We start from the raw sequence: 230,686 nt of genomic DNA, 5'->3' as shown, positions 1-230,686 counted from the left end.
CGAGTCACCGGCCAAGGCGCTCGGCGGTCAGATGGCCAAGACGGTGAAGGACAAGACCGTCGGCAAGGTCCAGGAACTCTTCTCGGGCGGCGGCAAGGCCGGGGAGAAGAAGGTCACGAACATCGTCGAAGTGCTCGACGTGGGACTGCCGTTGCGGCGGGTGTACGACCACTGGACCGAGTTCGAGGAGTTCAGCGGCTTCATGAAGGGCGTGGTCGAGGCCTCGCGCTCGGAAGAGGACGAAGAGGTGTCCGACTGGACGCTCAAGGTCGGGCCCTCCAAACGGAGTTGGCAGGCCACGGTGCTGGAGCAGGTGCCCGACGAGCGCATCGTCTGGGAGACCAAGGGCGAGACGAAGACGCACGGCGCCGTCTCCTTCCACGAACTCGCGCCCAGCCTCACGCGGGTCGTGGTCGTCATCGAATACACCCCCGGCGGATTCCTGGAGAAGACGGGAAACCTGTGGCGTGCGCAGGGCCGCAGGCTGCGTCTGGACCTGAAGCACTTCCAGCGCTACGTGACGCTGGGCGTCCAGGAGGTGCCGGAGGGCTGGCGCGGTGAGATCCGCGAGGGCGAAGTCGTGCGCAGCCACGATGACGCGCTCGCCGCCGAAGAAGCGGACCAGGGCGAGGGGAACGAGGAAGAAGCGGAGCACGAAGAGCCGGAGGAGAACGAGGAGGGGGACGAGGACGAGGAGGCCCGGGGCGAGGAGGCGCGGGACGAGGACTCGGAGTACGAGGAAGGCGAGGACGAGGAGGACCGGTAGCACTCTGGCCCCCCGTCGCCCCGGGCATGGGAGCGAGGGAGGGCCAGAGAACGGACGGCCGTCGTCCACGCGGCGGCACCGGCTTGGGGGCCACCCCTGCGGCTCCCGTCGAAGCGGGGGGTCAGGGGGAGGGACCGGGCCGCTGGAGCGTGGTCAGGAGTTCACGGCCACGTCCGCGCCGGTGTCCGTCGTATCGGTGATCTCGTAGACGGCGCTGAACTCGGAAGTGGTGGCGCTGGTCGGGCAGCCGAAGCCGCCCTCGACCTTCACGGGGACCTCGGCCGCGTCGAACGTGAGCGTCGACGGTGATCCGTTGCTCCAGTTGCCGGTGGCGGTGGCCGCGCCGTCCGGTGCGGCGGTCACGGTGCATTCGGCCAGGCCACTCGTCTTCAGCACGAACCCGCCCGTGGGCATGGTGAGTCCAGTGGTGCTGGGGTCCCCGTGCTGCATCGACACGGTCCAGTCGCCGCTGGTCGTCACGGACGCCTCGACGCCGGGCAGGCTCGCCGTGCAGGAGTCGTACGTCGGCGCGTTCACGGCCGACGTGACCGGCCCCGCGTCGTTGTGGTTGTCCGGGGCGGCCGGGATCTTGCCCGAGGCCTCGGAGACGGTGCAGGTCACCGTCACCGAGCCGGCGGTGAACGAGGCGCCGCCGGAAAGTCCGGCAGCGTACTCGTCGCCGGCGGGCGTGACGGTGGTCGACCCGGCCGCCGCGTCACCGGCCTTCGCGGGTGCACCCGAGAGGCCGGTGACGGTGGCGTTCGCGCTCGCCGAGCCGGCGAGCAGGAGCGCGGCGGCGGCCGTGGCGGCGGTCACCGCGACCCGTAAGGACAGGGCGTGCAGAGGACGCGTGCTCATCATGGGCTCCTTCACTGCATTCATGGGGGTGGTGCAGGGGATGCGATGGCACTCGTGCGCTCAGTCCTGCCCTCGCGTCCGCGGTCAGCTTCCGCGGGGCGGTGGGAAGGGGTCGTCGTCGACTCCGAAGGCCGCCGCGAGGGACGAGTCCGCGGAGTCGGCGTTGTCCGAGGTCCCGGCCTTGCCGGACGTGTCGGAGGTCCCGGTCGTACCGGTGCTGCCGGTCGTGCTGGTCGTGCCGCCTGAGGTAGCGACTCCCGAACCGACCGTCGCCGGACTGGACTCGGGCGCCTCCGAGCGGAAGACCGCGGGCTCGGCGGCTGCCGGTGCGTGCGCCGCGCCGCCCTCGTCCCCGCTCGCCGGCTCACCGGCCGGTTCCGCAGGGTCGGGCCGCCACGCGAACATCAGGGCGCCGCCGATGACGCCCAGCAGCGTGCCGATCATGAACCCGCCCAGGTTCGACATCACCAGGGCGGCGGCCGCGAGCAGGACGGTGATGATGCCCGCGAGCGCGCGGAACTGGGGCGCGAACCACCCGGTGAGCCCCAGCACGACGATGATGGCCGCCAGGACGACCGACGGGAAGCCGGCCGTCCCCTCATGCAGCATCACCTTCATCGGTGCCAGCGGCAGCACACCGATCTCCACACCCGAGACGACGGTGAGCAGGCCGCCCCAGAAGGGCCGTCCACGGCGCCAGCCGCGCCACTTGCGCCAGATCAGAAGCATTCCTTGGTGCCCTTGTTCACCTTCATGCTCAGGTTGTTGAGCCTGAACTTGCCTGCGTTGGTGGCCCAAGCCGTCTGCTCCAGCTTGGTTATCCGTACGTCGTCGGCCTGCTGTCCGAACAGGTCCTGCAGCCCCTGGCCGCCCTTCGGGCCCTTGTCGAGAGTGGAGGCGTCGCGTCCGATCTCGATCTTGTTGAAGGACGCGTTGCCGGAGAGCTGCGTGGCGTCGACGAAGAGGTCGGTGGCCTCGACCGGCTTGCTGCCCGTGCCTGCGGTGAGGTTCAGCGAGATGCTGCCGATGACAGGCAGGTCCGTGACGACCGACTGGCACAGGTCGTTCATCTTCGCCGTCTTGATGGCGGTGACCGCGACGGGGATCAGCTTGCCCCTCGCATTGCGGTCGACGCTGCCGTACTGCGCGAAGCCGTCGCCGTCCAGGCTGGACGCGGACACTTTGAACTGCTGTCCCGAAACGGCGAACGACGCGGCGAGCGCCCCGTTGGCCAGTGCGATCGCCAGCGCGGCGGTCGCGGCGAAGCCCGGCACGCACAGGACGGCGAATCTCCGCCAGCTCGTGCGTCCCGTCAGCTTTCTGCCGTGCGCATCCTTCATGGTGTGTCCCCTTGTGAAATGACTGGCGTCGTGACCGTTGCGTGGGGGATGTGAAGCCCGTGCGTGGTGCGAGGGGGGAACGCACAGAAGGAGACCCTGCTGTGCGGAAGAGTTACTGGCGAGTCAGGTTATGGACACCGGGCCTGCACGGCAAGGTTTCGCGCAGACAACTTTCCGCCGAACCCCGGTCGTTGGATCCGGGACGCCGCGTGAAGGCCCGAGCCCCGACCGTCCGCACACCCCTGAGCTGGACCGCATGAGCTGGGGTTACCGGGAGTAGGCACGCGCTTTCAGGCCCGCACGCCCCCTGGCGCGGGCACCGGCGCGTCCCCCTACGTGGTCAGAGGGGGTCGGCAGACCATGGACCGTGGCCGAAATCAGCCCTGACATGGGCGAGTTGGGGTCCCCCGGGAGCTCAGGAGGGGGCTTCTTGCCGCCGCTTCGGCAGGCGGCGTACGATGAATGCGCTTTCAATCCAGCGGCCCCCACGGCCTGAGCCAGGCAGGAGAGCATGGTCGCGTGAATGCTCCCACCGTGTACGACGTCGCCGGACAAGCGGGCGTCTCGATCGCGACGGTTTCGCGAGTCTATCGGGCCCCCGATTCCGTGCGCGCCGGTACGCGGGAGAAAGTCCTGGCCGCCGCCCGTGAGCTCGGCTACGTACCGAGCGGCAACGCACGGGGCCTGGCCAGCCGCAACACTCGCGTGCTCGGACTGTGCTTCCCCGACTACGCCGACCCGGACGCCGAGGACCCGGACGCCGATCTGGGCGACGACGCCGAGCTGATGCTCTACTCCGACGAGATAATCCGCGGCATGGAGCGGGCGGCCCGGCGCCACGGCTACGCCCTGCTCATCGCGGCCTCCCTCGCCGAGGGCCCGGCGAGCCTCGTCGCCGACGTCGCGGGACGCGTGGACGGTTTCGCGGTGCTCGCCCGCACCGTCCCGACGGAGGAGCTCGAGGTCATCTCGCGGCGGCTGCCCGTGGTGATGCTGGCGGGTCCGCGCGAGGACGCGCCGCTGGACCACCTCGACCACGTCGAAGTGGCCAACTTCGACGGCGAACTCGCCCTCACCAGGCACCTCATCGCCGACCACGGCCTGACCCGGCTCGCCTTCGCCGGCAGCACGGAGGACTCCCCCGACGGCGAGGCCCGCTTCCGCGGCTTCCAGGCGGCGCATCTCGAGGCCGGCCTGCCTGTCCCCGAGAGCCCGGACGTGCGGTCCGACCTGACACAGGCGGAGGGTGAGCGCGCCGTGGCGCAGCTCCTCGACCGCGGGGGCGAGCTGCCGCAGGCGGTGGCGTTCGCCAATGACCAGATGGCGGTCGGCGCGCTCTCGGAGCTGCGCCGGCGGGGCGTGCGCGTCCCGGAGGATCTGGCGGTCGTCGGCTTCGACGGGATTCCGCTCGGACGTCTGGTGACGCCGGCGCTGACGACGGTGCGGCAGCCGATGCGGCGCATCGGCGAGGAAGCGGTGGAGCTGCTGGTCGCGAGGCTCGAGGACCGCACGCGGGAGCCTGTCTCGCAGGTGCTGCCGGTCTCGGTCGTACGCCGGTCCAGCTGCGGATGCCCGCCCCGGAACGCCCCGTAGACCACTGACGGCACCGCAGGCGGCGCTTCCGTTACACAGTCGTAATCTGCTCGGCCCTTGCACGCCCGGACCGTCGCTCACAGAGTATGTATGCGCTTACAGCCAAGCTTCCGTGCCCGGTTGTCCGGCCCGTCACTTCAGGCCACGTCAAGGCGCCACCGCCGCTCCGTGAACGAGGAGGAGACCCTCCATGCAGCCCATACCACGCATCGCCGCCGCCACCGCGGCAACGACCGCCCTCGCGCTGCTGCTCTCCGCCTGCGGCAGCGGCGGCGAGGAGCAGACATCAGCCAAGGACAAGCAGACCCTCACCGTCTGGGGCATGGGTGAGGAGGGCAAGCACCTTGCCAAGATCGGCAAGGAGTTCACCAAGAAGCACCCCAACATCACCGTCAAGGTGACCCCCGTCGGCTGGGACGTCGTGCACCAGAAGCTCACCGCCGCCGTCGCCGCCGGGGAGCTTCCCGACATGGCCCAGATGGGCAGCACCATGCTGGGCGAGTTCATCGAGCTGGACGCCCTGGAGCCGGTGGACGAGAAGACCTTCAAGAAGGACGACTTCTTCCCCGCCGCCTGGAACGGCGGCGTGAAGGACGGCAAGGCCTACGGAGTCCCCTGGTACGTCGACACCCGCGCCCTCTACTACCGCACGGACCTGGCCGAGAAGGCCGGGGTCGACAAGCCGCCGGCCACCTGGAAGGACCAGATGGACCTCGCCAAGGCCTACAAGGACAAGGCGAAGACCAAGTGGGGCACGTACAACCAGCCCGCCAACGTCGGCGCCTGGCAGACCTGGCTCCCCTTCCTCTACTCGGCCGGCGGCGACCTGCTCGACAGCTCCGGCAAGCCCGACCTCGACTCCCCCGAGTCCGTGAAGGCGCTCGAGGAATACGCGGCCTACTTCGACCAGGGCCTCTCCAGGAAGAGCTCGCCGCCCGACTACGACGTGGTCAAGGACTTCGGCACCGGCGACGCCCCGATGTTCATCTCCGGTCCCTGGATCGTGCAGAACATCCAGGACCAGCAGCCGCAGCTGAAGGGCAAGTACGCCACCGCCCCGCTGCCGGCCGGCGAGTCGAGCACCTCCTGGGTGGGCGGCGCGAGCCTCGTCTCCTTCAAGGACAGCGAGCACAAGGCCGCCGCGAAGGAGTTCACGAAGTACCTCACCGAAACGAAGCAGCAGGCGGCCTGGTACGAGATGGCCAAGTCCCTGCCCGCCAACGAGTCCGCCTTCGACGAGCCGCAGCTGAAGAACGCGCCCGAGCAGCTCGACGCCTTCGAGAAGCAGCTCAAGACGGCGAAGACCGTCCCGCCGCTCGCCAAGTGGGAGGAGTTCTCCGGCAAGATCGACGAAGGCGTCGCCCGCGTCTCCCAGAAGGGCGAGTCCCCGAAGAAGGCCGCTGCGTGGATGCAGAAGGCCACCGAGGGCCTGGTGGACTGACTCGATGGCGACCACGACCCCATCCCGGCGGGGGGTCCCGGACCGCACCTCGAAGGTGCGGTCCGGGGCCGGGGCCGGAACCGGAACGGGCCGGAGGCGGGGGCCCGGCCTCCGGCGGGACCGGCTCAGCGTGCAGAACGGCCCGGGGTGGCTGTTCTCCACGCCCTTCCTGGTGCTGTTCCTGACGTTCATGGCGGTGCCGATCATCGCCACGTTCCTCATGAGCTTCACCGAGTTCGAGCTTCGGAACGTCGCGGACCCCTTCTCCGCCGAGTTCATCGGCCTGGAGAACTACACCCGTCTCTTCGAGGACGAGAAGTTCCTGACGTCGCTGTTCAACACCTTCTACTTCGTCGTGCTGGGCGTGCCGCTCACCGTCGGCGCGGGGCTGTTCGCGGCCGTGCTGCTCAACCGGGGCGTCGGCCGCATGCGTACGGTCTTCCGCGTCGGCTTCTACGCGCCCGTCGTCACCAGCATCGTCGCGGTGGCCGTGGTGTGGCGCTTCGTACTGGACCCGGCGGACGGGCTCATCTCGGGGCTCGCCTCCGAAGTCGGCCTGAAGTCACCGGACTTCCTCGGGTCGAACGTCCTCGCGATGCCGTCCCTGATCGTGATGGCCGTGTGGCGCAACCTCGGCACGGCGATGGTTCTCTTCCTCGCCGGTCTGCAAGGCATACCCACCGAGGTGCGGGAAGCCGCGCGGCTGGACGGCGCCGGCATCTGGCAGGAGTTCCGCAGCATCACGGTGCCGCTGCTGCGCCCGACGATGCTCTACGTCAGCGTCATGACGACCATCGGCTTCCTCAACGTCTTCGAGGAGCCGTTCGTGATGACCGAGGGTGGACCGGACAACTCGACGCTGACCGTCTCGCTCGACATGTACAAGGAAGGCTTCAGCTACTTCCACATGGGCTACGCGAGTTCCATGGCGTATGTGCTGTTCACGATCATCCTCGCGGTCACCCTGCTCCAGCTCCGTCTGCTGAAGGACAAGACGAAATGACGGCCCCCGCCAACGCATCGGATTCGGCACCTCGCCTGCACCAGGGCGAGGCCACACGCCGCAGGCTTCTCCTGGCCGTCCTGTGGGCCGGGATGATCGTGATGATCGCACCGTTCCTGTGGATGGCGCTGTCCGCCTTCAAGTCGGAGAAGGACCTGGGCGCGAGCCCGACGGTGTGGATCCCGGACGAGTGGACGCTGATCCACTTCGAGAAGCTGGTCAAGCTGCTCGACATCGGCGCCCACTTCTTCAACTCGACGCTGGTCGCCGTCGTCGTCACGGTCTGCAACCTGGTCTTCTGCTCGATGCTCGGCTACGCGCTCGCGAAGCTGAACTTCGCAGGAAAACGGCCGGTGTTCGCGCTGGTGATGTGCGCGCTGATGGTGCCGGGCAACCTGATGCTGATGCCGATGTTCGTGATGGTCAGCAAGATGGGCCTGATCGACTCCTACGCGGCACTGATCCTGCCGTTCGCGGCAGGCGCCTTCGGCGTCTTCCTGATGCGCCAGTTCATGACGGCCATCCCGGACGAGCTGCTGGAGGCGGCACGCATCGACGGCGCCGGTGAGTGGTTCATCTTCTGGCGGATCGCGATGCCGCTGGTCAAGCCCGCGCTGGCGACGCTCGCCATCTTCACGTTCCTGCAGTCCTGGAACAACTTCCTGTGGCCCCTGGTGGCCACCAACGACGCCGACAAGTACACGCTCCCCGTGGCCCTGGCGACCTTCGCCATCGACCCCACGAAGACCAACGGCTCCAACGGGGTGCTCATGGCAGGCGCGTTCCTGGTCGTCCTGCCGGTGCTGCTGGTCTTCATCCTCCTGCAGCGCTACTTCACACAGGGCATCGCCACCGCGGGCCTCAAGTAGGCCCGTACGACCGACCGCAGGAACGCAGGAACGCAGGCCGGCAGGAACGCAGCACAGCAGGACAAGCACCGACCCGCACGACCAGCACCACGCCAGCGCACCCCGTGTATGCGCATCCATCGAGAGGTGACCCCGACATGACCGAGAAGAACGCCGCTCGCCTCGACTGGGAGCAGCGCATCGGCCTCCCCAGCGACCAGCCGCTGACCGGCACCGCCGACCTGCCGGCGCCGGCGGGGCTGCGGTCCGAGGACGGCACCGGTCATGTGCTGCTCGACTGGCAGCCGGTGGAGGGCGCCTTGGGGTATCTCGTGCACCGCGCGGACACGGTCGACGGCCCGTACGAACCGCTCGACCATCGCGGCGGCGACGTACTGGCGGTGCCCGAGCCGCCGTACGCGGACTCGCTCGTCGAGCCCGGGCAGGGCTACTGGTACAAGGTCGCCTCCTGGACGGACGCGGGTGCGGGCCCCCTCACCGCCGAGCCCGTACGCGGCTGCCCCAGGGCCCCCGGCACCCGGCCGCCCGCCGTCACCGTGACCGTCCACGCCTCCTCCGCGCCCGTGCCGCTCCCGCCCGTGTGGAACCGGATGATCGGCGCCGAGCACCTGTCGATGCTGGTGTGGGACGAGCCGGGTCCGGGCGGCGCGGACGTCGCGCAGGAGTACGCCGACGCGCTCGGCATCGTCCGCGACGAGCTGGGTGTGCGCACCGTGCGGGCGCACGGCACCTTCCTCCCCGAGTGCGTGAGCGTGCGCGAGGACGGTTCCTTCGACTTCTCCGGCACGGACGAGGTCTACGACCGCTTCCTTGCCACCGGGCTCAAGCCCGTCGTGGAACTCTCCTTCATGCCCGCGGAGTTGGCACTCGACCCCGAGTACACGATCTTCGAGTACAAGGGCATCGCCTCCGTACCGCGCAGCTGGGAGCGGTGGAGCGAACTCTGCCGCGCGCTGACGGTGCACCTGCGTGAGCGCTACGGCGCGGACGAGGTCGCCACCTGGGAGTTCGAGGTCTGGAACGAGGCCAACCTGGAGGTGTTCTGGAACGGCACCCAGGCCCAGTACCACCTCCTCTACGAGACCGCGGTGCGCGCCGTGAAGAGCGTGGACCCGCGGATCCGGGTGGGCGGTCCCGGCTCGGCCGCCGCCAAGTGGGTGGGCCCGCTGCTGGAGCACTGCCGCGAGCACGACGTGCCGATCGACTTCGTCTCGACGCACACCTACGGCAACGCCCCGCTGGACTTCCGTCCCCAGACGCGCTCCTTCGCGGAGGCGACGGGCCTGCCCGAGCCGGAGATCCTCTGGACCGAATGGGGCGTGACGCCCACCCACTTCCACCGCGTCAGCGACTCGGTCTTCTCCGCCCCGTTCGTGCTGCGCGGCATGAAGAGCGCGCTGGCCTCGACCGACGCCCTGGCCTACTGGGTCGCCACCGACCACTTCGAGGAGCTGGGCCGGCCGCCGAAGCTCTTCCACGGCGGCTTCGGGCTGCTGACGGTCGGCAACCTGCGCAAGCCGCGCTTCTGGGCGCTGCGCATGCTCTCCCAGCTGGAGGGCGGCCGCATCCCGGCGGCGGTCTCCGGTGACGGCGCGGAGGCACTGGTGGAATCCCTCGCGACGCGCACGGACGACGCCTCGAGCGTCGACGTCCTGTGCTGGAACGGCACGCTCGACCAGACGAAGATCGACGGTGCCGCCTCGCTGAACCGAAACGCACGCGTCGAGGTGAACGGGCTCGCCCCGGGGGCGAGTTACGCCGTCACCGTGCGCCGCGTGGATGAGAAGCACTCCAACATCAAGGCCGTGTGGGACGCCATGAACGGCGGCCACAGCGACTGGCCCAACGAGCGGCAGTGGGACGAACTCCGCGCCGCCGACGAGCTGTTCGAGGAATGCGGCGGCACAGTGACCGCCGACGGCGACGGCTCGCTCTCCCTCACCGTCGATCTGCCGATGCCCGGCATCCGGGCCCTGCGCCTCGTCAGGAGCTGAGGCCGCGGCCCCGGAGGACTTCCAACGACTGCACGTCCACCGAAAGACGAAGGAGTCGCACCATCATGAAACGACGGACCATCCTCACGGCCGGAGCGGGTGCGACGGCCGCGCTCGCCCTCGGCGGCGCCACGGCCACGCCGGCCTCGGCGCGCAGCCGCGCCACGACGGCCCTGCTGCACCGCTGGTTCCGTGACACCTACGCCTCGATCGAGGCCATGCACTCGGACATGGGCCTCGCCGCCGACAAGATCGACGTCAGCGGCGCCAAGCCGAAGCGCAGCGTGCAGACCTCACCGACCAACATCGGCTGCGGGCTCTGGTCGACGGTCGCGGCCGCCGGGCTCGGCGTGATCAGCCGGCCCACCATGCGAAAGCGGCTGGCGGGCACAGTCTCGGCGGTGGAGAAGCTGGAGCGCGCCAAGGGCTTCTGGTTCAACTGGTACGACGCCGGTACGGGCGAGGTGCTCACCGAGTGGCCGGAGACCGGCGACGAGGTGCGCCCGTTCCTCTCGTCCGTCGACAACGCCTGGCTCGTGACGGGGCTGCGCATCGCGGCCGCGGCCGACCCGTCCCTGGCGGGACGCGTCAAGAAGCTGCTCGCCGACGCCGACTGGTCCTTCTACTACACCCCGTACGACGAGAGCGACCCGGCACAGAACCCCGGCCAGATCCACGGCGGCTACTGGACCGACGACAACACCTTCACCTCGCACTGGTACGGCGCGCTCAACACCGAGCCCCGCATGGCCAGTTACCTCGGCATCGCGGACGGCAGCCTGCCGGGCGAGCACTACTGGCGCACGTTCCGCACGATGGTCCCCGAGAACGAGCAGGAGCAGAAGCCCGAGGGCGAGTACGTCACGGTCGACGGCGTGCGCCTCTTCCGCGGCCACTACACCTACCGCGGCCGCAAGCTCATCCCCAGCTGGGGCGGCTCGATGTTCGAGGCCCTGATGGTGCCGCTGTTCGTGCCCGAGGGCGAGTGGTCGCCCAAGGCGTGGGGCGTGACGCACAAGCGCTACATCCGCAGCCAGATCGAACACGGCCTGGAGGAGGAGAAGTACGGGTACTGGGGCTTCTCGCCCGCCAACATCCCCGCCGGCGGCTACAGCGAGTACGGCGTCGACGCGATCGGCATGACGGTGGAGGGCTACTTCCCCAAGGGCGTCGTGACGCCCCACGCGTCGTTCCTGGCAATGCAGTTCGAGCCGGGGGCGTCCGTGGCCAACCTGGTGAAGATCGCCGATGACTTCGGCGCGTACCACGACGGGCTCGGCTTCCGTGACTCCGTCGACGTGAAGGAGGGGACGGTCAGCGACTTCATGCTGGCGCTCGACCAGGGCATGGTCGCCGCCGGACTCGCCCAGGTGCTCAGCCCCGGCCTGCTGCAGACCGCCTTCCGCTCGGGCGGCTTCGCCAGGAACGTGCGCCCGCTGCTGGCCAAGGAGGACTTCGGCATAGGCTGATCCCCCAGCAGCTCACGCGGCTGCCCGCCGCCCCGGAACGCCGGGGCAGCGCCGCCGGCTCATCCCCGGCGCTGTCCCGGCCCGCACGACGATGGACGGCCCCGCACCACCGCACCGCACGCACCGGGAAGGATTCCGTGACGCCGCCCGCGCATCCCTCTGGACAGCACGCCCGCCCCAACATCGTGCTGTTCATGACGGACGACCACGCCGTCCCCGCCATCGGCGCGTACGGCAGCGTGATCAACCGGACCCCGGCTGTGGACCAACTGGCCGCCGAGGGAATGCGGTTCGACAACACCTTCTGCACCAACGCGATCTGCTCACCGGCCCGCGCGACCCTGCTGACGGGCACCTACAGCCACGTCAACGGCATGACCTCGCTGGAGGGGCCGGACCACACCTTCGACGCGACGCAGCCGAGCTTCCCCGAGATGCTGCGCGAGGCCGGCTACCGGACCGCGATCGTCGGCAAGTGGCATCTGGGCCACGGCGGCCGCAGCGACCCCCGCGGCTTCGACCACTGGGAGATCCTGCCCGAGCACGGCGTCTACAACGACCCGACCTTCCTGACAGCCGACGGCGAGCGCACGTACACCGGCTACGTCACCGACATCATCACCGACCTGGCCCTGAACTGGCTCGACGGGCAGGACCGGGACCGCCCCTTCGCGCTGCTCGTCCAGCACAAGGCACCGCACCGGCACTTCGAACCGGCCGAACGCCACCGGAACCTCTACGCCGGCGAGGACATCCCCGCTCCCCCTACGCTCCACGACGACCTGAGCGAGCGCGCCACCGCCGCCGCCGAGGCGCGGCTTCGGATGGCCGATCTCGTGCCCGACGACCTCAAGGAGCCCGTGCCGGAAGGACTTTCGGAACGCGAGGAGCGCGAGTGGCGGTATCAGCGGTACATCAAGGAGTACCTGCGGGTGGTCGCGGCGCTGGACGAGAACGTCGGCCGCGTCCTGCACTACCTGACGGTCTCCGGCCTCGCCGAGGAGACCGTCGTCGCCTACACCTCCGATCACGGCTTCTTCCTCGGTGAACACGGCTGGTTCGACAAGCGGTTCATGTACGACCCGTCGATGCGCATCCCGCTGGTGATGCGCTGGCCCGGCGTGACCGCTCCCGGCTCCGTCAACGAGGACCTGGTGGCGAACGTGGACTTCGCACCTACACTCCTGGACCTCGCGGGGATCGAGCCCCCGGAGCGCATGCAGGGCCGGAGCCTCGTACCGCTGCTGCGCGGCGAGACGCCCGGCGACTGGCGCGACGGCGTCTACTACCGCTATTACATGCACCTCGACCACGACCACAACGTGCAGGCCTGCTACGGCATCCGCACCCGCACGCACAAGCTGATCCACTACCCGGGGCACGGCTCCGGGGCCTCGGGCGCCGGAGCGGAGCGGCGCGAGCCGGAGTGGGAACTCTTCGACCTCGAACGCGACCCCGACGAGCTGCACAACCGCTACGGCGACCCCGAATATGCCGCCGTCGCCGCGGAGTTGACCGGACAGCTCGCAGAACTTCAGCGCAGCCACGGGGACACCCCCGAGGGAGTGCTCCCGGTCCGGGAGTGACGCAAGGCGGAGGGAGGCATTTCGGTGACGGACACGACCGACGCGAGCACGCCGGAGAGGCGGGCGCCGCGGGCGTGCTGCACGCCGTCCCGTGCGGCCTCCGCACGCCCCCGACTGGCTTCGGTGCACCGCGCCGAGGGGGTACCCGGACCCCTCGGCGGCTGGCGTCCGTTGTCCGGTGGCACCTTCCTGATGGGATGCGAGGCCGCCCCGTACCCGGCGGACGGCGAAGGCCCCGTGCGTGAGGTGACGCTCCCTCCGCTGCTGCTGGCGGCGACCGCCGTCACCGCCGGCGAGTTCGCGGCCTTCGTCGAAGCGACCGGCCATCGCACGGACGCCGAACACTTCGGCTGGTCCTTCGTGTTCGGGGGCTTCCTGCCGGAGGGCTTTCCGGCCACGCGCGCCGCGGCCGCCGCACCCTGGTGGCGGCAGGTGCACGGGGCGGACTGGCGCCACCCGGAGGGCCCGCAGTCCGGCTTTGACGGCCGCGAGGACCACCCGGTCGTGCACGTGTCGCACAACGACGCGCTCGCGTACTGCTCTTGGGCCGGCACGCGCCTGCCGACCGAGGCCGAGTGGGAGTACGGAGCGCGTGGCGGCCTGAAGGGCATGCCGTACCCGTGGGGCCAGGAGCGCGACCCGGCGGGCGAGTTCAGGATGAACATCTGGCGCGGCTCCTTCCCCGACCGGAACACCGCGGCCGACGGCTACGCGGGCACCTGCCCTGTCGACGCGTTCCCGCCGAACGCGTACGGCCTGTTCAACATGACGGGCAACGTCTGGGAATGGTGCGACGGGGCCTTCGCCGACGGCTCCGACGCCGTTGCGCTGCGCGGCGGTTCGCATCTGTGCCATGAGTCGTACTGCCTGCGCTACCGCACCTCGGCGCGCATGGGGAACACGCCGGACTCCTCCTCGGGGAACACCGGCTTCCGCGTCGCGCTCTGACGCCGCGGCAGCCCGCGAACTCCTTCGCTCCGACCTCTTGTATGCGCTTCCTGTAAGCGCATACAGTCTCGGCGCACCTCGCCGAGCAGCCATCTCCCGTCGCGCACGCCACACGCGCCGCACGTCTCACGCCACACGCACGCCCACTGACTCACGGAGCCCGTCATGACGTCACATCCGGCAGACATGCGCCGCCGCGCCGTAATCGGCGGCGCGGGGGCACTCGCCGTCGCCGCCGCGGGAGGCACCGGCCTCGGTGACACGCCCGCGTTCGCCGCCACCGCCACGGGAGGCGCGCGCCCGGAGAAGCCCACCGCCTCCGGCCCGTCCGTGTCGTACGACCGCAAGCGGCTCCTGATCGACGGCGAGCCCGTGCTCGTACTGGCAGGCGAGATCCACTACTTCCGACTCGAACGCTCCGACTGGCAGTCCCGTCTCGACCTCGCCAAGGAGGCCGGGCTCAACACCATCGCCACCTACATCCCCTGGATGTGGCACGAGACCGCGGGCGGCTCGATCGACGTCACCGGCAGGACCCGCAAGGAGCGCGACCTGGGCGCGTTCCTGGACCTGTGCATCGACAACGGCTTCCATGTCATCGCCCGCCCCGGCCCGTTCACGATGGCCGAGCTCAAGGGCGAGGGGGTCCCCCGGCGCGTGCGCGAGGAGCACCCGGAGATCGTCCCGAAGGGCTGGGACGGCAGCAAGGACACCGCCCAGACGATCGACTATCTCGCGCCCGCGTTCCTCAAGGAGGTCCGGCGCTGGTACGACGCGGTGATACCGGTGATCGCCAAGCGCAAGCACCGCAAGGGCAAGCACGGTGTCATCGCCTGCCAGCTCGACAACGAGATCGGCATGCTGCCATGGGTCAGCAACCATCCCGCCCTCACCGACGGCACGCTCAAGGCCTTCAACACATGGCTCGATGAGACCTACGGCTCGAAGCTCGGCGAGCGCTACCCGTTCGCGGACAAGCCGGCCGATGAGCGCGACGCGGCCATCCGCGCCCCGAAGGACTCCTACGCGGCCGCCCTCATGCACGACCTCGGCGCGTTCACGCGCGGCCGCTTCGCGCGCTACGTCGGCGCGCTCCGCAAGTCCGCCGAGGGCAACGGGCTCAAGGGCATCCCGTTCCTCATCAACATCCACGGCACGTCGGACGGTGGCGCGAGGAAGTTCCCCATCGGCATCAGCCAGTTGATGGAGACCTGGTCGGGCGAGCAGGGGATCTTCGCCGGCTCCGACTTCTACCTCGGCGGGCTCACGGTCAAGAACGTCACCGACCTCTACCTCATCAACGCCTTCACCGAGTCGGTCCAGAACGCCGACCAGCCGCTGAGCGCCCTGGAGTTCGACGCGGGCCACGCCGACTACGGCGACAACCTGGACAACCAGGAGGACGCCGAGAGCGGCGACCTGAAGACACGGCTGTGCCTCGCGCAGGGCGTGAAGATGATCAACTACTACCTCTTCGCGGGCGGCTTCAACCCGAGGCTGGACAAGCCCGTGGGCGACGGCAACGACCGCATCGGCATCACCGGCGAGCGCCACGGCTTCTCCGCACCCGTCGACCCGGAAGGCCGGCGCAACCTCAGCTACGAGCCGCTGAAGGAGACCGTCCACGCGGTCGGCGGTCTGGCCGGTGCCCTCGCCGACATGGTGCCCGAGTACGACGACCTGGCCCTGGGCTTCGTGCCCGACCACTATCTGACGGAGTACCACCCGCCCGGGCGCGCGAGCGTCGACGCGATCCTCTCCGACATCGAGGAGATCCGGGGCTTCGGTCCGCGCGGCGCCCTCTCCCGCGCGATGCTGCTCGGCGGCTTCCGCTACAGGGCCCTCGACCTCCAGTCCGGGCGCCTCGACCCGTCCCGCACGCCCGTCCTGGCGCTGGCGACCGGCAAGAACCTCGCGACGAAGGTGCAGCGCGAACTCGTGCGCTATCTCGAGGCCGGCGGGAAGCTGCTGCTCTCCGGCCGGGTGCCGGAGGAGGACATGGCGGGCAAGGCCAGTGCGGAACTGCGCGACGCACTCGGCCTGAAGGTCGGCAAGACGCTCACCGACGCCGACCGGTTCTGGCTCTCGGCCACCTCGCACGGCTGGGCGGCCCCCCGCGCCGAAATCCGCGTGGCGAAGGCGCAGTTGTGCACCCCGAGCAAGGGCGCGACGGTGCTGCGGGAGGTCTCCACCGGGAAGGGCTGCGGCTTCGACATCCCCGTCGGCAAGGGCCGGGCCGTCGTGATCACGACCGACTACCGCTGCGATCTGGACTTCTGGCGCAGCGCTCTCAAGGCGCTCGGTGCGAGTCCGGCCATCACCCACAGCACGACCGACCCCGGTCTCTTCCTGCTCACCACCCGCGCAGTCGGCGGCAACGACGGCGGCGGCGCAGGGCGTCTGCTGCACGCGCTGAACGTCACGTCGGGGCTGGACCAGGAGTTCACCGTCTCCGAGAAGGGCAAGGCGCTCTTCGGCGGCGAGAAGCTGCGGATCCCGGGACGCAGCGGCGCGATGCTGCCGCTCGGGCTGGAGGCGGGCGGTGGACGGATCGCGTACGCCACCGCCGAGATCACCGGAATGGAGAAGGGCAGGGTGACCTTCCGCGCCGTGGGCGGTACGGACTCCGTCGTCGCGGTCGACGGCGGCGCCGGCTGCCAGGGTGCGAAATCCTCGCGTGAGGGCGGCCGCACGGTTCTGCGCGTCCAGCGGCCGGAGTTCACCGTCCACCTGGGCTGAGGCTCATACGTCACCCGGACCCGCGTCCGGGTGACCCCCGCCCCGCCCACCGGCGTGGCAGCCGAGCGTGCCCGCACGCCTTCTCCAGGGTGTTCCAGCATGGATCGCACCTCTTCGGACACTCGGCTCCGCGGACGTCTGGCGGGGAGGGCGACGGGTGAGCACAGCAGCTGAGGACGACACAGCACGGAGCTCATCGGACGCGAAGCCGCCGGCGACCAGCCGGCGGCTCACCTTCGGCAAGAGGCTGCTGAACTATCTGAGCACCACCGATCACAAGGTGATCGGGAACATGTATCTGGCCACGTCCTTCGCGTTCTTCATCGTGGCCGGTCTGATGGCGATGCTGATGCGGGCCGAACTGGCCCGCCCGGGACTGCAGATCTTCTCCGCGCAGCAGTACAACGAGCTGTTCACGACGCACGGCACGATCATGATGCTGCTCTTCGCGACGCCCACGTTCACCGGGTTCGCCAACGTCGTCATGCCGCTGCAGATCGGTGCGCCGGATGTGGCCTTCCCACGGCTGAACGCCTTCACGTACTGGGTCTTCCTCTTCGGCGGCCTGATGGTCCTCAGCGGTTTCCTCACCCCGGAGGGTTCCGCGTCCTTCGGCTGGTTCGCGTACGCGCCGCTCAACAGCGCGACGTTCTCGCCCGGTTCGGGCGGCGACCTGTGGACGATGGGGCTCGCGGTGGCGGGTCTGAGCACGATCCTCGGCTCCGTCAACTTCATCACCACGATCATCTGCCTGCGAGCGCCGGGCATGACCGTCTTCCGGATGCCGCTGTTCACCTGGAACGTGCTGTTCACCTCGATCCTTGCGCTGCTCGCCTTCCCCGTGCTGACGGCGGCGCTGCTTGCCCTGGAGGCGGACCGCAAGTACGGGGCGCACATCTTCGACTCCGCCAACGGCGGCGCGATCCTCTGGCAGCACCTGTTCTGGTTCTTCGGGCATCCCGAGGTCTACATCGTGGCGCTGCCGTTCTTCGGGATCGTGACCGAGATCCTGCCCGTCTTCAGCCGCAAGCCGATCTTCGGATACATCGGCCTGATCGCCGCGACCTGCGCCATCACCGGTCTGTCGGCCACGGTCTGGGCGCACCACATGTTCGCGACGGGCGCGGTGCTGCTGCCCTTCTTCTCGCTGATGTCGTTCCTGATCGCGGTGCCGACGGGCGTGAAGTTCTTCAACTGGATCGGGACGATGTGGCGCGGGTCGCTGTCGTTCGAGACCCCGATGCTGTGGGCCGTCGGCTTCCTCGTGACGTTCCTGCTGGGCGGAATGACGGGGGTCATCATCGCCTCGCCGCCGCTGGACTTCCATCTCACCGACAGCTACTTCATCGTCGCCCACCTGCACTACGTGCTCTTCGGAACCATCGTCTTCGCGACGTTCGGCGGCTTCTACTTCTGGTGGCCGAAGATGACCGGGAAGATGCTGGACGAGCGCCTGGGGAAGATCCACTTCTGGACTCTCTTCGCCGGCTTCCAGGGCACCTTCCTCGTCCAGCACTGGCTCGGCGAGGAGGGAATGCCCCGCCGCTACGCCGACTATCTGGCGGCCGACGGCTTCACCGCGCTCAACACCGTCTCGTCGGTCAGCGCCTTCGTCCTCGGCCTGTCCACGCTCCCCTTCCTCTACAACGTGTGGCACACCTCCAGGTACGGCAAGCGCGTCACCGAGGACGACCCCTGGGGCTGGGGGCGGTCCCTGGAGTGGGCGACGTCGTGCCCGCCGCCCCGGCACAACTTCGAGGCCCTGCCGCGCATCCGCTCCGAATCGCCTGCCTTCGACCTGCACCACCCGGAGATGGCGCGAACCACCTCGGGGCCGCGCGAGGCGGAGGGGGCGGGGCGATGAGGGTCGAGGCGCTGCTCTTCACCGGTGTGGCCGCCTTCTTCGCGGTGGTCTCCGCCTGCTACGTGCCCTTCTCGCGGGACACCGCGGGGAACGCCGCCCTGCTGGTCTCCTTCCTGATGTCCTCTCTCATCGCCCTCTTCCTGTGGGTGCAGTACCTGCGGCACGGCGACCGCGCGCAGGACCGCACGGACGCGGACGTACGGGAGGGCGCCGGGCCGCTCGCCTTCTTCTCGCCGCGCAGCTACTACCCCGTCTTCACTGCCCTGGGCACGGCGATCGCCGGGCTCGGAGTGATCTTCGGCATGTGGCTCTTCCTGATCGGGGTCGGGATCGTCGTCCCCGGCGTCGCCGGATTCGTCTTCCAGCACAACGACCGCTGATCCGCCCGTACGAGAAGTGAGGAGGACGGCGCATGCTCCAGCAGCGGAAGAGGGTGCAGCCCGGTGCCAGGGCGGGCAGGGCCGCGAAGGGCGGCTTCAAGTACCTCGACGCCCGGCTGCCGGCCGCCGAGGGCGGCTCGCTCCTGCGCAAGACCTTCCCCGACCACTGGTCGTTCCTGCTCGGTGAACTGGCGCTCTACAGCTTCGTCCTGCTCATCCTGACGGGCGTCTTCCTCACCTTCTTCTTCCACCCCGTGGGGACGGAGATCCGCTACACGGGCTCGTACGCACCGATGAGGGGGCTGCTGGTCTCCGAGGCGTACGACTCCACGCTGCGCATCAGCTTCGACGTGCGGGGCGGGATGCTGATCCGTCAGGTGCATCACTGGGCGGCGCTGGTCTTCATCACGGCGATCGGCGTCCACATGATGCGGGTGTTCTTCACGGGCGCGTTCCGCAAGCCCCGGGAGATCAACTGGGTCGTCGGAGTCACCCTGTTCCTGCTGGCGATCGTCGAGGGCTTCTGCGGCTACTCGCTCCCGGACGACCTGCTCTCGGGCACCGGCATGCGGGTCGTCCAGAGCCTGCTGCTGTCCATCCCGGTCGTCGGCACGTATCTGAGCCTGTTCCTCTTCGGCGGCGAGTACCCGGGCACGGAGATCATCCCGCGGCTGTTCACGGCGCACATCCTCCTCATCCCGGCGCTCCTGGTCGCCCTGCTCGTGGTCCATCTGATCCTGATCGTCTACCTCAAGCACACGCACTGGGGCGGGCCGGGCAGGACGAACAACAACGTCGTGGGGCAGCCGATGTTCCCCCAGTTCGCCGCCAAGTCGACCGGGCTGCAGCTGATGGTCTTCGGGGTGATCACCGTGCTGGGCGCCGTGGTGCAGATCAACCCGGTCTGGAACTACGGTCCTTACCGCACCGACCAGGTCAGCACCGGTTCACAGCCCGACTGGTACGTGGGCTTCCTCGAAGGTTCGCTGCGCATGATGCCGGGCTTCGAGACGACGCTGTGGGGCCACACCTTCATGTGGAACGTCCTCGTCCCCACGGTGATCCTGCCCGCGCTGCTCTTCATGGGCATCTACCTCTACCCGTTCCTGGAGAGGTGGCTGACGGGTGACGACAGGGAGCACCACGTGTGCGACCGCCCCCGGGAACGCCCCGCCCGTACCGCCCTCGGCGTCGCCGGCATCACCTTCTACGTCGTACTGCTGCTGGGCGGCGGCAACGATGTGATCGCCACTCTCTTCGGCGTCTCCCTCAACGGTCTGACCTGGACCTTCCGCGTGGCCCTCGTACTGGCCCCGGTGATCGCTTTCATGGTCACCCGGCGGCTGTGCCTGGCGCTGCGCGCGCACGAGCTCGAACGTGTACGGGAGGGCGAGGAGACCGGCGAGGTGCGGCAGACCATCGAGGGCGGCATGGAGCCCGAGCACCGCCCGATCCCGGTCCAGGAGCGCTACACGCTGCTGATGCGTGAGGCGCCCCGTGCCCTCGAGGCGGCGCGGAAGGGCGAGGCGGACGGGCGCGTCGAGCGGCTGCGCATCGCGCTGAGCCGCTGGTACTTCGGGGACCGCGTCGAGTGACGGTCCGCCGGCAGCTGTCTGGACGCCGCTGCCGTGACCGCGAGCGCGCACCGAGCGGGCCTCACCCTCACACGAGCCCTTCCCGCGCGGCGGTCGAGAACGGGCCGCGGCCGACGTCGTCCGGGCGCCCCAGCACGTGGAGCGTGAAGTCCGGATCGCGGCAGTCGGTCAGCAGCGTCAGGCCGGGGACCGCGCTGAGCACGGGGGCGAGGGAGCGGCCCGTGCGGAAGTGTTCGGGCGCCGGGTGGTTCCAGTGCACCGTGACGAGGGTGCCGCCGGGTTCGAGGGCTTCGACGGTGCGGTTGAGCACGTCGCGCAGGGTCCGGTCGTCGAAGTAGTAGAGGAGCTCAGAGAGCACGATCAGGTCGAAGCGCCCCTCGGGCCACGCTTCGGGGACGGCCAGTTGCCGCACCTGTACGTGCGGCAGGTGCCGGGTGCGGGCGGCGGTGAGTTCGGCCGCCGCGGCGACGCGGTCGGTCGCCAGCAGGCTGTCGCAGCGTTCGGCGAGCGCGGTGGTGAGGACGCCGACGGAGCAGCCGGGCTCGAAGGCGCTGCGGTAGCGGCGCTGCGGGAGGGCGGCGAGCGTGTGGTCGTACTTGCGCTGCACGTACCACCGCTCGGAGAGGCTCCAGGGGTCCGACGAGTCGCTGTAGAGCTGCTCGAAGTACGCGGCGGGAGTGTTCATCGCGGGACCACCTTGCGTGCTCGGCCGGATCCTCCCCCCGGCAGACGCACGGCGGGTTCTCCCCAGAGCTTCGCATCGTGTGACGAAAGGTGCATCTCGGACCGAGTGGTCGATGCCCCGTCCGGGTCAGGATGCCTTCCCGGACCGCCTGTCGCTGAGGGCCTGGATGAGCTGCTGCCGGTTCATCCGCGTGCGGCCCTGGATGCCCTGGTCGGTGGCCCGCTCGTACAGGTCCCGCTTGCTCAGCTCGGACAGCCCCCGCCCGCCCTCGCCGGAACCGGACCGCTGCCGGGAGCGCCCCGCCGGGCGGGACTCCTTCCGCGAGCCGGCCTGGTCCACGCTGCGCCGCAGGGCGTCCTCCAGGTCGACCACGTTGGTGGCCTCGGGAGGCTCCTGCTCGGCGACGACCTCCTTGCCTTCGCGCTTGGCGTCGACGAGGCGGCGCACCTTCTTCTCGTAGGTGTCCTCGTAGTCCTCGGGACGCCAGTCGACCGCCATGGCATCGATGAGCTGCCTCGCGCTGTCCAGCTCCTTGCTCCCGGCCCGCTCCCGCCCGGGCAGCCGGGGGAGCTCCCGCTCCGGGTCGCGCACTTCGTCGGCCCAGTGCAGGGTGTGCAGTTCGAGCACGTCGTCACGGGCGCGCAGCGCGACGAGGTACTCCCTGGCGTGCATCACGAAGGTCGCGACGCCGGCCTTGCCCGATTCGGCGAGGGCGGTGCGCAGCAGCCGGTAGACCTTGGAGTACTCGTCGCTCCTCGGCGCCAGGTAGTACGTGCGGCTGAAGAAGGCCGGCTCCACCTCTTCCAGGTCGACGAAGCCGCTGACCTCGATCACCTGCGACCTGCCGGGGGCGATCTCCTCCAGCTCCTCCGGCTCGACGACGATGTACTCACCGTCCCCCACGTCGTAGCCCTTGACGATCTCGTCGTAGTCGACGCGTTTGCCGGTGCGCTCGTTCACGCGCCGGTTGCGCACGCGGTCACCGGTGCCGCGCTGAAGCTGATGGAAGTGGACCGCGTGATCCTCCACGGCGGCGAACAGCTGCACCGGAACGGTCACCAGACCGAAAGTGATCACTCCGCTCCATATCGGGCGGGCCATGTCCTCGCTCTCCTTCCGCACGAGCCGACCGCGGCTCCTCGGTGCCCCGTGCGGCCGGGTACCCCCTCGGCGCGGTTCACGCCGTGCGCTCCCGGTGGTGTGCGCCTCGACGCCGCACGGCGTCGAGGCCGCCCCCGGCGATGCCAGGGGCTCGGCACGAGATGTCAGTGGGCAGGCACCGCCGGTGACCGGTCGGCAGCCCGTCCCGGCGGCTGCCCTACGGTCCTCCCGCTCGACGCCCGGCGCTCTCCCGGCTCGCGCTCAGTGGTGGAAGGCCGTCGCCTCGGCAGGCGGGCGTCCCAACGGGCCGCTCTGCCTTCGCAGTTCGGGCAGCAGCTCCGTCAGGTCGTCCAGGAACAGGTCGGAGAGGTCCGCTGTGAAGCCGTTGCGGCACACGATCCGCAGCACGGACAGGTCCTCACGGTTCGGCGGGAAGGTGTAGGCGGGCACCAGCCAGCCCCGCTCGCGCAGCCGGCGGGAGACGTCGAAGACGTCGTAGCTCCTCATGTCCGGCACCGTCGTGAATGCGAAGACCGGGAGCTGGTCGCCGTGGGTCAGCATCCGGAAGTCCCCCGTCTCCCCGATGCGGGCCGCCAGGGACCGGGCCACGTCGCGGGCGTTCTGCTGCACGGCGGTGAAGCCGCCGTGCCCCAGCCGAAGGAACGTGTAGTACTGCGCGGCGACCTGCGCGCCGGGCCGGGAGAAGTTCAGCGCGAAGGTCGGCATGTCGCCGCCCAGGTAGTTCACCCGGAAGACCAGGTCCTCCGGCAGCGCCTCCTGCGAGCGCCACAGGGCCCAGCCGACACCGGGGTAGACGAGGCCGTACTTGTGCCCGGAGGTGTTGATCGAGGCGACGCGCGGAAGCCGGAAGTCCCAGAGCAGGTCCGGGTCGAGGAAGGGCGCGATCATCGCGCCGGACGCGCCGTCCACATGCACCGGTACGTCGGTGCCCGTCCGCTCCTGGAGGGCGTCGAGCGCCCGGCACACCTCGGCGACCGGCTCGTACGACCCGTCGAAGGTGGAGCCGAGAACGGCAACGACCCCGATGGTGTTCTCGTCGCACAGCCGGGCTGCCGCCTCCGGGTCGAGGTGGAAGCGCTCGCCCTCCATGGGGACCTGACGGGCCTCCACCTCCCAGAAGTTGCAGAACTTCTCCCAGCACACCTGCACGTTGGAGCCCATCACCAGGTTCGGCCTGGCGGAGGCCGGATAGCGGTCGCCGGCACGCCGGGCCCAGCGGCGCTTGAGGGCCATGCCGGTGAGCATGCACGCCTCGCTGGAGCCGGTCGTGGAGCAGCCGACGGCCGCGGACGGATCCGGGGCGTTCCACAGGTCGGCGAGCATCGCCACGCAGCGCCGCTCCAGCTCGGCCGTGCGCGGGTACTCGTCCTTGTCGACCATGTTCTTGTCGCGGCACAGGGCCATCAGCTCGCCTGCCTGCGGCTCCATCCACGTCGTGACGAAAGTCGCCAGGTTCAGGCGGGAGTTGCCGTCCAGCATCAGCTCGTCGTGCACGAGCTGCCGGGCCGCGTCGGGTGCCATGGGTTCGTCCGGCAGCCGGTGGCGGGGAGGCTCCGTGGTCATTCCGCTGACGGGATCGGCCTCGCCGTACAAGGGGTTGACGGAGACCGCGCGGGGTTCCGCACGGGTCCGTGTCCCGTCGGCTGTGCCGTCGCCGGCGCGGTCAGCGATCCGGCCCTTGTGCAGCGACATGTGTCAGCGCCTCCCGGGCGGCGGTCGCGGATGGCCCTCTGCCGCGAACCTACGGTCACCCGGCGCCGGAGTCCCGTGGAGCTGAGCCGGTCGGGGGCACCGGGCGGGGTGCGCCGGCCTCCGCTCCGCGCTCAGGGCTTGAGGGCCAGCCCCGCCCAGAGCCCGACCTCGGCGTCCGCCACGTCCTGGTCGCCCCCGATGCACGCTCCCGCCTGCCGGTACGGACGCCAGCGGTGCGGCACCACGATGCCCGGCTCGAGGAGTTCCAGTCCGTCGAAGAAGCGGGCGAACTCCTCCCGGCCGCGCGTCTGCGCCCGTGCCACGCGTTCCGTGTAGACCTGCCCGGCCCGGCCGGTCTCCAGGGGCGCGAAGTCGCTCGTGCCGTGGGTGAGGACGAGCGCCGAACCGGACGGCAGCGCATCGGCGAAGCGCCGCACGATCCCGTGCGCGTCCTGGTCGTCGGGCACGAAGTGCAGCAGCGCCAGCATGCTCAGCGCGACCGGACGCGTCAGGTCCAGGACCCGCCCCAGCTCCGGCGACCGCAGGATGGAGTCGGGGTCGGTGAGATCGCCCTCCAGGCAGGCCGTCCGCCCGTCCGGCGAACCGTTCATCAGGGCGCGGGCGTGTGCGAGCACGAGCGGGTCGTTGTCGACGTACACGACGCGGGCCCGCGGGTTCTGGCCCTGGACGATCTGATGGAGATTCGGTTCGGACGGTATGCCCGTACCGATGTCGAGGAACTGGTCGAGCCCCAGCTCCGCGCAGAGCACGCGGGCCGCGCGGTGCATGAACGCCCTGTTGGTACGGGCGCAGATGCGCACGCCGGGCCAGACCGCCATCACCTGGTCACCGGCCTCGCGGTCCACCTCGTAGTTGCTCTTGCCGCCCAGGTAGTAGTCGTAGACGCGAGCGATGTGCGGCCGGTCCATCCTCAGGTCACCGGGATCGCCGGTACCGGCCCAGGGATCGCCGGTACCGGCCGTGCACTCGTCCCCCATGAACCGGCCTTCCGTCGGTGCCGAGCGGGATCTCCCGCGCCCGGGATTTCTCCCCCGCGCGCCTCTGCGTCACACCAGGGTCACGCACCGGAGCTGGATCCGGACCGGCCGCACCGCCGTTCACGCCTTGCCGAGCTCCTGCCGCTGGGCCCCCAGTCCGTCTATCTCCAGCTCCATCACGTCCCCCGGCGCCAGGTAGGGATGGCGCCCCGAGAGGGCGACACCCTGCGGGGTTCCGGTGTTGACGACGTCGCCGGGCTCCAGCACCAGGTACTGGCTCAGGTGGTGCACCAGGAAGGCGACGGAGAAGATCATGTCCGCGGTCGAGGAGTCCTGCCGGGGCTCACCGTTCACGAAGGACCGCAGCCCGAGCCGCTGCGGGTCGCCCACCTCGCCGGCCGGCACCAGCCACGGCCCCAGCGGGTTGAAGGTCTCGCAGCACTTGCCCTTGGACCACTGACCGCCGGACTCCTCGATCTGGAAGGCGCGTTCGGAGACGTCGTTGGAGACCGCGTACCCGGCGACGTGCGCCAGCGCCTCCTCCGGCGAGTCGAGGTAGCGGGCACGGCGGCCGATGACGACGGCGAGTTCCACCTCCCAGTCGGTCTTCTCCGCCCCGCGGGGGATCAGCACGTCGTCGTACGGGCCGACCACCGTGTTCGGGGTCTTGAAGAAGACGACGGGCTGCTTCGGCGGCGCATCGCCCGATTCGGCGGCGTGCGCCGCGTAGTTCTGGCCGATGCACAGGACGGCGCCCGGGCGGGCCACCGGTGCCCCCGTGCGCAGCCCGGCGGTTTCGAGGGCGGGCAGCTCCCCCGCGGCGAGGGCCGCACGGGCCCTGGCGATGCCGTCCTCCGCGAGAAAGCCGCCGTCGATGTCGCGGGTGACCGGTGTCAGGTCGAAGGCGCGGTCGTCGTCGTCGAGAACGGCGGGGCGCTCGGTGCCGGGTTCTCCCAGGCGGATCAGACGCATGAAGATCTACGTTCCTTGCTCGTTCGTTCGGTCGCTCGGTCGTCCGGTCACAGCGGGGTGCACTCGCGTGCCGCCCCGGCAGGTCGATGAAGGGGCGTCAGTGCTGGAAGGGCCGCCGCAGCGCGCATTCGGGGTTGAGACGCACCCCGAATCCGGGGGTATCGGGCAGCGTCAGCCGTCCGCCGACGGGCACGGGCTCGTCCAGCAGGAGGGGGCTGAACATGGGCACGACCTCGTCCGCCTGCGGAGCCATCATCAGGAACTCGGCGAACGGGCTGTTGTGACGCGTGATCACGAAGTGGTACGAGTACACGCTCGATCCGTGCGGCACGACCAGCTTTCCGTGCGCGTCCGCGAGCGCCGAGATCTTCACGAGCTCGGTGAGCCCGCCGCACCACCCGACGTCGGGCTGGAGGATGTCGGCGCAGTCCATGTCCAGCAGCAGCCTGAACCCGAGCCGCCCTGCTTCGTGCTCCCCCGTCGAAGTGAGCATCCCCGGCGGCAGGTTGCGCCGCAGCTCGGCGTAGCCCCAGTAGTCGTCCGGGGGCAGGGCCTCCTCGATCCAGCGCACGCCCTGCCCCGCGAGACGGTGCCCGAGGCGGGTCGCGTACGGCACATCGAGCGACATCCAGCAGTCGTAGGCGAGGAAGAAGTCGTCCCCGACCCGCTCGCGCATGGACGTCATCGCCTCGACGTTGGCCCGCAGCCCCTCCTCGCCCTCGGCGGGCCCGTGCCGCAGCGGCATCTTGCCGCCGATGAAGCCCATCGACTCGGCCAGGTCGGGACGGGCGCCCGTCGCGTAGAAGACCTGCTCCTCACGGACCGGTCCGCCCAGCAGCGCGTGGACGGGCTGTTCGCGGAGTTTGCCGAGGAGGTCCCACAGGGCGAGGTCGACCCCGCTGATGGCGTTGAGAACCAGGCCCTTGCGGCCGTAGAAGAGGGTGGACCGGTACATCTGGTCCCAGATCCGCTCCAGGCCGGCGGCGGGTGCGCCTTCGACGAAGCGGGCCAGGTGGTTCTCGATGATCCAGGCGGCGGGTTCACCTCCGGTGGTAACGGCGAACCCGACGGTCCCGTCGTCCGCCTCGGCCTCGACGACGAGCGAGCCCAGGACGTCGATCCCGAAGCTCTGGCGGCTCTGCCGGTACTCCGGGTAGACGGACATCGGGGTGGCGATGTGGTCGTCGATCCAGTGGCCGGCAGGCTGGTCGTGGTAGTCGGCTCCGCCCTGCGCGTCGACGGTGTAGGCACGAAGGTGGCGGATGCGCGGGTTGCGAACGCTCACTGGTGGACCTCCTCGGCCGTGGTGCCGGATGTGGTGACGCCGCGCGGGTGGACCAGCACCTTGCTCGCCTGGTCCTCGCCCCGCGCCAGGGCGGTGAAGCTGCGTGCCGCGCCGGTCAGGTCCACGCGCCCCTCGATGAGGACGGACAGATCGGTGTCCGTCCGAGCCACCCACTGCGCGGTGCGGGTGAACTCGTCCGCCGTGTAGCAGAAACTGCCGATGAGCGAGCGTTCCTGGGTGCTCAGGGAGTACGCCGGAAGCGCCAGCCGCGGCGCGTGCATGCCCACCAGGACGATCCTGGCGCCGAGCGCCGTGAGGCCGAGGGCCTGGCCGGCGGTCTCCTCCGCGCCGACGGCGTCCAGCGCCAGCGTGGGCCGCCCGCCCAGCAACTCCAGTACGCGCGGCTCCAGTTCACCGTCCCTGGGATCGACGGACCGCAGACCCAGCTTCTCCAGGAGCACGCGCCGCCCGGCATGCGGTTCGCTCACGACCACGCGCCGCGCGCCGAGCCGCAGGGCTCCCAGCGCCGCCGCCTGCCCGATGGGGCCGCCACCGATGACGAGAACGAGGTCGTCGGGGCCGCATCCGCCGCGCACGGCCGCGTGGTGGCCGACGGCGAGGGGTTCCACGAGTGCGCCGTACTCCGGCGGCATGCCTTCCGGGAGCACGACGACGTTCGCGGCGGGAAGGGTCATCGTCTCGGCGAAGGCTGACCGCAGCGCCGGGTCGACACCGATGACACGGCGGGACGGGCAGAGCTGCTGCGCCCCGGCGTGGCAGGCCTCGCAACTGCCGCAGGAGATCACGGGGTTGACGGTCACCAGCTGCCCGACGGCAAGCTCCTCCTGGCCGGCCCGGCTCCTAGCCCGGTCCGCTCCGTCACCGAGCTGCGTGATCCGTCCGACCGTCTCGTGGCCCATCACCTGGCCCGGGAAGCGGCGGCCGTTCTCACCGGTGAAGCCGTGGATGTCGGAGCCGCAGATGCCGGTGGCGAGGACGGACATCGCCACTTCGCCCTCGGCGGCGCGGGGTTCGGGAAGCTCCTCGACCTCGAGTTGCCAGTGGTCCTTCATCACGAGCGCGCGCATCAGCGGATCCTGCTCTCCTTCTCGGTCCCTACGAGCCCTTCACCCGTCCGGTTCGCCCCGGGCTGCGGGGTCCGGCGCTGCCACGCGCCGAGTCCCGCGATCAGCACGGCGCCGAACAGGGTGAATCCGGCGATGACTTGGAGCCCGGCGCTCGGGGAACCGGCCACCCCGTCCGCCCAGGTCTTGACGTTCGGTGCGACGAACCCGCCGATCGAGCCGAGTGAGTTGACGAGCGCGATGCCGCCCGCCGCCGCGGCGCCGGTGAGGAAAGCGGTGGGCTGGGTCCAGAACACGGGCTGCACGGCGATGAATCCGGCCGCCGCCACACACAGGGCGACCAGCGCGAGCGCCGGCGACCCGGCCAGCACCGATCCGGAGATCCCGGCGGCGCCCGCGATCAGGCAGCAGGCCGCCACCGGCAGGCGCCGCCCGGTGCGGTCACTGACACGGCCCGCGACGACGGAGCCGACGATGGCGCACACCCACGGGATCGCCGTCACGAGGCTGACCTCGAACCCGACGGTGGTGCCGAGCAGTTCGCCGACCTGGGTGGGCAGGAAGAACGTCACGCCGTAGACGGAGACCTGGATGACGAAGTAGATCAGCGACAGGTACAGCACCCGGCCGCTGCGCAGCGCCCGCAGCACGCTGCTCTCCTCCTTCTCACCGTCCTCCGCCGCGACGGCAGTTGTGAGGGCCGCCTTCTCCGTGGGCGTCAGCCAGCGTGCGGATCCGGGCGAGTCGGGAAGGACGCGCAGCGCGATCAGCCCGACGGCGACGGTGGCCAGGCCCTGTACGAGGAAGAGCCACTGCCAGCCGTGCAGCTCGCTGATGCCGTCCATCTCCAGCAGCAGCCCGGACAGAGGGCTGCCGAAGATGAACGCGAGCGGGGCGCCGAAGTAGAACAGCGCCATCACCCTGGCCCGGTGGGCCGCGGGCACCCAGAGCGTCAGGTAGTAGATCACCCCGGGGAAGAAGCCCGCTTCGGCGACGCCGAGCAGGAAACGCAGCCCGTAGAAGACGGGAGCCGTGTGCGCGAACATCAGCGCCGCCGAGACCAGACCCCAGCTGATCATGATGCGGGCCATCCACCTGCGCGCACCGAAGCGCCGCAGCAGCAGGTTGCTCGGCACCTCCAGCAGCACGTAGCCGAGGAAGAAGATGCCCGCACCGAAGGCATAGGCGGCGTCGCCGAGCCCGGTGTCCGCCTGGAACGACTCCTGGGCGAAGCCGATGTTGACGCGGTCCAGGAAGGCCAGCACGTACATCAGCAGCAGGAACGGCACGAGGCGGCGCATCGCTTTGGCCACTGCTGAGGCCACCTCAGGCGCACCGGCTGCCCGGGTCTCTGTCATCGCTGCTCTCCGGCTCTTGAGAAGTTCCTCTACATGAACTACCGTTCTCATCCAAGAACAGTTTCATGTGACGTGACGGCGTCCCGCACTGTCAAGACCCGAGGGGGAATCCATGGCCGACCAGACGAGCGGGGTGAAATCCGCCGACAGGGTGCTGGCGATCCTCGACCTCGTCGCCGACCGCGGCCCCGTCCGCTTCACCGACGTCACATCCGGCCTCGGCCTTCCCCGTTCCAGCGCGCACGGCCTGCTGGCGACACTCGCCGCCCGCAACTACCTGGAGTTCGACGAGGAGACGAGGCGCTACGGCCTGGGCCTGAGCGCCTGGCGGCTCAGCCAGGCGTACTCCGGCCACGGCGATCTCGAACGGCACGCCCGCCCGCTCATGGAGGAGCTGGCGACGGAGAGCGGCGAGACCGTCCAACTGGCGCGCCTGGAAGGCATCCACAACGTCTACATCGCCATCGCCCACTCGCCCCGGCCGATGAAGCTCGTCTCCCACGTCGGCTCCCGGCTGCACGCGCACGCCACCGGCGTGGGCAAGATGCTGCTGGCCGGCCTCTCACCCGAGGAGGCCCGGCGCCGGCTGACCGCGGCGGAACTCCCCCGGCTCACCGACCGCACCGTGACGGACGTCGACGAGCTGATGGACGTCCTGAACTCGGCCCGCGAGGCCGGATACGCCGAGGACCACGAGGAGTACGTCGAGGGCTGCCGGTGCGTGGCGGTGCCGGTGCTCGGCCCCGGCGGAGAGACCGTCGCCGCCATGTCCGTCTCGATGCCCGCGTTCCGCTGCGACGACGAGCAGGCCCGCGCCCACCTCGAACTGCTGCGGGCCACCGCCGTGAAGCTCCAGCGGCTCACGGGCGGCTGAGCGCCCGCGCCCCGGCCCCGGTTCAGAACCCCGGATAGAGCCAGCGCCGCAGCACCCTGCTCAGCCCCGGCATCACGGCGTAGGTGAGCAGCGGGGCGAGGAAGAGGGGAAAGACCATCGTGGCCGCGGGTGCTCGAACTCCGCCTGCTTCCCGGGAATGACCTCCCAGGTGAAGACCACCGTCACGGCCTTCCGCCGAGACGTCGCGCCGTCGCTCGTCCCTGTCACCGGCTTCCCCTGTAGCGCGTCCCACCGGAGTGCGTCCCACGGGCCGCAACGCAGTCTGATTTGAGCAATATTGACCTAGTATGTGCCCTTCGCGGTGATATTCGTCAGAGCCCTCCCGGAGGTGCACATGTCCGTACGCGGCCCCGCGATCACCGAGCGCGGCCCGGGTCTCGGAGAACGCGGCCCCGGGCCGGTGCCGGTGACGCTGTCGGTCAACGGGGCCGAGCGTCCCCTGGAGATCGAACCGAGGGTGAGCCTGCTCGACGCGCTGCGCGAGCACCTCGACATGACGGGCTCCAAGAAGGGCTGCGACCAGGGCGCCTGCGGCGCGTGCACCGTATGGGTGGACGGACGCCGCGTGCTGGCGTGCCTCACTCTCGCGCTCTCCTGCGAGGGCCGCGAGGTCACCACCATCGAGGGCCTGGCCGGACCGAACGGTGAACTGCACCCCATGCAGAGGGCGTTCATCGCCGAGGACGCCTTCCAGTGCGGCTACTGCACCTCCGGCCAGATCATGTCCGCCGTGGCACTGACCGCCGAGGGCCACACCGGCGACGACGAGATCAAGGAATGGATGAGCGGCAACCTCTGCCGCTGCGCCGCCTACCCCCACATCCGGGCCGCGGTCCGCGCCGTCCGCGACGAGTCCTGAGACCCGAGAAACGGAGTACGTCCCGTGCGGCTCATCACCTACTCCCGCGCCGCCGACGCCGCCGGCGCGATCACGGCCGTCAGCACCGACCCCACGAGTGACTTCCTCGCCGGCGGCACCACCGAGGTCGACCTCCTCCGGCAGAACGTGCTCACACCCCGCCGGCTCGTCGACATCAACGACCTGCCGTTCACCGGAATCGAGGAGGCGCCCGACGGCGGGCTGCGCATCGGCGCTCTCGCCCGCATGAGCGAGGTGGCCGCCTCCCCCCTCGTACGGGAGAGGTATCCGGTCATCGCCGAGGCGCTGGAGGCGGGAGCGTCGCCGCAGCTGCGCAACATGGCCTCCATGGGCGGCAACCTGCTGCAGCGGGTGCGCTGTCCCTACTACCGCGACGCCGTCTCGCCCTGCAACAGGCGCGAACCCGGCACCGGATGCTCCGCCATCGAGGGCTTCAGCCGCGGCCACGCGGTGCTCGGCACCAGCGACCAGTGCATCGCCACCCACCCGTCCGACGTGGCGGTGGCACTCGCCGCCCTCGACGCACGCGTGCACACCCAGGGCACCGGCGGTGAACAGGCATACGGCATCGACGACTTCTTCCTGACGCCGGGACACACCCCGCACCGTGAACACCCCCTGGAGCACGGCGAGCTGATCACCGCGATCGAGGTGCCTTCCGCGCCGATCGGCCGCCGCTCGGTGTATCTGAAGGTCCGCGACCGCGAGAGCTACGAGTTCGCGCTGGTCTCCGCCGCCTGCGCGCTGTCCCTCGTGGACGGCACGATCGCGGACGTACGCCTGGCACTGGGCGGCGTGGCGACCAAGCCCTGGCGCGCCCACCGCGCCGAAGGCGTCCTGCTCGGGGCGCCCGCCGGCAGGGACAGCTTCGCCGAGGCGGCACGCGTGGAGCTGGCCGACGCCCGGACCACCGCCCACAACGCCTTCAAGACCGAGCTCGCGCAGCGCGTGATCGTACGCGTCCTGGAAACCCTCACGGCGAACGGGAGAACCTCATGACCACGGCGATCGGAGCACCGCTCGAACGGGTCGACGGCCGCCAGAAGGTCACCGGCTCGGCGCGCTACTCGACCGAGATCCCGGCCACCGGCATGGCTCACGCCTGCCTGGTCGGGGCACGCATCGCCAGCGGCCGCGTCAGGTCGGTCGACGCCTCGGACGCCCGGGAGGAGCCCGGTGTCCTCGCGGTGCTCACGCACGAGAACCTGCCGCGGATCGCCACCCAGCCTCCCCTGGTGCCCTCCCTCTTCGGCGGCCCGGCACCCGGCGAGACGTTCTTCCCGATGCAGGACGACATCGTGCACTACGGGGGCCAGCCCATCGCCCTCGTCGTGGCCGACACCCACGAACGCGCCCAGCACGCGGCGTCGCTGCTGCGCGTCGGGTACGAGGCGTCCGAGCCGCTCACCACCATCGAGCAGGGCCGGGACCAGGCGTACGAGGCCGAGAAGATCTTCGGCGGCTTCCTTCCCGGCCGCAGCGCGCGGGGCGACATCGAGGAGGGGATCGAGAAGGCGGACATCGTGGTGGAGGCGACGTTCGACTACGCCGCCAACAGCCACAATCCGCTGGAGGCTTCGGGCACCACGGCGATCTGGGACGGCGACGAGCTGCTCCTGTACGACGGCACCCAGGGCGTCAACGCCACCCAGCTCACGGTGGCCGCGCTCCTCGGGATCCCGCTCTCGAAGATCCGGGTTCTCAGCCAGTTCGTCGGCGGCAGCTTCGGCTCGAAGGCCATGATCTGGCACCACCCCGCGCTCGCTGCGCTGGCCGCACGGGAAGTGGGCCGTCCCGTCAAGCTGGCCCTCACGCGCGAGCAGATGTTCACCGCCTGCGGCCACCGCGAGGAGCAGGAGCAGCACATCACCCTCGGGGCGACGAACGACGGCCGGCTGACCGCGCTGCGTCATCACAAGCTCTCCCCCACCTCGCACTTCGACGACTGGGCCGAGCCGTCCCTCAACTCGGCGGCACAGATGTACGCCTGTCCCAACTACGAGGGCGTCTACCGGCTCATCCGCGCCAACACCATGACCCCCACCTTCATGCGCGGTCCCGGCGACTCCACCGGCATGTTCGCCCTCGAGTGCGCGATGGACGAGCTCGCCGAGAAGACCGGCCTCGACCCGATCGAGCTGCGGCTGCGCAACTTCGCCGACGCGGACCCGGTCTCGGGCAACCCGTGGTCGAGCAACGGCCTGAAGGAGTGTTACCAGCGCGGGGCCGCGAGCTTCGGCTGGCACGACCGCGACCCGGCACCGGGCTCCCGGCGTGAGGGCAACTGGCTGATCGGCACGGGCATGGCCGCTGCCGGCTATCCGGCGCCGCCCCCCGGTACACCGCAGCGTGCCAGGGCGCGCATCTACGCCGACGGCAGCGTCGTGGTGCAAGGCGCGACCACCGAGTTCGGCACCGGGGTGGCGACCGTGATGGCGCAGGTCGCCGCCGACGTCCTCGGAGTCCCCGTGGAGCGCTGCCGCTTCGAGAAGGGCGACACCGACTTCCCCGGCATCGCCTCGGCCGTCGGCTCCGCGGGCGCCGGGATGATCAGCGCCGCTGTCCACGCAGCAGCGACGGCTCTGCGCGAGCAGCTCATCGGCGAGGCCGTCGCGGACAGCGGCTCACCGCTGCACGGCGCGGACCCGGCAGGCGTCGTCGTGCGGAACGGGACCATGAGCGCGGGCACGTCCTCCGAGCAGTACACGGACCTGCTGCGGCGCAATCTCCGCCCCGACGCCGAGGCTTCGGGCACCTGGAACCCGCCGGGCATGGACACCCCGTACGCCATGCTCACCTTCGGCGCCCAGTTCGCGGAGGTCGCCGTCGATCCGGAGCTGGGCCTGGTACGGGTGAGGCGCATGACCGGTGCCTTCGCGCCGGGCCGTGTGCTCAACGCGCGCACGGTGCGCAGCCAGCTCATGGGCGGGATGCTCTGGAGCCTGGGCCAGGCGCTTCTGGAGTTCAACCGCATGGATCCCGCCACGGGCCGCTGGGTCTGCAACAGCCTGGGCGAGTATCTGGTCCCGGTGAACGCCGACGCGCCCGATGTCACGGTCGAACTCGTCGACGTCGAGGACCGGATCGTCAATCCGCTCGGCGTGAAGGGCGTCGGCGAGATCGGGCAGGTCGGAGCGAACGCCGCGATCGCCAACGCGATTCACCACGCCACGGGCCGCCGCATCCGGAAGATGCCGATCATGATCGAGGACATCATCAGGTGAATCCGCCGGAATCCATGGCCCGGTCCCGCGCACCGGGTCGGCGCCGGCGCTTCGTGGTGAGCATGAGCAGCGCCGTGGCGATCACGGCGACCGCCTGGGAGACGAGCGCGACCGACTTGTCCACACTCCACGACGGGTCGTACATGCCGGGGAACGGGCCGAACTCTCCCACGTCGACGTACCGGTAGATCAGCAGCAGGGCGAGCCCCCCGGCGGCCACGACGAAGGCGAAGAGGTCCGCCGGCAGCCGCCGCCACACGAGTACCAGCAGCGCCGCCAGCGCTCCGAGTGCGGCCTCGAGACGGAAGAGGTCGCCCTGGCTGACGGACGCGACGACTCCGTCGAACGTGGGCGCGAGGTGCGCGTGCACATAGGCGTTCACGGCGAGACCGGCCGCGGCCAGCACTCTGGCGAGGGCCCGCAGGAAACGGTGCGAGGCGCGCGCGGGGCGCCTGTGGTCAGTAGCCGCCGCCACCACCGCCGTCCTTGGCCTTTTTCTTGACGGCCTTTCCGTCGGTGCCGAGCACGTACCACTTGGCCCCGAACTGATCGAGCCCCTGGCCGTTGGTCTGCCCCGCCTTCTGGTCGCCCTGGTAGTAGTACAGCGGGCGGTCCTTGTAGGTGACCTGCGTCTTGCCGTCGCGGCGCTCGGACGTGCCGAGGAGGTCCTTCTCCACGCCGCCCTCCCCCGCGACCGGCCGGCCCTTGACGATCATCGGCGGCCACGCCTGCGCGCAGGCGCCCGAGCACGTCGACTCGGGGCTCTTGTCCTTCTCGAAGAGATAGAGGGTCTTGTTCTGACCACCGGTCAGGTACGTCCCGAGGCCGCCGTCCGAACGGGCGTTCACCGTCTTGGCGTTCGCGGAGCTCTCTGCGTGCTCGCTCGGCGATTCGGAGGCTCCTGAACCGCCGTCACCTCCGTTGCCGCAGCCGCTGCCCAGGATGAGCAGCGACGCGGCGGCCGCGACGGTCGCCCCTCTGACGCCGTTCCTCATCGGGCCTCCTCTGCACGGACTCCTCCTCACTAGAGCCCAGGTGCCCCCGGCCCGCCATTCCGCGGGGTCCGTTCCACGTACGATCCCCGCCCGCGCCTTCGCGCCGCCCCCTGTTATCTTCCCGACTTAGGTAAGCCTTGCTTAAATGGCGCCTTGTAGTGCACCGTGACCACCGCCCGACCGATCCGTCAGCCCACAGGGAGCCCACATGTCCGCCTCCATCCGAAGCCGAACTCTCATAGCCGGAGCGGCCGTTCCTCTGCTGGCTGCCGCAGCTCTGACCGGCTGCGCGGAGAAGTCGAAGGCCGGCGGGGACGGCGGGGTGCGGGTCACCGCGGACGACTCGGCATGCAAGGTCTCGGACGACGAGTTCCCCGCCGGGAACCTGAAGCTGCACGTGGAGAACAAGGGCTCCAAGGTCACCGAGGTCTACGTCTACGCCCCCGGCGACCGCATCGTCACCGAGCGGGAGAACATCGGCCCCGGCACCAAGGCCGAGATCACCACCGAGGTCAAGGCGGGCAAGTACGAGATCGCCTGCAAGCCCGGCATGAAGGGCGACGGCATCCGCCAGAAGGTCACCGCCAGCGGCAAGGGAGCGGCGGCCGAGCGCGATCCGAAGCTGGACGCCGCCGTCGCCTCGTACCGCACCTACGTGCAGAAGCAGGCCGACGAAACGATTCCCGCCGCGCAGAAGTTCGCGGACGCGGTCGAGGACGGGGACGTCGAGGCGGCCAAGAAGGAGTACGCGGTCTCCCGTGTGGGCTGGGAGCGCACCGAGCCCGTCGCGGAGTCCTTCGGCGACATCGACCCGAAGGTCGACGTGCGCGAGGACGGCCTGGAGGAGGGCCAGAAGTGGACGGGCTGGCACAAGCTCGAGAGGTCCCTCTGGGAGAAGAAGAAGATCTCGGCGGACGACAAGAAGCTCGCCGGCCGTCTGATGAAGGACCTGAAGGAGTGGCGGGACCGCGTCGGCAAGGCCGAGATCACCCCCACCAGCATGGCCAACGGCGCCAAGGAGCTCCTCGACGAGGTGGCCACCGGCAAGGTCACCGGTGAGGAGGAGCGCTACAGCCACACGGACCTGGTCGACTTCCAGGCCAACGTCGACGGCGCCGAGAAGGCGTACGAACTGCTGAAGCCGGTGGCCGCCAAGAAGGACCCGCAGCTGGCGAAGGACCTGGACAAGCAGTTCGCCGCCATCGGGAAGCTGCTGGACGAGCACCGCGAGGGCGACGGGTTCGTCTCGTACGACAAGGTCGGCAAGAGCGAGCGCAAGAAGCTCTCGGACGGCGTGAACGCACTCGCCGAACCGCTCTCGCGGCTCGCCGCCGCCGTCGCGTCGTGAGGGGAAGACAGTGACAGCGGAAACGGAACACTCCGAGGACGGGAAGCCCGGACCGGGCTCCGGGGACGACAAAGCCGCACCGGACTCCGGGGAACGGCCCGGCGGTGCGGCGGCCTCCGGCGGTGCGGCGGCCTCCGGCGGCGAGGAGCCGCGCAAGGCACACCACCACCCGGGGCGCCGCGCGCTCCTCGGCTGGGGCGGCGCGGGCCTGGCCCTCGGTGCGGCCACGGCGGGAGGCATGACCGCGGCACTGGAGTACGGGAGCGACGCCGAGTCCGTCGCCGCGGACTCCGCCGCTGCCGTGCCCTTCCACGGCGAGCACCAGGCCGGCATCGCCACCCCCGTACAGGACCGGCTGCACTTCGCCGCCTTCGACGTCCTCACGGACGACCGTGCCGCGCTGATGGACCTGCTCCAGAAGTGGACGCGTGCCGCGGCACGCATGACGGCGGGCGACACCGTCGGCACGGGAGCCGTCGGCGGCCCGGCCGAGGCGCCGCCCGACGACACCGGCGAGGCCCTGGGGCTCAAGCCGTCCCGGCTCACGCTCACCTTCGGCATCGGCCCGTCCCTCTTCGAGAACGACAAGGGCGAGGACCGCTTCGGCATCAAGAAGCGGCGGCCGGCCGCCATGCCCGACCTGCCTCACTTCCCCGGCGACGCCCTGGACGAGAAGCGCAGCGACGGCGACCTGTGCGTTCAGGCCTGTGCGGACGACCCCCAGGTCGCGGTGCACGCCATCCGCAATCTGGCGCGCATCGGCTTCGGCAAGGTGTCCGTGCGCTGGTCGCAGCTCGGCTTCGGCAAGACCTCCTCCACGACGCCCTCCGCCCAGACGCCGCGCAATCTCTTCGGCTTCAAGGACGGCACCCGCAACATCTCCGGCGACGACGCCGCGGCGCTGAAGCGTCATGTGTGGGCGGGGAAGAAGGACGGCACCGAGTGGATGGCGGGCGGCTCCTATCTCGTGGCGCGCCGCATCCGCATGAACATCGAGATCTGGGACCGTACTCCGCTGGCCGAGCAGGAGATGATCATCGGCCGCAGCAAGGGCGAGGGCGCTCCGGCGGGCCGCCGCCGCGAACGCGACCCGGTGAAGCTGTCGGCGATGGCCCCCGTCTCGCACGTGAGGCTGGCGCATCCGGAGACCAACGACGGCATCCGCATCCTGCGCCGCGGCTACAACTTCACCGACGGCACGGACGGGCTGGGGCGTCTGGAGGCGGGACTGTTCTTCCTCGCCTACCAGCGGGACGTGCGCGAGGGCTTCATTCCGCTGCAGCGGCACCTCGCCCGCGACGACACGGAACTCAACGAGTACATCCAGCACGTGGGTTCGGCGGTGTTCGCGGTGCCGCCCGGTGTCCGCGACTCCGGCGACTGGTGGGCCCGGCAGCTCTTCTCCTGACCTCGTACCCGGAAGGAACACGCCGTGTTCGGCAACTACTTGATCGGCCTGCGCGAGGGGCTGGAGGCCAGCCTCGTCGTGTGCATCCTCGTCGCGTACCTCGTGAAGACGGACAACCGTGCCAAGCTGGCGCCCGTCTGGGCCGGCGTGGGCCTCGCCGTCGGAGTGAGCCTGGCGTTCGGCGCGGGGCTCCAATTCGGCACGCAGGAGCTGACGTTCACCGCCCAGGAGGCGATCGGCGGCTCGCTGTCCATCGCCGCGGTGGCCCTGGTGACGTGGATGGTCTTCTGGATGCGGCGAACCGCCCGCCATCTGAAGGCCGAGCTCGAGGGCCGGCTCGACGCGGCTCTCGCCATGGGCAGCGGCGCGCTGGTGGTGACGGCGTTCCTGGCCGTCGGCCGCGAGGGCATCGAGACGTCCCTCTTCGTGTGGAGGTCGGTGGACGCCGCCGACGACGGGGTACGGCCCCTGGTGGGTGCGCTGTTGGGCATCCTCACCGCGATCGTGATGGGCTGGCTGTTCTACCGGGGAGCCCTGAGGATCAACCTGGCCCGGTTCTTCACGTGGACGGGCGGGCTGCTCATCGTCGTGGCCGCCGGCGTCCTCGCCTACGGGGTGCACGACCTCCAGGAGGCGCGGTTCCTCGGCGGTCTGGAGAACAAGGCGTTCGACGTCAGCTCCGCGGTTCCTGTGGACAGTTGGTACGGCATCCTGCTGAAGGGCACCGTCAACTTCCAGCCTGATCCGACCGTCGTCCAGGCGTGTGTGTGGGTGCTCTACATGGTGCCCGTGCTCTTCCTGTTCCTGCGCAGGCAGAAGCCGTCGCAGGAGCAGGGATCCCGCAGCGCCGAGGGGGAGTCCACGGCCGGATCCGGCCATGAGGCCACGGTGCGCTGACAGTTCACTGCCGCACCGGCTCCTTCATCCCCGTCGCACCGGGGCCCCCGAACCGTCGCCCGCCCCGGTGCCGCGGGGATGCCGCATGCCCGCGCGAGGGTCGCGCCCTCTCCCGGACCGGCGCCTGCTCCGGCGCCGCACCGGGGCCCGAGGCGCCACGAGGGCCGCGGCGGGGCTTGAACCGAACTGCCCCGGGACCCGCCCTGCCCGAATCGGATTGAGGGCACTCTCGCGGGGAATGAGGGTCTGCGGCCCTTCCCGTTTCTTCGATCTTCACAATGCGGGCTTCATCTGCTTTCACAGGTTTCAGTGGTATTGACAAGTGAAACCTCAAGCACGCCTCAAAATGTCTTTTCCAAAACGGTCATACGTGCAGAAGCACGCCCCACTCGGGCAGTTGATAGACTCGGAGACCATTGACCACGGCGGTTCGCGCATGGAACTCTACGGCCGTTGGGGCACGACCTGTGAAGCCGAAGCGGGGGCTTTGTCGAAATGCAGACTCGTATTGTGATCGGCGACGAGAGACGTCTTTACTCGGAAGCCATCGCGACGACACTCAATCTTGTCCAGGATTTCGAAGTCGTGGCGACAGTGAACAACCGCGAGGAAATAGTTCCCGCCGTTCTGCGGAAACTTCCCACAGTGACCGTGCTGGGCACCAACACCACGGCGCGCAACGGACGTTGCCTGACAGATGAATTGCGGGCGGCCGTCCCGCGGTGCCGGATCGCAGTCATCGGCAGCACACCGGGCTCCCCCGCCAAGAGACAGGAGGCGGCGGCCCCGGGATTACTGAGCGTCGTACCGGACGACGCGGCCCTGCCGCAACTGGTGAACGCAATACGGGGACTCGTGGCGAGCAATAACGGCACCCCTGCCAATCCTGGTGGCGGACCCTCCCAGCATGCCGGCGGCCCGATCGACACGGCTCTTATCCGCCAACCTGCGTGCGGCGGCAGATCACTCAGCACCAGAGAAAAAGAAGTACTCCGGCTCACCGCGGGCGGAGCCCCGGTAAGGGAAATTGCCGCGGAACTGTTCCTCTCCCCCGGCACCGTGAGGAATGTGACTTCCAGCGCGATCAAGAAGCTGGGCGGCAGGAACCGCTTCGACGCCGCGTGCATCGCGAGCAAGCGCGGCTGGCTCTGAACTTCCGGACGGCCCTGCCGTGCAGCCTTCCGGCCGGGCCGTCCGGATTCCAGCCATTCGAATTCCAGCCATTGGCCGTCAGCCAGGCATCAACCGTGACCAAGCGCACCCTTGACATCACCGAGCGCACGGACATTACTGGTTCTCTGCGTCACCAGCGGACAACGATGTCAACGATTTCCCGGGGAGCGGTCACGTGCGTCAGAGTCAGGCACGCAGCGGACGAGGCGGCCCCGGCAGACGGACGAGATCCCGGAGAACCGGCAGATCCGGCGGGCCCGGCAGAGCCTGCGCCGCCCTGGTGGTGACGGCGCTGCTGGTGATGACGGGGCAGGGCGCCGCCTCGGCCAGCCCGCCCAGGCAGCCGCACGCACCCGGCAGCCCCGGAGGCTCGTTCAGCTCCTCCTTCGAACCGGACGATCCCGCGCCCGACTGGAAGGACAGCATCGAGACCACGCCCGACGGTGAGAAGAAGACCCGCGGCGTCCACCGCGACTCCGCTCCCGGCACGCCCGGCATGAGCAGCCGCACCGGCACCGGCCCTGAGAAGAGCCCCACCTCGAAGAGCGGCGCGGGCTTCAGCGGCAAGCACTCCTTGCGCTACGCGGGCGAGCACACGGCGAGCGGCCAGGGCTACTCCTACAACCGCGTCTTCGACGTCGACGTCCGTGTCGAGGCCCGCACTTCGCTCTCCTACAAGATCTTCCCGGAGCTGCCGAAGACCGACCTCGACTACCAGGCCACGCACGCCTCCCTCGACCTCGCCTTCACCGACGGCACCTATCTGAGCGATCTGGGCGCGAGGGACCAGCACGGCACCGCGCTGACGCCTCAGGGCCAGGCGTCCGCGAAGACGATGTACGCGAACCAGTGGAACAACAGGGAATCGCGGATCGGCGCCGTCGCTGCGGGCAAGACCGTCGACCGGATCCTCGTCGCCTACGACTCCCCCAAGGGCGCCAGTTCCTTCCGCGGCTGGGTGGACGACGTCTCGATCGCGACGAAGGCACCGGAGAAGCGCCTGGCGCACCTCTCCGACTACGCGCAGACCACTCGGGGGACACACTCCAGCGGCGACTTCTCCCGCGGCAACACCTTCCCCGCCACGGCGCTCCCCGGCGGCTTCAACTTCTGGACCCCGGTGACCGATGCGGGCTCCACGGACTGGCTCTACGAGTACGCGCGCAAGAACAACGACGACAACCTGCCCACCCTGCAGGCCTTCAGCGCCAGTCACGAACCCAGCCCGTGGATGGGGGACCGGCAGACCTTCCAGGTGATGCCGTCGGCCGCGTCCGGCAAGCCCGACGCGTCCCGCAAGGCCCGTGCGCTGCCCTTCCATCACGCCAACGAGACGGCCAGGCCGCACTATTACGGCGTCACCTCCGACAGCGGGCTGCGCACGCAGATCACCCCGACCGACCACGCCGCGATGATGCGCTTCACCTTCCCCGGTGACGACGCGAACCTCATCTTCGACAACGTCGACAACCGCGGCGGTCTCACCCTCGACGAGGACAAGGGCACCGTCACCGGCTTCTCCGACGTCAAGAGCAAGCTGTCGGTCGGCGCCGGCCGCATGTTCGTCTACGCGCGCTTCGACTCGTCGGTCACGGGCGGTGGCCGGCTGGAGGGCGGTGGCGGCAAGGACGTCACCGGCTATCTGCGCTTCAAGGCGGGCTCGGACCGTACGGTCACGATGCGCATCGCCACGTCCCTCATCAGCGTGGACCAGGCGAAGGCCAACCTGGAACGCGAGATCCCTGCGGACACGTCCTTCGGCGAGGTGCGGCGGCGCGCGCAGGGCAAGTGGGACGACCTGCTCGGCCGCATCGAGGTCGAAGGAGCGAGCCGCGACCGGCTCACGACGCTCTACTCCAGCCTGTACCGCCTGTACCTGTACCCCAACTCGGGTGCGGAGCAGGTCGGTTCGCGCAAGCGCTACGCCAGCCCGTTCGCCGAGCCCACGGGTGAGGACACCCCCACGCACACTGGCTCGAAGATCGTCGACGGGGACGTGTACGTCAACAACGGCTTCTGGGACACCTATCGGACGACCTGGCCCGCCTACTCCTTCCTCACGCCGAAGCGGGCGGGACGGATGGCCGACGGCTTCGTCCAGCAGTACAAGGACGGCGGCTGGATTTCGCGTTGGTCCTCGCCGGGTTACGCGGACCTGATGACCGGCACCAGTTCGGACGTCGCCTTCGCCGACGCCTACGGCAAGGGCGTGAAGTTCGACGCGGAGGCCGCGTACGGCGCGGCGGTCAAGAACGCCACGGTCGCACCGCCTCGTTCCGGAGTGGGGCGCAAGGGCATGGCCACCTCGCCCTTCCTCGGCTACACCAGCACCGCGACGGGCGAGGGCATGTCCTGGGCGCTGGAGGGCTATCTCAACGACTTCGGCATCGCCCGCATGGGCAAGGCCCTGTACCGCAAGACCCACAAGGCCCGCTACAAGGCAGAGTCGGAGTACTTCCTCGGCCGCGCCCGCAACTACGTCAAGCACTTCGACGACCGGATCGGCTTCTTCCAGGGCAAGGACGGCGACGGCAACTGGCGCCTGCCGCCAGGGGAGTTCGACCCGCGCGTGTGGGGACACGACTACACCGAGACCAATGCGTGGAGCTTCGCCTTCACCGCGCCCCAGGACACCCGGGGCCTGGCGAACCTGTACGGCGGGCGGGCGGGCCTGGCGAAGAAGCTCGACAAGTACTTCTCCACGCCCGAGACCGCGTCGAAGGAGTTCGCGGGCTCCTACGGCGACGTCATACACGAGATGACCGAGGCCCGCGACGTGCGCATGGGGATGTACGGGCACAGCAACCAGCCCTCGCACCACATCGCCTACACCTACGACGCGGCAGGGCAGCCCTGGAAAGCCCAGGAGAAGGTCCGCGACGTGCTCTCCCGCCTCTACCTGGGCAGCGAGATCGGCCAGGGCTACCCCGGGGACGAGGACAACGGCGAGATGTCGGCGTGGTACGTCTTCAGCGCGCTCGGCTTCTACCCGCTGGTCATGGGATCGCCCGAATACGCCGTCGGCTCCCCGCTGTTCACCAAGGCGACCGTCCACCTCGAGGGCGGCCGCGAGCTGGTGGTGAAGGCGCCCCGCAACAGCGAGCGCAACATCTACGTGCAGGGGCTGCGCGTCAACGGCAAGGCGTGGCACTCCACTTCGCTGCCGCACAAGCTGCTGGCCCGCGGCGGCACCCTGGAGTTCGACATGGGCCCGAAGCCGTCCCGGTGGGGCACCGGCGAGAAGAACGCGCCGTCCTCCATCACCAAGGACGACAAGGTGCCCTCGCCACCCGGGGACGTGACCGTGCCGGCGAAGGGCAAGCCGCTGCTGGACGACACCTCCGCCACCAGGGCCGTCTTCTCCGAGGCCGCGATGGAGGTGAAGCCGGGCTCCCGGGACGAGCAGGTGAAGTCCTACACGCTGACCTCGGCGGACAGCGCCGACTCCCCGAAGGGTTGGGTGCTGGAGGGCTCCGAGGACGGCGAGAAGTGGAAGGCGGTGGACCGCCGACGCGGCGAGTCCTTCACCTGGGACAGGCAGACCCGCGTCTTCGATGTCGCCCGCCCCGGCGCGTTCCGGCACTACAGGCTCGTGCCCGCCGGGGGCTCCGCGGCGCTGTCGGAGATCGAGCTGCTGGGCTGAGCCGGGGCCGGCCCCGGCCAGCGGGGCCCGCAGGGGCATGAACCGCGGCGGGACGGCGGGCCCGTGCCCCGGGCGGTCGTAAGAGGCATGCCGGGCCCGCGACGGGGGACCCGGTGCCGGTGATGCCCCTTGGTCTGCCACCGTCCGTACGCGCCTGCCTGTTCGATCTGGATGGCGTGCTCACCAGTACTGCCGTGGTGCACGCGGCCGCCTGGAAGGAGATGTTCGACGACTTCCTGCGCGGCCGGGAGGGGAAGGATTTCCGCCCCTTCAGCCCCGGCGACTACGACAAGTACGTCGACGGACGGCCGCGCACCGACGGCGTGCGCACCTTCCTCGCCTCCCGCGGCATCGAGCTGCCCGAGGGCCGGCCCGACGATCCCCCGGGCCGGGAGAGCGTGCAGGGCCTGGGCAACTGCAAGAACGACCTGCTGCTGGAGAAGATCCACAAGGAGGGCGTCCGGGCCTACCCCGGCTCGGTCCGCTACGTGAAGGCGGTGCGGGACGCCGGCCTGCACACCGCCGTCGTCTCCTCCAGCAAGAACTGCCGCGACGTTCTCGTCGCCGTCGGCATCGAGGAGCTGTTCGAGGTACGGATCGACGGCATCGTCGCCGACGAGCGCGGGCTGCCCGGCAAGCCCGCACCCGACACCTTCCTCGCCGCGGCCCACGACCTCGGTGTGGAAGCCGGCGGATGTGCCGTCTTCGAGGACGCCCTGGCCGGTATGGAGGCCGGCCGCGACGGACGCTTCGGGTACGTCGTCGGCGTGGACCGCGTCGGACAGGCGGAGGAGCTGCGCCGGCACGGCGCTGACGTCGTCGTGACGGACCTCGCCGGCCTCGCCGGCCTCGCCGACCACGACGGGCAGGAGGATTCCGCGTGATCACCCAGCGTGCGTACGCCTGTGAGCCCTGGACGCTGCGCGAGACCGGGCTGAACCTGGACGTGCTGCCGCAGAGCGAATCCGTCTTCGCGCTCTCCAACGGCCACGTCGGCTGGCGCGGCAACCTCGACGAGGGCGAACCGCACGGCCTGCCCGGCTCCTACCTCAACGGCGTCCACGAGCTGCGCCCGCTCCCCTATGCCGAGGCGGGCTACGGCTACCCGGAGTCGGGCCAGACCGTCATCAACGTCACCAACGGCAAGATCGTCCGTCTGCTCGTCGACGACGAGCCCTTCGATGTGCGTTACGGGCGGCTGCGCTCCCACGAGCGCGTCCTGGACCTGCGCACCGGGCTGCTCCACCGCACGTGCGAGTGGACCTCGCCGGCCGGAAGCACCGTGCGGGTGCGCTCCACGCGACTGGTCTCCTTCACGCAGCGCGCCATCGCCGCCGTCGCCTTCGAGGTGGAACCGCTGGACGACCAGGTCCGCGTGGTGATCCAGTCGGAACTCGTCGCCAACGAGCAGCTCCCCCATCTCCCCGGCGATCCGCGTGCCGCGGCCGCCCTCGAATCGCCGCTGGAGCCCGAGGAGCACCTGGCCTCCGGGAACCGGCTGCGTCTGGTGCACAGCACCCGCCGCAGCGGGCTGCGCGTCGCCGCCGCCGCCGACCACGTCGTGAACGGCCCCGAATCCACGCGCACTTCGAGTGAGAGCGGCCCGAACGTCAGCCGCCTCACGGTCACTTCGCTGCTTCAGCCGGGCGTGCCGCTGCGGCTGGAGAAGATGGTCTCGTACGGCTGGTCCAGCGTGCGGTCCCTGCCCGCGGTGCGCGACCAGGTCGACGCCGCACTCGCCGGGGCACGCAGCACGGGCTGGGACGGGCTGGTCGACCAGCAGGCCTCCTACCTCGACGACTTCTGGGCGCGCTCCGACGTCGAGGTCGACGGCGACGCGGAGATCCAGCAGGCCGTGCGCTTCGGCCTCTTCCACGTCCTGCAGGCCGGTGCGCGCGCCGAGCAGCGCGCCATCCCGGCCAAGGGCCTCACCGGCTCCGGCTACGACGGCCACTCCTTCTGGGACACCGAGACCTTCGTGCTGGCGCTGCTGACCTACACCTCGCCCCAGTCCGTCGCCGAGGCGCTGCGCTGGCGGTACGACACGCTGCCCGCCGCGCGGGCCCGGGCGCAGCAACTCGGCCTGCGCGGCGCCGCGTTCCCCTGGCGGACGATCGACGGTTCGGAGTGCTCGGCGTACTGGCCCGCGGGCACCGCCGCCTTCCACGTGAACGCCGACATCGCCGACGCGGTGGTGCGGTACGTCGCCGCCACGGGCGACGACGAGTTCGAGCGCGACACGGGAGTCCCGATCCTCGTGGAGACGGCCCGGCTGTGGCACTCGCTCGGCCACCACGACCACCAGGGCGGCTTCCACTTCGACGGGGTCACAGGCCCGGACGAGTACAGCGCCGTCGCGGACGACAACATCTACACGAACCTCATGGCACGGGCGAACCTGCGGGAGGCCGCGAACGCCGTCGACCGCCACCCCGACCAGGCCCGCGCGTTCAAGGTCGACCTCGAGGAGACCGCTGCCTGGAGGGACGCGGCCGACGCCATCGTCCTCCCGTACAACGAGGACCTCGGCGTGCACGAGCAGTCGGCCGACTTCACCGGGCACCAGATCTGGGACTTCGCGAACACGGGGCCCGACGAGTACCCGCTGATGCTGCACTTCCCCTACTTCGATCTGTACCGGAAGCAAGTCGTCAAGCAGGCCGACCTGGTGCTGGCCATGTGCCGCCACGGGGAGGAGTTCGACGACGAGCAGAAGGCCCGCAACTTCGAGTACTACGAGCAGCTGACCGTGCGGGACTCGTCGCTCTCCGCGTGCTGGCAGGCCGTCATGGCGGCCGAGGTCGGCCATCTGCGCCTGGCCTACGACTACTTGGGCGAGGCCGCCCTGATGGACCTGTTCGACCTGGAGAACAACACACGCGACGGCCTGCACATCGCGTCCCTCGCCGGTACCTGGACGGCGCTGGTCGCGGGCTTCGGGGGCATGCGGCACGCCTCCGGCACCCTGGAGTTCGCGCCGAAGCTGCCGGAGCGGCTGTCCCGTCTCGCCTTCACCGTCCAGATGCTGGGGCGGCGGCTGCGGGTCGAGATGAGCGACTCCACGGCCACGTACACGCTCGTCGAAGGTACGCCCATGGAGATCTGCCACTACGGCGAACGCTTCACGGTGCAGAGCGGGCAGCCCTGCACGCGCAAGGTGGCGCGGGTGAAGCAGCGCCCCGAGCCGAAGCAGCCGCCGGGACGGCGCCCCGCCAGCCGTCACTGAGCGATTCCGCCCGGCCGGTCTCCGTCCGCGCACCGATGTCGCCGGGGCCTCGCAGGTCAGGACCGTGAACGGCAGGTGGTCACGCTCGCCGGCAGGTGTGACTCACGGTAAGTTCAAGGCGCCTGACATGTCATGCACATCACCCATGTGACGAGGAACGGCACCCAATTCCTTACGCGTGAGTAGGAAACGTCTGCGCGGACGCCCGACATCGGGCACCATTCCTACGCCCGCAGAGGGCGCCCCCCGGACGGAGCCCGGGGAGGCACCCCGTCGAACGGACCTCATCACCACGCAGGGAGATGCACGATGCGTATCCGACTCCACAGATGGGCGGCGGCCTGTGTGCCCCTGACCCTGTTCGCGGCAACAGCCTGCGGGGGTCCGGAATCCGACGCGGCGTCACAAGTGGACGAGACGAAGGTCTCCGCCACGAACGACTCGACCGGGGACTCGGGCCGCGGATCGGGCGAGATCCCCTCACGGGGCTCCGGCTCGCGCGGGACGTCGGAGGTCGGCGAGTCGGCCGGTCCGGGCGGGCCGGGGCCGGAGGGCGGACCCGCCGCCGACCGGGAGTGGCCGGAGAACGACGTGACCGGAGCCATCCCTCTGCCCGTGCGGGGCGCAGGAGCGGGCGGCTCCGGCGCGGGCCGCGGGGACGCCGTGACCCTGACCTACGACGCGGGCGCCGGAGAGGGGTTCGGAGCAGCGATCCGCGCGGCCGCCGACTCGTGGAACGACAGTGTCAGCGAGGTGAATCTGCAGCCCGCGGGCGCCGGCACAGAGGCGGACATCCGCATCGTCGTCTCGAAGGGCTGGCCGGGCGCCGACCCCGAGGGACCCGGCCTCGGAAAGGGCACCGTCACCATCGGCCGCAGGGCCCTCGCCCAGGGCCACGACGCGATACGCGTCGTGGCTCACGAGTTCGGCCACATACTCGGGCTGGAGGACAAGCAGCCCGGACCGTGCTCCAGCGTGATGTCGGGCAAGTCCCCGGGGGCTGCCTGCACCAACTCGTATCCGAACGCCGCCGAGATCCGCGAGGTGAGGCGCAACTTCGGGCCCACCGCCGCCATCGGCTGAGGTACGCGCCACGGGGGCCGTGCGGCCGCGACTACGGGCTCCAGACCATCGTCTGCTGGTGGACCCGCTTCCCTGCATGGCGGATGCCCGGAACGAGCGGCGTGGCGCCGTACTTGGTGAAACCCATGCGTTCGAAGAACCGCACCGCCCGGGTGTTCTCGGCCAGCGTCAGCAGGTGACACCCGGGTGAACCGCTGTCTCTGAGCCGCCTGAGCCAGGCGTTCATGAGCCCGTCGGAGGCGCCCGTCCCGCGCGCCGCCGCGACGACGTTGATGTGCAGGTGCGCCGGCCACCGTTCGTCGGCGAAGTCCGACGCTGTCGGCTCACGCCGCACGGCTGCCAGGCCCAGGTCGAGCGCGCTGCGGACGAGAAATGCCGCGGGCCGCGGCCTGAGGGCAAGCCGGTACTTCCTGATGGCCGTCGCGATGCGTTCGCTCTCGCTGGGGAACTTCGAGTGGTCGAGGCTCCCTGCCAGATAGCCGACCAGCGCTCCGTCCACGACCGCGACGAACAGCGACTCCGGTTCCAGATCCATGTAGGCCCGCAGGTAGATCTCCGCCTCCGACTCCTCGTGCCCCCACAGGGAAGCCGTCGGGCCGCCCTCGCCGGCCTTGCGGAACAGCTGCCGCAGCTCTGTGCGGTCCGACTCCGCGAATGTGCGGATCTCCGTCTCCGTCACTCCGGACGCACTCCCCGTCGGCGCCGTCCCGTCGTCATCCGTCGGCTCCAGGATGCCCCCGGCGGCGGGGCGGTGCTCGGCCACGCGGGTGCCGTCGGCGGCCGGTCGCTGGCCGCCCCGCTCCGGCTCCCTCGACGGACCGGGTTCTCCTCAGCCGTCCGAGAGCGTACTGTGAGAGCGAGATTGGACGTCCGACCAAGTCGATTGCCCAAGTGGTTCGGCCGGTCCACGTTGCCCTGTCCGTCCCGCGCCGGGCGGTGAGGGCTTGTCCCTCCGAGAACACACCCGTCCAAGAACCGACCCGTCCAAGAACCGACCCGTCCGAGAACGAGTGGAGCGAAATGACACCGACATCCGCGGAACGCGGTCACGAGACCCGGCAGCGGCTGCTCGACGCGGCGGCGCAGCTGATCGTCGAGGACGGCTGGGGCGCCGTGACCACACGACGGGTGGCGGACCGCGCCGGGCTGCGGCCGGGGCTGGTGCACTACCACTTCTCCAGCGTCACCGATCTGCTGATCGAGGCCGCGATGGCTTCGGCGAGGCGTGAGATGGCCCGGGCGACCGAGGCGATCTCCCAGGCCGACGACCCCTCGCAGGGCGTGGCCCAGGTGCTGGAGGCAGTGTCGGAGTACACAGGGACGGATCCGACGACGGTGCTCTTCAGCGAGATGCTGCTGGCGTCGACCAGGCTGGAGCGGCTGCGCACGCAGCTCGCGGAGCTGATGACCGAGTGGCGCACGGGCGTCGCCGGGTGGCTGCGCGCCTCCAACTCCACGGCGCTGACGGGCGGTTCGGGTGGCGCCGGGGGCTCCGGGGACGACGCGGAGGCCACCGCACTGCTGCTGGGCGCAGCGATCGACGGGCTCGTACTGCACCGGCTCATCGACCCGTCCATCGCGCGGATCTCCGTGTCGGGTCCGCTGGCGCGCCTTGCCAAGGTCACGCCCGTCACCGATTGAGGCACCGGCCGGGCCGCGGACCCGATCCGTCCGGTGCGCCGGCCCCTTCGGCAGTGCGGACGTTCGCGAACGCGGCGACCGGCCCAAGGCACCAACCCGCAGACAGCCCGGCCCGATCGGGAAGCCGGGCCCGGCAAGAGGGAGGAATCCGTGGCGCACACGAGCACAGCCCGGACCGGAACCGGGGGCACGCTCCGGGGCGGGTCGCGGCTGCGCGGCCTGTCGAAGGCGTACGGATCCGGGGACGCGGCCGTCACAGCACTCGACGGGGTCGATCTGGATCTGGACGCGGGCGAGTTGGTGGTCGTGCTCGGGCCCAGCGGCTCGGGCAAGACGACACTGCTGAACGTGCTCGGCGGCATCGAACCCGCCGACAGCGGCTCGGTGAACGTCGCCGGAGTGGATCTGACCGGCCGGCGCCCGCGCCGACTTGCCGCATTCCGCAGGGATCACATCGGCTTCGTCTTCCAGTTCTTCAATCTGGTGCCCACTCTCACGGCGCGGGAGAACGTCGAGGTGATGGTCGAGCTGACGGGCCGTGGCGAGCGCGGCGAAGTGGCCGGGCTGCTGGAGTCCGTGGGCCTCGGCGACAGGCTGGACAACTTCCCCGCGCAGCTCTCCGGCGGGCAGCAGCAGCGCGTGGCGATCGCCCGCGCCCTCGCCACCGACCCGGACCTCCTGCTCGCGGACGAACCCACGGGCGCCCTCGACGTGGCGACGGGCAAGTCGGTGCTGAGGCTGCTCCAGCGGACCAACCGCGAGGGCCGCGGCGTGCTCATGGTGACGCACAACGCCGCGATCGCGCGGATCGCCCACCGCGTGGTGACCATGCGGGACGGACGTGTCGAGTCGGTCGAGCGGAACGCCGTCCCGGCCGATGTCGCCGGCGTGGACTGGTGAGCGGCGTGAACCGGATACTCCTCAGGAAGACGCGGCGCGATCTGCGGCGCCGCCTGCCCCAGTTCGCGGCCGTCGGGGTGACCGTGATGGTCGGAGTGCTGCTCTTCGTCGCCAGCTACGACGCCTACCGCAACCTGGGTTCCAGCTACGAACACACCTATTCGCAGATGGGGTTCGCCGATGTGACGGCCTCGGGCGGTGACGCCGCGAGGGTCGCCGCGGCCGCCCGCTCGTCCGACGGCGCCGAAGCCGTCGCCACCCGCACCCAGGGCCGGCTGCCGGTGAGTCTCGGCGGAGACGAACTCCTCGGCAGGGTCACGGGGTTGCCTGCCGGGAAGCAGCCGCCCGTCAACAAGGTCGATGTCGTCTCGGGCCGCTACCCGCGAAGCGGGGACACCGGCGGCGTACTGGTCGAAAGCCACACTGCGAAGACCTTCGGCCTCTCCCCCGGCGACATCACCAAGGCCCACGACGGTGCGCGTTGGCGGACGCTCACCGTGCGCGGTGTGGCCGACTCGCCCGAGTATCTGTGGCCGGCGCTCAGCCGGCAGCAAGTCCTCGGTGACCCGCACAACTTCGCCGTGCTCTTCGCACCCGAGGCGACGGTGCGGAAACTCACGCGCGCCGCGCACGACGCGCCCACCGTGCAGACCCTCGTGCGGCTGAGCGACCGCGCCCGCCAGGACGGCAGCGCCGCACGCGTCACCGACCGGCTGCGGGCCGCGGGAGCCGTGGAGGTGCAGCCGCGCTCGGAGCAGCCCTCCGACGCCACTCTGAACGAGGACCTGAAGGGCTTCTCCCAACTCTCCGTCGCTTTCCCGGTGTTGTTCCTCTCGGCGGCGGCAGTGGCCGCGTACGTGCTGATCACACGGCTGGTGCTCTCGGAGCGCAAGGTGATCGCCACCTTCCTGGCCGCCGGAGCCCCGCGCGGCACCGTGGCACGGCACTACCTCGGTCACGGGGTGCTCGCCGGCGCGGGCGGTGCGGTACTGGGCGTGGCCCTCGGCGCGATTGCCACCACGGCGATGACGCACGCCTACACCGCCGAACTCGGCATCCCGTACACGCTCGTCGAACGCCGCCCGGCGGTCATGCTGACGGGTCTGCTCTTCGGCGTCCTGGTCGGACTGGTGGGCGGTGCCGCCCCGGCCTGGGCGACGACGCGCACCGCACCGGCCGAGTCCATGCGGGGCGAGGGCGGCACCCTGCGCCCGCCCGGCCGCTGGAGCACGGCTCTCGCACGGGCACGGCGCCTCCCGTTGACCCTGCGGTTGGCCCTGCGCGAACTGGGGCGCAGCCGGCGCCGCACGCTGGCCACGATGCTCGGCAGCGTGCTCGCGCTGGTGCTGGTGCTCTCCTCCGCCGGGATGGCGACGAGCATGAAGGCCGCGCTGGACGTGCAGTTCGACACGGTGCAGCGCGAGGACGCCACCGTCACGGCCGACGCGGGGGCGCCCGGGACGAGAAAGGCGCTGAGCGCCGTCGACGGTGTGAGCGCGGTGGAGCCGGTGACGACGGCGCAAGTCACCGCCACCGCCCACGGCGAGTCCTACGGCACGCCGCTGACGGGATACCGGCCGCGGACCACGATGCACGGATTCCGCACGCCCGACGGAGGGGAGCGGGCGTTGCCCCCACCTGGCTCCGTACTGGCCGGCAAGGCCCTCGCCGCCCGCCTGGGCCTCTCCCCCGGCGACCGGTTCACCCTGCGCACCTCCGGCAGCGGGGACTCCCGGGGGAGGCAGGTGCGGCTGGCCGGGCTGGTCGACGAGCCGATGGGTTCGGCGCTGTACGGCACGCAGGACACCGTCGAGGCGGCAACAGGAGCCGCGCCCAACGGATTTGCGCTGCGATTCGCATCGGGACCGGCGGCCCCCTCGCACGATCAGGTTCGAGAGGACGTCACGGCTCTTGAAGGCGTCGTCGCCTACACCGACTCCCGTGCTGTCGAGCGGCAGGTCGACCGCTACATGACGCTGTTCCGGGTGTTCGTCGGGGTGATGCTGCTGCTCGGCGGGGTGCTGGCCCTGACCGTCGTGTACGTGACGATGACGGTCAACATCGCTGAACGCACCGGGGAGTTGGCCACTCTGCGCGCGGTCGGTGTGCCGCTGCGCCGCATCGCCGGGCTGCTGGCGGCGGAGAATCTCACCGCGACCGCGCTCGCTCTGCCGGCCGGGCTGGCGGCGGGCTTCGCGGCGGCGCGGGAGTCCCTCGGCTCCTTCTCCAGCGACATGTTCTCCGTGCGGCTCGACATCGGCTGGCCCGTCGCCGTGGGAGCGGCGGCAGCGGTCCTGGGCGCGTCACTGCTCTCGCAGATCCCCGCGCTGCGTGCGGTCCGGCGGCTCGACATCGCACGCGTCGTACGGGAGCGCGCCAACTGAGCGCCGTCACGCGGCCGTCGGCGGCGAGCGGTTGGCGTCGGCGGCCGCGGAACAGGCCCGTGGAAAGGCCGGCCACGGTGTGACCCTTCTCTCCGTACGTACCGGGAAGGCCCGGTTGTCCGGTTCACACCTCTCCGCATGACCTGCGGCGATAGTTGCTCATGGCGGCTTCCGCGATCTTGATGATCACTCGTGTCGGTTTTTGCCCATCCGAGGGAGTGTGCTTACGGTCGCCACCGCTCGACACGTTCGCCACGGAGCATGTGGCGGACTCCTCGACCGTTAGGAAACATTCACGATGCTGTTTTCCGGCAACGGCCGTAACCGTGGGCCTGTGAAGGCCACCCGTCTCGCCGTGATCACCGGCGTTGCGGGCGCCGCCGTCGCCCTTCCGATGGTGACCGCGCCCGGCGCTCAGGCTGCCTCCGTCAGCACCTGGGACAAGGTCGCCGAGTGCGAGTCCAGCGGTAACTGGCAGGCGAACACGGGCAACGGCCACTACGGCGGTCTGCAGTTCTCCAACTCCAGCTGGAAGGCTTCCGGCGGTACGAAGTACGCGCCACGCGCCGACCAGGCCACCAAGGAACAGCAGATCGCCACCGCCGAGAAGTTGCTCGACCGGCAGGGCCCGGGTGCCTGGGCCTGCGCCGGTGAGGCGGGCCTGAGCTCCGACGGCGCGCCGGCCGACGTCGACGAGGGCGGCTCCGGCGGACAGGACTCGCAGGAAGGCGAGTCGCAGAAGGCGCCGCAGCACAACACGCAGGACGAGGGCAAGGGCAAGGGCAAGGGCAAGGGCAAGGGCAAGGGCAACTACACCGTGAAGCCCGGTGACACCCTCTCCTCCATCGCGTCCGAGCACGGCGTCAGCTGGAAGAAGCTGTACGAGGACAACAAGTCCGTCGTCAACGACGCACAGCTGATCCTTCCGGGTCAGAAGCTGCAGGTCGGCTGACTCAGGCCGCTGCCTGCCAGCAGAATCCGCAGCCCGCGCTCCTTCCCCCGAGGGCGCGGGCTGCGGTGCGTCTTCCACGGGCCGTCCGTTCCCCTTGCGGGCCGCACGGCCGAGTCCCTCTATGTGCCGACATCCGGCAGTCGTCCCGGCTCCGGGCCGCCTCCCCGGAACGCATCGAGTCGATGCCCTCACCCCCGTCGAGGGCATCGACTCGTGCCTGCGCGCCCTGGCGGCGCACGTTCATCGTCGCACCGGAGGCCGCGGGCACACATTGCCAGAACCCGGCAATCATTACGCGCTTTTGACGTCCTGTGAGCAACCTGATCACCCACCCGTCCCACGCGCGCCGGACCACCTCATCACAAGGGTCTGACAGTCGACGTGCCGAACTGACCGCGCGTCGGCCGCATCCCTCGTGGCGCGGTCCGTCTCACAGCTCCTTCTCGGGCCACCCCAGCAGCCGCGCGCCCATGACCGCGGCCTCCAGCGTGAACCGCTGCAACGGCTCGCTCGGCGAGTAGCCGGTGAGGGTGCGGATGCGTTCCAGGCGGTACGACAGGGTGCGCACGCTCAGGCCCAGCCGCCGGGCCGCCTCGGCGTTGACATAACCGGCCGCGGCGCACTCCGTCAGGGTCTCCAGCAGCGGCCGCGCTCCGCCGCGGGCCTTCGTCAGCGGCCCGAGCACGGTCCGGACGAGGTCCGCCATCGCCCCGCGGTCGCGGAGCAGCACCGGGAAGACGAGCAGATCCGAGGCGTTCAGCCGCACAGCGTCGAGGGCCAGCCGCTCGGCGAGTTCGAGTGCGCCCAGCGCCTCCTCGTAGCTGTTCACCACTCCGCCCGCGCCGGAGTGCTCACGCCCGACGGCGATGCGCCGCGCCGCCGGATAGCCCGCGCCGGGCTTCTCTGCCAGACGCACGAAGTGGTCCAGCACGTCGCGGTCGCCGCTCGCGGCGATGCAGACCAGCCGCCCCTCCTTCGTGGACAGCAGCACGTCCCGCGGCCCGAACCGCCCGACCAGGTCGCGCTCGATGCGCCGCACCGTGCGGTGCACGTCGTCGTACTTCTCCGTGCCCACCGCGACCGCGACCGTGTGCAGACCGGCCAGGCGCAGCCCGAAGCGCTGCGCGCGCTCCGCGAGCCGGCCCATGTCGCTGCGGCCGTAGAGCAGATCGTCGACGAACTCCCGCCGCTCGCCCTCCTCCTGGCGCACCGCGAGCCGCTGGGCCCGCTCGTGCCCCTCCCCCAGCGCCGACACCGCCACCTCGACGGCGCCGAGCAACGCGTCCCCCGTACGGGCATGCTCGTTTGCGGTCGCGGCGCGGGCGACTCCCGGCAGGGTGCCCCACAGTTCGCGTGTCCGCCCGAGGTAGAGGCCGACAAGGTCCCGGAGCGCCCATCCCCGCTCGGCCGCGCGCTCGCCCAGGGCGCGGAAGGAGTCCAGTTCGTGCCGGCGCGGCTGGCGGCCGGTCTCCGACACCTCGGCCAGCAGCTCCGGGTAACGGCCGAGGAAGTCCCCGATGCCGTCGTCCTCGCCGCCGGCCTGCGGTCTGTTCTCGTCCACAGGCCCGCACTCCCCCTCGGTCTCCGCTCTACGGTCTGCCCCCGGGCCACAGCGTATGGGAGCGGAGGGCCGGGGTACGGTGGTCCCACCACCTCGTCGTGATCGATGGGGTACTGGTGTGCCGGGAAGTCTGGTCGGCGTCGCCCTCGGGCGTCTCTGCCGCCTCTGTACCAGGAGCCACGCCGATGTCGCCGGTCCTCCCGAAGTTCACCTTCCCCGCCCCTCCTGCCGGGCCTTCGCGCCGCCTGACCGAGGTGCTGCGCACCGAGACGGCCGGCGGCGTGGTGCTGCTGGCGGCGACGCTGACGGCCCTGATCTGGGCGAACACCCTGAGCGGTTCCTACGAGGCCGTGGGCTCCTTCCACTTCGGCTTCCCCTCGCTCGGCCTCGACCTGTCCGTGCGGCACTGGGCGTCCGAGGGTCTGCTCACGTTGTTCTTCTTCGTCGCGGGCGCGGAGCTGAAGCGGGAGCTCGTCTCGGGCGAGCTGCGCAGACCGGCGGCGGCAGCCCTTCCGGTCGTGGCGGCAGTGGCGGGAACGGCCGTGCCGGCGGGCGTCTACGTGCTGGTCGCGTCCGCCGGTGGCGGCGATCTCGGCGGCTGGGCCGTGCCGATGGCCACCGACATCGCCTTCGCCCTCGGGGTACTGGCCGTCATCGGGTCCCATCTGCCGTCCGGTGTCCGCACGTTCCTGCTGACCCTCGCCGTGGTCGACGACCTCGGCGCCATCCTCGTCATCGCCGTGTTCTTCACCTCGACCCTCAACTGGGCGGCGCTGGCCGGTGCCTCGGCGGGACTGGTCCTCTTCCGGGTGCTGCACGCCCGGCTGGGCGTGCGGGGCTGGTACGTGTACGTGCCGCTGGCGGTGGCCGTGTGGGCGCTGATGTACAACAGCGGGGTCCACGCCACGGTCGCCGGTGTCGCCCTGGGAGTGCTGCTGCGCAGCCGCCCCCGTACGGCACCCGGCGGGCCGCGTCCCGTAGCGGGGACTCCTGAGGCCGAGGAGGCCTCGCCGGCCGAGCGCGTCGAGCATCTGGTCCGTCCGCTCTCCGCCGGCGTCGCCGTTCCGCTCTTCGCCCTCTTCTCGGCGGGCGTCACCGTCTCGGGCCCGGCCCTCGCGGAGATGATCCGGCAGCCGGAGTCCCTGGGCGTCCTTCTCGGCCTGTTCGCCGGCAAGTTCGCCGGTGTCCTCGGCGGCACGTATCTCGCGGCGCGTTTCACACGGGCACGTCTCGATCCGGCCCTGGCCTGGCCCGACATGGCGGGCGTCTCGATGCTCGCCGGCATCGGCTTCACGGTCTCGCTCCTGGTCACGGAGCTGGCCATCACCGACCCGGCGACGACGGAGCAGGTGAAGGCAGCGGTGCTGACCGCTTCGCTGCTCTCCGCAACCGTGGCATGCGTACTGCTGAAGATCCGCGACGCGCGCTACCGGTCGGCCGGTGGTGGCGGCCCCCACGGTTCCCCGCAGGGCGAGGTGGCCTGATGGACGACTGGCACAGCTGGGCCGCGATAGCCGTCTTCACCGGCGCCTACGCACTGATCATCACCGAGAAGATCCACCGGGTGGCGGCGGCCCTCGCCGGCGCCGCCCTGATGCTCGCGATCGGAGCGACCGACGACAAGGCGGCGTTCTACTCGGAGCGCACCGGCATCGACTGGAACGTCATCTTCCTGCTGGTCGGCATGATGATGATCGTCGGTGTTCTGCGGAAGACCGGCATGTTCGAGTACGTGGCCATCTGGTCCGTGAAGCGGGCACGGGGACGGCCCTTCCGCGTCATGGCGATGCTTGTCGCGATCACCTCGGCGATGTCGGCGCTGCTCGACAACGTCACGACGGTGCTGCTGATCGCCCCGGTCACACTGCTCGTCTGCGAACGCCTCGCGCTTCGGCCCGCGCCCTTCCTGATCGCGGAGGTCATAGCCTCCAACATCGGCGGCACGGCGACCCTGGTCGGCGACCCGCCCAACATCATCATCGCCAGCCGCGCGGGGCTCACCTTCAACGACTTCATCGTCCATCTGGCGCCGCTGGCCATCGTTCTGACGCTCGTCCTGATCGCCCTGTGCCGGGTCCTGTTCCGCAGGTCGTTCGTGCACGACGAGGAGCGCGCGTCCGAAGTCATGGCGATGGACGAACGCGAGGCGATACGCGACCCGCGACTGCTGGTGCAGGGGCTGACAGTTCTGGGCCTGGTCGTCGCGGGCTTCGTGCTGCATCCCGTCCTGCACTTCGAGCCGAGCATCGTCGCGCTCCTCGGCGCGGGGCTCCTCGTCGCGATCTCCTCGGTGCACACCGGCGAAGTGCTCGCCGACGTCGAATGGCCCACCCTCGCCTTCTTCGCCGGACTGTTCGTCATGATCGGCGGGCTCATCGGGACGGGCGTGGTCGGCGAAGCGTCCCGCGCTCTGGCGGACGCCGTCGCCGACCAGGAACTCGGCGGCTCGATGCTGATGCTCGGCGGCTCCGCCGTGCTGTCCGGCGTGGTGGACAACATTCCGTACGTGGCCACGATGGCGCCCATCACCGGCGACCTCGTCGAGAGCATGGGCGGCGGCAGCGACCACGTCATGTGGTGGGCGCTGACGCTCGGCGCGGACCTCGGCGGGAACGCCACCGCGATCGGCGCGAGCGCGAACGTCGTCGTCCTCGGCATCGCGGAACGCAACCGCACGCCGATCAGCTTCTGGCAGTTCACCAAGTACGGCCTCGTCGTCACCGCGGTGACCGTCGCGCTCTCCGCCCTGTATCTGTGGCTGCGGTACTTCGCCCTGGCGTGAGCTCCGCACTTCGCCTTGGCGTGAGCTCGTGGGCTCCGCCCGCGTCGACCGGCCTTCGGTGCCGCGGTCCGGCTCATGCGGGTGAGCCGGCCTCCGCCCGCACGTGGTGCAGCATGACGACGCCGTTGCCGAAGGTCCTCGTCCCGGCGAGGCGCAGAGCGGTCCTGCCGTCAGCAGGGGAGAACAGCGGCCTGCCCTCGCCGAGAAGGACGGGGTGCACGTAGAGGCGGTACTCGTCGATGAGGTCGTGCTGCCGGAAGGCAGCGGCCAGTTCGGCGCCGCCGACGGCCATGTCGCCGCCGGGCTGGGCCTTGAGCGCCAGGATCTCCTCGGGATCCACCTCCCGCCTGATCGCGGTGTTCCCCTCGGCCCGCTCCAGGGTCCTCGAGAAGACGATCTTGGGGGTCTCGCGCCAGATCCCGGCGAACTCCCTGACCGGGCCGGTGCTCGCCGGATCGGAGTCAGCGGTGGGCCAGAACGACTCCATGAGCTCGTAGTTGACGCGTCCCAGCAGGAAGGCGCCCATGCCCCGGGACTGCTCGTTGAAGTGCTCGTGCAGTTCGTGGTCGACCATGTGCCACTCGAGCGAGCGGTCCGGCCCTTCGAAGTAGCCGTCGAGCGAGACCGACGCGGACAGGATGATCCTTCTCATGCGCCGTCACTTCTCCTGGTCGCCGGGGCCCAGGTCCTTGTGCGGGAACGAGTGGTGCTCGTGGGAGACGGTCCACCGTCCGTTCTCCTTGCGCAGCCCGATCGTCATACGGAGGCGGTTCGCCGGGTCCTCCCGCAACTCCTGTTCGGTGCCGCAGCGCAGCAGCGCGTGGGCGAAGGCGACGTCGGCGCCCGCCGTGACATCCAGCGAGACGATCTCGAAGCAGGCGCCCTGACGCTGCCAGTCGAAGAACGGGGGCCACGACGCGCGATAGCGCTCGATGCCGCGGATGCCGTCGTCGGGCGGCGGCACGTCGTACATCACGATGTCGTCGGCGTGAGCGTCCAGCACGCCGTCCATGTCGCCCTCGTGCACCGCCTTCGCCCAGCGTTCGATCAGGTCACGGATCTGCTTCTCGTCGTCGGCCACGCTCGCTCCTTCCGGGTCCGTCGCGTACGAGTGCTGACCGGGGCGGTGCCCGTAACTCATCGGCACGCCCGCTCCGCCACAGCGGTGGCGTGCCCGCGTGGCTGCGGCGTGGCCGCCCGCCCGTCCGGTGGCGCAGCGTGAGGCTGGGCGCTGTGAATTCCGGTGCGAACGGTGCGCTCGTGGTGCGGCTGCCGGTGGATCTCGTACGGCCGAAGCCGGCGGAGGCGGTCCCCGACGGTCCCGGCTGGCACCACTCCATCAAGCTCGACGGCTGGCGGGTGGCCCTCGCCGTCACCGCGGAGGGTGTGCGGATCCACTCCCGGAGCAAGCGTGAGGTGACCCGTCAGTTCCCCGAACTCGTCGACGCCGGTTCGCAGTTGGCCACCGGCACCGTCATCGACGGCGAGGTGGTGGTGTGGAACGAGCAGCAGCGGTCCTTCGACTTCGAGGCCCTTCAGTCGCGGGGCCTGGCGAGACGGCCCAGGTCCGCAGCTCCCGGCGCGATCCTGGTCGCCTTCGACCTGCTCGCGGTCGCGCACACGGATCTGCGCGCGGAGCCGCTGCGTACGCGCTGGCCGCGGCTGCGCGACGTCGTGGACGAGGCGGGCCCGGAGATCCAGATGGTCCTCGCCACGGAGGACGCGGAGGAGGCCCGCACTTGGATGCGCGACATGAGAGGGCAGGGCGTCGAGGGGATCGTCTCCAAGCGCTGGGACTCCTCCTACCGCCCTCGAGACCCCCGGGCCGCCTGGCGGAAGGTGAGGTCGGCCGACACGACCGATGCCCGGCTCATCGGCATCACCGGCCCGGAGCGGCGTCCCTGGGGAGCCGTCGTTGAACTCCCCGACGGGCGCCGGGCGTTGACCACGCCCCGTCTGCCCCCTGTGTCCGCGTCCCAGCTGGGCCGCGCCGTGGCCGGCCGTCTCGGTGCGTCCGTCACGGACGCCGAACTGGACGTGCGGTGGCGGCCGTTGACCGAGCCGCTCACGGCGGAGGTGCGCGTACGCACGGGCCGCGTTCCGCTGGTGCGGTACGTGCGCCTGCGCCCCGACGTCTGACGAGGACGCGGCAGTCCGGCATTCAGCGCCCGGCGCCCGGCGTTCGGCGAGACAGCACCGGCCGGGCACGTCCCGGACCGGTCACGGCGACGGGCAGTCTCTGCCCGGGAGTTCGCGGCGCCGGGGCACGCTGTCGGCGACTGCCACCCGCCCATGCCGGGACCCGCCAGTCACGTCCTGGGGGCCTTCACCCCGTGGACGCGTGCGTACTCGCCCGCCAGCCAGGGGCCCAAGTCCTCGGTGAGCATGTTCAGTCCGGCGGGGGCACTCACTTCGGGGTCACCGCGTCCGCGAGATCTTCGAGGGCGTCGGCCAGCAGGTCCGCGCTGCGCAGGGCGACCGGCGGGGAAGGACGGTCGGCCTCCCGCTCCCACCACCGGGACAGCGCTTCGTGCACGGGACCGAAGTCCGGGACCTCCTTCTCACGGACCGTCCTCGACGCCTCGGGCAGCGTGGACTCCAGGGCGCGGGCGAACTCGTCGGCGCCCGGGTCGGGTTCGGCGTCCGGTCCGGGCAGGTGCGCCTCCAGCAGCATCGTGACGCGGCCCGCCGTGATCAGTGCGTCCTGTGCGTCGGCGGCGGAGCGCAGCGAGAGTCCTCCGCGGTGGCGTACGGGCTCCGCTCCCGCCCGCGACGCCGTACGGTCCCACTCCTGGCGTGCGGCCCGGGTGTCCAGCAGCGCCTCGCGGATCCTGCGGTCGGGGTGGCCGGGCAGCGGCGTGCCCGTGGGGCCCGAGGCGGTGACCTTCGGGTCGGCGAAGCGGTCCAGCACCGCGACGGTGTAACTGCCCGTCGCCGTCAGCCAGTCGGCGAGCCGGTCCCGCAGCATCGGTGTCTCCCACGTCGGGAAGACCGCGTAGCTGAGCATGGCCACCGCGCCGCCCAGCGCCGTCAGCCAGATCCTCTCCAGCACCGTCTGGGACCACAGCGATCCGGCGATGCTCAGCAGGAAGACGACGTACGCGCCGATGCACGCGGAGACGATGGCATAGCCGGTGCGCATCAGCAGATACATCAGCCCGATGCTCACAACCGCAAGCGCGGCGCTGCCCCAGGGCGGGGGATGCAACAGCGCCGTCACCGAGCCGGCGACGGCCACGCCGACGAGCGTCCCGGCCAGACGCGCGAAGCCTCTCTCGTACGTGCGGGAGAAGTCCGGCCGCATCACCATCACCACGGTCAGCGGCGCCCAGTAGCCGTGTTCGGGTGGCAGCGCCTTGCCCAGCAGATAGGTCGCGGCCACGGCGACAGCGACCCGCACCGCGTGCCTGCAGACCGGTGAGGACCAGCGCAGCTCGCGGCGGAGGACGCGCAGCGCGACGGGCACGAGCCCGGTCAGGGACGGCTGGGTCAAGTGCCGTGGCGCGCGGGCCTCTTCGGGTATCGCCTCGGTGTCGACGTAGACGTCCTCGTCCTCGGAGCGGTCCGGCCGGGCAGGCATGCGCCACGTCGCACGCGGGATCAGCGGAAGGGGGCGGGTGACCTCGACCGGCTCCTGCGCGGCGTCGACCGCCTCCTGCGTCAGCGCGATGAGCCGCATGGCTGCCTTGCGTGCGGGACCGTGCAACACCGGTCCCGTTTCGGGGACTTGCAGCACCGCGAGCGCGTCCTGCGGGATGCGCACGCGTTCGCCGCGACGGATCGCGCGGGCCGTGGCGTCCAGTACGGTCGCGGCCGCCGACAGCAACTCCCTTACGCGCTCCCGCTCCTGGCCCACCATGGGCGCCCCCACATCGGGGTCGGCGAGCGAGGCGAGCACCGGCCTGAACCGTTCGGCCAGCCCCCGGTATCCGCCGAGCTGCCGTGGCCGGCGGCGCGCCTGGCGCGGGGTCACCGCGGCAGCGCTGCGTGCCGTCATCAGCGGCTCGGGATCGAAGGGAGCGCTGGGGTCGTGGCGGAGGCGGCGCGCGTAGTCGGCGACGGCGGCCAGCGCGTCGGCGAGCGCGTCACGCCGCTCGCCCCACCGGCGTACGGGAAGCAGCACGATCAGGGCCGCCTGCACGCATCCGCCGGCCGCGATGAGCGCCGTGTGCGCGAGAGCGCCGAGCAGCGTCGTGGGCAGGGTGACGGTGACGAGCATGACGGCCACGGTCGAGGAGGCCACCACGCCCGCGGTGGGCCCGACCCCCCACGCCATGCCCGCCAGGAAGGCCCAGAGTGCGAGCAGCACCACGAACGCCAGCGGTTCGCCCGCCGCGAGGAAGCCGACGAAGGTCGACAGGGCCAGTCCGGCCGCAGCGGACAGCGCCAGCACGGGACGCGGCCGCCAGCTCCGCTGGAAGGTGGCCACACCGGAGGAGAAGGCGCCGAACGCGGAGGACACCGCGAGTTCGGGCGAGCCGGCCCACAGCGTGAGCCCGACGACGATCGCGACGCCGAGCGCTCCCCGCAGAGCCACGAGCGGATGGAGCGCCGTCCGCTCCACCGACAGTCCGGACCGAGCCGTCTCACCGATCGCACGGAGCCAGGGCAGGACCTTCATGCCGTCGAGCTTACGGGGGCGCTTTCGAGCCGACGGACAAGGTCAGAGCGGTGCCGGGGCGCCCGCGGGCGCTCGGTCCCTGGAACCGCCCGCGACGACGCTGGGGGCGACGCGAGCGCACCGTCCGTGCCCATTTACGTGGGGATTTGGACGCCTTTGTCCGCGGGGAGCCGGACGCCCTTGCCTGTGGGGAGTCGCACAACGCGTGGCCCGGACCAGCGCCTTCGCGGGGCCGCCCTCCGGCCACGCGGAGCTCCTGCCTTCCGGGAGCCCGGCGCGGTCCCGCTGCCGCCGCGAGCTCACGAAGATTCGAACGACGTGCCCTGGATCTATGCTGGTCGGGGGTCGGCGAGACAACTGCGCCGGCCGGCTGGTCACAGTGCGGCGGGAGGCGTCTTGGAGCACAGGACCTTCCTTGCGGCCCGGATCGACCGGTGGTCACGGGAGCACCCCAGGCAGCTGGATCTGGCGCTCGCCGGGCTGCTGTGGCTGGTGTTCGGTCTGCTCAGTGCGCTCGCCGGGCTGACCGCATTCCTGATCGCAACCGCGGCCATCCTTCCGCTCGCCGTTCGGCGGCGCCACCCGACGTGGGTCCTCGTCTGGTCGGCGTCGGTGTTCGCCGTCCAACTCGCGCTGCTGCCGGACCCGTTGCCGGCCAACATCGCTCAGGCCGTCGTCATCTACACGGTCGCCGCGCACGTCGCATCGTTTCGGGTCCGGCTGGTCGCCTTGGGCGCCGCGCTCGTCGGCACGGTGCTTGCCGCCTTCCGCTGGGCCCTTCCGCCGGACAATATGGCGAACGTGCGCAGCATCGCCGTGTTCGTCGGCGTCATCTCCGTGCTGGTCTGGGTCATCGGCAATCTCGTCCGCGGCCGGCAGGCCAACATCCGGGCGCTGCGCGAGGTGAACGCGCGGCTGGAGGAGAGCCGGGTGCAGCGCGAACGTTTCGCGGCGCAGCAGCAGCGGGTCTCCGTGGCGCGGGAGATCCACGACGTCGTGGCCCACTCCCTCACCGTCGTCATCGTGCAGGCCGACGGCGCCGGGTACGCGGCCGATCACGCACAGCCCTGGGACCGTACGGATGCCGCGAAGGTTCTCGCCACCATTGGACGTACCGCGCGGTCGGCCCTCACCGAGGTACGCAGCGTCATCGACGTGCTCCGCGACGCGGGCGGGCCGGATGAGCCGCAAGGGGCACGGGTGGGCGTCGCCGAACTGGGGCAGGTCATCGACTCGGTGCGTGCGGCAGGGCTCCCCGTCGATGTCGACGCCGCCCCGGCCGCGTTCGACAAGATCCCTGCTGTGGCGGGTTCCGCGGTGCTCCGCGTCGTACGGGAGTCGCTGACGAATGTGCTGAAGCACGCCGGTCCCAAGGCCACGGCGCGCGTGGTCGTCGAGCAGAGGGCGGGTGCGGTCAGCGTGCGGATCGAGGACGATGGCGTCGGCGCCCGCGGCGGCGCAGCGGCAGGCCAGGCGTCACGGCCCGGCTACGGCGTCGACGGCATGCGGGAGCGGCTTCGCGCCCTCGGCGGCGTTCTGGAGGCCGGTCCACGTCAGGGCGGCGGGTTCTGCGTCGATGCCGCGATCCCCTACGAATTCCCGTCGGCTTCGGCGGGGCCTGTGGAACTCGCCGCCCCGTCGGGTGCCCCGGGAAGGCGGGAGACTCGATGAGAGACGGCGAGCAGATCCGTGTCTTCCTGGTCGACGACCAGGATCTCGTGCGCACCGGGTTCGAGATGATCCTCGACGCCACCCCCGACCTGCGGGTCGTCGGATCGGCCGACGACGGGCAGACGGCCCTCGACGCCCTGCGGCAGCCCCAACACCGCGCCGACATCGTCCTGATGGACATCCGTATGCCGGGACTCGACGGCGTCGAAGCCACCCGGCGGCTGCTCGCCACACCTGATCCACCGCGGGTCGTGATGCTGACGACCTTCGACGACGACGAGCTCCTCGTCGCCGCCCTTCGGGCCGGGGCGGCCGGGTTCCTCCTCAAGGACGCGGGCGCCGCCGAGCTGTTGACGGCGATCCGGGCCGCCGCGGCGGGCGAGGCGCCGATCGCACCGAGACTCGTGCGGCGCCTGATCGACTCGTTCGTGCTCAGCCCGCCGGCGACGGACGCCACCGAACAGCAGCCCGCCGCCGGCGCGGATCTCGGACGTCTCACCGCACGGGAGCGCGAGATCCTCGCCTCGGTCGGCCTCGGGCTCACCAACGCGGAGATCGCCGCACGACTTCAGCTGGCGGAGTCGACGGTCAAGACGCATCTGGGTTCGGTGCTGCGCAAACTCGATCTACGCGACCGTGTGCAAGCCGTCATCATCGCCCAGACGCATGGGCTGGCCGACGACTCGCGGCGGCCGAGTACCTGACTCCGGCCACGAGCGCGAACGCCGCCGTGCCGATGAACACGAACAATCCCGTGTCACCGGCCAGGTACTCGCTGAAGATGACGGGGTGCTTGGTCGAGATCGCGTGATTCAGCAGCCAGGCGAAGGTGGCGTTGTGCGCGAAGTGGGCCAGCACGGCGGGCCACACGCTGCCGGCCATGACGCGCAGATAGCCGATCAGGAACGAGAAGGCGATGACGGAGGCGCCGAACAGCGGGAGCACCAGAGCCATGTCCCCATCGCTGTGGTAGTACGGCGTGAGCAGGATGTACGGCAGATGCCAGGCGATCCAGACGACGCCGATGACGAGCATCGCCCGGCGCTCGCCCAGGAACGCCAGCCGCGGCTGCAAGTAGCCCCGCCAGCCGATCTCTTCGGCGAACGCGAGAATCGGCCCCGTGACGCACAGTATGAGCGCCGACTTCGCCCAGTCGTCATGCGGGGCAGTGAACCGGGCGAAGCCGAACGCCACGGTACCCGCGGTGGCGAGCACGCTGACGCCGGCGGTGGCGGCCACCGTGAACGGCCAGATGCGCAGCCCGAGTCGGCCCATACCGAGCCGGCCCCAGCCGTTGCGCGAGTATCCCTCCCTGGTGACGACCAGCAGCATCACCAGAGTGACGAGCACCGGCGAGAAGGCGAGGATGATCCCTCCGGCGACGTTGGCGGTGCCCAGCGATATCCCGAGGGTGAGCACGATGAAGACGATCGACGATGTGCGATCCGAGAGCCGTTCGAACACGGGCGGGACGTCCTTTCGGTGAAGTGTCCCGCTCACTGTCGGCGAACTGTCAGCCGCCGCCATCCACCCTCGATCGGAACTTTCGGCGCGCTGCCCGTCGTGACCGTCCCGCGGGACTAGCACCGCCGTACCAGGGACACGTGAGTTCGGGCGTCTCCGAGCCGGGCATTGCGGCGCGGCCACGCATCCAGGCCGGGAAGCGGCCCGGCCATGGACGCTCAGCGATGAGTTCCGCGGTGCCGGACGGTCGAACCCCGGAGACGCACACCTGTGGACGGGGTGTGCCGCGCAGTCACATCGCGCACCACTCACCTGGGGAGGATCATGACCAGCAACGCATCACAGCCCGCCGGCGCATCCGGCGGCCCCGAACTCGTCACGGTCGGCGAGACCGTCACCGCCGTGGTCCGCGGTGTCGTGCCGCTCACGGGGCTGCGGGACTTCTTCGACGGCTCGTTCCGGGCGCTCGGCGAGACCCTCGCCCGCCAGCAAGTCACGGTCACAGGCCCGGCGTTCGGCTTCTACCGCGAACCGCCGAAGGAGACCGCCGACCTCGAGGTCGGCTTCGCCACGGACCGCCCCGTCCGGCCCGAGGGCGACGTCGTCGCCGGCTCCCTCCCCGCGACGCGGGTCGCCCGGCTCATCCACCACGGCTCGTTCAACGGGCTGGGTGCCTCGTGGGAGCGGCTGTTCGCCTGGACGCAGGAACAGGGGCTGAAGACGGGCCCGGGGATGTGGGAGGTCTACCTCACCGAGCCGACCCCTGACATGGACCCCAGCGAGCTGCGGACGGAACTCAACGTCCCCGTCGCGGAGTGACGGCCCTGCGCTGGAAGCCGCCCGTCCGGGCCACCATGGGCGCGTGAACGGCATCGAGATCCGCCCCGTCCGGACCGGCGAGCTGGAGGCCGTGGCCCGGCTCCGGTGGCAGTGGGCGAAGGAGAGGCAACGGACACCGGTCACCTCCCGGGACGAGTTCGTGAGCCGGTTCGTGACGTGGGCGCTGCGGAACGCGTCCTCGCACAGGTGCGTGGTCGTGGCCCGTGACGACGAGGTCATCGGCATGGCCTGGCTCGCCGTCACGCAGCGGGTGCCGCACCCCGGAGCCCCGGAGCGGGCGTCGGGGGACCTGCAGTGCGTGTACGTGTCGCCGGAGGAACGCGGCGGCGGTCTGGGCGGCCGGCTGATCGAGGAAGTCCTGGCTCTGGCACGCGAATCGGGGCTGGAGCGGCTGACGGTCCACTCCAGCGACGCCGCGGTCCCCGCCTATCTCCGCGCGGGCTTCTCCCACTCCCGCGTTCTGCTCCAGACCGAGCCAGGGGCGGCCGCGGGCCCGGGGACGGACGGACACGGCCCGGTTCCGCGCCTGGTCAAGCCTGGGCAATGAAGCACGAACCGGAGCCCTCGCGCCGCCTCCCGCTACGACTTGCGCGCCAGCAGGAAGGCCTGGGGCGTCGTCTCCATGCCGCGGCCGTCGGCCTCACGCAGCAGCCGGGCCTCGAGGCTCAGTCCGGCCTCGCTCAGCAGCTCGGCGATCCGGTCGGGCTGCTGACGGTGGAAGTCGAGTGCGACCGGGTGCCCCAGTGGGCGTGCCAAGTACACGGATTCGTCGCCGACTTGGAAGGCGACCAGCAGATGACCGCCCGGCACGAGCATCCTGTGGAACTCGGCGAAGACCTCCGGCAGCAGGTCACCGGGTGTGTGGATTATCGAGTACCAGGACACTATTCCCGCGAGTGCGCCGTCCGGCAGGCCCAGCTCCGTCATCGAGCCCTCTTCGAAGCGGAGTTGCGGGTTGGCCCGGCGGGCGAGCTCGACCATCCGCGGCGAGAGGTCCACCCCGTACACGGAGAGCCCCAGCTCGCGCAGGTGCGCCGTCATGCGGCCCGGACCGCATCCGAGGTCGGCGACCTTCCCGCCTCCGGCGCTCAGAACCAGCTCGGCGAAGGCGGCCAGCAGAGCACGGTCCAGCGGCTTGGCGGCCAGCTCGTCGTGGAAGCGTTCGGCGTAGTCGGCGGCCACGGCGTCGTAGAAGGTCCGGGTGGCGCCGAGGAAGTCCGGTCCGGTCACAACCGGGGACCTTAACAGCGTTGCGCGCAGCGGCTGTTGGGACGGCATGACCTGCTGCCGCGAACAGCGGCGGCCCCGGCCGGAGGAACCGGACGGGGCCGAAGCGGACCGGACGGGCCGGAACGGGCCCGGCCCGCGGCGTCCTACGACGAGGTGGGGAAGCCCAGGTTGATCCCGCCGCTCTCCGCGGGGTCGGGCCAGCGCGTGGTGATGACCTTTCCGCGCGTGTAGAACGCGATGCCGTCGTTGCCGTAGATGTGCAGGTCCCCGAAGAGGGAGTCCTTCCAGCCGCCGAAGGAGTGGTGGCCGACCGGCACCGGAATGGGCACGTTGACGCCCACCATGCCCGCCTCGACCTCCAGTTGGAACCGGCGGGCCGCGCCGCCGTCGCGCGTGAAGATGGCGGTGCCGTTGCCCCACCGGCTGCTGTTGATGAGCTTGATCGCCTCGTCGTAGCTGTCCGCCCGCACGACGCACAGCACCGGGCCGAAGATCTCGTCCCGGTAGGCGTCCATGTCCGCTGAGACCTTGTCCAGTAGGGAGACGCCGAGGAAGAAGCCGTCCTCGTGGCCCTCGACGGTGTAGCCGGTGCCGTCCACGACGACGTCCGCGCCCTGTTCCCGTGCGCCGCCGACGTACGAGGCCACCTTGTCGCGGTGCTCGCGGGTGATGAGCGGGCCCATCTCGGAGGACGGGTCGTCGCCCGGGCCGATGCGCAGCTTGTGCGCGCGGTCGGCGATCTTCGCCACCAGTTCGTCGCCGGTGTCGCCGACGGCGACGACGACCGAGACTGCCATGCAGCGCTCACCGGCCGAGCCGTAGGCCGCGTTGATGGCGTTGTCGGCGGCGAAGTCCAGGTCGGCGTCCGGCAGTACGAGCATGTGGTTCTTCGCGCCGCCCAGCGCCTGGACCCGCTTGCCGTGCGCGACGGCCTCCGTCTGGATGTACTTCGCGATCGGCGTCGACCCGACGAAGCTGACGCCCGCCACGTCCGGGTGGGACAGCAGCCGGTCGACCGCGATCTTGTCGCCGTTGACGACGTTGAGCACACCGTCCGGCAGGCCGGCCTCGGCGGCGAGTTCGGCGAGACGGTACGGCGCGGACGGGTCCTTCTCGCTCGGCTTCAGCACGAAGGTGTTACCGCAGGCGATCGCGAGCGGGAACATCCACATCGGCACCATCGCGGGGAAGTTGAACGGCGTGATGCCCGCGACCACTCCGAGCGGCTGGCGGATCGAGGAGACGTCGACGCGTGAGGAGACCTGCGTGGACAGTTCGCCCTTGAGCTTCTCCGGGATGCCGCAGGCCAGTTCGAGGATCTCCATGCCGCGGGCCACCTCGCCGAGCGCGTCCGAGTGGACCTTGCCGTGCTCGGAGGTGATCAGCGCGGCGATCTCGTCGCGGTGGGCGTCCAGGAGCTCGCGGTACTTGAAGAGAAAGGCCGTGCGCTTGGCGAGAGAACTCTGGGACCACTCCTCGTACGCACGCCCCGCGGCGTCGACGGCCGAGTCCACCTCCTCGGCCGAGGCGAGCGCCACATGTGTGGGCTGCGCGCCGGTGGCGGGGTTGTAGACGGGCCCGACGTTTCCCGAGACGGATTCGACGGCCTTGCCGCCGATCCAGTGTCCGAGAGTCTTCATGTGGTGGCCTTTCTCAAAGAGTTGGGCGAAGCGAATTGCGAAGTCCGGTCGTATTCAGGGCTGTTCAGCTGTGGCTCCATCGGGTCCTGAGCCGGTGGGCTCCTGGGGGCTGCTCACAAGTGGCGCCGCCTGGCCGCCGCGTGGCGTTCGTACTCCTCGCGCGCCCTGCGGGCGGCCGGGCGGTCCGAGGTCTCTGCGACGACCACGTCCCACCAGGCCGCGGCTCCCGGCGGCGCCGGAGCGGAGGGACTGGTGTCGGTCTCGACGTAGACGCACGTCGGGCGGTCGGAGGCGCGCGCCTGCGCGAGCGCGGTGCGCAGTTCGCCGACGGTCTCCGCCCGGATGACCTCCATGCCCAGCGAGGCGGCGTTGGCCGCGAGGTCGACGGGCAGCGGCTCGCCCGTGTACGTGCCGTCGGGCGCGCGGTACCGGTACGCGGTGCCGAAACGCTCGGCGCCGGTCTGCTCGGACAGGCCGCCGATCGAGGCGTAGCCGTGGTTCTGCACCAGCACCACGTTGATGTTGACGCCCTCCTGCACCGCGGTGACGAGCTCGCCGGGCAGCATCAGATACGTGCCGTCCCCGACCAGCGCCCACACCGGACGGTCGGGCGCGGCGAGGCGGACACCGATGGCGCCGGGGATCTCGTAACCCATGCAGGAGTAGCCGTACTCCAGGTGGTACTGGCGCGGTGAGCGTGCCCGCCACAGCTTGTGCAGGTCGCCGGGGAGGGAGCCCGCGGCGTTGATCACGACGTCGTCGTCGCCGACGACTCCGTCCAGCGCGCCCAGCACCTGGGTCTGCGTGGGGCGCGCGCCTTCGTCCTTGGCGGCGTACGCGGAATCGACGGTCCGCTCCCAACTCGCCTTGCCCCGCGCGTACTCCTCCTCGTACGCCGCCGCGACCCGGTGCCCCAGAAGCGCCCCGCTGAGCGCCTCCAGTCCGGCGCGGGCGTCGGCGACGAGCGTCAGCGCGCCCATCTTGTGCGAGTCGAAGGGTGTGATGTTGAGGTTGAGGAAACGCACGTCCGGCTCGGCGAAGAGCGTGTTCGACGCGGTGGTGAAGTCGCTGTAGCGGGTGCCGACGCCGATGACGAGGTCCGCGGCGCGTGCCAGGTCGTCGGCCACCGCCGTTCCCGTGTGGCCCACGGCGCCCACGTCGCAGGGGTGGTCGTGGCGCAGCGAACCCTTGCCGGCCTGGGTGCTCGCGACGGGGATCCCGGTGGCGTCCGCCAGTGCCCGCAACGCGTCCTCGGCCTCGCTGTGGTGGATGCCGCCGCCCGCGATGATCAGGGGCCGGCGGGCGCCCAGTACGGCGGTGGCGGCGGCCGCGACCTCGGCGGCCTCGGGTCCGGGCCTCCGTACGTGCCACACGCGTTCGGCGAAGAACTCCTCCGGCCAGTCGTACGCTTCGGCCTGCACGTCCTGGGGCAGCGCCAGCGTGACGGCACCGGTCTCGGCGGGGTCGGCGAGGATCCGCATCGCCTGGAGCGCCGCCGGGATCAGGGCCTCGGGCCTGTGCACGCGGTCGAAGTAGCGGGAGACGGGACGCAGCGCGTCGTTGACGGAGACGTCGCCGGCGCTCGGCACCTCCAGCTGCTGAAGCACCGGGTCGGCGGTGCGGGTGGCGAAGATGTCGCCGGGGAGGAGCAGGACCGGCAGCCGGTTGACGGTGGCCAGGGCCGCGCCCGTCACGAGGTTCGTGGCGCCGGGACCGATCGAGGTGGTGACGGCGTGTGCGGAGAGACGGTTGTTCTGACGGGCGTAGCCGACGGCCGCGTGCACCATGGCCTGTTCGTTGCGGCCCTGGAGGTAGCGCAGCGGCGCGTCGTCGCCCTGGCCGCTCTCCACGAGCGCCTGCCCGATGCCGGCGACGTTGCCGTGGCCGAAGATGCCCCAGCAGGCGTCGATGAGCCGGTGGCGCCGCCCGTCGCGTTCCGTGTACTGGGCGGCGAGGAAACGCACCAGCGCCTGCGCGACCGTGAGCCGCATGGTCCGCGGCCCCTCGGTGGGGCTGCCGGAACGGCTGTGGTCCGGGTTTCCGGCGGGGACGCCGGCCCGGTCCTCCGTGCGGCGGTCCGTTTCCGGTACGGAGTTCACTGGCTCGTCTCTCCTTCCACAGTCGGTGCGTGGTAGAGCGGCAGCCTTGGATCGACAGGCTGCTCCTCCCAGCTGCCTCGGATCCAGGCGTGATCTGGATGGTCGCAGATAAGCCACGCACGCTCCAGACCCGGTCCGGCCATCACGTTCAGGTAGTACATGTCGTGGCCGGGCGCGGCGATGGACGGCCCGTGCCAGCCGTCGGGGATCAGCACGGCGTCGCCGTCGCGCACCTCCGCCAGCACGTCGGTGCCGCTGCCCGAGCCGGAAGGCGAGACACGCTGGTAGCCCATGCCGGGGACGGTGCCGGAGTCCGTGCGGTGCGGGGCGATCTCGAAGTAGTAGATCTCCTCCAGTTCGCTCTCCACACCGGGCCGGTCCTCGTCGTGCTTGTGCGGCGGGTACGAGGACCAGTTGCCGCCCGGCGTCAGCACCTCGACGGCGATGAGCTGGTCGGCCTCGAAGACGCCGGCGGCGCCGAAGTTGTTGACCTGCCGCGAGCAGTTGCCCCTGCCGCGCAGCTCGACGGGGACGGCCGCGGCGGGCCCGTAGCGTGCCGGCATCCGCCGGGTGCAGCGGGCCCCGGTGAGTGCGAAGCGCCCGCCGCCGGCACTGGTGATGCTCACCTCCGCGTCGCGCGGTACGTACGCGAAGTCGCTCACGCCGTCGAAGACGCTTGTGCGGCCGTGCAGTTCGAACGTCTCGCCCTCGGCCGCGACGGTGCAGCCGCCGCTGAGCGGGAGGACGATCCACTCGCTGTCCCCCGCGCCGAAGTCATGGGTGCCGCCGGGCTCCAGCTCCAGGACGCGCAGCGAGGAGTAGCCCCAGCCGGCCCGGCGCGGGTCGATGTCGAGGGTGTACTCGCGTGTGCGGGTGCTGCCCGCCGGAAGATGGAATCCGGTGCCGGAGCCCGCGGGTGCCCCGGCGCGCGCCGCCTCGCTCGTGCCTGTGGTGCCTGTCGTGCTCGTCATGTCCGCCATCCTCGGCCGTGTCGTCGCCACGGCCCGGTCGCCGTACTCGGGCCCTTTCCGTACTTGCGTCTCCTGCCAGGGTTGCCGCTCACGCGGCTTCGATCCATGGCGGCGCGGCCGGTCACAGCAGCCCGACCGCGGTGTCCACTGCCTCCGCCACGTCGCCGTCCGCCGGGTAGAGCAGGGACCGTCCCACCACCAGCCCGTGGACGGCCGGCAGCCGCAGCGCCGAGCGCCATTTCTCGTACGCGCCTTCCTGGTCGCCGTTGGTCTCCCCGCCCAGCAGGACCACCGGCAGGGTCGAGGTCTCGCACACCCACGTCATGTCGTCGGGGTCGTCGGCGACGGGGAGCTTGAGCCAGGTGTAGGCGGAGGTTCCGCCGAGTCCGGAGGCGATCGCGATGGAGCGGGTGATCGCCTCCGCGCTGAGGTCGTTGCGGATCTGGCCCTCCACGCGGCGGGAGATGAACGGCTCGACGAAGAGCGGCAGCCGGCGGGCCGCCATGTCGTCCACGGCGCGCGCGGTGGAGTGCATGGTGGCCAGCGAACCGGCGTCGTCGTAGTCGATGCGCAGCAGCGCCTTGCCGGCGTCGAAGCGCAGCCGTTCGATGTCCTCGGCGCGGTATCCCGTGAAGCGGTCGTCGAGTTCGTAGGAGGCGCCGGCCAGTCCGCCGCGGTTCATCGACCCCATGACGATCTTGTTCTCGAGGGCGCCCAGGAGCAGCAGGTCCTCCACGATGTCGGCGGTCGCCAGTACGCCGTCGACCCCCGGACGGGACAGGGCCAGCACCAGTCGCTCCAGCAGCTCCGCGCGGTTGGCCATGGCCAGTTCGCTGCCGCCGGTGCCCAGGGCCCCGCGGGCGGGGTGGTCGGCGGCGACGATCATCAGCCGGCCGCTCTCGCCGACCAGGGGGCGGCGGACGCGTCTGGCGGCAGCCTCCGCGATCGCCTCCGGGTGCCGGGCCCGTACGGCGACGAGGTCACAGATGCTGATGCTGCTCAAGTCGGTTGCTCGCTTTCGTGCTGGCCGCGGGCGCGGACGGACGCGGGGTCGGTGCCGGGAGGCGCGGCGGTCAGCCCCGCAGGAGTTCCTCGACCTCTGCGGCCGTGGGCATCGCGGTGGAGCAGGCGAGCCGGGAGGCGACGAGCGCACCCGCGGCGTTCGCGTACCGCATGAGGTACTCCAGGTCCCACCCGGCGAGCAGTCCGTGGCACAGCGAGCCGCCGAAGGCGTCGCCTGCCCCGAGGCCGTTGACGACCTCGACCGGATGCGGCGGCACTTCCACGCGGGTCCCGTCGCGGTGGGCGGCGAGCACCCCTTTGGGCCCCTGCTTGACGACGGCGAGTTCGACGCCCCGCTCCAGGAGCGCGTCGGCGCATGCCTGCGGCTCACGCGTGCCGGTCGCGACCTGGCATTCGTCGAGGTTGCCGACGGCGACGGTGGCGTTCGCGAGGGCCCGGCGGTAGTGCGGGCGTGCCTCGGCCATGACGTCCTCTTCGGTGGTCGCGCCGCCCTCGCCCCAGAACATCGGCCGCCAGTCCATGTCGAAGACCGTGGCCGTCCGGACGGGGTCCGTACCGGCCGGGTGCCTCACCCGGCTCTCCGCGCGGGCCTCCAGCGCGGTGAGTGTCGTCGTGCGGCTGGGCTCGGCGCACAGGCCCGTGCCCGTCACCCAGAAGATGTGCGCGGCCCCGATCGCGGCGAAGTCCAGGTCCTCCGGGACGAGTTCGAGGTCGGGGGCCTTGGGCTCGCGGTAGAAGTACAGCGGGAAATCGTCGGGCGGGAAGATCTCGCAGAAGGTCACCGGCGTCGGGTACTTCGCCACGGGCGTCACCCAGCGGTCGTCCACGCCGAAGCCTTGCAGCGCCTGGTGGCAGTACTCACCGAAGGGGTCGTTCCCGGTGCGGCTGATGACGGCGCTGGAGCGGCCCAGCCGTGAGGCGGCCACGGCAACGTTGGTCGCGGAGCCACCGAGGAACTTCCCGAACGTCTCGACCTGGGGCAGCGGAACACCGGTCTGCAACGGATAGATGTCGACGCCGATACGGCCCATCGTGACGACGTCGTGCGGCTCTTCCGTGACTGCCATGGATGCCCTCTCATGGGTCGTTCCCTCGGTCGGCCTCCTCATCGTCGGCGCTGACGGCAAAACCTGTCAATGATTTGTCCTTACATACTGACGTCCCCGTCGACATGGCGGTTCGGCGGCTACGGTGACCGCGGGACGGGACTCCCGGTTTACGTCCGTATGAAACGTTGTCCTTACATACTCTTGACAGTGGCGCCGCGCACCGAGTTGGCTCGCCCCCGTCGCACCGACGCGACGCCTCCGGCCCGTGACACGTACGTACAGCACAGCGAGGAGCCCTTCGTGACTTCTGCGACCCCTTCCCTCGACCGCATCCGGGTCGGCTCGGCTCCCGACTCCTGGGGCGTCTGGTTCCCGGAGGACCCGGAGCAGGTGCCGTGGCGGCGTTTCCTCGACGAGGTCTCCGAGGCCGGCTACGAGTGGATCGAACTGGGCCCGTACGGCTACCTGCCCACGGATCCCGCACGTCTCACGGAAGAGGTCGGGGCCCGCGGCCTCAAGGTCTCCGCGGGCACCGTCTTCACCTCCCTGCACCGCGGACCGGACGTGTGGGACGCCACCTGGGAGCACGTCGGCCAAGTCGCCGCCCTCACAAGGGCGATGGGCGCGGACAACCTCGTGGTCATCCCGTCCTTCTGGCGGGACGACAAGACGGCCGAGGAGATCGAGCCGCGCGAACTGACCGCCGAGCAGTGGCGGCACCTCGCGAGCGGCACCGAACGCCTGGCCCGTGAGGTGCGGGAGAAGTACGGGCTGGAGATCATGGTGCATCCGCACGCGGACACCCACATCGACACCGAGGAACACGTCGAGCGGTTCCTCGACGCGACCGACTCCGATCTGGTCAACCTCTGCCTGGACACCGGGCATTACGCGTACTGCGGCGGCGACAGCGTCAAACTGATCGAGACCTATGGCGAGCGGATCGGCTACCTGCACCTCAAGCAGGTCGACCCCACGATCCTCTCCGACGTCGTGGAGAAGGGGACACCCTTCGGCCCCGCGGTGCGGCAGGGCGTGATGTGCGAACCGCCGCTGGGCGTACCGGCGATGGAGCCCGTGCTCACCGCGGCCCAGGGTCTGGGCGTTGATCTCTTCGCCATCGTCGAGCAGGACATGTACCCGTGCCCGCCGGACCAGCCGCTCCCGATCGCCCAGCGCACGAGGCGGTTTCTGCGCGGGTGCGGCGCATAGCGGCGCCCGTTCCCGGTGTTGGCGCCCTGTCACGAGCGTCACCATTAGCCGGTCGCCACGTCACAGACCTTCAACAGGCCCTCCCCGTCGGTCACTCAGCGTCGTTCACCGGGCACAGGCTGATGATCAACAGCCACTTCTGTGGACCCTGTGGGAGGTGCCGAGTTGGCCGATCGACGACTCTGGTCGTACAAGGACATCGCCGCGCACATCGGAGTCCGGACGGACACTGTGCGCTCGTACCGGAAGCACGGCCTGCTGCCGCCGCCCGACCTCGTGGAGGGTGGCAAGCCCTTCTGGTACGCGGACACCGTCCGGGCCTGGGTCACCCGCCGCCCCGGCCATCGTGGAGGGCGGTGACGCGAGGCCGATGAACGCACCGGTCCTGCGAACGCAGGCCGAGGCCCCGGTGCCCTGCCCCCGAAGATACTCGGGGGCAGGGCACCGGGGCCTCTGTCATATTCGGAAGCACCGCACGGCACGGAGGGAATACCTAGGGGAGGTATAGCGGTTCTCACTTCCGCAGCCACCGGCGCGCCAGGACAGGGAGCGAAGATGAGCACAGTCACCACCACGTACAAGGTCAGCGGCATGAGCTGCGGGCACTGCGAGGGCGCCGTTTCCGGCGAGATCTCCGGGATCGAGGGCGTGACCTCCGTGAAGGCCGTCGCCTCCGCCGGCGAGGTCACCGTCACCTCCGCGACGGAACCCGACTACGAAGCGGTGCGAGCCGCCGTCGACGAGGCCGGCTTCGAACTGACCGGCCGCGCGTAGGCCCGCGTACCCCCATCGCGCCCGGGAGCACCACGATGACCAGCACCACGGAGCACGAAGCACCCAGCACCGGCGAGCAGCGTGTGGAGCTGTCCATCGGCGGGATGACCTGCGCCTCGTGCGCGGCCCGGGTCGAGAAGAAGCTGAACCGGATGGACGGGGTCTCCGCCTCCGTCAACTACGCGACGGAGAAAGCGAGGATCTCGTACGCGGACGCGGTGTCCGTCGACGACCTCATCGCCACGGTGGAGCGCACGGGCTACTCGGCACAGCCGCCACCGCCGCCGCCCGCGCCCGAACCGGAGGCGCCGTCCGCCGAGTCGGGCCACGGAACCGCCGATGACGGCGCGGAGAGCTCCGGTCCGGAGGCCGAATCCGCCAGCCCGGGCGAACTGGCCGCCCTGCGGCACCGCTTCCTCGTGGCACTCGTGCTGTCCGTGCCGGTGGTACTGCTGTCGATGGTTCCGCCTCTGCAGTTCGACAACTGGCAGTGGCTCTCACTCGCGCTCGCGTCGCCCGTGGTCGTCTGGGGCGGGCTGCCCTTCCACCGCGCCACCTGGACGAACCTGCGGCACGGCGCCGCCACCATGGACACCCTGATCACTGTCGGCACGCTGGCGGCCTTCGGCTGGTCGCTGTGGGCGCTGTTCCTCGGTGACGCCGGGATGCCGGGCATGCGCCACGGCTTCGAGTTCACCCTCTCCCCCGGCTCGGGCGGCGGCACGTCCACCCTGTATCTCGAAGTCGCCGCCGGCGTCACGACGTTCCTCCTGCTGGGGCGCTGTCTGGAGGCACGCGCCAAGCGGAAGTCGGGCGCCGCGCTGCGTGCGCTGATGCGGCTCGGAGCGAAGGACGTGGCGGTGCTGCGGGACGGCAGGGAGGTCCGGATCCCCGTCTCGCGGCTGGCTGTCGGCGACCGCTTCGTCGTACGCCCCGGGGAGACCGTCGCCACGGACGGCACCGTCGCGGAAGGCTCCTCGGCACTCGACACCTCGATGCTGACGGGCGAGCCGGTGCCGGTCGACGTGGGCGAGGGCGACGCGGTGACAGGCGCGACGGTCAATGTCTCCGGGCGGCTGGTGGTGACGGCCACGCGCGTCGGCTCGGACACCCAACTCGCCCGTATGGCACGGATGGTGGAGGAGGCGCAGAGCGGCAAGGCCGCGGTGCAGCGGCTCGCCGACCGGGTCTCGGCGGTGTTCGTGCCCGTCGTGCTGGTGCTGGCCGCCGCCACCCTCGCGGGCTGGCTCATGGCGACCGGTGACGCCGCTGCCGCATTCACTGCCGCCGTGGCGGTGCTCATCATCGCCTGCCCGTGCGCGCTGGGGCTCGCGACGCCGACCGCGCTCATGGTGGGCACGGGCCGCGGCGCCCAGCTCGGCATCCTGATCAAGGGTCCGGAGGTGCTGGAGTCCACTCGCCGCGTCGACACCGTCGTGCTCGACAAGACCGGCACCGTGACCACCGGCCGCATGGAACTCCACGACGTCGTCGCCGCAGAGGGCGTCACGGAGGACGAACTGCTGCGTCTCGCCGGTGCGTTGGAGGACGCCTCCGAGCACCCCATCGCACGCGCCATCGCGCGGGGCGCACGAGAGCGTCTCGGAGCGGACGCGCCGCCGTTGCCCACCCCCGAAGGCTTCGTGAACCTCGCGGGCCTCGGTGTGCGCGGCAGGGTCGAAGGCCGGGCCGTCGAGGTCGGACGGACCCCTTCCGGCGGACTGCCGGCGGACCTTGCGGAGGCGACGGCCGCGGCGGAGGCCGCGGGCCGCACGGCGGTCACGGTCAGCTGGGACGCCTCCGTGCGGGGTGTGCTGACCGTCGCTGACACGGTGAAGGAGACCAGCGCCCAAGCCGTACGGGAACTGCGCGCACTGGGGCTCGGGCCGGTGCTGCTGACCGGTGACAACAGGACCGTCGCGGAAGCCGTCGCCCGCGACGTCGGCATCCTGGACGCCGGGACCGCGTCCGAAGGCACGGTCATCGCAGGGGTGTTGCCAGAGGACAAGGCGGGCGAGGTGCGGCGGCTCCAGGCCGAAGGACGCACGGTCGCGATGGTCGGCGACGGCATCAACGACGCGGCCGCCCTGGCGAGCGCGGATCTGGGCCTGGCGATGGGCACTGGCACGGACGCGGCGATCGAGGCCGGCGACCTGACCCTCGTGCGGGGCGATCTGCGGGTGGCCGCGGACGCGATCCGGCTCTCCCGCAGGACTCTCGGCACCATCAAGGGCAATCTCTGGTGGGCCTTCGGCTACAACGTCGCCGCCCTCCCGCTGGCGGCCGCCGGGCTGCTCAATCCGATGATCGCGGGTGCGGCCATGGCCTTCTCATCGGTCTTCGTCGTCACCAACAGCCTGCGGCTGCGCCGCTTCAAGTGACCCGGCCCGCACCTTCGGGCCATCCGCGCCTCCGCGCCTCCGGACTGCCGGTCCCGGTGTCACCGGGACCGACAGAAGTGAGGGAAACGTGAAGATGCGGTGACGGTCATCCGGCGTCATTTCCGTACCAGTCACCCTTGATGCGGGAAATCCGGAATGACGAACTCCACCGTTCCGCACGCCCTGTGGGGGTACCGGCAACCCCTCGGGGCAACGAAAAGCGCCCCGCCGAGCAGGTCCCCCCACGGGCCTGTCGACGGGGCGCTTCCGTTTCCCGGTCACGGATTCCCCCCACGGGATCCTGGCCGGGTGCTTACTGGCTGCACGTACGGACGGGAGGGCCGCTCAAAGCTCCCCGCGCACGCTTGCCGATTCTGCTCACCGGGTCCGTCCCCCAAAGACGCACTCGGCAGTGGCTGCGGCTCCGCCGGGGTGCCGCTGCCACCCGGTTAGACGTCCGACCCTGGACAATGGTTACCCCCCAATTTCTGTGACCTATGTCTCTCCACGGTTCTGCACATACGGAAGGCCCCGATCCGCTTGAACGGGGCCTTCCGCGGACGTCTCCCAAGGGGGCGTCACGCACTGTACAGCAAACGTCACCCGTTGGTCAGCGGGATTCGATGGGTACGTACTCACGCTCGACGACGCCGGTGTAGATCTGCCGCGGGCGCCCGATGCGCGAACCGGGCTCCTTGATCATCTCGTGCCACTGGGCGATCCAGCCGGGCAGCCGGCCGAGAGCGAACAGCACCGTGAACATGCTGGTCGGGAATCCCATGGCCCGGTAGATCAGACCGGTGTAGAAGTCCACGTTCGGGTAGAGCTTCCGCTCGGTGAAGTAGTCGTCGCTGAGGGCGTGTTCCTCGAGTTTCAGGGCGATGTCGAGCAGTTCGTCACTCTTGCCGAGGGCCGAGAGGACGTCGTGCGCAGCCGCCTTGATGATCTTCGCCCGGGGGTCGAAGTTCTTGTAGACGCGGTGGCCGAAGCCCATCAGCTTTACGCCGTCCTCCTTGTCCTTCACCTTGCGGATGAAGGTGTCGACGTCGGAGCCCGACGCCTGGATGCCCTGGAGCATCTCCAGGACGCTCTGGTTGGCACCGCCGTGCAGCGGGCCCCAGAGGGCGTTGATGCCGGCCGAGATCGACGCGAACATGTTCGCCTGCGAGGAGCCGACGAGCCTCACCGTCGACGTGGAGCAGTTCTGCTCGTGGTCGGCGTGGAGGATCAGGAGCTTTTCGAGGGCGTTGACGACGACCGGGTCGAGCTCGAACTCCGCGGCCGGGACGGAGAAGGTCATCCGCAGGAAGTTCTCGACGTAGCCGAGGTCGTTGCGCGGGTAGACCACCGGGTGGCCGATCGCCTTCTTGTAGGCGTAGGCGGCGATCGTCGGCAGCTTCGCCAGCAGCCTTATGGTCGAAAGGTGCCGCTGCTCCTCGTCGAACGGGTTGTGGCTGTCCTGGTAGAAGGTCGACAGCGCACTGACCACGGACGAGAGCATCGCCATCGGGTGTGCGTCGCGCGGAAATCCGTCATAGAAGCGCTTGACGTCCTCGTGCAGCAGGGTGTGGCGGGTGATCTCGTCCTTGAACGCGGCCTGCTGGTCGACGGTGGGAAGTTCGCCGTGGATCAGAAGGTAGGCCGTCTCCAGGAACGTGCCCCGCTCCGCCAGCTGCTCGATCGGGTAACCGCGGTAGCGCAGGACACCGCCCTCGCCGTCGAGGTAGGTGATGGCGGATTTGTACGCGGCGGTGTTGCCGTAGCCCGAATCCAGGGTCACCAGACCGGTCTCGGCGCGCAGCTTGCCGATGTCGAAACCATGGTCGCCCACCGTGCTGTCGACCACGGGGAAGCTGTACTCATCGTCCCCGTACCGAAGTACTACAGAGTTGTCGTCGCTCACGTCTTCCCTCACCGACGTAGTGCCTCTTCTTCGAGGTGCCCTGGCCCTTTCCACTGTCTCCCACTGAGCGCGGTGCGGTGCACTCGGGGTCGGCCAAAGGGCTGTTTGATGGCACGCAGTGCCGTCCTATTCGTTCAACATCCTGCACCCTCCACGCGGCGCCGGTCACCCCCCGGAACCGCGGACGCTGCCGGGGAGAGCCGCCCCGCCGAGCAACCGGTGATCCAGGGCCGTGCACCGGCGGCCCGCGGAGACCGTGCGCACTGCCTGGCCGATCGCCCTCCGGGATCCCACGAGCACCACCAGACGCTTTGCCCGGGTGACGGCGGTATACAGCAGATTGCGCTGCAGCATCATCCAGGCACTCGTGGTGACGGGAATCACCACCGCGGGGTACTCGCTGCCCTGCGAGCGATGGATGGTGACGGCGTAGGCGTGGGCCAGTTCGTCCAGTTCGTCGAAGTCGTAGTCCACCTCCTCGTCCTCGTCCGTACGGACCGTCAGACGCTGGTCCTCCGTGTGGAGAGCCGTCACGACGCCGACGGTGCCGTTGAAGACGCCGCAGGCGCCCTTCTCGTAGTTGTTACGGATCTGGGTGACCTTGTCGCCCACCCGGAAAACCCGCCCGCCGAAGCGCTTCTCCGGGATGTCGGGCCGGGCCGGTGACACCGCCTGCTGCAGCAGCCCGTTGAGCGTGCCCGCTCCGGCCGGACCGCGGTGCATGGGCGTGAGCACCTGGACGTCGCGGCGCGGGTCGAGGCCGAACTTCGCCGGGATGCGCCGGGCCACGACGTCGACGGTGAGCTTTCCGGCCTCCTCCGCGTCGTCCTCCGCGAAGAGGAAGAAATCACTCAATCCGTGGGTGACGGGCTGGGCCCCGGAATTGATGCGGTGCGCATTGGTCACCACGCCGGACTGCTGCGCCTGCCGGAAGATGCGCTTCAGCCGCACGGACGGGACGGGCCCGCCCTCGGCGAGCAGATCCCGCAGCACTTCGCCCGCGCCCACGGACGGCAGCTGGTCCACGTCCCCCACCAGCAGCAGATGGGCGCCCGGCGGCACGGCCTTGATCAGCTTGTTGGCGAGCAGAAGATCGAGCATCGACGCCTCGTCGACGACGATCAGATCCGCGTCCAGAGGCCGGTCCCGGTCGTACGCGGCGTCACCGCCGGGCTTGAGCTCCAGCAGCCGGTGGACCGTGGAGGCCTCGGCCCCCGTCAGCTCCGCCAGCCGCTTGGCGGCCCTCCCGGTGGGGGCCGCGAGGACCACCCGCGCCTTCTTGGCCCGGGCCAGCTCCACCACCGACCGGACGGTGAATGACTTGCCGCAGCCCGGGCCGCCCGTCAGCACCGCCACCTTCTCGCTCAGCGCCAGCTGGACCGCCTGCCGCTGCTCGGGGGCCAGCTCGGCGCCCGTGCGCCCCGCGAGCCACCGCAGGGCCGCCTCCCAGTCGACCTCCTGGAACGCGGGCATCCGGTCCTCCGGGGCGCCCCGGAGCCGGCGAAGCTGAGCGGCGAGGGACACCTCCGCCCGGTGGAAGGGCACGAGGTACACAGCAGTGAGCGGCTGCCCGTCCTCACCGGGCACGGTCTCCTTCACCACTCCCTCCTCCTCGGCGGCGAGCTGCCCCAGGCAGTCGATGACGAGGCCCGCGTCGACCTGGAGCAGCTTGACCGCGTCGGAGATCAGCCGCTCCTCGGGGAGATAGCAGTGCCCCTGGTCGGTGGACTGCGAAAGGGCGTACTGGAGACCGGCCTTGACGCGCTCCGGACTGTCGTGCGGGATCCCGACCGCCCGCGCGATGCGGTCCGCGGTGAGGAAGCCGATGCCCCACACGTCGGATGCGAGCCTGTACGGCTGGTTCTTCACCACGGAGATCGAGGCGTCGCCGTACTTCTTGTAGATCCGCACCGCGATGGAGGTGGACACGTCCACCCCCTGGAGGAAGACCATCACCTCCTTGATGGCCTTCTGCTCGTCCCAGGCCGCGGCGATCTTCTCCGTACGCTTCGGCCCCAGACCCGGAACCTCGATCAGCTTGCGGGGGTCGGCCTCGATGACGTCGAGCGTGTCCGTGCCGAAGTGGTCGACGATGCGCTCGGCGATGCGCGGGCCGACGCCCTTGATGAGGCCGGAGCCGAGATAGCGGCGGATGCCCTGCACGGTCGCGGGCAGCACCGTCGTGTAGTTCTCCACGGTGAACTGGCGGCCGTACTGCGGGTGGGAGCCCCAGCGGCCCTCCATCCGCAGCGACTCCCCGACCTGCGCGCCGAGCAACGAGCCGACCACCGTGAGCAGTTCGCCGCCGCCACGCCCCGAGTCGACCCTGGCCACGGTGTATCCGTTGTCCTCGTTGGCATAGGTGATGCGCTCGAGGACCCCTTCGAGCACCGCGTTCTGGAATGCCATGTGACAGACCGTAACGCCCGCCACCGACAACACGGCAGGCCTGTGGACAACCCGGTCACGCGCACGGCCGGGCGCTCCCGCCGCGGTGTCACGATCAGATGTCGGCCCCTTGTGCCGAGGTGGTGCCGTCCCTTCTCATGGCGGATGTAATCGTTACCACGAGGCCGGGAACGCAGGACGGGTAAGGCAGTTGACCAGCATCAAGGACGTCGCATCCCACGCCGGGGTGTCGGTCGCCACGGTCTCCCGGGTGCTCAACGACCACCCGGCCGTGCGTCCGGGCACGCGCTCGCGCGTGCTGACGTCCGTCACCGAGCTCGGTTACCGGCCCAACGCCGTCGCCCGCTCCCTGAGGACGCATCAGACGCGCACCCTGGGCCTCGTCATCAGCGACGTGCTCAACCCGTTCTTCACGGAGCTGGCCCGCGCCGTCGAGGACGCCGCACGTGAACGCGGCTACAGCGTCATCATCGGAAATGCCGACGAGCGCGCGGCACTTCAGGAACACCACGTGCGCACGCTCCTGGAGCGGCGCATCGACGGCCTGCTGGTCTCCCCCACCGACGGCGGCACCGCGATGATGCGCGACGCCGCCGCCGCGGGCACCCCCATGGTCTTCGTCGACCGCTGGATACGCGGCCTCGACGTACCCGTCGTGCACGCGGACGGACGCGCCGCCGTCCACGACCTCGTCGCGCATCTGTACGCGCTCGGCCACCGGCGCCTCGCCATCATCGGCGGCCCCAGCGAGACGACGACCGGCGACGAACGCGTGGCCGCCTTCCGTGCGGCACTGGACGCGCACGGGCTGCCGCTGCCCCGGGAGTACACGGGCCAGGGCGACTTCCAGACCGAGAGCGGCAGGCGGGAGACCGCGGCGTTCCTCGATCTGCCGGTGCCGCCCGAGGTCGTCTTCGCCGCCGACAACCTCATGGCGCTCGGCGCGATGGACGAGCTGCGCAGCCGCGGCCTCCGCGTCCCCGAGGACATCGCGCTCGCCGCGTTCGACGACATCCCCTGGTTCCTGCACACCGATCCGCCGATCACCGCGATCGCGCAGCCGACCGGCGAACTGGGGCACAAGGCGGTGGAGGCCCTGATCAGCCTCGTCGAGGGCCGCAGCGCCGCCTCCGTGACTCTCGAAGCCCGCCTTGTCACGCGCCGCTCCTGCGGCGAGAGCGAAGGGAAGAGCCGTTGACGACGTCCAGCCCCCCACCGCCACGTGAGCTGCTGCGCACCGAGGGGATCCGCAAGACCTTCCCCGGTGTGGTCGCGCTCGACGGCGTCGACTTCGACCTGCACGAGGGCGAAGTGCACGTGCTTCTGGGCGAGAACGGCGCCGGCAAGAGCACCCTGATCAAGGTGCTCTCCGGGGTCCACCGTGCGGACTCCGGGAGGGTGCTGCGCGACGGCAGGCCCGTGCGCATCCACGACGCGGGCGACGCGGAGCGGCTCGGGATCGCCACCATGCACCAGGAGTTCAACCTGGTGCCTCATCTCAGCGTCGCCGAGAACATCTTCCTCGGCCGGCAGCCCCGCCGGTTCGGGCTGCTCGACCGCAGGCGCATGGAGGCGGACGCCGCCGGGGTGCTCCGCCGCGTCGGTGTCGACATCGCGCCGGACACCCCCGTACGCGAACTCGGCATCGCACGCTCGCAGATGGTGGAGATCGCCAAGGCGCTCAGCCTGCGCGCCCGTGTACTGATCATGGACGAGCCGACGGCCGCGCTCACCGCCGACGAGGTGGAGAAGCTCTTCGACCTCGTGCGGAGGCTGCGTGCCGACGGCGTCGGCATCGTCTTCATCACGCACCACCTGGAGGAGATCGCCGCGCTCGGCGACCGCGTCACGGTGCTGCGCGACGGACGCAGCGTCGGGCAGACGGCCGCGTCGACGCCGCGCGACGACCTCGTACGGATGATGGTGGGGCGCAGCATCGAGCAGCAGTACCCCCGCGAGACGGGAACGCCCCCCGTCACGTCCGCCGACGCGGGTGGTCCGCCGCTGCTGCGCGTCTCCGGACTCACCCGCGCGGGCGGCTTCTCCGGGGTCGGCTTCGAGCTGCGCGCGGGCGAAGTCGTCGGCCTGGCAGGGCTGGTGGGCGCCGGCCGTACGGAAGTGGCACGTGCCGTCTTCGGCGCCGATCCCTATGACTCGGGCACCGTCGAGGTGCAGGGCAAGCGGCTGCGCCGGCACGACATCAACGCCGCCCTCGCCGCGGGCATCGGCCTCGTCCCGGAGGACCGCAAGGGCCAGGGCCTGCTGCCGGACTCCTCCGTGCAGGACAACCTCGGGCTGGTGACGCTGCGCAGGGCCAGCCGCGCGGGCATCGTGAACCTCTCAGGACAGCAGGAGTCCGCGGGCCGCATCGCGAGCCGTCTGGGCGTGCGCATGTCCGGGCTGGGTCAGCGGATGCGCACCCTCTCGGGCGGCAACCAGCAGAAGGTCGTCATCGGCAAGTGGCTGCTCGCGCAGAGCAGGGTGCTGATCCTCGACGAACCGACGCGCGGCATCGACGTCGGCGCGAAGGTCGAGATCTACGAACTCATCAACGAACTCACCGCGTCGGGGCACGCCGTCCTGATGATCTCCAGCGACCTCCCCGAGGTGCTGGGCATGAGCGACCGCGTCCTCGTGATGGCTCAGGGCCGCATCGCGGGCGAACTCGCCGCGGGGGAAGCCACGCAGGACGCCGTGATGCGCCTCGCCGTCGGCACGGCGCACGGCCAGGACGAGAACGGGCGGGGCTCCCATGCACCTGGGACGCCTTCCGTGACGAAGACCGGCGTCACGAAGACCGAGAGCAAGGAGGGCCACCGTGGCCACTGACATCCACAGCAGCAGCGGACACGGTCGGCAGGGGCAGTCCGTGGGGAAGGATCCGTCCGGCGGCCGCGGTCCGGGCGGTGCCACGCGCGGCGCCGGGCCGGTGCTGCGCAGGGTCCTCAAGGACAACGGCGCCCTGAGCGGACTCGTGGTCCTGATCGTCGCGTTGGCGGTCATGTCGCCCGACTTCCTCAGTACCCAGAACCTGCTGAACGTCGGCGTGCAGGCCGCCGTGACGGCGATCCTCGCCTTCGGCGTCACCTTCGTCGTCGTCTCCGGAGGCATCGACCTGTCGGTCGGTTCGGTCGCCGCGGTCTCCGCGATCATGCTCGGCTGGACGTCGACGAAGGAGGGGCTGCCCGTCTGGCTGTCCGTGCTGCTCGCGGTCGGTACGGGCGTCGCCTGCGGCCTCGTCAGCGGCGGCCTCATCGCGTACGGCAAGCTGCCACCGTTCATCGCGACCCTCGCGATGCTCTCCGTCGGGCGCGGCCTCTCGCTCGTCCTCTCCGAGGGCACGCCGATCGCGCTCCCCTCCTCCGTCGCCACGGTCGGCGAGACGCTCGGCGGCTGGTTTCCCGTGCCGCTGGTGGTGCTGGTCGTGATGGGCGGCATCACGGCGCTGGTGCTCGCGCGTACCTACAGCGGACGTGCGATGTACGCGATCGGCGGCAACGAGGAGGCCGCGCGGCTCTCCGGAATCCGTGTCCGCCGTCAGAAGCTCGTCATCTACGCGCTCTCCGGGGCCTTCGCCGCGGTGGCGGGAATCGTGCTGGCCTCGCGGCTCGCCTCCGCCCAGCCGCAGGCCGCCACGGGGTACGAACTGGACGCCATCGCAGCCGTGGTGATCGGCGGCGCCAGCCTCGCCGGCGGCGTCGGAAAGGCATCGGGAACACTTGTCGGCGCACTTATCCTCGCGGTCCTCCGCAATGGCCTCAATCTGCTCGAAGTCTCCATCTTCTGGCAGCAAGTCGTCATCGGGGCGGTGATTGCCCTGGCCGTGCTGCTCGATACACTCCGGCGTCGCGCATGATCTCTGTGCGTCGGGGGGAAAGCACGACGTCCGTTTCACTGCCGTCGACTGCAAGGAATGCAGCAATGAGCACGCGAAAGAGCACGTTTGCCGTAGTGACAGCTGCGGCGTTGATATGCGCAGCCGCCACGGGATGCGGCAGCGGCTCGTCGAAGTCCGGCGACAAGAAGGACATCAAGCTGGGCCTGGCCCTCTCGACTCTGGACAATCCTTTCTTCGTGGAGATGAAGAAGGGGGCTGAGGCAGAGGCAAAGGCTCAGGGAGCCACCCTGAATGTCCAGGACGCACAGAACGACGCGTCCCAACAGGCCAACCAGATCCAGAACTTCACCAGCCAGAACGTGAAGTCGATCATCATCAACCCCGTCGACTCCGACGCGGCCGCACCCTCCGTCAAGGCGGCGGACAACGCCGGAATTCCGGTCGTCGCCGTCGACCGCACGGTCAACAAGGCCAAGGTCGCAACGACCGTCGCCTCCGACAACGTCTCCGGCGGCCAGAAGGCGGCCAGGGAACTCGCGAAGCAGCTCGGCGAGCAGGGCAACGTCATCGTCCTGCGCGGTCAGCCCGGCACCTCCGCCTCGCGCGAGCGCGGCAAGGGTTTCATGTCGGCCATCAAGAAGTACCCGGGCATCAAGGTCGTCGGTAAGCAGGCCGCCAACTTCGAGCGCGCCAAGGGCCTCGACGTCACCACCAACCTGCTGCAGTCCCACCCCGACGCGACCGGCATCTTCGCCGAGAACGACGAGATGGCCCTCGGCGCCATCAAGGCTCTCGGCGGCAAGGCCGGCAAGCAGATCAAGGTCGTCGGCTTCGACGGCACCCCCGACGGCTTCAAGGCCATCGAGAAGGGCACGCTCAACACCTCGATCGCCCAACAGCCCTCCGAGCTCGGCAAGATGGCGGTGCGCAACGCCATCCGCAAGGTCGAGGGCAGCGACCCGGACAAGGAGATCATGGTCCCGGTCGTCACCGTGGACAAGACGAACGTCAACCGGTACTCCTGACCGGCCGCCCGCCCTTCCCGGGTGTCAGGACCGGGATCACGGCATGAGAGGTGGCGGCGGCCGGATGAGCAACCGGCCGCCGCCACACGGGTGTCGGCGCCACCGGGCGCCCGCAGGGATCCCGTGCGAAGCTGAACCACGAAGCCGAAGACGCTGTTCGAAGACGCAGTTCGAAGACGCAGTTCGAAGACGAAGACGAAGAAGGAGCAGACCGGCCGCATGAAGAAGTCGGGAATACTCAACCGTCATCTCGCGGGCGCACTCGCCTCGTTGGGCCACACCGACCGCCTCGTGGTCTGCGATGCCGGGCTTCCGGTCCCCTACGGCCCTTTCCTGGTCGACCTCGCGTTCCGCGCGGGTGTCCCGCCCTTCGAGGAAGTCCTCGCCGGCCTGCTGGACGAGCTCGAGATCGAAAGCGCCACGGCCGCCACCGAGGTGAAGGACGACAACCCTGAGGCGTCCAAGCTGCTGCACGAGCACTTCCCCGAGCTGCAGCTCGTCTCGCACGAGGAGTTCAAGGCGCGCACCCGCTCGGCTCGCCTCATCGTCCGCACGGGCGAGGTCCGTCCCTACGCCAACGTGATGCTGCAGTGCGGGGTGCCCTTCTAGGCGTTCCGGACACCGCGGCGCGCTGTTTCCGCCGTCGGCGGGTTCCGTTCCGGTCGTTCGCGGAATCCATTCAAGCCGTGCGCGGTTTCCTTCCGGCCCTCTGCCGGTGCCTTTCCGGCCATCCCGGCGGGAGCGAACCGAAACGCGATGGTGCTGTGCGGCGCGCGGCGGCAGGATCGCCGGATGCCCCATCTCGGACTGGTGGCCCTCGTCGTCCACGACTACGACGAGGCGATCGCCTTCTACGTGGACGCCCTCGGCTTCGAACTCGTCGAGGACACACCCCTCGACGACGGCAAGCGGTGGGTGGTGGTCGCACCGCGCGGGACGCGGGAGACCAGAATGCTTCTCGCCAAGGCGGACACCGCCGAGCAGAGGGCCCGCGTCGGGGACCAGACCGGCGGCCGCGTCGGCTGGTTCCTCAACACCGAGGACTTCGACGGGGATCACGCGCGGATGCTGGCGGCGGGCGTCGTCTTCGAGGAGCCGCCCCGGCATGAGCCGTACGGGACGGTCGCCGTCTTCAGGGATCCGTACGGCAACCGCTGGGACCTGATCCAGCCGGCCGGCCTTGCCGCAGAGCAGGCCGTGGCGGCCGGCAGCGGCACGGAACCCACGGGAAACGAGTCGAAGGACTCCGAGGCGGAAGCGTGGCCTGCCGCAAGGCCCGTGACGACCCTGCGACTTCGGCTGGAGCCGCTGCGTCCGGGCCATGCGGCCGAGGCGTTCCCGGTGTTCGACGACGAGCGGCTGCACATCTGGATCGGCGGATCGCCCGACTCCGCCGAACAGTTGGAGGCCCGCTACCGGCGGCAGTCCGCCGGGCAGTCACCTGACGGCAAACAGGGCTGGCTGAACTGGATGCTCCGCCGGCAGTCGGACCAGCGGCTCGTCGGCACCGTGCAGGCCACGCTCCTCCGCCCGGCGGCGGGGCGTCTCGCGGCCGAACTCGCCTGGGTGATCGGCTCGCAGCACCAGGGCACCGGTTACGCGCGGGAGGCCGCCCTGGCCATGACGACGTGGCTGCGCGAGCAGGGCGTGGACACCTTCATCGCCCACGTCCACCCGGGGCACGAGGCGTCGGCCGCCGTCGCACGCGCCCTCGGACTCACCCCGACGGACACGGTGGTCGAGGGAGAGATCCGGTGGTCCGGTCAGTGAGCGGATGGTGCGGCGCCGAGCGGTGACGGACCGACTCGATGACGGGCTCCACTCAGCGGTCCGTCCGGACGCGGCTTCGCTGACTGTCCGTCCGGATGCCGGGCTTCGCGGCGGTCCGTCTCAGGTCCGGCCGCCCGTCTCCGGGAATTCCGCGTACGAGGTCGCGTGGTGACGTTCCCGTACCCACTCGTGGAGCTCGGGCCCGAGAGGGCCGTACAGCTCGACCCCGATCGACTCCGTGCAGTGCCGCAGACGGTCCAGCAGCTCCGTCGCGCTGTCGTTGTGCGCCAGCGCCGCCGCGGTGTCGGCGTACTCCTCCAGCAGCGCGTACCTGCCGGAGCCGGAGGAGAAGAACCGGTAGGTGAGGATCCCGGGGACGCCCTCGGCCTGCTCACAGAGGTCGAGTGCCAACCGCTCGAATTCCGCCCGCTGTTCGTCCCCGACGTCGAATCGCACGCGTACGAAGATGCTCATACCGCATTTCAGCAGAACCGGCCCGCCGGCACAGCCGAACGACTCGCACCCGGGGCAGGAAAGGGACAGAACGTCACTCGTCCGAACAACCCCTTGTACAGGGCATGTTGACGCTCATTAGACTGTTCGGTGCTTCGAACTGGCCGCCGCGGCGGCGGTGTTGTACCGGGGGAGGTACGGGGGATGGGTTACGTTCTGCCGGGCTGGCTGGATGAGATTCTGGACTTCATCGGGATCAACTGGCCCAACGTGGACGAGGACGACTACCGCGAGATGGCCGACGCCATGCGGGAGTTCGCCGACAAGTTCGAGGGCCACGGCGCCGAGGCCCACGCAGCGGTCAACCGCATCCTGGCCTCCAGTGAGGGCTACGCGGTCGATGCGCTGAGCGACCACTGGGGCAAGGTCAAGGGCTCCCACCTGGACAAGGTCCCCGAGATATCACGGTTGTTCGCCACGGCGTGCGACGTGGTCGCGGACGTCATCTACGGGATGAAGATCAAGTGTGAGATCGAACTCGGGGCGATGGCCGCCTCGATCGGCATCGGGATCGGACTGGCCGTGGTCACCGGCGGCCTCTCGGCCCTTATCGGGGCAGCGGAGACCGCGGCGATGCGTGAGCTGATCCGCCGCATCATCAAGGAAGCCGAAGAGGAGATCGTCGCCCGGCTGCTGGCCGAGGTGACCGAACCGGTCACCGGCAAGCTGGAGAAGATGGTCGAGGACATGATCCTCGACCTGGCGGACGACGCGATCCACCTCCCGCCCGGCGAAGGCGGCGGGGACGCCGGCGGCGGTGACGGCGGAGGCGGCCACGACGGTGGCGGCAAGGGCGCCATGAACCTGGCCTCCGCGGGCGGCCCGTCCGGCGGTGGCGCGGGTGGTGGCCCCGGTGGTGGCGGCGGCCGGATGAAGATCGATCCGGACGAGTTCGACAACGGCGCGGAGAAGCTCTCCCGCCACGGCTCCGACATGCACACCAACTCCCTGGCTCCGCTGGGCCGCGCCAAGGGCGCCTTCGGCCGCACCAAGGGACGTGACCCCTTCACCCAGGCCTTCGACAGCGTCCTGCACGGCGCGCTCAACGGCACCGAGAAGGCGCTGAAGAAGGTCGCCAAACACGTCACCGACGGGGTGCCGGGCGGCGTCCGCTCCATGGCGAAGAAGCACCGCGACAACGAGAGCTCCGTCGCGGACTCGATGAAGGCGATCACCTCACGCGGCGACGGGAAGGGGCCGAACGGGCTGCCGGGCGGCCCGAACCCGGCGGGCAAGAACGCGCCCGGCAAGAGCAAGCCCCCGTCGCCGGAGTTGTCGGCCAAGGGCCGCAACGCGGCGGACAAATGCCTGGGCGGCGACCCCATCGACATGGCCACGGGCGAGGTCTTCCAGCACCAGACCGACCTCACCCTCCCCGGCGTGCTGCCGCTGGTGATCGAGCGCACCCACATATCCGGCTACCGCAACGGCCGCTTCTTCGGTGCCTCCTGGGCCTCCACCCTCGACGAGCGCCTCGAAGTCGCCGAGGACGGCAAGGAGTTGTGGTGGCACCGGGTGGACGGCTCCTCCCTGCGCTACGGCCACGCCCCGGACATGATCGGCGAGCAGGTCCACCCCTATGAGGGCCACCGCATCCCGCTGACCTGTGTGCAGGGCTCCAGCGGCTGGGACCTGGCCGTCACCGACCCCCGTACCGGACTGACGCGGCGTTTCCTGCCGCCCGAGGACGGCACCCAGGGCCTTTGGTGGCTCACCGAGGTCGAGGACCGCAACGGCAACGGCATCAGCGTCGACCGCGAAGCCGACGGCACCCCCACCGCCGTGCGCCACGACGGCGGCTACCACGTCGAGGTCACCACCGACGACGGCCTCATATCCACAATCGCCGTCCGCACCCCGGACGGGCCGGTGCAGGTGAAGTCCTATGCCTACGACGACGCCCGGAACCTGACGCACATCGTCAACTCATCCGGCCTGCCCCTGGTTTTCGGATACGACGACGAGCACCGCATCACGTCCTGGACCGACCGGAACGACTCCACCTACCAGTTCATCTACGACGAACGCGGCCGCGTCACCCGCACCGTCGGCCCCGAGGGCTACCTGTCCTCACAGCTGGAGTACGACACCGCCCAGCGCATCACCCGCTACACCGACTCGCTTGGCGCGGTCACGACGTACCACCTCAACCACCTCGGCCAGGTCATCGCGGAGACGGATCCCCTGGGCAACACCACCCACCGCGAATGGGACCGCAACGACAACCTGCTCTCGCGCACGGATGCGTTGGGGAACACCACACGCTTCGAATGGGCCGACAACCACCACGATCTCCTCGCCGTCCACCGCCCCGACGGCACCACCACGACCACTTCCTACAACCACCAGCACTTGCCGGTGGAGATCACCCTCCCCGACGGCGCCGTGTGGCAGCAGGAATACGACACCCGCGGCAACCGCACCACGGTGGTCTCCCCGGACGGCACCGCCACCCGGTTCGCCCACGACCCCACCGGCGCCGTCACCACCATCACCGACCCTCTGGGCGCTCGGACTCGCATCACCAACAACTCCGCCGGACTGCCCGTCGCCATCACCGATCCGGCAGGCGGAGAACTCACATCAGCACTTGACGCCTTCGGACGCCCGCGCACGGTTACAGACCCCCTTGGTGCAACGACTCGGCTGGAGTGGACGGTTGAAGGCAAGCCGTCGCGACGAATTGCTCCGGATGGGACCGAGGAAACGTGGAGTTGGGATGGAGAAGGCAACTGCGTCACACACGTCGACGCGCAGGGTGCACAGACGTGCTTCCAGTACACGCACTTCGACCAGCTGACCTCTCGTACCGACGCCGACGGCGTGCGTTACCAATTCGCCTACGACACCGAACTGCGCCTCACTCAGGTCACCAACCCCCAAGATCTGACATGGGAGTACACCTACGACCGAATAGGGCGACTGATTGCCGAATCCGACTTCGACGACCGCGAGGTGGCGTATGCCCACGATTCCGTGGGGCAGTTGACGTCCCGCACGACAGCACTCGGCGATACCGTCCACTACGAACACGACGCCCTGGGCCGGGTGGTCGCAAAGGACGTAGCAGGCCAGGTCACGCAGTATGTGCACGATTCCGTGGGGCGGGTCGTACGTGCATCGGCACCGGACTGTGAGCTGAACCTCGAGTACGACCTTGTCGGCCGGTTGTTGTCCGAAACAGTCGACGGCCGCGCAACGCGCTACCTCTACGACGAGGCGGGCCGCCGAACTTCACGCACGACGCCATCGGGCGCCGTGAGCACCTTCTGCCATGACCTCGCCGGCAATCGCACCTCACTGTCGGTCGACGGGCACCGGATCGAGTTCGACCACGATGCGAACGGGCGAGAGGTGGAGCGCACCTTCGGCGAGGCCATCACACTCAGCTCGGCCTGGGACCCCCTGGGTTGTCTGGTTCGTCAGGAGCTGGTGACCAACACCCGTACTCAGCGGGCCCGTTCGTACTCCTACCGGCCCGACAACTACCTCGTTTCCATCACCGACGAGGTGACTGGCGCCAGCCAGCACATGGACCTGGACCCGATGGGCCGCCCATTGAGGGTCACTGCCGACGGCTGGCAGGAGTCCTACGCCTACGACCAAGCCGGCAACCAGGCCACGGCCGACTGGCCGGAGGGCGCCGGCCGAGTGACGGCACGCGGCGACCGTGCCTACGAGGGCACGCTTATCCGAAGGGCTGGGGCTGTTCGCTACGAACACGACGCCGCCGGGCGGATGATCCTGCGTCAGAAGACCCGTCTGTCCCGCAAGCCCGAGACCTGGCGGTACGAGTGGGACGCAGAGGACCGCCTGACGGCCTGCACGACCCCTGATGGAGTCCGCTGGACCTACACCTACGACCCGCTGGGCCGCCGCACCGCCAAGTATCGTCACGGTGATGACGGTTCGCCTGTTGAGGCGGTCCACTTCACCTGGGACGGCACACGTCTGGCCGAGCAGTCCGACACCGTCACCGGTGTCATCCTCACCTGGGACCACGAAGGACACCGTCCTTTGACCCAGTACGAACGCAAACCCCTCGCCCAGGACCAGGTCGACTCCCGCTTCTTCGCCATCGTCACCGACCTGGTAGGCACACCCACCGAACTCGTCAGCGAAACAGGCGACATCGCCTGGCACACCCGCGCCACGCTCTGGGGCGCGACCACTTGGAACCGGGATGCAACCGCCTACACCCCCCTCCGCTTCCCCGGGCAGTATGCCGACCACGAAACTGCCCTTCACTACAACCATTTCCGCCACTACGACCCGGACACGGGCCGATACGTCACGGCCGACCCCCTCGGCCTGGAACCGGGACCGAACCCGGTTTCATACGTTCACAACCCTTGCGCGTGGACGGACCCGCTCGGCCTTTCCGCATTCACGCCGCTCAATCTGGGAGTCTCCCAATATTGGAAACCCGTTGAGTACAACGGGCAACGAATATATCAGCGGGACGACCTCATCAATCCCGACTACGTTTCTCCGCTGGACAAGTACGGAAGAGACAACATGAAGCGGATGACTCAGGGACTCGCACCTATGGGCCCCGATGACAAGCCGGTGAACCTCCATCACATGCTTCAGACGCAGGACGGCCCGATAGCTGAAGTGACGCAGTCGATGCACCTGAGTCAAGGGGACTACGCCGGAAGCGACTCGTACAATACACTGCACTGGAAGGCAGGTAGCAAGATCCCCAGTGGTATCGACCGGGATGCATTCGCAGACTGGAAGAAGGACTACTGGAAGGATCGCGCACGGGCATTGTCTGCGGGAAGGTGTAAGAAGTGAGTGCCGAAGATTCGGTTTCCGAACTGGTCCAACTCCTGGAGGGACATCCTGAGGAGTGCAACTGGACAGGCGGGCTGAATACCGAGGACATCTCTTCAGCTGAGGAGCAGCTGGGGGCCACGTTCTCCCCCTCCTATCGGAAGTTTCTCTCCGAACTGGGCAGTTGCGAGGCGGACGGCACCGAATTTCTCGGTATTTACCGGACACCTCCCATGGGAGATGCGTTGCTCGGCACAGTCCACGAAACGCTGCAGGCCAGAGAAGACCCGCGCTTCCCCGGCGAGCTTCTGGTGATTCAGTACGACGGGATGGGCGGCATTGTGTCACTGGACACTTCCCGTGCCGACGAGCGAGGGGAAACACCAGTTGTCGTGTGGGATCCGGGTGCCGAAGACCGGGGAGGTCCCGAGGTTCTCGCACCCGACTTCGGCACGTACGTCCTTCAGCAGTGCACACGAGCCCTTGGGGGCAGCTGACGCATCTGCCTGGTGAAGACATGAAGGCTCTTCAAGTCCCTTGAGCAAAGGGCGACTTGAGGTCCGTCCTGAAGGACCAGGACGTCGATGCGTGTACCGGCACTTCTGGTATCTGTACCGCCCCCACCCCCATCCGTACCGCCCGTCCCCATAACTCGAAGCTCACGGGCCCCCGTTGAACCGTCCAAGGACGCCGACCGAAAGGGCGCGCATGGACGGGGACGTACACGGGGACAAGGACGGCGGCGGGGCCGAGACCGCCGGGCGCAGGGACTACACCACCGACGGGGCCGACAGGTCCGGGTGGGACCCGGGGCTGGAGGACGACTCGGGCGCCGTCGTGAAGACCGTGGGGCGGCAGATCAAGCTGTGGCGGGAGGCGGCGGGCCTGACGCAGGCCGAGTTGGGGGCCGCCATCGGGTACGGGGAGGACCTGGTCTCCTCCGTCGAGCGCGGGAGGCGGGTGCCCAGGCCGGAGTTCCTGACCTCGGCGGACCGAGTACTCGGCGCCGATGGCAAGTTGGCCGCGATGAAGGGCGACGTGGCGGAGGCCCGCTACCCGAAGAAGGTGCGGGATCTGGCCAGGATCGAGGCCGAGTCGGTGGAGCTCGGGGCGTACGGCAACCACAACGTCCACGGTCTGCTGCAGACGGAGGAGTATGCCCGGGCGCTGTTCCGGATGCGGCGCCCCGCCTACAGCGAGGACGACCTGGAGCGGTACCTGGCCGCCCGCATGGCCCGGCAGGAGATCTTCGGAAGGACTCCCCCGCCGACGCTGACCTTCGTGCAGGAGGAGGTCACGCTGCGGCGTCCCGTCGGCGGCAGGCCGGTGCTGCGGCGGCAGCTCGAACACCTCCTCCACGTCGGCAAGTTGCGGCACGTGGAGATCCAGGTCATGCCGACGGACCGGGAGGATCACGCCGGCATGGGAGGCGAGCTCCAGGTGCTCAAGCTCCGGGACGGGGCGACCGTCGGGTACGCGGCCGCGCAGCTGACGACCCACCTCATGTCCGACCCGAAAGAGGCTCAGGTGCTGGAGCTGCGGTATGGAATCATCCGGTCTCAGGCTCTCAGCCCACGGGAGTCGCTGGCCTTCATCGAGAAAGTGCTTGGTGAGACATGACTTCGCAGCCCACCGCCTCGGACAGCTCCAACCTGGCCTGGTTCAAGAGCAGTTACAGCGGGAGCAACGACAACGACTGCGTCGAGGCCGCCGCCACGACCAGCACCGTCCACGTCCGCGACTCGAAGAACTCAGACGGCCCGCAGCTCGCCTTCCCGGCCGACGCGTGGAGCGAGTTCGTCTCGTTCGCGGCGCTCGACTGAGCCGGACCCGCTGAGCGCGGGCCTCGCCCCGGGCACCCGCTGAGCGCGGGCCTCGCCCCGTACCGCGCCCTCAGCGACCGGCCGGGACCCCCCGCGGGGAACGGTCAGGGACGACCCCAGCGTCCGTGCCCCTTACCCGTCCACTCCCTCGTCACTTCATCGGCGAACTCCAATGCCCTCTGGGCCTCGGGGATTCCGGCGAAGGGGGGCCTGTGGCCCCGCGTCGGGGAGGGCGCGGCCGAGGGGGTGCTGGTGGGCCGGGTCGTGGTCGGCGCCGGCTTCGGCGGAGCCTTCGTCCTGGAGGGCTCGGCGGAGGTGGGTGGTGCCGAGGGAGTGGGCTCACGGGGTACGGACGAGGCGGGTGCCCGGTTCTTCGAGATGGGCTCCCGGTCCTCCTCTCCACCCGCTAACAGCAGGCCCGTGGACAGGCCCGCTCCCGCGAGGAGAAGCGCGACGCTCACCGTGATCCGCGTCGGCACGCGGTTCAGGAAGGTCAGCCGCAACGCGCCGGACGGGGTGGGATAGGCGACGCGGTAGAGATCATGGCCGCAGTCTCCGCAGGCCTCGGACGTCGCGGCTGATCTCGTTCCGCATCGAGGGCACGTGGTCAGCATGCGCACACTCCAGAGCAGTCTTCGGGGTCACACCACTGTCCGCTTGCACTCGTGCACCCGCGGACACTAGCGGCGCGACCGCCGGTAACGAGACCCCCAGGCTGCATGAATCGGTGGAACGCCGTCGGCTGATTGTCACCAATTGCCATATGACGAGGGTGCGTTGACCGGTAGGTCCGCACACCTTGCCCCGCTTCGCGGCGGTTCCGGCACAGCCCGCTCCCGGGCAGGCCACCTCCGACGGGGCCGACTCATCGAGGGCAAATTTCTAGGGGCCCGGCTGCCGTGCTCCAACGGCCGGGCCCCTTTGCCCCCCTCGGCCTCTTGCATCCCCCCAAGAGGCCCAAGCACCAGGTAAGACCCAGAACCCCCCGGAAGGGTTGCACGCGATCCGGAATTTCTTCTTCAGGATTTTTCGGGGCGCTGTGTACGGGCCCGTCAGCGCTTCTCCGCCACGACGTGGCGCAGATACCGCTCCGCCGTCTCGGCAAGGACCTCGACGCCGTCACGCGCCCACAGTCCCGGGTTGAAGATCTCCACCTCGATGGGCCCTTCGTAGCCGGCCGCGTCGACGAGTTCGCGGAATCCGCGCAGGTCGACGGCACCGTCGCCGAGCTGGCCGCGGCCGAGCAGCACGCCCTCGGGCAGGGGTGTGATCCAGTCCGCGAGCTGGAAGGACGCCAGCCTGCCGCCCGCCGCCGCACGTTCGATCTGCGCGGGAGCCCGGTCGTCCCACCACACGTGGTAGGTGTCCACGACGACCCCCACCTGCTCCGCGGGGAACCGCTCCGCCAGGTCAAGGGCCTGCCCGAGCGTGGAGACCACGCAGCGGTCGGAGGCGAACATCGGATGCAGCGGCTCGATCGCCAGCTGTACGCCCCGCTCCCCCGCGTACGGGCCGAGTTCGGCGAGCGCGTCCGCGATCCGCTCGCGGGCGCCCGCGAGGTCACGGCTCCCCTCGGGGAGGCCGCCCGAGACCAGCACGAGTGTGGACGTCCCGAGCGTCGCGGCCTCGTCGATCGCGGCGCGGTTGTCGTGGAGGGCGCGGCTGCGCTCGACCGGGTCGAGGGCGGTGAAGAAGCCGCCCCGGCACAGTGACGTCACGCTCAGACCGGCGTCACGCATGAGGCGCGCGGCCGCCTCCGGTCCGTACTCCTGGACGGGCTCGCGCCACAGCCCCACATGGGAGATGCCGAGCTTGCCGCACGCGTCGGCGAGTTCGGGCAGCGGGAGCTGCTTGACGGTCTGCTGGTTGACGGAGAAGCGGGCGAGCCCCGCAGTCGAGCTCACGCCTCCACCCCGTGCACGCCGAGGAGCCGGCGCATGCGCTGCTCGGCGAGACCAGCGTCGGGGAACAGGCCGAGTGCGTCTGCCAGTTCGTACGCCCGCGCGAGGTGCGGCAGCGACCGCGCCGACTGCATGCCGCCGACCATGACGAAGTGGTCCTGATGACCGGCGAGCCATGCGAGCAGCACAACTCCCGTCTTGTAGAAGCGGGTCGGCGCCTTGAAGAGGTGCCGCGAGAGGGCCACCGTCGGATCGAGTGCCGCGCGGAACCCGGCGGTGTCACCGTCGTCGAGCAGACGCACCGCGTCGGCCGCGAGTGGCGCGAGCGGGTCGAAGACGCCCAGCAGGGCGTGGCTGAAGTCCCGGCCGCCTCCCGGGAGTTCACCGCCGCCACCGTCCCCTCCCCCGCTACGGTCCCCGTCCCCCGCGATGAGTTCCGGGTAGTTGAAGTCGTCGCCGGTGTAGCAGCGCACGCCGTCGGGGAGTCGGCGCCGCAGCGCCACTTCGCGGTCGGCGTCGAGCAGGGAGACCTTCACGCCGTCGACCTTGCCGGGGTGCTCGGCGATGATCCCCAGGAACGTGTCCGTGGCGGCGTCCAGGTCGGTGCTGCCCCAGTAGCCTTCCAGCGCAGGGTCGAACATCGGCCCGAGCCAGTGCAGGATGACGGGTTCGGCGGCCTGGCGGAGCAGGTGCCCGTAGACGTCCAGATAGTCCTCGGGACCGCGGGCGGTGGCTGCGAGCGCGCGCGAGGCCATGAGGATCGTCTGCGCGCCGGCCTTCTCCACGACCTCGGACTGCTCCTCGTACGCGCCGCGCACCTGCGCCAGGTCCGCACCGCCTGGGGTGAGTTGGTCCGTCCCCACGCCGCACGCGACGCGTCCGCCCACGGACCTCGCCTCCGCGGCGGAGCGTTCGATCAGCTCCGCCGCGACGGGCCAGTCCAGTCCCATGCCGCGCTGCGCCGTGTCCATGGCCTCCGCGACGCACAGGCCGTGCGACCACAGGTGGCGGCGGAAGGCGAGCGTGGCGTCCCAGTCGAGCGCGGCGGGTTCGTCGGTCCCGGTGGCCTCCCGGTGCCGGTCGGCGACGACGTGCGCCGCCGCGAAGACGGTGCGCGAGGCGGGCGCCGCTCCGGCCGCCGGGGCGGCGACGGGCGCCGCGGGCTCGGCTCTGGGCTCGTACGTACGCAACGACCCGTTCTCATCGGGCAGTCGGATCACAGAAGTTCTCCCTCGAAGCCTGGATCGGGGTCCTGGAACGGGACCGGGTCTCAGAGCGACAGCTCGGGAACGGACATGCGGCGGCCCTCCGCCGAGGAGAGCAGGCCGAGTTCGGCGAGCTGGACGCCGCGGGCTCCGGCGAGCAGGTCCCAGTCGTAGGGCGTCCCGAGCGCGACGTGCCGAAGGAAGAGCTCCCACTGCGCCTTGAAGCCGTTGTCGAACTCCCCGTTGTCCGGGACCTCCTGCCACTGCTCCCGGAAGACCTCCGTGGCCGGCAGGTCCGGGTTCCATACGGGCTTGGGCGTTCCGGAGCGGTGCTGTGCGCGGCAGCGGCGCAGTCCCGCGACGGCCGAGCCCTCCGTGCCGTCGACCTGGAACTCGACGAGTTCGTCGCGGTTGACGCGCACCGCCCAGGAGGAGTTGATCTGCGCGACGATGCCGCCCTCGAGTTCGAAGACGCCGTATGCGGAGTCGTCGGCGGTGGCGTCGTAGGCCCGCCCCTGCTCGTCCCAGCGGCGCGGGATGTGCGTCGCCGCGAGGGCCTGTACGGAGGTGACCCGGCCGAAGAGCCCGTTCAGCACGTACTCCCAGTGCGGGAACATGTCGACGACGATGCCGCCGCCGTCCTCGGACCGGTAGTTCCAGGAGGGGCGCTGCGCCTCCTGCCAGTCGCCCTCGAAGACCCAGTAGCCGAACTCGCCGCGCACCGAGAGGATGCGCCCGAAGAAGCCGCCGTCGACGAGGCGCTTGAGCTTGAGCAGCCCCGGCAGGAAGAGCTTGTCCTGCACGACGCCGTGCTTGATGCCCGCCTCGTGCGCGAGCCTCGCGAGGGAGAGGGCCCCGTCGAGGCCGGTGGCGGTGGGCTTCTCGGTGTAGATGTGCTTCCCGGCGCCGATTGCCTTGCGCAGCGCGTCCTCACGGGCACTGGTGACCTGGGAGTCGAAGTAGACGTCGATGCTGCCGTCGGTGAGGACGGCGTCGAGGTCGGTGCTCCACTCGTCCAGGCCGTGCCGCTCGGCGATCGCCTTGAGCGCGAGGTCCCGGCGGCCGACGAGCACCGGCTCGGGCCACAGAGTGCTGCCGTCCCCGAGGTCGATGCCGCCCTGCTCGCGGATGGCCAGGATGGAACGCACCAGATGCTGGCGGTACCCCATGCGTCCGGTCACGCCGTTCATGGCGATGCGCACTGTCCTGCGTGTCACGTGGGTCGTCTCCTTAGGTCACCGAGGGGTGGCAAGGTCGGCGGGCGGCAGCAAGCGCTTTCTATCCAGAAAGCTAGCCGCATTTCTCCGGGGTCCACAAGGGCCTGCGGGTCCGGCACGTACGGGTAACCGGGACGGCGCGCGCCGGGCGGCCGCCCGGCTCACTGCCCCGGCCCCGGCCGCAGCTCCACTGCCGTCAGTGCCAGGGCCAAGGGCCCGGGGAGCAGGAGGACGACGGGCAGCAGGGCCCAGGCACACACCGCCGCCGTGAGCACGGCCAGCAGCACCAGGCCGCTGCCCGGCAGATCCTTCACCGTACGGACGGCGCCTGACTGCACGGCGGGGAGCCAGCCCGGGAACTGCTCGTGCGACGGCTGAGCGCTCGCGCGCAGCCCGACCACTGCGGCGGCGGTGGCCACCACGGCGAGTGCCAGGGCGAAGGGCGCCGCGCCCGGCAGGCCGGCCGAGGCGAGCCCCGCATCGGCGGCCACCAGGACGCCGAACGCGAGCACGACCGCACCCGCGGCCCATTCGCCGCGCCGCGTCAGCCGCTTGCGGAGTACGACGAAGTAGCGTCCGGCCGTGCACGGTTCGGCATACAGGCGCCGGCGCCGCAGCTGCGTGCACGCCGTGGACAGCGCGGCCGGGAACGTGATCAGCGGCAGCGAGGCGGCGGTCGCGGCGACGCCGAGCGCGAGCACGTCGGCGAAGAGTTCGAAACGCGCTCCGAAGAGGTCGCCGCGCTCACCGCGTATCCGCGAAGTGCTCATGTGAGGTCAGCCTTTCAGCCCGGAGTTGGCCATGCCCTCGACGAGCAGCCGCTGGAAGGCCAGGAAGAACAGCACGATCGGCAGCAGCGCGAACACCGACATCGCGAACATCGGCCCGTACGCGGACTGGCTGGAGGTGTCGACGAACGTGCGCAGCGCCAGTGTGAGTGTGTACTTCTCCGGCTCGAAGAGATAGATCAACTGGGTGAAGAAGTCGTTCCATGTCCAGATGAAGGTGAAGATCGCGGTGGTGATCAGTGCGGGCCTGGTCAGCGGAAGAACCACGCGGGCGAAGATGCGGAACGGCCCGCATCCGTCGATCTTCGCCGCTTCGTCGAGCTCGCGCGGCAGCCCGCGCATGAACTGCACGATGAGGAAGACGAAGAAGGCGTCGGTGGCCAGGAACTTCGGCAGCACCATCGGCCAGAAGGTGTTCACCATGCCGAGCTGGTTGAAGACGATGTACTGCGGGATCAGCACGGCGTGGTGCGGCAGCATGATCGTGGCGATCATGAAGGCGAACAGCGGCCCGCGCATGGTGAAGCGCAGCCGCGCGAAGGCGTATGCCGCCAGCGAGCAGCTGAGCACGTTGCCCAGGACGGCACCGAGCGAGATCGTCAGCGAGTTGCCGAACAGCTGGAGCAGCGTGACGCCTTCGATGCCCTCGGCCGCGGTGCCGTAGTTCTCGGTGGCCAGCCGGGACGGCAACAGGGCCAGGCTGGCGAGCACTTCGTCCGCAGGCTTGAACGAGGTGGCGACCAGCCAGGCCAACGGGTAGAGCAGCACGAGGAGTACGGCCAGGGCACCCCCGTGGAGCGCGACGCGCCGCCACTCGATGCGGCGGTGCTGCCTCGGCATGGCGGTGGCGGACATCAGCCGGCCTCCTCGTTCGCGTAGAAGACCCAGGACCGGGACGTGCGGAACAGCACCGCCGTGACGATGCCGATGGCGAGCAGCAGCATCCACGCCATCGCGGAGGCGTAGCCCATGTGCGAGGCGGTGAAGCCCCGTTCGTAGAGGTAGAGCGTGTAGAAGAGCGTGGAGTCGGCGGGCCCGCCGCGGCCGCCGCTGACCGCGAAGGCCGGGGTGAAGACCTGGAAGGCCTGGATGGTCTGGAGCACCAGGTTGAAGAACAGCACGGGAGAGAGCATCGGCAGGGTGATCGAGGCGAACTGCCGCCACCTGCCCGCCCCGTCGACGGCCGCTGCCTCGTAGAGGTCCTGCGGGATCTGCTGGAGCCCGGCGAGGAAGATGACCATGGGTGCGCCGAACTGCCATACGGTCAGCAGCGCCACGCTGACCAGCGCCCAGCCCGGCTGGTTGACCCAGCCGCCGATGTGGAAGCCGAGGCCGCTCATCAGGTTGTCGACGGTGCCGCCGTCGTTGAAGATCGCCCGCCATACCAGCGCGATGCTCATGGAGGCGCCGAGCAGCGAGGGCGCGTAGAAGGCGGACCGGTAGAAGTTCCGCCCGCGCCGCATCGACTTCAGGGCGAGGGCGACGGCGAGCGCCAGGGCGAGTTGCAGCGGCACGGCGACGAGCACGTACAGCAGCGTGTTGCCGATCGAGCGGAGCAGCCGCGGGTCCTCGGTGAACATCTGCACGTAGTTGCGCAGGCCGATCCACGACGGCGGATCGAAGAGGTTGTAGTCGGTGAACGACAGATAGAGCGAGACCGCCATCGGCAGCAGCGTGAGCACGGACGCGCCCAGCACCCACGGGGAGAGGAACACCCAGGCGGCGCCCTGGCGTTCGCGACGGGGCGGGCGGCCAGGGCCCTTCGTGCCCGTACCGGCGGTGGTGTCGGCCTTGGGCCCGGTTCCTGCGGGCGCCGCCGAGGTGGCCGGGGCGGTGGAGGTGTTCGCCATCAGGGCCTCAGCTCCGCTCGTGCCTCGGTGAGGAAGTTCTCCGCGGCCTCGCGTGGTGAGAGCTTCTCGAAGGAGACCTGGTCGTAGTCGCGCTGGAAGGTCGACTGGAGTCCGTTGTCGCCGCGCGGAGGAGCGGCCGGGGGCGCCTTGAGCTTGCCCTGCAACGACGTCTGGAGCCGGGCCACTTGCTTCTGGAACCCGGTGACGGTGGAGAGCACCCTGCGGCGCTGCGTGCTGTTGACCGGGGTGCCCCTGTCGACGCCGAGGATGTCGGCGGCCTTGTCGGAGTTGAGGAAGAAGTCGATGAACTGGGCGGCCTCGCGCGGGTGTTCGCTGCCGGAGGCGATGCCGAGCAGCATGGACGGCTTGTAGTACTGACCGAACGTGCCGTCCTCGCCCGTGGGGGTGGGCGCGAGGGCGAGCCGGTCGCCGTACATCGCCTCGTAACCCGCCGAGGGAGCGTCCCAGTTGAACTCCGCGAGGGACTTCTCGCGTCCCATCGGTGCGTCCTCCACCGATCCGGACATCTGCGTGGTGTCCGTGGCCGGACTGACCAGCCCCTCCTTGCGGAGGGCAGAGGTGAAGGACCACCAGCGCGCCAAGTCCCCCGCGCTGAAGGCGATCTGCCCGTCCTTGGTGTAGAGCTTCTTCCCCTGGCCGCGCAGCCAGATCTCGAACTGGTCCTCGGCGGCGCCCGGGTCGGTCATGGGGTAGGAGCCGCGGTCGTCCTTGACCTTGCGCAGCGCCCGCACCCAGTCCTGCCAACTCCACCCCGCCTGGGGGTCCTTCACCCCTGCCGCACGCCATGCCTTCTTGTCGTAGGCGACCGTCTGGGTGCCGATGCCCATGGGCAGGGCGTACTGCCGGCCGCCGACCTGCCCTGTGCGCAGCAGCGCCGGATCCATCTTGTCCGTGGGGAGGTGCTTGCGCTGACCGGCCAGGTCGAGCAGCACGTCGGAACCCGCGTACTGGCTGATCTGCCGGTAGTCGAGCTGGATGAGGTCGGGCACGTCGCCGCCCGCCGCCTGAGTGGCGAGCTTCTGCTTGTACGAGTCGTAGGTGGAGTAGGAGGTCTGGATGTCGATGGACGGATGGGCCCGTTCGAAGGCGGTCACGGCCTTCTCGGTGCGGGCGGCGCGGTCGGCGTTGCCCCACCAGGTGAAGCGGAGCGTGACCTTGCCGTCGGCCGCGGCCGAGGGTCCGCCGCCGCAGCCGGAGAGCGTCGCGCACAGGGCGATGGCGACGGCCGCCACGCAGGACGCCCTTGTCCTGGATGCGGGCATGCGATGAACCTTTCCGGTACGTGCGGTCGGTGCGGTCGGTGCTGTCGGTGCTATTCGCCGTAATACGGCAGCGTGGTGCCGGGCAGCTCGTACTCGTCGCGGCGTCCGCACATCCCGTAGCCGCCGCGCCGCGTGGGCTCCGCGGAGCGGGCGCGTGCGGCGGAGAGGTGGGAGGCGTCGCCGTCGGCCAGCGCGGCGAGGTGCTGCCCGGTGAGTTCCGCGGCTGCGAGCGCACCGTCCCGCCAACGCGGCTGCCAGGCAGCCACCTTGGGGGCGACGAGGCGTGCGGCGGCCCGGTGGAACGCGTGCAGGGGCCCGGTGTCGCCGTCCTTCACCGCTTCTCTCAGGACCAGGAAGCCCTGCACGGCGAGATCGCGCCGCTCACGTGCGGCACGGTCGGCTTCGGGCCCCTCCTTCGCGGGCAGCGCGGCCGCGGCGGCGTACGCCTCGGGGTCGGCCAGCACCTCCTGAGGAAAGGTGAACACCGCGTCGCCGGCCTCCGGCAGACCGCTGTTCTGCATCAGCACGGTCACCCGCAGCCCGGCGCCGTTCACCATCCGGTGCACGGTGCCCGGTGTGAACCATGCGATGACGCCGGGCTCCAGCGGAGTCTCGGTGAAGCCGCCCTCGGGGGTGAGCGTCTGAACGGCGCCCTCTCCCCCGGTGACGACGTACGCCTCGGTGCAGGCGAGGTGGATGTGGGGGCTGCCGCCGCACACGCCGTCGGCGGCCTCCCAGTCGTAGGCGGTGATGTGGGACAGGCCGATCCCGCCCGGCAGTGGCGCGTCCAGCACGTGCGGTCTCCTTCAACTCGGCGTTCGGGATGGGTCGTTCAGGGGTCGCGGTCCGGGGACGGTCTCTCCGGGCCGCTCACCATGGGATCGCCTTCAGCCGCCGCTCGATGCCACCCGCGTCCCAGGCGCCGTCGGCGACGAGAATCCGGTAGCGGTACGAGAAGGAGTCGCCCGGCGGCAGGACGAACTCCTCGAAGAAGGCCCAGGAGAAGGCCACGCTCGGGATCGGCTCGGAGCGTACGAACCAGTGCGAGGCGTGCACGGACTCCTCGTTGCCCGGAGCGTGCGCGAACACGAGCGTCGAGTGGGCGTCCACGTCGTCATGTTCGCCGACGAAAGCGATCCAGGGGTGCTCGCCGGCGGGCTGCCCCATCATCTCCTCGTCGGTGCTCGGCCCGGCGGGAGAGAGCACCTGGCCGCCGGTGAAGTCGCGGGGACCGCGCCACTGCAGCCCGGTGTAGCCGGCCATCTCGCGGCCGTGGGTCGTCGGCGAGCCGAACTCCAGTGGTTCGCCGCGGGTGTTGGTGAGCTCGATGGACCAGTCGATCGCGTACGTTCCGCTCGCGGCGTCCACCGAGTGGAGCGCGACACCGCGCCGCTCGCGCGCCCACTCCTCGCCGCCGTTCTCGACCCAGGTGAGCCGCTCGGTGAAGTCCAGCCTGTCGTCGGCCACTGCGAAGGCGTCGAAGCCGTCGTGGCGCATGGAGCCGACGAGTTCGGGACGCGGCAGGTAACCCTCGCCGTGCACGTAGCAGTTGCCGCCCCAGAAGTTCTGGCCCGACAGATGGCTGGCGGTCATCTGGAGGCCCTTGTGCCAGCGGTGGTCGTTGGGCCGGTAGCCGGTGACCGTGCTGCCGGCGAGGGTGCGCAGGGGATGCGCGTACGGTTTGCGCGCTTCGAAGGCGACGGGATCGGGGGCGTAGACGTAGGCCATCAGTTCCGTACCGCCGGCCTCGACGCCTATGCGCTCGCCGTGGGTGTGCGTGACGGTGACGGGAAGATGATCACGGGGGACGGAGGTGCTCATCGTGCTGTCAGTGCTCCTTCGGTGCCCAGTCCGGGTGTTCGCCGTGCATGGCCTTGTAGAAGGGGTCCTGCGGTGTGATTTCACCCTGGTGCACAGGCTGAGCCGTGAACGCCGACTTGTAGAGCGCGGCGAGGAATTCGAGCGTGCGGCGGGCGTCGGGGCCGCTGCCCGGGGGCCGTTCGCCCTTCTCCATGGCGTCGAGGAAGCAGCCGAGCTGGGCCGCGTGCGAACTGGGCACGTCGGCCGCGGGGGTGCGCCAGTGGGAGGTGCGCTCGGGAAGGCCGCGGGCGTGGGGGGCGGGGGTGTAGGCCCAGTCGTCGTTGCCGTACCCGTACAGGTGCGTCAACTCGACGGTGGCGTCGGTGCAGTCGATGCGTATCCGGCTGACCTCGTCGGGGCTGAGCACGCTGTTGACGACGGTCGCCATGGCGCCGTTCTCGAAGCGGACGAGGGCGGTCGAGACGTCCTCGCTCTCCACGTCGTGCACGAGACGTCCCGCCATGGCGCGTATCTCGCTCCACTCGCCGAGGAGATGCAGCAGCAGGTCCATCTGGTGGATGCCGTGGCCCATGGTCGGCCCGCCGCCCTCCGTGGCCCAACGTCCGCGCCACGGAACGGAGTAGTACTCCGTGTCCCGGTGCCAGGTGGTCTGGCAGTGGGCCACCAGGGGTGATCCGAGACCGCCCGAGCGCAGGAGCTCGCGGGCGTGTACCGCTCCGGAGCCGTAGCGGTGCTGGAAGACGACGGAGGCGTACGGACCGCCGCGGGCGTCCGGGCCGCCCGGCTCTGACGAGGCGCCGGCTCCGCCGTCGCCCCCGGCTCCGTTCACCGAGGGCCCTTCCTCCGCCGCGATGGCGTCGTACTCGGCGAGCGAGAGGCACAGCGGCTTCTCGCACAGGACCCACGCGCCGGACCGCAGTGCCGCGCGGGCCTGTTCGGCGTGGGGGGAGGGAGGCGTCCCGATCAGCACCAGGTCCGGTTCCTCCGCCGCGAGCATCTCCGTCATGCCCGGATATCCGCTCACGCCGTCCCCGGCCTCAGCGAGGAAGTCAGCGAGACGGCTCTCGTCGACGTCGACCGCGCCCACGAGGCGCACGCGTGAGGCGTGTGCCCGCAGCGCGGTCAGATGAGCACCGGTGATGATGCCGCCGGTGCCGACGACTGCGGCGCGTACCGGAGTCTTCTCGAACGCCATACAGCAGTGGCCTCCCATGGAGTGCAAGCGCTTACCATGGCGAGGACACTAAGGGTGCTTGATATGACAGGACAAGACCCCGTGCACCAGAGGACCGGAATACCTCGTTCCAAACCGGCCGGGGAACCGGTTGCGGTAACCAAGGGACACGCGGAGTGAGAACATGGGCGCGCCCGGCCACCGACGAACACGTCTGTGCCGTGTGCGCTGCACTGATGCACTTTCGCGTCAACCGGCCGCCGCGTCGCATCACCAGTGCGCGACCGACCGGTGAGGGCGCTCCCCGAAGACATTTACGTGGACTGTGGACAACGGAGGACTGGATGGCAGTGACTCTGGCCGATGTGGCGACGCGAGCAGGGGTCTCCGCAGCGACCGTCTCGCGCGTGCTGAGCGGCAACTACCCTGTCGCGGGCGCCACCCGCACAAGGGTCATGCGCGCGGTCGAGGAGCTGCAGTACGTCGTCAACGGTCCCGCGAGCGCACTCGCCGCGGCCACTTCCGACCTGGTCGGCGTCCTGGTCAACGACATCGCGGACCCGTTCTTCGGCATCATCGCCAGCGCCGTGCAGAGCGAGATGGGCGCCGTGGGGCAGGGCGGCGGCGGCCAGAAACTCGCCGTCGTCTGCAACACCGGCGGCTCGACGGAGAGCGAGCTGAGCTATCTCACACACCTTCAGCGCCAGCGCGCGGCCGCCGTCGTCCTGACGGGCAGCGGCGTGGAGGACGAGAAGCACGGCGCTGCGCTCGCGACCCGGCTGCGCCGCCTCGCCGCCGGAGGCACGCGCATCGTGCTGTGCGGCCGGCCCCCTCTCGCGCCGGAGCAGCAGGACACGCACCAAGGCCCCGAACGGGAGCAGCCGAGGCCGCCCCAGGAGAACGGACGGGACGGAGAGGGCCGCGCGGACAGCGGGGACGGCATAGTCACGCTCGCCTTCGACAACCGGGGCGGCAGCCGCCGCCTCACCGAACATCTCCTGTCGCTCGGCCACCGCAGCATCGGCTACGTGACCGGCCCGTCCGACCGCACCACCACCCGTGACCGCCTGGAGGGCCACCGCCTCGCCATACGGGCCAGAGCCCCCGAACTCCTCGCCGACGCCGAGCAGTTCACCGTGCACGGCGGCGCCTACGACCGCTCCTCCGGCTACGACGGCGCCCTCGAGCTGCTGCGCCGCGTGCCCGGCCTGACGGCCGTCCTCGCCGCGAACGACACCGTCGCGCTCGGCGTCTGCGCCGCGCTGCGCGACCAGGGGCTGCGCATCCCCGAAGACGTCTCCGTCGCGGGCTTCGACGATCTCCCCTTCAGCGCCGACGCCTCGCCGACCCTCACGACCGTCCGCATCCCCCTGCACGACGCGGGCGCGCGCGCCGGACGGCTCGCCCTCGGCCGCGAGACTCCGCCACCCGGCGGTGTCGCCACCGTACGGACCGAGCTCATGGCGCGCGGCTCGACGGCTCCTCCACCCGGGCCCCGCGGCTGAGCTGGGACGCCGCCTTCACACCCCGGCGCGGAGGCACGTGCGGCCAGTTGACGCCCGGAGCTTGTACGAGCACCGGGGCATCTGGTCCGCTGTGCTCATGCGACTCGCCTTCTCCACCCTCGGCATTCCTTCCCTCCCCGTTCCCGACGCCGTACGACTCGCGGCCGACACCGGCTTCGAGGGCCTGGAGCTGCGCGCGCATCCGGAGGAGCCCGTCCATCCGGGTCTGACCCTGGCCGAGCGCGTCGACGTGGTCGAGGAGTTCAAGGCGGCGGGCGTGGAGGTCCTGGCGATCGCCGGGTACGCCAAGGTCGCGGCTCCCGGCGACGACGACGCCGTGCTGACGGACGTGCAGGAACTCATGGAGCTCGCCCGGGACTTGGGCGCTTCCTTCGTACGCGTCTTCCCGGGCGGCGGCGACAGCAGCCGCGAGGAGGCCGACGCGACGGCCGCCCGCCGGATGGCCGCCCTGGCTCCGCTCGCCGCCGATCTCGGGGTGCGGCTGCTGCTGGAGACGCACGACTCCCACAGCACCGGCGAGGACGCCGCCCGCGTCCTCGCCGCCGTGGGGCATGCCTCGGCCGGCGCGCTGTGGGACGTCATGCACACCTGGCGCGCCGGTGAGGACCCGGGCACGAGCCAGCGCCTCCTCGCGCCGTTCCTGGGCTATGTGCAGGTCAAGGACATCGCCTCCGCGGACGACACCACCCCGGTGCCGCCCGGCGAAGGAGTCCTGCCGCTGCGTGAGGTGGTCGGGCTCCTGACGCAGGCCGGCAACGCGAAGGACCCCATCGGGGCCGTCGGGACCGGGGGCAGCGTGGCGACGGGGCCGCACTCCGACCCGTCACGCGGCTGGCTGTGCTGGGAGTACGAGAAGCGCTGGTATCCGCAGGTGCCGGAGCTCCCCGGGCTGCTTCCGTCGGTACGGGACCATCTGCGGAGCCTGATGACGGGGGACGGCTCCCCGAAGTGAGCCGGGAAATGAGCCCGGAGACGACGCCACGTCATCCCGCTCCGTCGCCCTGCCCGATGCCCTGACCCCGTAACGGATCGACGCGTCCGCCCGGAGCGCCCGGGCTCACGGACGCGGAAAGACCGGTGCCCGGCCGGGCCGAACAGGCCCCGGCCGGGCACCGGTTGTGCAGGAGCGGAACGGCGGTGCCGGCAGCCTTACGGCCGCAGCATCCGCTCCTCCTTGACGGGACGGTCCAGGTCCGCGTCGTACTTCGTCAGGCGCTTGGGCTGCGCACCCTCGGCAGGCTCGACGCCGGCCCACGTCAGCAGCGCGGCGGTCGCCTTCTTCTTGTCCTCGTCGCTCAGCCCCGCGATGTTCGCACCGTGGTTGGCTCCCGGCGCCTTGAGGACGTACGCCTCATCGGTGCCCTGGCCGACACTGAACGGCTCGGCGCTCCACGGGTCGTTCTCGCCGTTGACGAAGAGCATCTGGGACGCGTTGGTGCGCACCCACTTGTCGATGTCCTTCATCGCCTTGCGGTCGAACTTCATCGGGATGTCACGCGGCACGTACGTGCGGGGCTTGTTGAGCCCCGGGTACTTGCGCACGTCGTCCAGGAGCGGCGACTCGTAGTCGGGCGAACCCATCTGCGTGCCAGCCTGGTAGTAGTACGGCGTGTAGTACTCGATGCCCTGGTCGGAGCCGGCCTCCCAGCCGCCGATCTCGTTGCCCCAGTCCCACAGTTCCTGGGTCTTGGCCTTCGTGGAGGGCACGGCGTCGCACTCCTCCTTCTCCAGGTGGTACTGCCAGAAGCCCCACACGATGTCCTGCGCGACGAGTTCGAAGGCCTTGTCCGCACTGCCGGCCAGCTTGAAGGTGTAACCCTCCTTCTTGGCCAGCTCCTTCAGCCGCTTCACCATCTCGCCGCGGCGGTCGAAGATCTCGTGCTGAGCGGCGTTGAGCCTGTCGCGGCACTTCTCGGAGCCGACCTTCTCGAAGAAGGTGTAGTAGGCCGAGTCCTCGTCGTTCTTCACGTCGTTGGGCGCGACGTACGCGACGGTGCCGTCCATGTCCTTGGGGAAGAAGCGACGGTAGTACGTCGCCGTCATTCCGCCCTTGCTGCCGCCGGTGGAGATCCAGCGCTCGCCGTAGATCTTGTTCAGCGCCTTGAAGATGCGGTGCTGGTCGCTGGCAGCCTGCCAGATGTCGAGCTTCGACCAGTCGGCCGGGTCGGGCCGGGACGGTGTGAAGAACCGGTACTCCATGGAGACCTGGTTGCCGTCGGTCATCTGCGTCGGCTCGCTGCGCCTGGGCTCCTCGTTCAGCCCGTAGCCGGACGTGAAGTAGACGGTGGGCCGGTCCTCGCTCTTGTGCAGCAGTGAGATCCGCTGCTTGAAGGTCCCCTTCTCGGGGTGCCTGTGGTCGACCGGCTGTTCGTAGTTGAGGAGGAAGAAGCGGTAGCCGTCGACCTTCTTCTCCTCGATGAAGCTCATCCCCTTGATAGCGAGGACGCGGTCCTTGATGTCGGTGTCGGCCGCTGTGGCGGACGACATCGACGCTCCGCCGGCGCCGGCAGTGCCTATGAGCACCGCAAGCGACAGCGTCCATCTGAGCGTTCTTCGCATGCGCTCTCCCCTGGATCCGTCAAAGGTCGAGGTGAACTTACCGGCAGGGATGGCGTACCGCCAGATCTGTCGCCCCTGCACGAGATGTCGCATGCGTTACAGCTGTGCCGCAGCCGGAGTCGCGGGCCCACGGAGATCCGGAGGACAGGGCCTAGGCTGCGTGCCATGACCGACTACCGGCATCAGCCGCAGCCCCTGGTCACCGGCCCCCGCAACATGGCGCTGCTCGCCTTCCACGACGCGCGCGACCAGCCCGAGGACTCCGCCTTCGACGACGCGCCCATGGGCTACGCGCTGGTCGTGCTCTGGCACGAGGGGAAGGTGCTGATGGTGTACGAGCGGGAGCGCGAGTGCTGGGAGCTGCCGGGCGGCGGGATCGAGCCCGGGGAGTCCCCGCGGGCGGCGGCCGTACGGGAGCTGTGGGAGGAGACCGGTCAGCTGCTGGAGCCCGGCGAGTTGCGCTTCGTCGGGCACACGCGCACGGCGCTCGGGACGACCGGACGCGTCCTGTACGGCGGGGTGTTCACGGCGCACACCGACCGGCCGCGCACCTTCGCTCCCAACAACGAGGTCTCGGCGGTGCACTGGCGCGCGGACGGTGAACCGCTGCCGGGCGGCGGCATGGTGCAGACGGTGGACGAATACATCGTGGATCTGTGCAGGGACTGAGCGGCCTGCCGGGGACCCGGCTGCCCCGCCTCCGGGGATGACTCCCGCTGGACGGCTCCCGCCCGGGACACCGCCGGGCGGTGGCTCCCGCAGGAACGCACCGCCCGGAGACTCCCGTGGCGACGGCCGTGGCCGTCAGCCGCGGACAAGCCTCACCGGGTCACCCTCAACTCCTCGATCCCGGCGGGCTTCTTCGCGTCCTTCGAGGTGACCGAGACCCGTACGTAGCGGAAGGATCCGCCCTCACCGGCGGCGTGCCAGTTCCTGCCGTCGGCCGACACCTCGGTCCGGTGGCTCGCGGGCTTGCCGGCCCACTGCGGTTCGATGCTCCCGCCGGCGCCGACCGTGCGCGCGAGCCGCACGGTGAGCGAGCCCTTCCTGCCGTCGGGCAGCCAGGACGTGGCCGAGTTGCCGTCGACGGCGGAGCCCGCGTACATGCCGGACTCCTCGGAAGAGGCAGCGGCCTTCTGGCAGCGGGCGACGTTCGGCGTCGGCTCCTGGTCGGGCCGGCGCGTCTTCAGCACCACCGGTTGGTCCCGGCTGACGACCTGCTCGCCCTGCGGCGTCTCCAGCGTGACGGGCTCACCGCTCGTGAGCCGGACGGTGGTCCGGTGCGCCCCGAGTTCGATGTCGTACGTACGCCCCTGCCAGTGCTGCCTCTTGAGCGTGACCCCTTCGGAGAGCTGCGGCGGCAGCATCGGGTCCAGCTTCAGCTTCCCCTCGCGCAGCCGCTGCCCCGTCAGCCCGTGCGTGAAGACCTGGAGGAAGCCGCCCTTGCCGGTGACGAAGTCCTGCGCGGGCTGCCCGGCGTGCGGGTCGGCCGCGCCCGCCTGCTCACCGCGCGCCTCGGAGAAGAGCGCGAACGGGCTGCGCATGAACGGCTCGATGGAGCGCTTGAGATAGGTGTACGTCGAGCAGCCGGGCTCGTCGTTCTGCGCGGCGTCCACGGCGTGCACGGAATCCGTCATCGCGGGGCCGTCCGGGTCGGTGCGGGCGGCGTAGTAGTCCAGGGTCCGCCGCGCGGTGGCCTTGGACATCGGCCACTCCAGCGGGTACTGGAGCAGCACCGTGTCCGCCTGCTTGATGGTGGAGCCGTCGTAGCCGTCGTACTGCTCGAAGACCTTGTTCTTCTTGTCGTAGGGGATGCGCAGCTTGCCGGCGATCTTCGTCCACTGCGCCGGCGCCGTCTCACCCAGCAGGCCGGCGGCACGGGTGGCGTGGCGAAGGGCGGTGGCGGCACCCGCGTTGGTGAACACGCCGTCGTCGACGCCGTTGCTGTACTCGTCGGGACCGGCGACGTTCTTCACGGAGTAGCTGCCGTCCGCGTTCTTCCCGGCGCGTCCCGCCCAGAATTCGGCGATGCCCTTCAGCAGGGGCCAGCCGCGCTCGCGAAGCCATTCCCTGTCACCCGTGGCGAGGTAGTACTGCCAGGCCGCGAGCGCGATGTCGCTCTGCAGGTGGTTCTGGGTGCGGCAGTGGGGCGGGTCCCAGCTGTGGCACTCCTTCCACAGGTCGCCGTCCCTGCCGGTGGTCCAGCCGTAGAACAGGCCGTCGTGGCCGAGCTTCCGCGCGTTGGTGCGCGCGCCCTCGCGGGTGCGGTAGCGGTAGTCGAGCACGGACCTGGCCAGGTCGGGGTGGGTTGCGAGCAGAGCCGGGAACATCCACGTCTCGGCGTCCCAGAAGATCACACCCGCGTAGTTGTCGCTGCTGAGACCGGCCGGGGCGATGCTGTCGTCGCCGCCGCGCCGGCTGCTGGCGAACAGCCCGTACTGGGCGGAGCGGAGCCACTTCTGCAGCTCGGGGCGGCCGTTGACCTGGATGTCGCTGCGCCACAGCCGCTTCCAGGCGGCGCTGTGTGCCGCGAAGCTGCGCTCCCAGCCGCGCACGGCGGCACCGCGGGAGGCGGCCAGGGCGCTGCGTTCGGGTGCGTCGGAGGTGTGCGCGGTGTCCACGCCGACGTACTTGGTGAACTCGTACGACCTGCCGCGCTGCGCCCGGAAGGAGACGCCCTGCCTGGCCGTCAGCTTTCTCGCAGGTCCGGCCTTATGTTCACTTGTCGCATGTACGCCGGGTCCTGGTCGCAGCGTCGAGGCGACCGCTCCGTCGGTCTTCGTGCCGTGCGTGTGGAAGGCGACGTCCATGGTCCGCTCCCCCGGACGCAACGCCTTGCCGGTGCGGTCGCCGCCGCCCGTCTGCGAGACGCGGCGCGCACCGCGGCCGTCGATCACGTCCGTGACGCGGGCCGCGCCGCTCCAGTGGGGGCGCATCCGCACGCGGACGGCGCCCGAGTGCTGGTGGTTGCGGTCGGCGAGGACCTCGTAGGTCAGGTCCGTCGCGCGTCCGTCGCGGGCGGTCCAGGTGAGCGAGGTGCGCACCAGGCCGCGGCGCATGTCGAGGGACTGCTTGTAGTGCGAGATGCGCCCGGCCGGTGTGTCCGAGGAGAAGGTCTCGCCGGAGTCTCCGCCGGTGGCCACGTTCAGCGTGGTCCAGGTAGGGAGAGCGGCGAGTGCCTGCTTGTTCTTGGCGGTCTTCTGGTTGTGCGCGTAGAGCCCGGCGACGAACGAGCCGTCGTACCGCGGCGTGAACAGCGGCCAGCCGGACTTCTCGCCGCTCGCGCTGTAGCCCGAACCGGACGGAGCGACGCGCTGGCCGAGATAGCCGTTGCCGACGTACGCGCGGTAGCTGTCGTCCGGATCCCGTTCGTGGGAGGTGAGCACCCAGCCGCCGTGCCGGGCGTCCGGTGACGTGGCGGAGGCAACGGCGCCCGGCGGGGCTGTGGTTGACGCCTGAGGCACCGCTGCCACGAGGGCGCAGGCCAGCAGCGGCAGCGTCAGACGGGAATGACGACGAAGGGGTCCGAGCATGGATCGAAACTAAAGTTATGAACACATCCAGTCAACAGACCGCGCTTTTCCGTCAAACTTTTGAACGCGAGCCTTTGACGGTCGATACGCCGACCGGTTCAGTGCCTCCCACGAAGGTGCGCCACAGCTTCGCGTACTTGCCGTCCTGCTCCAGCAGTTCGCCGTGCGTGCCGTCCTCCACGATCCTCCCGTGGTCCAGGACGACGACCCTGTCGGCGCGCGCGGCTGTCGTCAGACGGTGTGCGACGACGAGGGTGGTGCGACGTCCGGACAGACGGTCCGTCGCCTGGTTCACCAGCGACTCCGTCGCCAGGTCCAGCGCCGCGGTCGCCTCGTCGAGCAGCAGGATGTCGGGGTCGACGAGCTCGGCACGCGCCAGCGCGATCAACTGCCGCTGTCCGGCCGAGAGGTTGCGGCCGCGCTCCGAGACGGGGTGCAGATAGCCGCCGGACAGGGTGGCGATCATGTCATGGGCGCCCACCGCCCTTGCCGCCGCCTCGACTTGTGGGTCGTCGGCGTCGCTGCGTCCGTAGGCGATCGCGTCTCGCACCGTCCCCGGGAACAGGTACGGCTCCTGCGGCACGACGCCGAGCCGGTGCCGGTAGGCGGGCAGATCGAGCGTGCGCAGATCCGAACCGTCGACGAGCACCGCGCCCGTTGTCGGGTCGTAGAAGCGGGCGACCAGCTTGACGAGGGTCGACTTGCCGGCGCCCGTCTCGCCGACGAACGCGACGGTCTGCCCTGCCGGGACGTTCAGTTCGATCCCGGAGAGCGCCTCCTCCTCGTGCTGGCCGCCCTCGGCGGTGGCGTAACGGAAGTGCACGTTCTCGAAGGTGATCTCGCCGCGCAGCGAGCCGGGATCGACCGGGTTCGGGGGCGCCGGTGTGGTGGTCTCCTCACGCAGCAGCTGCTGGATGCGGCCGAGAGCGACAGACGCCTGCTGATAGCCGTCGAAGACCTGGGAGAGCTGCTGGACCGGCGAGAAGAAGAGCTCGATGTAGAGCAGGTAGGCGACGAGGGCACCCGCGGTGAGCGACCCCTCGTCGATGCGTCCGGCGCCGACGACGAGGACGCTGGCCGTGGCGAACGAGGCCAGCAGCTGCACGAAGGGGAAGTAGACCGAGATCAGCCACTGTCCGCGCACCCGCGCCTGCCGGTAGCCGTCGCTGCGCTCGGTGAAACGCGCCGTGCCGCGACGCTCGCGCCGGAACGCCTGCACCATGCGCAGGCCCGCGACGGACTCCTGCAGATCGGCGTTGACGACGCTGACACGCTCGCGTGCCAATTCGTACGCCTTGACGCTGTGGCGGCGGAAGTAGACCGTCCCGACGATCAGGACCGGCAGCGTCGCGAAGACGACCAGCGCCAGCTGCAGATCGAGCACCAGCAGCGCGATGAGGATGCCGATGAAGGTAAAGACGGAGACGACGGCGGTGACGAGGCCGGTCTGCAGGAACGTCGACAGCGCGTCCACGTCGGTGGTCATCCGGGTCATGACCGCACCGGCCAGATGGCGCTCGTAGTAATCGAGCCCGAGACGCTGAAGCTGGGCGAAGATCTTCACCCTCAGCGCGTACAGGACGCGTTCGCCGGTACGGCCCGTGAGCCGCATCGCGGCGTACTGCGCGACCCACTGCCCTGCCACGACGGCCAGCGCCACCGCGGAGGCCGTCCAGACCGCGCCGAGCGCCGCCTTCTGCACACCGTCGTCGATGCCGTTGCGGATCAGCACGGGCAGCGCGAGTCCGAACCCGGCGTCGAGGGCGGCGAAGAGCAGCGCCACCGCGAGCGCCGCGCCGAAGCCGCGCAGCAGGCGGCGCAGTCCGTAGGAGTCCTCGGCGCGCTCCGCCTGCGCCTCGTCGACCTCTGGGACGTCCTCGGCGGGCGGCAACGCGGCCACGCGGGCGAGGAGTTCGGGGCTGCCCGGCGAGGCGGCCAGCTCGGAGGCGAAGCCGCCGGGACGCCCGGCCTGCGCTCCGCTCACATCGGTGCGCCCCGTGGCGGAGACCCCGTCCGGAGCCGAATCGTCGCGGCGCACCCACAGCTCAGGGGTGATGCCGCCTTCCGCCGGGACGGCGTCCGCGCCCGCGGAATCCGTCCCGGAAGACGCCAGGCCCGCGGGGTCGCGCTCGACCTCGCCCAGCTCGTCGGGATCGGTCAGCAGCCTGCGGTAGAGCGCGCAGCGCTCCGTCAGCTCCTCGTGCGTGCCGACGTCGGCGAGGCGCCCGCGGTCCAGCACGGCGATCCTGTCGGCGAGGGCGAGCGTCGACTGGCGGTGCGCGATGAGCAGCGTCGTACGGCCCGCCATCACGCTCCGGAGCGCCTCGTGGATCTCGTGCTCGACGTGCGCGTCGACGGCGGACGTCGCGTCGTCGAGCAGCAGCAGCCGGGGGTCGGTCAGCACGGCGCGGGCGAGCGCGATGCGCTGGCGCTGACCGCCGGAGAGGGTCAGGCCCTGCTCGCCGACGGTGGTGTCGTAGCCGTCGGGCAGTTCGGCGATGAAGCCGTCGGCCTGCGCGATGCGGGCGGCGGCGTGGATCTCCTCGTCGGTCGCGTCGGGTGCGCCGTAGGCGATGTTCTCGCGAATGGAGTCGGAGAAGAGAAAGCTGTTCTCCGGCACGAGCCCGATCGCGGAGCGCAGCGAACCGATCGTCAGCTCGCGCACGTCGTGCCCGCCGACCCGTACGGCACCGCTCGTCACGTCGTAGTAGCGGGGCAGCAGCATCGCGAGGGTGGACTTGCCGCTGCCGCTGGAGCCCACGACGGCGACGGTCTCGCCGGGCTCCACGCGCAGCCGGAACCCGTCCAGAACCCTTCCGCGGGCGGCGGGCCCGGCCCCTCCGCCCTGGCCCGCGTGTTCGCCGTCGCGGCTGTCGCCGCCGGCCCCGGTGGCGTCCTCCGGGCCGTCGTGCCGCTCGTATCCGAAGCCGACGTCGTCGAACTCCACGGACGCCTCGGCGTCGGCGGGCAGCTCGTGCGCGTCGGGCCGCTCGGTCATCTGCGGCTCCGTGTCGATGAGTTCGTAGACCCGCTCGACGCCCGCGCGTGCCTGCTGCCCGACGGTCAGCATCATCGCGAGCATCCGCACGGGCCCGACGAGCTGCGCGAGATAGGTGGAGAAGGCGACGAACGTACCGAGCGTGATCTCCCCGCGCGTGGCCATCCAGCCGCCCAGCGCCAGCATGCCGACCTGCCCCAGCGAGGGCACGCTCTGCAGGGCGGGGGTGTAGCGGGAGTTGAGGCGCACGGTCCGCATCCGCGCAGCGAACAGTTCGCGGCTGATGTCTCGCAGCTTGCCCTTCTCCTGCTCCTCCTGGCCGAAGCCCTTCACCACGCGCACGCCCGTGACAGCCCCGTCGACGACCGAGGCCACGGCGCCGGCCTGCTGCTGCGCGTACCAGGTGGCCGGGAAGAGGCGTGTGCGGCTGAGGTTGGCGATCCACCAGAGCGCCGGGAAGACGGCGAGCGAGACGAGCGTGAGCACCGGTGAGAGCACGATCATCACCACGAGCGCGACCGCGAAGAGCAGCACGTTCCCGATCATCATCGGCAGCATGAACAGCAGGCTCTGCACCAGCTGCAGATCGCTCGTGCCGCGCCCGACGACCTGCCCGGTCGACAGCTCGTCCTGGCTGCGTCCGTCGAGGCGGATGATCGCCCGGTACATCTCGGTCCGCAGGTCGTGCTGGACGTCGAGGGCGAGCCGCCCGCCGTAGTAACGGCGCGCATAAGTGAGGACGTAGATGGCAGCGGCGGCGAGCAGCAGCAGCCCGATCCACAGGGCAAGGCCGCCCTCGTTCCCGACGACCACGTCGTCGATGATCACCTTGGTGAGCAGCGGGACGAGCGCCATGACGCCCATGCCGGCGAGCGAGGCACCGACGGAGATCACGACGGCGCGCCGGTAGCGCCAGCAGTACGCCGTGAGCCGCTTCGCCCAGCCCTGCCGGTCCGGTCCGCCGTGCGCCGGCTTCTCCGCCGGCCCGGCTTCCAGGTCCGGCTCGTGGGGCAGGACCCGCGAGCCCTGCCCGTCCTGCTTCTCGTCAGCCGGTTCCGTCCCCGTCGTCACCAGTGCCCTCGCTCTCCCGATCCCCAAGGTGTGCCTGGCGCGCGGGAAGAGGCCCCGCGCGCTGCCGCCGAAGGCTGCAACGTCCCAGGGCAGGGGATTCATCCCGCCGTAACGATCGGCGGCGAAGTCCCGACTTCCGGCCTAGGGCCTGAGCACGAGGGAGGCCGGGCGAGACGGGAGCGGGAAGGAAGCGGGACCGAAGGGAAATCCGGCCGAACGACAACCGGGGCGGTCCGGAGAGCGGGGGGCTCTCCCGACCGCCCCGGCGGGGACGTCCATGGAATGCTGACAGGCGGCACCCCCCACAGGGCCGACTCTGTCGCCGTCATGTGTCGTCCCCATCCCGCGGGACCGCAGTGGGAAGTCTGTCGGGAACTTTCCTGAGATGCACCACCGACCGACCAGATTCAGTAACGTTTTGTGTTAAACCACGTTCGCACAGTTACCGCTTACTGTGTGTGAGCGCAATCACACGCACCGCTTCCACCAGCCATGTTCCCCGGCCCCCCGAAACCCCGGGCAAGCACGTTGTGCGAGCAAGCGCATACCCTCCGTTCCCAATACGGCTGGAAACCGCCCCATGTGCGTCTCTCGAACCACTTGTCGAACCGGATTCGCACGCGACCCGGCGAGCACGCGCGTCAGCTACTGCCCCGTGCGTCCCTCGGCGATCTGCCGTGCCATGACCGTCGTCAGTTCGTAGGCCGTGTGCGAGGCGGCGACCGAAGTGATCTCCGCCTGGTCGTAGGCGGGGGCGACCTCCACCAGGTCCGCGGAGACCAGACGGCAGCCCGCGAGGCCGCGGATGATCTCCAGCAGTTCGCGCGAGGTGAGCCCCCCGGCCTCGGGTGTGCCCGTGCCCGGCGCGTGCGCCGGGTCGAGCACGTCGATGTCCACCGAGATGTAGAGGGGACGGTCACCGATGCGCAGCCTCAGCTGGTCCGTCACCTCATCGACGCCGCGCCGCATCACATCCGCCGAGGTGACGATGCCGAAGCCCATCCTCGCGTCCTCGTCCAGGTCCTTGCGGCCGTAGAGGGGACCGCGCGTGCCGACGTGCGAGACGGCCGAGGTGTCCAGCAGCCCCTCCTCGAAGGCCCGGCGGAACGGGGTGCCGTGCGTGTAAGCGGCACCGAAGTAGGTGTCCCAGGTGTCCAGATGGGCGTCGAAGTGGAGGAGGGCGACCGGGCCGTGCTTCCGTACGACCGAACGCAGCAGCGGCAGAGCGATGGTGTGGTCGCCGCCGAGCGTCATCAGCCGGGCACCGCTGTCGAGCAGACCGTCGGCGGCCTCCTGCACGGTCTCCACGGCCTCACCGATGTCGAACGGATTCGCAGGGATGTCACCCGCGTCCGCGACCTGTGCGAGAGCGAAGGGCGCGGCCTCCTGCGCCGGGTTGTACGGGCGCAGCAGCCGCGAGGCCTCGCGGATCGCGTTGCCGCCGAAGCGTGCGCCCGGCCGGTAGGAGACACCGGTGTCGAAGGGGACGCCGACGACGGCGACATCCGCGGTGCCGCCCACCTCGTCCAGGCGGGGCAGCCGCGCGAACGTCGCGGGCCCGGCGTAACGAGGTACGCGGGAGCTGTCCACCGGCCCGACGGGGTCCGGTCGATGGGCACGTTCGGGCTGCTCGGCGCGCTGCTTGGACTGTCCGTGCTGCTCAGCGTTGCTCATGGGCGCGAGCGTAGACGCCGGGGAAGCGGCCGCTCGTTGGCCGTAACCGGCAGCGCGGACCGCCGACTTGTCCGCCGCGTACAGGTGTGCCGGGGACAGGCGGCGTGCGGCGATGCCGGGCGCGCCTGACGGGGCCCGCACCGCAGGGGTGACAATGAGCGCATGCCCATATTCGCGCCCGCCGCCGCACCGACCAGGTCCGAACTCGTCGACCACCTCGTACGCACCCGCATCGCAGGCGACGTGGCCACCCCCCGCGAGAACAACCTGTCCCACTACCGCAAGCTCGCCAACGGCGACCGGCACTACTGGCTCGGCCTTGAACTCGGCGACCGCTGGACGGACGAACAGGACGTGCTGGCGGTGATGGCCGAGCGCTGCGGCGTCATCGACGACCCCGACCACCGCACCGGCCAGGACACCATCGACCCGGAGATGACCGTGGGCGCCCTCGACCGGTCGGCGGCCGAGCTGCGCAAGGCGGCGGAGGGCCGTCTGCGGGTGCTGTTCGCGACGGGACACCCGGGCGCGCTTCTCGACATGCACGGGGCACTCGCACGGTCGCTGCACGACGCGGGCTGCGACATCGTCCGCGTACCACTGGGCACGTACACGGACGACGGTGTGGTCGTGCAGTTCGGCGGCGTCGCGGTGCTCGAGCGGGGCGCGTCCCTGTGGCACACCCACTCCCCGGCTCCGATGGCCGCCGTGCTCGACCAGCTCGGCCGGGCCGGGGAACCGCCGCCGGACCTGGTCGTCGCCGACCACGGCTGGGCGGGGTACGCCGGGCAGCAGGGGATCGAGACGGTCGGCTTCGCGGACTGCAACGACCCGGCGCTCTTCCTCGGCGAGGCCGAGAACACCCTCGCCGCCACCGTTCCGCTCGACGACCACGTCACCGACCCGCGCTTCTACGAGCCCCTCACCTCCTACCTGCTGGCGGCGGCACAGCCCGGTACGGAGTGACCGCGGGCCGCCGCGGAGAAAACGGTTTGCGCGGCTGCACCGAACCCGCTTAGCGTCCTGACCATGTCCGCAGCCATGCAGGCCATCATCAACGGTGTGCGCGCCGCCGCGCTGGGGGCACTTCCCATGCCCGCAGGGCCATGGAGCAGCACCGGCTGGGGGCGCTTCCCCCAGCTCGTCATCCGCCCGCGCGGCCGGCGCCCGGCCCTGGCCATCCGCCAGGACGCCTGAGGCGCACCCGGCTTCCCGCTGCCACCACTCTTGCCCCGGCCTCGTCCGCCGGCGGCTCCGCCTGACCGCAGCCGTGCTGCCACCACACCGCTTCTGCCACGCGTCCCGGCATGTGCCCAGGGCCTCCGGTGTCCCCATCGACCGGACAGGCCCGGCGGAGCCGTGACGTACGACCGCCGTACGGAACGCCTCGCACGCGCGCACAGGGAAACGCCTCGCTCGTCGCGACCGCGCACTCCTGCGCGCGCCGGCACGCTGCCGCGCCTGTCCTCACACACCCGAGGACTTCGCCGTGGCACGCCGCCGCAAGACGCTCTCCCAGAACTTCCTCCACGACACCGCCGCCGTACGGCGCATCATCCGCGCCGGCGCGCTGCCCCCGGACGCCCTCGTCGTCGAACCCGGCGCGGGGCAAGGGGTGCTGACGCGCCGACTCGCCACCGGTGACCGCCGCGTCATCGCCTACGAGATCGACCCGCGACTGGCCGCACAGCTCTCCCGGAGCCTCGGCGACCGGCCCGGACTGCGCCTGGTCCGGGGGGACTTCCTCCGCTCCCGGGCGCCACGCGAGCCGTTCGCCGTCGTGGGCAACATCCCCTACTCCCGCACGACCGACATCGTCCGCTGGTGCCTCGCCGCGCCACATCTGACCTCTGCGACGCTCCTCACGCAGTTCGAGTACGCCGCCAAGTCGAGCGGGGGCTACGGGCGCTGGCCACTGCTGACCGTGAGCACGTGGCCCCAGTTCGGGTGGCGCCGGCTGGGCCGGGTGGGCCGCGAGTCGTTCACGCCCGTGCCGCGCACGGACTCGGCGGTGCTGCGGATCGAACGGCGCGGCGCGCCGCTCCTGCCGCCCCGACGGATGCCCGCATACAGGGAGTTCGTCGCACACGGCTTCACCGGTGTCGGCGGCTCGCTCGCGGCGACGCTGTCGCGCCGGCACCGCACCGCCCGCGTCCGGGCGGCCTTCGCACGCGCGGATGCCGACACCTCCACCCCGGTCGGCCTGGTGACACCGCAGCAGTGGCTGACGCTCTTCGAGGAGCTGGGGGATCGCTGAACTCCCTTGCGGCGCACGGCTCGTGCCGTGCGCCGCGCACCCTCAGTCCTGGCCGCGCGGCACCCGCACGACACCCTCCTGGATCACCGACACCGCGAGCCGCCCGTCGCGGGTGTAGATCCGCCCGCTGCCGAGGCCGCGTCCGCCCTGGGAGGTCGGGCTGACCTGGTCGTACAGCAGCCACTCGTCCGCACGGAAGGGACGGTGGAACCACATCGCGTGGTCCAGGCTCGCCCCGACGACGTCACCGACCGCCCAGCCTCCGCGGCCGTGCGCCAGGAGCACCGAGTCCAGCAGCGTCATGTCGGAGACGTACGTGGCGAGGCAAATGTGCAGCGTCGGGTCGTCGAGCGCCCCGTCCAGCTTCCCGTTGGTGCGGAACCAGACCTGCGAGCGCGGTTCACGCGGCTCCCCCGCACTGGCGAACGGAGGCTCGCGCACGTACCGGAGATCGACGGCGGCACGCGCCTTCATCAGCCGCTGCGGCACGTCCGAGCCGCGGAAGAGCTCCGCGTACCGGGGCAGCATGTCCGCGGCCGTCGGCAGCGTCTCGGGATCGGGCGCCTCCGGCATCGGCTCCTGGTGCTCGAGCCCTTCCTCGTACGTCTGGAAGGAACTCGAGAGGTGGAAGATCGGCTGCCCGTGCTGGACGGCCACGACCCGGCGGGTGGTGAAGGAGCGTCCGTCCCGGATGCGGTCGACGGTGTAGACGATCGGTGCGCCCGGATCGCCGGGGCGGAGGAAGTAGGAGTGCAGGGAGTGCGGGAGACGCCCTTCGGGCACGGTCCGGCACGCGGCGACGAGTGCCTGCGCGGCGACCTGCCCGCCGAACACCCGCGGGACGACGGCCTCCCGGCTGTCGCCCCGGTAGATGTCCTGCTCGACCCGCTCCAGATCGAGCAGGTCGACCAGTGACGTCAGTTCGTTGCTCATGCCGGCGATTGTGCCCCTGGTGAGCTACCTGCGGTTACGGCGCAGATCACAATCCGGAGTGAAGCGTTCCGGATCACATCCGCCGGACCCGCGGCCACCGGACGCACCGTCACAGCCCCATCGACTTGGCCACGATCGAGCGCATGACCTCGCTGGTGCCGCCGTAGATGCGTGAGACGCGGGTGTCGGCGTACAGGTTGGCGATCGGGTACTCGAGCATGTAGCCGTAACCGCCGTGCAGTTGCAGGCACTTGTCGATGACGCGGGCAGCCAGCTCTGTGGTGAACAGCTTCGCAGAGGCGGCGTCCGCCGCCGTCAGCTCGTCCGCGTCCAGCGCCTCCAGGGCGCGGTCGCACACGGCCTGCATCGCGTCGACGTCGGCCTTGCAGTCGGCCAGCACGAACTTGGTGTTCTGGAACGAGGCCACCTCACGCCCGAAGACGGTCCGCTCGTTCACGTACTCGTGCGCGAACCGCACGGCGGCCGCCGACATGGCGTACGCGCCGATGGCTATGCCCAGCCGCTCCTGCGGCAGGTTGTGCGTGAGGTACGTGAACGCCTTGCCGGGCTCACCGAGCATGTCCTCGACGGGCACCTTGACGTCGGTGAAGGAGAGTTCGGCGGTGTCGGACGCGCGCAGGCCGAGCTTGTCGAGCTTCCTGCCGACCGCGTAGCCCTCGCTCTTGGCGTCGACGACGAGGATGGAGATGCCGCCGCGCCGGTCCTCGGGGTCGGCAGGCGAGGTACGGCAGCACACCAGGACGCGGTCGGCCTGGACCCCGCCGGTGATGAAGGTCTTGGCGCCGTTGAGCACATAGTGCTTGCCGTCCGACGAGAGCCTGGCCGTGGTCTTCATGCCCGCGAGGTCGGAGCCGGTGCCGGGCTCCGTCATGGCGATGGCGGTCATCATGTCGCCGGAGACGAAGGAGGGCAGCCAGCGCTGCTTCTGCTCCTCGGAGCCGTACTTGAGTATGTAGGGCAGGCACAGCGCGGTGTGGACGCTGGAGCCGCCGAAGCTGACGCCGGCCCGCGCGCACTCCTCGGTCAACACGGCGTTGAACTTGAAGCTCTTCTCGCCCGCGCCGCCGTACTCCTCGGGGACCTCGATGCCGAAGACGCCCAGCTCACCGAGCTTCTTGTAGAAGCTCCGCGGGACGTAGCCCTGTTCGGCCCATTCCGGATAGTGGGGTACGACCTCGGCCTGGATGAAGTCCCGGATGGTCTGACGGAACGCCTCGTGGTCCTCGCCGAATACCGTGCGTCGCACTGGCACGCCTCCTCATGTCCCGCTCTCTCGCGCACCGGGCCGAAACAGAGCCCGTACGGGCAGCCAGGCACCGGGCAGGATGCGTGCGCGTACGGACGTGACTCAGCTTGGCTAAGCGCTTGCTCAGTCAACAAGCTACCCACGAGTCAGGTGCGCTGTCCAGAGGTGGTACCAGCGGTGGTGCCCGCGGATCCGGCGCGCATGCGCCCGGGTTCCGCTTCGGCCGGAGCGGCGGCAAGGGCACCCCGCGCGAGCCGGTGCAGCAGGGCGGCCGTGGTCTCGCGGTCGGGCAGCGCGGACGAACCGCTCAGGTGGGGCGTGGAGTTGAGCAGACCGAAGACGGTGTGCACCGCGACCCGCGCCTCGAGCGACGTCAGCTCCGGATAGATGGCCCGCACGGCGTCGACCCACAGCTCGACGTACTGCCGTTGGAGCTTGCGCACCTGCTTTCGGTCGCTCTCGCGCAGCCTGTCCAGCTCACGGTCGTGGAGAGTGATCAGCGAGCGGTCGTCGAGCGCGAAGTCGATGTGCCCGGCGATCAGCGCGTCCAGGGCCGCCTCCGGGGTGAGCCCCGCGGCCGCCGACTCCTCCACCCGCATGCGGCCGCCCTCGTGCAGCCGTTCGCTGATGCCGACGAGGAGTTCGGCGAGCATGGCGTCCTTGCCCGCGAAGTGGCGGTAGAGACCGGGGCCGCTGATCCCGACGGCGGCTCCTATCTCGTCGACGCCGACGCCGTGGAAGCCGCGCTCGGCGAAGAGACGGGCGGCCTCGCGCAGGATCTGCTCGCGGCGGGTGGGGGTGGGCCCCGTCTGCGTGCTCATGAATCCATTCTAGACAGGAGGGTTAGCGAGCGTTAACCTTGAGGACGGTGGTTAATGGACGTTAACCACCGACGAGCAGTCGTGGAGCACGACACCGGGCACAGAGGCCGAGCACCGGTCGGCCACCGCTTCGGCCAACGCCACCGGGACCTGTGGCGGGCTGACGGTTGCGAGGACCGGGGTGCTCCGCGAGGCAGGCCGAAGTCATGAGCAGCCGCAGTCATGAGCAGAGGGCGAGGGGGCGCGAGGTGAGGCACGAGCAGCCGCAGTCGGCACCGGGGCGGGCAGCTGTCCCGCAGGCCGGGGGGATTCCCCCGGGCCAGGCCGGAGGGCCGGGGCCGGCGCTGGTCAGCAGCATCGACCCGGCGTCCGACGCCTGTCGGACGAACGAGGCCGCGCACCGCGAGCTGGCCTCACAGCTGCGGGAGAAGCTGGCCGCCGCCAGGCTGGGCGGCGGGGAGCGCGCCCGCGCGCGTCACACGGAGCGGGGCAAGCTCCTCCCGCGCGACCGGGTGGACGCGCTGCTCGACCCGGGCTCCCCCTTCCTCGAGATCGCCCCCCTGGCGGCCGAGGGGATGTACGGCGGTGCGGCGCCGGCGGCGGGCGTGATCGCCGGCATCGGGAGGGTCTCGGGGCGCGAGGTGGTCGTCGTCGCCAACGACGCCACGGTCAAGGGCGGCACCTACTACCCGATGACGGTGAAGAAGCATCTGCGCGCCCAGGAGATCGCCCTGGAGAACAGGCTTCCGTGCGTCTATCTGGTCGACTCGGGCGGCGCGTTCCTCCCGATGCAGGACGACGTCTTCCCCGACCGCGAGCACTTCGGCCGGATCTTCTACAACCAGGCGCGCATGTCGGGTGCGGGCATCCCGCAGATCGCGGCGGTCCTCGGCTCGTGCACGGCGGGCGGCGCGTACGTACCGGCGATGAGCGACGAAGCGGTGATCGTGCGCGGTCAGGGCACGATCTTCCTCGGCGGCCCGCCGCTGGTGAAGGCGGCCACCGGTGAGGTCGTCACGGCCGAGGAGCTCGGCGGCGGCGAGGTCCACAGCCGGGTCTCCGGTGTCACGGACCATCTCGCCGAGGACGACGCACATGCGCTGCGCATCGTGCGGCGCATCGCGGACACCCTGCCCGAGCGAGGCCCGCTGCCCTGGTCCGTCCGTGCTTCGGAGCCGCCTTCCGTCGACCCTTCGGGGCTCTACAGCGCGGTGCCCGTCGACTCGCGCACGCCCTACGACGTGCGCGAGGTGATCGCGCGTGTGGTCGACGGCTCCCGGTTCCAGGAGTTCAAGGCCGAGTTCGGGACGACACTGGTCACCGGATTCGCCCGTATCCACGGCCATCCGGTCGGCATCGTCGCCAACAACGGCATCCTCTTCTCCGAATCGGCCCAGAAGGGCGCCCACTTCATCGAGCTGTGCGACCAGCGCGGCATTCCCCTCCTCTTCCTGCAGAACATCTCCGGCTTCATGGTCGGACGCGACTACGAGGCGGGCGGTATCGCCAAGCACGGCGCGAAGATGGTGACGGCCGTGGCGTGCACGAGGGTGCCGAAGCTGACGGTGGTCGTGGGCGGTTCGTACGGCGCGGGGAACTACTCGATGTGCGGCCGTGCCTACAGTCCCCGCTTCCTGTGGATGTGGCCGAACGCGAAGATCTCCGTGATGGGCGGCGAGCAGGCCGCGGCCGTCCTGGCGACCGTCAAGCGTGACCAGATGGAGGCGCGCGGCGAGGAGTGGAGCACCGAGGAGGAGGCGGAGTTCCGCGCCCCCGTGCGTGCCCAGTACGAGGAGCAGGGCAACGCCTACTACGCGACGGCCCGGCTCTGGGACGACGGCGTGATCGACCCGCTGGAGACACGGACCGTGCTGGGCCTCGCGCTCACCGCGTGCGCCAACGCACCGCTGCCGGCGAAGGATTCCGGGGAGCCGGGCTTCGGCGTCTTCCGTATGTGAGGGGCTGCATCGTGAGGATTGGGACTGTGACGATGTTCGACACCGTGCTGGTTGCCAACCGCGGCGAGATCGCGGTGCGGGTGATCCGCACCCTGCGGCAGCTGGGCATCACCTCCGTCGCCGTCTACAGCGACGCTGACGCCGAAGCACGCCATGTGCGGGAGGCAGACAAGGCGGTGCGCATCGGCCCGGCGCAGGCCGCCGCCAGCTATCTGTCGGCGGAGCGGCTCCTGGAGGCCGCGGAGCGCAGCGGCGCCCAGGCGGTCCACCCGGGCTACGGCTTCCTCGCGGAGAACGCGCCGTTCGCGCAGGCCTGTTCGGAGGCCGGGCTGGTCTTCGTGGGCCCGCCCGCGACAGCCATCGACCTGATGGGCGACAAGATCCGCGCCAAGGAGACAGTGCGGGCAGCGGGCGTCCCCGTGGTGCCGGGCTCGTCCGGATCGGGTCTCGACGACTCCGAACTGGCCGCCGCCGCACGGGAGATCGGCATGCCCGTGCTCCTGAAGCCGTCAGCGGGCGGCGGCGGCAAGGGCATGCGGCTGGTGCGGGACGAGGCGGCGCTGGCGGAGGAGATCGCGGCGGCGAGGCGTGAGGCTCTCGGGTCCTTCGGCGACGACACGCTGCTGGTGGAGCGCTGGATCGACTCACCTCGCCACATCGAGATCCAGGTCCTCGCGGACGGGCACGGCAACGTGGTGCACCTGGGCGAGCGCGAGTGCTCCCTCCAGCGCCGCCACCAGAAGATCATCGAGGAGGCGCCGAGCCCGCTGCTGGATGAGGCGACGCGCACGGCGATGGGCAAGGCCGCCGTCGAGGCCGCCCGCTCCTGCGGGTACCGGGGCGCCGGCACGGTGGAGTTCATCGTCCCGGGCGGCGAGCAGGCGCCGCGCGACGGCGGTACCCCGCGCCCGTACTACTTCATGGAGATGAACACCCGTCTCCAGGTCGAGCATCCCGTGACGGAAATGATCACGGGCGTGGACCTGGTCGAGTGGCAGCTGCGGGTCGCGGCGGGAGAACGACTGCCGTTCGGCCAGGCCGGCATCGGCCTCAGTGGCCACGCGGTCGAGGCGCGCATCTGCGCCGAGACGGCCCTCGTCCAGGCCACGCCGGGCGGAGCCGGCGGCGCGTCCGGTCCGGAAGGCGGCAGGGTGGACTTCCTGCCCTCGGCGGGCACGGTGCTGCTGCTCCGGGAAGCGGAAGGCCTGGGCGTACGAACGGACTCGGGGCTGCTTCCCGGCACCGAGGTCGGGACGACGTACGACCCGATGCTGGCCAAGGTCATCGCCCACGGCCCGGACCGGCCCACCGCTCTGCGCAGGCTGCGCGCCGCGCTCGCCGAGACGACCGTGCTCGGCGTGGAGACCAATACCGGCTTCCTCCGGCGGCTGCTCGGCCACCCCGACGTGGCCACGGGCGCTCTCGACACCGGTCTGGTGGACCGCGCCGCGGCGTCGCTGGTGCCGCGGCACATTCCGGAAGAGGTCTACGCAGCGGCCGCGCTGCTGCGCCAGGCGGCACTGGAGCCACGGGCCGCGGAGTCGGGATGGACCGATCCGTTCTCGATGCCCTCGGGATGGCGCCTCGGCGGTGAACCGGCCTGGACCGTGCACCACTTGAAGGTGCCCGGGCACGACCCGGTCGTCGTCCGCGTCGGGGGCAACTCCCCCGCTGATCACCTCGACGGCGTGCAGATCCGTGTCGGCGACGGCGAGGCCCGCGCGGCCCGGCTGCGCGAAGGGTCCGGAACACACGGCCTGCTCGTCGAGTGGGGCGGGATCACTTTCCAACTGGCCCACGTCTCTTCCGAATCGGGCCACTGGCTGGGCCGCGACGGCGACAGCTGGCACGTACAGGACCACGATCCGGTGGCGGCCGCCCTCCGCGGCGGTGCGGGAGCTCACGGCGCCGACGCCCTGACCGCACCCATGCCCGGCACGGTGACGGTGGTCAAGGCCGCCGCCGGCGACAAGGTCACCGCGGGCCAGAGCCTGCTCGTCGTCGAGGCGATGAAGATGGAGCACGTCATCACCGCCCCCTACGACGGCACGGTCACCGAGCTGGACGTCATGGCGGGGAGCACCGTGGCCATGGATCAGGTGCTCGCCGTCGTGGAGCCCCATCCCGCGGCGGACGGCACCGAGGAGAAGGAGGCGGAGGCGTGATCGAGGGTCTGCCCATGCGCTTCGGCGACGACGGGCTTCCACCGAAGGTACGGATCCACGAAGTGGGGCCGCGCGACGGCTTGCAGAACGAGCAGGCGACGGTCCCCGTCGAGGTGAAGTCCGAGTTCATCCACCGGCTGCGCGAGGCGGGGCTGGAGACCATCGAGGCGACGAGCTTCGTGCACCCCAAGTGGGTCCCCCAACTCGCCGACGCCGAAGAGCTGATGCCGCTGCTCGCCGACCTTCCGGGCGACCTCCGGCTTCCGGTGCTGGTGCCCAACGCACGTGGCCTGGACCGTGCCGTCGCCCACGGCTGCCGGCACATCGCCGTCTTCGCGAGCGCCACCGAGTCCTTCGCCAGGGCCAACCTCAACCGGTCCCTGGAGGAATCACTGGCGATGTTCGAGCCGGTGGTCACGCGGGCCAAGGCCGAGGAGCAGTGGGTCCGCGGCTATGTCTCCATGTGCTTCGGCGACCCGTGGGAGGGCCCCGTCCCGCCCGCTCAGGTGGTCAAGGTCTGCCGCGCGCTGCTCGACATGGGCTGCGACGAGCTGAGCCTGGGCGACACCATCGGCGTCGCCACGCCAGGTCATGTCACGGCGCTGCTCCGCGAGTTGACCACCGCGGGAGTGCCCGCGGCCCGGATCGCGGTCCACTTCCACGACACCTACGGTCAGGCGTTGTCCAACACGCTCACCGCGCTCCGGCACGGGGTGACCACCGTCGACGCCTCCGCGGGCGGCCTCGGCGGCTGCCCGTACGCCAAGAGCGCCACCGGCAATCTCGCCACCGAGGACCTCGTCTGGATGCTGCAGGGCCTGGGCATCGGGACCGGGGTCGATCTCGCCCGTCTGACGGCCACGAGCGGATGGATGGCGGACCGGCTGGGCCGCCCCAGCCCCTCACGCACCGTGCGAGCGCTCACCGGCGCGGACACGGATGCCGGCTCCCACCCGAACTCCCACAAGGAGCAGTGACCATCATGTCTCTCGACCACCGCCTCTCCTCCGAGCACGAGGAACTCCGCCGCACCGTCGAGGAGTTCGCGCAGAAGGCCGTCGCCCCGAAGATCGGCGAGTTCTACGAGCGGCACGAGTTCCCGTACGAGATCGTGCGCCAGATGGGCGAGATGGGTCTGTTCGGGCTGCCCTTCCCCGAGGAGTACGGCGGCATGGGCGGCGACTATCTCGCGCTCTGCCTCGCCCTGGAGGAGCTGGCCAGAGTCGACTCCTCGGTGGCCATCACCCTGGAGGCAGCCGTCTCCCTCGGCGCGATGCCCATCTTCCGCTTCGGCACCGAGGAGCAGAAGCGCGAGTGGCTGCCGCGTCTGTGCTCCGGCGAGATCATGGGCGCCTTCGGCCTGACCGAACCGGACTTCGGCTCCGACGCGGGCGGTACGCGCACCACCGCCGTGCGGGACGCGAAGACCGGAGAGTGGGTGATCAACGGCACGAAGAGCTTCATCACCAACTCCGGCACGGACATCACCGGTCTGGTCACCGTCACCGCCGTCACCGGCCGCAAGGACGACGGCGCACCCCTCATCTCGAGCTTCATCGTGCCGTCCGGCACCCCCGGATTCACGGTCGCCGCCCCGTACTCGAAGGTCGGCTGGAACGCGTCGGACACCCGCGAACTCTCCTTCTCCGACGTGCGCGTCCCGGAAGCGAACCTGGTCGGCGAGGAGGGCCGCGGCTACGCCCAGTTCCTGCGGATCCTCGACGAGGGCCGCATCGCGATCTCCGCGCTGGCCACGGGCCTCGCGCAGGGCTGCGTCGACGAATCCGTCGCGTACGCCAACAGCCGGCACGCCTTCGGCAAGCCGATCGGTGCCAACCAGGCCATCCAGTTCAAGCTGGCCGACATGGAGATGCGCGCGCACACGGCGCGGGTCGCCTGGCGCGACGCCGCGTCCCGCCTGATCCTCGGCGAGCCGTTCAAGAAGCAGGCGGCGCTGGCGAAGCTGTACTCCTCGGAGATCGCGGTCACCAACGCCCGCGAGGCGACGCAGATCCACGGCGGATACGGCTTCATGAACGAGTACCCGGTGGCCCGGATGTGGCGCGACTCGAAGATCCTGGAGATCGGCGAGGGCACCAGCGAGGTCCAGCGCATGCTGGTGGCCAGGGAGCTGGGCGTCGGATAGCCGCGAGACGGGCAGCCCGGAACCGCCGGTCACAGGACCCCCGGACTCGCCGCGCCCGGCCATGCACGGACGAGGCCCGCCTCCTCTCCTGTCAGGGGGAGGAGGCGGGCCTCGTCAGCAAACCGGCAAGGGGCACCCGCCCCCGGTCACTCCCCCTTCGCCGGCCAGGGCACCTGCGGCGAGCGCCAGTACTCCATGCCCAACTGCTCCCAGCGGGGCCCTTGTTGTGCGAGCCGTACCCGGTAGTCGTCCCAGTCGAGCGCCGAGGCGGGCGACCAGCCCAGCTCCGCGATCCCCGGAAGCCGCGGGAAGGCCATGAACTCGATGTGCTCGCTCTTCTCCAGCGTCTCCGACCACAGCGGCGCCTCGACCCCCATCACGGCGTCAGCGGGCGCACCCTGGATGTAGCTGCCGGGCTCCCAGCTGTAGGACTGCTCAGCCTCCACATAGCCGGCCCAGTGCAGCCCCAGCGGGGTGTCCTCGTTGTACTGCATGTCGAGGTAGGCACGGTTGGCCGGAGAAAGGATCAACCGCGTCCCCTTCTTCGCGGCCTCCACCACCTCGGGCTCGTCGGCCGCACCGTTCGTCCCCCAGTACTGAGCGACCGCACCGTTGGCGGGCTTCGCGCCGGTGAGCTGGTGCCAGCCGATCACGGTTTTCCCGTACTTCGCGACGATCTTCTGCGCCCGCTCCATGAAGGCGACATAGTCCTCGTGGCTGGTCGAGTGCGCCTCGTCCCCGCCGATGTGGAGATACCGGCCGGGAGTCATCGCGGCCAGCTCACGCACCACGTCGTCCACGAAGTCGTACGTCACATCGAGCGGTACGCACAGCGAGCTGAAGCCGACCTCGGTGCCGGTGTAGCGGGGCGGCGCGACGCCGTCGCAGTTGAGTTCGGCGTACGAGGCGAGCGCCGCGTTGGTGTGCCCGGGCATGTCGATCTCGGGCACGACGGTCATCTCGTGCTCTCCCGCGTACCGAAGGATCTCCCGGTAGTCGGCCTTGGTGTAGAAACCGCCGGGACCGCCACCCACCTCGGTCCCGCCGCCGTAGGTCGCGAGCCGCGGCCAGGAGTCGATGGCGATGCGCCACCCCTGGTCGTCGGAGAGATGCAGATGCAGCTTGTTGATCTTGTACATGGCGAGCTGGTCGACGTAGCGCTTGACCTCGTCGACGCTGAAGAAGTGCCGGGAGACGTCGAGCATCGCGCCGCGGTAGGAGTAGCGCGGCTTGTCGGTGACGGTGCCGCCGGCCACCTGCCACGGGCCGGGCTGCTCGGTGCGCGACTCGATCTGCGGCGGCAGCAGTTGACGCAGCGTCTGCATGCCGTGGAAGAGGCCCGCACCGGTCGGCGCGGATATCACGGCCGCCCGTGGTGAGACCTGAAGCCGGTACCCCTCCGCGCCCAGCTCGGACTTGCCCGACTTCCCTCCTCCGAGCCGGAGTTGGATGCCGTCGCGGCCGGGCTTCGCCGTGACGGGCAGCCGGTACCCGGTGGACGGGCGCAGCAGCGCGGCGAGTTGCTCCCCCACGCGGCGCGCTTCGCGGGAGGAGCCAGTCACGCGGATCACGGTCCGCTCCGTGACGGTGAATGGCCCGCCGCCCTCGTGTACCGATTCCGGCGCCGGCACCACCTGGTTCAGCGGTGTGGGCTGCCGCGCCTGACGTCCCGAGTCATCGTCGGCGGCAGCGGCGGGGCTGGTGAGGGATGCGGGAAGGACGGTTGCGAGGAGAGCGGCACACAGCAGCAGCGGCCGGATTCGTCTCACGAGCGGTCCCTTCGTGGGCGTCGTGCACGGGGGCGCGCGCAGCCTCGCTGCGTGGCCATGGCTTGTGCGTGGAGCAGACGAACGGACACACGTGTATCGCGCCGCTCACTCCGGGTCAAGGTGTAGACCACTCGCCGCCGGCCGCTCGCGCCCTTCCGCACCCCCTCAGCTGCGCTGCATCGTGCCGTCGACCAGAGGGCCGCAATTTGTGGCCTGTGAATCACACACAGTTATTCCAGCGACACGTGCCCGATATCGGGCAGGTTTCTTGCGTTCATCGCGCCGAGCCCTCAATATCAGAGGGTGCTGGAAGTGCGTACGCCGGTCCACGACGACCTCATCGACCATCTGGTCCGCACGACACCGCTCCACCGCGGTGAGGCGGCCCGGATCGTCATGGACGTCCTGGCGTACTTCGACGAGTCGACCGAGGAGTTCGTACGCCGACGCCACCGCGAGCTGCAGTCCCGAGGACAGAACAACGCGCAGATCTTCGCCCGCATCTCGTCCGAGCTGCCGCACCGCGCGGTGGCACCCCCGGATCTCTCGCTGCGGCAACTGCGCCGCATCGTCTACGGATGACGCACGGCGACGGCTGTCGCAGCACACGCACGACGGCTCGCGACTGACGGACGCGCCGGCGCCCGGCACACGACAACACGACGACCAGCCCACCACCAAGTGGAAACCGACGAGGAGAGGCAACAGCCAATATGTGCGGAATCGTGGGATATATCGGCCAACGCGAGGTTGCCCCGCTCCTGCTGGAGGGTCTGCAGCGGCTGGAGTACCGGGGATACGACTCCGCCGGCATCGCCATCCACAGCAGCGGCACGGGCAAGAACGCGGGTCTGAAGACGGCCAAGACCAAGGGCCGCGTCCGGGACCTGGAGGAGCGCGTACCGGCCCGCTTCGCCGGCACCACCGGCATCGCGCACACCCGCTGGGCCACGCACGGCGCTCCCAACGACATCAACGCCCACCCGCACCTCGACGCGGACGAGAAGGTCGCCGTCGTCCACAACGGCATCATCGACAACGCCTCGGAGCTGCGCGCCAAACTCACCGCCGACGGCATCACGTTCGTCTCCGAGACCGACACCGAGGTCCTCTGCCACCTCATCGCCCGCGCGCAGGCCGAACGCCTCGAGGCCAAGGTCCAGGAAGCACTGCGCATGGTCGAGGGCACCTACGGGATCGCCGTGCTGCACGCCGACTTCCCCGACCGCATCGTGGTGGCCCGCAACGGCTCGCCGGTCGTGCTGGGCATCGGAGAGCACGAGATGTTCGTCGCCTCCGACGTCGCCGCGCTCGTCTCCCACACCCGCCAGGTCGTCACGCTGGACGACGGCGAGATGGCCACGATCAAGGCCGACGACTACCGCACGTACACCACCGAGGGCTCCCGCACCTCGACCTCGCCCGAGACGGTGGAGTGGGCCGCCGAGTCCTACGACATGGGCGGCCACGACACCTACATGCACAAGGAGATCGCCGAGCAGGCCGACGCGGTCGACCGGGTGCTGCGCGGACGCATCGACGAGCGCTTCGCGACGGTGCACCTCGGCGGCCTCAATCTCGACGCCCGCGAGGCCCGGAGCATGCGCCGCGTGAAGATCCTCGGCTGCGGCTCCGCCTACCACGCGGGCATGATCGGCGCCCAGATGATCGAGGAGCTGGCGCGCGTACCCGCCGACGCGGAGCCCGCCAGCGAGTTCCGCTACCGCAACGCGGTCGTCGACCCGGACACCCTCTACATCGCGGTCAGCCAGTCCGGCGAGACCTACGACACCCTCGCCGCCGTGCAGGAGCTCAAGCGCAAGGGCGCACGCGTGCTGGGCGTGGTCAACGTCGTCGGCTCCGCGATCGCGCGCGAGACGGACGGCGGCGTGTACGTGCACGCGGGGCCCGAGGTCTGCGTCGTGTCCACCAAGTGCTTCACCAACACCGCGGTCGCGTTCGCGCTGCTCGCCCTGCACCTCGGCCGCATCCGCGACCTGTCGGTGGCCGACGGGAAGCGGATCATCGCCGGACTGCGGCGGCTCCCCGGGCAGATCGACGAGATCATGCGCGCGGAGGACGACATCAAGAAGCTCGCGGAGGACTACGCCCGGGCGAAGAGCATGATGTTCGTCGGCCGCGTGCGCGGCTATCCGGTGGCCCGCGAGGCGTCCTTGAAGCTGAAGGAGGTCTCGTACATCCACGCCGAGGCCTACCCGGCCTCCGAGCTCAAGCACGGGCCGCTCGCGCTGATCGAACCCGCGGTGCCGACGGTGGCGATCCTCCCGAACGACGAACTGCTCGACAAGAACCGGGCGACGCTGGAGGAGATCAAGGCCCGCAGCGGCAAGATCCTCGCGGTGGCGCACCAGGAGCAGGAGAAGGCGGACCACACGATCGTCGTGCCGCGCAACGAGGTCGAGCTGGACCCGGTGCTGATGGGCATTCCGCTTCAACTGCTCGCGTATCACACGGCGTTGGCGCTCGGCCGTGACATCGACAAGCCGCGCAACCTGGCGAAGTCCGTCACCGTCGAGTAGCGGCGGCGCACGCACGCGACAGCGGTGGGCGGAATCCCGCGCGGGCCACCAACCACGCGGGATTCCGCCTCCCCTTGCCGGCGTCGCCCATAACGCCGGCAGGTTGCCGTCCCACGGGACCGTCACCTCCCGTGCGACAGCACGCTGTTCATATGTGCAGTGACTCGTGCCCCCTATATGCCCCTCACAAGCGCACAATCCACATGCCGAGTTGAGGAGATTCAGCGCCGGACAAAAATTGAAGTCGCGCCGCACAGGGGACGATTGGGCACCGGCAGGCGGAGAAGCCGTTACGGAATCACCACGACCGGGCGCTCGGCCCGCCGCGCCAGCCGCCCGGCCACCGAGCCGAAGATCCGCCCCGCGAGACCGTGCGTCGAACCGACGACGATGGCGTCGGCTTCGTACTCGTGCCCGACCTCTTCAAGTTCGTGACAGATGTCGCCGCCTCGTTCGACGAGGATCCACGGAACCTCCGACAGGTGCTCCGCGCAGGCGAGTTCGAGGCCGAGCACCTCCGTGCGGTGGTCCGGCACGTCCACGAAGACGGGCGGCTCGCACCCCGCCCAGACCGTCGTCGGCAGCCTGTTGGCCACGTGGACGATGATCAGGCCCGAGCCGGACCTGTAGGCCATCCCGATCGCGTAAGCCAGGGCACGTTCACTGGACATGGACCCGTCGAAGCCCACCACGACTCCGTGCTGGAACGCCGGATCGCACGAGTGGCGTGCTTCTTCCGCCGCTTCATCGGTCGCACTGTGATCTGCGACCTGCTTGCGGTCCGCTGGTTCGGGGATCTCGTGTCCGGCCATCTGTGTCTCGGCGAAAGGAGTCCTCTGTGCGGAGGGAGCGGCGGTTGACTGTGAGCTTCCGTACGGGGAACGGGGATGCCGAGGGGCGCTGAGCGCCCGGAAGGATCCGGCCAAAGGTTCGCCCCAAGGCCCCTCTCCAGCCTCTTACCCGTAAGGGTACGACCAGACTCCCCCCTTGCCCAGGGGCGCTGGAAGGCACCGGCCGCGACTGGCTGACCCCGGAGCATGCCTGAGGGAGCAGCGTCACGCAACGCCCGGCCCCGCCCCTTACGCACAACAATCATCCGGACACGGTGAGTTACACCTCGGCGAGCTCCGCGTTATCCCTGCGTGCCCACTCAGACTCACCGACAGGGCGGAAGCCGCCGCCTTCCGTCCACCGCGCTCCGCTTCGACTTCCGCGCGCACCAGAACGACGACGACCAGGACCCGGAGGCGGAGTCCGCGGCCCGCGCCTCCGCCGCTGCCACGGGGCTGGTCCGCTGGGGCGCGTTCAGCTGTGCACTGGTCCCGCTCACGCTGCTGACCTGCGACGTCGCGCTGCCCACGGTCCTGGGCGTGGCTGCCGGACTCACCGTCGTCACGGTGGCGTGCGGGGTGCTGCTGCGCCTCTCCGAGCACGCGCACGCACAGCGGGACCTCGGCCGTTTCACCGCCGGCAGACCGGGCCCTCACCGGGGCCGCCACAGCCGGACCGGCACGGGTCTGCACCGGGGCGGACGGCACTGGGGAACCCCGGGTCAGCCGTAGCGGCTGAATTCACACCGGCGTACGCCGGTTCTCGGGGGCGCACGTTTGAGGGTTGTCCGAATCCCAGATGGGGCCCCCGTGTTTTTCGGCCAAATTTGTTCCTGGTCACGGCAGTTGAGCCCGCAACTTCACCACCCCTCGCCACCTGCGAGGAAAGGACCGACGGTCACGTGTGGCTCATACGGCGGCGGGGCAGGGACGGCATGCGCACTTCCCAGTGGCGTCACCGAATGGAACGCTTCGTGATCGAATGCTTCACGCCAAGTTGCCATGTCGACATAGCGTCGAGTGTCGAACTTGTCCCACCGGCCACGTCCGACACAGTAGATTCGATCTTGGCTTTCGCCGCGGGGGAAACGTGCAGGACCGAGAGGACGCGACGATTGAGGGGGGCTGACTTCCGGTGAGCGTTCCAAAGAGCCATCAGGACTCGACGAACGGCCCGGCGACGACCCGCAAGCTGGCCGCACGGCGGCGCCGAGAGATCGTGTCGGTACTGCTGTTCAGCGGAGGTCCCATCTTCGAGAGCTCCATACCGCTCTCCGTCTTCGGCATCGACCGCCAGGACGCCGGGGTCCCCCGCTATCGGCTTCTGGTGTGTGCGGGGGAGGACGGGCCGCTGCGTACGACCGGCGGGCTCCAACTGAGCGCTCCCTACGGGCTGGACGCACTGTCCCGAGCGGGCACCGTCGTCGTCCCGGCCTGGCGGTCGATCACCCAGCCGCCGCCTGCCGCGGCTCTGGACGCCCTTCGCAGGGCGCACGAGGAGGGGGCGCGCCTGGTCGGGCTGTGCACCGGGGCCTTCGTGCTCGCCGCCGCGGGGCTGCTGGACGGGCGACCCGCCACGACCCACTGGATGTACGCGCCGACGCTCGCCAAGCGCTACCCGTCCGTCCACGTCGACCCGCGCGAGCTGTTCGTCGACGACGGCGACATCCTCACCTCCGCCGGCACCGCGGCCGGCATCGACCTCTGCCTGCACGTCGTACGCACCGACCACGGGAGCGAGGCGGCCGGAGCCCTCGCCCGCCGCCTCGTGGTGCCTCCCCGACGCGGCAGCGGCGCGGAGGGAGGAGCCCATTCACGCCACCTGGACAGGTCTTTACCCGAGGAAATGGGCGCGGACCCGCTCGCCGAGGTCGTCGCGTGGGCGCTGGAACACCTCCACGAACAGTTCGACGTGGAGACGCTCGCCGCTCGTGCGTACATGTCCCGGAGAACCTTCGACCGGCGCTTCCGCTCCCTGACGGGCAGTGCACCCCTGCAGTGGCTGATCACCCAGCGCGTGCTCCAGGCTCAGAGGCTGCTGGAGACCTCCGACTACTCGGTCGACGAGGTCGCCGGGCGCTGCGGCTTCCGCTCTCCCGTCGCGCTGCGCGGCCACTTCCGTCGGCAGCTCGGCTCGTCGCCGGCCGCCTACCGGGCGGCCTACCGCATCAGGCGGCCGGAAGGAGCCAACGGGGGCAACGGTCACGGGGGCGACGACGGGGGTCCGGGCGGCGCAGAGGGAGGCGGCCGCGGCTCCGCGCCGATGCATCAGAGCGACGCGACGGTTTCCGGCGGCGTGGGCAACGGCGGCCATCACGGAATGCTGCACGCGGCCGGCCCCTACGCCTCACGCGACCTGCGTGACGCCCCCCGCGTCCACCGCGACTCCCGCCAGGAGGGCCCGGAGCCCGGCAAGCCCGAATCGGATGCCTGGGCCCCCAGAGTGCCGGGACAGCGGGGCCGCGGCTGACCGTGTGGACGTAGGGTGAAGCGCATGAATGACCGCATGGTGTGGATCGACTGCGAGATGACGGGCCTCTCGCTGTCCGACGACGCGCTCGTGGAGGTGGCCGCCCTGGTCACCGACTCCGAGCTGAACGTACTCGGGGAGGGCGTGGACGTCGTGATCCGTCCTCCGGCACGGGCGCTGGCCTCGATGCCGGAGATCGTGCGTGAGATGCACACCGCGTCGGGCCTGCTCGACGAGCTCGACGACGGCACGACCCTGGCCGATGCCGAGGCGCAGGTCCTGGAGTACGTGCGGAAATACGCGCCGGACGCGGGCAGGGCGCCGCTGTGCGGCAACTCGGTGGCCACCGACCGCGGCTTCCTCGCCCGAGACATGGCCGAACTGGAGGCGCACCTCCACTACCGCATCGTGGACGTGTCCTCGATAAAGGAGCTGGCACGCCGCTGGTACCCGCGCGCGTACTTCAACAGCCCGCCGAAGAACGGCAACCACCGCGCCCTCGCGGACATCCGCGAGTCCATCGCGGAGCTGCGCTACTACCGGGAGGCGGTCTTCGTACCCGCGCCCGGACCGGACGCCGACAGTGCGAAGAAGATCGCGGCCAAGCACGTGGTGCCGCCCGCCTCCTGAGGCCGGCGGCACGTCGGCGGCAGGGGCACCGCGCGAGCCCCACGGGGCCGTCGTCGCGCAGGAACCCGTGCGCGAGCACCCCGGCGCACCCTGTACACTCTTTCTCGGCCGGACGGAAGAGCGAGCCGGTCGTGGTGGATGTAGCTCAGCTGGTAGAGCACCTGGTTGTGGTCCAGGATGTCGCGGGTTCAAGTCCCGTCATTCACCCTCACTGATCAAGGCCCTCACCTGGGGAAACCGGGCGGGGGTCTTTTTCGTGCGCCGTGGGAAGCCTCGTGGTTCGCCGTCGGCGCCGACGGCCCCGCGCCGGGCGGCCGTTCGGGACGGGCGGACGGCGCCCCGTACAGCCGCGTGGGTGAGCGGTGCGACCGCTGGGGATGCGGCAGCCGCGAGGCGGACCGAGCCTGGTGGGAACGGACGGCGGTCCGGGGTGGCCCAGGGAGAGGACTCGATACCTATGGCAGGTCCACAAGACCCGAACGGCCCTCAGGACCCTCACAGTCCGCACGGCCGGCGCCGCCGGAACGGGGAGTCAGGGCAGTCCGGCCGTGAAGGCCAGGACCAGGGGTCCGGCGCCCAGGACGGCCCGTTCGAGACCTTCGACCCCACCAGGGGCTACTACACCCCTGCCGCCCGCTACCCCGACCCGTACCGCAATTCCGGGACGTACGTGCCCGAGAAGCGGACGAACGGCTTCGACCACGACCGTCCGCCCGGCGGCCGGGGACGCGTGAGCTTCGTGCGGCTGTGGGCGGGGGGCGTCGTCGTGGCGCTGGTGGCCGCGCTCGCGGCGGCGGTCGCGCTGCTGCTCGTACGTGGCGTGCTGGACATCCCCGTCTTCGCGCCCGAGGAGGAAGGCACGATGGAGCTGACCTCCACGGGGCAGCTCGCGCTGGGCTCCGCACTCGCCGCGCTGGCGGCCACCGCCGTGCTGCATCTGCTGGTGCTCGCGACGCCGCAGCCGGGGCGTTTCCTCGGCTGGATCATCGCGCTGGGCACGGCGGCCGTGATGCTGCTGCCCTTCACCTCCGACGCGAGCTGGGAGGCGAAGGCAGGCTCGGCGGGCGTCTATCTCGTGATCGGTGTCGTTGTCGGCACCCTGCTGTCGACGGTCGCGCGGACCGCCACCACCAACGGCGGGCGCCGCTGACGCCTGTGCGCTCTCGAGGCGTGGCAAGGCCCTCACCGGGACGCCTCTCCGGTGAGGGCCTCATGCTGGCCGGGCGGGATGCCTCGCGGTCTACGCGATACGGACTCCGTGCCGGGCCAGGTAGGTGACGGGGTCGACCTCGGTGCCGTAGCCCCGCTCCTTGCGTACTTCGAAGTGCAGATGGGGGCCGGTCGAGCGGCCGGTGTTGCCCGATTCACCGACCACGGTGTTCGCGCGGACGACGCGCCCCGACCGGACGGTGATCTTCGAGAGGTGTGCGAAGAGGACGTGCTTCCCGTCCTTCATGTGAACGATCACGGCTCTGCCGTACGCGCCTGCCTCCCCGGCGAGTTCCACCCTCCCGGTGCCGACGGACCGTACGGGGGTGCCTGTGGGGGCGGCGAAGTCGATGCCTGTGTGATGGCCGGCCGCCCACCCTCCGGGGACTCCCCACCGTTCGGATATTCGGGCGGCCTTCGTTATGGGTCGTGAGTAGGAGAACGCCGGCGTGCTGTGTGCATGTCGCTCGTGTCTTGGCGCCTGTTCGTGCCCGGCGCCGTCGGACGCCGGTGCCAGTGTGTGGGGCCGGCTGTTCACCGACGCCGAACCGGCGAAGCCGCATATGGATACGGCTGCCGCGAGCCCGCCGGTCAATATCCTCCTGACGATGCTGCCTGACTCTCGCCGCGTCTCAGGTGTCATACCTGGCAGCAAAAGTCACCCGCTGGGCGCCCGCACGCGGGAGTTGTCCGGAGGGGTGACGACCTCGGCTCTCCGTCACCCTCTGGGGTGAGGTCCGGGTGTGGCAGCGGGAACATGCCTCTGGCGCGGGCGGGACGGCCGGCCGGGCGGCTCGCTGACGGAGCCGTGTGACGGGGTCGGCCGGTCGCGGCGTTGCGCGCTGACCGGAAGAGACAGGGAAAGAAAGAGTGGGGCGCAGCGGGGTGTGGGGGGAAGGCGCTGCGCCCCACTCTCATCCGGGGGCCGGCCGCCGGGCGGCCGGCGCGTGCGGGACGTCAGCCGGTGAAGGCCTTGGCGAAGGCGTCAGGGCCCTGCTCGATGCTCGAACAGGTCGGGTCCGCCTGGTCCTTGGGGCCTCCGGGGCATTCCTTGTCCCTGGTGGCCGACCACATCGACAGCCAGCCAAGGTTCTTCTCGTCGGCGAACTTCTTCACCTCGGCCGCGTCATCCGTCTTGAAGATCTCGACGTTGACGTCGTTGACGCCGATCATCGGCGTGACGGCCACGGTCTTCCACGCCTTGGCGTCGTCATCGATGCCCAGGGCCGACTTGACCTGCTTCTGCGTGGCCGTTGCGGCGTCGATGGCGTACTTGCCCATGTCGCCGTCGTAGGCCGGTCCGTAGTCCATGGCCATGATGTTGACCGCCGAGACCTTCACGCCGTTCTTCTTGGCGTTCTCCAGCAGGCCGGTGCCGTCCTGTGTCAGTCCCTCGGGGAGCACCGGCAGGGTGAAGGAGACGTCCAAGTCCTTGTGCTTCTTCTGGAGTTGGGCGATCGCCTGGGCACGGCGCGTGTTGGCCTCGGTGTTGGGCAGCGCGGATCCCTCGATGTCGAAGTCGGCCTTCTTCAGGGCGAACGCCTCGATGACCTTGCCGTACGCCTCGGCCAGTTCACCGGCCGAGTTGCAGGCGAGGCCCAGTTCGGAACCGGCCGCACCGCCGAAGGAGACCCGCACGTCTCCGCCCTTGGCACGGAATTCCTCGATCTGCTTGGCCACGGCGTTGGAACCGAGGTCCTCGGTGCCGCCCCACTTGGGGGTGCAGCCGCCGCCGGAGGTGATGAAGGCCAGGTTGAACTCCTTCACGCCGGTCTTCTCGGAGCTCTTGAGAAGGTCGAAGGACGGCTGGAGCGAGGTGTCGACGTACGGCGCGAAACCGTCCGCCGCCGAGGGCTTCGCCTTGCTCCCGCCGTCACGGTGCTCTTCACCGGCGCTCGCGTTCCCGGCGAACGCGAAGGCCGAGCCGGCGACTGCCGCCGCGGCGGCGACGGCCACGGCGAGCTTCACTTTCCGGCTGCTCCGAGGGGGCTGTGCCGCAGGGTTGTTCGTCATCGTGGGGATGCCTCATCAGTGTGGGGGTGATGGTGCGGACCAGCAGCAAACTAGCGGGGCCGAGTCGGACAATTCCCCTGTTACGGACGGGAGTTGAAATACTTAGGCCGCGCTTAAGGGAGGGGAATGGTCCGGTTATGGAAAGGCCGAAGCCCCTCAGGGGAGCGGGAATCCCTGCGTACGGGGCGCGGGCCGGACGGGCGCGCCCGGGTGTTGGGGGCGAGGTGGGAGCGAGTCGCGCGAAGCGGCACGCAGGCGTGGGTGCGGCGGGGGCGTCGCAGGGGCATCGCCGCCCTCGGGGACACGACGGCGATCGTCTGCCTCGCAGCACGCGCCCCCACGCGGATCGGCGTCGTGCCGCGATCAAGGCGTCCCGCACACCGACGCCGGCCGCGACCAGGAGACCCGAGCCGTGAAACGAGGGCGGCGCGCCGCGAGCCGCGCAGGTCGCACGAGTCCAGACCTCGGGGGCACCCCGCTCCCGCGAACCGGGCCGCCACCCAGGCCAGTTGGGCGACTGCCACATCCCGCGTACCGACGCCGTCCGCGACGACGCGAGCCGAGCGGCGAGGCGGTGCGACGTGGCGAGGCAGGTGCGACGCGGCGATTCGCCCACCCAGGCCGGTTGAACGGCCACTGCATTCCGCCCACCGCCGCCGAGCGCGACCAGCGACCCGGTAGCGAGTGAGTACGGCACGGCGATCCGCATGCGGCGACGCACAAAGGCGCCGAGCGAGCTCCCCTCGCACTGGCTCAACCGCCCATCCACCCACGCCAGTTGGCCGACCACCACCACCGCAGTGGCAACCCCCGCCGCCGGAGCCGTTCAGCCACGCAGGGCGGCACCGGAAGGGGACATGCGCACCGCAGCGCGCCCGTCAGGCGCGGCGAAGTGGAAGGCGGGAGCGGCGCACACGGTCGGAGCGGCGGCGACCGCGCCGGCGGCGCTCCGCCTCGCCGCCGTCCAGCGTCAGCCAGACCCGTATCTCGGTGCCGCCGAGCACCGACGGACCGATGCGCACATCGCCGCCGGTGGACTCCGCGACCCTGCGCACGATGTCCAGCCCGAGCCCGGTCGAGCCGGGTCGGCCGTCGCCGTGGCCACGCCGGAGCGCGGCGTCCGGGTCGGCTATGCCGGGACCGGCGTCGGAGACGAGCACGATCACCGAGTTGCTCGCGGTCCCGCCGTGGTGGACGTCCACGGAGAACGCCGTGCCCTCCGGCGTGTGCCGGAAGACGTTGCCGAGCATCGCGTCGAGCGCCGCTGCGAGCTCGCCCCGGGCGACGGGCACACGGACAGGTCGGTCGACGCCGGCCAGCCGCGCCTCGCGGCCCTCGTCCTCGGCGAGTGCCGACCAGAACGACATGCGCTCGCGTATCACTTCCGCCGCGTCGCAGGCCGAGGCCTCCATGGTGCCGGTCGTCTGGGCCCGCTGCTCGCGCTGTTCGCGTGCGGTGCTGATGATGTGGTCGACCTCGCTCTCCAGCTTGGCGACCGCCTCACGGGTGTGTTCGGCCGCGTCGCCGTCGCCGAGCGAGGCCGCGTTGAGACGCAGCACCGTCAGCGGCGTGCGCAGCCGGTGCGAGAGGTCGGCCGCCAATTCCCGTTCGTTGGCGAGGAGTTGTACGACCTGGTCCGCCATGGCATTGAACGCGGCGGCGGCGGAACGCAGTTCGCTGGGCCCGTCCTCCGGCACCCGCACGCCCAGCTTTCCCTCGCCCAGGGAGTGCGCCGCGGCAGCCAGGCGCCCCGCCGGGCGAACCATCAGCGTCCCGAGCCGGTCGGCGACCGCCACCGACCCGAGGATCAGTGCGATGCCGACGCCCGCGAGGATGAGCCAGGACGTCGTGACGTTGTGGGTCACCTCGTCGTTCGGGATGAAGACCTCGACGACGGCGAACTCGCCGCTGGCGACGGCCGTGGGCCGCAGCAGCGTGTAGCCGCCCTCCACCCTGACCGTCGAGGCGCGGCCCTGGCGCCGGGCGGTCTCCAGCTGCTCCTTCGTCGCGCGCTGCCGCCCGACCTCGACGGCGCCCTGCGAACCGGCCCTGGCCGAGGACCCCGCCTTCCTGGAGGACGACGATTCCGGGGCCTGCGGCACATGCACGGCGAGGCGGCCTTCACCGCCGGCCTCCGTGCTGACGACGGCCTTCTCCAGTTGCTGCCGGTCCGTCGTGATCGCCAGCACGGGACCGACCGTGGCTGCCTGCCGCTCCGCGTTGGAGAACGCCCGGTCCCGAGCGGTCTCCTTCACCACGAGCCCCAAGGGCACAGCGAAGGCGATCACCACCATGACTGTCACGGCGAGACACACCTTCACCAGTGCCCATCTCATGCCCGTATGTCCTTTCTCACGGCCGCGCCTGCTCCGGCGCCTCCAGCTTCACGCCGACGCCGCGGATGGTGTGCAGATAGCGGGGCCGGGCGGCCGTCTCGCCCAACTTGCGGCGCAGCCACGAGAGGTGGACATCGATGGTCTGGTCGTCCCCGTACGCCTGCTGCCACACCTCGGCCAGCAGCTCCCTGCGCGGCACGACCACGCCCGGTCTGCCGGCGAGGAAAGTCAGCAGGTCGAACTCCCGCCGGGTCAGGTCCAGCAGCGCCCCGTCGAGCTCCGCCTGCCGCCGCAGGGGATCTATGGCGAGGCCCCCCACCTTCAGCACCCGTTCCGTGACCGTGCCCTGCCCCCCTCCCCCGTTGGTGCCGCCGCGCGAGCGGCGCAGCACAGCGGCCATACGGGCCGAGAGATGCTCCACGGAGAAGGGTTTGACCAGGTAGTCGTCCGCTCCGTCATTGAGGAGCCTGACGATCTCGTTCTCGTTGTCGCGCGCGGTGGCGACGATCACCGGTACGTCCGTGATGCCGCGCAGCATCTTCAGCGCCTCCGCGCCGTCCAGGTCCGGGAGGCCCAAGTCCAGGATCACGACGTCGAATCCGTACTGGGCGACTTCGCGGAGTGCCTCCAGCGCCGTGCCGACGCTGCGCACCACGTGCGAGGCGTCCTTGAGGTGTCGGATGAGGGCGGAACGTACGAACTGGTCGTCCTCGACCACGAGCACACGGGCCATGCGCGCACATTAGTCCATACCGAAACGGGAGTGAGCAGGTTGCGGCTATGGTGACAGGGATGGGACGACGAGCACTTGTGCACGCCGCAGCGTGGGCACTGGCCACGAGCGCTGCAGTGACTCTGTCCTGGTTCGGCGTACACACGGTCCTGGCCGGAACGGAATACGATCCGCCGCGGTCGCTGCCCATCGCGGACGGTTCGTCGTCGACGACCGGTCCCGGATCGCCTTCCCCCCAGCAACCCGAGCCGACGCCGTCCCCTTCGAAGTCCGAGCCGCAACCGCCGGAGACGCAGCGGCCGAGCCCTTCCGGGTCCGCGCCCGGCGGCGGGCGCACGACGAGGCCGCCGTCCGAAACGTCCGAGCCGGCACCCGCGTACTCGGGGAGGGTGGAAGGCGCCAGCGTCGCGGGCGGCCGGGCCGTCTTCGACATGCGCGAGGACTACGCGACGTTCGTCTCGGCCACCCCCAACGACGGCTGGGACACGCAGGTTTGGAAGGACACCACCTGGATCCGGGTGACCTTCACCAAGGACGGGCAGTCCTCCTCGATCTTCTGCCGCTGGGACGGCGGCCCGCCGCGCATCGAGTCCTACGACAACGGCTGAGCCGGCTCCCGGCCGAGCGACGACCGCATCGGGGCCGTCGGCGGTCGTCAGGGGGTACGTCAGCGGAAGACGTCGTCGGGCGGCACGGGCGAGGGCGTCGCCGTGGCGTCCGTGACCGGCGCGGCGCCCCCGGCGAACAGGGCCAGGGCATCTCCTGACTGCACGCGTCCGGCATACGGGTCACCCGCCGAGCGCCGCGTCAGCTCCGCGACGGGCAACTCCCGGTCGGCGGCGAGGAGTACAGCGTTGCCGAAGCGCCTGCCACGCAGCACCGAGGGATCGGCCGCGAGGGCCGCGCAGCTGAACACCTCGCGCACGGTGGCGACCTGGGAACGCAGATGGTCCAGCGGGCGGCGCTTGCGCCCGGGCGCCGCGCCGTCGCCGTCGCCCCCTCCCGGCCCGTCCGCGATGTTCGCGGCGTAGAGCCCGTCGGCACGCAGCACACGCCGCACCTCGTGCAGGAATTCGGTGCTCGTGAGATGCGCGGGGGTGCGTGCGCCGGCGAAGACGTCGGCGATGACGAGGTCCGCCCAGCGCTGAGGGAGCCTGGTCAGCACCTCGCGGGCGTCCCCGCCGCGTATCCGTATGCGCCATCCGCGCTCCAGGGGCAGCGCGGTGCGAACCCACTCGATCAGGCCGGTGTCGCTCTCGACGACCTGCTGCGTCGACCGCGGCCGCGTGGCCGCGACGTAGCGGGCAAGGGTGAGGGCGCCGCCTCCGAGGTGCAGCACCCGCAGCGGGCGTCCGGGCGGTGCGGCGAGGTCGATGACGTGGCCCAGCCGGCGCTGGTACTCGAAGCCGAGGTGTGTGGGGTCGCCGAGATCGACGTAGGACTGCGGTGCGCCCTCCAGCAACAGCGACCAGCCGTGCGCACGTTCGGGGTCCGGAACCAGTTCGGCGCTGCCGCCGCCGACCTGCGCGGTCAGTGTCTCCCGCGCCCGGCGGCCCCTGCCACGGGTGCCACCGGCACCACCGCCGCTTCCGGCGCTGCCGCCGCCTCTTCCGCGGTCGCTCTTCGCGCCGCCGCTCCGCCGCTGTCCGCCCTTGGCCACACGTCCAGTATCGCCGCAGAGCGTCAGCGCAGCTCAGTACGGGTGGCAGCTCACTGACAGCGGTCGACGGCCGCGATGGTGCGGGCGGCCTCCCCCAGCGCCGCCCGCAGCAGCGACGCGTCGGTGGCCACTCCGAACGCGTACTCCGGGGGAACCAGCCAGCCCGTGCCGACAAGTGGAGGTTCCTGTGCGACCGTTCGGGGCCGCCCGGGCGTCTGTGTGCAGGCGCTGCCCGGCAGATCCCAGCAGGCGGCGGTGCCCGGCGGAACGAGGAACCCGAGGGTGTCCCCGTCGTACAGCAGAACCGGACCCAGTCCGTCCCGCAGCCGCAGAATGTCCACGGCCTCCAGGCCCTGACGGGCGGGGACGGTCACCAGGTCGCAGGGCACACCGCCCGAGACGGTGCGGACTCCCGAACCGGTGTCCATAGCGACCCTTCCTCCGAGCTCCTCGGCAATGGTCATGCAGAGTTCAACGCCCGTGACCGTCAACGGCTACGGCAGACCACGCCACAAAGGATGGCACTTCATGGCAGATGATGGGTGAGATATCCGTTTTGTAGCGGAACTCTGCGTGCCGAACCTGTCACAGCCGGTACCGTCCGGCCATGGCGTCGTCCTCTTCCGCGTCGCAGGGTCCGCACCGCGCGCCCAACATCGCTTTCCGGCAGCTGCGCGGCGCGCGGTCGCCTGCCGAGTTCGCTGCCGCCGTGCGCCGTGCCGCACGCGAGATCGGTGAGCATGTCGCCTGCGACGCCCGCTACATCGGACGGGTGGAGGCCGGCGAGATCCGCTGCCCCAACTACGCCTACGAGCGGGTCTTCCTGCACATGTTCCCAGGTCGCACGCTCACCGACATGGGCTTCTCCGCCCGTGAGGCCGTACGGGGCCGCACGGCCCGTTCTCCGCAACAGGCTTACGGAGGTGACAAATCGCCGACATACCTGACGCCGCGTCAGCCGGAATCCCGTACGCTCATCGGTCATCACAGCAGCAACCCCAGCATTCTCAGTAATCCCATTAACCGCATTTACCCCAGCAGTGCCAGCGGCTCGGCCGTGGACGACACCGCCGCCTTGACGGCGTCCGGCCTCAACTCCCTGACCTGCACTATCTGTTCAGACTGTTCCGAGATTCACGAGGAGAGCGACGTGCTACGTCGCGCGTTCATGATCGGCGGCCCGGCAGCCGCCCTGACCGCCATGCCGCCGCTGAGCGGCGAGGCCACGGCAGCGAACCGCCACGTCCCGTCCGCACACGCCCACCGGCGCATCGGCGAGACCGAGGCGGAGGCGCTGGAACACGCGGTGCGGCGCATCCGTCTGCTGGACGACCGGCACGGCGCCGACGCCCTCTACCAGCGCGCCGGCGACTCGCTGCGCAGTGCGTACGAACTCCTCGACTCGGGCACCCCCAGCCGTCAGTCCGTCACCGACCGCCTGCACAGCGGTGCGGGTGAACTCGCCATCTCCGTGGGCTGGCTGGCCCACGACTCCGAGCGCTTCGGCGACGCCCGCTCGCACTACGCCGAGGCGCTCGCCACCGCCCGCGTCGCCGGCGACCCGGCGCTGGAGGCCCACGCCTTCTGCAACACGGCCTTCCTCGCCCGCGACGCCGGACGCCCGCGCGAGGCCGTACGGGCGGCACAGGCCGGACAGCAGGCAGCCAAACACCTGGGATCGGCACGGCTGTTGTCGCTGCTCAACCTGCGCGAGGCGGGCGGCTGGGCGGGGCTCGGCGACCGTACCGCCTGCCAGGAGGCGCTGAGCAGGGCGCACACCCTCTTCGAGTGCGGCCGTTCCGACCCCGACCCGGCGTGGATGAGTTTCTTCGGCGAGGCCGAACTGGCTGGCCTGGAGGCGCAGTGCTGGTCGGCGCTGCACGAGTGGGAGCGCGCGGCCGCGCACGCCCGGCGCGCCGTGGCTCTGCAGGACCCGCACTTCGTGCGCAACAGGGCCCTTTTCACGGCCGAACTGGCGGGCGACCTGGCCGCGTTGAACCGACCGGAGGAGGCCGCCGACGCGGGCACGAAGGCGCTCGCACTGCTGGGGCCCGTGCAGTCCTCACGCATCCGCGGGATGCTCGGCACGGCGGCCCGGAGGCTGAACCCGTACGCGGGGGACAGCACAGTCGACGCGTTCCTGACGCAGCAGCGCCGCGCCGCGCCCCGGCCGCGAACGGCCTGACAGCACCGGAGAGAGCCTGATGGCAGGCCTGGCAGCGCCTGACAGGGGTCTGACCCGGGCCTGTCAGCAGCGGCACAGGCACTGACAGGGCCGGCACGCATGCTCCACGAAGGGTCCGCGCGCCGCTCAGTCCAGATGTCCCGTGTCGTTCCAGCGGCTGATCGCCGGCTTGCCGTAGGCCCAGCCGAGCACCGAGAAGGAGGCCGGCGAGAGGGACAGGCATCCCCCGAACGGGGTCTCCTGCCCGAGCCAGCGCGCCCCCAGCACGCGCAGGATGTGGCCGTGCGCGAAGACGAGCACATCGCGGTCCGCCGACCGCGCCCACTCGACGATGCCGTCGGCACGCGCGGCGACCTCGCTCTTGGTCTCGCCGTCGACGACTCCGTCCCGCCAGATGTACCAGTCGGTGCCCGTGTCCTCGCGGATCTGCTTCGTCGTCAGTCCTTCGTACGCGCCGTAGTCCCACTCCCGCAGTGCGTCCCACTCGGTGGCACGGTCGCCGAAGCCGGCGATGTCGCACGTCTCACGGGCGCGGGAGAGCGGGCTGGTGCGCACCTCGGCTCCGGGGAGGCCGTTCCACGGCTCGCTCTTGAGCCGTTCGCCCAGGAGCCGGGCGTCGTCGCGGCCCGATTCGAGCAACGGGACGTCGGTGCGGCTGGTGTGCTGTCCGGTCGTGGACCACTCTGTCCGGCCGTGCCGTACGAGCAGGATGCGCGCTGCCATGGAGAACCTCTTCAGCCGTCGGAGGGTGGTGGCAGACCATGACCGTGGCACTCGGCTGCCGTCGTCCGGCAGCTGCCTGCCTGCTGACTGCCACTGCCCGGCATTCGGTCATCTCTGCCGTTCTCGCCCCATGTTCACCCCTGCCGTCGCCGCGGAGCGGGACAGGCGCGCGGGCGCCGGTGCGGCGTCTGTCGGTTCCGGATGCCACACTTCCGCAGGTAATGCAGTCTTCCGCGAGGGTGCGCCGATGACCCACTCACACGGCAGCGCCGGCGCGCTGCGACGGCGTCTCGCCGAGCTGCGCGGCGGCCCCGACGTCCCGCCGCGCCCGATGGACGCCCGCGCCCTGGCCGCCCTCGCCGCGAACCCGGGCTGCCGGAGGCGGGCACTGCTGGACGGTGCGGGGGTCGACAAGGCCGCTGTGGCCCGCGCGTTGGGGGCGCCGGCGCCCTTCGGCCAGTCCCAGTTCGCCTTCGCCCGAGGCAATTCCTTCGAGGCGAGGGTCAAGTCGGACGGCGGCGCGGAGCTGATACGGCTGCTGTGTGCCAGCACGGGCGAGACGCCGCCCGAGCCGGGCACGGTCGCCCTCCCCGACCTGTCCGCGGACGGCCCGGCGGGCCGTACTGCCCGTACCCGCCTGGCACTTGAGCGGCCGCAGGCCGGGGAGACCGGCGAGGCCACGGACGACGCCGACGGCGGATGGGCCCTGCTCTTCCACCCGATGCTGGCGCTCGAAGTCGCCGGTTCGACGGCCTACCTCGAACCGGACGCGATCGCCGTCCATCCGGACGGCAGCCACACGGTCGTCGAGATCAAGTCCTTCCCGATCCTGGACGGTTCGGCGGATGCCGCGAAGGTCGGAGCCGCCGCCCGTCAGGCCGCCGTCTACGCACTCGCCCTCGGGGAGCCCGGCGTGGAGGGAGCGGTTCGCGAGCACGCTCTGCTGGTGTGCCCGAAGGACTTCTCCAACCTCCCGACGGCGCACGGCGTGGACATCCGCAAGCAGGTCGCCACGACGCGGCGCCAACTGGCCCGTCTCACCCGGCTCGAGGAGATCGCCGCAGCGCTTCCCGACGGCACGGTCTTCGACCCTTCCCGGCCCGTGCCCGAACTGGCCGCCGCCGTCGAGTCGGTGGCCGCGGCGTACGCCCCCGAATGCCTCTCCACGTGCGAGCTGGCGTTCCACTGCCGCGACCGCGCGCGTGCGGCCGGTGCGGTGGAGTCGCTGGGCCGGTCGGTGCGGGGTGAGCTGGGCGGCTTCACGACGATCGACGCCGTGCTCTCGGCAGCCGGCGAACGGCCACCCGAGGGAGGCGATCCCAGCGTGGACCTGGAAGGAAGCGGCCCGGGCTCCGACTCCGGCGCCGGCGCCGAAGGCGGTACGTACGCGGAGGAGCCCGCGGCGGCCGCCCTGCGCCGGGCGGCGCGGCTGCGCGCCGAGGCGCTGGGAGGCGCGCCGTGCTGAACGCCGCCTCGACCAGCGCCACGGGGCTCCGCAACTGCGGGGAGCCACCGTGTCGTTGATGTCCGCGCTCGCCCGTATGGAGGCCGCCGCGGCCGGACGTGCACAGCCCAGGACGACCGTGCGCCACCGGCACCTGGCGGAACGGCCCCTGGTCCTCGTCCCGTTGACCACGGCGGGCGAGGCGGGAGCGCCGCTCGGAGCCATGGTCGGCGCCGACCGCGAGACCCCGGAACTGCTGGTCGTGCCGCAGCCCCGCGACCGCGATCTGCGCTTCGCCTTCCTTGCCGGCCTCGCCGCCGCCGTGCTGCCGCACCTGGAATCGGCACAGGACGACATCGAGTGGGAGGAGCGCAAGGAGACGGACCCGGAAACCGGCAAGAAGGTGCCGGTCCAGGTCGAACTGTGCGCGGACGCACCGCAGTTGGTCGTCCCCAACGGCCCCGGCGCCGACTTCGTACGGCTGCTGGGGCGCTCCATGCGCTTCCGGCGCACCGCCGAAGAGGACCCGGACGGAGGGTCCGCCGGCCTCCCTCCCGACTCGCAGCAAGGGCAGCAACCACAGGCCCGGGCGCAGTACTTCGTCCCTCCGCGTGTGCCGCTGCTCGGCCGCTGGCTGACTCTGTACGGCGAACGCGCCCGTGTCCCCGGCTCCTCACTGCTGGTGTCCATGACCGAGCTGCTGGCGCGGCACTGGGCCACCGGCCAGAGCGCGTTGGAGGACCAGCACCTGGGTGCACTGCTGGCGTGGATCGACCCGCCGGACGGTCTGAAGGGCGGCGAGGCGGCGCTCCGGGCGGAGGTCCAGCGGGACGGTTCGGGGCAGTTGCTGTGTCCGCCCGCGGGCCCGGCCACCGACCCCGCGTTCGACAACAGGCTGCTGTCCCCCGCGATCGACCGCTTCGACGCGGGCGTCCCCGGCGCGGAGGACGAGGTGCGCGAGCTGATCGCCTCCCAGCTGCGACCCGCGTGGGACGCCGTGTGGCGCGGCATCGATCTGCTGCGGACGCTGCCGGAGGGCGAGCACGTGGCGGAGCGCTTCAAGCGCGACCGCTGGTCCTACACCGCGCACCGCGACCGGGTGCGCGCTGGGGAACCGCCGCAGCCGCGGCGGGACGACGCCGTGACCGCTGCCGCCAAGCTCGCACAGCGCGAGCGCGAACAGGCCCGGCTGGAGGCGCAGGAGGCGCTCGACGATCCCCTCGTCATGGCCGAACGGCGGTTCTCGGGCGAGGCGTTCGCGGGTGAGGTCGTCTCGGTGGAGATGGCGTACTCGGAAGGCAAACGGGCCATGCCGCGCCCGCTTGTCACGGTGAGAACGCAGGACCGTCCGCATCTCGGCGACGGCGTCAAGGCACACCGCGTGATGGACGAAGGCGCCCGGCAGAGCGCCGAGTTCGTACGGAAGGACGACCGCGAGCCCGGCCTGGTGACGCTGCGGCTGACCGGAGGCATGGGGCGCGGCAAGGAGCCCGCTCCCGGAACGGTGCCGGAGGAGGGCGAGCGGCTGTGCTGGACGCTCTTCGAGCACGCGCCGCGCGGCGGTCCCGGGCTGCCCGAGGTGGAGGACACACCGTGGACGCACGGCGGGCCGCCCGCCGAACCCGTCTCGGCGGGGCCCGCCGGCGCTTCGGCACCCGCCGGAGCCGCGGCCTCCCACCCGCAGCACCCCGAACCCGACCCCGTCACCAGTGAGGACCTGCTGTGAGCGCGCCCCCTCACCCCTCCGCGGCCACGACCGCGGCGCCCTCCGGTGAGACCGATCCCGGCGAGGCCGCGTCCCTCGCCACCGCGGCGATCCTCCACGACACGCTGCACGGCTCCCACCGGGGCGTCGTCGTGGACTCGCCGCCCGGCGCGGGGAAGTCGACTCTGGTCGTACGTGCCGCGCGTGAACTCGCCGCGGCCGGGCGGCCGTTGATCGTGATCGCTCAGACCAACGCCCAGGTCGACGACCTCACCGGGCGGCTGGCCACCGCCGACCCCGAGCTCCCCGTCGGACGGCTGCACAGCAGCGAGACCCGCCCGTACGATCCCGCGCTGGACGAGCACCCGAACGTCGTCACCTCCGCGAAGATCGCCGATCTCGCCGCACTGCCCGTCGTCCTGTCCACCGCCGCGAAATGGGCCTGGGTGAAGCGGGGCGAGGGCGAGGAGCCGTGGGCCCACGCGATCGTGGACGAGGCGTACCAGATGCGCTCCGACGCGCTGCTGGCCGTGGCCGGGCTCTTCGAGAGGGCTCTGTTCGTCGGCGATCCGGGCCAGCTCGACCCGTTCAGCCAGGTGGGCGCCGAGCAGTGGGCGGGCCTCACTCACGATCCGTCGGCGAGCGCGGTGACCACCCTGCTGTCCCACAATCCCGATCTGCCGCAGCACCGGCTGCCGGTCTCGTGGCGGCTGCCCGCCTCGGCCGCGCCGCTGGTCTCGGACGCCTTCTATCCGTACACGCCCTTCCGCAGCGGCAGCGGGCCCGGCGACAGGCGGCTCGTCCTCGGGACGCCGGCGGGCGACTGCGCGGCGGACAGGGTGATCGACGAGGCGGCCGGCTCGGGCTGGGGTCTGCTGGAACTGCCCGCACGGCTGACACCGCGTACGGACCCCGAGGCCGTCGCCGCCGTGGCCCAGGTCGTCGGCCGCCTGCTCACCCGCGACGGCAGCAGCTCTGACGAACGCTCGCCGGGGCCGGTCCCGCTCACCGCCGACCGGATCGCGGTCGGCACGGCGCACCGCGACCAGGCCGCGGCGGTACGGTCCGCGCTGGCCGGGCTCGGCCTGCCGGCCGAGCTGCGCGCCAGAGACGTCACCGTCGACACGGCGAACCGGCTGCAGGGCCGGGAGTTCGACGTGACGGTGGTGCTCCACCCGCTCTCCGGCCGCCCCGACGCGACGGCGTTCCATCTGGAGACCGGCCGGCTGTGCGTGCTGACCTCACGGCACCGGCACGCGTGCGTCGTCGTCTGCCGCGCGGGCGTCCCGGAACTGCTCGACGATCACCCCGGCACCGAGCCCGTCCAGCTCGGAGTCTCCGTGAAGTTCCCCGACGGCTGGGAGGCCAACCACGCCGTGCTCGCGCATCTGTCGGCGCACACCGTGCGCTGGCGGGAGTGAGCCCGGGGCGAGCCGCGCGTGCGCCGGAGCCCGCGGGCGGACGCCGTGCTCCGCAGCCGTGTGGCCGCCGACCTGCACAAGGGGCCGTCGAAGCGGGACAATGGTCGCGGCCACGACACATGGAGGTAGGCACATGCCCGAGCCGCATTCGGCTCCGGACCCGCGCGGTGGCACTCCGCGCTTCCGCCGACCCGCACCGCTGCTCTTCGAGCCCTCGGACAGCAAGGAGGACTCAGAGCAGTTCTTCGACCTGGACACGATCACGGACCCCCGTGAACTGCTGGAGCGCTCGACCGAGCTGGCACTGGCCTTCCGTGCCGCGGCCGACCGCGCAGTGGAGTTCCAGGCGATGGCGGCGGCGCAGCTCGCCGACCCCAAGCGCTTCGACCGTCTCTCCGACGCGGCCGTGGCCGAACGCGGCGACTGGTCGGAGGACTACGCGCGGAAGATGATCGAGTTCGGCCGGGAGCTCCTCGAGGACCGCGGACCGCAGTAGCGCGCGGAGGCCGCGACATGGATTCCGGCAAGACGCGGGGCGCGAGAACGTCCTGAAAGCGGCTTGCGTTCCGACGCGGTGACAGCGCCAAGTCATCAGGCATATGCAGGGCGTGCACAATACTGCAGCCCGCCCCCGCTTGTCCGATTTTCTATTCAAAGTTCAAAAACAGAACCTCATGTCCGGTACATCTGTTCCTCATGAGTGACTGGCAGCGGGGAACCACCACACCCCCGCATCCCCACCCCGTCGGCATCCCCGACATCTTCGAGCTCGCCTCCGACCCGGCGCCGCACAGCACGACCTGCACCGCCACGCCGGGCGCTTCCTGCGTCACACAGGCCGGTGCCGACTGGCTCGCCTCCGCCTGCACGCTCCCGGCCAGCGTCCACGCCCTGTGGCTGCACCGGCCCGGCTCACCCAGCGTCCTCCCGTGCGGCACGGCCTTCGACGGGGTGAGTGCGGCACCGCTGACCGGCCGGCTGATCCTGGAGCAGCTGTGGTCCAGCGGACCGGGGAGCGGACCGGTGGCCGTCCACCGTGGGCGCCTCCTCCTCTTCGCCGCCCCGGGTACGGCTCAGCGGCTGGCGGCCCTGCTCAGCTGGGGAGAGTGGCGCACAGGGGGCCGATGGGCCGGCGGATCGCCTGCGGAAACGTTCCCCTCCCTGCTCTGCCTGGGCTTGGGCGACTCCGTGACCATCCCCGCCCTGCACTGTGAACACCAGCCCGAGCACGAGGATGGGCACACACCCGTGGGCGCTCACGCGCGTAAGGCCGGCCAGTCCCGCTGGCTCGTCGCGCCCGACGTCCGCCACCCCTGGCTGCCCGGCCCGGAAGTGCTGCTGCGAGCCTGCGTCCGCCCCCGCCGGCGCCGTCCACGGCAGCGCCTCCAGACGCCCGTACGCGCAGGTCGGAGCCCCGCGAGCGTCGAAGAACCGATTTCCGGAACAGCGGACCGTGATGCTAGGGTCTATGACGTCACCAGGCGCCGCTAGCTCAGTTGGTTAGAGCAGCTGACTCTTAATCAGCGGGTCCGGGGTTCGAGTCCCTGGCGGCGCACGAGGACGAGGGCGAAGCCGATCGCGGAAAGTGCGAACGGCTTCGCCCTCGTCGTTCTTGCCCGGCTGCGCCTCGCGGAGCGGGGGCTTCGCCGCCCGCACCCCCCTTGCCAGGGCGAGGACAAAGAGCATTCGGCGAGGACGAAGATCATTCGCGGCTCATCGCCCTTCAGAGCCGGCGGTTCCCAGCGTGGCTCGCACTCCGCTACGCCCCGTCCTTGCGGGTCACCTTCACCCGCCAGCCGCCGTCCGACGTGCGTCCGGTGACCTCCACCCGCACCCCGCCGCCGCGGTCGGTCGTGTAGCTCTCACCCTCGCCCAGCGGCGCGTCCGCGAGGGACGGGTAGACCGAGCCGTCGGAGCAGCCATGGGTGCCGGGGTGCCCGTCCACGACCTTCACGGGTCCGTACGTGGAGGCGCGGTCGCTGCGGACCCAGTACAGGAGCACGCCCTCCGCGCACAGCCCCCGGTCGTTGCCCTCGGAGTCGCGGGCCTCTATCGCCAGCGCCTCGTACCGGCCCGTGCGTGCGACGGCCAGCCTCCGGTCCCCACGGCTGCCCAGCGGGGCCGCGCCGAGCGAGCGCAGGTTGTGCGTACTGGCCCCGGCTTCGGACGGCACGCAGCTGACGTTGCGCCGGGTGAGCCAGCCGAGCTTCCACTTCTCCCAGGCGAAGAGATCGGGAGCGAGCCCGAACTGGCTTCCCATGAGGTCCCAGTCCCCCACGTAGGTGTCCCAGTCGGCCAGGTTGGAGGCCGGACGCTGGTACAGGTCCGGCAGGTCGAAGGCGTGGCCGGTCTCGTGTGCCAGGACGTGGCGGTCGGGCGGGCTCTGCTCGAAGACCGTGACGAGCCGGCGCAGCTCGGTGCCGTCGGCCTCGATGGGGGTCTCGAAGTTCACGACCTTCGTCGCGTCCGAGTCGACGCCCCGCGCGTCCGGGTCGGCCACGAGGTAGACCAGGTCGTACCGGCTGAAGTCGACGCTCGGGTCCGCCGCGGCGACAGCGTCCCGCAGGTAGTCCGTGCGCTGCCGCTCGTTCCAGTCACGCCTTATCCCGTACGAGCGGGAGCTGGAGGGCATGCGGATCCAGCGCTTGCCGGCCGTGGTGTGGAGCCGGAACTTGCCGTACGAGGCGCGTTTGTAGAAGTCGGACGTGGCCGGGAAGTGGTCGGCGGTCAGCTCCCGCGGCGTGGTCTGCGGCCGGGAGTCGGGGAAGGACAGGAAGAGCATGGCGGCGTCTATGCGGTGCCGGGGCCGCGGATAGGCCGGGTCCCAGCTGTCCACCCCCATGGAGTGGTGGGCGCCGGTCCGCGGCAGGGCGCACGGTGCGGCGACGGCGACGGCGGTGATCGGTCCGGCGAAGAGGCCCATGCCGACGAAGGCCATGAGCGCCACGAGGACCGCTGCCGCGCGGCGCCATCCGGACATCACGGAGGAGGGTCTCCGGGAGCCGTGCTTGGTCGAACGCGCCACGTGTGGACCTCACTGGGACGGGAGTAAGGACCCTTCAACCGTTGCCCGGAATGTCCGCTAAGTCCTGTTCCGTTAGACCATGCGCGTGAGCGGCAATATGGCTACTGTGTGTGATGCGCTGCCTTACGCGGACGACCCCGTTCTCGCACTCATGCCGGAACGGTCACCCTCGCGTTCACTCTTACGTCCCACGCGCACCAACGCCCCGGTGGGACGCCGTGGTTGCTGGCTCCGCTCACGCCCGAACCTCTATGATCGGCACATTTCCAGCGCGGATCGCCACGCAGCATCTCGGGCCGACCGCCCGGCCGATTCGCACGCGACGAGCCCCCCGGCGGGAGCGATTGGTGAACGGACCCATCGAAGGACCGGGCAGGAACTCCGGCGAGAGCACCGGGACTTCACCGCAGAAAATCACGCAGCGTGGCCGCGTCCGGGGTGGATGGCACGGACGGTCGGAGTGGCGGGGCCGGAAACGGGAGAGCGACTTCCGGGCCGCCTTCAACGCCGCGCGCCTCGCGATGGCCATCGTCGACAGCGACGGCAGGGTCGTCAGTGCCAACGACGCCCTCGGCACACTGCTGGGCGCCGCGCCGGATTCGCTCGTCTCCACCTCCCTCACGGACCTCCCCTCGCTGGGGCTGGACGGAAGCGTGATCCGCAACGGGCTCGGCGTGGCGGCCCGGCCGCACCAGGTCGCTCCGGGCACGGCCCCCGGAGCCGCCGTCCCGCGCACCGCGACCACGTGGGAGACGTCCGGTGTGAACTGCACGCGGCGTCTGAAGAACCCGGACGGGCACACCTTCTGGGCGGAGATCTCGCTCATGCCCACCGAGCACGACGGCGAGACGCTGCTGTCGGTGGCCGACGTCACCGAACAGCGCGAGCTGCGCGACCGTCTCCGCCATCTCGAGATGCACGATCCGGTGACGCGCCTTCCCAACCGCACCCTCTTCTTCGAGCGTCTGGCGACGGCCCTCTCCGACACCGCCACCGGCCGCGTCGGCATCTGCTATCTCGACCTCGACGGGTTCAAGGCCGTCAACGACACCATGGGGCACCGGGTCGGGGACGAACTGCTCGACGCGGTCGCCCGCCGGCTCATCCAGTGCGCGGAGGACGGCGGTCAGCGGCACCTCGCGGCACGGCTGGGCGGTGACGAATTCGCGCTGCTCGTGGACGGCTCGACCGGCACGGAACAGCTGACCACCCTGGCCAAGGCCACCCTGAAGGCCCTTCAGCAGCCCTTCGACCTGGGCGGCCAGCGGCTCACCGTCTCCGCCAGCATCGGCGTCGTGGAACGCGAGGCGGAGGGCACCGACCCGACGCAGCTGATGCAGGACGCCGACACGACGCTGTACTGGGCGAAGGCCGACGGAAAGGCGCGCTGGACGCTCTTCGACCCCGAGCGCAACGCCCACCGGATGACCCGTCAGGCACTCTCGTCCGCGCTGCGCGGCGCGGTGGAGCGGCGCGAGTTCGTACTGGACTACCAGCCGATCGTCGGCCTCGACGACGACCGGTTGGTAGGCGTCGAGGCGCTGGTGCGCTGGCAGCATCCGCAGTTCGGCAAGCTCGGACCGAACCGTTTCATCGGTCTCGCCGAGGAGAACGGCGCCGTCGTACCGCTGGGCCGCTGGGTCCTTGAGGAATCGTGCCGCCAGGCGAGGAAGTGGATGCTCGCCCACCCGGGCCCTCCGGCATACGTCAGCGTGAACGTGGCCGTGCGGCAGGTGTGGGACTCCGACCTCGTCGCGGACGTGCGCCGCGTGCTGGAGGAGACCGGACTGCCTTCGTCTCTGCTCCAGTTGGAGCTGACGGAGTCCGCCGTGATGGGCTCCGCGGGGCGTCCCCTGCAGGCCCTGCACGCCCTGAGCGAGATGGGCGTCCGCATCGCGATCGACGACTTCGGCACCGGCTATTCGAACCTGGCGTATCTCAGTCGGCTCCCGGTGCGCGTGCTGAAGCTGGACGGCAGCTTCGTACGGGGCTTCCGCGCGGCGCGGCATCCCAATCCGGCGGACGAGACGATCGTCACGGCGCTGGTACGGCTCGCGCACCAGCTCGGCCTGACGGTGACCGCCGAGTGCGTCGAGAACCCCTCACAGGCGGACCGGCTCCGCCGCATCGGCTGCGACACCGGGCAGGGCTGGCACTACGCCAAGCCCATGCCGGCCCACTGCATCGGGGCACTGCTCCGCTAGCCCGCCGCAGGCTCCGCGCACGGCGGGCCGTTCGCCCGGCTCCAGTCCTTGCGTCCCGTCGCGGCGACGGTGACACCGAGGCCGATCATCGTGAGCCCGCCCGCCCCGCCGACCAGTGCCAGCCGCCGCATGACGCCCATGCAAATCAAGGGCGACCGGTCTCCGCCGCTCCTTTCCGGTGGCAGGCAGCCGGGCCCGCGCCGGATGTCAGGGCAAGGGCAACTCGTAGGCGTCCGCGACGAGTTCGTAGGAGCGGACCCGTGCCGAGGGCGTGTGGACGTTGGCCGTGAGCATCAACTCGTCGGCACCGGTGCGCTTGACGAGGGCGTCGAGCCCTTCGCGTACGGCGTCGGGAGTTCCGTACGTGACGTTGGCCAGCCAGCTCTCCACGAAGTCGCGCTCCCCCGCGCCGAAGTCGTACGCCTCGGCCTCCTCCGGTGACGGTACGAGGCCGGGCCTGCCCGTGCGCAGCCGCAGCATGGCGAGGGCGCCGGTGAGCACCTGGCGGCGGGCTTCGGCCTCGTCGTCCGCCGCCAGGGCGGCTGCGCCGATGAGCGCGTACGGCTCGTCCAGCACGGCCGAGGGTGTGAAGGTCTCGCGGTAGAGGTCCAGCGCGGGCAGGGTGTTGCGGGCCGAGAAGTGGTGCGCGAAAGCGAACGGCAGCCCCAGCCGGCCGGCCAGTTCGGCGCTGAACCCGGACGAACCCAGCAGCCAGACCGGCGGACGCGTCACCTCGCCCTGCACCGGCCCGGGCACCGCGTGGATGCGGGAGTAGCGGTGACCCTCGGGGAAGCCGTCGTCGAGGAAGCGGATCAACTCCGCGAGCTGCTGCGGGAATTCGTCCGCGCCCTCATGGAGGGCGTCGGTGCGGCGCAGCGCGGCGGCCGTCGCCCCGTCTGTGCCGGGGGCGCGCCCGAGGCCGAGGTCGATGCGTCCCGGGGCGAGCGCCTCCAGGGTGCCGAACTGCTCGGCGATGACGAGTGGCGCGTGGTTTGGCAGCATCACGCCGCCCGATCCGAGCCGGATGCGGTCGGTGCGGGCGGCGAGATGCGAGAGGATCACGGCCGGCGAGGAGCTGGCGACGCCGGGCATGGAGTGATGCTCGGCGACCCAGTACCGCGTGAAGCCGCGCCGCTCGGCGAGACGCGCGGTCTCGACAGTGGCTCGCAGCGCGTCGCCGGAGGTGAGTCCGGTGCCGACGTTCACGAGGTCCAGGACCGACAGCGGTACGGGGGCCGTGCCCCTCGCCTCGCCGCGTATGCCGTCACCGCCGCTGCCGTCACCGGACCCGGTGCCTGTGCCGGTTCCTGTGCCGGTTCCTGCCGCGCTGCCTGTGGCGTTGCCCTCGTGCACGGGTGCCGCCCTCCGCTCGCTGGTGTCATGTACGTCCAGCTGTGGTCAACGGCGGGCGGCACTCATCTCTTCCCCGGGCCTCCCGCTCCAGCGCGGCGACCGGGTCGCGCGCGTCAGGCCGTGAAGAGCGTGCCCAGCGCCGGGCAGCGCACCGAGAGGTCCAGCAGCCGCAGGCCCTCCCAGACGGTGACCTGGTTCGCTGTGAGGACCGGCTTGCCCAGCGCGTCCTCGATGTCCTCGATCCACGCCGCGGTGTGCAGTGCGGTGTCGGGGAGCAGCACGGCCTGTGCGTCCTGGTGGTCGCCGCCGCGGGCGAGCGCGAGCACCTCTTCCTGGCCCCAGGTGCCGACCTCCGCGGCGGTGATGATGCCGCTGCCGCGCATGGAGACGACCTCGGTGCCCGCCGCCTTCAGGAAGGCGGTGAAGAGCTCGCCGACATCTTCCGGGTAGGTCGCGGCGATCGCTACGCGCTCCGCGCCCAGGGCCCGTACGGCGTGAGCGAACGCGAAGGAGGTGCTGGAGGCGGGCAGCCCGGCGGTGGCGGACAGCTCGCGCACCTGCTCGTGCGCGCCGTCCCAGCCGAAGACGAAGCTGGCGCTGGTGCACGCCCAGACGACGGCCTGGATGTCGCGCTGCTTGACCTCCTCGACCTTCGCGGCGAGCCGCTTCGCCGAGCCCATCTCCAGCAGGGCGTCGGCCCGGTGCGCGTCCTCGCCGATGTCGGTGTGGACAAGCGGCAGCCGGACGTCGGTGCCGGCGTCCGAGAGGATCCGCTCGAGCCGCGGGTAGTCGTCCTCGGCCGAGAAGCCCGGGTAGAGGAATCCCACCGCCTGCGACTGCGCCGCCGCGTTCGCCATCTGCTCCTCCTGAAGCGTCGCTGGATGATCGGATACCCGGGACCGGTGGCGTTGCCTGCCCGGTCCGGGGGTTCTGGTGACTGATCCGCGTGCGGACTCCCGCATGCGGACTGCCTCGTCGCGCATGTCCGGCCCTCCCATCGTCAGCTGGGTGGGGGCACCTCCCAGCGTCAGCTGGGGGACTGCTGCCGAGTGTGGCGCACCTTCCCGGTCGTACGGACGCGCGCGAGTTCGCACACGGACGTACGAGGGGGGGCCGCCGGCACGGATGGGCGCCGGACTCCCTGTCCGGCGCCTGTTCTTCCGGGGGGCGCCCCGCCCTGGGGCGGGGTGTCTCATCTCACACGGCCGGGGGTCACACCGGCGGCTGGTTGCCGCCGCCCCATTCGTCCGTGTAGCCGGAGGCGAAGCCCTGGTCGTATCCCTCCAGGGGTTCGCCGCTCTCGGTGCCCGCACCCGCCAGCGCCGCCTCCGGCTCGACCGGGAGGACCGTCGGCTCGGCAGCCGGTTCGACGAACTCGACGACCGGCTCGGCCGGCTCCTCGGGCCTGCTGACCGGCAGCGTCGGTGAGGCTGCCATCGCCGCGGGCCCACGCCGTGCCACCGGGTCGAGCAGCGCCTGGTACGGACCCACCGCTTCCTTCCCGATGCGGCGGAGCGCGTCCCAGACCGTGACCTGGTTCGCGGAGAGCACCGGCATGCGCAGTTCCGCCTCGAGCTGCGGGATGACGTCGTACGTCGGCAGGTTGGTACAGCTGATGAAGAGGGCGTCAGGAGCGTCACCGGCGACGGCGTCGCGCGCCATGTCCACGACGTCCCGGTAGGGCACGCGCCAGATCTCCCCGGTCAGCCCGAGATAGCTGCGTCCTGTGACCGCGATCCCGGCCTCGCCGAGGAAGTCCTCCAGCGAGTCGGTGACCGACTTCGTATAAGGGGTGACGACGGCCACACGCATCGCCCCGATCTCCCGGAGCGCGGCGAGCAGCGCACCGGAAGTGGTCAGCGAGGGGATCTCGCCGGCCTCCTCCATGGCCGCGGTCATGGACAGCTCACCGGCGGCGCCGCCGACGAAGCTGCCGGATGTGCACGCGTAGGCCACCACTTCGGGAGCGACCGCGCACAGGGCCTGAACGCCCTCGCGAAGCGTCTGGTGCTCACTGACGAGGCGAGCCTGATCGAGGCTCACCTCGACGGGCACAAAAGGGGTGCGTGTGAGGTGCAATGACACATCGTCCGGCACCCAACGCCACAGCTCCCGATCGAGTGCGAAGTCGAAGGGAGCGACGATTCCGACACCGCGCTGTGGCTGCGGTCCGCCGAGGAAGGAGACATCCATGGGTGAGCCCCAAAGAACGGAGGGGTGGCCTATGGCCAGAAAGGGAAGAAAAGAAAGCCGGTCATTAGCCGGAACGCCGGGACAGATGCCTTCATTGACGACGGTAGTTCGCGCTACCTACCGTGGTCAATCCTCGCATGTGCGCCAGCTTCCCGCGGCCGAGTTGAGCCGTCCCGCCCAGTCAACCGCCCCCTCGTTTCGAAGTGGTTTCCTGCCGATGACCGAGCCCGTCCTCCTTGTCCTCGATGATGATCCATTGCCCCGGCTCGACCGTCTCGCCGGGCGTGCCCGCGTCGAGCACGCGGACGAGAAAAGCCTGGTGGAGAAGCTGCCGACGGCCGACGTGCTGCTCGTGTGGGACTTCCTGTCGGACGCGGTCCGGCACGCGTGGCCGGGGTCCGGGCGGCGCCCCCGCTGGGTGCACACACCGAGCGCCGGAGTCGACCGTCTGCTGCCGGAGCTGGCGGCCTCTCCTGAGACGCTCGTCACGAACGCCAGAGGAGTCTTTGACCAACCCATTGCCGAATACGTGGCAGGGCTGGTTCTAGCCATGGCCAAAGATTTCCGGGGCAGCTGGGAATTGCAACGGCAACGTCGGTGGAAGCACCGGGAGACGAAAAGGGTCGGCGGATCCCGGGCCGTTGTGGTCGGCTCCGGGCCAATTGGCAGAACTATCGGCCGGACGCTGAAGGGACTCGGGGTCTCCGTGGACCTCGTCGGGCGCACCGAACGGTCCGAAGACCCCGATTTCGGACGTGTCCACGGCAACGCGGCGCTCGGCGAACTGCTCGGCCAGGCCGACTGGGTCGTGTGCGTCGCACCGCTGACGGAGGGCACGCGCGGCCTCTTCGACGCGAACGCCTTCGCCCGGATGAGGCCCGACGCGCACTTCATCAACGTCGGCCGCGGTCAGCACGTGATCGAGGACGACCTGGTGGAGGCGCTCGGCAGCAACCGGCTCGCCGGTGCGGCCCTCGACGTCTTCGCCGAGGAGCCTCTTCCCGAGAACAGCGGGCTGTGGGAGGTGCCGGGGCTGCTGATCTCGCCGCACATGAGCGGCGACACGATCGGATGGCGGGACGACCTCGCCGAACAGTTCCTCGACAACTTCGACCGCTGGGAGGCCGGGGAGCCCCTGCTGAACGTCGTCGACAAGAGCCTCGGTTACGTTCCCTCGACCTGATCCCGCGCGGCGCGGACCGGCCTGCCACGCCGGTACCGCGCCCGGTGGCGCTTCTCCCCCATCCGTCCGACGGCCTCCGCTGCCGCCCGCGCGCCCGCGTGCGGCAGCCGCCGCCGGTCTCCCGTCCCCTCGGCCCTGGCCGGACTCGCTCGACTCGAAAGGCTCCCATGTCGGATCTCAGCAGCCTCACCGCCGGACGGCTCGTCGCCGGGTACAGCAACGGAGACTTCTCCCCGATCGAGGCGACGCGTGCCGCGCTCGAACAGGCCGAGAAGGTGCAGCCCCACGTGAACGCCTTCGTCCGCATCGACGGTGACGACGCCCTCGCGCAGGCACGCGAGTCGGCCGAGCGCTGGAGCCGCGGCGAACCGCAGGGCCCGCTCGACGGTGTCCCGGTGACGGTGAAGGACATCCTGCTGCTGCGCGGGAAGCCGACCCTCCGCGGCTCCTGGTCCTCCTCCACCGACGGCCCCTGGGAGGAGGACGCGCCGTCCGTGGCCCGCATGCGCGACGCCGGCGCGGTGTTCATCGGCAAGACGACCACGCCGGAGTTCGGCTGGAAGGGCGTGACGGACAGCCCGCGGCACGGCATCACCAGGAACCCCTACGACACCTCCCGAACGGCGGGCGGCTCCAGCGGCGGCGGCTCCGCAGCCGTGGCACTCGGCGCCGGGCCGCTGACCCTTGGCACCGACGCGGGCGGATCGGTGCGCATTCCTGCCGCCTTCTGCGGGATCTTCGCCCTCAAGCCGACCTACGGCAGGGTGCCGATCTATCCCGCGAGCGCCTTCGGCACGCTCGCGCACGTCGGCCCGATGACCCGGGACGCGGCGGACACCGCGCTGCTGATGGATGTGATCTCGCAGCCCGACGCCCGCGACTGGTCCCAGCTGGCACCGCCGCACGGCAGCTTCCGCGAAGCGGTGAAGAAGGGCGTGCGCGGGATGCGCGTCGCGTACTCGCCGGACTTCGGCGGACGGGTCGAGGTCGATCCGGCTGTCGCCGCCGGGGTGCGCCGCTCCGTCGAGCGGCTGGAGGAACTGGGCGCCCACGTCGAGGAGACCGACCCCGGGTTCGAGGACCCGATCGAGGCCTTCCACTCCCTGTGGTTCGCGGGCGCGGCCCGCGTGACCCAGTACTTCACCGACGAGCAGCGCGAGAAGATGGACCCCGCGCTCCGGGAGATCGCCGAGGACGGGGCCTCGCGCAGCGCCCTGGACTACCTGGCCGCCGTCGACGTCCGCATGGCGCTCGGCAAGCGGATGGGCGTCTTCCACGAGAAGTACGACGTGCTCGTCACGCCGACCACGCCCGGCACCGCGTTCGGGGCCGGCCTGGAGGTGCCGGAGGGTTCCAGCTACCGGCGGTGGACGGAGTGGACGCCGTTCACCTACCCCTTCAACATGACGCAGCAGCCCGCCGCTTCGCTGCCCTGCGGGCTGGACGGCGACGGGCTGCCGATGGGCGTTCAGATCGTGGCCGCACGCCACCGGGACGATCTGGTGCTGCGGGCCTCGCACGCGCTGTACGAGGCGGGGGCCGCGGATGTGCCGGCCCCCGCCCTGGCCGGCAGCGCCTGACGGGCCTGAGTGGTCAGACCCGGCGGAAGTTGAGGGTCTCGCCGAGAGCGCCGGCCCGCCACAGGTCCTGGCAGGCCTCGGCCATCGCGTCGAGGCCCTCGACGACCGCACCCCAGACGATGCCGGGCACCCAGCCGGCGTCGCCGTTGATGAGGAGATTGTTGCGCTCGTAGAAGAGCGCGAGGTCGATGACGGTGGACCGGGTGGCGTGGGCGGCCTGGCCTCCCTGCTTCTCGGCCGCCGCCTCGTAGCCGTACGACGCGGTGCTCAACTGCGTGTCGGTGAAGGTGAAATAGCAGAGATCACCCGGAATGGGCGTGATCGTCGGGTTCTCCAGCGGCGGTTCCTCCGGAGCGAACGGCGGGATCAGTGCGTAGATCTCGTTGCGGGCGTACTTCGCGTGGTAGACGTCGCCCCCCAGGGGCAGCGCGTTCCACACGGCTTCGCAGGTGATCGGGGCGCGGTCGTCGAGCAGCTTCGCTGTGCAGCTCACTCCCCGCTTGTCCAACGACACTTCAATGAACCGCTCGGCCATCGTGCCTCCGCGTCGCGCAGTGGTGATTCGTACGTGTCAATGGTGGCGCAGCGGTCAAGCCCACAACGAGCAGGTCAAGGGCTGAAAACGATCCGCATATCTTCCAGGGGCCTGGGTAGCTGCGCGCCCATGGCTCCACCACCAGGCAAAAACACCGGAAATGCCGGGAAAGCCGGCAGAAGTCTGGGACGCCGCTCGATGCTCGCAGGTGCGGCATCGCTGACGGCGCTCGGAACGCTGGGTGCCACCACGGCCTGCAGCCGTGTGTCCAGCGCCCGAACCGGGGACGGGGGCGATCTGCTGGAGAGACTGAAGGCGCAGGGCACGGTCAGGCTGGGCATCGCGGGCGAGCAGCCCTACAGCTACATCGACACCAACGGTGAGCTGACCGGTTCCTCCCCTGCCATCGCGCGGGTCATCTTCGGACGGCTCGGCATCGACAACGTGCAGCCTCTGCCGACCGAGTTCAACTCGCTCATCCCGGGTCTCAACTCCCAGCAGTTCGACGTGGTCGCTGCCGGCATGTACATCAACCCGGAGCGGTGCCAGCAAGTGATCTTCGCCGACCCCGAGTACGAGATGCGGGACGCGTTCATCGTTCGCAAGGGCAACCCCAAGGGCCTGCACAGCTACAAGGACATCGCCGACAAGGGCGCCAAGATGGCCACCGGCGTGGGCTACGCGGAGATCGACTACGCGAAGGACGCCGGGGTCAAGGAGGGCGACATCAAGCTGCTCCCCGACCAGCTCGCCGGTCTGCTGGAGGTCCAGGGCGGTCGCGCGGACGTCTTCGCGGGCACCGCGATCACGGTGCGCAACGTCGTGAAGCAGTCCAAGAGCGGCAAGACGGAGTACACCGATGACTTCGTGCCCACGCTGGACGGCAAGCCCGACCTGGGAACCGGCGCCTTCGCCTTCCGCAAGAGCGAGAGCAATCTCCGCGACGCCTTCAACGAGGAGCTCCACAAGATGAAGAAGAGCGGCGAACTCTTCCGCATCATGAAGCCCTTCGGGTTCGTCGAGCGGGAGATGACGACCAAGACCGCGAAGGAGCGGTGCAAATGACGGACCTTACCGCGGGTCTGTGGGAGCTGCTGCTGAAGGGCGTCTGGCTGACGGTCCAGCTGACGGTCTTCAGCGCCCTGCTCGGCGCCACCGTGGCCTTCGTGGTCGGTGTGGGCCGCACCCACCGGCTGCGCTTCGTGCGCTTCCTCTCCGGTACGTACATGGAGATCTTCCGCGGAACCTCGGCGCTGGTGCTGATGTTCTGGATCTTCTTCGTGCTCCCGGTCGCCTTCGGCTGGCAGCTCGTCCCCATGTGGGCGGCGGTCCTGGCACTCGGCCTGTCCTACGGCGCGTACGGATCGGAGATCGTGCGCGGCGCGCTCGCGGCCGTGGCCCCGGCGCAGCAGGAGGCGGGCATCGCGCTGAGCTTCAGCCCCTGGCAGCGGCTCACCAAGATCGTGCTGCCGCAGGCGTGGCCCGAGATGATCCCGCCCGCCAACAACCTGCTGATCGAACTGCTCAAGGGCACCGCCCTGGTGTCGATCATGGGTGTCGCGGACATCACCTTCGGTGCCTCGCTGGTGCGCAACGCGACCGGGCAGAGTGCGCCCGTCTATACGATCATCCTGGTGATGTACTTCGTACTCGCCTTCGTCCTCACCCGTGGCATGCGCGTGCTGGAGCGCCATGCCAAGGCGGGTATCGGCCAGGCTCCGCCCGAGAAGAGCCTGGGCGCACGCCGCCGGGCCAGCGTGCCGCGTCAGGCCGACGCCTCCCGTGACGTTCCCACCGCCGGAGGTGCCTCATGACTTGGGACTGGTCCGCAGTCGGCGATTTCATGCCGCGCCTGTGGGACGGCGTGCTGCTCACGCTCCAAGCGCTGGTGCTGGGATCCCTCATCGCCTTCGCCCTGGGTCTGGTCTGGGCGCTCGCCCAGCGGTCGACCCTGAAGATCGTGAGCTGGCCCGTCACGGCCGTCACGGAGTTCATCCGCAACACCCCGCTGCTGGTGCAGCTGTTCTTCCTCTACTTCGTACTGCCCGAGTGGAACATCACCTTCTCCGCACTGGTGACGGGCGTGATCGGCCTCGGGCTGCACTACTCGACGTACACGGCGGAGGTATACCGCGCCGGCATCGACGGCGTGCCCGTCGGGCAGTGGGAAGCGTGCACGGCACTCAGCCTGCCGCGCACCCGCACCTGGAGTGCGGTGATCCTCCCGCAGGCGATCCGACGCGTGGTGCCCGCACTGGGCAACTACGTCATCGCGATGCTGAAGGACTCACCGATGATCGCGACCATCGGTGCACTCGAAATGCTGGGCCAGGCCCGTCAGTTCAGTGCCGAGACCTTCCAGCCGACCGAGCCGATCACGGTCATCGGCATCGTCTTCATTCTGATCGCATACCCGGCATCCCTGCTGATGAGAGCCCTGGAGCGTCGACTTGTCCACTGAGAGCAGCACTTCGAAGGAAACCAAGAATCCGGCCGTCGACGGCAGTGAACTGATCCAGTTCAAGGACGTCACCAAGCGGTTCGGCAGCAACGTCGTACTCGACAACCTGTGTTTCGACGTCGCCTCCGGCAAGCACGTCACTCTCATCGGCCCGTCGGGATCCGGGAAGACCACGATCCTGCGGCTGCTGATGACCCTGGTGAAGCCGGAGGAAGGCACGATCAAGGTCGCCGGCGAGTACCTCACGCACGAGGAGAAGGACGGGAAGCTGGTGCCCGCGGGCGAGCGCCACTCCCGCGAGGTGCGCAAGAACATCGGCATGGTGTTCCAGCAGTTCAACCTCTTCCCCAACATGAAGGTGCTGCGGAACATCACCGAGGCGCCCGTCCACGTGCTGGGCCTGTCCGGTGACGAGGCGGAGCAGCGCGCCCGCGAGCTGCTCGAACTCGTCGGTCTGACCGACCAGATCGACAAGTACCCGAGCCAGCTCTCCGGTGGTCAGCAGCAGCGCGTGGCCATCGCACGCGCGCTGGCGATGCGTCCGCAGGTCCTGCTGCTGGACGAGGTCACCTCGGCGCTCGACCCGGAGCTGGTGGCGGGTGTGCTCGACGTCCTCCGGGACATCGCGCACACCACGGACATCACCATGCTGTGTGTCACGCACGAGATGAACTTCGCCCGCGACATTTCCGACGACGTGCTGATGTTCGACGCGGGCCGGGTCATCGAGTCGGGTGCGCCGGACAAGATCTTCAGCGAGCCGGAGCACGAGCGCACCAGGGAGTTCCTGAGCGCCGTGCTGTAAGGCGCCAGGGCCCTGCCGATCCGATGCGGGGGCCGCACCCGGATGCCGGGTGCGGCCCTCGCGCGTGTGCGCGCACGTCGTCGGGGACGGGCATGACGGCGGGCACCGTACAGGGCGCGGCGGCCCCGAGGACGCATATGCCAAATAGGGGCAACGGCCCCCTCCCGCTGCCCTGTTGGCGGCTATCGTGAGTAGTGGACGTGACCGGACGCGACGGTCACGAAGCAAACGGTCACATCTTCAGGGAGGCCCGTCGTGGGGCTGAAGCCGGAGCACAGCGCGCCGTTCCACTCAGTGCGGTACGCGCTGCGTGTGCTCGAGGCGATCGCCGCGCACCGCGACGGCGTCACGGAGGCGGACCTCTCGCAGGAGACCGGGCTGCCTCCGGGCCATCTCGCGCACCTGCTGGCGATGCTCTGCCGGGAGAACTACGCGGAACAGCTCTCGGACGGCTCGTACATCGTCGGTGAGTCGCTGGTGCTGCTCGGCTCCGGCGGCGACCGTGAACGCGCCCTGGACGAACGCCTCCAGCGCACCCTCGCCGATCTGCGGGACACCGTCGGCGCGGCCGTCTATCTCAGCCGCTACAAGGACGGCGAGCTGGAGGTCACCGGGTACGCGGACAGCCCGGCGATGCCCGCGGTGAACGAATGGGTCGACTTCCGCTCGGCGCTGCACGCGACGGCGATCGGCAAGTGCCTTCTCGGTCAGCTCGACCACAACGGCCGCAAGGACCACCTCTCCCGGCACAGGACGGCACGTCTGACCTCCCGGACGATCACCGACGAGAGGCTCCTCCTGAACACGCTCGACCGGCAGCCTCCGACCGTCCCCGTGCTGGATCTGCAGGAGTACGCGGTGGGCACGGTGTGCGCGGCGGTGCCCGTGACCGCCGGCTCCTCCGTGGGATGTCTCGCACTGTCCCTTCCGGTGGAGCACGCCCACCGGCTGCGTCGCGCCGCGGAGACGCTCAGCAGCAAGGCGGCCCCGGTGATGCTCTCGCTCGCCATCTGATCATGGTCATGAGCACCCCTCCGGAGGGGGTAGTATTTCCTTCGTCGGTCTGCGAAGGCCGACGGGCGCCGTTAGCTCAGTTGGTTAGAGCAGCTGACTCTTAATCAGCGGGTCCGGGGTTCGAGTCCCTGACGGCGTACCGAGCAAGACCGGAAGCCCCTCGCGTGAGCGGGGGGCTTCCGTCGTTCCCACGCCTGGCTGGCGCCCTGCCAACCTTCTCTGTCGGCACCTCTCCGCCTCCGCCCGAAAATTGGTCTGGACATGGCTGGATGTTCGCGCTACATTCGCGCTTGGTCTAGACCGTTGAACGTCATGTGCGCACTCCACCCCCCACGACCATCTGGAGAGACATGCGCAAGAGGATCACAGCGGCCGTCGTAGGACTGGGACTTGGCGGCGCTGCCATGTTCTTCACCGGCGGCTCGGCACAAGGGCACGGCTTCAGCACCGACCCCGCCAGCCGCCAGGCGAACTGCGCCGACGGCAAGGTCACCGGCTGCGGAGCCATCGAGAACGAGCCACAGAGCGTCGAGGGACCCAAGGGCTTCCCCGAGGCCGGCCCCGAGGACGGGTCCATCTGCGCGGGCGGCAACGAGAGCTTCAAGGAGCTCGACGACCCGCGCGGCGGCGACTGGCCCGCCACCGAGCTCAAGGCGGGCGCGGACCACACCTTCAAGTGGTCCATGACGGCGATGCATTCGACGACGGACTTCAAGTTCTACGTCACCAAGGACGGGTGGGACCCGGGCAAGAAGCTCACCCGGGCCGACCTGGAGCCGAAGCCGTTCCTGACCGTCGACATGAACGGCGAGAAGCCTCCCGCCGAGTGGACGGGGAAGGGCCAGCTGCCGGAGGGCAAGTCGGGACGGCACCTGATCCTCGGGGTGTGGACGATCGCCGACACCGCCAATGCCTTCTACTCCTGCTCCGACGTGAAGTTCTGACCCGCCGGGTCCGCGGCCGGAGACCGTCGGCACAGCGGGACCGTCGATACGACGAGACCGCCGGCACCGCGAGACCGCCGGCACCGCGAGACCCGCAGGACCTGCCGGGGTCCGCGGGACCCGAATTCCCGTACGGCCCCGGAGGAAGGGTTCCGGCCCGCGCGCTGCCCGCAGCGCACGGGCCGGGCCCCGCCGGGACGGGCGCACGGCCCCGCCGCGTGGCGTGGCCGCACCCGATCCGCGAGACTCCCCTCATGCACCCCGCCACCCTCACCACACGGGCGCTCGGCCGCGCCTACCTCTCGCGTCAACTGCTGGCCGAGCGGGAGGTGATGACGGCCCTGGACGCGGTAGAGCATCTGGTCGGCATGCAGTCGCAGGCGCCGAAGCCGCCCTATTACGGGCTCTGGTCGCGGCTGGTGGACTTCCGCGCCGAGGAGCTGTCCGCCCTGTTGCGCGACCGGCACGCGGTACGGGTGAGCGTCATGCGCGGCACCGTGCACCTGGTGAGCGCGGCGGACTGCCTGCAGCTCAGGCCGCTGACCCGCGTCCTGTACGAGAACCTCCTGCGCAGCAACTACCGCACGCGGCTGGCCGGCCTGGACCCGTGGGACGTCGCCGCCGCCGGGCTCGAACTCGTGCGGGAGGAGCCGCGCACGGCCCGTGACCTGGCGCGGCTGCTCGGTGAGCGCTGGCCCGGCCACGATCAGAACGCCCTGGCGCAGGCCGCCCGTTACCTGTGCGACGTGGTGCAGATCCCGCCCCGCGGACTGTGGGGGCGATCGGGGCAGCCGACGTACTCCACCATCGAGTCCTGGGTGGGCCGCCCCGTCTCCCCCGAACCGTCCGTCGAGACCGTGCTGCTGCGCTATCTGGGCGCCTTCGGCCCGGCGTCCGTCATGGACGCGCAGGCGTGGTCCGGGCTGACCAGGCTCGGCGAGGTCATGGACCGGCTCCGGCCTCAGCTGCGCGTCTTCCGCAGCGAGAGCGGGCGGGAGCTGTTCGACCTGCCCGACGCGCCGCGCCCGAGCCCGGATCTTCCGCTGCCCGCGCGGTTCGTCGCCGAGTACGACAACCTCATCCTCTCCCACGCGGACCGCACCCGTGTGATCAGCGACGCCGCCCGCAAGATGATCGCCAGCCGCAACGGGCAGATCCCCGGCACCGTGCTGCTCGACGGCGAGGTGCGCGGTACATGGAGGGTGGAGCAGCCGCGGAAGTCGGCGGTCACGCTCACCGTCACGCCCTTCCACCGCAAGCTGACCGGCCGCGAGGAGCGGGAGCTGGCCGCCGAGGGCGAGCGGCTGATGGCCTTCACCCTGCACGGCGGCGCGGAGGGCGAAGTGACCCCGGGAACCGAGGAGTTCACCGTCGTCTTCGCCGACCCGGCGGGCTGACGCCCGTGCCGCCGGCCAGGCACTGAGGGTCGCGAACTTACTCACGGATCACACACAACGTGTCCAGTTCGATGACACCTCCGTCACAGAGAACTCGGAAATCACTCTGAATCCGGGACGAAGTACCCCTTATCGCCCTTGCGTTCGAGCCTTGAGTCGGAGAACCTACCGACGTCTCCGACTGTCGTGAAGCCCAGATGGATCAGCGGGAGACGAGGGGGCACAGCTCAGCACACGGGCAGCGCCCCGAGCTCCGCCCGGACGGCATTCCGCGGTCCACTCCATGGAACCGGGCGTCGCCCACACGCAGTCTCTGTACGAAGCAGCCGATGCCTGCCGCGCCGGGGGCCGCGGGAGAGGACGCGGGAAGTACGACCACACGCAGCCTGCTGCGTTCAGGGGGAATGACTCATGACCTCGACCAGGTCCGGCGACCACCAGCCGGAACACGGGCAGGCGGCCGACGACGACCCGACACGGACGACTCAGCTGCGCATACCCGCGCACATCAGGCAGAGAGCCAGAGGCACGCTCGGCCGCGGGCTGCGCTGGACGCCCAAAGAGCTGCCGCGCTACGACTACGAGCACTACAGCCGCCTCGCCGGCCCGCTGAGACAGCCCGATCCCGGCAAGCCCTACCGCGTCGCCTACAAGAGTCTGCTCTCGGACGAGCCCCACCGAATACGCGCCGCCACACTGCTCTGCCTGGCGCCGCTGCTGTCGGCCGGGCTCCTGGTGTGGCTCATGCAGCCCCAGCACTGGACGCAGCGCGATGACGGCGCCGTCTCCGACCTGGTGCTCAAGCTCGACATCGTGATGCTGGTCTCCATCGGCCTCATCGAGCTCTTCCGCACGCTCAACGTCCTCTCCAACGCGCACGCCACGCTCGTCGCGCGGGACCCCGTCCCGGTCGTACCGGAGTCCGGTACCCGCGTCGCCTTCCTCACCTCCTTCGTTCCCGGCAAGGAACCGCTGGAGATGGTGACGAAGACCCTCGAGGCAGCCGTGAAGATCCGCCACCGCGGACTGCTGCACATCTGGCTCCTCGACGAGGGCGACGACCCGGAGGTGAAAGAGGTCTGCCGCCGCCTGGGCGTCCACCACTTCACCCGCAAGGGCGTCCCCCGCTGGAACAAGAAGAAGGGCCCGCACAGGGCGAAGACCAAGCACGGCAACTACAACGCCTGGCTTGCCGCGCACGGCGACAACTACGACTACTTCGCGTCAGTCGACACCGACCACGTGCCGCTGCCCAACTACCTGGAGCGGATGCTCGGCTACTTCCGCGACCCGGACGTCGGGTTCGTCATCGGCCCGCAGGTCTACGGCAACTACGACAACTTCGTCACCAAGGCCGCCGAGAGCCAGCAGTTCCTCTTCCACGCCCTCATCCAGCGCGCCGGCAACCGCTACAGCGCCCCCATGTTCGTCGGCACCAGCAACGCCGTACGCATCAGCGCCATCAAGGGCATCGGCGGGCTCTACGACTCCATCACGGAGGACATGGCCACCGGCTTCGAGATGCACCGGCACCGCAACCCGGAGACCGGCCGCAAGTGGCGCTCGGTCTACACGCCTGACGTGCTGGCCGTCGGCGAGGGCCCCAACGCCTGGACGGACTTCTTCACGCAGCAGCTTCGCTGGTCACGCGGCACGTACGAGACGATCCTCAAGCAGTACTGGCGCGGGGTGTTCACGCTGCCGCCCGGCAAGCTCTTCAACTACACGATGCTGATGATCTTCTACCCGATCTCGGCTCTCAACTGGATCCTGGCGGCGCTGAGTTGTGCGCTGTTCCTGGGCCTGGGCGCCTCGGGTGTGCAGATCGACCCGACGATCTGGATGGCCCTGTACGGCAACGCCACGGCACTGCAGATCGGCCTGTACGTCTGGAACCGGCGGCACAACGTCTCCCCGCACGAGCCGGAGGGGTCCGGCGGCCTCGCCGGGATGCTCATGTCCGCGCTCTCCGCACCGATCTACGCCCGCTCCCTCTTCGACACGGTGCTGCGCCGCAAGAGCAAATTCGTCGTGACCCCCAAGGGCAACTCGGCCAGCCCCGACACCCTCTTCGGCACCTTCCGCATCCATCTCTTCTTCATCCTCATCTTCGGAGGCTCGCTGGGCGGCTCCTTCTATCTGGGGCACGACCACCCGGCGATGCTCACGTGGGCCGCGCTGGCGCTGCTGATCACGGCCGCCCCGATCGTCGGCTGGCGCGTGACCGTGCGCGCGGAGAAGAAGAAGCGGAAGCAGCGGCGCCACCGGCACCGGATGGGCGCCCCGGTGCCACCGCCGCCGGAGAACGCACACGGCGGCGGCCTGCCGCACGCGTCGCAGCAGCCCGTACCTGTGCAGACCGCCCCTGGGGGACGTGAAAGATGAAGTTCCGACCGAGCCGTCGTACGCGCCGTACCGCGATAGGCGCGACCGTTGTGCTGGTGATCGCGGGGTTCAACGGCCCCGCGCTCTACGGCATCGCCTCGGAGAAGTACCACGACTACAAGATCAACCAGCCCGAGTACAAAGCGGCGAACGGCCACTGGAAGACCGTCGACGTCCCCGAGCAGTACCGGATCAACACGATCCACGCGGCGCTGCTGCACACCGGGAAGGTGCTGCTCGTCGCCGGTTCGGGCAACGACGCCAAGCAGTTCAACGCCAAGACCTTCCGCACGGTCCTGTGGGACCCGGTGAAGAACACCTTCAAGAACATCCACACCCCCAACGACCTGTTCTGCGCCGGACACACCCAACTCCCCGACGGCAAGCTGCTCGTGACCGGCGGCACCCGCCGCTACGAGAAGCTCGGCGGCGACGTGAAGAAGGCCGGCGGCCTGATGATCGTCCACAACGAGAGCCCGGACCGCGCCAAGACCATCAAGGCCGGTACGCGCTTCACCGGCCGCCACAACGGCAAGACCTTCGAGGCCAAGGACAGCGTCCTGGTGCCGCGCGCCAAGAAGAAGGCCGACCCGGTCACCGGCAGGGTCGAGGTCAGCCCGAGCGTCGCCCGCGTGTACGTGGAGGCGTCCAGGCGCGGCAAGCAGTACCAGACCGGCACGGAGGACAACTACCGCGTGAGCGGGCTGCGCGGAGCCGAGCGCCGGAACATCTACGGCATCGCACAGAAGCTCTCCTTCGACAAGAAGGACTTCCAGGGGATCAAGGACACCTACGAGTTCGACCCGGTCGCCGAGCGCTACATCAAGGTCGACCCGATGCACGAGGCCCGCTGGTACCCGACGCTGACCACGCTCTCGGACGGCAAGGTCCTCTCGGTCTCCGGCCTGGACGACATCGGCCAGGTCGTCCCCGGCAAGAACGAGATCTACGACCCGCAGACGAAGAAGTGGGAATTCCTGCCGCGCAAGCGGTTCTTCCCCACCTACCCGGCGCTGCACCTCACCGACGACAACAAGATCTTCTACTCGGGGGCCAACGCCGGCTACGGCCCCGCCGACAAGGGCCGCACGCCCGGACTGTGGGACCTGGAGACCAACGGCTTCCGCAAGATCCCCGGCATGAGCGACCCGGACAAGCTGGAGACGGCGATGTCCGTGCCGCTGCCGCCCACGCAGAGCCGCAAGTTCATGGTGCTCGGGGGTGGTGGCGTCGGCGAGTCGAAGAAGGCCAGCGAGAAGACGCGCATCGTCGATCTGACGGAACCCGCCCCGCGCTTCCAGAACGGACCCGACCTGTACGCGAAGGCCCGGTACCCCAGCAGCGTCATCCTGCCGGACGACAAGGTGCTGACCACCAACGGCTCGGGCGACTACCGCGGGCGCAGCGACAGCAACATCCTCAAGGCGGAGATCTACAACCCCGCCGACAACACCAAGAAGCCCGCAGCGGACCCGCTCGTCGGCCGCAACTACCACTCGGGAGCGATGCTGCTGCCCGACGGCCGCGTGATGACGTTCGGCTCCGACTCGCTCTTCTCCGACAAGGCCAACACCAAGCCCGGCAAGTTCGAGCAGCAGATCGACATCTACACGCCGCCGTACCTCCACACGAAGGGCGAGCGGCCCGAGCTGAAGAACGCCGGACAGGGCGAGAGGACCGTGCGGCTGGGCGGGACGGCCTCGTTCCTCAGCAAGGACGCCGGTTCGATCAAGAAGATGCGGCTGATCCGGCCGAGTTCGTTCACGCACGTCACGAACGTCGAACAGTCCTCCGTCGAGCTGAAGTTCAAGAAGACCGCGGACGGCGTGACGGTGAAGCTGCCCGAGGATCCGTCACTGGTGCCGCCCGGCTGGTGGATGGTGACGGCCGTCGACGGCAACGGGAAGCCGTCGAAGTCGGTGTGGCTGAAGGTGCCCCGCTCGGCCACCGCGAAGTTCCCGACGACGACGCCGCTCTCGCCCTGAGCCGCGGGCGGGACCTCGAACCTCTCCCGGAAACCCCCCACCCGGCGTCCCGCCGACCGGAAACGGTCCGGCGGGACGCCTGGGGAGTCCGTCGTCAGCCGGCGGGCAGGTCCCGAATGAACCGGGCCGGCGCTCAGCGCTTGTTGCCGGCGAGGCCCAGCGCGTACTCCGGCCACCACTGCCCGGCCTTCGGGCCGCCCTTGCACTCGCCGTCCGACTCACCGGGGCGCTTGATCCACAGATAGCCGTCGATGATCTGGTCGCCCGTCTTCGTCGTGGGAGCCTCACCGAGGGCGCGGCCCTTCGGGTTGCACCACGCTTCCTCGTCGGCGCCCGCGCCCTCGACCGGCCCGTTGCCGTTGCGGCTGGTGTCGATGACGAAGGGCTTGTTACCGACCATCGGGGAGAACTTCTTGCCGTAGGCCGTGTTCGACGCCGTCGTCTGGTAGTTGGAGACGTTCAGCGAGAAGCCGTCGGCGGTCTCGATGCCGGCACGCTTCATCGGCTCGACTAGCGCGCCCGGGTCGCGCACCCAGTCCGGGTTGCCCGCGTCCAGATACACCCGGACGTCCGGCAGGCTCTGCAGCTTGCCGACCGCCTCGTTGAGCAACTGGTACCGCTCGTCGGTGTACTTGGCCGGTGTGCAGCCCTCCATCAGCACGTGCGGAATGGCGTCCGGCTCCACGATCACCGTCGCCGGGCGCTTGCCGATGCCCTTCATCACCCCGGCGAGCCACGCGCGGTACTCAGCGGCGTTAGCGGCGCCGCCCTTGGAGTACTGGCCGCAGTCGCGGTGGGGCAGGTTGTACAGGACGAGCAGCGCGTCACGGCCGGCCTTCTCGGCGGCTCCCGTGACCTTGCGGGTCTGCCCCTCCGGGTCATCGGTGCCGATCCATTCCGCGACCGGCTGAGCCGCGATCTTCCGCATCAGCGACGCCTGCTTCTTCTTGCCGTCCTTGCGGTAACTCTCCGCCTGGCGGGCCGCGTTGCCGTCCGGATCGACCCAGTACGGCGTGACCGACCTGGGCCGCTGGTCGACGCCGCCGCCTGCGTCCCCGCTGCCGCCCTCGCCCGTGCCCGAGTCGGACGAGCATCCGCCCAGCAGCAGCCCCGCGAGCGCCGGCACGCAGATGGTGGTGACGCCGGAGCGGACGGGTCTGCGGCGTCCGCGTCGCACGCGGCCACCACTTCCGCGCCGGAGAACGTAACTGCCCCTGCCGTACATCGACTTCCCCCTCGGTGGGCCTGCCCCCTCGGCAGGCGCCCGGAACCGGACGGCCATCGTGTCACAGCGACCACATCGGCCGCCGGAGTCTCAACCAGCCGTTACTGCGCTGTTCCACGCGCGGACGCGTGCGCCGCGCGTCGCGTGCGCGCCAAGTCCGGCCGGGGTGCGGCACGGCCTGGTTCGTAGCCGCCCGTCCCGCCGCCCGAACCGGGTGCCGTCAGACCGGGTCTTCAGATCCGGTCCTCAGATCCGGTCCTCAGATCCGGTCCTCAGATCCGGTCCTCAGATCCGGTCGACGAGGTCCGCGATGGACTCCACGACGCTCGACGCCCGGTACGGGAAGACGTCGACCTCGTCCGGCTTGGTCAGCCCCGTCAGCACCAGGAACGTCTCCAGACCGGCTTCCATGCCGGCCCGTACGTCCGTGTCCATCCTGTCGCCGATCATCGCGGTCGTCTCCGAGTGCGCCCCGATCGCGTTGAGACCCGCCCGCATCATCAGCGGATTGGGCTTGCCGACGAAGTACGGCTCCCGCCCCGTCGCCCGGGTGATGAGCGCGGCGACCGAACCCGTGGCCGGCAGCGCGCCCTCGGCCGACGGACCGGTCTCGTCGGGGTTGGTCGCGATGAAGCGGGCACCGGCGTTGATCAGCCGGATGGCCTTCGTCAGCGCCTCGAAGCTGTACGTACGGGTCTCGCCGAGCACCACGTAGTCCGGTTCCGAATCGGAGAGCACGTAACCGATGTCGTGCAGCGCCGTCGTCAGACCGGCCTCACCGATCGCGTACGCGGTGCCGCCCGGGCGCTGGTCGTCGAGGAACTGGGCCGTGGCCAGGGCCGACGTCCAGATGTTCTCGGTCGGGACGTCCAGGCCGATCCGGGCGAGACGGGCGTGGAGATCGCGCGGCGTGTATATCGAGTTGTTCGTCAGAACGAGGAAGGGGCGTCCGGACTCCTTCAGACGCTTGATGAAGGCGTCAGCGCCCGGAACGGGAACGCCTTCATGCATCAGCACACCGTCCATGTCGGTGAGCCACGACTCGATCGGCTTTCGCTCTGCCACGTGACGGCTCCTGCCAGGGGTCGGATCGGTCATGACGGCTCGGCGAGCCGACGCTGCCGACCGCCACGTTCAGCCTAACCGCCGTCCGCCGGAGCCCCTGGGGCGCGGCCGAAGAGCGGAGCGAGGACCAGCTGCGCGGCACCGTCCGCGACGGTACGGGTCCCCTCCGGGGCCAGCTCCACACGAACCGCGCGGCCGCCCCCGGCCCCGTTCGAAGCGGCACCGGCGGCACCGACGGCACCGACGGCACCGACGACTGCGCGCAGCTGCGCCGCGACACCGTCGACGTAGGCGTCAGGGGCGGACAGGATCGTGCGGCCGCCGAGCAGCACGCGGTCCACGCCGAGGAGGCTGACCAGGTTGGCGGCGCCGACGCCCAGGATCCGGGCCGCCTCGTCCGTCCTGCCGCGCCGCACGGCGTCCATGCACAGCGCCTCCAGACAGCCGTTCCGGCCGCAGCGGCACGGCGGCCCGTCCAGCTGCACCACCTGGTGACCGAACTCCCCCGCCCCGTTGCGTCCTCCGCGGTGGATGCGTCCGTCCAGCACCAGCCCGGCGCCCAGGCCCGTGCCGAGATGAATGTAGGCCAGCGACTCCTTGCCGCGCAGCGCCAGTCCGAGCGCGGCGGCATCGGTGTCCTTGTCGACGACGACGGGCAGGCCCAGGCGTCTGGCCAGGGCGTCCCGCAGTGGAAAGCCCGCCAGCTGCGGCACCCCTGTGACATGGCGCAGCACGCCTCGGACGTGATCCAGCGGGCCGGGTGCGGCCACGCCGACGCCGACGACGCTCCCCCAGCGTCCGCCCGCACCCGGCGGCACGCCGCCAGATTCCTGCGCCTCTTCCGCCTCCGCAGTTTCCGCCTCCGCGGCTTCCGCCTCCGCGGCTTCCGTTCCGGCGGCTTCCATCTCGGCTTCGGCCTCCGTCGGGGCCGGGGCGGCGTGCTCGGCGCGCTCACCCGGCCGGCCCGTCTCCGGCACCCCTTCCTCTCCTTCCGCCGTCCCCTGTCCGGCCGGCTCCTCGGCGGACTCGGCGGACCCAACGGACTCGACCGACTCGGCGGACTCGGCCGCGGTTCCGGGCGCGCCGTCCGGGGCGCCGGGACCGCGTTCCCCGTCGCTCCACAGTTCGCCCTCCTCCGCGACGGCCCGCCGCGCGGCGTCGAGGGCTGCGCGCTCGATGACCGGCGGGGTCACGGCAGGAGCCTCCGCACGGCGGCCCGTCCACACCTCACGCTCGGGCGCCTCCTGCCACAGCTCCCCACCCGTGGCTCCCTCCGTGTCGACGGTGCTCGTACCGCCGATGCCCAGGGCCGGAAGGCCCGAGCGGATCAGCTCGTGGACCGCCGACTCGACGGCCTCGAACAGCACTTCGGTTCCGGAGGTCAGATCCAGCGGGGCCGTACGGCCCGCCACGACGCCGCCCGAGAGGTCGACGAGCACGGCCGTCAGCCGGTCACGGTCGAGATGTATCCCCACCGCGTGACGGGCGCCCGGCGCCAGGCGCAGCACCGTGCTCGGCTTGCCGCCCGTCGGGACACGGCGGCCGGAATCGGTGACGAGACCGTGCGAACGGAGCCGGGCCGTGATCTTGCTGACGGCCTGCGGGGTGAGACCGGCGCGCCGTGCCAGCTCGCTGCGGTTCGCACCCTCCTGGCCGGCGAGACGCAGCAGGCCGAGGACCCGCGCGGCATTCCTGCCGTACGGGACGGCGAGTCCACCGATCCCATCGGGAGTGGGACCGCTGCTCGGAGCGGGTTCGCTGCTCATGTCCCCATTGTCCGTCCGGCTTGCGCTTACGCAACCGCGTTGCGAAAGTGTCCTCATGGATCGTACGGAAGAAGCTGCCCCTCCCTGCCTGCGTGTCGGCCTCATCGGATACGGCCTGGCCGGTTCCGTCTTCCACGCGCCGCTCATCTCAGCCACCGAGGGCCTCACCCTGGACACCGTCGTGACCGCCGACCCGGAGCGGCGGGCACAGGTGCACGCGGAGCTCGGCAGCGACATGCGTACGCTCGCCACGACCGAAGAACTCTTCGCCCGCGCCGGCGAACTCGACCTCGTCGTCGTCGCGTCCCCCAACCGCACCCACGTCGCACTCGCCCGCCGCGCCCTCGAAGCAGGACTCCCCGTCGTCGTCGACAAGCCGCTCGCCGGCACCGCCGCCGAAGCGCAGCAGCTCGCGTCGCTCGCCGCCGAACGCGGACTGATGCTCTCCGCGTTCCACAACCGGCGCTGGGACAACGACTTCCTCACCGTACGGTCGCTCCTCGCGGACGGCGCGCTCGGCGACCGCGTCCGCCGCTTCGAGTCCCGCTACGAGCGCTGGCGTCCCGAACTCAAGGGCGGCTGGCGCGAGTCCGGCGACCCCGCCGAAGTCGGCGGCCTCCTCTACGACTTGGGCAGCCACCTCGTCGACCAGGCACTGACGCTCTTCGGTCCGGCCACGTCCGTCTACGCGGAGACCGATGCGCGACGCCCCGGCGCCGAGGCCGACGACGACGCCTTCATCGCCCTCACGCACGCCGACGGCGTCCGCTCACACCTGTGGATGAGCGCGGTCGCCGCCCAACTGGGGCCCCGCTTCCGGGTGCTGGGCAGCGAAGCGGCCTATGTGAAGGACGGACTCGACCCCCAGGAGGCGGCCCTGCGGGAAGGCGCCCGTCCCGTGTCCGGCGAACGGTGGGGCGTGGAGCCCGAGAGCGCCTGGGGCACCATCGGCGACCTCGACGCACGCCGCCCCGTACCGACCAGGGACGGCGACTACCCCGCCTACTACGCGGGAATCGCGGCCGCCCTCCGCGAAGGGACGCAGCCCCCGGTCACCGCGCACGAGGCCGTGGCCACCATCCGCGTGCTGGAGGCCGCCCGCACCTCGGCGCTCGAATCCTGCGTGATCACGACGGACCTTTCCTAGGGCGGTCCGGAACCGGGAAGCGCATCACGGCAGTTGGCGCGCTGCCTTCTCCCGGCGGGGCCGGCCGGTCAGCAGCCTGGCGAGCCTCCGCGTCCGGCACGCCGGGGCACCGGGCCTGGCCGAGTCGCAGAGCAACCCGGCGAGCCTGCGAGGGCCATGACCGGCCAGACCATCGGACCAACCGGCCCGTCGGCCGTCGAGGGCCGGGTGGAGATCACACCAGGGAGACCCGGCACCGGGCACGGGCCGGGCGCGCCGCGCGGCTAGGCGTCCTCCAACTCCTGGCGCTGCCTGCCCAGTCCGTCGATCTCCAGCTCCATCACGTCACCGGCGCGCAGATACGGCTTCGGCTCCGGGGCGCCCATGGCGACACCCGCGGGCGTGCCCGTGTTGATGACGTCTCCCGGACGCAGCGTCATGAACTGGCTGAGATAGCGCACCACTTCGGCCACCGGGAAGATCTGCTCGGCCGTCGTGCCGTCCTGCTTCAGCTCGCCGTTCACCCACAGCCGCAGACCCAGCGCCTGAGGATCACCGGCCTCGTCCGCCGTCACCAGCCACGGGCCCAGCGGATTGAACGTCTCGCAGTTCTTCCCCTTGTCCCACTGGCCGCCGCGCTCCAGCTGGAAGGCGCGCTCGGAGACGTCGTTGGACACGGCGTAACCGGCGACCGCCGCGAGGGCCTCCTCGTCCGAGGAGAGGTAGCGGGCGGTCCTGCCGATCACGATGGCCAGCTCCACCTCCCAGTCCGTCTTCACGCTCCCCCTCGGCACCAGCACCGTGTCGTACGGACCGACCACCGTGTCCGGAGCCTTCATGAACAGGATCGGCTCCTCCGGAATCGCGCCGCCCGTCTCCCGTGCGTGATCGTGGTAGTTGAGCCCGATGCAGACCACCTTGCCGATACCGGCGAGAGGCGGACCCGTCCGCAGCCCGTCCGCCTCCAGCGCGGGCAGCTCACCGGGTGCGGCAGCGGCGTCGCGCACGCGCCCCAGCGCCGCCTCGTCGGCGAGGAGAGCGCCGTCGATCTCCGGGACGACACCGGTCAGGTCCCGCAGGACACCTGCCTCATCCAGCAGAGCCGGGCGCTCCGCCCCCACCGGTCCGACGCGCAGCAACTTCACGTCCCACTCAACTCCCGAGGTCGTGCTCAGCGGACCCCGCCCCGGGGACCGGCCGCCGATATGTCTCGATCGGAATGGCCGATCCTCCAAGAGGCGGTTCAGCTCCACAACCCCGTGTTCATGTAGTGGACCGCCGCCCCCGGGACGCCGCTGCCGGAGCCGCGGCCTCGGGCCGTCCCGCGCGCAGAGCCGCACGCTCCACCGCCGTCCACGTCGTGCTCGTCACCACGTACAAGGCTGCAGCGAGCGGCACGACCGCCACCGTGACCAGCGTCCCGAACGACAGCAGCGGCAGCATCCGGCCCATCGCCGCACCCCCGGGCGCCGCAGGAACCCCCGCTGACGGGCCGGGTGCCGCCGCGGGCGCGAGGGCGGGCGCGTCGGCCATGAGCCTGCGCGTACGTACGAACGTCCACGTCGCGACCGCACCGACCAGCAGGAACAGGCCCACGTACACCAGGCCCGGACCGCCCAGAACGCCACCCGCCTCCAGAGCGCCGAACCAGCGCCCGCCGAGCGGAGCGCCCAGCAATGTGTGGCCCAGCAGCGCCTCGTCCGTGGTGAAGAGGTGGTACATCGCGAAGAACACCGGCAGTTGCAGGAACATCGGCAGGCATCCCGCCACCGGCGACGCGCCCTCCTGCGCACGCATCCTCTCCAACTCCCGCCGCAGCCGGTCCGGGTCCGAGCGGTGCTTGCGGTTCAGCTCCGCCATGCGAGGAGCGAGCGCGGCCCGGACCCGCTCACCCCGCACCGCCGCTCGCGCCAGCGGATGCAGCGCGAGCCGCACGCACATGGTGAACACCACGATCGCCGCGGCCGTCGAGAACATCGGACAACTGCGCCACAAATGCAGCGAAAAAAGACATGGTTGAGCCCTCCAGGGGTCTCGTCGGGCCGGATCGGGAAGCACCGGTGACCCACCGGTGCGAAGAAGATCGGCGCGACGAGCCGCGCGCACGCAGACCCACGCCCGGACCCGGGACCTCAACGACGTACCACCCCAGGCGAGACGCTCAACAGCGCCTCACGGGAGAGAGATCGATGAAGCCGGAGAACCCGAACCCGGAGAACCCGAACCCGGAGAACCCGAACCCGGAGAACCCGAACCCGGAGAACCCGAACCCGGAGAAACGCAGGTGGAGCGGAGCGAGCGCTACACGGCCGTCGCGAGGCGACGGCCCGGTGCTCGCGGACGCGGACGCCCGTCGGCATCCGGATCACACTGCGGCAGAAACGCCGTACGCAGCTCACGGTCCCTGATCGCCGTACGCACACGGGCCCTGGCCACCTGCGGCACAGCCGCACCGACGGCCGCGCCGGCCAGCGCATGGCACAGCAGCAGCACCGCGGCGGAAGTCGCCGCAGCCGTCAGGGCGGTGGTCAGCCCCGTCCCGGCCAGGAAGAAAGCGACGAGGGAGAACACCACCCCGGAGAGATGCACACGCAGAGCTCGCACCGTCGCACCCGCACCGGAGTCGATCACGCGCCCTGCCACCTCCCGGCCGTCATCCGCAACTCATCCTGCCCGTACGAGAATAGCCCCCACCGGAAACCATCGGCCGCCCGGCGGCCGGGGAACCCACCGGTGGATAATCGGCCCCATGAGCAGCAGCGCCCAACACCAGCCCGGCCGCCTCGTCCTCGCCACCCTCAACGCACACAAGGTCACCGAGCTCCAGGCCATCCTCACCGACGCCGGCACAGACCTCGAACTCGTCGGGGCCGACGCCTACCCCCACATCCCCGACGTCAAAGAGACCGGCGTGACCTTCGCCGAGAACGCCCTGCTCAAGGCCCACGCACTCGCCCAGGGCACAGGGCTCCCCGCCGTCGCAGACGACTCCGGCCTGTGCGTCGACGTCCTCGGGGGCGCCCCCGGCATCTTCTCCGCCCGCTGGGCCGGGCGGCACGGCGACGACAAGGCCAACCTCGACCTGCTGCTCGCCCAGATCGCCGACATCGACGCCCCGCACCGCGGCGCCCACTTCGCCTGCGCGGCAGCCCTCGCCCTCCCCGACGGCACCGAACGCGTCGCCGAGGGACAGCTGCGCGGCACCCTCCGGCACGCCCCCTCCGGCACCGGCGGCTTCGGCTACGACCCGATCCTCCAGCCGGACGGCGACTCCCGTACGTGCGCGGAACTCACCCCGGAGGAGAAGAACGCGATCAGCCACCGCGGGCGCGCCTTCCGCGCGCTGGCGCTGGAGATCAGGGAACTGGTGCGCTGAGCCGAGCGGTACCGGAGAACGAAGGGCCCCACTCGATTCCGAGTGGGGCCCGGTCGTGCGCGAGGAGGGACTCGAACCCTCACGCCCGAAGGCCCCGGGACCTAAACCCGGTCCGTCTACCAATTCCGGCACTCGCGCTCGCCAGCGCAGTCTACTGCCGCGGAGAGCCGTCCGATCTCGCTCCCCGCCCGCGATTGCGCCCGCACCACGTGTCGGTGCAGGCGTGGCAGTTCGGGCAGAGGTATCGCAGGTTCTGCAGTCTGTTGTCGCGCCAGTCACCGTTGACGTGGTCGATCTGCAGCGTGATCGGCCGGCCGTTCCAGAAGCCCGGGTTGTCGCAACGGGCACACATGTACGGCACCCCGGCCGCATCGAGCGCCCTGCGCAACCGCGCATGGTTCACGCGCGGCATGCCCTCGGGGCGGACCTGGAGTACGTCCTGGGCGTTCCGCCTCGCCGGAGCGGAACGCCGCGAGTGTTCAGTGCGCCGGCGGAAGTGGACGGTGTCCAGGCCGAGGCGGACCACATGCCGCTGGATCTTCATGCGGTTCGACTCGTTCACCGTCATGCTCAGTTCCCGCAGCACTCCGGCATAGGAGGCGCTGCGTGCCACTGCTTCACGCAGGTCCGCCTCGGGAACGGCGATGCGGGCGTGGGAGAAGTGCGAGACGTCCGCGCCGGCCTCATGGAGCATTCTGCGCAACGCGGCGCGTGAGCGGCCGTCGTCCGGCATGCCGAGCTCCCGTGCGAGGGCTCGGAGGCTCCGCACGGACCTGGCCGCCTCCCGCAGTTCATCCTCGGAAAAGGGCAGATCGGCCCGTGGCCGGTTCAAGCCGGGGAAGTGACCCACATCGACCCCCGCTGCGGCGATGCGCCTGCGGATGTGCGACAGCGTCCCGGTCGACGGCTCGGCGCCCAGGGCCGCGACCACCTCCCGGAGCCTCGTGGATGAGGCCACGGCCCGCGCGATCTGCTCGTCCGAGTACTTGCTCCACGGACTGCGGCGGGTGAAGTGGGCGGTGTCCAGGCCGAGTTCGGCCACGGTCCTCTGCAACGTACGACGGCGGCCGCCGCTGACACGCAGACCCAGCGTGCGCATCAGCTCAGACCAGTTCGAGGAGGCCGCCACCGCCTCCGCCAGCTGCTCACGTGTGTACTCCGTCCCCCGCAACGCTCCCGCCCCGTCCCGCATCCCCTTCGGCGCTGCCGCCCCAGTGCCGCACTTCGCGAACATTCGTCGTGGTCTCGTACAGATCAACGACGGAGACGGGAAGCGGTCACGCCGTTCCATCTGCGAGCCGGGACGCAGGTCAGGCCGGTCGGCAGCGCACAGCACACCGGCCCCGCACCGGAGGAGATCCGGGAGCGGGGCCAGGACGAGAAACAGGGACCGGACCAGGGCAAGCTGTGGCCGCCTACTTCTCCAGTTCGAGGTCCTTGATCAGCTTGGCCACGTGCCCGGTCGCCTTGACGTTGTAGAGGGCGCGCTCCACCTTGCCGTCGGCGTCGACGATCACCGTCGAGCGGATCACGCCCGTGACGGTCTTGCCGTACAGCTTCTTCTCGCCGAAGGCGCCGTACTCCTGCATGACTTCCTTGGAGGGGTCACCGACGAGGGTGACCTCGAGGTTCTCCTTCTCCCGGAACTTGGCGAGCTTCTCGGGCTTGTCCGGGGAGACGCCGATGACGTCGTAGCCGGCGCCGGTGAGCAGGCTCAGGTTGTCGGTGAAGTCGCAGGCCTGCTTGGTGCAGCCGGGGGTCATCGCCGCGGGGTAGAAGTAGACGATGACCTTGCGGCCCTTGTGGTCGGCGAGCGAGACCTGCTTGCCGTCCGCGTCCGGCAGGGAGAAGGCGGGGGCGGTGTCGCCGGGCTGCAGTCGCTCACTCATCTGTGCTCCTCGGTGTCGCTGTCGTCGGTCCCGAGAGTAGCCGCACGCGTCCGCGCCGGGGGTGCCGCGGGGCAGCGCGCGGGGTGAGCTGAGAGACTGTACGTCAGGCCATCCGCCAACGGCTCGCGGGTCCTGCCCGGTCCGGCGTCGCCGGTCCGTGCGGGGCGAGTTCGCGTGGCCGGTCCGGGGAACGCGGACGACAGCGGACGCGACGAACGCGACCGTGCCCGTACCGGGGCGGCCGACTGACGGGAACCGGGCCGTGGTTGGCCGGGTGAACGGCGTATGACGACGTATGAGCGACGGATCGATCGACGGAGGCGCGCGGTGCCACAAGGCAGGACTCCCGCGGACATCGAGGCGGACATCATCAGCAGGCGGCGTGAACTGGCCGCGACGCTCGATGAGATCGCCGTGCGCGTGCACCCCAGGACGATCGCGGGGGACGCGAAGGCGAAGGCCGCCGCGGCGGTGGACCGCACCGCGGGCCGCGCGTACGTCGCGGCCAACCGGGCGGTCGCCGACGTGCGGTCGAAGTTCGTCGACGAGAAGGGCTCGCCGCGTCTGGAGCGGGTGGTGCCGGTGGCCGTCGTGGCCGTGGTCGTCGTGGGCGGGCTGTTCGCACTGTCGGCTCGTCGGCGTCACCGCTGAGGCCCTGGGATACGGTCTAGCCGTGAGTTCCGAAACGTCTACCGACCATGCGGCCCCCGGCTCGAAGTCCGGCGCGGGCGCGGGCATGGCGCACCACGACAAGCTGCCGATCCGGATGCTGCACGACCGTGTGCTGGTCCGTACGGACATCGAGGAGGGCGAGCGGCGTTCGTCGGGCGGGATCGTGATTCCCGCGACGGCGGCGATGGGCCGCCGGCTGTCGTGGGCCGAGGTGGTGGCGGTCGGGCAGAACGTCCGTACGGTCGAGCCCGGTGACCGCGTGCTCTACGACCCGGAGGACAGGGCCGAGGTCGAGGTGCGGGGCGTGGCGTACGTGCTGATCCGGGAGCGCGATCTGCACGCGGTGGCGTCGGAGCGGCTTCAGGGCTCCGACGATTCGACGGGGCTCTATCTGTGACGCGGTTCTGTTTGTGACTGGGTTCTGTCCGTGACGGGGTTCTGTCCGTGACGGGGTTCCGTCCGTGACGGGGCTCTGTCCGTGACGGGGTTCCGTCCGTGACGGGGCTCTGTCCGTGACGCGGTGAGGTCCAGGACCTCCCGCCGTCGGCAGCTCCCACTCGCCGGCCCCTCGATCGAGGCTGACGCGCGGGCCGTCCTCCACCGTCAGCGTTGCGCGTGTCCCGGTACCGGACCGCCCCTTCGGGCGCACCGGCACGCACAGGCACGCACCGACCGCGGCGCACCCGCGATCCCCGCACTCACCGGACCGGCCCGCGCCGTCAGCCGCCTTCCCACTCCTCGCCCGATTCCGCGATGCGGGCGGCGGATGCGGGCTGTCCTGTCGTGTTGCCGCCCTGCCAGCCGCCCCCGTCGCCGGGACCGCCCGAGGTGCCCGTGTTGTCGCCGCCGTTCTGGCCGTCGATGTCGCCTCCGATCTCGCCGCCCGTCGGGGGCGTCCCCGGGTCCGTGGGCGGACCGGTGGGCGGGATGCTGGGCGTGCCGGGGTCGGTGGGCGGCGTCGTGGGCCCGGTGGTCGGCGGCTCCGACGTGGGACCCGTGGGCGGTGCGCTGGGGTCGCCGCTGCCCGGGGGCTTCGTACCGGGGATGTCGGCGTCGCCTCCGGTCTTGAGGTCGAAGTCGCGGATCGGCTGCCCCTTGAGGGCGGCCTTCGTGTAGTCGCCCCAGATCTCGGCGGGGAAGCCGCCGCCGTTGACGCGTTCGAGTCCGGCGGCCCCGTAGAGGGACTTCTGGACGCCGGTCTCGGAGTTCTGCCCCATCACGCTGATGACGGTGGCGAGTTCGGGGGTGTAGCCCGCGAACCAGGCCGCCTTGTCCTCCTCCGCGGTGCCGGTCTTGCCGGCCGCGGGGCGTCCCGCGCTCTGGGCGGCGGTGCCAGTGCCGCCCTGAACGACCTTGCGCAGTACTGCGGTTGTGGAGTCGGCGGCGCTGCGCTCGACCTGTTCGGAGACGTCGCGGTCGGGCAGTTCGATGACTTCGCCGCCGTGCGTGGCCTTCTCGACGAGGCTGTAGTGGCCGCGCTTCCCGTGGTTGGCGAGCGTGGCGTAGGCCTCGGCCATGTCGGTGGTGGAGGCGGTGGCGACGCCGAGGGCGATCGAGCCGTCCTCGGGCATGTTGGGGGTCTTCTCGGGGAGGCCGAGGTCGATGGCGGTGCGCTTGACCTTCTTGGGGCCGACGTCGACGCCCATCTGCGCGAAGACGGAGTTGACCGACTTGTTCATGGCCTGGGAGACGGGGATCTGGCCGTAGGACTTCTTGTCCTCGTTCTCGGGCGCGTAGTCGGTGCCGTTGCCGTCGCTGATGACTTCGCGTTTGTTCGTGCCGTCGTAGATGGTGCCGGCGGTGATGCTGCGGCCGTCCTGGGTCTTGGAGTTGTTCTCCAGGGCCGAGGTGAAGATGAACGGCTTGAAGGTGGAGCCGACCTGGTAGTCGCGGCGTGTGGCGTTGTTGACGTACTGCTTGGTGTAGTCGATGCCGCCGTACATGGCGACGATCTTCCCGGTCTTGGGGTCGACCGAAGTGCCGCCCGCGCGCACGTACTTGTCGACCTTGCGGTCCTTCTTGAGCTTGGACATCAGCCGTTTCTCGACGGCCTTGCCCATGGCCTTCTGCCGCTTCGGGTCGAGCGTGGTGGTGATGCGGAAGCCGCCGGCCGCCAGGCGGCGCTCGTCGATGATCTCGTTGCTGATCAGGTAGTTCTTGACGGCTTCGACGAGGTAGCCGCGCTGGCCGGACATGCCGGTCGCGGGCTTGTCGCGGCCGGGCTCGGGGAACTTGAACGCGTCCCGTTCGGACCTGGTGATCCAGCTCTTCTTGACCATGCCGTCGAGCACGTAGTGCCAGCGGGCGACGGCCCGTTTGCGGTTCTCGGGGTGCGCCTGGGTGTCGTATGCGTTGGGCGAGTTGACGAGGGCGGCGAGGTAGGCGCCCTCGGAGGTGCTGAGTTCGTCGACGTCCTTGGCGTAGTAGGCCTGGGCGGCCGCCTGTATGCCGTATGCGTTGCGGCCGAAGTAGCTGGTGTTGAGGTAGCCCTCGAGGATGTCGGTCTTGCTGACCTCGTTGTCCAGCTTCAGCGCGATGAAGAACTCTTTCGCCTTGCGCGTGAGGGTCTGGTCCTGGTTGAGGTAGTAGTTCTTGACGTACTGCTGCGTGATCGTCGAGCCGGACTGCTTCCCGCCGCCGGTGACCATGTTCCAGCCGGCGCGGAGCATGGCCTTGGGGTCGATCGCGGATTCCTGGTAGAACTCGCGGTCCTCGGCGGCCAGGACGGCCTCCTGCACGCTCTTGGGGACCTGCGCGAGGTTGATGTTCTCCCTGTTGATCTCGCCGTCGCGGGCGATCTGCGAGCCGTCGGAGTAGAGGAAGACGTTGGTCTGGGCGGCGGCGGCCTTGTTCGCCGGGGGGATGCTCACCAGGAGGTAGCCGGCCACGAGCACGCCGCAGGCGAGGACGAGTACGAGCATCGACCCGCCCAGCACCCAGCGCCACGTCGGCACGAACCGGCGGAAGCCGGTCCTGCTGGTGCGGGCGCTCCCCGTTGCTTTCGGCTCGTCGCTCATCTCTTCTGGGACCCCTCGTCCGAATTCGGGCGATCCGGTCATAACGCCCATCTCGTAAGCGCGCCTGCTCGATCGTCCAGCTCACCGGGGTCGGTCGTACACGAGCGCGGCCCCGTCACTGTACGTGCCACGGCCCCTTGACCGTGCACGCGAATAATCGTTGGCTGCCCGCTTCCCGCGTGAGCTAGGCTCCTTCGTTTCCCAATCGTGAGAAAGCCACGAAGAAGCCCTACTGGGATAGACGGAGAAAGGCTTCAAAAGGATGCGCCTGCGAGGCGTCTATTTCGCCGTGGCGGCGGGCAGTTTCCGCCGATACTCCACGTACCGGGTCGCGACGGCGGCCGGGGTCTTCACCAACACCGTCTTCGGCTTCATCCTCGCCTTCACCTTCACGGCACTGTGGAGCGAGCGGCCGCACCTGGGCGGTTACGACGAGTCACAGGCACTGACCTTCGTATGGATGGGCCAGGCGATGCTCTCCGCGGCGGCGCTGATCGGCGGCGGCTTCCAGGAGGAGCTGCAGGAGCGCATCCGCACGGGAGACGTCGCCGTCGATCTCTACCGCCCCGCGGATCTTCAGCTGTGGTGGCTGGCGGCCGATCTCGGCCGGGCGGGCTTCCATCTGCTGGCCCGTGGCGTCGCGCCCGTGGTCTTCGGGGCGTTCTACTTCGAACTGGCCCTGCCCGTATCGCCGTTGGCGTGGCTGGCCTTCCTCGCGTCGGTCACGCTCGGCATCGTCACGGGCTTCGCGCTGCGCTACCTGTTCGCGCTGAGTGCCTTCTGGCTGCTCGACGGTACGGGGCTGAACATGCTGAGCACGCTGATGAGCATGTTCTTCTCGGGGATGCTGCTCCCCCTGACCGTCTTCCCGGGCGCCTTCGGCGAGGTGGCGCGTCTGCTGCCGTGGGCGGCGACCATGCAGGTCCCGGTGGATGTGCTGCTGGGCGAGTACGAGGGGGCAGGGGTGCTGTCGGCCTTCGCGTTCCAGGCGCTGTGGGCCGTGGTGCTGCTGGGGGCGGGCAGGGCGCTGCAGTCGCTCGCCACGCGGAAGGTGGTGGTCCAGGGTGGCTGAGCCGACGCTGAGCGGCGGTGCGCGGACGGGCGTCACGGATCCGCATGCGGGCGTCACTGGCCCGCGCGAGGCCGGTGCGTACGTCACCGGCGGTCCCGCCAGGAAGCCCGCCGGTGACGCGGACGGCCCGGAAGCCGAGGGTCCCCTGGCCCGGCTGGGCTGGGGCCTGCGGGCGTACTGCTTCATCGCGGTGATGTGGGTGCGCTCCACGATGGCCTACAGGGCGTCGTTCGTGATGATGGCCGTCGGCAACTTCGCGATGTCGGCGCTCGACTTCGTCGCCATCATGATCATGTTCTCGCATGTGGAGGTCCTCGGCGGGTTCACGCTCCACGAGGTCGCCCTGCTGTACGGCACCTCCGCGGCGTCCCTCGGCCTGGCCGACCTGCTGCTGGGGTCCTTCGACCGCATCGGCACGCGGGTGCGCGACGGGACGATGGACACGATCCTGGTGCGGCCCGTGCCTGCGCTGGCGCAGGTCGCCGCGGACCGGTTCGCGCTGCGGCGGCTGGGCCGCATCGGCCAGAGCGTGCTGGTCCTGGGGTGGGCGCTGAGCGGTGTGCAGCTGGCGGGCGGCGCGTGGACGCCGCTGCTGCTGGCGGTGACCGTGCTGAGCGGAACGGCGATCTTCGGCTCGGTGTTCGTCGTGGGCGGCGCCTTCCAGTTCGTCGCGCAGGACGCCGCGGAGGTGCAGAACTCCTTCACGTACGGCGGCGCGACGCTGCTCCAGTACCCGCCGACGGTCTTCGCCAAGGACATGGTGCGCGGGGTGACGTTCGTGATCCCGCTGGCCTTCATCAACTGGCTGCCTGTACTGCGGCTGTTGGGCCGCGACGATCCGCTGCGTCTGCCGGGATGGGTGGACTTCGCGGGACCGGCGGTGGCGGCGGCCTGCTGCGTCCTGGCCGGCCTGGCCTGGCGTGCGGGCCTGCGGGCGTACCGCAGCACGGGCAGCTGAGGCATCACGGAACACGGGACGGAACCACCGGACGAGCGGGGCCGGGCAGCGGACGGACAGCACCGGCAGGACGAGCGGGAGGGGAACCGGAGGCGATGGACGGCGACTTCATCGTGCTGGAGGACCTGGAGAAGGTCTTCCAAGTGCGCAGGAGGACGGGAAGGCTGCGGCGCGAGCGGCAGGAGGTGCGTGCCGTCGACGGGATCTCCTTCAACATCGCGCGGGGCGAGATGGTCGGCTACATCGGCCCGAACGGCGCGGGGAAGTCGACGACGATCAAGATGCTCACCGGCATCCTCACCCCCAGCGGCGGGCGGCTGCGCGTCGCCGGCATCGATCCCGCCCGTGAACGCACCAGGCTGGCGCGGCGCATCGGCGTCGTCTTCGGGCAGCGCACGACCCTGTGGTGGGATCTGCCGCTGCGCGACTCCTACTCCCTCGTGCGCCGCATGTACCGCATCCCCGAGACCCGCTACCGCGAGAACCTGGAGCGGTGCGTGGAGCTGCTGGATCTGGGCGATCTGCTCGAAGTCCCGGTGCGGCAGCTGTCGTTGGGGCAGCGGATGCGCGGCGACATCACGGCCGCGCTGCTGCACGACCCGGACGTGCTGTATCTGGACGAGCCGACGATCGGGCTGGACGTCGTCAGCAAGTCGACGGTGCGCCGCTTCCTGAGCGACATCAACGCCGCACACGGCACGACCGTCCTGCTGACCACGCACGACCTCACCGACATCGAGCAGCTGTGCAAGCGCGTGATGGTCATCGACCACGGTCGTCTGATGTACGACGGTGCGCTGGCGGGCCTGCACGAGGTCGGCGAGAGCGAACGGACGCTGGTGGTGGATCTGGAGCGCGAACTGCCGCCGATCGAGGGGATCGAGGGGGCCCGCACGGTGCGGACGGAGGGCCCCCGGCAGTGGCTCGCCTTCCCCGCGTCGGCGAGCGCCGCCCCGATCGTCTCGCGGATCGCGGACGGCTATCCGCTGGTGGATCTGTCCGTGCGGGAGCCGGACATCGAGGACGTCATCTCCCGTATGTACGGGGCGAGTTGACCGGTACCTACGTCCGGGCGGGCGAGGTGCCCCTGAGCAGCTTCAGGTCCAGCGCCTCGGCCATCGCCCGGTATCCGTTGTCGCTCGGGTGCAGGTGGTCGCCGGAGTCGTACGCGGGGCGCAGGCGGTTGGGGTCGGCCGGGTCGCGCAGCGCGGCGTCGAAGTCGACCACCTCGTCGAAGACCTTGCCGGAGCGGATCTCCTCGTTCACCTGCTGCCGGATCACATCCAGCTGCCGTTCGTAGCCGCGGTGGCCGCCGAAGGGTGTGAGGGTGCCGCCGACGACGCGAAGGCCGCGGGCGTGCGCGTACTTCACCAGCTTCCGCAGGCCGTCGACGATCCGGTCAGGCCTGTTCTGCCGGGGCGGCTTGATGATGTCGTTGAGGCCCATCTCGATGACGACGGCCCTGACACCGGAACAGGAGAGCACGTCGCGCTGCATGCGGGTCAGGCCGCTGGGGCCGTTGTTGGGCGAGTAGCGGGGCCCGTCGACCAGGACACGGTTACCGCTGATGCCGCCGTTGACGACGCTGTACCGGGGCGCGTCCCGTTCCGTGCGCAGACGTTCGGCGAGGAAGTCCGTCCAGCGGCGGTTGGCGCCGGGGCTGGAGGTGATGCCGTCGGTGATGGAGTCGCCGAGCACGGCGACCGCGCCCCGCGTCTGATTGGTCCACACATCGACGGCGGTCAGGTGGCGCCAGTACGGGCTCTGCTGGGTGAAGGCCGTGCCCGAGGTCTCCTCGGCCTTGTCGCCCTGCGCCACGTAGCTCGTCTGACGCGCGTAGGGGTGGTACGTCACCGGCCCGGAGGGCTTCGGGGAGTAGGTGGTGACGAGCAGGTCCGCGGCGTGCGGGACGTTGAGCCGCACCGCGTCGCTGACGGCCTTGCGCCCCGGAGGGATCGTCACCGTGCGGGAGTTGCCGAAGGTCAGCCGGCGCATCGTGCCCGTGGCCGCGGTGGGGTTGCTGGGCGCGGCGGCGAGGGCGAGCGTCGCGTGGGTGATGGTGAGCGGCTTGGTGCCGTAGAGGTTGGAGAGGGTGATACGTGCGCCGGACCCGCCCACCGAGGTGTGGACGACGTTACGTATCGACATCTTGGCGTAGCCGTCAGGGGTGTTGGGCTCGGCAGCCACAGCGGGTGCCGACCAGGTGCCGACCCAGTTGCCCGAGGAGGCGGGCGCCGCGTCGTCACGGGTGCCCTGCGTGATGCCGTCGAGACTGCCGTCGTCACCGCCCACGCCGATGAAGACAGCGGTGGACACAAGCACGACGATCGCCGCCAGACCGGCGAGCAAGGCATAACCCATGTTTCTGGTCACGCTCGGTGTATCTCCTCGGGCAGGCGGAGCCCGAGGCTCCGAGTGGTCGCGGTCAAATGATCCCACGATCGCGGCATGGCCCTGTCCCCGGGGGGCGGCCAGGCCGGGGACGACCCGGTGGCCGTCCGCAATGACAGACGCCGTATGTCCGGGCTTCGTTCCACCTGTCAGGCACCTTGGGACACTGTAGGGGGGACAGGCCGAACGGTGGAGTGGATGGATCAGGCAAAAGCGGGCGACGTCGCCGCCGCAGGCGCGGGCGGAGTGAGGCCGATCACAGGCGGGACGGCGGCACGGGCCGCGGGCCCGGGCCCGGATCCGGGCCCGAACGGCCGTCCAGGCAGCGGCAGTTCGAACTCGGGCGGCGCCGCGGGTTCCGGCGGCCGCCAACGGCCCCCCAATCCGGGCCCCCTGGGTACCTTCACCGCGGCCGACGAGGAGCGGCGCCGCGGCGTGCGCCGGATGAAGACCATCGCGACGGCCGCGTTGCTGCTGATGGCGGTGGTGTTCGTACTGGCGAAGTGGGCGCAGCACGAGGGCGCGGGCACCTGGACGGGCTACGTCGCGGCCGCCGCCGAGGCGGGCATGGTCGGCGCGCTGGCGGACTGGTTCGCGGTGACGGCGCTCTTCCGTCACCCACTCGGGCTGCCGATCCCCCACACCGCCATCATTCCCACCAAGAAGGACCAATTCGGGCACACACTCGGGGAGTTCGTCGGGGAGAACTTCCTCTCCGGCGACGTCGTACGGTCCCGGCTGAAGGCCGTCGGCATCGCCGGCCGCCTCGGCGCGTGGCTCGCGCAGCCGGAGCACACGGACCGGGTCACCTCGGAACTGTCGACGGCGCTGCGCGGCGCCCTCGCCGTCCTGCGCGACTCGGATGTGCAGGCCGTGGTGGGCGAGGCCATCACGCGCCGCGCCGACGCTCAGGAGATCGCGCCCGGGCTGGGTTCGATGCTGGAGCGGGTCGTGGCGGACCAGGGGCACCGGCGCGTGGTGGATCTGGTGTGCGGGCGGGCGGCACAGTGGCTGGAGGTGCACAGCGACTCGGTGGTCGAGGCCGTCACCGGCGGCGCGCCGGGCTGGACGCCCCGCTTCGTCGACCGCCGCGTGGGCGACCGCGTATACCGGGAGCTTCTGCGGTTCGTGACGGAGATGCGGGACATGCCGGAGCACCCGGCGCGCGGTGCGATCGACCGCTTCCTGACGGACTTCGCGACGGACCTGCGTTCGGATCCGCAGACGCGGGCGCGCGTGGAGCGGCTCAAGAGCGACGTGCTCGGCCGCGGAGAGGTGCAGGACCTCATCTCCTCGGCCTGGAACGCGGTGCGCTCGATGATCGTCGCGGCGGCGGAGGACGAACGCAGCGAACTGCGCGTGCGGGCAAGGGCCTCGCTGCTGTCGCTGGGGCAGCGGATGGCCTCGGACGGCCGCCTGCGGGGCAAGATCGACGGCTGGATCGAGGACGCCGCGGTGTACGTCGTCACCACGTACCGCGACGAGGTGACGTCTTTGATCACGGAGACGGTCGCGAGCTGGGACGCCGACCACACGTCGAAGAAGATCGAGGCGCACATCGGGCGCGATCTTCAGTTCATCCGTCTCAACGGCACAGTCGTCGGATCCCTGGCGGGACTTGCGATCTACGCGCTGGTGAACGTCGTCACGCGGTGAGCGGTCACCGATCGAGGGCGAGGGGGCGGCCGTGACGCACGGCCGCCCTGCGGCAGCCGGCGGTCAGCCCGTGCAGACCTTGGTCAACTCGTCGGCCGCCTTGCCGACCGGACGCACATCGGGCTCGCGCCCGGCGTCGACGGCCTTCTGCGCGTCCTCCACCGCGGTGTTCATGTGGTCGACGGCCTTGTTGACGTCGGCGTCGCCCGTGTTCTCGTCGATCTTCTTGAGGTTCTTGTCGATGCGGTCTATCGACTCCTTGGCCTGAGCCGGGTCCTCGGACGCGCCGGAGACGGCCTTCTGGAGATCGTTGGCCGCGTCGGCGACGGTGACAGCCGTGTTGGCGCAGCTGACTGCCTTGTCCACCGCGCTGCACCCTGTCAGAACGGTGGCGGCGAGCGCGACGGTGCCGAGGACGGGGAGCACGGGAGAACGACGCACAGGAACCTCTTCCTAGTCAGTGGACGGGCCGCGCGGTATGACCCGCGCGGCCCGTACCTCTTCAGACGTGTAAAGCATACGCAAAGTTCCCTGACTCGAACCGCCCCTCGTGCGCTGCGGGTTCGGCCCCCTGGAACGTCCACGGCGACCGCGGCTGCGGCCCCCTGCCGTCAGCCGGCGAGCGCCTTCCGCTGGGCCCCGTCGAGCTGCGCGCATCCCTGGACGGACAGATCCAGCAGTTCGTTCAGCTGCTCGCGCGCGAACGGCTCGCCCTCGGCGGTGCCTTGGACCTCGACGAAGTTCCCGTCGCCGGTGCAGACGACGTTCATGTCGGTCTCGGCGCGCACGTCTTCCTCGTAGCAGAGGTCCAGCAGCGGCTTCCCGTCGACGATGCCGACGCTGACGGCGGCGACCGTGCCCGTCAGCGGCTGGGCCTTGCTCTTGATGATTTTCTTCTCCTGCGCCCACGCGACGGCATCGGCCAGTGCGACATAGGCGCCCGTGATCGCGGCGGTGCGGGTGCCGCCGTCGGCCTGGAGGACGTCGCAGTCGAGCACCACGGTGTTCTCCCCGAGGGCCTTGTAGTCCACGACAGCGCGCAGCGTGCGCCCGATCAGGCGGGAGATCTCATGGGTGCGGCCACCGATCTTGCCGCGTACGGACTCGCGGTCGCCGCGGGTGTTCGTGGAGCGCGGCAGCATCGCGTACTCGGCCGTGACCCAGCCCTTGCCGCTGCCCTTTCGCCAGCGGGGCACACCCTCCGTGACGCTGGCGGTGCACAGCACCCGGGTGTCGCCGAAGCTGATCAGAACGGATCCCTCGGCGTGCTTGCTCCAGCCGCGGTCGATGGTGATGGGACGCAACTGGTCAGCCGTACGGCCGTCGATACGAGTCATGGTGCGAGCCTAAGCCCTCGCGTCTGAACGCCCGTTCAGCCCACAGTCCGTTCACACTTCCAGGCATCCGCGGCACCGGCGGGCCGGAGAGTCACGGCCGCGCCGGCCTGGCAGCAGTGCGTCACATCATGTCCTCGATCTCGACGGCGATCGGGTCGGCGTCGGTGCCGATGACGATCTGTATGGCCGACCCCATCTTCACGACGCCGTGCGCGCCGGCGGCCCGCAGAGCCGCCTCGTCGACGAGCGCGGCATCCGCGACCTCGGTGCGGAGACGCGTGATGCAGCCCTCGATCTCGGAGATGTTGTCGAGTCCGCCGAGCCCGGCGACGATCTTTTCGGCCTTGCTGCTCATGTCTTTCTCCTGCTCTCCGGCGCCGCCTCACGTGCCGCGCACGCACCCCGGCCGACCGCGGTTTACACCAGTATGGGCCAATTGGCGGCCTTCGCCTCTTACGGTCCGGCGTGGGGGCATTCCCCGGTGGAGCCAGGGGGAGACACTCCCCGTTTCGCCGGGTACATATGCGCCCTTACAACAGCAAACTGCGCTTTCCGCGCTGCTGCACTCGTGCTACAAGAGGTCTAAACCATTCACGGGGTCTGCTCCGCACGGTCCGACCTCCCGCAGTCCACTGGAGGAAGCTGATGACCACGGCTACCGAAGCCCGAGGGACGGGCCGGGGCTCGGGTGCGATGGCTGTAGCCCAACGCATCGGCCGCAGCCTCATGCTCCCCATCGCCACACTGCCCGCGGCCGCACTCATGGTCCGGCTCGGCCAGCCCGACATGCTCGGCCGCCCGAACTTCCCGGACTCCATCAACCGCATCGCCCAGTTCCTCGCCAAGGGCGGCGGCGCACTGATCGACAACATGCCGCTGCTGTTCGCCGTAGGCATCGCCGTGGGATTCGCCCGCAAGTCGGACGGATCGACGGCCCTGGCGGCGGTCGTGGGCTATCTGGTCTTCAAGAACGTGCTGGGGGCCTTCAAGGACGGCAATCTGCCCCCGGTCGAGAAGGTCATCGACGGGAAGGTCGGCACCGCCGCACCACCCGTGGACGCCGGTGTGCTCGGCGGCGTGGTGATCGGCATCGTCGTCGCCCTCCTCTACCAGCGCTACTACCGCAAGAAGCTCCCCGACTGGCTGGGCTTCTTCAGCGGCCGCCGGCTCGTGCCGATCCTCTCGGCCTTCGCCGGCCTCTTCATCGGCGTGATCTTCGGCTACATCTGGCCGGTGCTGGGCACCGGGCTGCACGACTTCGGCGCCTGGCTCGTCGGGTCGGGAGCCGCGGGAGCCGGTGTCTACGGCGTCGCCAACCGGGCCCTCATCCCGATCGGCATGCACCACCTGCTCAACTCCTTCCCGTGGTTCCAGGCCGGCTCGTACAAGGGCCAGCACGGCGACATCGCGCGCTTCCTCGCGGGCGACCCCAGCGCCGGCCAGTTCATGACCGGGTTCTTCCCGATCATGATGTTCGCGCTGCCCGCGGCGTGCCTGGCGATGTACCACTGCGCACGACCCGAACGGCGCAAGGTCGTGGGCGGCCTGATGATCTCCCTCGCACTCACCGCCTTCATCACGGGCGTGACGGAGCCCATCGAGTTCTCGTTCATGTTCATCGCGCCCGTGCTGTACGCGATCCACGCGGTGCTGACCGGCATCTCGATGGCCCTGGTGTGGGCCCTGGGCATGAAGGACGGCTTCGGCTTCTCGGCCGGCGCGATCGACTTCATGCTGAACCTCGGCATCGCCACCAACCCGTGGGGCCTGATGCTCGTGGGCCTTGGCTTCGCGGTGATCTACTACGCCGTCTTCCGCTTCGCGATCATCAAGTTCGACCTGCCCACGCCCGGCCGCGAGGCGCCCGAACCCGAGGAACAGGAGCGGCAGCGGGAACGGGAGCGGGAACGGACGACCAACAAGGGCCAGGTCGGCGGCGACATGCCCGTCGCCGTCGCGGAAACGGCCACCGACAAGGCCATCGACAAGCACGAGCGGCCCGTCTCCATGGGCAAGGCACCCCGGAACACCACCCCGGACGCCCGGCCCGCACAGGGTGCCCAGCCCCAGAACGCCCGGCGCGGCCGGGACGACGGGGACGAGGACCAGGAGGGCACGCGCGCCGAGATCTGACCGCCGACGCACGACCGGAGAGTGACCACCGCGCCCACTGCCCACAGGCAGTGGGCGCGGTGCCGCGTGGCGGCAATGGCCCGCCGGAGAGGGCCGGGGCTCCGCGGCGCCGCTACAGCTCGTAGACCGCGCCGGGCCTGGCCAGCTCCACGGGGCCCTCGAAGACGTCCTTCGCGTCCCGGAGATTGACCTTCGCGTCGGTCCACGGCGGTACGTGCGTGAGGACGAGGCGCTCCACCCCGGCCGACTGCGCGCAATCCCCCGCCTCGCGGCCGTTGAGATGCAGGTCGGGGATGGCTTCCTTGCCGTCGGTGAAGGACGCCTCACACAGGAAGATGTCCGCGCCCTGCGCCAGCTCGACGAGCGAGCCGCAGGTCCCCGTGTCACCCGAGTAGGCGAGCACCTTGCCGCTTTCCCGGTGGGTGACCCGGAACGCGTAGGACTCGACAGGGTGCCGGACCTCCTCCGTGCGGACGGTGAAGGGGCCCAGCTCGAAGGAGCCGCCCCGCGTCAGCGTGCGGAAGTCGAAGACCTCGCTCATCGCGGAGTCGGACGGTGTGTCCCCGTACGCGACGGTCAGGCGCCGCTCGGTGTCCCGCGGTCCGTAGACGGGGATCGGCCCGCAACGTCCCCCCTCGTGGCGGTAGTAGCGCGCCACGAAATAGCCGCACATGTCGATGCAGTGGTCGGGGTGGAGGTGGCTGAGCGCGATGGCGTCCAGGTCGTAGAGGCCGCTGTAGCGCTGGAGCTCGCCGAGTGCGCCGTTCCCCATGTCGAGGAGCAGCCGGTAGCCCTCGGCCTCGACCAGGTAGCTCGAACAGGCCGACTCCGCAGAAGGGAACGACCCGGAGCAGCCGACGACGGTGAGCTTCATGAAGCGGGGACCTCCGTTGGCGGCTGTGGGGTTTTTCGAGCGTAAGCCGCTGGGTGCCGCGTTTGGCCTCAAGAGCGCGCTGGTGTGGGCGGAATCACCAGCGCGGGGTACGGTCGGCAATCTGTGCGGTAATGCCGCGCGGAGGTCCGGGAGGCGAGGCGGGCATGGACACTTGGTGGTGGCTGGCCCTGGGTGCCGTCGTGGCCCTGTCACTTGTGGCGGCGCTGATCGACGGGGGTGCGCGGCTCGGCCGTCCCTTTCGCCGCCTCCGCGGCGACCTCGCGCCTCGGAACAGCTCGCTGCCCGACCGTGGACCGCGCCCCGGGGAGATCTGGTGGACGCGTGAGCCGCTGCTCGTGCTGGTCCTTGCAGTACGCATCGACAGGGCCCGCGTCGCGCGTATCAGTGCGGAACGGCCGTCCCGCGAGGGCGAGTACCGCCTGCCGGAGTCGGCCGGGGCGAAGCTGGCTCTGCCTCCGGGGACCGTCGCCGACGCCGCGGGCCGGGTGACTGCACTGTGCACGGATGCCGACGCGGCATGGGACGTGGAGCTGAGCGAGTTCGGGCGGCGGGCCGGCGAGGTCGACCAGGACATCTGGGTGCAGGTGCGCCACCTGTCCGGCGAGACGTGACCCGGACCACAGAGGACAACCGGGACGGCGGCACGAGCCATCGCGGACCGCGCATGCGCATCAATCCGCCCTGCGCCGACCGGAGTTGACCCCGCGGCCGTCACGGCCGCCCGGCCGGCGCACGAACGGCCCTCAGGCCCAGAGCTGGCCCTGGAGCGCCTCGACCGCCGCATCGGTGGTCTCCGCCGTGTAGATGCCGGTGGAGAGGTACTTCCAGCCACCGTCGGCGACGACGAAGACGATGTCGGCGCTCTCGCCCGCCCGTTGGGCCTTGCGTGCGACGCCCGCGGCCGCGTGCAGCGCAGCGCCTGAGGAGACTCCGGCGAAGATGCCCTCCTCCGCGAGGAGTTCGCGGGTGCGGCGCACCGCGTCCTCGGAGCCGACCGAGAACCGCCCGGTGAGCACGGACTCGTCGTACAGCTCGGGCACGAATCCCTCGTCGAGGTTGCGCAGCCCGTAGACCAGGTCGTCGTAGCGCGGTTCGGCGGCGATGATCTGCACGCCGGGGCGCTGTTCGCGCAGATAGCGGCCGGCGCCCATCAGCGTGCCGGTGGTGCCCAGGCCCGCCACGAAGTGGGTGACGGAGGGCAGGTCGGCGAGGATCTCGGGGCCGGTGGTGGTGTAGTGGGCCGCGGAGTTGGCGGGGTTGCCGTACTGGTAGAGCATCACCCAGTCCGGGTTCTGATCGGCCAGCTCCTTGGCAACGCGCACGGCGGTGTTCGAACCGCCTGCCGCCGGTGAGGAGATGATCTCGGCTCCCCACATGCCGAGCAGCTGCCGCCGCTCCTCACTGGTGTTCTCCGGCATCACGCACACGATGCGGTAGCCCTTGAGGCGTGCCGCCATCGCCAGCGAGATCCCGGTGTTGCCGGAGGTCGGCTCCAGGATGGTGCAGCCCGGTGTCAACCGGCCTTCCTTCTCGGCCTGTTCGACCATGTAGAGGGCCGGCCGGTCCTTGACGGAGCCCGTCGGGTTGCGGTCCTCCAGCTTCGCCCAGATGCGCACGTCCTCCGACGGCGAGAGCCGCGGGAGCCGCACCAGCGGGGTGTCGCCGACCGCCTGGACCGGGGAGTCGTAGCGCATCAGCGGGTTCCCATGCGGACGCGCATGTGTGTGCCCGCGCCGCCCGCCACCGCGGGGAGGATCGTCACGTTGTCGCCGTCGCTGAGCTTCGTGCTGATGCCGTCGAGGAAGCGCACGTCCTCGTCGTTGAGATAGACGTTCACGAAGCGGCGCAGCTCACCACCGTCGACGAGGCGGCCCTGGATGCCCGCGTGGCGGCTCTCCAGGTCGTCGAAGAGCTCCTTGAGCGTGTCGCCCTCCCCCGTGACGGACTTCTCGCCGTCGGTGTAGGTACGGAGGATGGTCGGGATGCGGACCTCGATGGCCATGGAAGCTCCTGTGGATGGAAGGCGGGCAGGGCGGTGTGGCGGACGTGGTGGGCCCCTCGGCGGGGCGGGCGGTGGCGGCGGTCCGGCCGCCGTGTCCGTGCATGCCGGCCGCTGCGGGCCGGGGCACCGGATCAGACGCGGACGTGCGCGCGGCGCCGGGTCGCCCCCAGCGCGCTGGCGAGACGGCACAGATCGACGTGCAGGCGTCCGACGAGCAGCGTGCTCCGGAGCGTCGAAGAAGCTCTCACGTCGTGGACAACCATGGGCTCATCGTAACGATTCCCGGTCCGATGACCCGACCTTGATTCCATGATGTGGACCGAACCGTCTCATATGACGTCGTTCCATGCTTGACCTGCGGGAATCCCCCTGCCCGGATTCCACCGCGGGTTCAGGCGGGCGGTTCCTGGCCGTCCACGACCTCGACCTCTTCCTCGGTGACCTCGCCGTCCACGATGCGGAACGACCGGAAGGAGAAGGGGCCTTCGTCGTTGCCGCACTCCGCGGTGGAGACGAGCACGTAGTGGGCGCCCGGCTCGTTGGCGTAGCTGATGTCCGTGCGCGAGGGGTACGCCTCGGTGGCGGTGTGCGAGTGGTAGATGACGACCGGCTCCTCGTCCTTGTCGTCCATCTCGCGGTAGAGCCGCAGCAGATCGCCCGAGTCGAACTCGTAGAACGTCGGCGAGCGGGCAGCGTTCAGCATCGGGATGAAGCGCTCCGGGCGGCCCTCTCCCGCGGGACCCGCGATGACTCCGCACGCCTCGTCCGGATGGTCCTTGCGGGCGTGAGCGACGATCTTGTCGTGCAGCTCCTGGGTGATGGTCAGCATGCCCGGAAGGATATGCGGCGGCCCCGGTGCGCCGCCGGGGGCGTCGGACCGGGGCCTTCGCGGGATGCGACCGGGTCGGACTTCCGCAGGTCAGAGCCCGGTCATGGCCGCCGGTTGCCCTTCGTCGCGGTCTCCTCGCGCCGGAAGGTGTCCGGGTCGCGCGCCTTGAGCACGAAGTACGCGACGACGAGACCCGCCGCCCACACCGGTGCCCCGTAGAGCGAGACCCGGGAGTCGGGATCGAAGCCCATCAGCACCACCACCGAGCCGATGAATGCCAGCGAGATCCAGCTCGCGTACGGGGCGCACGGCGCCTTGAAGGAGGACTGCGGCAGACGCCCGCGGTCCGCGGCGCGGCGGTAGCGGATGTGCGCGGCGAGGATCATGATCCACGCCCACATGCCGGAGATGGTGGCGAAGGCGACGACGTAGTCGAACGCCTTCGAGGGCCACTGGTAGTTGATCCAGACGCCGACCGTCATCAGCGCCGCGGAGACGCTGGTGCCCAGCAGCGGCAGCCCGTTGGCGGTGAGCCGGGTGAAGAGCTTCGGCCCCTGCCTGTTCATCGCCAGGTCGCGCAGCATCCTGCCCGTCGAGTACATGCCGGAGTTGCACGAGGAGAGCGCCGCCGTGAGCACGACGAAGTTGACGATGGCCGCGCCCGCCGGCAGGCCGATCTTGCCGAAGGCCGCCACGAACGGGCTCGTGCCGGGTTCGAACGCCGTCCAGGACACCACCGAGAGGATCACGAGGAGCGCGCCGACGTAGAAGAGCGCGATGCGCCAGGGGACGGTGTTGACGGCACGGGGCAGCGTCTTCTCCGGGTTCACGGACTCCCCCGCCGTGACGCCGACGAGTTCGACGGCGAGGAAGGAGAACATCACGATCTGGAGCGTCATCAGCGTTCCGCCGATCCCCTTGGGGAAGAAGCCGCCGTCCGCCCACAGCAGGGTCATGGACGCGGTGTCGCCGGCGTCGGAGAAGCCGAGAGTGAGGACGCCGACGCCGATGAGGATCATGCCGATGATGGCGGTGACCTTGATCATCGAGAACCAGAACTCCAGCTCGCCGAAGATCTTCACCGAGATCAGATTCGCGCAGTACAGGACGAGCGTGAAGACGAGCGCGGAGACCCACTGCGGAACGGCGGGCCACCAGTACTGCACGTAGGTGGCGGCCGCGGTGACCTCGGTGATGCCGGTGACGACCCAGAAGAGCCAGTACGTCCAGCCGGTGGCGAACCCGAAGAAGGGCCCCAGGAACTCCCGCGCGTACTCGGAGAAGGAGCCGGAGACCGGCCGGTACATGAGCAGTTCGCCCAGCGCCCGCATGATGAAGAAGATGACGGTCCCGGCCACCGCGTAGGCGAGGATCAGGCTGGGCCCGGCCTTGGTGATGGCCTTGCCCGCGCCGAGGAAGAGGCCGGTGCCGATCGCGCCGCCGATGGCGATCATCTGGATCTGGCGGCTGCCGAGACCGCGCCGGTATCCCTCCTCCGGAGGGGCCGCGGTGCCGGTCGTTGTTTCCGTGATGCCGCCGCGCGGGGCGCCGCGGTCGTCGACCTGCTCGGAGGCCATGGATGCGCCTTTCTCCGTGCCGGCGCAAGCAGCTTGCGCGCACCGGGACATGACGGATGTTCAGGGGTGTTCCGGAACCTTTCGGAACCGAGCCCTCATCATGTCCGCGCGGGACGGGCGCGACGGTCGCGGGAAGCCGCCGGCGGCCAGATGCCATCCGTTCAGGGGACGGCGCCGCCGGGGCAGGAAAGACGTACGGGGGAAGGCCGCGGGGCCGCTGCTCAAGGGAGCAGCGTCTCGACGAGCGTCTCCTGCAGCCCGCCCAGCCACAGATAGGCCATCACCATCGGCTTGCGGGGGTCCTCGTCGGGCAGTGCGTACAGCTCGCTGCTGTCGTCGTCGTCACTGACCTCGAGGCGCGTGCCGATGGCCAGCCGCAGGTCGTTCAGCGCGCCCAGCCACTGCTTGGACTCCTCGGGCTTGAGCGTGAGCACCGCGCCCGCGCTGCCGTCGGACCCCTGGGAGGACCTCCCGGGCCCGCCGGGCCCAGGGGGAGGGTCGGGGGTGAGGGAGTCCAGCGCACGGACGATCGCGAGTCCGTCCTCGCGCTTGCGGGCGCGCAGTTCGTTCTCGGTGAAGCGGCGGAACTCGGCGGAGGCACGGCGCTCCTCCGCGTTCCCCTCGCCGGGCACCGCGTCGGGGCCGTCGCCGTAGGCGTCGGGAAAGAGCCTGGCCAGTGCCGGGTCGGAGGGCGGCTCGCTCGGCCCGTCGGAGAGGATGGCGATGAGCGGGTCCTCCGCCCCGTCGGCGGGCTGGTCGCCCGGACCGATCAACTCCAGCAGCTGGACTGCGAGGCTGCGCAGGATCGAGATCTCGACCTCGTCCAGGGCGATGGCGGCGCCGCCGTCACCTGTGGCTTCGAAGTGGCCGGCCATCAGCCGCGGTCCTGCTGCAGGGTGGCCCACAGTCCGTAGCCGTGCATCGCCTGCACGTCGCGCTCCATCTCCTCGCGGCTGCCGGTGGAGACCACAGCCCGGCCCTTGTGGTGGACGTCCATCATCAGCTTCTTCGCCTTGTCCTTCGGATAGCCGAAGTAGCTCTGGAAGACGTAGGTCACGTAGCTCATGAGGTTGACCGGGTCGTTGTGCACGATCGTCGCCCAGGGGACGTCGGGCTCGGGCACCTCGAGGGGCGCCTCGGCAGACTCGGGGCGTTCGATCTCAGTGGGGGCAACACTCACGGGTCCCATGCTGCCACTCAGAGGTGTCGGGTGGCCAAACGGCCACAGCCGATATCGTCACACTGACGAGATGTGTTGTACGCTCGATGCTGCCCCGCCCCTCCCCCAGGGGGCTCGCCGACGCGAGGAGTCAGTACCAGTGAATCGACAGGCGACCGTGGACAGGGGACTGCCGGTGGCCGTGCCGTCGACGGCGCTCTTCACCGATCAGTACGAACTCACCATGCTCCAGGCCGCGCTGCGCGCCGGAACGGCCGAACGGCGTTGCGTCTTCGAGGTGTTCGCGCGGCGGCTGCCCGAGGGCAGGAGGTACGGGGTCGTCGCGGGAACCGGCCGCGTACTGGACGCCGTGGAGAACTTCCGGTTCGACGACCAGGTCCTCGACTACCTGCGCGAGCGGGGAATAGTCGACGAGCCCACCCTCGACTGGCTGTCCGGCTACCGCTTCAGCGGCGACATCGCCGGCTACCCCGAGGGCGAGGTGTACTTCCCCGGCTCCCCCGTGATGCGCGTGGAGGGCACCTTCGCCGAGAGCGTGCTGCTGGAGACGGTCATCCTCTCGATCCTCAACCACGACTCGGCGGTCGCCGCCGCCGCCTCCCGTATGGCCGTCGCCGCGGGCGGACGCCCGCTGATGGAGATGGGCGCGCGGCGCACCCACGAGCTGTCGGCCGTCGCGGCCTCCCGCGCCGCCTATCTCGGCGGCTTCGCCTCGACCTCGGACCTCGCGGCCGGTTTCCGGTACGACATCCCCACCGTCGGGACCAGCGCGCACTCGTTCACGCTGCTGCACGACAGCGAGCGGGACGCCTTCACGGCGCAGGTGGACTCGTTCGGAAGCGGCACGACGCTGCTCGTCGACACCTACGACGTCGCGGAAGCGGTGCGCAGCGCCGTCGAGATCGCAGGACCCGGACTGGGCGCGGTACGCATCGATTCGGGCGACCTGCTGCTGCTCGCACACCGGGTGCGCCACCAGCTGGATGAACTGGGCGCGAGCGGCACCCGGATCGTGGTCACCAGCGACCTGGACGAGTACGCCATCGCCTCGCTCGCCGCGGCACCGGTCGACGCCTACGGGGTGGGCACCCAGCTGGTGACCGGCAGCGGCCACCCCACCTGCGCGATGGTCTACAAGCTCGTCGCACGCGCCGCGTCGGACGGGCCGGACGCGCCGATGCTGGCCGTCGCGAAGAAGTCGATGGGCGGCAAGTCCTCCGCGGGGGGAGCGAAGTGGGCGGCACGCCGGCCCGACGAGGACGGCGTCGCGGCGGCCGAGGTCGTGGGCACCGGGCCGGTGCCCGAGGAGCTGAGGGAGCATCAGCTCCACGTGCCGCTCGTCCGCGGCGGGGAGACCGTCGCCCGCGAGCCGCTCGACGCCGCGCGCGAGCGCCACACCCGGGCCCTCGCCGGCCTGCCGATGTCCGCCATGCAACTCTCACGCGGCGAGCCGGTGTTGCCGACGGAGTACGTGTGACAGGTCTGCGTGGGACCTCCCACGGAGGCTGCGGATTCTCTAGGGTCGTGCCGACGCCCCGCACCAACCCCCCCACCCCCGAAAGGCATCTCCAATGCACCGGGCACTGATCGTCGTAGACGTGCAGAACGATTTCTGTGAAGGGGGAAGCCTCGGGGTCAGCGGCGGGTCGGACGTCGCCGCCGCCATCACCGATCTCATCGGCGACGCCTCCGCCGGGTACAACCACGTGGTCGCCACCCGGGACCACCACATCGAGCCGGGCGACCACTTCGCCGACAACCCCGACTTCGAGCGCACCTGGCCGCCGCACTGCATCGCCGGCACCGAAGGCATCGGCTTCCACCCGAACTTCGCACCCGCCGTCGCCGCCGGCGCGATCGACGCGGTCTTCAGCAAGGGCTCGTACTGCGCCGCATACAGCGGCTTCGAGGGCACCGACGAGAACGGCACGCCGCTCACGGACTGGCTCCGGGAGCGCAAGGTGGACCAGGTCGACGTGGTCGGCATCGCCACCGACCACTGCGTGCGTGCGACCGCGCTGGACGCCGCCTCCGAGGGCTTCCGCACACAGGTCCTGCTGAACCTCACCGCCGGCGTCGCGCCCGCCACCACGCAGGCTGCGCTCGACGAGATGCGTGACGCCGGGATTCATCTGTCGGGCGCACCGGTCCTCCGGGAGGCGTGAGCGCGGCCACCCCGCGGCACCCAGCGGCCTCGGCCCTGCTCCGCCCGTATGTCGCCTGTCGTCGGCGGCGGTGGCCTGTCGTCGGCGGCGCGGGCAGCCCTGCGGCCGGCTCACAGGCGGGCCGCGGTCTCATGGGGGACGGGGCGCCTCGCCGCGAGGTGCGGCTGTTCACTGCCTGTCGAGCTTCCTGAAGGCGCCGAAGAGGTGGAAGGCCGTCGCCGCGGTCAGCAGCATTCTGATCACGTTGAGGACGTTCCACCGCCAGGCGTAGGTGCTCAACTCGTCTTCGTACGACAGGTAGTCGGCGCCGAAGAGCTTGGTGATCAGCGTCGTGACGCTGAGGATGTTGAGCGCGGTCAGCGCCAGCGCGAACAGGCTCGCCTTGCGGTAGTGAACCCTGAGTTCGCTGTCCCGGTTGACCAGGTGGAGCACCCAGACCAGGACGGTCGCCAGCAGGGTCAGCGGGATGAAGAAGAGGGTCGGATCGGTGTTGACGAAGAATCCGTTGAGCCGTGTCAACTGTGCGCCGCTGTCCACGACCCAGTTCGGCGAGATGACGATCGCCTCGTAGAGGTTGCCGAAGAACCAGTACGCGAGCCCGAGGACCGCGGTGAGAGTCAGCCATTTCTGGCGTATGCGCGTCATCGCATCCTCCGCACGACGAGGGGACCATCAGGAACCTGACACCTCCACAGTATCAGGTTCCTGATGGTGCAATGATCGGTCCCATGAGTCAGCCGTTCGTCCCCCTCGATCCCGACTCGCAGCTCGGGTACCTGCTCGTGCGTTGTGTGGATCAGCTCTCACGCCCCTGGCACGAAGCACTCAGGGTCCAGGGCATCAATCCACGCCAATTCAGCACGCTGGCGACGCTGGCGCACGACCCGGGCATCAGCCAGGGCGAACTGGCGCGCCGCGTCATGATCACGCCGCAGAGCATGAGCGAATCCCTGAGCCGCCTCATCGAAACCGGACTGGTCTCCCGGAGCGACGCCGGCCCCGGACGCGCGGCACAGCTCGAACTGACCGACGCCGGGCGCAAGTTGCTGAAGAGGGCCTATCCCGTCGTCGAGGAGCTGAACCGCGAATGCTTCTCCGCGCTGACCGAAGCCGAACGCACCGAGCTGGCACGCGTGTTGCGGAAACTGATCGGATAGCCCGTTTCCGCGTACGAGGACCGAACGCCGTTTGGTCTGCGGAGTCTCCGCGGGCGAGGCGGACCGCGGCGCCTGCGGCACGGGTCTCGGACATGGTGACGTCCTTGGCAGCGCGCAGCGCCGAGGCCAGGACCGGCGGCGAGCCCCCGGCGCTTACCGCCCCGAGAGGCTCCGGTTCCCTGGCGTGAGTTCCTCGAAAGAGTTGCCGCACACTGCCAACGAATCTCCGACTCAGGTCACTAGCCGGTGCGCACCCGGTCCGAGGGCCTCAGGAGGGACTCGATGGGGTGCCATGCCTCGCGGTCGTCGCCCGGCGTCGTACGCCACACCAGCCCGTCCGGGTGGTGCAGCACGGCCGTGACCTCGTCGGCTGTCGGCGGCTCCGCGTTGCCCCTCAGGTAGACCGCCCGCATGCCCAGGTTCCGCAGCCGGGTCAGGGCGCGGGCACGGTTGACGGAGTGGACGAGGACGCGCACACGCGGCTCGTCGCAGTGCCTGACCGCCGTGACGGCACGCACCGTGTGCGCCTCGTCAGCATGGGCCGACCAGCTTCGCCGCTGCGGCATGAGGCCGTCGTACGGGCCGCCGTCGCGGCCCTGCCGTACGGAGCCCGGCTGACGGCTTCGTGTCGCCGCCTCCGGGCCCGCGTCCGAGGTCGCCCCCGTATCCGGCTCCGCGTGCCTGGCTGCACGCTGGGCCGGGACCGGAATGGTCAGCGCGACGATCACGCTCCCGTCCGGCAGCTGGACGAATCCGCCTCCAGCCATGATCAACAACACCCCCGCGAGAACTGTTCCGGTGGGCCTCCGAAGAGGCCCGTCACAGGCATCTAAACGCGATCGGCCGCTGCCCGCCAGGGGGGCAACGGCCGATCATGTTTTGACCTGCAACGATGCAAATTAATTTGTGGAAGGTCTCACCTGGAGGGTGATCGTCTCACCGGAACGGGGCTGGTTCACGACCATGATCCGGGTGTTGGTGTCCGGCACCTTGACCCCCTGAGTGGGGTTCGAGTCGTACCAGTACGTCCCCTTGTGGTCGTCGAAGACGGGAACGCCCTTCTTCGACTTGATTTTGACCGCTTTGCCGTCGTTGTGGAGTGTGATCCCATTCGTCGCGTACTTCCCGAAGGGCGAGTCATAGGCCTGCATGCGGTTGCGCAGCGGCTTGCCGTCCGACCACTTCTCCGGTTTCGCGTGCGCGTCGACCGGCAGGATCAGACCCTCGCCGGGATGCGCCGAGACGTTGTTGTCCAGCTGAGAGGTGTCCCAGAGCCAGACGAGCAGCCCCTTCTCGTACGCGTAGCGCTCGACCCAGTCGGGCCTCGTCGAGGCCCAACCGAAGTTGTACGGCCCGTACTTCAGCGACTTGTCGTAGGAGACGTGGTTGCGGTTCTCGGCGATGTAGAACTGCGCGTAGGGCTTCGTGAAGGACTCCCCGATGCGCGAGAACCCCTTCTTCTCCCAGCCGTTGTCCTCGTCGCCCTCGGCGCCGTCCTCGAAGATCTTCTCGCCGTCCGCGGTGACGCTGATGGCGTCCGCAGCGAACCCCTTCTGGGCGACCCCACCATCCGTCAGATAGCGGAAGCGAACATCAATCTTCTTCCCCGCGAAGTCGTCGAGGGGGAAGGCGAGATCCTTGTACGTCTTCGAGACTCCGGACAGGCCCGGCTGGTTGCTGCCGTCACGCGGGATGGGCTTGCCGTCGGCCGTTCCGTCGATCGGCGTCCAGTTCTCGCCGTCCTCGGAGACCTCGGTGTAGAGGAAGTCGTAGTTCTCCTCGATGTCCCACCAACCCTTGAGGTCCAGCGAGGCCTTGAACTTGCCCGTCAGGTCGACGCTGCGCGACAGGGTGTTGCGCAGGTCGTCGCCGCTGCCGCTCCACCACTGCTTCTCGCCCTCGGCGGGCTTGGTGATCGTCGTCGTGACGTCCTTCTCGGGAAGCTCGACGACGAGGGCCTGCTTGTTCTTCGTCTGGTACGAGTGCGTGCCCAGCTTGTGCTTCGACTTGGTGGCCGCCTTGGCCTTGTCGTAGTCCAGCCAGCCGAGTTGGAGCTTGTCCCACGCGCTCATGTCGCCGGCGGAGTCGCCGATGGCGTCCTTGCCCTTGTTGAGCCAGGAGCCCACGGACATGATCGACCAGAAGCCGACGGAGTTCTCGCCGCCACCGGTGGTGTCGTAGTGGTCGGGCAGACCCAGGTCGTGGCCGTACTCGTGGACGAAGACGCCGAGTCCGCCGTTCTCCGGCTGCGCGGTGTAGTCGCCGACCCAGATGCCGCTGTCGCCGATCTGGGTGCCGCCGGCCCTGTTGTTCTCCGGACCGGTCTTGCCCGCGTCGCTGCCGTACGCGTACCAGCGGTGCGCCCAGATGGCGTCCTCGCCCTGCGCTCCGCCGCCGGCCGACTCGTCCTCACCGGCGTGCACGAACTGGAAGTGGTCGATGTAGCCGTCGGACTCGTTGAAGTTGCCGTCCTCGTCGAAGTCGTAGCGGTCCCACTTGTCGTACTCCGCCACTGCCGCCGCGATCTCCGCCTCGCTCTTGCCGGCCGCCTTCTGGTCCGCGACCCACTTCTCGACGCCGTCCCGGATCGCGTCCCACACGGTCGGGCAGTTGGAGTCGCCGCAGTAGTTGGAGCCGTAACGGGCCTCGTTGTAGTCGACCTTGACCCAGTCGGAGACAGTGCCGTCGACGGAGTAGCGCCCGGAGGACTGCTTCTCGTAGTAGCTCTTGACCGAGTCCTCGGTCTTCGTCGAGAAGTACGTCTTCTGGAAGTGCTCCCTGTTGAAGTCCTTCTTCCAGAAGGTGGAGTTGTCCTTCTTGCGGTCAGGAGCGGGGATCTTGTTGTGCAGGGGCCCCGGGTCGCCGCCGTACTTGTCGTCGACCTTGTCGCCGAACTCGACGAGGATGGTGAAGATCTTGTCCGTCTTCTGCCGCGCCAGCTCTACGTACTTGCCGTCATCGAGCTTGACGACCTCGGAGCCCTTGCGCTGGACGGTCTTGGCGTCACCCTGTGCCAGCTTCTCCAGCGCCGCCTGACGCTGCGCGTTCTGCTCCTTGTCGAACGGGCCCTTGAGATTGTCCTTGCTGTGCCCGTCCGCGCTCCCCCCGGGCGCTCCCGGCTGTGCTGTTGCGGACTGCGGTGCCGGATGTGCCGCCGGCGCCGATATCTGCTGAGCCTGTGCCGCACTTGCGGGTATCAGTGCGGTGGCGCCGATTGCCGCGACGGCAACCGTCAGCGCTCCTGCTCTGGATCTTTTGGATCTCCGTCTGCCGTTCACCTCTGAGGTGCCCTCCCCTGTGGAGTGTGATGGGACAGGAGGTATTGGACAGCAGCCGTGAGAGAAAAGACAGACCCTGATGCCCACATTCGTGCTGGGCACGCAAGCGACGGCAGCTGTCCGCCAGTTGGGACGATCAAGGGCTGTGCGACCGTGCGCCCCCTGTGCGACTTCGACGTGGGTCAGCTCACGCTTACCGTGGTGTCCGTCCGGGAATCCCGGACCGTAGAGTCGTTCGACGGGCACCGCGTGCCTCCGTGCGGCTCGACCGACGGCCCCTCTCCCGACACGTCTCCCGAGGACGGATCACGCCATGCCGCGTCCGACCCCCGCACAGCTCGCTTACGGTTCGGTCACCGTCATCTGCTCGACCCTCGCGATGCTCCTGCTCTCCCGGACCCAGTCAGGAACGGGAGTCGCACTGATCGCGGTCGTCGCACTGGCGGTCGGTGTACTGGTGGCACTCACAACTCCGGGGGTGCAGACGGTCCGTCGCGTGCGCACACGCTCGCAGGCACGTGCGGTCGCGCTGCGGGCCCGGACCTCCTCGCCCTCCCGCATCCACGCGCGGCACGACACGGCCGCGGCGCGGGCCGCGAGGCGTGTGGCGGAACCCTCACTGCGTTCCTGACCAGGCAGACGGGCGTCCGCGACGCCTCGGTACGTACTCGATCGGCGCCCGCGCAGTGGTACCCGTTGCACGAGTCAGCCGGTCAATCGGCCGCCACGACCACGGTCTTGGCCGCCTTGTCGTGCAGGCACTGCCGGTAGGGCTTGTCCCAGGTGCAGAAAAGCACGTTGGCGAGCCAGAAGATGAAGCCGATGCACGGCACCAGCGGCGGCACGTGGTAGACCGCCGAACGGAGCCAGCCCGGCACTCCCCTGGGCACCGCACCGTCGGCGAGCACGGCGACCCTGATCCGCATGACCTTCTTGCCCACGGTCTGGCCGGAGTGTGTGAGCATCAGCCCCTCGTAGACCAAATAGACGACGGTGTAGACGAGTTGCTGACCCGCCGTACGACCGCTGTCGTCCGGCTCCCAGCCCCCTTGTGCGAATCCCATGATGAGACCGACCGGGATGCCGATCAGGAGCGCGTCGATGATCCGCGCCACCAGCCGCTTGCCGCGTGACGCGAGAGGCGCCATGCCTTCCAGGGGGTCGGTGGCTCCCGTCATGTCGCCGTACGGATTGGAGGCGTACGGGCCGCTGCCGTACGGGCCTCCGGCGCCACCGTAGGGGCCCGCGCCGTACGGGTCTCCCTGCCCCTCGCCCTGACCGCCGGACGCCGGAGGCGGACTGCCGTGCGGATCCGCCGGGTCGCCGTACGGACCTGCCGAATCGCCGTACCGGGGCGGCTCCTGCCTGCCCTCGGGCGACTCCTGCTTGCGGAACGGGTCGTTGCCGGGCTGATCCGTACTCATGCGCCGAGTGGACCGCGGCCCGCGCCGCCTCGCACCCGGCGTGCGTCATCGGAGTGACCGTCACGGGACCGGACGCGCAATGTGCGCCGCGCCTGCGTCCGCATCTGCTCAGAGGCGGATCTCGCCCGAGTCCTTCGAGACGAAGGTGCCCGCCAGCTTGTCGTGCCAGCACTGCCGCCAGGGACGGTCGAAGACGCACCACAGGACATTGAGCACGCCGATCACCAGCAGCGACAGCACGCCGTACGTCAGCCAGCGCTTCAGGGCGCCGCCGAAGCCCGGCTTGTCCTGCTGCTCCATGGTCAGCACCCTCAGCCCGAACAGCTTCTTGCCCAGGGTGCGGCCCCAGCGCGCGGTCGGCAGCACCTCGTAGAGCAGGCCGAAGAGGAGCAGGACACCCAGGACCACGGCGAGGCTGCTGCCGGTCGTGCCGTCGATGAGCCAGACCGTCTTCGTCTCGCCCGCGTCCCTCACCGCTTGGATCTTCGCCTGTACGTGATCGACGGACTCGCCCACGAACGGGAACGCGACGGCGACGGCCACCGCCCCCGTGATCAGGCCGTCGACCATGCGGGCGCCGAAGCGCTTGCCCAGAGCGGCGGGACGGGCCTCCTGCTGGGCCTGCGCGAACGGGTCGGCGCTCGGCGGCCGCCAGGCCATGGCGGCCTCCGCGGCGGGAGAGGCAGGCGCGTCCTGACCGCCGCCGGGGGCGTTGCCGGCCAGGTCGTGCACCTGCTGGGCCCAGGACGGCTGCGCGGGCCCGGCGGCGGGCGCGGCGCCCTGCGGCGGCGCACCGTGCTGCGGCGGCACGCCCTGCTGATGCGGGACGCCGTGCTGCGCAGGTGCGCCCTGCTGCGGTGGTGCGGCTTGCTGCGGCGCGGCCTGAGGGGTCTGCGGCGGGGCGCCCTGAGCGGGGGCCTGTGGCTGCGCGGGCGAACCCTGGCCCGGCACGGACGGAGCGGACGGCGTGGCCGCGGCCGGGGGCGTCTGGCCACTGCCCGTGCCGTAGCGCAGCACGTCCGAGCGGCGCAGCCCGACGGTGTGCTCGGGCACCTGCTGCCCGGGGGCGGAGCTGTCGGCGCCACTTGGCTCCTGGCCCGTCCGGCTGCCCGCCTCGGGGCTGACCGCACGCATCTGGAAGGTGCCGTCACGGGGCGGTGAGCCGGCGGAGTCCGCGCCGTGGGCAGGAGAAGCGGGAGAACCGTGAGCCGGGGCCGCGCCGCTGTCCGTGCGCCCCTGCGGGCCGCCCTCGGCCGCGGGCCTTCCCCAGCCGCCGCGAGGGTCGGCGGAGGCGCCAGAAGCGCCTGCTGCTGCCTCGCCGCCCTCACCGCGGCCCCACGAGATGCGCTCCTCGCTCTGCCCGGCGAAGCCTCCCTGCCGGGCCGCGTCGGCCTGCCATGCCGACGCGGGCTCCGGGCGCTGCCCGTGGAGGCGGCTCGGATCGTCCCAGTCGATGGACCCGGCGGTCGCGACCTCGCCGCGCGGGCGCACCTCGGGCAGAGGCGCATCACCGCTGCGGGCGGCGGGCAGCTGTGACTCAGGGCCGGCGCCGCTGTCCATCTCCTCGTCGAGGAAGACCGGTCCGGTCTCCTCCGCCGGTGCCGGCTCCTCCCGGGTGGGCGGAGCGACCGCCGAGGACGCGGCGGCGGCCGACGGCGGCGTGGGCATCGCCTCGCCCTCTTCCGGCTGGGGGCGGCTGGTGCCGGGCACCCATGAGGAGCCGTTCCAGTAGCGGATGTAGCCGGGGATGGACGGATCCGGATAGAAGCCGGGGGCAGGGCTTCCGCCGGAGGATCCTGAGAGGGGCGCGCTCATAGTGTCCAGGTCCCGTATCTGTTTCGACTGTTGTGTCGTCTTGTGACGTACGTGCTCCGCAGTTGACCCGCGCGGTGCAACCGTGAAGCGTAGTGTCCACATCTACCAGACAGGGCCGACAACTTGCCCACCCGTGCTGGACGCACGGGCCCACTCTGGGGAGAGAATGGCGCGAACACGCGTAACCGGCCACGGCCTGGGCCCTCTTCAGTGCACGCCAAGACAGGCTGCGCGACTGATCACGGGATCACGAAAGGGCGGTCCGATGAACCTCGTCATCGAATGCGAGCTCGAGATCAGGCTTGTGCTCTCACCCGAGCACGGCCTTCCCGTACAGGCGCGTCTGACGTATCTCGCGAAGGATCCCTACGCCGCGCACATCGCCTTCCACGTCGGCACGGGCGCGCCCGTCACCTGGACGTTCGCACGGGAACTGCTCGTCGAGGGCGTCTTCCGCCCCTGCGGCGAGGGGGACGTACGCGTGTGGCCGGCGAAGGTCCAGGGGCGTGACGTGATCTGTGTGGCGCTCTCCTCCCCCGACGGCGACGCCCTGCTGGAGACCCCCTCGGGCATCGTCTCCGGATGGCTTGAGCGCACGCTGCGTGCCGTGCCGGCGGGCACCGAGGGCGAAGTGCTGGGCGTGGACGACGCGTTGGCCGAACTCTTGCGGGCGGGCCACGGCGACGGGGTCTGCCTGACCGACCCGTCACCGTCCGAAGAGGCAGGCGACGCCGAAGTGTGAGGGTGAATTTCCCTCCGACTTTCACTCGATCCGACGAATGTGCATCGGGCGTGAACATCCCACGCACGGTGGGGAGTTCGACCGATCGGGCCTGAGCCCTCCCAGATCCGGACGGGCAACGCGACGGCTTGCGCCACTACTTCCGCGGCCGGTGTGTCCCGGAAGCGCACAGCACGGTGCCGTCCCAGCGGTACGGACGTCAGACGCACGTGGCCGCATCGGCGGACCTCTCGCGGTCGGCGGACCTCTCGCGCAGCGCCAGCACCGTGGCGGCCCCGGCCAGCGCCAGCACGCACGCGACCAGCAGCGCGTGGTCTGTTCCCACCGCGAGCCCGCGCACGTCTTCGCTCCCGCGATGAGTTGTGCTGACGGCGACGGTGAGGGCGACGCCCATGGCCGAACCGATGTAGCGGGCGGTGTTGTTGGCGCCCGAGCCCATGGCGGCACGCTCGGGCGGGACGCTCTCCACGGCGACCCGTGGCAGCGCCGCGTTGAGCAGGCCGCTTCCGATCCCCGCCACGAACAGCCCCGGCACGAGCCGTTCCCACGAGCCGGCACCCGCGCCGCCGAGCAGCGCCGCGGTGCCGAGCGCCGACAGCAGGAAACCGGCGGCCAGTTGGCGCCGCGGCGCGAGCAGGTGCACGACGCGACGTGACAGCGCCGCGGCCACGAGCGCCGTGCCGGACCACAGCGCGAACAGCCACGCGGTGGCGAGCGGGGAGAGTCCGATCGTCTGCTGGAGCAGCGCCGGAACGTAGCTGAAGAGCCCGATCACGGCGAGCCCCGTGAACAGTGCGCCGCCCGTGGCCGCCAGGAAGTCGGGCCGCCGGAAGAGTGCGAGGTCGATCATCGGCGCCCTGCTGCGCCGTTCGACCACGATGAAGGCCGCACCGAGCAGCACGGCCGCGGCCAGCAGCGCCGCCACAGCGGGACGGAGCCATCCGTCGCGGCCGACGGTGAGCGCCGCGAAGAGCGCGGAGAGGGCCAGCCCGAGCGTGGCCGCGCCCAGCAGGTCGGGGCGCCCGGGGCGCGGGTCGCGGGACTCGGGGAGCCTGCGCAGGGCGACGAACGCGACGGGCAGGGCGGCAGACGCCAGCAGCAAGTAACAAGCACGCCAGCTGAGCGCGTTCAGACCGCTGGAGACGAGCGGGCCGGCGGCGATACCCCCGGTGAGGGCCGCTCCCCACAGCGCGGTGGCCCTGGCACGTCCCGCGCCGGAGGGGAAGGCACGCGCGATGAGGCCGAGGCTGGCGGCGATGACGGCCGCACCCGCGGCGCCCTGTGCGACACGGGCGAGCGTGAATCCGACGGTGCCCGTGGCGAGCGCGCCGAGCGCCATGGTGACCGCGAGCCCGAACGCACCGAGGACGAAGACACGCTTGCGCCCGTAGTCGTCGGCCAGGCTCCCGGCCACGAGCAGCGAGGCGGCCAGGCCGAGGGCTATGCCGTTGAGCAGCCACGCCTGGCCGCTCGGTCCGGTGCCGAAGGAGGCGGCCATGTCGGGCAGCACGGTCATCGGAGCGGTGTAGTCCATCAGCACCAGGAAGGTCATCGACGTGGTGACCGCGAGGGTGGCCGTGCGGCTCTGTCCGGCCCCCGGGACCCCCGGAGCCGGCGACGTGGGCGCGGGCGGCGTGAGCGAGAACCGCGAGGGTTCATTCATTGAACTTACCATCATGGCGAGCACCCTAGCAGTCAAGGTTCGATGAACGAACCTCTCAGTTCAGTGACCGAACCCTTTGTTAGGCTTCCTGCATGGCACTGGGGAAGGACTACGCGACGCAGAGCTGCTCGCTCGCCCGCACCCTCGAACTCGTCGGTGAGCGCTGGACGTTGCTGATCATCCGGGACGCTTTCTACGGAGTGCGCCGCTACAACGACTTCCTGGTGCACCTGGCCATGCCCCGTGCCGTGCTCTCCACCCGTCTGCGCACACTCACCGAGGGCCGGGTCCTCGAAACGGTGCGCTACCAGGCCTCACCGCCGCGGGACGAGTACTCGCTGACGGCCAAGGGCAGGCAGCTGTGGCCCGCGGTGTACGCCCTGGTGGTGTGGGGCGAGCAGCACCACGGCAGCGAGAGGGGAAGCCGCAGGGACTTCCTGCACGCCGCCTGCGCCACCCGCCTCGACGCGGCCGGGCGCTGTCCGGCGTGCGAGGTGGGAGTCCCGCCCCAGGACATCGAGATGCGGCCGGGCCCCGGCGCCGACCCCGAGCCCGAGGACGCGGTCAGCCGTGCCCTCCAGCGCCCTCGCATGCTGCTGGAGCCGCTGCCGCAGCCCCTGAACACCTGACATGTCCGACCACCGGGCGGGCCGGCACGCGGCCGGTCGCGCCGGTACGGCCCGCGCCGGTTTCGGGCGGGTCCCGGACGGTCCCCGACCGATACGTCTCAGAAGAGCTTTCCGGGGTTCAGCAGGTCCAGCGGGTCGAGGACCTGCTTGATGCCGCGCTGCATCTCCAGCCCCACCGGGCCGAGTTCGCGGGCCAGCCACTCCTTCTTGAGGACGCCCACGCCGTGTTCGCCGGTGATGGTGCCGCCGAGTTCCAGGCCGAGCGCCATGATCGCGTCGAACGCCTCGTGCGCGCGGCGCGTCTCGTCCTCGTCGTCCGGGTCGAAGCAGACGGTGGGATGGGTGTTGCCGTCCCCGGCATGTGCGCAGACGCCGATCGTCAGCCCGTACTTCTCGCTGATGGCCGCGGTTCCGTCCAGCATGTCGGCCAGCTTCGTCCGCGGCACGCAGACGTCGTCGATCAACGTCGTTCCCGGCAGCGCCTCCAGCGCCCAGTGCACGCTGCGCCGCGCCTGCAGCAGCAGCTCCGATTCGGCGTGGGTCTCCGCCGCCACGACCTGACTGGCGCCTGCCGCCTCGCACAGTTCGCCCACGGCGGCGAGGTCGGCACCGGGGTCGTCGGTGTCGAACGCGGCGAGCAGCAGGGCCTCGGTGGACTCCGGAAGTCCCATGTTCGTCAGGGAGTTGACCGCCCGCAGCGTCGTGCGGTCCATGAGTTCCATCAGCGACGGGACGTGGCCGCACTCCATGATCCGGCTGACGGCGTCGCCCGCCGCGGCGGCGGAGGGGAACTCGGCGGCCAGCGCCAGCTGTTGCGGCGGCTGCGGCTTGAGCGCGAGCACGGCGCGTACGACGATGCCGAGGCTGCCCTCGGAGCCGACGAACAGCCGCGTCATGTCGTAGCCGGCGACGCCCTTGGCGGTGCGGCGGCCGGTCGACATGAGCCGCCCGTCGGCCAGTACGACGTCGAGGCCGAGCACGTACTCGGCCGTGACCCCGTACTTCACACAGCACAGACCACCGGCCGCGGTGCCGATGTTGCCGCCGATCGTGCACTGCTCCCAGCTGCTGGGGTCCGGCGGGTAGTGCAGGCCGTGCTCGTTGACGGCGCGGGAGAGCGTTGCGTTGACGACTCCGGGCTCCACGACGGCGATGCGATCGGCGGGGTTGATCTCCAGGATCCGGTCCATGCGTATGAGGGAGAGCACGACGCAGCCGTCGGAGGCGTTGGCCGCGCCCGACAGACCGGTGCGGGCGCCCTGCGGCACGACGGGGACGCGCAGGGCGGTCGCCGTGCGCATCACGTGCTGCACCTCTTCGACGGTGCGGGGCAGCACGACGGCCGCCGGCGTGCCCGCTTCGCAGAAGTCGGCCATGTCGCGGGAGTAGGAGGCGGTGACGTCGGGGTCGGTGATGACGGCGTCCCCGGGCAGGCCGTCCTTGAGCCGCTGGATCAACTCGCTCATGCGCTCAGCGTCGCACCTGCCCGGCAGCGCCGGGAAGGCCGGGCTGCCGGGCACGTGCGACGGCTGCGCGTGACGAGCGGACGTCATGGATGCGTGTCCGGGGTGCGCGTCCCCCGATCAGGGCCGCGCACCCGGTCGTACGGCCGCCGTCAGAGGTTGCCGCGCTTTTCCTGCTCGCGCTCGATCGCCTCGAAGAGGGCCTTGAAGTTGCCCTTGCCGAAGCCCATTGAGCCGTGGCGCTCGATCATCTCGAAGAAGACCGTCGGGCGGTCCTGGACCGGCTTGGTGAAGATCTGCAGCAGGTAGCCGTCCTCGTCGCGGTCGACGAGGATCTTCAGCTCGCGCAGCGTCTCCACGGGCACCCGGGTCTCGCCCGCCCACTCGCCGAGAGTGTCGTAGTACGAGTCGGGGGTCTGCAGGAACTGGACGCCCGCCGCGCGCATCGCCCGTACCGTCGCGACGATGTCGTTCGTGGCGAGCGCGATGTGCTGCACGCCGGCACCGCCGTAGAACTCCAGGTACTCGTCGATCTGCGACTTCTTCTTGGCGATCGCGGGCTCGTTGATCGGGAACTTGACCTTGAGGGTGCCGTCGGCGACGACCTTCGACATCAGCGCGCTGTACTCGGTCGCGATGTCGTCGCCCACGAACTCCTTCATGTTCGTGAAGCCCATGACCTTGTTGTAGAAGGCCACCCACTCGTCCATCTTGCCGAGTTCGACGTTGCCCACGCAGTGGTCGATGGCCTGGAAGTTGCGCCTGCCCGGCTCGACGACGGGCTCCGCGGCCACGTACCCGGGCAGATAGGCGCCGGTGTAGGCCGAGCGCTCGACGAGGGTGTGCCGGGTCTCGCCGTAGGTGGCGATGGACGCCAGCACGACCGTGCCGTTCTCGTCCTTCTCCTCATGCGGCTCGACGATGCCGGTGGCGCCCTGCGCGATCGCGTACTCGTACGCGGCTCGCGCGTCCGGGACCTCGATGGCCAGGTCGATGACTCCGTCGCCGTGCGCCGCGACGTGTTCCGTCAGGAAGCGCCCCCAGTCGGTGGAGGGCTTGACGACGGAGGTGAACACGAAGCGCGCGGCGCCCGATTCGAGGACGTAACTGGCGGTCTCGCGGCTGCCGTTCTCCGGTCCGGAGTAGGCGACGAGCTTCATGCCGAACGCCGTGGAGTAGTAGTGGGCCGCCTGCTTGGCGTTGCCGACGGCGAAGACGACCGCGTCCATCCCCTTCACCGGGAAGGGGTCGGCCTGCCGGGCAGTGTCAGGGGTTGCGTGGGTGGTCTCAGTCATGCCCCAAGGCTCCCCCTGTTCCACAAGGTGCGCAATACTTCCCGTATTCACTGAACACCTTGACCAGCGAGACCGGCCTCACGCCGGACGATCTGTACAAGATGCTCAGAAAGCTGGTTACCGAAAGGGAAGCTGTGGGTATCGACCGGCTCGATGGACGACTGCTCGAACTGCTCGCGGACGAGCCGAGGATCGGCGTGCTTGAAGCATCCCGCCGGCTCGGCGTCGCCCGCGGCACCGTGCAGGCACGACTGGAACGCCTCAGGACCACGGGGGTGATCCGCGGCTTCGGCCCCGACGTCGATCCGGCGGCGATCGGCTACCCCGTCACCGCCTTCGCCACCCTGGAGATCAAGCAGGGCCAAGGAGCCGACGTACGGGCCCACTTGGACTCCGTACCGGAAGTGCTGGAGCTGCATACGACGACGGGTCACGGGGATATGCTCTGCCGCCTCGTCGCACGGTCCAACGCGGATCTGCAGCGGGTCATCGACCGCGTGGTGGGCTTCGAGGGCATCGTGCGTGCCTCGACGGCCATCGTCATGGAGAACCCGGTGCCGCTGCGGATCGTGCCCCTGGTGCGTCAGGCGGCGAGTGGGGGCGGAGACGGCGAGCCGGTGCCGTGAGGAACCCGTGACCAGTGCGTCATCCCGGCGTCGCCGGGCAGGAAAGCACGCGGCACATCAGGGCACGCCCGCGCGCGGGCGGGCAGGAACGGACGGAGCGGCTTTGAAGAGGCGAGGGGTACCGGAATGAGCTTCTGGGAGTATCTCGGCAACCGCCACACGCAGCTGCTGGCGGACTCGCTCCAGCACGCGAGCGCCGTGTTCCAGTGCGTCGTGGCCGCGACCGTCCTGGGTGTCGCGGTGGGTGTGCTGACCTACCGCCGCGAATGGGCGGGCGATCTGGCCATGACGACGGGGGCGACGATCCTGACCGTGCCGTCGCTGGCGCTGATCGGTCTGCTGATCCCCCTCGTCGGGCTCGGGGTCGCCCCCACCGTCATCGCGCTGACGCTCTACGGGCTGCTGCCCATCGTCCGCAACGCCGTCGTCGGGCTCCGCGGCGTCGATCCCGCGCTCGTCGACGCGGCGCGCGGCATCGGCATGTCGCGTACGCGGCAGCTGCTGAGGGTCGAACTGCCGCTGGCCTGGCCGCCGATCCTCACCGGGATCCGCGTCTCCACGCAGATGCTCATGGGCATCGCGGCGATCGCCGCCTTCGCCTCCGGCCCCGGCCTGGGCAACACCATCTTCCGCGGTGTGGCCTCGCTCGGCAGCGCCAACGCCCTCAACCAAGTGCTCGCCGGGACTCTCGGCATCGTCGTGCTCGCCCTGCTCTTCGACGGCGCGTACGTCGTCGTCGGACGACTGACCACCCCGAGGGGGATACGTGCCTGAGACATCCGCAGCATCCGGCTCCGGGACGACGCGGACGGAGGAGAGCAGCGGGACGCCCGCGCGGCCCGCCACCGCTCCGGAGCGGGACGCGCCCGCTGCCGCCAGCGGCGCGACCATCCGCCTGGAGGGCCTGACCAAGCGGTACTCCGGCTCCACGGTGCCCGCCGTGGACGACGTCAGCCTCGAGGTCAAGGCCGGTGAGACCGTCGTCCTCGTCGGCCCCTCCGGGTGCGGCAAGTCCACCCTGCTGAAGATGATCAACCGGTTGATCGAGCCCACTTCGGGCCGCATCCGCATCGACGACGAGGACGTCACCGGGATCGACGCGGTGAAGCTGCGCCGCAAGATCGGCTACGCCATCCAGTCGTCCGGCCTCTTCCCGCACATGACGGTCGCCCAGAACATCGCCCAGGTGCCGAAGATGGCCGGCTGGCCCAAGGCGAGGATCAAGGCGCGCGTGGAGGAGATGCTCGACCTGGTCGGCCTCGACCCCGCCGAGTTCCAGGGCCGTTATCCGCGGCGGCTCTCCGGCGGGCAGCAGCAACGCGTCGGCGTCGCACGGGCGTTGGCCGCCGACCCGCCCGTGTTGCTGATGGACGAGCCCTTCGGCGCCGTCGACCCGATAACGCGCGACCACCTCCAGGACGAACTGATCCGGCTCCAGCACGAGTTGCGCAAGACGATCGTCTTCGTCACCCACGACTTCGACGAGGCCATCAAGCTGGGCGATCGCATCGCCGTACTGCGGGAGCAGTCGCACATCGCCCAGTTCGACACCCCTGAGGCGATCCTCACCAACCCGGCCGACGACTTCGTCTCGGGCTTCGTCGGTGCCGGTGCGGCGCTCAAGAGGCTCAACCTGACCCGCGTGCGGGACGTCGAGATCGTCGACTTCCCCACCGCCACGGTCGAGGAGCCCGTGGAGACCATCTCGGAGATGCTCGGCGCCGGAACGACGAACGAGGTACTGCTGCTCGACCCGAAACAGCGCCCGTACAAATGGCTGCGCCGAGGCGATCTCACCCACGCCAAGGGCTCGTTGGCCCGCGCGGGCACGCTCGTGCACGACACCGTCACCCGCGACGCGACGCTGCGCGACGCGCTGGAGGCGGTGCTCACCGACAGCGGCGGACGGGTCGCCGTCACCGGCCGGCGCGGCGAGTACACCGGCGTCGTCGACCTGGAGACGCTGATGAAGTGCGTGCACGAACTCCTCGACGCCGACCGGCTGGAGGCCATCGAGCACCGGCACAGCCTGAGCGAGACGCAGGCCAAGCGCACGTACGCGGCGCAGGAGGGCCTCACATCGTGAGCGGAACGACCAACGGTGCGGCCACCGAGGCGGACGAGCGGCAGACGCCGGCACGGCAGGGCCAACTGGGCGCGCCCGACGAGGAGTCGGCTCCTGCGGCGGCCGGACTCAGCGAGGAACGGCTCCGCGACAGGCTCACGTGGCAGAAGCTGACGATCCTGCCCGGCGTGCTCGCGCTCGTACTGCTGGGCACCTGGCTGTGGTTCCGCGGTGCCGAACTCGACACGATCGCCCGCAACTCCATCTCGGGCGGCAACGTCACCCTCCGCCTGCGCCAGCACATCGAGATGACCGTGATCTCCACGTTCTTCGTGCTGATCATCGCGATACCCCTCGGCATCGCCCTGACCCGTCAGAAGCTGCGCAGGGCGACACCCGTCGCCATGGCGGCCGCGAACCTGGGACAGGCCGTCCCGTCCCTAGGGCTGCTGGTGCTGCTGGTGTTCTGGCTCAGCATCGGTCAGAAAACCGCCGTCGTCGGCATGGTCGTCTACGCGGTGCTGCCGGTGCTGGCCAACACCATCACCGGGCTGCGCAACATCGACCCCGGACTGACGGAGGCCGCCAAGGGCATCGGGATGTCGTCGCTCGGAGTGCTGACGAAGGTCGAACTGCCCCTGGCCGTACCGCTGATCCTCGCCGGCGTCCGAAACGCTCTCGTCCTGAACGTCGGCACGGCCACACTCGCCACCTTCATCGGCGGCGGCGGCCTGGGCGACCTGATCTCCTCCGGCATCACCAACCAGCGGATGCCCGTGCTGATGCTCGGCTCGATACTCACCGTCGCCCTGGCGCTGCTGGTCGACTGGCTCGCCTCACTCGTCGAACTGCTGCTGCGCCCACGTGGCTTGGAGGGATCGTCCTGATGCGCACCCGGCGCACCTCACGCACCCCGCACTCGCTGCGCACGCTCGCCGCCGGGCTGACGGCGCTGGCCCTCACCGGCACGCTCGGCGGCTGCGGACTGGTCAGCGGCAGCCCGCTCAGCGACAAGGTGCGGCCCGGCACGGTGGGAGCCGGGCAGCCCCTCGAAGGGGCCCAACTGACCGTCACCTCCAAGGAGTTCACCGAGCAGATCATCCTCGGCAAGATCATGGGACTGATCTTCCGCGCGGCCGGGGCCGACGTGGTCGACCGCACCGCCGTGCAGGGCTCCATCGGCGCACGCTCGGCCGTCGAATCCGGCACGGCCGACGGCATGTACGAGTACACCGGCACGTCCTGGATCACCTACCTCGGCCACACCAAGCCCGTGCCCGACCCCGTCGAGCAGTGGAAGGCCGTGCGCAAGGAGGACCGGGCCAAAGGCGTCGAATGGCTGCAGCCCTCCACGCTCGACAACACCTACGCGCTCGTCATCAGCGAGAAGCTGCAGAAGCGGTACGGCACCAAGACGCTCTCCGACGTCGCCGAACTGTCGCGCAAGAACCCCAACGCGGCCAGCATCTGCGTCGAGAACGAGTTCGCCTCCCGACAGGACGGCCTGAAGGGCATGGCGAAGAAGTACGGCATGCGCTTCCCCGAGGGCCAGGTGCACAAGATGGCCGGCGGCGTCGTCTACACCCAGACCGCCCACGGCAAGCCGTGCGTCTTCGGCGCGATCGCCGCGACCGACGGACGCATTCCCGC

General features: G+C 70.3%; 192 protein-coding genes, 4 tRNA genes and 4 pseudogenes (2 of these 200 only partly in view). 110 read left to right on the top strand and 90 right to left on the bottom strand.

What is annotated here, in order from left to right; genetic code table 11:
- A protein-coding gene (locus tag G4Z16_RS23040) for an SRPBCC family protein (RefSeq protein WP_197352585.1) crosses the window boundary here: on the top strand, window positions 1-766 show its 3' portion. It extends 209 nt beyond the left edge of the window; only the last 766 of its 975 coding nucleotides appear in the window; its start codon lies beyond the left edge, outside the window; its stop codon occupies window positions 764-766.
- Between the two features lie 153 nt (window positions 767-919).
- Here G4Z16_RS23040 and G4Z16_RS23035 read toward each other — a convergent pair whose 3' ends face one another.
- The 3 genes from G4Z16_RS23035 to G4Z16_RS23025 all read right to left on the bottom strand — a co-directional run bounded on the left by G4Z16_RS23035 (window position 920) and on the right by G4Z16_RS23025 (window position 2,964).
- Window positions 920-1,624: a hypothetical protein gene (locus G4Z16_RS23035; protein WP_197352584.1), complete on the bottom strand. Its 705-nt coding sequence runs from the start codon at window positions 1,622-1,624 to the stop codon at window positions 920-922.
- A gap of 84 nt (window positions 1,625-1,708) precedes the next feature.
- Window positions 1,709-2,353 carry a DUF6114 domain-containing protein gene (locus tag G4Z16_RS23030; protein ID WP_197352583.1) on the bottom strand — a complete coding sequence of 215 codons (645 nt, stop codon included), beginning with the start codon at window positions 2,351-2,353 and terminating at the stop codon, window positions 1,709-1,711.
- Window positions 2,344-2,964: a DUF6230 family protein gene (locus G4Z16_RS23025; protein ID WP_028436327.1), complete on the bottom strand. Its 621-nt coding sequence runs from the start codon at window positions 2,962-2,964 to the stop codon at window positions 2,344-2,346. The genes G4Z16_RS23030 and G4Z16_RS23025 overlap by 10 nt, the downstream gene beginning before the upstream one ends.
- A 519-nt stretch (window positions 2,965-3,483) precedes the next feature.
- Between G4Z16_RS23025 and G4Z16_RS23020 the strand changes: the two genes are divergently transcribed.
- The 12 genes from G4Z16_RS23020 to qcrB all read left to right on the top strand — a co-directional run bounded on the left by G4Z16_RS23020 (window position 3,484) and on the right by qcrB (window position 20,445).
- Window positions 3,484-4,557, top strand: a complete 1,074-nt coding sequence (locus G4Z16_RS23020; RefSeq protein WP_246531006.1) for a LacI family DNA-binding transcriptional regulator — start codon at window positions 3,484-3,486, stop codon at window positions 4,555-4,557.
- A gap of 190 nt (window positions 4,558-4,747) precedes the next feature.
- Window positions 4,748-5,998 carry a sugar ABC transporter substrate-binding protein gene (locus G4Z16_RS23015; RefSeq protein WP_197352581.1) on the top strand — a complete coding sequence of 417 codons (1,251 nt, stop codon included), beginning with the start codon at window positions 4,748-4,750 and terminating at the stop codon, window positions 5,996-5,998.
- Window positions 5,999-6,002: 4 nt separating this feature from the next.
- Window positions 6,003-7,001 (top strand): carbohydrate ABC transporter permease, encoded by a 999-nt coding sequence (locus tag G4Z16_RS23010; protein WP_197352580.1) that lies wholly within the window; start codon window positions 6,003-6,005, stop codon window positions 6,999-7,001.
- Between the two features lie 92 nt (window positions 7,002-7,093).
- The gene (locus G4Z16_RS23005) at window positions 7,094-7,870 is read left to right on the top strand and encodes a carbohydrate ABC transporter permease (protein WP_425508178.1); all 777 of its coding nucleotides are present in this window, start codon (window positions 7,094-7,096) and stop codon (window positions 7,868-7,870) included.
- Window positions 7,871-8,007: 137 nt separating this feature from the next.
- A complete protein-coding gene (locus G4Z16_RS23000; RefSeq protein WP_197352578.1) occupies window positions 8,008-9,864 on the top strand; it encodes a GH39 family glycosyl hydrolase in 1,857 nt (618 codons plus the stop codon).
- A 65-nt stretch (window positions 9,865-9,929) separates the two neighbouring features.
- Entirely contained in the window at window positions 9,930-11,333 is a 1,404-nt protein-coding gene (locus G4Z16_RS22995; RefSeq protein ID WP_197352577.1) for a glucoamylase family protein, read from the top strand.
- Between the two features lie 137 nt (window positions 11,334-11,470).
- Window positions 11,471-12,919 carry a sulfatase family protein gene (locus G4Z16_RS22990; protein WP_281393711.1) on the top strand — a complete coding sequence of 483 codons (1,449 nt, stop codon included), beginning with the start codon at window positions 11,471-11,473 and terminating at the stop codon, window positions 12,917-12,919.
- A gap of 24 nt (window positions 12,920-12,943) precedes the next feature.
- A complete protein-coding gene (locus G4Z16_RS22985) occupies window positions 12,944-13,867 on the top strand; it encodes a formylglycine-generating enzyme family protein (protein ID WP_425508107.1) in 924 nt (307 codons plus the stop codon).
- A gap of 165 nt (window positions 13,868-14,032) precedes the next feature.
- Window positions 14,033-16,606 (top strand): beta-galactosidase, encoded by a 2,574-nt coding sequence (locus G4Z16_RS22980; protein WP_197352575.1) that lies wholly within the window; start codon window positions 14,033-14,035, stop codon window positions 16,604-16,606.
- A gap of 247 nt (window positions 16,607-16,853) precedes the next feature.
- Window positions 16,854-18,470, top strand: coding sequence for an aa3-type cytochrome oxidase subunit I (ctaD, locus tag G4Z16_RS22975; RefSeq protein WP_246531350.1), 1,617 nt, complete (start codon window positions 16,854-16,856; stop codon window positions 18,468-18,470).
- On the top strand, window positions 18,467-18,850 hold the full coding sequence (gene ctaF, locus G4Z16_RS22970; RefSeq protein WP_197352573.1) for an aa3-type cytochrome oxidase subunit IV: 384 nt from the start codon (window positions 18,467-18,469) through the stop codon (window positions 18,848-18,850). The genes ctaD and ctaF overlap by 4 nt, the downstream gene beginning before the upstream one ends.
- Window positions 18,851-18,882: 32 nt before the next feature.
- Entirely contained in the window at window positions 18,883-20,445 is a 1,563-nt protein-coding gene (qcrB, locus tag G4Z16_RS22965) for a cytochrome bc1 complex cytochrome b subunit (protein ID WP_197352572.1), read from the top strand.
- A gap of 67 nt (window positions 20,446-20,512) precedes the next feature.
- Here qcrB and G4Z16_RS22960 read toward each other — a convergent pair whose 3' ends face one another.
- From G4Z16_RS22960 to G4Z16_RS22925, 8 genes are all read right to left on the bottom strand, one after another.
- Window positions 20,513-21,130, bottom strand: a complete 618-nt coding sequence (locus tag G4Z16_RS22960; RefSeq protein WP_197352571.1) for an SAM-dependent methyltransferase — start codon at window positions 21,128-21,130, stop codon at window positions 20,513-20,515.
- Window positions 21,131-21,256: 126 nt separating this feature from the next.
- Window positions 21,257-22,231, bottom strand: a complete 975-nt coding sequence (gene ku / locus G4Z16_RS22955) for a non-homologous end joining protein Ku (RefSeq protein ID WP_197352570.1) — start codon at window positions 22,229-22,231, stop codon at window positions 21,257-21,259.
- A gap of 261 nt (window positions 22,232-22,492) precedes the next feature.
- On the bottom strand, window positions 22,493-23,944 hold the full coding sequence (gene gad / locus G4Z16_RS22950) for a glutamate decarboxylase (RefSeq protein WP_197352569.1): 1,452 nt from the start codon (window positions 23,942-23,944) through the stop codon (window positions 22,493-22,495).
- Between the two features lie 131 nt (window positions 23,945-24,075).
- The gene (locus tag G4Z16_RS22945) at window positions 24,076-24,942 is read right to left on the bottom strand and encodes an SAM-dependent methyltransferase (RefSeq protein WP_246531005.1); all 867 of its coding nucleotides are present in this window, start codon (window positions 24,940-24,942) and stop codon (window positions 24,076-24,078) included.
- Window positions 24,943-25,062: 120 nt separating this feature from the next.
- A complete protein-coding gene (locus G4Z16_RS22940) occupies window positions 25,063-25,914 on the bottom strand; it encodes a fumarylacetoacetate hydrolase family protein (protein WP_197352568.1) in 852 nt (283 codons plus the stop codon).
- A gap of 97 nt (window positions 25,915-26,011) precedes the next feature.
- Window positions 26,012-27,199 carry an L-rhamnonate dehydratase gene (gene rhmD, locus G4Z16_RS22935; protein ID WP_197352567.1) on the bottom strand — a complete coding sequence of 396 codons (1,188 nt, stop codon included), beginning with the start codon at window positions 27,197-27,199 and terminating at the stop codon, window positions 26,012-26,014.
- Window positions 27,196-28,287, bottom strand: coding sequence for a zinc-dependent alcohol dehydrogenase (locus G4Z16_RS22930; RefSeq protein WP_197352566.1), 1,092 nt, complete (start codon window positions 28,285-28,287; stop codon window positions 27,196-27,198). Before G4Z16_RS22930 ends, rhmD begins: the two co-directional genes overlap by 4 nt.
- On the bottom strand, window positions 28,287-29,642 hold the full coding sequence (locus G4Z16_RS22925; protein ID WP_197352565.1) for an MFS transporter: 1,356 nt from the start codon (window positions 29,640-29,642) through the stop codon (window positions 28,287-28,289). The genes G4Z16_RS22930 and G4Z16_RS22925 overlap by 1 nt, the downstream gene beginning before the upstream one ends.
- A 112-nt stretch (window positions 29,643-29,754) precedes the next feature.
- Between G4Z16_RS22925 and G4Z16_RS22920 the strand changes: the two genes are divergently transcribed.
- The 4 genes from G4Z16_RS22920 to G4Z16_RS22900 all read left to right on the top strand — a co-directional run bounded on the left by G4Z16_RS22920 (window position 29,755) and on the right by G4Z16_RS22900 (window position 34,641).
- A complete protein-coding gene (locus G4Z16_RS22920) occupies window positions 29,755-30,516 on the top strand; it encodes an IclR family transcriptional regulator (RefSeq protein WP_197352564.1) in 762 nt (253 codons plus the stop codon).
- Window positions 30,517-30,871: 355 nt separating this feature from the next.
- Window positions 30,872-31,396, top strand: a complete 525-nt coding sequence (locus G4Z16_RS22910; RefSeq protein WP_197352563.1) for a (2Fe-2S)-binding protein — start codon at window positions 30,872-30,874, stop codon at window positions 31,394-31,396.
- 24 nt (window positions 31,397-31,420) lie between these two features.
- The gene (locus tag G4Z16_RS22905) at window positions 31,421-32,416 is read left to right on the top strand and encodes an FAD binding domain-containing protein (RefSeq protein WP_197352562.1); all 996 of its coding nucleotides are present in this window, start codon (window positions 31,421-31,423) and stop codon (window positions 32,414-32,416) included.
- Window positions 32,413-34,641: a xanthine dehydrogenase family protein molybdopterin-binding subunit gene (locus G4Z16_RS22900; RefSeq protein ID WP_197352561.1), complete on the top strand. Its 2,229-nt coding sequence runs from the start codon at window positions 32,413-32,415 to the stop codon at window positions 34,639-34,641. Before G4Z16_RS22905 ends, G4Z16_RS22900 begins: the two co-directional genes overlap by 4 nt.
- Here the strand turns inward: G4Z16_RS22900 and G4Z16_RS22895 are convergent.
- Both G4Z16_RS22895 and G4Z16_RS22890 read right to left on the bottom strand, forming a co-directional pair.
- Window positions 34,634-35,116, bottom strand: coding sequence for a hypothetical protein (locus G4Z16_RS22895; protein ID WP_246531004.1), 483 nt, complete (start codon window positions 35,114-35,116; stop codon window positions 34,634-34,636). The genes G4Z16_RS22900 and G4Z16_RS22895 overlap by 8 nt on opposite strands.
- On the bottom strand, window positions 35,100-35,636 hold the full coding sequence (locus G4Z16_RS22890; RefSeq protein WP_197352559.1) for a COG4315 family predicted lipoprotein: 537 nt from the start codon (window positions 35,634-35,636) through the stop codon (window positions 35,100-35,102). Before G4Z16_RS22890 ends, G4Z16_RS22895 begins: the two co-directional genes overlap by 17 nt.
- A 208-nt stretch (window positions 35,637-35,844) precedes the next feature.
- Here G4Z16_RS22890 and efeO point away from each other — a divergent pair, with 208 nt between their 5' ends.
- The 8 genes from efeO (at window position 35,845) to G4Z16_RS22850 (ending at window position 48,414) form a co-directional block, all read left to right on the top strand.
- On the top strand, window positions 35,845-36,984 hold the full coding sequence (gene efeO, locus G4Z16_RS22885) for an iron uptake system protein EfeO (RefSeq protein WP_197352558.1): 1,140 nt from the start codon (window positions 35,845-35,847) through the stop codon (window positions 36,982-36,984).
- A gap of 10 nt (window positions 36,985-36,994) precedes the next feature.
- Window positions 36,995-38,392 carry an iron uptake transporter deferrochelatase/peroxidase subunit gene (gene efeB, locus G4Z16_RS22880; RefSeq protein ID WP_197352557.1) on the top strand — a complete coding sequence of 466 codons (1,398 nt, stop codon included), beginning with the start codon at window positions 36,995-36,997 and terminating at the stop codon, window positions 38,390-38,392.
- Window positions 38,393-38,416: 24 nt separating this feature from the next.
- Entirely contained in the window at window positions 38,417-39,289 is an 873-nt protein-coding gene (gene efeU / locus G4Z16_RS22875) for an iron uptake transporter permease EfeU (RefSeq protein WP_197352556.1), read from the top strand.
- Window positions 39,290-39,799: 510 nt separating this feature from the next.
- A complete protein-coding gene (locus tag G4Z16_RS22870; protein ID WP_246531003.1) occupies window positions 39,800-40,441 on the top strand; it encodes a response regulator transcription factor in 642 nt (213 codons plus the stop codon).
- Window positions 40,442-40,763: 322 nt separating this feature from the next.
- Window positions 40,764-44,105 (top strand): GH92 family glycosyl hydrolase, encoded by a 3,342-nt coding sequence (locus G4Z16_RS22865; RefSeq protein ID WP_197354843.1) that lies wholly within the window; start codon window positions 40,764-40,766, stop codon window positions 44,103-44,105.
- A 119-nt stretch (window positions 44,106-44,224) separates the two neighbouring features.
- The gene (locus G4Z16_RS22860; protein WP_197354842.1) at window positions 44,225-44,989 is read left to right on the top strand and encodes an HAD family hydrolase; all 765 of its coding nucleotides are present in this window, start codon (window positions 44,225-44,227) and stop codon (window positions 44,987-44,989) included.
- On the top strand, window positions 44,986-47,331 hold the full coding sequence (locus G4Z16_RS22855; RefSeq protein WP_197352554.1) for a glycoside hydrolase family 65 protein: 2,346 nt from the start codon (window positions 44,986-44,988) through the stop codon (window positions 47,329-47,331). The genes G4Z16_RS22860 and G4Z16_RS22855 overlap by 4 nt, the downstream gene beginning before the upstream one ends.
- A 309-nt stretch (window positions 47,332-47,640) precedes the next feature.
- Entirely contained in the window at window positions 47,641-48,414 is a 774-nt protein-coding gene (locus tag G4Z16_RS22850; RefSeq protein ID WP_197352553.1) for a snapalysin family zinc-dependent metalloprotease, read from the top strand.
- A gap of 31 nt (window positions 48,415-48,445) precedes the next feature.
- On the opposite strand, the gene G4Z16_RS22845 is transcribed toward G4Z16_RS22850, so the two are convergent.
- Complete coding sequence (locus tag G4Z16_RS22845; protein WP_197352552.1) at window positions 48,446-49,177, bottom strand: GNAT family N-acetyltransferase; 732 nt, start codon at window positions 49,175-49,177, stop codon at window positions 48,446-48,448.
- 257 nt (window positions 49,178-49,434) lie between these two features.
- Between G4Z16_RS22845 and G4Z16_RS22840 the strand changes: the two genes are divergently transcribed.
- The 4 genes from G4Z16_RS22840 to G4Z16_RS22825 all read left to right on the top strand — a co-directional run bounded on the left by G4Z16_RS22840 (window position 49,435) and on the right by G4Z16_RS22825 (window position 54,291).
- Entirely contained in the window at window positions 49,435-50,055 is a 621-nt protein-coding gene (locus G4Z16_RS22840) for a TetR/AcrR family transcriptional regulator (RefSeq protein WP_197352551.1), read from the top strand.
- A gap of 150 nt (window positions 50,056-50,205) precedes the next feature.
- Complete coding sequence (locus G4Z16_RS22835; protein WP_246531002.1) at window positions 50,206-50,955, top strand: ABC transporter ATP-binding protein; 750 nt, start codon at window positions 50,206-50,208, stop codon at window positions 50,953-50,955.
- A 5-nt stretch (window positions 50,956-50,960) separates the two neighbouring features.
- Window positions 50,961-53,339, top strand: coding sequence for an ABC transporter permease (locus tag G4Z16_RS22830; RefSeq protein ID WP_197352550.1), 2,379 nt, complete (start codon window positions 50,961-50,963; stop codon window positions 53,337-53,339).
- A gap of 298 nt (window positions 53,340-53,637) precedes the next feature.
- On the top strand, window positions 53,638-54,291 hold the full coding sequence (locus G4Z16_RS22825) for a LysM peptidoglycan-binding domain-containing protein (protein ID WP_197352549.1): 654 nt from the start codon (window positions 53,638-53,640) through the stop codon (window positions 54,289-54,291).
- Window positions 54,292-54,721: 430 nt separating this feature from the next.
- Here G4Z16_RS22825 and G4Z16_RS22820 read toward each other — a convergent pair whose 3' ends face one another.
- Window positions 54,722-55,852, bottom strand: a complete 1,131-nt coding sequence (locus tag G4Z16_RS22820; RefSeq protein WP_425508106.1) for a PucR family transcriptional regulator — start codon at window positions 55,850-55,852, stop codon at window positions 54,722-54,724.
- 185 nt (window positions 55,853-56,037) lie between these two features.
- On the opposite strand from G4Z16_RS22820, the gene nhaA reads away from it, so the two are divergent.
- Together nhaA and G4Z16_RS22810 are read left to right on the top strand one after the other, a co-directional pair.
- Entirely contained in the window at window positions 56,038-57,336 is a 1,299-nt protein-coding gene (nhaA, locus tag G4Z16_RS22815) for a Na+/H+ antiporter NhaA (RefSeq protein WP_197352548.1), read from the top strand.
- A complete protein-coding gene (locus tag G4Z16_RS22810) occupies window positions 57,336-58,634 on the top strand; it encodes an ArsB/NhaD family transporter (RefSeq protein WP_197352547.1) in 1,299 nt (432 codons plus the stop codon). The genes nhaA and G4Z16_RS22810 overlap by 1 nt, the downstream gene beginning before the upstream one ends.
- A gap of 73 nt (window positions 58,635-58,707) precedes the next feature.
- On the opposite strand, the gene G4Z16_RS22805 is transcribed toward G4Z16_RS22810, so the two are convergent.
- Window positions 58,708-59,286 carry a dihydrofolate reductase family protein gene (locus G4Z16_RS22805; protein ID WP_197352546.1) on the bottom strand — a complete coding sequence of 193 codons (579 nt, stop codon included), beginning with the start codon at window positions 59,284-59,286 and terminating at the stop codon, window positions 58,708-58,710.
- Between the two features lie 6 nt (window positions 59,287-59,292).
- Window positions 59,293-59,715, bottom strand: coding sequence for a YybH family protein (locus tag G4Z16_RS22800; RefSeq protein ID WP_197352545.1), 423 nt, complete (start codon window positions 59,713-59,715; stop codon window positions 59,293-59,295).
- Between the two features lie 152 nt (window positions 59,716-59,867).
- Here G4Z16_RS22800 and G4Z16_RS22795 point away from each other — a divergent pair, with 152 nt between their 5' ends.
- A complete protein-coding gene (locus tag G4Z16_RS22795) occupies window positions 59,868-60,773 on the top strand; it encodes an ATP-dependent DNA ligase (RefSeq protein WP_197352544.1) in 906 nt (301 codons plus the stop codon).
- Between the two features lie 268 nt (window positions 60,774-61,041).
- Here G4Z16_RS22795 and G4Z16_RS22790 read toward each other — a convergent pair whose 3' ends face one another.
- The gene (locus G4Z16_RS22790) at window positions 61,042-63,255 is read right to left on the bottom strand and encodes an FUSC family protein (protein WP_197352543.1); all 2,214 of its coding nucleotides are present in this window, start codon (window positions 63,253-63,255) and stop codon (window positions 61,042-61,044) included.
- 396 nt (window positions 63,256-63,651) lie between these two features.
- Between G4Z16_RS22790 and G4Z16_RS22785 the strand changes: the two genes are divergently transcribed.
- Both G4Z16_RS22785 and G4Z16_RS22780 read left to right on the top strand, forming a co-directional pair.
- The gene (locus tag G4Z16_RS22785; protein WP_197352542.1) at window positions 63,652-64,926 is read left to right on the top strand and encodes a sensor histidine kinase; all 1,275 of its coding nucleotides are present in this window, start codon (window positions 63,652-63,654) and stop codon (window positions 64,924-64,926) included.
- Window positions 64,923-65,630: a response regulator gene (locus tag G4Z16_RS22780; RefSeq protein WP_197352541.1), complete on the top strand. Its 708-nt coding sequence runs from the start codon at window positions 64,923-64,925 to the stop codon at window positions 65,628-65,630. Before G4Z16_RS22785 ends, G4Z16_RS22780 begins: the two co-directional genes overlap by 4 nt.
- On the opposite strand, the gene G4Z16_RS22775 is transcribed toward G4Z16_RS22780, so the two are convergent.
- Window positions 65,578-66,390, bottom strand: coding sequence for a CPBP family intramembrane glutamic endopeptidase (locus G4Z16_RS22775; protein ID WP_197352540.1), 813 nt, complete (start codon window positions 66,388-66,390; stop codon window positions 65,578-65,580). The two genes, G4Z16_RS22780 and G4Z16_RS22775, sit on opposite strands and share 53 nt — an antisense overlap.
- 324 nt (window positions 66,391-66,714) lie before the next feature.
- Here G4Z16_RS22775 and G4Z16_RS22770 point away from each other — a divergent pair, with 324 nt between their 5' ends.
- Both G4Z16_RS22770 and G4Z16_RS22765 read left to right on the top strand, forming a co-directional pair.
- Window positions 66,715-67,209 carry a GyrI-like domain-containing protein gene (locus tag G4Z16_RS22770; RefSeq protein WP_197352539.1) on the top strand — a complete coding sequence of 165 codons (495 nt, stop codon included), beginning with the start codon at window positions 66,715-66,717 and terminating at the stop codon, window positions 67,207-67,209.
- Window positions 67,210-67,252: 43 nt separating this feature from the next.
- The gene (locus G4Z16_RS22765; protein WP_197352538.1) at window positions 67,253-67,777 is read left to right on the top strand and encodes a GNAT family N-acetyltransferase; all 525 of its coding nucleotides are present in this window, start codon (window positions 67,253-67,255) and stop codon (window positions 67,775-67,777) included.
- A gap of 32 nt (window positions 67,778-67,809) precedes the next feature.
- On the opposite strand, the gene G4Z16_RS22760 is transcribed toward G4Z16_RS22765, so the two are convergent.
- From G4Z16_RS22760 to iolC, 6 genes are all read right to left on the bottom strand, one after another.
- A complete protein-coding gene (locus tag G4Z16_RS22760) occupies window positions 67,810-68,460 on the bottom strand; it encodes a class I SAM-dependent DNA methyltransferase (RefSeq protein ID WP_197352537.1) in 651 nt (216 codons plus the stop codon).
- Between the two features lie 143 nt (window positions 68,461-68,603).
- Window positions 68,604-70,100 (bottom strand): CoA-acylating methylmalonate-semialdehyde dehydrogenase, encoded by a 1,497-nt coding sequence (locus tag G4Z16_RS22755; protein WP_197352536.1) that lies wholly within the window; start codon window positions 70,098-70,100, stop codon window positions 68,604-68,606.
- Window positions 70,101-70,213: 113 nt separating this feature from the next.
- A complete protein-coding gene (iolD, locus tag G4Z16_RS22750) occupies window positions 70,214-72,091 on the bottom strand; it encodes a 3D-(3,5/4)-trihydroxycyclohexane-1,2-dione acylhydrolase (decyclizing) (RefSeq protein ID WP_197354839.1) in 1,878 nt (625 codons plus the stop codon).
- A 104-nt stretch (window positions 72,092-72,195) separates the two neighbouring features.
- A complete protein-coding gene (iolB, locus tag G4Z16_RS22745) occupies window positions 72,196-73,170 on the bottom strand; it encodes a 5-deoxy-glucuronate isomerase (RefSeq protein WP_197352535.1) in 975 nt (324 codons plus the stop codon).
- Window positions 73,171-73,291: 121 nt separating this feature from the next.
- Window positions 73,292-74,173, bottom strand: coding sequence for a Cgl0159 family (beta/alpha)8-fold protein (locus G4Z16_RS22740; protein WP_197352534.1), 882 nt, complete (start codon window positions 74,171-74,173; stop codon window positions 73,292-73,294).
- A gap of 70 nt (window positions 74,174-74,243) precedes the next feature.
- Window positions 74,244-75,260 carry a 5-dehydro-2-deoxygluconokinase gene (gene iolC, locus G4Z16_RS22735; RefSeq protein ID WP_197352533.1) on the bottom strand — a complete coding sequence of 339 codons (1,017 nt, stop codon included), beginning with the start codon at window positions 75,258-75,260 and terminating at the stop codon, window positions 74,244-74,246.
- A 282-nt stretch (window positions 75,261-75,542) separates the two neighbouring features.
- Here iolC and G4Z16_RS22730 point away from each other — a divergent pair, with 282 nt between their 5' ends.
- The 4 genes from G4Z16_RS22730 (at window position 75,543) to G4Z16_RS22715 (ending at window position 79,609) form a co-directional block, all read left to right on the top strand.
- Window positions 75,543-76,454 carry a sugar phosphate isomerase/epimerase family protein gene (locus tag G4Z16_RS22730; RefSeq protein ID WP_246531001.1) on the top strand — a complete coding sequence of 304 codons (912 nt, stop codon included), beginning with the start codon at window positions 75,543-75,545 and terminating at the stop codon, window positions 76,452-76,454.
- Between the two features lie 165 nt (window positions 76,455-76,619).
- A complete protein-coding gene (locus tag G4Z16_RS22725; RefSeq protein WP_028436282.1) occupies window positions 76,620-76,814 on the top strand; it encodes a helix-turn-helix transcriptional regulator in 195 nt (64 codons plus the stop codon).
- A 195-nt stretch (window positions 76,815-77,009) separates the two neighbouring features.
- Entirely contained in the window at window positions 77,010-77,228 is a 219-nt protein-coding gene (locus G4Z16_RS22720) for a heavy-metal-associated domain-containing protein (protein ID WP_028436281.1), read from the top strand.
- Window positions 77,229-77,263: 35 nt separating this feature from the next.
- Complete coding sequence (locus G4Z16_RS22715; protein WP_197352531.1) at window positions 77,264-79,609, top strand: heavy metal translocating P-type ATPase; 2,346 nt, start codon at window positions 77,264-77,266, stop codon at window positions 79,607-79,609.
- Between the two features lie 610 nt (window positions 79,610-80,219).
- Here G4Z16_RS22715 and G4Z16_RS22710 read toward each other — a convergent pair.
- Together G4Z16_RS22710 and recD2 are read right to left on the bottom strand one after the other, a co-directional pair.
- A complete protein-coding gene (locus G4Z16_RS22710) occupies window positions 80,220-81,524 on the bottom strand; it encodes a citrate synthase (protein ID WP_197352530.1) in 1,305 nt (434 codons plus the stop codon).
- A gap of 153 nt (window positions 81,525-81,677) precedes the next feature.
- The gene (gene recD2, locus G4Z16_RS22705; RefSeq protein WP_197352529.1) at window positions 81,678-83,921 is read right to left on the bottom strand and encodes an SF1B family DNA helicase RecD2; all 2,244 of its coding nucleotides are present in this window, start codon (window positions 83,919-83,921) and stop codon (window positions 81,678-81,680) included.
- Between the two features lie 190 nt (window positions 83,922-84,111).
- On the opposite strand from recD2, the gene G4Z16_RS22700 reads away from it, so the two are divergent.
- The 6 genes and pseudogenes from G4Z16_RS22700 (at window position 84,112) to G4Z16_RS22675 (ending at window position 90,554) form a co-directional block, all read left to right on the top strand.
- Window positions 84,112-85,119, top strand: coding sequence for a LacI family DNA-binding transcriptional regulator (locus G4Z16_RS22700; RefSeq protein WP_197352528.1), 1,008 nt, complete (start codon window positions 84,112-84,114; stop codon window positions 85,117-85,119).
- Entirely contained in the window at window positions 85,116-86,750 is a 1,635-nt protein-coding gene (locus G4Z16_RS22695; protein ID WP_197352527.1) for a sugar ABC transporter ATP-binding protein, read from the top strand. Before G4Z16_RS22700 ends, G4Z16_RS22695 begins: the two co-directional genes overlap by 4 nt.
- Window positions 86,751-86,790: 40 nt before the next feature.
- A pseudogene (locus G4Z16_RS32670) lies at window positions 86,791-88,784 on the top strand (ABC transporter permease/substrate-binding protein).
- A gap of 219 nt (window positions 88,785-89,003) precedes the next feature.
- The gene (rbsD, locus tag G4Z16_RS22680; RefSeq protein WP_197352525.1) at window positions 89,004-89,393 is read left to right on the top strand and encodes a D-ribose pyranase; all 390 of its coding nucleotides are present in this window, start codon (window positions 89,004-89,006) and stop codon (window positions 89,391-89,393) included.
- 183 nt (window positions 89,394-89,576) lie between these two features.
- Window positions 89,577-89,960 (top strand): annotated as a pseudogene (locus G4Z16_RS32665) (VOC family protein); the annotation flags it as partial.
- A gap of 21 nt (window positions 89,961-89,981) precedes the next feature.
- Complete coding sequence (locus G4Z16_RS22675) at window positions 89,982-90,554, top strand: GNAT family N-acetyltransferase (protein WP_246531349.1); 573 nt, start codon at window positions 89,982-89,984, stop codon at window positions 90,552-90,554.
- Window positions 90,555-90,674: 120 nt separating this feature from the next.
- Here G4Z16_RS22675 and G4Z16_RS22670 read toward each other — a convergent pair whose 3' ends face one another.
- Window positions 90,675-91,010: a putative quinol monooxygenase gene (locus G4Z16_RS22670; protein ID WP_246531000.1), complete on the bottom strand. Its 336-nt coding sequence runs from the start codon at window positions 91,008-91,010 to the stop codon at window positions 90,675-90,677.
- 201 nt (window positions 91,011-91,211) lie between these two features.
- Between G4Z16_RS22670 and G4Z16_RS22665 the strand changes: the two genes are divergently transcribed.
- From G4Z16_RS22665 to G4Z16_RS22645, 5 genes are all read left to right on the top strand, one after another.
- Window positions 91,212-95,867 (top strand): DUF6531 domain-containing protein, encoded by a 4,656-nt coding sequence (locus G4Z16_RS22665; RefSeq protein ID WP_197352523.1) that lies wholly within the window; start codon window positions 91,212-91,214, stop codon window positions 95,865-95,867.
- A complete protein-coding gene (locus G4Z16_RS22660) occupies window positions 95,864-96,343 on the top strand; it encodes an SMI1/KNR4 family protein (RefSeq protein WP_197352522.1) in 480 nt (159 codons plus the stop codon). The genes G4Z16_RS22665 and G4Z16_RS22660 overlap by 4 nt, the downstream gene beginning before the upstream one ends.
- Window positions 96,344-96,554: 211 nt before the next feature.
- Complete coding sequence (locus G4Z16_RS22655) at window positions 96,555-97,466, top strand: helix-turn-helix domain-containing protein (RefSeq protein WP_197352521.1); 912 nt, start codon at window positions 96,555-96,557, stop codon at window positions 97,464-97,466.
- The gene (locus tag G4Z16_RS22650) at window positions 97,463-97,669 is read left to right on the top strand and encodes a DUF397 domain-containing protein (protein WP_197352520.1); all 207 of its coding nucleotides are present in this window, start codon (window positions 97,463-97,465) and stop codon (window positions 97,667-97,669) included. The genes G4Z16_RS22655 and G4Z16_RS22650 overlap by 4 nt, the downstream gene beginning before the upstream one ends.
- 252 nt (window positions 97,670-97,921) lie before the next feature.
- Window positions 97,922-98,194: a hypothetical protein gene (locus tag G4Z16_RS22645; RefSeq protein ID WP_197352519.1), complete on the top strand. Its 273-nt coding sequence runs from the start codon at window positions 97,922-97,924 to the stop codon at window positions 98,192-98,194.
- Between the two features lie 527 nt (window positions 98,195-98,721).
- Here G4Z16_RS22645 and G4Z16_RS22640 read toward each other — a convergent pair.
- The 10 genes from G4Z16_RS22640 to G4Z16_RS22595 all read right to left on the bottom strand — a co-directional run bounded on the left by G4Z16_RS22640 (window position 98,722) and on the right by G4Z16_RS22595 (window position 108,929).
- On the bottom strand, window positions 98,722-99,573 hold the full coding sequence (locus tag G4Z16_RS22640) for a sugar phosphate isomerase/epimerase family protein (protein WP_197352518.1): 852 nt from the start codon (window positions 99,571-99,573) through the stop codon (window positions 98,722-98,724).
- A complete protein-coding gene (locus G4Z16_RS22635; RefSeq protein WP_197352517.1) occupies window positions 99,570-100,790 on the bottom strand; it encodes a dihydrodipicolinate synthase family protein in 1,221 nt (406 codons plus the stop codon). The genes G4Z16_RS22640 and G4Z16_RS22635 overlap by 4 nt, the downstream gene beginning before the upstream one ends.
- Before the next feature lie 50 nt (window positions 100,791-100,840).
- On the bottom strand, window positions 100,841-101,992 hold the full coding sequence (locus G4Z16_RS22630) for a Gfo/Idh/MocA family protein (RefSeq protein ID WP_197352516.1): 1,152 nt from the start codon (window positions 101,990-101,992) through the stop codon (window positions 100,841-100,843).
- 161 nt (window positions 101,993-102,153) lie between these two features.
- Window positions 102,154-102,762 (bottom strand): hypothetical protein, encoded by a 609-nt coding sequence (locus tag G4Z16_RS22625; RefSeq protein ID WP_197352515.1) that lies wholly within the window; start codon window positions 102,760-102,762, stop codon window positions 102,154-102,156.
- Window positions 102,763-102,768: 6 nt separating this feature from the next.
- Window positions 102,769-103,635: a carbohydrate ABC transporter permease gene (locus tag G4Z16_RS22620; protein WP_197352514.1), complete on the bottom strand. Its 867-nt coding sequence runs from the start codon at window positions 103,633-103,635 to the stop codon at window positions 102,769-102,771.
- The gene (locus G4Z16_RS22615) at window positions 103,635-104,630 is read right to left on the bottom strand and encodes a carbohydrate ABC transporter permease (protein WP_197352513.1); all 996 of its coding nucleotides are present in this window, start codon (window positions 104,628-104,630) and stop codon (window positions 103,635-103,637) included. Before G4Z16_RS22615 ends, G4Z16_RS22620 begins: the two co-directional genes overlap by 1 nt.
- Entirely contained in the window at window positions 104,630-105,913 is a 1,284-nt protein-coding gene (locus tag G4Z16_RS22610; protein ID WP_197352512.1) for an ABC transporter substrate-binding protein, read from the bottom strand. The genes G4Z16_RS22615 and G4Z16_RS22610 overlap by 1 nt, the downstream gene beginning before the upstream one ends.
- A gap of 50 nt (window positions 105,914-105,963) precedes the next feature.
- The gene (locus tag G4Z16_RS22605; protein ID WP_197352511.1) at window positions 105,964-106,707 is read right to left on the bottom strand and encodes a cupin domain-containing protein; all 744 of its coding nucleotides are present in this window, start codon (window positions 106,705-106,707) and stop codon (window positions 105,964-105,966) included.
- 76 nt (window positions 106,708-106,783) lie between these two features.
- Complete coding sequence (locus tag G4Z16_RS22600; protein WP_197352510.1) at window positions 106,784-107,734, bottom strand: DUF6807 domain-containing protein; 951 nt, start codon at window positions 107,732-107,734, stop codon at window positions 106,784-106,786.
- A gap of 7 nt (window positions 107,735-107,741) precedes the next feature.
- Window positions 107,742-108,929, bottom strand: coding sequence for a Gfo/Idh/MocA family protein (locus G4Z16_RS22595; protein WP_197352509.1), 1,188 nt, complete (start codon window positions 108,927-108,929; stop codon window positions 107,742-107,744).
- A gap of 323 nt (window positions 108,930-109,252) precedes the next feature.
- Between G4Z16_RS22595 and G4Z16_RS22590 the strand changes: the two genes are divergently transcribed.
- Both G4Z16_RS22590 and G4Z16_RS22585 read left to right on the top strand, forming a co-directional pair.
- On the top strand, window positions 109,253-110,413 hold the full coding sequence (locus G4Z16_RS22590) for a LacI family DNA-binding transcriptional regulator (RefSeq protein ID WP_197352508.1): 1,161 nt from the start codon (window positions 109,253-109,255) through the stop codon (window positions 110,411-110,413).
- A 97-nt stretch (window positions 110,414-110,510) separates the two neighbouring features.
- Window positions 110,511-111,386: a sugar phosphate isomerase/epimerase family protein gene (locus tag G4Z16_RS22585; protein ID WP_197352507.1), complete on the top strand. Its 876-nt coding sequence runs from the start codon at window positions 110,511-110,513 to the stop codon at window positions 111,384-111,386.
- Between the two features lie 197 nt (window positions 111,387-111,583).
- On the opposite strand, the gene G4Z16_RS22580 is transcribed toward G4Z16_RS22585, so the two are convergent.
- Window positions 111,584-112,993 carry a S28 family serine protease gene (locus G4Z16_RS22580; RefSeq protein ID WP_197352506.1) on the bottom strand — a complete coding sequence of 470 codons (1,410 nt, stop codon included), beginning with the start codon at window positions 112,991-112,993 and terminating at the stop codon, window positions 111,584-111,586.
- 165 nt (window positions 112,994-113,158) lie between these two features.
- Between G4Z16_RS22580 and G4Z16_RS22575 the strand changes: the two genes are divergently transcribed.
- Entirely contained in the window at window positions 113,159-113,662 is a 504-nt protein-coding gene (locus G4Z16_RS22575) for an NUDIX hydrolase (protein WP_197352505.1), read from the top strand.
- A 152-nt stretch (window positions 113,663-113,814) separates the two neighbouring features.
- Here G4Z16_RS22575 and G4Z16_RS22570 read toward each other — a convergent pair whose 3' ends face one another.
- The 3 genes from G4Z16_RS22570 to speB form a co-directional block, all read right to left on the bottom strand.
- Complete coding sequence (locus G4Z16_RS22570; protein ID WP_197352504.1) at window positions 113,815-116,526, bottom strand: glycosyl hydrolase family 65 domain-containing protein; 2,712 nt, start codon at window positions 116,524-116,526, stop codon at window positions 113,815-113,817.
- Between the two features lie 52 nt (window positions 116,527-116,578).
- Window positions 116,579-120,520 carry an ABC transporter ATP-binding protein gene (locus G4Z16_RS22565; RefSeq protein WP_197354837.1) on the bottom strand — a complete coding sequence of 1,314 codons (3,942 nt, stop codon included), beginning with the start codon at window positions 120,518-120,520 and terminating at the stop codon, window positions 116,579-116,581.
- A 720-nt stretch (window positions 120,521-121,240) separates the two neighbouring features.
- The gene (gene speB, locus G4Z16_RS22560) at window positions 121,241-122,269 is read right to left on the bottom strand and encodes an agmatinase (protein WP_246530999.1); all 1,029 of its coding nucleotides are present in this window, start codon (window positions 122,267-122,269) and stop codon (window positions 121,241-121,243) included.
- Window positions 122,270-122,431: 162 nt separating this feature from the next.
- Here speB and G4Z16_RS22555 point away from each other — a divergent pair, with 162 nt between their 5' ends.
- The 3 genes from G4Z16_RS22555 to erm all read left to right on the top strand — a co-directional run bounded on the left by G4Z16_RS22555 (window position 122,432) and on the right by erm (window position 124,526).
- On the top strand, window positions 122,432-123,235 hold the full coding sequence (locus tag G4Z16_RS22555; protein ID WP_197352503.1) for a phosphatase: 804 nt from the start codon (window positions 122,432-122,434) through the stop codon (window positions 123,233-123,235).
- A 63-nt stretch (window positions 123,236-123,298) separates the two neighbouring features.
- Window positions 123,299-123,466 (top strand): hypothetical protein, encoded by a 168-nt coding sequence (locus G4Z16_RS22550; RefSeq protein WP_197352502.1) that lies wholly within the window; start codon window positions 123,299-123,301, stop codon window positions 123,464-123,466.
- 292 nt (window positions 123,467-123,758) lie between these two features.
- Complete coding sequence (gene erm, locus G4Z16_RS22545; protein ID WP_197352501.1) at window positions 123,759-124,526, top strand: ErmE/ErmH/ErmO/ErmR family 23S rRNA (adenine(2058)-N(6))-methyltransferase; 768 nt, start codon at window positions 123,759-123,761, stop codon at window positions 124,524-124,526.
- A 42-nt stretch (window positions 124,527-124,568) separates the two neighbouring features.
- Here the strand turns inward: erm and tesB are convergent, their stop codons facing one another.
- From tesB to G4Z16_RS22530, 3 genes are all read right to left on the bottom strand, one after another.
- Entirely contained in the window at window positions 124,569-125,459 is an 891-nt protein-coding gene (gene tesB / locus G4Z16_RS22540) for an acyl-CoA thioesterase II (RefSeq protein WP_197352500.1), read from the bottom strand.
- A gap of 109 nt (window positions 125,460-125,568) precedes the next feature.
- A complete protein-coding gene (locus G4Z16_RS22535; RefSeq protein WP_197352499.1) occupies window positions 125,569-126,726 on the bottom strand; it encodes an acyl-CoA dehydrogenase family protein in 1,158 nt (385 codons plus the stop codon).
- Window positions 126,727-126,872: 146 nt separating this feature from the next.
- Window positions 126,873-127,547: an SACE_7040 family transcriptional regulator gene (locus G4Z16_RS22530; RefSeq protein ID WP_197352498.1), complete on the bottom strand. Its 675-nt coding sequence runs from the start codon at window positions 127,545-127,547 to the stop codon at window positions 126,873-126,875.
- Window positions 127,548-127,753: 206 nt separating this feature from the next.
- On the opposite strand from G4Z16_RS22530, the gene G4Z16_RS22525 reads away from it, so the two are divergent.
- From G4Z16_RS22525 to G4Z16_RS22510, 4 genes are read left to right on the top strand one after another with little or no spacing between them, the layout of a single operon-like run.
- Window positions 127,754-129,505, top strand: coding sequence for a carboxyl transferase domain-containing protein (locus G4Z16_RS22525; RefSeq protein WP_425508105.1), 1,752 nt, complete (start codon window positions 127,754-127,756; stop codon window positions 129,503-129,505).
- A 32-nt stretch (window positions 129,506-129,537) separates the two neighbouring features.
- Complete coding sequence (locus G4Z16_RS22520; protein ID WP_197354834.1) at window positions 129,538-131,670, top strand: acetyl/propionyl/methylcrotonyl-CoA carboxylase subunit alpha; 2,133 nt, start codon at window positions 129,538-129,540, stop codon at window positions 131,668-131,670.
- The gene (locus G4Z16_RS22515) at window positions 131,667-132,647 is read left to right on the top strand and encodes a hydroxymethylglutaryl-CoA lyase (protein WP_425508104.1); all 981 of its coding nucleotides are present in this window, start codon (window positions 131,667-131,669) and stop codon (window positions 132,645-132,647) included. Before G4Z16_RS22520 ends, G4Z16_RS22515 begins: the two co-directional genes overlap by 4 nt.
- A 5-nt stretch (window positions 132,648-132,652) precedes the next feature.
- A complete protein-coding gene (locus tag G4Z16_RS22510; RefSeq protein ID WP_197352497.1) occupies window positions 132,653-133,816 on the top strand; it encodes an acyl-CoA dehydrogenase family protein in 1,164 nt (387 codons plus the stop codon).
- A 146-nt stretch (window positions 133,817-133,962) separates the two neighbouring features.
- Here G4Z16_RS22510 and G4Z16_RS22505 read toward each other — a convergent pair whose 3' ends face one another.
- The gene (locus G4Z16_RS22505) at window positions 133,963-135,585 is read right to left on the bottom strand and encodes a beta-N-acetylhexosaminidase (RefSeq protein WP_197352496.1); all 1,623 of its coding nucleotides are present in this window, start codon (window positions 135,583-135,585) and stop codon (window positions 133,963-133,965) included.
- Window positions 135,586-135,888: 303 nt separating this feature from the next.
- On the opposite strand from G4Z16_RS22505, the gene G4Z16_RS22500 reads away from it, so the two are divergent.
- Both G4Z16_RS22500 and glmS read left to right on the top strand, forming a co-directional pair.
- A complete protein-coding gene (locus G4Z16_RS22500) occupies window positions 135,889-136,167 on the top strand; it encodes a hypothetical protein (RefSeq protein ID WP_197352495.1) in 279 nt (92 codons plus the stop codon).
- Between the two features lie 131 nt (window positions 136,168-136,298).
- Window positions 136,299-138,125 (top strand): glutamine--fructose-6-phosphate transaminase (isomerizing), encoded by a 1,827-nt coding sequence (gene glmS, locus G4Z16_RS22495; protein WP_197352494.1) that lies wholly within the window; start codon window positions 136,299-136,301, stop codon window positions 138,123-138,125.
- Between the two features lie 290 nt (window positions 138,126-138,415).
- Here glmS and G4Z16_RS22490 read toward each other — a convergent pair whose 3' ends face one another.
- Complete coding sequence (locus tag G4Z16_RS22490; RefSeq protein WP_055485117.1) at window positions 138,416-138,937, bottom strand: universal stress protein; 522 nt, start codon at window positions 138,935-138,937, stop codon at window positions 138,416-138,418.
- A 330-nt stretch (window positions 138,938-139,267) separates the two neighbouring features.
- Here G4Z16_RS22490 and G4Z16_RS22485 point away from each other — a divergent pair, with 330 nt between their 5' ends.
- The 5 genes from G4Z16_RS22485 (at window position 139,268) to G4Z16_RS22465 (ending at window position 143,205) form a co-directional block, all read left to right on the top strand.
- Window positions 139,268-139,687 carry a hypothetical protein gene (locus G4Z16_RS22485; protein WP_343070888.1) on the top strand — a complete coding sequence of 140 codons (420 nt, stop codon included), beginning with the start codon at window positions 139,268-139,270 and terminating at the stop codon, window positions 139,685-139,687.
- A 403-nt stretch (window positions 139,688-140,090) separates the two neighbouring features.
- The gene (locus G4Z16_RS22480) at window positions 140,091-141,425 is read left to right on the top strand and encodes a helix-turn-helix domain-containing protein (RefSeq protein ID WP_197352493.1); all 1,335 of its coding nucleotides are present in this window, start codon (window positions 140,091-140,093) and stop codon (window positions 141,423-141,425) included.
- A 24-nt stretch (window positions 141,426-141,449) separates the two neighbouring features.
- On the top strand, window positions 141,450-142,055 hold the full coding sequence (gene orn / locus G4Z16_RS22475) for an oligoribonuclease (RefSeq protein ID WP_197352492.1): 606 nt from the start codon (window positions 141,450-141,452) through the stop codon (window positions 142,053-142,055).
- Window positions 142,056-142,189: 134 nt separating this feature from the next.
- Window positions 142,190-142,262, top strand: a tRNA-His gene (locus G4Z16_RS22470).
- Between the two features lie 250 nt (window positions 142,263-142,512).
- Complete coding sequence (locus G4Z16_RS22465) at window positions 142,513-143,205, top strand: DUF6069 family protein (protein WP_197352491.1); 693 nt, start codon at window positions 142,513-142,515, stop codon at window positions 143,203-143,205.
- Between the two features lie 90 nt (window positions 143,206-143,295).
- On the opposite strand, the gene G4Z16_RS22460 is transcribed toward G4Z16_RS22465, so the two are convergent.
- From G4Z16_RS22460 to G4Z16_RS22445, 4 genes are all read right to left on the bottom strand, one after another.
- On the bottom strand, window positions 143,296-143,907 hold the full coding sequence (locus tag G4Z16_RS22460) for a M23 family metallopeptidase (protein ID WP_197352490.1): 612 nt from the start codon (window positions 143,905-143,907) through the stop codon (window positions 143,296-143,298).
- A 314-nt stretch (window positions 143,908-144,221) separates the two neighbouring features.
- Window positions 144,222-145,277: a chitinase gene (locus tag G4Z16_RS22455; protein ID WP_197352489.1), complete on the bottom strand. Its 1,056-nt coding sequence runs from the start codon at window positions 145,275-145,277 to the stop codon at window positions 144,222-144,224.
- An 878-nt stretch (window positions 145,278-146,155) separates the two neighbouring features.
- Window positions 146,156-147,613, bottom strand: coding sequence for a sensor histidine kinase (locus G4Z16_RS22450; protein WP_197352488.1), 1,458 nt, complete (start codon window positions 147,611-147,613; stop codon window positions 146,156-146,158).
- A 16-nt stretch (window positions 147,614-147,629) separates the two neighbouring features.
- A complete protein-coding gene (locus tag G4Z16_RS22445) occupies window positions 147,630-148,346 on the bottom strand; it encodes a response regulator transcription factor (RefSeq protein ID WP_197352487.1) in 717 nt (238 codons plus the stop codon).
- 389 nt (window positions 148,347-148,735) lie between these two features.
- Here G4Z16_RS22445 and G4Z16_RS33105 point away from each other — a divergent pair, with 389 nt between their 5' ends.
- A complete protein-coding gene (locus G4Z16_RS33105; protein ID WP_343070887.1) occupies window positions 148,736-148,954 on the top strand; it encodes a hypothetical protein in 219 nt (72 codons plus the stop codon).
- 59 nt (window positions 148,955-149,013) lie between these two features.
- Here G4Z16_RS33105 and G4Z16_RS22435 read toward each other — a convergent pair whose 3' ends face one another.
- Together G4Z16_RS22435 and G4Z16_RS22430 are read right to left on the bottom strand one after the other, a co-directional pair.
- Window positions 149,014-150,006, bottom strand: coding sequence for a spermidine synthase (locus G4Z16_RS22435; RefSeq protein ID WP_197352485.1), 993 nt, complete (start codon window positions 150,004-150,006; stop codon window positions 149,014-149,016).
- A gap of 50 nt (window positions 150,007-150,056) precedes the next feature.
- Window positions 150,057-150,434 (bottom strand): hypothetical protein, encoded by a 378-nt coding sequence (locus tag G4Z16_RS22430; RefSeq protein WP_197352484.1) that lies wholly within the window; start codon window positions 150,432-150,434, stop codon window positions 150,057-150,059.
- Between the two features lie 179 nt (window positions 150,435-150,613).
- Here G4Z16_RS22430 and G4Z16_RS22425 point away from each other — a divergent pair, with 179 nt between their 5' ends.
- On the top strand, window positions 150,614-152,191 hold the full coding sequence (locus G4Z16_RS22425; RefSeq protein ID WP_197352483.1) for an NsdA family TPR-like regulatory protein: 1,578 nt from the start codon (window positions 150,614-150,616) through the stop codon (window positions 152,189-152,191).
- Between the two features lie 126 nt (window positions 152,192-152,317).
- Here G4Z16_RS22425 and G4Z16_RS22420 read toward each other — a convergent pair whose 3' ends face one another.
- Window positions 152,318-152,914, bottom strand: coding sequence for a histidine phosphatase family protein (locus G4Z16_RS22420; protein ID WP_197352482.1), 597 nt, complete (start codon window positions 152,912-152,914; stop codon window positions 152,318-152,320).
- A 247-nt stretch (window positions 152,915-153,161) separates the two neighbouring features.
- On the opposite strand from G4Z16_RS22420, the gene G4Z16_RS22415 reads away from it, so the two are divergent.
- From G4Z16_RS22415 to G4Z16_RS22390, 6 genes are all read left to right on the top strand, one after another.
- The gene (locus tag G4Z16_RS22415; protein ID WP_197352481.1) at window positions 153,162-154,379 is read left to right on the top strand and encodes a hypothetical protein; all 1,218 of its coding nucleotides are present in this window, start codon (window positions 153,162-153,164) and stop codon (window positions 154,377-154,379) included.
- Window positions 154,380-154,428: 49 nt separating this feature from the next.
- Complete coding sequence (locus tag G4Z16_RS22410) at window positions 154,429-156,084, top strand: hypothetical protein (protein WP_197352480.1); 1,656 nt, start codon at window positions 154,429-154,431, stop codon at window positions 156,082-156,084.
- Entirely contained in the window at window positions 156,081-157,484 is a 1,404-nt protein-coding gene (locus G4Z16_RS22405; RefSeq protein ID WP_197352479.1) for an AAA family ATPase, read from the top strand. The genes G4Z16_RS22410 and G4Z16_RS22405 overlap by 4 nt, the downstream gene beginning before the upstream one ends.
- 133 nt (window positions 157,485-157,617) lie before the next feature.
- Window positions 157,618-157,980, top strand: a complete 363-nt coding sequence (locus G4Z16_RS22400) for a hypothetical protein (protein WP_028436229.1) — start codon at window positions 157,618-157,620, stop codon at window positions 157,978-157,980.
- 200 nt (window positions 157,981-158,180) lie between these two features.
- Window positions 158,181-158,975, top strand: a complete 795-nt coding sequence (locus G4Z16_RS22395; RefSeq protein WP_246530998.1) for a hypothetical protein — start codon at window positions 158,181-158,183, stop codon at window positions 158,973-158,975.
- Window positions 158,966-159,039, top strand: a tRNA-Lys gene (locus tag G4Z16_RS22390). Before G4Z16_RS22395 ends, G4Z16_RS22390 begins: the two co-directional genes overlap by 10 nt.
- A 204-nt stretch (window positions 159,040-159,243) precedes the next feature.
- Here G4Z16_RS22390 and G4Z16_RS22385 read toward each other — a convergent pair.
- Window positions 159,244-160,464, bottom strand: a complete 1,221-nt coding sequence (locus G4Z16_RS22385) for a M6 family metalloprotease domain-containing protein (RefSeq protein ID WP_197352478.1) — start codon at window positions 160,462-160,464, stop codon at window positions 159,244-159,246.
- A 392-nt stretch (window positions 160,465-160,856) separates the two neighbouring features.
- Here G4Z16_RS22385 and G4Z16_RS22380 point away from each other — a divergent pair, with 392 nt between their 5' ends.
- A complete protein-coding gene (locus tag G4Z16_RS22380) occupies window positions 160,857-162,713 on the top strand; it encodes a putative bifunctional diguanylate cyclase/phosphodiesterase (protein ID WP_281393709.1) in 1,857 nt (618 codons plus the stop codon).
- On the opposite strand, the gene G4Z16_RS32975 is transcribed toward G4Z16_RS22380, so the two are convergent.
- The 4 genes from G4Z16_RS32975 to G4Z16_RS22365 form a co-directional block, all read right to left on the bottom strand.
- On the bottom strand, window positions 162,710-162,844 hold the full coding sequence (locus G4Z16_RS32975; protein ID WP_281393820.1) for a hypothetical protein: 135 nt from the start codon (window positions 162,842-162,844) through the stop codon (window positions 162,710-162,712). The two genes, G4Z16_RS22380 and G4Z16_RS32975, sit on opposite strands and share 4 nt — an antisense overlap.
- A 76-nt stretch (window positions 162,845-162,920) precedes the next feature.
- Window positions 162,921-163,973, bottom strand: a complete 1,053-nt coding sequence (locus tag G4Z16_RS22375; protein WP_246531347.1) for an LLM class flavin-dependent oxidoreductase — start codon at window positions 163,971-163,973, stop codon at window positions 162,921-162,923.
- 206 nt (window positions 163,974-164,179) lie between these two features.
- Window positions 164,180-164,923, bottom strand: coding sequence for a maleate cis-trans isomerase family protein (locus G4Z16_RS22370; RefSeq protein WP_197352475.1), 744 nt, complete (start codon window positions 164,921-164,923; stop codon window positions 164,180-164,182).
- A gap of 355 nt (window positions 164,924-165,278) precedes the next feature.
- Window positions 165,279-166,259 (bottom strand): maleate cis-trans isomerase family protein, encoded by a 981-nt coding sequence (locus G4Z16_RS22365; protein WP_197352474.1) that lies wholly within the window; start codon window positions 166,257-166,259, stop codon window positions 165,279-165,281.
- A gap of 217 nt (window positions 166,260-166,476) precedes the next feature.
- On the opposite strand from G4Z16_RS22365, the gene G4Z16_RS22360 reads away from it, so the two are divergent.
- The gene (locus G4Z16_RS22360; RefSeq protein WP_197352473.1) at window positions 166,477-167,442 is read left to right on the top strand and encodes a D-2-hydroxyacid dehydrogenase; all 966 of its coding nucleotides are present in this window, start codon (window positions 166,477-166,479) and stop codon (window positions 167,440-167,442) included.
- Between the two features lie 167 nt (window positions 167,443-167,609).
- On the top strand, window positions 167,610-169,022 hold the full coding sequence (locus G4Z16_RS22355; protein WP_197352472.1) for an amidase: 1,413 nt from the start codon (window positions 167,610-167,612) through the stop codon (window positions 169,020-169,022).
- A gap of 13 nt (window positions 169,023-169,035) precedes the next feature.
- On the opposite strand, the gene G4Z16_RS22350 is transcribed toward G4Z16_RS22355, so the two are convergent.
- Window positions 169,036-169,557, bottom strand: a complete 522-nt coding sequence (locus G4Z16_RS22350; protein ID WP_197352471.1) for a DUF3830 family protein — start codon at window positions 169,555-169,557, stop codon at window positions 169,036-169,038.
- A 129-nt stretch (window positions 169,558-169,686) separates the two neighbouring features.
- On the opposite strand from G4Z16_RS22350, the gene ehuB reads away from it, so the two are divergent.
- From ehuB to glxA, 10 genes are all read left to right on the top strand, one after another.
- Entirely contained in the window at window positions 169,687-170,622 is a 936-nt protein-coding gene (gene ehuB / locus G4Z16_RS22345; protein WP_197352470.1) for an ectoine/hydroxyectoine ABC transporter substrate-binding protein EhuB, read from the top strand.
- Window positions 170,619-171,371 carry an ectoine/hydroxyectoine ABC transporter permease subunit EhuC gene (gene ehuC / locus G4Z16_RS22340; RefSeq protein ID WP_197352469.1) on the top strand — a complete coding sequence of 251 codons (753 nt, stop codon included), beginning with the start codon at window positions 170,619-170,621 and terminating at the stop codon, window positions 171,369-171,371. The genes ehuB and ehuC overlap by 4 nt, the downstream gene beginning before the upstream one ends.
- Window positions 171,368-172,018 (top strand): ectoine/hydroxyectoine ABC transporter permease subunit EhuD, encoded by a 651-nt coding sequence (gene ehuD, locus G4Z16_RS22335; RefSeq protein WP_197352468.1) that lies wholly within the window; start codon window positions 171,368-171,370, stop codon window positions 172,016-172,018. Before ehuC ends, ehuD begins: the two co-directional genes overlap by 4 nt.
- Window positions 172,008-172,823, top strand: a complete 816-nt coding sequence (ehuA, locus tag G4Z16_RS22330; RefSeq protein ID WP_197352467.1) for an ectoine/hydroxyectoine ABC transporter ATP-binding protein EhuA — start codon at window positions 172,008-172,010, stop codon at window positions 172,821-172,823. Before ehuD ends, ehuA begins: the two co-directional genes overlap by 11 nt.
- A 255-nt stretch (window positions 172,824-173,078) precedes the next feature.
- Window positions 173,079-173,837, top strand: a complete 759-nt coding sequence (locus G4Z16_RS22325) for an IclR family transcriptional regulator (protein WP_197352466.1) — start codon at window positions 173,079-173,081, stop codon at window positions 173,835-173,837.
- A 65-nt stretch (window positions 173,838-173,902) separates the two neighbouring features.
- A tRNA-Lys gene (locus tag G4Z16_RS22320) sits at window positions 173,903-173,976 on the top strand.
- Between the two features lie 211 nt (window positions 173,977-174,187).
- Window positions 174,188-174,781 carry a lytic polysaccharide monooxygenase auxiliary activity family 9 protein gene (locus G4Z16_RS22315; protein WP_197352465.1) on the top strand — a complete coding sequence of 198 codons (594 nt, stop codon included), beginning with the start codon at window positions 174,188-174,190 and terminating at the stop codon, window positions 174,779-174,781.
- A 254-nt stretch (window positions 174,782-175,035) separates the two neighbouring features.
- Window positions 175,036-176,178, top strand: coding sequence for a winged helix DNA-binding domain-containing protein (locus tag G4Z16_RS22310; RefSeq protein WP_197352464.1), 1,143 nt, complete (start codon window positions 175,036-175,038; stop codon window positions 176,176-176,178).
- A 411-nt stretch (window positions 176,179-176,589) separates the two neighbouring features.
- Entirely contained in the window at window positions 176,590-178,563 is a 1,974-nt protein-coding gene (locus G4Z16_RS22305) for a glycosyltransferase family 2 protein (RefSeq protein WP_197352463.1), read from the top strand.
- Entirely contained in the window at window positions 178,560-180,548 is a 1,989-nt protein-coding gene (gene glxA / locus G4Z16_RS22300; protein ID WP_197352462.1) for a radical copper oxidase GlxA, read from the top strand. Before G4Z16_RS22305 ends, glxA begins: the two co-directional genes overlap by 4 nt.
- A gap of 133 nt (window positions 180,549-180,681) precedes the next feature.
- Here the strand turns inward: glxA and G4Z16_RS22295 are convergent, their stop codons facing one another.
- From G4Z16_RS22295 to G4Z16_RS33330, 3 genes and pseudogenes are all read right to left on the bottom strand, one after another.
- On the bottom strand, window positions 180,682-181,773 hold the full coding sequence (locus tag G4Z16_RS22295) for a glycoside hydrolase family 6 protein (protein ID WP_197352461.1): 1,092 nt from the start codon (window positions 181,771-181,773) through the stop codon (window positions 180,682-180,684).
- A 285-nt stretch (window positions 181,774-182,058) separates the two neighbouring features.
- Entirely contained in the window at window positions 182,059-182,838 is a 780-nt protein-coding gene (locus tag G4Z16_RS22290) for an HAD-IIA family hydrolase (protein WP_197352460.1), read from the bottom strand.
- A gap of 74 nt (window positions 182,839-182,912) precedes the next feature.
- Window positions 182,913-183,731: pseudogene (locus G4Z16_RS33330) on the bottom strand (ROK family protein); the annotation flags it as partial.
- A gap of 928 nt (window positions 183,732-184,659) precedes the next feature.
- On the opposite strand from G4Z16_RS33330, the gene G4Z16_RS22275 reads away from it, so the two are divergent.
- On the top strand, window positions 184,660-185,751 hold the full coding sequence (locus G4Z16_RS22275) for a Gfo/Idh/MocA family protein (protein WP_197352459.1): 1,092 nt from the start codon (window positions 184,660-184,662) through the stop codon (window positions 185,749-185,751).
- A 263-nt stretch (window positions 185,752-186,014) separates the two neighbouring features.
- On the opposite strand, the gene G4Z16_RS22270 is transcribed toward G4Z16_RS22275, so the two are convergent.
- The 3 genes from G4Z16_RS22270 to G4Z16_RS22260 all read right to left on the bottom strand — a co-directional run bounded on the left by G4Z16_RS22270 (window position 186,015) and on the right by G4Z16_RS22260 (window position 188,361).
- Complete coding sequence (locus tag G4Z16_RS22270; protein ID WP_197352458.1) at window positions 186,015-186,875, bottom strand: fumarylacetoacetate hydrolase family protein; 861 nt, start codon at window positions 186,873-186,875, stop codon at window positions 186,015-186,017.
- Window positions 186,876-186,993: 118 nt separating this feature from the next.
- Window positions 186,994-187,707 carry a YidC/Oxa1 family membrane protein insertase gene (locus tag G4Z16_RS22265; RefSeq protein ID WP_197352457.1) on the bottom strand — a complete coding sequence of 238 codons (714 nt, stop codon included), beginning with the start codon at window positions 187,705-187,707 and terminating at the stop codon, window positions 186,994-186,996.
- A gap of 324 nt (window positions 187,708-188,031) precedes the next feature.
- Window positions 188,032-188,361 carry a DUF6412 domain-containing protein gene (locus G4Z16_RS22260; RefSeq protein WP_425508103.1) on the bottom strand — a complete coding sequence of 110 codons (330 nt, stop codon included), beginning with the start codon at window positions 188,359-188,361 and terminating at the stop codon, window positions 188,032-188,034.
- Between the two features lie 118 nt (window positions 188,362-188,479).
- On the opposite strand from G4Z16_RS22260, the gene rdgB reads away from it, so the two are divergent.
- Window positions 188,480-189,106: an RdgB/HAM1 family non-canonical purine NTP pyrophosphatase gene (gene rdgB, locus G4Z16_RS22255; RefSeq protein WP_197352456.1), complete on the top strand. Its 627-nt coding sequence runs from the start codon at window positions 188,480-188,482 to the stop codon at window positions 189,104-189,106.
- Window positions 189,107-189,162: 56 nt separating this feature from the next.
- On the opposite strand, the gene G4Z16_RS22250 is transcribed toward rdgB, so the two are convergent.
- The 3 genes from G4Z16_RS22250 to bcp all read right to left on the bottom strand — a co-directional run bounded on the left by G4Z16_RS22250 (window position 189,163) and on the right by bcp (window position 190,995).
- Window positions 189,163-189,244: transfer RNA gene (locus tag G4Z16_RS22250), tRNA-Leu, on the bottom strand.
- 13 nt (window positions 189,245-189,257) lie between these two features.
- Window positions 189,258-190,340 carry an HNH endonuclease signature motif containing protein gene (locus G4Z16_RS22245; RefSeq protein ID WP_246530994.1) on the bottom strand — a complete coding sequence of 361 codons (1,083 nt, stop codon included), beginning with the start codon at window positions 190,338-190,340 and terminating at the stop codon, window positions 189,258-189,260.
- A 181-nt stretch (window positions 190,341-190,521) separates the two neighbouring features.
- Window positions 190,522-190,995, bottom strand: a complete 474-nt coding sequence (bcp, locus tag G4Z16_RS22240) for a thioredoxin-dependent thiol peroxidase (protein WP_197352455.1) — start codon at window positions 190,993-190,995, stop codon at window positions 190,522-190,524.
- A 327-nt stretch (window positions 190,996-191,322) separates the two neighbouring features.
- Between bcp and G4Z16_RS22235 the strand changes: the two genes are divergently transcribed.
- Both G4Z16_RS22235 and G4Z16_RS22230 read left to right on the top strand, forming a co-directional pair.
- Entirely contained in the window at window positions 191,323-191,646 is a 324-nt protein-coding gene (locus G4Z16_RS22235) for a DUF3618 domain-containing protein (protein ID WP_197352454.1), read from the top strand.
- Window positions 191,647-191,731: 85 nt separating this feature from the next.
- Window positions 191,732-192,064 carry a GroES family chaperonin gene (locus G4Z16_RS22230; RefSeq protein ID WP_197354827.1) on the top strand — a complete coding sequence of 111 codons (333 nt, stop codon included), beginning with the start codon at window positions 191,732-191,734 and terminating at the stop codon, window positions 192,062-192,064.
- Between the two features lie 322 nt (window positions 192,065-192,386).
- Here the strand turns inward: G4Z16_RS22230 and G4Z16_RS22225 are convergent, their stop codons facing one another.
- Entirely contained in the window at window positions 192,387-194,684 is a 2,298-nt protein-coding gene (locus tag G4Z16_RS22225; RefSeq protein WP_246530993.1) for a transglycosylase domain-containing protein, read from the bottom strand.
- 262 nt (window positions 194,685-194,946) lie between these two features.
- Here G4Z16_RS22225 and G4Z16_RS32655 point away from each other — a divergent pair, with 262 nt between their 5' ends.
- The 3 genes from G4Z16_RS32655 (at window position 194,947) to G4Z16_RS22215 (ending at window position 197,769) form a co-directional block, all read left to right on the top strand.
- Window positions 194,947-195,756: an ABC transporter permease gene (locus tag G4Z16_RS32655; RefSeq protein WP_246530992.1), complete on the top strand. Its 810-nt coding sequence runs from the start codon at window positions 194,947-194,949 to the stop codon at window positions 195,754-195,756.
- A gap of 193 nt (window positions 195,757-195,949) precedes the next feature.
- A complete protein-coding gene (locus G4Z16_RS22220; protein WP_246531345.1) occupies window positions 195,950-196,714 on the top strand; it encodes an ABC transporter permease in 765 nt (254 codons plus the stop codon).
- Between the two features lie 95 nt (window positions 196,715-196,809).
- On the top strand, window positions 196,810-197,769 hold the full coding sequence (locus G4Z16_RS22215) for an ABC transporter ATP-binding protein (protein WP_197352451.1): 960 nt from the start codon (window positions 196,810-196,812) through the stop codon (window positions 197,767-197,769).
- Between the two features lie 7 nt (window positions 197,770-197,776).
- Here the strand turns inward: G4Z16_RS22215 and G4Z16_RS22210 are convergent, their stop codons facing one another.
- Window positions 197,777-199,075, bottom strand: coding sequence for an SGNH/GDSL hydrolase family protein (locus tag G4Z16_RS22210; RefSeq protein ID WP_197354826.1), 1,299 nt, complete (start codon window positions 199,073-199,075; stop codon window positions 197,777-197,779).
- A gap of 228 nt (window positions 199,076-199,303) precedes the next feature.
- Here G4Z16_RS22210 and G4Z16_RS22205 point away from each other — a divergent pair, with 228 nt between their 5' ends.
- Entirely contained in the window at window positions 199,304-200,761 is a 1,458-nt protein-coding gene (locus G4Z16_RS22205) for a DUF445 domain-containing protein (protein ID WP_197352450.1), read from the top strand.
- Between the two features lie 63 nt (window positions 200,762-200,824).
- Here G4Z16_RS22205 and G4Z16_RS22200 read toward each other — a convergent pair whose 3' ends face one another.
- The 3 genes from G4Z16_RS22200 to G4Z16_RS22190 all read right to left on the bottom strand — a co-directional run bounded on the left by G4Z16_RS22200 (window position 200,825) and on the right by G4Z16_RS22190 (window position 202,453).
- A complete protein-coding gene (locus tag G4Z16_RS22200; protein ID WP_197352449.1) occupies window positions 200,825-201,202 on the bottom strand; it encodes a hypothetical protein in 378 nt (125 codons plus the stop codon).
- Between the two features lie 170 nt (window positions 201,203-201,372).
- Window positions 201,373-202,098 carry a ribonuclease PH gene (gene rph, locus G4Z16_RS22195; RefSeq protein WP_197352448.1) on the bottom strand — a complete coding sequence of 242 codons (726 nt, stop codon included), beginning with the start codon at window positions 202,096-202,098 and terminating at the stop codon, window positions 201,373-201,375.
- Between the two features lie 121 nt (window positions 202,099-202,219).
- Window positions 202,220-202,453 (bottom strand): PTS sugar transporter subunit IIB, encoded by a 234-nt coding sequence (locus tag G4Z16_RS22190; RefSeq protein ID WP_055485160.1) that lies wholly within the window; start codon window positions 202,451-202,453, stop codon window positions 202,220-202,222.
- A 290-nt stretch (window positions 202,454-202,743) separates the two neighbouring features.
- Between G4Z16_RS22190 and G4Z16_RS22185 the strand changes: the two are divergent.
- Window positions 202,744-203,967: pseudogene (locus G4Z16_RS22185) on the top strand (PTS transporter subunit EIIC); the annotation flags it as partial.
- 376 nt (window positions 203,968-204,343) lie between these two features.
- Here the strand turns inward: G4Z16_RS22185 and G4Z16_RS22180 are convergent.
- Window positions 204,344-205,105: an MBL fold metallo-hydrolase gene (locus G4Z16_RS22180; RefSeq protein WP_197352447.1), complete on the bottom strand. Its 762-nt coding sequence runs from the start codon at window positions 205,103-205,105 to the stop codon at window positions 204,344-204,346.
- Between the two features lie 164 nt (window positions 205,106-205,269).
- Here G4Z16_RS22180 and G4Z16_RS22175 point away from each other — a divergent pair, with 164 nt between their 5' ends.
- Window positions 205,270-205,737 carry a type II toxin-antitoxin system PemK/MazF family toxin gene (locus tag G4Z16_RS22175; RefSeq protein ID WP_197352446.1) on the top strand — a complete coding sequence of 156 codons (468 nt, stop codon included), beginning with the start codon at window positions 205,270-205,272 and terminating at the stop codon, window positions 205,735-205,737.
- Window positions 205,738-205,869: 132 nt separating this feature from the next.
- On the opposite strand, the gene G4Z16_RS22170 is transcribed toward G4Z16_RS22175, so the two are convergent.
- From G4Z16_RS22170 to clpS, 7 genes are all read right to left on the bottom strand, one after another.
- The gene (locus G4Z16_RS22170) at window positions 205,870-206,820 is read right to left on the bottom strand and encodes a PLP-dependent cysteine synthase family protein (RefSeq protein WP_197352445.1); all 951 of its coding nucleotides are present in this window, start codon (window positions 206,818-206,820) and stop codon (window positions 205,870-205,872) included.
- On the bottom strand, window positions 206,820-207,128 hold the full coding sequence (locus G4Z16_RS22165; protein WP_197352444.1) for a MoaD/ThiS family protein: 309 nt from the start codon (window positions 207,126-207,128) through the stop codon (window positions 206,820-206,822). Before G4Z16_RS22165 ends, G4Z16_RS22170 begins: the two co-directional genes overlap by 1 nt.
- A gap of 131 nt (window positions 207,129-207,259) precedes the next feature.
- Window positions 207,260-207,391 (bottom strand): putative leader peptide, encoded by a 132-nt coding sequence (locus G4Z16_RS22160; protein WP_343070883.1) that lies wholly within the window; start codon window positions 207,389-207,391, stop codon window positions 207,260-207,262.
- Window positions 207,392-207,519: 128 nt separating this feature from the next.
- Entirely contained in the window at window positions 207,520-207,957 is a 438-nt protein-coding gene (locus G4Z16_RS22155) for a M67 family metallopeptidase (RefSeq protein ID WP_197352442.1), read from the bottom strand.
- A gap of 101 nt (window positions 207,958-208,058) precedes the next feature.
- Window positions 208,059-209,534, bottom strand: a complete 1,476-nt coding sequence (locus G4Z16_RS22150; RefSeq protein ID WP_197352441.1) for an amino acid permease — start codon at window positions 209,532-209,534, stop codon at window positions 208,059-208,061.
- A 221-nt stretch (window positions 209,535-209,755) separates the two neighbouring features.
- Window positions 209,756-210,409 (bottom strand): DUF2017 domain-containing protein, encoded by a 654-nt coding sequence (locus G4Z16_RS22145; RefSeq protein WP_197352440.1) that lies wholly within the window; start codon window positions 210,407-210,409, stop codon window positions 209,756-209,758.
- Window positions 210,409-210,723, bottom strand: coding sequence for an ATP-dependent Clp protease adapter ClpS (gene clpS, locus G4Z16_RS22140; protein ID WP_028436185.1), 315 nt, complete (start codon window positions 210,721-210,723; stop codon window positions 210,409-210,411). The genes G4Z16_RS22145 and clpS overlap by 1 nt, the downstream gene beginning before the upstream one ends.
- A gap of 130 nt (window positions 210,724-210,853) precedes the next feature.
- Between clpS and G4Z16_RS22135 the strand changes: the two genes are divergently transcribed.
- Together G4Z16_RS22135 and G4Z16_RS22130 are read left to right on the top strand one after the other, a co-directional pair.
- Window positions 210,854-212,191 (top strand): nicotinate phosphoribosyltransferase, encoded by a 1,338-nt coding sequence (locus tag G4Z16_RS22135; protein ID WP_246530991.1) that lies wholly within the window; start codon window positions 210,854-210,856, stop codon window positions 212,189-212,191.
- A gap of 94 nt (window positions 212,192-212,285) precedes the next feature.
- Window positions 212,286-212,879, top strand: coding sequence for an isochorismatase family protein (locus G4Z16_RS22130; RefSeq protein ID WP_197352438.1), 594 nt, complete (start codon window positions 212,286-212,288; stop codon window positions 212,877-212,879).
- Between the two features lie 168 nt (window positions 212,880-213,047).
- Here the strand turns inward: G4Z16_RS22130 and G4Z16_RS22125 are convergent, their stop codons facing one another.
- Complete coding sequence (locus G4Z16_RS22125; protein ID WP_197352437.1) at window positions 213,048-213,524, bottom strand: hypothetical protein; 477 nt, start codon at window positions 213,522-213,524, stop codon at window positions 213,048-213,050.
- 83 nt (window positions 213,525-213,607) lie between these two features.
- Between G4Z16_RS22125 and G4Z16_RS22120 the strand changes: the two genes are divergently transcribed.
- Window positions 213,608-214,036, top strand: a complete 429-nt coding sequence (locus G4Z16_RS22120) for a MarR family winged helix-turn-helix transcriptional regulator (RefSeq protein ID WP_197352436.1) — start codon at window positions 213,608-213,610, stop codon at window positions 214,034-214,036.
- A gap of 239 nt (window positions 214,037-214,275) precedes the next feature.
- Here G4Z16_RS22120 and G4Z16_RS22115 read toward each other — a convergent pair whose 3' ends face one another.
- A complete protein-coding gene (locus G4Z16_RS22115) occupies window positions 214,276-214,602 on the bottom strand; it encodes a hypothetical protein (RefSeq protein WP_197354825.1) in 327 nt (108 codons plus the stop codon).
- A gap of 333 nt (window positions 214,603-214,935) precedes the next feature.
- Window positions 214,936-217,314 (bottom strand): immune inhibitor A domain-containing protein, encoded by a 2,379-nt coding sequence (locus G4Z16_RS22110; protein WP_197352435.1) that lies wholly within the window; start codon window positions 217,312-217,314, stop codon window positions 214,936-214,938.
- Window positions 217,315-217,627: 313 nt separating this feature from the next.
- On the opposite strand from G4Z16_RS22110, the gene G4Z16_RS22105 reads away from it, so the two are divergent.
- Window positions 217,628-217,945, top strand: a complete 318-nt coding sequence (locus G4Z16_RS22105; RefSeq protein ID WP_197352434.1) for a hypothetical protein — start codon at window positions 217,628-217,630, stop codon at window positions 217,943-217,945.
- A gap of 82 nt (window positions 217,946-218,027) precedes the next feature.
- Here the strand turns inward: G4Z16_RS22105 and G4Z16_RS22100 are convergent, their stop codons facing one another.
- Together G4Z16_RS22100 and G4Z16_RS22095 are read right to left on the bottom strand one after the other, a co-directional pair.
- A complete protein-coding gene (locus G4Z16_RS22100; RefSeq protein ID WP_197352433.1) occupies window positions 218,028-218,738 on the bottom strand; it encodes an RDD family protein in 711 nt (236 codons plus the stop codon).
- 108 nt (window positions 218,739-218,846) lie between these two features.
- Window positions 218,847-220,553, bottom strand: coding sequence for an RDD family protein (locus G4Z16_RS22095; RefSeq protein WP_197352432.1), 1,707 nt, complete (start codon window positions 220,551-220,553; stop codon window positions 218,847-218,849).
- A 265-nt stretch (window positions 220,554-220,818) separates the two neighbouring features.
- Here G4Z16_RS22095 and G4Z16_RS22090 point away from each other — a divergent pair, with 265 nt between their 5' ends.
- On the top strand, window positions 220,819-221,295 hold the full coding sequence (locus G4Z16_RS22090; protein ID WP_197352431.1) for an SsgA family sporulation/cell division regulator: 477 nt from the start codon (window positions 220,819-220,821) through the stop codon (window positions 221,293-221,295).
- Window positions 221,296-221,494: 199 nt separating this feature from the next.
- On the opposite strand, the gene G4Z16_RS22085 is transcribed toward G4Z16_RS22090, so the two are convergent.
- Window positions 221,495-222,958, bottom strand: coding sequence for an MFS transporter (locus G4Z16_RS22085; protein WP_197352430.1), 1,464 nt, complete (start codon window positions 222,956-222,958; stop codon window positions 221,495-221,497).
- Window positions 222,959-223,050: 92 nt separating this feature from the next.
- Between G4Z16_RS22085 and G4Z16_RS22080 the strand changes: the two genes are divergently transcribed.
- A complete protein-coding gene (locus tag G4Z16_RS22080; RefSeq protein ID WP_197352429.1) occupies window positions 223,051-223,587 on the top strand; it encodes a winged helix-turn-helix transcriptional regulator in 537 nt (178 codons plus the stop codon).
- A gap of 98 nt (window positions 223,588-223,685) precedes the next feature.
- Here the strand turns inward: G4Z16_RS22080 and G4Z16_RS22075 are convergent, their stop codons facing one another.
- Window positions 223,686-225,053, bottom strand: coding sequence for an FAD-binding oxidoreductase (locus tag G4Z16_RS22075; RefSeq protein WP_197352428.1), 1,368 nt, complete (start codon window positions 225,051-225,053; stop codon window positions 223,686-223,688).
- Window positions 225,054-225,202: 149 nt separating this feature from the next.
- Window positions 225,203-226,345: a 4-hydroxyphenylpyruvate dioxygenase gene (gene hppD, locus G4Z16_RS22070; protein WP_197352427.1), complete on the bottom strand. Its 1,143-nt coding sequence runs from the start codon at window positions 226,343-226,345 to the stop codon at window positions 225,203-225,205.
- A 134-nt stretch (window positions 226,346-226,479) separates the two neighbouring features.
- Between hppD and G4Z16_RS22065 the strand changes: the two genes are divergently transcribed.
- The 5 genes from G4Z16_RS22065 to G4Z16_RS22045 all read left to right on the top strand — a co-directional run.
- Window positions 226,480-226,971 (top strand): Lrp/AsnC family transcriptional regulator, encoded by a 492-nt coding sequence (locus G4Z16_RS22065; protein ID WP_197354824.1) that lies wholly within the window; start codon window positions 226,480-226,482, stop codon window positions 226,969-226,971.
- Window positions 226,972-227,097: 126 nt separating this feature from the next.
- Window positions 227,098-227,745: an ABC transporter permease gene (locus G4Z16_RS22060; protein WP_197352426.1), complete on the top strand. Its 648-nt coding sequence runs from the start codon at window positions 227,098-227,100 to the stop codon at window positions 227,743-227,745.
- On the top strand, window positions 227,738-229,057 hold the full coding sequence (locus tag G4Z16_RS22055; RefSeq protein ID WP_197352425.1) for an ABC transporter ATP-binding protein: 1,320 nt from the start codon (window positions 227,738-227,740) through the stop codon (window positions 229,055-229,057). The genes G4Z16_RS22060 and G4Z16_RS22055 overlap by 8 nt, the downstream gene beginning before the upstream one ends.
- Complete coding sequence (locus tag G4Z16_RS22050) at window positions 229,051-229,923, top strand: ABC transporter permease (RefSeq protein WP_425508177.1); 873 nt, start codon at window positions 229,051-229,053, stop codon at window positions 229,921-229,923. The genes G4Z16_RS22055 and G4Z16_RS22050 overlap by 7 nt, the downstream gene beginning before the upstream one ends.
- Window positions 229,923-230,686, top strand: the 5' portion of a protein-coding gene (locus G4Z16_RS22045) for a glycine betaine ABC transporter substrate-binding protein (RefSeq protein ID WP_197352423.1). The gene runs 244 nt beyond the window's last position; only the first 764 of its 1,008 coding nucleotides appear in the window; its start codon is at window positions 229,923-229,925; the stop codon falls past the right edge of the window. The genes G4Z16_RS22050 and G4Z16_RS22045 overlap by 1 nt, the downstream gene beginning before the upstream one ends.

Source organism: Streptomyces bathyalis, from assembly GCF_015910445.1.
Classification (GTDB): domain Bacteria; phylum Actinomycetota; class Actinomycetes; order Streptomycetales; family Streptomycetaceae; genus Streptomyces; species Streptomyces bathyalis.
Note: the sequence above shows the minus strand (reverse complement) of the source record. Positions and strands in the feature narration are given on the sequence as shown.

Excerpts from the sequence above, each read along its gene's own strand:
- G4Z16_RS22715 (WP_197352531.1), top strand. The coding sequence starts at position 77,264 with ATGACCAGCACCACGGAGCACGAAGCACCCAGCACCGGCGAGCAGCGT.
- G4Z16_RS23035 (WP_197352584.1), bottom strand. The coding sequence starts at position 1,624 with ATGAGCACGCGTCCTCTGCACGCCCTGTCCTTACGGGTCGCGGTGACC.
- G4Z16_RS22090 (WP_197352431.1), top strand. The coding sequence starts at position 220,819 with ATGAACCTCGTCATCGAATGCGAGCTCGAGATCAGGCTTGTGCTCTCA.
- G4Z16_RS22890 (WP_197352559.1), bottom strand. The coding sequence starts at position 35,636 with ATGAGGAACGGCGTCAGAGGGGCGACCGTCGCGGCCGCCGCGTCGCTG.
- G4Z16_RS22980 (WP_197352575.1), top strand. The coding sequence starts at position 14,033 with ATGACGTCACATCCGGCAGACATGCGCCGCCGCGCCGTAATCGGCGGC.
- G4Z16_RS23015 (WP_197352581.1), top strand. The coding sequence starts at position 4,748 with ATGCAGCCCATACCACGCATCGCCGCCGCCACCGCGGCAACGACCGCC.
- G4Z16_RS22305 (WP_197352463.1), top strand. The coding sequence starts at position 176,590 with ATGACCTCGACCAGGTCCGGCGACCACCAGCCGGAACACGGGCAGGCG.
- G4Z16_RS22430 (WP_197352484.1), bottom strand. The coding sequence starts at position 150,434 with ATGGACACCGGTTCGGGAGTCCGCACCGTCTCGGGCGGTGTGCCCTGC.
- G4Z16_RS22205 (WP_197352450.1), top strand. The coding sequence starts at position 199,304 with ATGGATCAGGCAAAAGCGGGCGACGTCGCCGCCGCAGGCGCGGGCGGA.
- orn (WP_197352492.1), top strand. The coding sequence starts at position 141,450 with ATGAATGACCGCATGGTGTGGATCGACTGCGAGATGACGGGCCTCTCG.
- G4Z16_RS22225 (WP_246530993.1), bottom strand. The coding sequence starts at position 194,684 with ATGAGCGACGAGCCGAAAGCAACGGGGAGCGCCCGCACCAGCAGGACC.
- G4Z16_RS22370 (WP_197352475.1), bottom strand. The coding sequence starts at position 164,923 with ATGGCGAACGCGGCGGCGCAGTCGCAGGCGGTGGGATTCCTCTACCCG.
- G4Z16_RS22930 (WP_197352566.1), bottom strand. The coding sequence starts at position 28,287 with ATGCGCGCGCTCGTGATGAAGGACCACTGGCAACTCGAGGTCGAGGAG.
- G4Z16_RS22130 (WP_197352438.1), top strand. The coding sequence starts at position 212,286 with ATGCACCGGGCACTGATCGTCGTAGACGTGCAGAACGATTTCTGTGAA.
- G4Z16_RS22425 (WP_197352483.1), top strand. The coding sequence starts at position 150,614 with ATGGCGTCGTCCTCTTCCGCGTCGCAGGGTCCGCACCGCGCGCCCAAC.
- G4Z16_RS22455 (WP_197352489.1), bottom strand. The coding sequence starts at position 145,277 with ATGACGAACAACCCTGCGGCACAGCCCCCTCGGAGCAGCCGGAAAGTG.
- G4Z16_RS22165 (WP_197352444.1), bottom strand. The coding sequence starts at position 207,128 with ATGGCCATCGAGGTCCGCATCCCGACCATCCTCCGTACCTACACCGAC.
- G4Z16_RS22385 (WP_197352478.1), bottom strand. The coding sequence starts at position 160,464 with ATGTCCGGATGGCGCCGCGCGGCAGCGGTCCTCGTGGCGCTCATGGCC.
- G4Z16_RS22840 (WP_197352551.1), top strand. The coding sequence starts at position 49,435 with ATGACACCGACATCCGCGGAACGCGGTCACGAGACCCGGCAGCGGCTG.
- G4Z16_RS22920 (WP_197352564.1), top strand. The coding sequence starts at position 29,755 with ATGGCCGACCAGACGAGCGGGGTGAAATCCGCCGACAGGGTGCTGGCG.
- efeO (WP_197352558.1), top strand. The coding sequence starts at position 35,845 with ATGTCCGCCTCCATCCGAAGCCGAACTCTCATAGCCGGAGCGGCCGTT.
- ctaF (WP_197352573.1), top strand. The coding sequence starts at position 18,467 with ATGAGGGTCGAGGCGCTGCTCTTCACCGGTGTGGCCGCCTTCTTCGCG.
- G4Z16_RS22365 (WP_197352474.1), bottom strand. The coding sequence starts at position 166,259 with ATGGATGTCTCCTTCCTCGGCGGACCGCAGCCACAGCGCGGTGTCGGA.
- G4Z16_RS22080 (WP_197352429.1), top strand. The coding sequence starts at position 223,051 with ATGGCACTGGGGAAGGACTACGCGACGCAGAGCTGCTCGCTCGCCCGC.
- G4Z16_RS22720 (WP_028436281.1), top strand. The coding sequence starts at position 77,010 with ATGAGCACAGTCACCACCACGTACAAGGTCAGCGGCATGAGCTGCGGG.
- gad (WP_197352569.1), bottom strand. The coding sequence starts at position 23,944 with ATGTCGCTGCACAAGGGCCGGATCGCTGACCGCGCCGGCGACGGCACA.
- G4Z16_RS22510 (WP_197352497.1), top strand. The coding sequence starts at position 132,653 with ATGTCTCTCGACCACCGCCTCTCCTCCGAGCACGAGGAACTCCGCCGC.
- G4Z16_RS22350 (WP_197352471.1), bottom strand. The coding sequence starts at position 169,557 with ATGGCCGAGCGGTTCATTGAAGTGTCGTTGGACAAGCGGGGAGTGAGC.
- G4Z16_RS23005 (WP_425508178.1), top strand. The coding sequence starts at position 7,094 with ATGATCGTGATGATCGCACCGTTCCTGTGGATGGCGCTGTCCGCCTTC.
- G4Z16_RS22810 (WP_197352547.1), top strand. The coding sequence starts at position 57,336 with ATGGACGACTGGCACAGCTGGGCCGCGATAGCCGTCTTCACCGGCGCC.
- G4Z16_RS22355 (WP_197352472.1), top strand. The coding sequence starts at position 167,610 with ATGTCGGATCTCAGCAGCCTCACCGCCGGACGGCTCGTCGCCGGGTAC.
- recD2 (WP_197352529.1), bottom strand. The coding sequence starts at position 83,921 with ATGGCATTCCAGAACGCGGTGCTCGAAGGGGTCCTCGAGCGCATCACC.
- G4Z16_RS22220 (WP_246531345.1), top strand. The coding sequence starts at position 195,950 with ATGTGGGTGCGCTCCACGATGGCCTACAGGGCGTCGTTCGTGATGATG.
- ehuB (WP_197352470.1), top strand. The coding sequence starts at position 169,687 with ATGGCTCCACCACCAGGCAAAAACACCGGAAATGCCGGGAAAGCCGGC.
- G4Z16_RS22315 (WP_197352465.1), top strand. The coding sequence starts at position 174,188 with ATGCGCAAGAGGATCACAGCGGCCGTCGTAGGACTGGGACTTGGCGGC.
- rbsD (WP_197352525.1), top strand. The coding sequence starts at position 89,004 with ATGAAGAAGTCGGGAATACTCAACCGTCATCTCGCGGGCGCACTCGCC.
- G4Z16_RS22155 (WP_197352442.1), bottom strand. The coding sequence starts at position 207,957 with ATGCTGACCATCACCCAGGAGCTGCACGACAAGATCGTCGCTCACGCC.
- glmS (WP_197352494.1), top strand. The coding sequence starts at position 136,299 with ATGTGCGGAATCGTGGGATATATCGGCCAACGCGAGGTTGCCCCGCTC.
- G4Z16_RS22595 (WP_197352509.1), bottom strand. The coding sequence starts at position 108,929 with ATGGCGTTCGAGAAGACTCCGGTACGCGCCGCAGTCGTCGGCACCGGC.
- G4Z16_RS22125 (WP_197352437.1), bottom strand. The coding sequence starts at position 213,524 with ATGACGCGCATACGCCAGAAATGGCTGACTCTCACCGCGGTCCTCGGG.
- G4Z16_RS22460 (WP_197352490.1), bottom strand. The coding sequence starts at position 143,907 with ATGACACCTGAGACGCGGCGAGAGTCAGGCAGCATCGTCAGGAGGATA.
- G4Z16_RS22580 (WP_197352506.1), bottom strand. The coding sequence starts at position 112,993 with ATGCGAAGAACGCTCAGATGGACGCTGTCGCTTGCGGTGCTCATAGGC.
- clpS (WP_028436185.1), bottom strand. The coding sequence starts at position 210,723 with ATGGGACCCGTGAGTGTTGCCCCCACTGAGATCGAACGCCCCGAGTCT.
- G4Z16_RS22755 (WP_197352536.1), bottom strand. The coding sequence starts at position 70,100 with ATGAAGACTCTCGGACACTGGATCGGCGGCAAGGCCGTCGAATCCGTC.
- G4Z16_RS22230 (WP_197354827.1), top strand. The coding sequence starts at position 191,732 with ATGGCGCACCACGACAAGCTGCCGATCCGGATGCTGCACGACCGTGTG.
- G4Z16_RS22360 (WP_197352473.1), top strand. The coding sequence starts at position 166,477 with ATGACCGAGCCCGTCCTCCTTGTCCTCGATGATGATCCATTGCCCCGG.
- G4Z16_RS22445 (WP_197352487.1), bottom strand. The coding sequence starts at position 148,346 with ATGGCCCGTGTGCTCGTGGTCGAGGACGACCAGTTCGTACGTTCCGCC.
- ehuD (WP_197352468.1), top strand. The coding sequence starts at position 171,368 with ATGACTTGGGACTGGTCCGCAGTCGGCGATTTCATGCCGCGCCTGTGG.
- G4Z16_RS22210 (WP_197354826.1), bottom strand. The coding sequence starts at position 199,075 with ATGGGTTATGCCTTGCTCGCCGGTCTGGCGGCGATCGTCGTGCTTGTG.
- G4Z16_RS22295 (WP_197352461.1), bottom strand. The coding sequence starts at position 181,773 with ATGTACGGCAGGGGCAGTTACGTTCTCCGGCGCGGAAGTGGTGGCCGC.
- G4Z16_RS22520 (WP_197354834.1), top strand. The coding sequence starts at position 129,538 with ATGTTCGACACCGTGCTGGTTGCCAACCGCGGCGAGATCGCGGTGCGG.
- G4Z16_RS22555 (WP_197352503.1), top strand. The coding sequence starts at position 122,432 with ATGCCCATATTCGCGCCCGCCGCCGCACCGACCAGGTCCGAACTCGTC.
- G4Z16_RS22945 (WP_246531005.1), bottom strand. The coding sequence starts at position 24,942 with ATGGGGGACGAGTGCACGGCCGGTACCGGCGATCCCTGGGCCGGTACC.
- G4Z16_RS22180 (WP_197352447.1), bottom strand. The coding sequence starts at position 205,105 with ATGAAGCTCACCGTCGTCGGCTGCTCCGGGTCGTTCCCTTCTGCGGAG.
- G4Z16_RS22925 (WP_197352565.1), bottom strand. The coding sequence starts at position 29,642 with ATGACAGAGACCCGGGCAGCCGGTGCGCCTGAGGTGGCCTCAGCAGTG.
- G4Z16_RS22805 (WP_197352546.1), bottom strand. The coding sequence starts at position 59,286 with ATGAGAAGGATCATCCTGTCCGCGTCGGTCTCGCTCGACGGCTACTTC.
- G4Z16_RS22095 (WP_197352432.1), bottom strand. The coding sequence starts at position 220,553 with ATGAGCGCGCCCCTCTCAGGATCCTCCGGCGGAAGCCCTGCCCCCGGC.
- G4Z16_RS22450 (WP_197352488.1), bottom strand. The coding sequence starts at position 147,613 with ATGAGATGGGCACTGGTGAAGGTGTGTCTCGCCGTGACAGTCATGGTG.
- iolD (WP_197354839.1), bottom strand. The coding sequence starts at position 72,091 with ATGCGGCTCACGGTCGCGCAGGCGCTGGTGCGTTTCCTCGCCGCCCAG.
- G4Z16_RS22585 (WP_197352507.1), top strand. The coding sequence starts at position 110,511 with ATGCGACTCGCCTTCTCCACCCTCGGCATTCCTTCCCTCCCCGTTCCC.
- G4Z16_RS22850 (WP_197352553.1), top strand. The coding sequence starts at position 47,641 with ATGCGTATCCGACTCCACAGATGGGCGGCGGCCTGTGTGCCCCTGACC.
- G4Z16_RS22770 (WP_197352539.1), top strand. The coding sequence starts at position 66,715 with ATGACCAGCAACGCATCACAGCCCGCCGGCGCATCCGGCGGCCCCGAA.
- G4Z16_RS22190 (WP_055485160.1), bottom strand. The coding sequence starts at position 202,453 with ATGAGCAGCAAGGCCGAAAAGATCGTCGCCGGGCTCGGCGGACTCGAC.
- G4Z16_RS22175 (WP_197352446.1), top strand. The coding sequence starts at position 205,270 with ATGGACACTTGGTGGTGGCTGGCCCTGGGTGCCGTCGTGGCCCTGTCA.
- G4Z16_RS22960 (WP_197352571.1), bottom strand. The coding sequence starts at position 21,130 with ATGAACACTCCCGCCGCGTACTTCGAGCAGCTCTACAGCGACTCGTCG.
- G4Z16_RS32655 (WP_246530992.1), top strand. The coding sequence starts at position 194,947 with ATGCGCCTGCGAGGCGTCTATTTCGCCGTGGCGGCGGGCAGTTTCCGC.
- G4Z16_RS22105 (WP_197352434.1), top strand. The coding sequence starts at position 217,628 with ATGCCGCGTCCGACCCCCGCACAGCTCGCTTACGGTTCGGTCACCGTC.
- G4Z16_RS22400 (WP_028436229.1), top strand. The coding sequence starts at position 157,618 with ATGCCCGAGCCGCATTCGGCTCCGGACCCGCGCGGTGGCACTCCGCGC.
- G4Z16_RS22600 (WP_197352510.1), bottom strand. The coding sequence starts at position 107,734 with ATGAGCACCTCCGTCCCCCGTGATCATCTTCCCGTCACCGTCACGCAC.
- G4Z16_RS22145 (WP_197352440.1), bottom strand. The coding sequence starts at position 210,409 with ATGGCCGGCCACTTCGAAGCCACAGGTGACGGCGGCGCCGCCATCGCC.
- G4Z16_RS22465 (WP_197352491.1), top strand. The coding sequence starts at position 142,513 with ATGGCAGGTCCACAAGACCCGAACGGCCCTCAGGACCCTCACAGTCCG.
- G4Z16_RS22615 (WP_197352513.1), bottom strand. The coding sequence starts at position 104,630 with ATGGCGAACACCTCCACCGCCCCGGCCACCTCGGCGGCGCCCGCAGGA.
- G4Z16_RS23010 (WP_197352580.1), top strand. The coding sequence starts at position 6,003 with ATGGCGACCACGACCCCATCCCGGCGGGGGGTCCCGGACCGCACCTCG.
- rdgB (WP_197352456.1), top strand. The coding sequence starts at position 188,480 with ATGAGCAGCAGCGCCCAACACCAGCCCGGCCGCCTCGTCCTCGCCACC.
- G4Z16_RS22650 (WP_197352520.1), top strand. The coding sequence starts at position 97,463 with ATGACTTCGCAGCCCACCGCCTCGGACAGCTCCAACCTGGCCTGGTTC.
- G4Z16_RS22120 (WP_197352436.1), top strand. The coding sequence starts at position 213,608 with ATGAGTCAGCCGTTCGTCCCCCTCGATCCCGACTCGCAGCTCGGGTAC.
- G4Z16_RS22395 (WP_246530998.1), top strand. The coding sequence starts at position 158,181 with ATGAGTGACTGGCAGCGGGGAACCACCACACCCCCGCATCCCCACCCC.
- G4Z16_RS22575 (WP_197352505.1), top strand. The coding sequence starts at position 113,159 with ATGACCGACTACCGGCATCAGCCGCAGCCCCTGGTCACCGGCCCCCGC.
- G4Z16_RS22060 (WP_197352426.1), top strand. The coding sequence starts at position 227,098 with ATGAGCTTCTGGGAGTATCTCGGCAACCGCCACACGCAGCTGCTGGCG.
- iolB (WP_197352535.1), bottom strand. The coding sequence starts at position 73,170 with ATGACGAGCACGACAGGCACCACAGGCACGAGCGAGGCGGCGCGCGCC.
- G4Z16_RS22780 (WP_197352541.1), top strand. The coding sequence starts at position 64,923 with ATGAGAGACGGCGAGCAGATCCGTGTCTTCCTGGTCGACGACCAGGAT.
- G4Z16_RS22625 (WP_197352515.1), bottom strand. The coding sequence starts at position 102,762 with ATGAGCACTTCGCGGATACGCGGTGAGCGCGGCGACCTCTTCGGAGCG.
- G4Z16_RS22100 (WP_197352433.1), bottom strand. The coding sequence starts at position 218,738 with ATGAGTACGGATCAGCCCGGCAACGACCCGTTCCGCAAGCAGGAGTCG.
- G4Z16_RS22590 (WP_197352508.1), top strand. The coding sequence starts at position 109,253 with ATGGCAGTGACTCTGGCCGATGTGGCGACGCGAGCAGGGGTCTCCGCA.
- G4Z16_RS22115 (WP_197354825.1), bottom strand. The coding sequence starts at position 214,602 with ATGCCGCAGCGGCGAAGCTGGTCGGCCCATGCTGACGAGGCGCACACG.
- G4Z16_RS22910 (WP_197352563.1), top strand. The coding sequence starts at position 30,872 with ATGTCCGTACGCGGCCCCGCGATCACCGAGCGCGGCCCGGGTCTCGGA.
- rph (WP_197352448.1), bottom strand. The coding sequence starts at position 202,098 with ATGACTCGTATCGACGGCCGTACGGCTGACCAGTTGCGTCCCATCACC.
- nhaA (WP_197352548.1), top strand. The coding sequence starts at position 56,038 with ATGTCGCCGGTCCTCCCGAAGTTCACCTTCCCCGCCCCTCCTGCCGGG.
- ehuC (WP_197352469.1), top strand. The coding sequence starts at position 170,619 with ATGACGGACCTTACCGCGGGTCTGTGGGAGCTGCTGCTGAAGGGCGTC.
- G4Z16_RS22940 (WP_197352568.1), bottom strand. The coding sequence starts at position 25,914 with ATGCGTCTGATCCGCCTGGGAGAACCCGGCACCGAGCGCCCCGCCGTT.
- G4Z16_RS22530 (WP_197352498.1), bottom strand. The coding sequence starts at position 127,547 with ATGAGCACGCAGACGGGGCCCACCCCCACCCGCCGCGAGCAGATCCTG.
- iolC (WP_197352533.1), bottom strand. The coding sequence starts at position 75,260 with ATGGCAGTCACGGAAGAGCCGCACGACGTCGTCACGATGGGCCGTATC.
- G4Z16_RS22490 (WP_055485117.1), bottom strand. The coding sequence starts at position 138,937 with ATGGCCGGACACGAGATCCCCGAACCAGCGGACCGCAAGCAGGTCGCA.
- G4Z16_RS22275 (WP_197352459.1), top strand. The coding sequence starts at position 184,660 with ATGGATCGTACGGAAGAAGCTGCCCCTCCCTGCCTGCGTGTCGGCCTC.
- G4Z16_RS22215 (WP_197352451.1), top strand. The coding sequence starts at position 196,810 with ATGGACGGCGACTTCATCGTGCTGGAGGACCTGGAGAAGGTCTTCCAA.
- G4Z16_RS22415 (WP_197352481.1), top strand. The coding sequence starts at position 153,162 with ATGACCCACTCACACGGCAGCGCCGGCGCGCTGCGACGGCGTCTCGCC.
- G4Z16_RS22900 (WP_197352561.1), top strand. The coding sequence starts at position 32,413 with ATGACCACGGCGATCGGAGCACCGCTCGAACGGGTCGACGGCCGCCAG.
- G4Z16_RS22655 (WP_197352521.1), top strand. The coding sequence starts at position 96,555 with ATGGACGGGGACGTACACGGGGACAAGGACGGCGGCGGGGCCGAGACC.
- glxA (WP_197352462.1), top strand. The coding sequence starts at position 178,560 with ATGAAGTTCCGACCGAGCCGTCGTACGCGCCGTACCGCGATAGGCGCG.
- bcp (WP_197352455.1), bottom strand. The coding sequence starts at position 190,995 with ATGAGTGAGCGACTGCAGCCCGGCGACACCGCCCCCGCCTTCTCCCTG.
- G4Z16_RS22570 (WP_197352504.1), bottom strand. The coding sequence starts at position 116,526 with ATGCTCGGACCCCTTCGTCGTCATTCCCGTCTGACGCTGCCGCTGCTG.
- G4Z16_RS22790 (WP_197352543.1), bottom strand. The coding sequence starts at position 63,255 with ATGAAGGTCCTGCCCTGGCTCCGTGCGATCGGTGAGACGGCTCGGTCC.
- G4Z16_RS22610 (WP_197352512.1), bottom strand. The coding sequence starts at position 105,913 with ATGCCCGCATCCAGGACAAGGGCGTCCTGCGTGGCGGCCGTCGCCATC.
- G4Z16_RS22665 (WP_197352523.1), top strand. The coding sequence starts at position 91,212 with ATGGGTTACGTTCTGCCGGGCTGGCTGGATGAGATTCTGGACTTCATC.
- qcrB (WP_197352572.1), top strand. The coding sequence starts at position 18,883 with ATGCTCCAGCAGCGGAAGAGGGTGCAGCCCGGTGCCAGGGCGGGCAGG.
- tesB (WP_197352500.1), bottom strand. The coding sequence starts at position 125,459 with ATGAGCAACGAACTGACGTCACTGGTCGACCTGCTCGATCTGGAGCGG.
- G4Z16_RS22420 (WP_197352482.1), bottom strand. The coding sequence starts at position 152,914 with ATGGCAGCGCGCATCCTGCTCGTACGGCACGGCCGGACAGAGTGGTCC.
- G4Z16_RS22525 (WP_425508105.1), top strand. The coding sequence starts at position 127,754 with ATGAGCAGCCGCAGTCATGAGCAGAGGGCGAGGGGGCGCGAGGTGAGG.
- G4Z16_RS22620 (WP_197352514.1), bottom strand. The coding sequence starts at position 103,635 with ATGTCCGCCACCGCCATGCCGAGGCAGCACCGCCGCATCGAGTGGCGG.
- G4Z16_RS32975 (WP_281393820.1), bottom strand. The coding sequence starts at position 162,844 with ATGCGGCGGCTGGCACTGGTCGGCGGGGCGGGCGGGCTCACGATGATC.
- G4Z16_RS23000 (WP_197352578.1), top strand. The coding sequence starts at position 8,008 with ATGACCGAGAAGAACGCCGCTCGCCTCGACTGGGAGCAGCGCATCGGC.
- G4Z16_RS22995 (WP_197352577.1), top strand. The coding sequence starts at position 9,930 with ATGAAACGACGGACCATCCTCACGGCCGGAGCGGGTGCGACGGCCGCG.
- G4Z16_RS22245 (WP_246530994.1), bottom strand. The coding sequence starts at position 190,340 with ATGTTCGCGAAGTGCGGCACTGGGGCGGCAGCGCCGAAGGGGATGCGG.
- G4Z16_RS22310 (WP_197352464.1), top strand. The coding sequence starts at position 175,036 with ATGCACCCCGCCACCCTCACCACACGGGCGCTCGGCCGCGCCTACCTC.
- G4Z16_RS22550 (WP_197352502.1), top strand. The coding sequence starts at position 123,299 with ATGTCCGCAGCCATGCAGGCCATCATCAACGGTGTGCGCGCCGCCGCG.
- ku (WP_197352570.1), bottom strand. The coding sequence starts at position 22,231 with ATGGCCCGCCCGATATGGAGCGGAGTGATCACTTTCGGTCTGGTGACC.
- G4Z16_RS22075 (WP_197352428.1), bottom strand. The coding sequence starts at position 225,053 with ATGAGCGAGTTGATCCAGCGGCTCAAGGACGGCCTGCCCGGGGACGCC.
- G4Z16_RS23025 (WP_028436327.1), bottom strand. The coding sequence starts at position 2,964 with ATGAAGGATGCGCACGGCAGAAAGCTGACGGGACGCACGAGCTGGCGG.
- G4Z16_RS22265 (WP_197352457.1), bottom strand. The coding sequence starts at position 187,707 with ATGTTCTCGACGGCCGCGGCGATCGTGGTGTTCACCATGTGCGTGCGG.
- hppD (WP_197352427.1), bottom strand. The coding sequence starts at position 226,345 with ATGACTGAGACCACCCACGCAACCCCTGACACTGCCCGGCAGGCCGAC.
- speB (WP_246530999.1), bottom strand. The coding sequence starts at position 122,269 with ATGAGCAACGCTGAGCAGCACGGACAGTCCAAGCAGCGCGCCGAGCAG.
- G4Z16_RS23030 (WP_197352583.1), bottom strand. The coding sequence starts at position 2,353 with ATGCTTCTGATCTGGCGCAAGTGGCGCGGCTGGCGCCGTGGACGGCCC.
- G4Z16_RS22160 (WP_343070883.1), bottom strand. The coding sequence starts at position 207,391 with ATGGTTGTCCACGACGTGAGAGCTTCTTCGACGCTCCGGAGCACGCTG.
- G4Z16_RS22170 (WP_197352445.1), bottom strand. The coding sequence starts at position 206,820 with ATGCGCTACGACTCCCCGGTCCAGGCGGTCGGCGACACCCCGCTGGTG.
- G4Z16_RS22150 (WP_197352441.1), bottom strand. The coding sequence starts at position 209,534 with ATGGCCTCCGAGCAGGTCGACGACCGCGGCGCCCCGCGCGGCGGCATC.
- G4Z16_RS22825 (WP_197352549.1), top strand. The coding sequence starts at position 53,638 with ATGCTGTTTTCCGGCAACGGCCGTAACCGTGGGCCTGTGAAGGCCACC.
- G4Z16_RS22085 (WP_197352430.1), bottom strand. The coding sequence starts at position 222,958 with ATGAATGAACCCTCGCGGTTCTCGCTCACGCCGCCCGCGCCCACGTCG.
- G4Z16_RS22865 (WP_197354843.1), top strand. The coding sequence starts at position 40,764 with ATGACGGGGCAGGGCGCCGCCTCGGCCAGCCCGCCCAGGCAGCCGCAC.